Annotated in this window: 193 protein-coding genes and 2 pseudogenes; 110 read left to right on the top strand and 85 right to left on the bottom strand. The window is 70.3% G+C overall.

Features of this window, described 5'->3' with window-relative positions; all coding sequences use genetic code 11:
• Positions 1 to 42: 42 nt before the first annotated feature.
• Complete coding sequence (locus tag Aco03nite_RS13715) at positions 43 to 549, bottom strand: hypothetical protein (protein ID WP_203795459.1); 507 nt, start codon at positions 547 to 549, stop codon at positions 43 to 45.
• A gap of 99 nt (positions 550 to 648) precedes the next feature.
• Here Aco03nite_RS13715 and Aco03nite_RS13710 point away from each other — a divergent pair, with 99 nt between their 5' ends.
• Positions 649 to 1,881 (top strand): SGNH/GDSL hydrolase family protein, encoded by a 1,233-nt coding sequence (locus tag Aco03nite_RS13710; protein ID WP_203795433.1) that lies wholly within the window; start codon positions 649 to 651, stop codon positions 1,879 to 1,881.
• Here the strand turns inward: Aco03nite_RS13710 and Aco03nite_RS13705 are convergent.
• Positions 1,841 to 3,031 (bottom strand): MFS transporter, encoded by a 1,191-nt coding sequence (locus Aco03nite_RS13705; RefSeq protein ID WP_239145132.1) that lies wholly within the window; start codon positions 3,029 to 3,031, stop codon positions 1,841 to 1,843. The genes Aco03nite_RS13710 and Aco03nite_RS13705 overlap by 41 nt on opposite strands.
• 31 nt (positions 3,032 to 3,062) lie before the next feature.
• On the opposite strand from Aco03nite_RS13705, the gene Aco03nite_RS13700 reads away from it, so the two are divergent.
• Both Aco03nite_RS13700 and Aco03nite_RS13695 read left to right on the top strand, forming a co-directional pair.
• On the top strand, positions 3,063 to 3,923 hold the full coding sequence (locus tag Aco03nite_RS13700) for an arylamine N-acetyltransferase family protein (RefSeq protein WP_203795432.1): 861 nt from the start codon (positions 3,063 to 3,065) through the stop codon (positions 3,921 to 3,923).
• A gap of 140 nt (positions 3,924 to 4,063) precedes the next feature.
• On the top strand, positions 4,064 to 4,549 hold the full coding sequence (locus Aco03nite_RS13695; protein WP_239145131.1) for a GNAT family N-acetyltransferase: 486 nt from the start codon (positions 4,064 to 4,066) through the stop codon (positions 4,547 to 4,549).
• Positions 4,550 to 4,551: 2 nt separating this feature from the next.
• Here the strand turns inward: Aco03nite_RS13695 and Aco03nite_RS13690 are convergent, their stop codons facing one another.
• A complete protein-coding gene (locus tag Aco03nite_RS13690; RefSeq protein WP_203795430.1) occupies positions 4,552 to 5,058 on the bottom strand; it encodes a winged helix-turn-helix transcriptional regulator in 507 nt (168 codons plus the stop codon).
• A 56-nt stretch (positions 5,059 to 5,114) separates the two neighbouring features.
• Between Aco03nite_RS13690 and Aco03nite_RS13685 the strand changes: the two genes are divergently transcribed.
• Positions 5,115 to 5,627 (top strand): PaaI family thioesterase, encoded by a 513-nt coding sequence (locus Aco03nite_RS13685; protein ID WP_203795429.1) that lies wholly within the window; start codon positions 5,115 to 5,117, stop codon positions 5,625 to 5,627.
• 32 nt (positions 5,628 to 5,659) lie between these two features.
• Here Aco03nite_RS13685 and Aco03nite_RS13680 read toward each other — a convergent pair whose 3' ends face one another.
• The gene (locus Aco03nite_RS13680) at positions 5,660 to 6,163 is read right to left on the bottom strand and encodes a DUF2231 domain-containing protein (protein ID WP_203795428.1); all 504 of its coding nucleotides are present in this window, start codon (positions 6,161 to 6,163) and stop codon (positions 5,660 to 5,662) included.
• Between the two features lie 57 nt (positions 6,164 to 6,220).
• Here Aco03nite_RS13680 and Aco03nite_RS52875 point away from each other — a divergent pair, with 57 nt between their 5' ends.
• The 5 genes from Aco03nite_RS52875 to Aco03nite_RS13650 all read left to right on the top strand — a co-directional run bounded on the left by Aco03nite_RS52875 (position 6,221) and on the right by Aco03nite_RS13650 (position 12,147).
• Entirely contained in the window at positions 6,221 to 8,191 is a 1,971-nt protein-coding gene (locus tag Aco03nite_RS52875) for a GGDEF domain-containing protein (RefSeq protein ID WP_275415860.1), read from the top strand.
• A 71-nt stretch (positions 8,192 to 8,262) separates the two neighbouring features.
• Complete coding sequence (locus Aco03nite_RS13665; RefSeq protein WP_239145134.1) at positions 8,263 to 8,976, top strand: matrixin family metalloprotease; 714 nt, start codon at positions 8,263 to 8,265, stop codon at positions 8,974 to 8,976.
• 19 nt (positions 8,977 to 8,995) lie between these two features.
• On the top strand, positions 8,996 to 10,747 hold the full coding sequence (locus Aco03nite_RS13660) for a cellulase family glycosylhydrolase (protein ID WP_203795426.1): 1,752 nt from the start codon (positions 8,996 to 8,998) through the stop codon (positions 10,745 to 10,747).
• Positions 10,748 to 10,815: 68 nt separating this feature from the next.
• Positions 10,816 to 11,676: a hypothetical protein gene (locus Aco03nite_RS13655; RefSeq protein ID WP_203795425.1), complete on the top strand. Its 861-nt coding sequence runs from the start codon at positions 10,816 to 10,818 to the stop codon at positions 11,674 to 11,676.
• Between the two features lie 99 nt (positions 11,677 to 11,775).
• Positions 11,776 to 12,147, top strand: coding sequence for an STAS domain-containing protein (locus tag Aco03nite_RS13650; RefSeq protein WP_203795424.1), 372 nt, complete (start codon positions 11,776 to 11,778; stop codon positions 12,145 to 12,147).
• Here Aco03nite_RS13650 and Aco03nite_RS13645 read toward each other — a convergent pair.
• Positions 12,125 to 12,610, bottom strand: a complete 486-nt coding sequence (locus Aco03nite_RS13645; protein ID WP_203795423.1) for a DUF6346 domain-containing protein — start codon at positions 12,608 to 12,610, stop codon at positions 12,125 to 12,127. The two genes, Aco03nite_RS13650 and Aco03nite_RS13645, sit on opposite strands and share 23 nt — an antisense overlap.
• A 50-nt stretch (positions 12,611 to 12,660) precedes the next feature.
• On the opposite strand from Aco03nite_RS13645, the gene Aco03nite_RS13640 reads away from it, so the two are divergent.
• Positions 12,661 to 13,623 (top strand): DUF1152 domain-containing protein, encoded by a 963-nt coding sequence (locus tag Aco03nite_RS13640; protein ID WP_239145130.1) that lies wholly within the window; start codon positions 12,661 to 12,663, stop codon positions 13,621 to 13,623.
• 1 nt (position 13,624) lies between these two features.
• Here the strand turns inward: Aco03nite_RS13640 and Aco03nite_RS13635 are convergent, their stop codons facing one another.
• Complete coding sequence (locus tag Aco03nite_RS13635) at positions 13,625 to 14,812, bottom strand: PQQ-binding-like beta-propeller repeat protein (RefSeq protein ID WP_203795422.1); 1,188 nt, start codon at positions 14,810 to 14,812, stop codon at positions 13,625 to 13,627.
• 70 nt (positions 14,813 to 14,882) lie between these two features.
• Here Aco03nite_RS13635 and Aco03nite_RS13630 point away from each other — a divergent pair, with 70 nt between their 5' ends.
• Both Aco03nite_RS13630 and Aco03nite_RS13625 read left to right on the top strand, forming a co-directional pair.
• Entirely contained in the window at positions 14,883 to 15,428 is a 546-nt protein-coding gene (locus Aco03nite_RS13630) for a GNAT family N-acetyltransferase (protein WP_203795421.1), read from the top strand.
• Between the two features lie 104 nt (positions 15,429 to 15,532).
• Positions 15,533 to 16,009 (top strand): DUF4265 domain-containing protein, encoded by a 477-nt coding sequence (locus tag Aco03nite_RS13625; RefSeq protein ID WP_203795420.1) that lies wholly within the window; start codon positions 15,533 to 15,535, stop codon positions 16,007 to 16,009.
• Here the strand turns inward: Aco03nite_RS13625 and Aco03nite_RS13620 are convergent.
• A complete protein-coding gene (locus tag Aco03nite_RS13620) occupies positions 16,002 to 16,799 on the bottom strand; it encodes an alpha/beta fold hydrolase (RefSeq protein ID WP_203795419.1) in 798 nt (265 codons plus the stop codon). The two genes, Aco03nite_RS13625 and Aco03nite_RS13620, sit on opposite strands and share 8 nt — an antisense overlap.
• Before the next feature lie 62 nt (positions 16,800 to 16,861).
• On the opposite strand from Aco03nite_RS13620, the gene Aco03nite_RS13615 reads away from it, so the two are divergent.
• Positions 16,862 to 17,497 carry a TetR/AcrR family transcriptional regulator gene (locus Aco03nite_RS13615; protein ID WP_239145129.1) on the top strand — a complete coding sequence of 212 codons (636 nt, stop codon included), beginning with the start codon at positions 16,862 to 16,864 and terminating at the stop codon, positions 17,495 to 17,497.
• A 10-nt stretch (positions 17,498 to 17,507) separates the two neighbouring features.
• A complete protein-coding gene (locus Aco03nite_RS13610) occupies positions 17,508 to 17,726 on the top strand; it encodes a hypothetical protein (RefSeq protein ID WP_203795417.1) in 219 nt (72 codons plus the stop codon).
• A 13-nt stretch (positions 17,727 to 17,739) separates the two neighbouring features.
• Here Aco03nite_RS13610 and Aco03nite_RS13605 read toward each other — a convergent pair whose 3' ends face one another.
• Complete coding sequence (locus tag Aco03nite_RS13605) at positions 17,740 to 19,164, bottom strand: NAD(P)/FAD-dependent oxidoreductase (RefSeq protein ID WP_203795416.1); 1,425 nt, start codon at positions 19,162 to 19,164, stop codon at positions 17,740 to 17,742.
• A 115-nt stretch (positions 19,165 to 19,279) separates the two neighbouring features.
• On the opposite strand from Aco03nite_RS13605, the gene Aco03nite_RS13600 reads away from it, so the two are divergent.
• Entirely contained in the window at positions 19,280 to 19,972 is a 693-nt protein-coding gene (locus tag Aco03nite_RS13600) for a TetR/AcrR family transcriptional regulator (RefSeq protein WP_239145128.1), read from the top strand.
• Here Aco03nite_RS13600 and Aco03nite_RS13595 read toward each other — a convergent pair.
• From Aco03nite_RS13595 to Aco03nite_RS13580, 4 genes are read right to left on the bottom strand one after another with little or no spacing between them, the layout of a single operon-like run.
• The gene (locus Aco03nite_RS13595) at positions 19,948 to 20,742 is read right to left on the bottom strand and encodes an SAM-dependent methyltransferase (protein ID WP_203795415.1); all 795 of its coding nucleotides are present in this window, start codon (positions 20,740 to 20,742) and stop codon (positions 19,948 to 19,950) included. The two genes, Aco03nite_RS13600 and Aco03nite_RS13595, sit on opposite strands and share 25 nt — an antisense overlap.
• Before the next feature lie 10 nt (positions 20,743 to 20,752).
• Positions 20,753 to 21,847 (bottom strand): aminotransferase-like domain-containing protein, encoded by a 1,095-nt coding sequence (locus Aco03nite_RS13590; protein ID WP_203795414.1) that lies wholly within the window; start codon positions 21,845 to 21,847, stop codon positions 20,753 to 20,755.
• A complete protein-coding gene (locus tag Aco03nite_RS13585) occupies positions 21,844 to 22,980 on the bottom strand; it encodes an acyl-CoA dehydrogenase family protein (protein ID WP_203795413.1) in 1,137 nt (378 codons plus the stop codon). The genes Aco03nite_RS13590 and Aco03nite_RS13585 overlap by 4 nt, the downstream gene beginning before the upstream one ends.
• The gene (locus Aco03nite_RS13580; protein ID WP_203795412.1) at positions 22,980 to 23,618 is read right to left on the bottom strand and encodes a TetR/AcrR family transcriptional regulator; all 639 of its coding nucleotides are present in this window, start codon (positions 23,616 to 23,618) and stop codon (positions 22,980 to 22,982) included. Before Aco03nite_RS13580 ends, Aco03nite_RS13585 begins: the two co-directional genes overlap by 1 nt.
• Before the next feature lie 120 nt (positions 23,619 to 23,738).
• Here Aco03nite_RS13580 and Aco03nite_RS13575 point away from each other — a divergent pair, with 120 nt between their 5' ends.
• Genes Aco03nite_RS13575 through Aco03nite_RS13560 form a run of 4 tightly spaced genes read left to right on the top strand, consistent with a single transcriptional unit; the run spans position 23,739 to position 30,697 of the window.
• Complete coding sequence (locus Aco03nite_RS13575; RefSeq protein ID WP_203795411.1) at positions 23,739 to 26,465, top strand: type II toxin-antitoxin system Rv0910 family toxin; 2,727 nt, start codon at positions 23,739 to 23,741, stop codon at positions 26,463 to 26,465.
• 14 nt (positions 26,466 to 26,479) lie between these two features.
• Complete coding sequence (locus Aco03nite_RS13570) at positions 26,480 to 28,093, top strand: AMP-binding protein (RefSeq protein WP_203795410.1); 1,614 nt, start codon at positions 26,480 to 26,482, stop codon at positions 28,091 to 28,093.
• Between the two features lie 22 nt (positions 28,094 to 28,115).
• Positions 28,116 to 30,047: a sensor histidine kinase gene (locus tag Aco03nite_RS13565; protein WP_203795409.1), complete on the top strand. Its 1,932-nt coding sequence runs from the start codon at positions 28,116 to 28,118 to the stop codon at positions 30,045 to 30,047.
• Positions 30,047 to 30,697, top strand: a complete 651-nt coding sequence (locus tag Aco03nite_RS13560) for a response regulator (RefSeq protein WP_203795408.1) — start codon at positions 30,047 to 30,049, stop codon at positions 30,695 to 30,697. Before Aco03nite_RS13565 ends, Aco03nite_RS13560 begins: the two co-directional genes overlap by 1 nt.
• 13 nt (positions 30,698 to 30,710) lie before the next feature.
• Here the strand turns inward: Aco03nite_RS13560 and Aco03nite_RS13555 are convergent, their stop codons facing one another.
• Together Aco03nite_RS13555 and Aco03nite_RS13550 are read right to left on the bottom strand one after the other, a co-directional pair.
• On the bottom strand, positions 30,711 to 31,088 hold the full coding sequence (locus Aco03nite_RS13555) for a YccF domain-containing protein (RefSeq protein WP_203795407.1): 378 nt from the start codon (positions 31,086 to 31,088) through the stop codon (positions 30,711 to 30,713).
• A 91-nt stretch (positions 31,089 to 31,179) separates the two neighbouring features.
• A complete protein-coding gene (locus Aco03nite_RS13550) occupies positions 31,180 to 31,752 on the bottom strand; it encodes a TetR family transcriptional regulator (protein ID WP_239145127.1) in 573 nt (190 codons plus the stop codon).
• Positions 31,753 to 31,845: 93 nt separating this feature from the next.
• Between Aco03nite_RS13550 and Aco03nite_RS13545 the strand changes: the two genes are divergently transcribed.
• A complete protein-coding gene (locus Aco03nite_RS13545; protein ID WP_203795406.1) occupies positions 31,846 to 32,349 on the top strand; it encodes a DinB family protein in 504 nt (167 codons plus the stop codon).
• On the opposite strand, the gene Aco03nite_RS13540 is transcribed toward Aco03nite_RS13545, so the two are convergent.
• From Aco03nite_RS13540 to Aco03nite_RS13525, 4 genes are all read right to left on the bottom strand, one after another.
• Positions 32,334 to 32,633, bottom strand: coding sequence for a hypothetical protein (locus Aco03nite_RS13540; protein ID WP_203795405.1), 300 nt, complete (start codon positions 32,631 to 32,633; stop codon positions 32,334 to 32,336). The genes Aco03nite_RS13545 and Aco03nite_RS13540 overlap by 16 nt on opposite strands.
• 5 nt (positions 32,634 to 32,638) lie before the next feature.
• Positions 32,639 to 33,019: an AbrB/MazE/SpoVT family DNA-binding domain-containing protein gene (locus tag Aco03nite_RS13535; protein ID WP_203795404.1), complete on the bottom strand. Its 381-nt coding sequence runs from the start codon at positions 33,017 to 33,019 to the stop codon at positions 32,639 to 32,641.
• Positions 33,020 to 33,090: 71 nt separating this feature from the next.
• Positions 33,091 to 33,453: a hypothetical protein gene (locus Aco03nite_RS13530; protein ID WP_203795403.1), complete on the bottom strand. Its 363-nt coding sequence runs from the start codon at positions 33,451 to 33,453 to the stop codon at positions 33,091 to 33,093.
• Positions 33,450 to 33,983, bottom strand: a complete 534-nt coding sequence (locus tag Aco03nite_RS13525; protein ID WP_203795402.1) for a hypothetical protein — start codon at positions 33,981 to 33,983, stop codon at positions 33,450 to 33,452. Before Aco03nite_RS13525 ends, Aco03nite_RS13530 begins: the two co-directional genes overlap by 4 nt.
• A 104-nt stretch (positions 33,984 to 34,087) precedes the next feature.
• On the opposite strand from Aco03nite_RS13525, the gene Aco03nite_RS13520 reads away from it, so the two are divergent.
• The gene (locus Aco03nite_RS13520; protein ID WP_203795401.1) at positions 34,088 to 35,263 is read left to right on the top strand and encodes an MFS transporter; all 1,176 of its coding nucleotides are present in this window, start codon (positions 34,088 to 34,090) and stop codon (positions 35,261 to 35,263) included.
• A 90-nt stretch (positions 35,264 to 35,353) separates the two neighbouring features.
• Here the strand turns inward: Aco03nite_RS13520 and Aco03nite_RS13515 are convergent, their stop codons facing one another.
• Positions 35,354 to 35,944 (bottom strand): TetR/AcrR family transcriptional regulator, encoded by a 591-nt coding sequence (locus Aco03nite_RS13515; protein WP_203795400.1) that lies wholly within the window; start codon positions 35,942 to 35,944, stop codon positions 35,354 to 35,356.
• A 38-nt stretch (positions 35,945 to 35,982) separates the two neighbouring features.
• A complete protein-coding gene (locus Aco03nite_RS13510; RefSeq protein ID WP_239145126.1) occupies positions 35,983 to 36,786 on the bottom strand; it encodes an SDR family NAD(P)-dependent oxidoreductase in 804 nt (267 codons plus the stop codon).
• Positions 36,787 to 36,879: 93 nt separating this feature from the next.
• Between Aco03nite_RS13510 and Aco03nite_RS13505 the strand changes: the two genes are divergently transcribed.
• Positions 36,880 to 37,779, top strand: coding sequence for a phosphotransferase family protein (locus Aco03nite_RS13505; RefSeq protein ID WP_203795399.1), 900 nt, complete (start codon positions 36,880 to 36,882; stop codon positions 37,777 to 37,779).
• A 112-nt stretch (positions 37,780 to 37,891) separates the two neighbouring features.
• Here Aco03nite_RS13505 and Aco03nite_RS13500 read toward each other — a convergent pair whose 3' ends face one another.
• Positions 37,892 to 38,497, bottom strand: coding sequence for an MBL fold metallo-hydrolase (locus tag Aco03nite_RS13500; RefSeq protein WP_203795398.1), 606 nt, complete (start codon positions 38,495 to 38,497; stop codon positions 37,892 to 37,894).
• 17 nt (positions 38,498 to 38,514) lie between these two features.
• On the bottom strand, positions 38,515 to 39,012 hold the full coding sequence (locus tag Aco03nite_RS13495; RefSeq protein WP_239145125.1) for a hypothetical protein: 498 nt from the start codon (positions 39,010 to 39,012) through the stop codon (positions 38,515 to 38,517).
• Between the two features lie 101 nt (positions 39,013 to 39,113).
• Between Aco03nite_RS13495 and Aco03nite_RS13490 the strand changes: the two genes are divergently transcribed.
• Both Aco03nite_RS13490 and Aco03nite_RS13485 read left to right on the top strand, forming a co-directional pair.
• The gene (locus tag Aco03nite_RS13490) at positions 39,114 to 39,794 is read left to right on the top strand and encodes a response regulator transcription factor (RefSeq protein ID WP_203795397.1); all 681 of its coding nucleotides are present in this window, start codon (positions 39,114 to 39,116) and stop codon (positions 39,792 to 39,794) included.
• Positions 39,791 to 41,041 carry a HAMP domain-containing protein gene (locus tag Aco03nite_RS13485; protein ID WP_203795396.1) on the top strand — a complete coding sequence of 417 codons (1,251 nt, stop codon included), beginning with the start codon at positions 39,791 to 39,793 and terminating at the stop codon, positions 41,039 to 41,041. Before Aco03nite_RS13490 ends, Aco03nite_RS13485 begins: the two co-directional genes overlap by 4 nt.
• 242 nt (positions 41,042 to 41,283) lie before the next feature.
• Here Aco03nite_RS13485 and Aco03nite_RS13480 read toward each other — a convergent pair whose 3' ends face one another.
• Positions 41,284 to 41,592 (bottom strand): PepSY domain-containing protein, encoded by a 309-nt coding sequence (locus Aco03nite_RS13480; RefSeq protein ID WP_203795395.1) that lies wholly within the window; start codon positions 41,590 to 41,592, stop codon positions 41,284 to 41,286.
• Here Aco03nite_RS13480 and Aco03nite_RS13475 point away from each other — a divergent pair.
• From Aco03nite_RS13475 to Aco03nite_RS13465, 3 genes are all read left to right on the top strand, one after another.
• Positions 41,567 to 42,067: a hypothetical protein gene (locus Aco03nite_RS13475; protein ID WP_203795394.1), complete on the top strand. Its 501-nt coding sequence runs from the start codon at positions 41,567 to 41,569 to the stop codon at positions 42,065 to 42,067. The two genes, Aco03nite_RS13480 and Aco03nite_RS13475, sit on opposite strands and share 26 nt — an antisense overlap.
• Before the next feature lie 72 nt (positions 42,068 to 42,139).
• A complete protein-coding gene (locus tag Aco03nite_RS13470) occupies positions 42,140 to 42,733 on the top strand; it encodes a DUF4232 domain-containing protein (protein ID WP_203795393.1) in 594 nt (197 codons plus the stop codon).
• Positions 42,734 to 42,779: 46 nt separating this feature from the next.
• On the top strand, positions 42,780 to 43,544 hold the full coding sequence (locus tag Aco03nite_RS13465; RefSeq protein ID WP_203795392.1) for a hypothetical protein: 765 nt from the start codon (positions 42,780 to 42,782) through the stop codon (positions 43,542 to 43,544).
• Here Aco03nite_RS13465 and Aco03nite_RS13460 read toward each other — a convergent pair.
• Entirely contained in the window at positions 43,524 to 44,084 is a 561-nt protein-coding gene (locus tag Aco03nite_RS13460) for a hypothetical protein (protein ID WP_239145124.1), read from the bottom strand. The two genes, Aco03nite_RS13465 and Aco03nite_RS13460, sit on opposite strands and share 21 nt — an antisense overlap.
• 53 nt (positions 44,085 to 44,137) lie before the next feature.
• Between Aco03nite_RS13460 and Aco03nite_RS13455 the strand changes: the two genes are divergently transcribed.
• Positions 44,138 to 44,908 carry a phosphotransferase gene (locus Aco03nite_RS13455; RefSeq protein ID WP_203795391.1) on the top strand — a complete coding sequence of 257 codons (771 nt, stop codon included), beginning with the start codon at positions 44,138 to 44,140 and terminating at the stop codon, positions 44,906 to 44,908.
• A gap of 34 nt (positions 44,909 to 44,942) precedes the next feature.
• Positions 44,943 to 45,719: a GNAT family N-acetyltransferase gene (locus Aco03nite_RS13450; protein ID WP_203795390.1), complete on the top strand. Its 777-nt coding sequence runs from the start codon at positions 44,943 to 44,945 to the stop codon at positions 45,717 to 45,719.
• Between the two features lie 144 nt (positions 45,720 to 45,863).
• On the opposite strand, the gene Aco03nite_RS13445 is transcribed toward Aco03nite_RS13450, so the two are convergent.
• Positions 45,864 to 46,316 (bottom strand): GNAT family N-acetyltransferase, encoded by a 453-nt coding sequence (locus tag Aco03nite_RS13445; RefSeq protein WP_203795389.1) that lies wholly within the window; start codon positions 46,314 to 46,316, stop codon positions 45,864 to 45,866.
• Between the two features lie 411 nt (positions 46,317 to 46,727).
• Positions 46,728 to 49,124, bottom strand: coding sequence for an endo-beta-N-acetylglucosaminidase (locus tag Aco03nite_RS13440; protein WP_203795388.1), 2,397 nt, complete (start codon positions 49,122 to 49,124; stop codon positions 46,728 to 46,730).
• 186 nt (positions 49,125 to 49,310) lie between these two features.
• Between Aco03nite_RS13440 and Aco03nite_RS13435 the strand changes: the two genes are divergently transcribed.
• From Aco03nite_RS13435 to Aco03nite_RS13420, 4 genes are read left to right on the top strand one after another with little or no spacing between them, the layout of a single operon-like run.
• Positions 49,311 to 49,556 (top strand): hypothetical protein, encoded by a 246-nt coding sequence (locus Aco03nite_RS13435; RefSeq protein WP_203795387.1) that lies wholly within the window; start codon positions 49,311 to 49,313, stop codon positions 49,554 to 49,556.
• Positions 49,557 to 49,567: 11 nt separating this feature from the next.
• Positions 49,568 to 49,786 (top strand): hypothetical protein, encoded by a 219-nt coding sequence (locus tag Aco03nite_RS13430; protein WP_203795386.1) that lies wholly within the window; start codon positions 49,568 to 49,570, stop codon positions 49,784 to 49,786.
• Between the two features lie 28 nt (positions 49,787 to 49,814).
• Positions 49,815 to 51,320: a S8 family serine peptidase gene (locus Aco03nite_RS13425; RefSeq protein WP_203795385.1), complete on the top strand. Its 1,506-nt coding sequence runs from the start codon at positions 49,815 to 49,817 to the stop codon at positions 51,318 to 51,320.
• 49 nt (positions 51,321 to 51,369) lie between these two features.
• Positions 51,370 to 52,032 (top strand): DUF3159 domain-containing protein, encoded by a 663-nt coding sequence (locus Aco03nite_RS13420; protein ID WP_203795384.1) that lies wholly within the window; start codon positions 51,370 to 51,372, stop codon positions 52,030 to 52,032.
• On the opposite strand, the gene Aco03nite_RS13415 is transcribed toward Aco03nite_RS13420, so the two are convergent.
• Together Aco03nite_RS13415 and Aco03nite_RS13410 are read right to left on the bottom strand one after the other, a co-directional pair.
• Positions 52,014 to 52,616: a hypothetical protein gene (locus Aco03nite_RS13415; RefSeq protein ID WP_203795383.1), complete on the bottom strand. Its 603-nt coding sequence runs from the start codon at positions 52,614 to 52,616 to the stop codon at positions 52,014 to 52,016. The genes Aco03nite_RS13420 and Aco03nite_RS13415 overlap by 19 nt on opposite strands.
• Positions 52,613 to 53,173, bottom strand: coding sequence for an RNA polymerase sigma factor (locus Aco03nite_RS13410; RefSeq protein ID WP_239145123.1), 561 nt, complete (start codon positions 53,171 to 53,173; stop codon positions 52,613 to 52,615). Before Aco03nite_RS13410 ends, Aco03nite_RS13415 begins: the two co-directional genes overlap by 4 nt.
• 94 nt (positions 53,174 to 53,267) lie before the next feature.
• Here Aco03nite_RS13410 and Aco03nite_RS13405 point away from each other — a divergent pair, with 94 nt between their 5' ends.
• The 3 genes from Aco03nite_RS13405 (at position 53,268) to Aco03nite_RS13395 (ending at position 57,496) form a co-directional block, all read left to right on the top strand.
• Positions 53,268 to 55,406, top strand: a complete 2,139-nt coding sequence (locus Aco03nite_RS13405) for a molybdopterin-dependent oxidoreductase (RefSeq protein WP_203795381.1) — start codon at positions 53,268 to 53,270, stop codon at positions 55,404 to 55,406.
• Between the two features lie 228 nt (positions 55,407 to 55,634).
• Complete coding sequence (locus tag Aco03nite_RS54540; protein WP_307837638.1) at positions 55,635 to 56,816, top strand: sigma-70 family RNA polymerase sigma factor; 1,182 nt, start codon at positions 55,635 to 55,637, stop codon at positions 56,814 to 56,816.
• 71 nt (positions 56,817 to 56,887) lie between these two features.
• Complete coding sequence (locus tag Aco03nite_RS13395; RefSeq protein ID WP_239145122.1) at positions 56,888 to 57,496, top strand: DUF6069 family protein; 609 nt, start codon at positions 56,888 to 56,890, stop codon at positions 57,494 to 57,496.
• 346 nt (positions 57,497 to 57,842) lie between these two features.
• Here the strand turns inward: Aco03nite_RS13395 and Aco03nite_RS13390 are convergent, their stop codons facing one another.
• The 5 genes from Aco03nite_RS13390 to Aco03nite_RS13370 all read right to left on the bottom strand — a co-directional run bounded on the left by Aco03nite_RS13390 (position 57,843) and on the right by Aco03nite_RS13370 (position 63,917).
• Positions 57,843 to 58,451, bottom strand: coding sequence for a response regulator transcription factor (locus tag Aco03nite_RS13390; protein ID WP_203795380.1), 609 nt, complete (start codon positions 58,449 to 58,451; stop codon positions 57,843 to 57,845).
• Positions 58,452 to 59,142: 691 nt separating this feature from the next.
• Positions 59,143 to 60,222: a sensor histidine kinase gene (locus Aco03nite_RS13385; protein WP_203795379.1), complete on the bottom strand. Its 1,080-nt coding sequence runs from the start codon at positions 60,220 to 60,222 to the stop codon at positions 59,143 to 59,145.
• Positions 60,223 to 60,238: 16 nt separating this feature from the next.
• A complete protein-coding gene (locus tag Aco03nite_RS13380; RefSeq protein WP_203795378.1) occupies positions 60,239 to 60,976 on the bottom strand; it encodes an ABC transporter permease in 738 nt (245 codons plus the stop codon).
• Positions 60,973 to 61,905, bottom strand: a complete 933-nt coding sequence (locus Aco03nite_RS13375) for an ABC transporter ATP-binding protein (RefSeq protein ID WP_203795377.1) — start codon at positions 61,903 to 61,905, stop codon at positions 60,973 to 60,975. The genes Aco03nite_RS13380 and Aco03nite_RS13375 overlap by 4 nt, the downstream gene beginning before the upstream one ends.
• A gap of 47 nt (positions 61,906 to 61,952) precedes the next feature.
• Positions 61,953 to 63,917 carry an ATP-binding protein gene (locus Aco03nite_RS13370; RefSeq protein WP_239145121.1) on the bottom strand — a complete coding sequence of 655 codons (1,965 nt, stop codon included), beginning with the start codon at positions 63,915 to 63,917 and terminating at the stop codon, positions 61,953 to 61,955.
• Positions 63,918 to 63,981: 64 nt separating this feature from the next.
• Here Aco03nite_RS13370 and Aco03nite_RS13365 point away from each other — a divergent pair, with 64 nt between their 5' ends.
• Positions 63,982 to 75,480 (top strand): non-ribosomal peptide synthetase/type I polyketide synthase, encoded by an 11,499-nt coding sequence (locus Aco03nite_RS13365; protein ID WP_203795375.1) that lies wholly within the window; start codon positions 63,982 to 63,984, stop codon positions 75,478 to 75,480.
• On the opposite strand, the gene Aco03nite_RS13360 is transcribed toward Aco03nite_RS13365, so the two are convergent.
• Positions 75,474 to 76,196 (bottom strand): GntR family transcriptional regulator, encoded by a 723-nt coding sequence (locus Aco03nite_RS13360; protein ID WP_203795374.1) that lies wholly within the window; start codon positions 76,194 to 76,196, stop codon positions 75,474 to 75,476. The genes Aco03nite_RS13365 and Aco03nite_RS13360 overlap by 7 nt on opposite strands.
• A gap of 58 nt (positions 76,197 to 76,254) precedes the next feature.
• On the opposite strand from Aco03nite_RS13360, the gene deoC reads away from it, so the two are divergent.
• Together deoC and Aco03nite_RS13350 are read left to right on the top strand one after the other, a co-directional pair.
• Complete coding sequence (gene deoC / locus Aco03nite_RS13355) at positions 76,255 to 76,962, top strand: deoxyribose-phosphate aldolase (protein ID WP_239145120.1); 708 nt, start codon at positions 76,255 to 76,257, stop codon at positions 76,960 to 76,962.
• Between the two features lie 121 nt (positions 76,963 to 77,083).
• Entirely contained in the window at positions 77,084 to 77,884 is an 801-nt protein-coding gene (locus Aco03nite_RS13350) for a hypothetical protein (protein WP_203795373.1), read from the top strand.
• A gap of 3 nt (positions 77,885 to 77,887) precedes the next feature.
• Here the strand turns inward: Aco03nite_RS13350 and Aco03nite_RS13345 are convergent, their stop codons facing one another.
• Entirely contained in the window at positions 77,888 to 78,343 is a 456-nt protein-coding gene (locus Aco03nite_RS13345) for a cupin domain-containing protein (protein ID WP_203795372.1), read from the bottom strand.
• A gap of 220 nt (positions 78,344 to 78,563) precedes the next feature.
• Between Aco03nite_RS13345 and Aco03nite_RS13340 the strand changes: the two genes are divergently transcribed.
• Entirely contained in the window at positions 78,564 to 79,076 is a 513-nt protein-coding gene (locus Aco03nite_RS13340; RefSeq protein ID WP_203795371.1) for a flavin reductase family protein, read from the top strand.
• Positions 79,077 to 79,086: 10 nt separating this feature from the next.
• On the opposite strand, the gene Aco03nite_RS13335 is transcribed toward Aco03nite_RS13340, so the two are convergent.
• On the bottom strand, positions 79,087 to 80,019 hold the full coding sequence (locus Aco03nite_RS13335; RefSeq protein WP_203795370.1) for a LysR family transcriptional regulator: 933 nt from the start codon (positions 80,017 to 80,019) through the stop codon (positions 79,087 to 79,089).
• A gap of 180 nt (positions 80,020 to 80,199) precedes the next feature.
• Between Aco03nite_RS13335 and Aco03nite_RS13330 the strand changes: the two genes are divergently transcribed.
• Genes Aco03nite_RS13330 through Aco03nite_RS13295 form a run of 8 tightly spaced genes read left to right on the top strand, consistent with a single transcriptional unit; the run spans position 80,200 to position 88,718 of the window.
• Positions 80,200 to 81,510 carry an NtaA/DmoA family FMN-dependent monooxygenase gene (locus Aco03nite_RS13330; RefSeq protein ID WP_239145119.1) on the top strand — a complete coding sequence of 437 codons (1,311 nt, stop codon included), beginning with the start codon at positions 80,200 to 80,202 and terminating at the stop codon, positions 81,508 to 81,510.
• Positions 81,507 to 83,006: an ABC transporter substrate-binding protein gene (locus Aco03nite_RS13325; RefSeq protein WP_203795368.1), complete on the top strand. Its 1,500-nt coding sequence runs from the start codon at positions 81,507 to 81,509 to the stop codon at positions 83,004 to 83,006. Before Aco03nite_RS13330 ends, Aco03nite_RS13325 begins: the two co-directional genes overlap by 4 nt.
• Positions 83,003 to 83,950: an ABC transporter permease gene (locus Aco03nite_RS13320; protein ID WP_203795367.1), complete on the top strand. Its 948-nt coding sequence runs from the start codon at positions 83,003 to 83,005 to the stop codon at positions 83,948 to 83,950. Before Aco03nite_RS13325 ends, Aco03nite_RS13320 begins: the two co-directional genes overlap by 4 nt.
• A 1-nt stretch (position 83,951) precedes the next feature.
• Positions 83,952 to 84,803, top strand: a complete 852-nt coding sequence (locus tag Aco03nite_RS13315; protein ID WP_203795366.1) for an ABC transporter permease — start codon at positions 83,952 to 83,954, stop codon at positions 84,801 to 84,803.
• Positions 84,781 to 85,569: an ABC transporter ATP-binding protein gene (locus Aco03nite_RS13310; protein WP_203795365.1), complete on the top strand. Its 789-nt coding sequence runs from the start codon at positions 84,781 to 84,783 to the stop codon at positions 85,567 to 85,569. The genes Aco03nite_RS13315 and Aco03nite_RS13310 overlap by 23 nt, the downstream gene beginning before the upstream one ends.
• Positions 85,556 to 86,383, top strand: a complete 828-nt coding sequence (locus tag Aco03nite_RS13305; RefSeq protein ID WP_203795364.1) for an ABC transporter ATP-binding protein — start codon at positions 85,556 to 85,558, stop codon at positions 86,381 to 86,383. The genes Aco03nite_RS13310 and Aco03nite_RS13305 overlap by 14 nt, the downstream gene beginning before the upstream one ends.
• A complete protein-coding gene (locus Aco03nite_RS13300; protein WP_203795363.1) occupies positions 86,380 to 87,699 on the top strand; it encodes an NtaA/DmoA family FMN-dependent monooxygenase in 1,320 nt (439 codons plus the stop codon). Before Aco03nite_RS13305 ends, Aco03nite_RS13300 begins: the two co-directional genes overlap by 4 nt.
• Positions 87,696 to 88,718 (top strand): LLM class flavin-dependent oxidoreductase, encoded by a 1,023-nt coding sequence (locus Aco03nite_RS13295; RefSeq protein ID WP_203795362.1) that lies wholly within the window; start codon positions 87,696 to 87,698, stop codon positions 88,716 to 88,718. The genes Aco03nite_RS13300 and Aco03nite_RS13295 overlap by 4 nt, the downstream gene beginning before the upstream one ends.
• Before the next feature lie 513 nt (positions 88,719 to 89,231).
• Here Aco03nite_RS13295 and Aco03nite_RS13290 read toward each other — a convergent pair.
• Entirely contained in the window at positions 89,232 to 89,528 is a 297-nt protein-coding gene (locus Aco03nite_RS13290; protein WP_203795361.1) for a hypothetical protein, read from the bottom strand.
• A gap of 43 nt (positions 89,529 to 89,571) precedes the next feature.
• Between Aco03nite_RS13290 and Aco03nite_RS13285 the strand changes: the two genes are divergently transcribed.
• The gene (locus tag Aco03nite_RS13285; RefSeq protein ID WP_203795360.1) at positions 89,572 to 90,174 is read left to right on the top strand and encodes an alpha/beta hydrolase; all 603 of its coding nucleotides are present in this window, start codon (positions 89,572 to 89,574) and stop codon (positions 90,172 to 90,174) included.
• Positions 90,175 to 90,554: 380 nt separating this feature from the next.
• Here the strand turns inward: Aco03nite_RS13285 and Aco03nite_RS13280 are convergent, their stop codons facing one another.
• From Aco03nite_RS13280 to Aco03nite_RS13255, 6 genes are all read right to left on the bottom strand, one after another.
• A complete protein-coding gene (locus Aco03nite_RS13280; protein WP_239145118.1) occupies positions 90,555 to 91,292 on the bottom strand; it encodes a sulfite exporter TauE/SafE family protein in 738 nt (245 codons plus the stop codon).
• 21 nt (positions 91,293 to 91,313) lie between these two features.
• Entirely contained in the window at positions 91,314 to 92,996 is a 1,683-nt protein-coding gene (locus tag Aco03nite_RS13275) for an aldehyde dehydrogenase (NADP(+)) (RefSeq protein WP_203795358.1), read from the bottom strand.
• Positions 92,997 to 93,042: 46 nt separating this feature from the next.
• A complete protein-coding gene (locus tag Aco03nite_RS13270) occupies positions 93,043 to 94,170 on the bottom strand; it encodes an L-talarate/galactarate dehydratase (protein WP_203795357.1) in 1,128 nt (375 codons plus the stop codon).
• A 3-nt stretch (positions 94,171 to 94,173) separates the two neighbouring features.
• The gene (locus Aco03nite_RS13265; RefSeq protein ID WP_239145117.1) at positions 94,174 to 95,496 is read right to left on the bottom strand and encodes an enolase C-terminal domain-like protein; all 1,323 of its coding nucleotides are present in this window, start codon (positions 95,494 to 95,496) and stop codon (positions 94,174 to 94,176) included.
• Positions 95,493 to 96,410 carry a 5-dehydro-4-deoxyglucarate dehydratase gene (gene kdgD, locus Aco03nite_RS13260; RefSeq protein ID WP_203795356.1) on the bottom strand — a complete coding sequence of 306 codons (918 nt, stop codon included), beginning with the start codon at positions 96,408 to 96,410 and terminating at the stop codon, positions 95,493 to 95,495. The genes Aco03nite_RS13265 and kdgD overlap by 4 nt, the downstream gene beginning before the upstream one ends.
• 63 nt (positions 96,411 to 96,473) lie before the next feature.
• Complete coding sequence (locus tag Aco03nite_RS13255; RefSeq protein ID WP_203795355.1) at positions 96,474 to 97,361, bottom strand: LysR family transcriptional regulator; 888 nt, start codon at positions 97,359 to 97,361, stop codon at positions 96,474 to 96,476.
• Between the two features lie 104 nt (positions 97,362 to 97,465).
• Between Aco03nite_RS13255 and Aco03nite_RS13250 the strand changes: the two genes are divergently transcribed.
• From Aco03nite_RS13250 to Aco03nite_RS13235, 4 genes are read left to right on the top strand one after another with little or no spacing between them, the layout of a single operon-like run.
• On the top strand, positions 97,466 to 98,455 hold the full coding sequence (locus tag Aco03nite_RS13250) for a tripartite tricarboxylate transporter substrate binding protein (RefSeq protein ID WP_203795354.1): 990 nt from the start codon (positions 97,466 to 97,468) through the stop codon (positions 98,453 to 98,455).
• Complete coding sequence (locus Aco03nite_RS13245; protein WP_203795353.1) at positions 98,452 to 98,907, top strand: tripartite tricarboxylate transporter TctB family protein; 456 nt, start codon at positions 98,452 to 98,454, stop codon at positions 98,905 to 98,907. Before Aco03nite_RS13250 ends, Aco03nite_RS13245 begins: the two co-directional genes overlap by 4 nt.
• Before the next feature lie 16 nt (positions 98,908 to 98,923).
• Positions 98,924 to 100,768, top strand: coding sequence for a tripartite tricarboxylate transporter permease (locus Aco03nite_RS13240; protein ID WP_239145116.1), 1,845 nt, complete (start codon positions 98,924 to 98,926; stop codon positions 100,766 to 100,768).
• Positions 100,765 to 101,160: a universal stress protein gene (locus Aco03nite_RS13235; RefSeq protein ID WP_203795351.1), complete on the top strand. Its 396-nt coding sequence runs from the start codon at positions 100,765 to 100,767 to the stop codon at positions 101,158 to 101,160. The genes Aco03nite_RS13240 and Aco03nite_RS13235 overlap by 4 nt, the downstream gene beginning before the upstream one ends.
• Before the next feature lie 73 nt (positions 101,161 to 101,233).
• Here Aco03nite_RS13235 and rfbD read toward each other — a convergent pair whose 3' ends face one another.
• Together rfbD and rfbB are read right to left on the bottom strand one after the other, a co-directional pair.
• Positions 101,234 to 102,085 carry a dTDP-4-dehydrorhamnose reductase gene (gene rfbD / locus Aco03nite_RS13230; protein WP_275415862.1) on the bottom strand — a complete coding sequence of 284 codons (852 nt, stop codon included), beginning with the start codon at positions 102,083 to 102,085 and terminating at the stop codon, positions 101,234 to 101,236.
• A gap of 116 nt (positions 102,086 to 102,201) precedes the next feature.
• On the bottom strand, positions 102,202 to 103,179 hold the full coding sequence (rfbB, locus tag Aco03nite_RS13225; RefSeq protein WP_203795349.1) for a dTDP-glucose 4,6-dehydratase: 978 nt from the start codon (positions 103,177 to 103,179) through the stop codon (positions 102,202 to 102,204).
• 45 nt (positions 103,180 to 103,224) lie between these two features.
• Here rfbB and rfbA point away from each other — a divergent pair, with 45 nt between their 5' ends.
• The 4 genes from rfbA to Aco03nite_RS13205 all read left to right on the top strand — a co-directional run bounded on the left by rfbA (position 103,225) and on the right by Aco03nite_RS13205 (position 107,321).
• Complete coding sequence (gene rfbA, locus Aco03nite_RS13220) at positions 103,225 to 104,085, top strand: glucose-1-phosphate thymidylyltransferase RfbA (protein ID WP_203795348.1); 861 nt, start codon at positions 103,225 to 103,227, stop codon at positions 104,083 to 104,085.
• Positions 104,082 to 104,675, top strand: a complete 594-nt coding sequence (locus Aco03nite_RS13215) for a dTDP-4-dehydrorhamnose 3,5-epimerase family protein (protein WP_203795347.1) — start codon at positions 104,082 to 104,084, stop codon at positions 104,673 to 104,675. Before rfbA ends, Aco03nite_RS13215 begins: the two co-directional genes overlap by 4 nt.
• Before the next feature lie 228 nt (positions 104,676 to 104,903).
• Complete coding sequence (locus Aco03nite_RS13210) at positions 104,904 to 106,382, top strand: sugar transferase (protein ID WP_239145114.1); 1,479 nt, start codon at positions 104,904 to 104,906, stop codon at positions 106,380 to 106,382.
• A gap of 21 nt (positions 106,383 to 106,403) precedes the next feature.
• The gene (locus Aco03nite_RS13205) at positions 106,404 to 107,321 is read left to right on the top strand and encodes a glycosyltransferase family 2 protein (RefSeq protein WP_203795345.1); all 918 of its coding nucleotides are present in this window, start codon (positions 106,404 to 106,406) and stop codon (positions 107,319 to 107,321) included.
• 287 nt (positions 107,322 to 107,608) lie between these two features.
• Here Aco03nite_RS13205 and Aco03nite_RS13200 read toward each other — a convergent pair whose 3' ends face one another.
• Entirely contained in the window at positions 107,609 to 109,354 is a 1,746-nt protein-coding gene (locus Aco03nite_RS13200) for an FAD-binding dehydrogenase (protein ID WP_203795447.1), read from the bottom strand.
• A gap of 255 nt (positions 109,355 to 109,609) precedes the next feature.
• On the opposite strand from Aco03nite_RS13200, the gene Aco03nite_RS13195 reads away from it, so the two are divergent.
• Both Aco03nite_RS13195 and Aco03nite_RS13190 read left to right on the top strand, forming a co-directional pair.
• Positions 109,610 to 109,951, top strand: a complete 342-nt coding sequence (locus Aco03nite_RS13195; protein ID WP_203795344.1) for an effector-associated constant component EACC1 — start codon at positions 109,610 to 109,612, stop codon at positions 109,949 to 109,951.
• On the top strand, positions 109,951 to 111,207 hold the full coding sequence (locus tag Aco03nite_RS13190) for a caspase family protein (protein WP_203795343.1): 1,257 nt from the start codon (positions 109,951 to 109,953) through the stop codon (positions 111,205 to 111,207). Before Aco03nite_RS13195 ends, Aco03nite_RS13190 begins: the two co-directional genes overlap by 1 nt.
• 30 nt (positions 111,208 to 111,237) lie before the next feature.
• Here the strand turns inward: Aco03nite_RS13190 and Aco03nite_RS13185 are convergent, their stop codons facing one another.
• The 4 genes from Aco03nite_RS13185 to Aco03nite_RS13170 form a co-directional block, all read right to left on the bottom strand.
• On the bottom strand, positions 111,238 to 112,053 hold the full coding sequence (locus Aco03nite_RS13185) for a polysaccharide deacetylase family protein (RefSeq protein ID WP_239145113.1): 816 nt from the start codon (positions 112,051 to 112,053) through the stop codon (positions 111,238 to 111,240).
• A 63-nt stretch (positions 112,054 to 112,116) separates the two neighbouring features.
• Positions 112,117 to 112,776, bottom strand: coding sequence for a polysaccharide deacetylase family protein (locus Aco03nite_RS13180; protein ID WP_203795342.1), 660 nt, complete (start codon positions 112,774 to 112,776; stop codon positions 112,117 to 112,119).
• On the bottom strand, positions 112,773 to 113,612 hold the full coding sequence (locus Aco03nite_RS13175; protein ID WP_203795341.1) for a glycosyltransferase family 2 protein: 840 nt from the start codon (positions 113,610 to 113,612) through the stop codon (positions 112,773 to 112,775). Before Aco03nite_RS13175 ends, Aco03nite_RS13180 begins: the two co-directional genes overlap by 4 nt.
• A complete protein-coding gene (locus Aco03nite_RS13170) occupies positions 113,609 to 114,865 on the bottom strand; it encodes a glycosyltransferase family 4 protein (RefSeq protein WP_203795340.1) in 1,257 nt (418 codons plus the stop codon). Before Aco03nite_RS13170 ends, Aco03nite_RS13175 begins: the two co-directional genes overlap by 4 nt.
• A 391-nt stretch (positions 114,866 to 115,256) precedes the next feature.
• On the opposite strand from Aco03nite_RS13170, the gene Aco03nite_RS13165 reads away from it, so the two are divergent.
• The 6 genes from Aco03nite_RS13165 (at position 115,257) to Aco03nite_RS13140 (ending at position 121,784) form a co-directional block, all read left to right on the top strand.
• Positions 115,257 to 116,198, top strand: coding sequence for a YveK family protein (locus tag Aco03nite_RS13165; protein ID WP_203795339.1), 942 nt, complete (start codon positions 115,257 to 115,259; stop codon positions 116,196 to 116,198).
• A 163-nt stretch (positions 116,199 to 116,361) separates the two neighbouring features.
• The gene (locus Aco03nite_RS13160) at positions 116,362 to 117,438 is read left to right on the top strand and encodes a glycosyltransferase (protein WP_203795338.1); all 1,077 of its coding nucleotides are present in this window, start codon (positions 116,362 to 116,364) and stop codon (positions 117,436 to 117,438) included.
• The gene (locus Aco03nite_RS13155) at positions 117,435 to 118,820 is read left to right on the top strand and encodes an O-antigen ligase family protein (protein ID WP_203795337.1); all 1,386 of its coding nucleotides are present in this window, start codon (positions 117,435 to 117,437) and stop codon (positions 118,818 to 118,820) included. Before Aco03nite_RS13160 ends, Aco03nite_RS13155 begins: the two co-directional genes overlap by 4 nt.
• 17 nt (positions 118,821 to 118,837) lie before the next feature.
• On the top strand, positions 118,838 to 119,935 hold the full coding sequence (locus Aco03nite_RS13150; protein ID WP_203795336.1) for a glycosyltransferase family 2 protein: 1,098 nt from the start codon (positions 118,838 to 118,840) through the stop codon (positions 119,933 to 119,935).
• Complete coding sequence (locus Aco03nite_RS13145; RefSeq protein ID WP_203795335.1) at positions 119,932 to 120,951, top strand: ABC transporter ATP-binding protein; 1,020 nt, start codon at positions 119,932 to 119,934, stop codon at positions 120,949 to 120,951. The genes Aco03nite_RS13150 and Aco03nite_RS13145 overlap by 4 nt, the downstream gene beginning before the upstream one ends.
• A complete protein-coding gene (locus Aco03nite_RS13140; RefSeq protein WP_203795334.1) occupies positions 120,948 to 121,784 on the top strand; it encodes an ABC transporter permease in 837 nt (278 codons plus the stop codon). The genes Aco03nite_RS13145 and Aco03nite_RS13140 overlap by 4 nt, the downstream gene beginning before the upstream one ends.
• Before the next feature lie 22 nt (positions 121,785 to 121,806).
• On the opposite strand, the gene Aco03nite_RS13135 is transcribed toward Aco03nite_RS13140, so the two are convergent.
• The gene (locus tag Aco03nite_RS13135; RefSeq protein WP_203795333.1) at positions 121,807 to 122,859 is read right to left on the bottom strand and encodes a right-handed parallel beta-helix repeat-containing protein; all 1,053 of its coding nucleotides are present in this window, start codon (positions 122,857 to 122,859) and stop codon (positions 121,807 to 121,809) included.
• 331 nt (positions 122,860 to 123,190) lie between these two features.
• Here Aco03nite_RS13135 and Aco03nite_RS13130 point away from each other — a divergent pair, with 331 nt between their 5' ends.
• Genes Aco03nite_RS13130 through Aco03nite_RS13115 form a run of 4 tightly spaced genes read left to right on the top strand, consistent with a single transcriptional unit; the run spans position 123,191 to position 127,094 of the window.
• Positions 123,191 to 124,060, top strand: coding sequence for a hypothetical protein (locus tag Aco03nite_RS13130; RefSeq protein ID WP_203795332.1), 870 nt, complete (start codon positions 123,191 to 123,193; stop codon positions 124,058 to 124,060).
• 15 nt (positions 124,061 to 124,075) lie between these two features.
• On the top strand, positions 124,076 to 125,611 hold the full coding sequence (locus Aco03nite_RS13125; protein WP_203795331.1) for an acyl-CoA ligase (AMP-forming), exosortase A system-associated: 1,536 nt from the start codon (positions 124,076 to 124,078) through the stop codon (positions 125,609 to 125,611).
• The gene (locus tag Aco03nite_RS13120; RefSeq protein WP_239145112.1) at positions 125,608 to 126,816 is read left to right on the top strand and encodes a pyridoxal-dependent decarboxylase, exosortase A system-associated; all 1,209 of its coding nucleotides are present in this window, start codon (positions 125,608 to 125,610) and stop codon (positions 126,814 to 126,816) included. The genes Aco03nite_RS13125 and Aco03nite_RS13120 overlap by 4 nt, the downstream gene beginning before the upstream one ends.
• A gap of 20 nt (positions 126,817 to 126,836) precedes the next feature.
• Positions 126,837 to 127,094: an acyl carrier protein gene (locus tag Aco03nite_RS13115; protein ID WP_203795330.1), complete on the top strand. Its 258-nt coding sequence runs from the start codon at positions 126,837 to 126,839 to the stop codon at positions 127,092 to 127,094.
• Positions 127,095 to 127,148: 54 nt separating this feature from the next.
• On the opposite strand, the gene Aco03nite_RS13110 is transcribed toward Aco03nite_RS13115, so the two are convergent.
• Genes Aco03nite_RS13110 through Aco03nite_RS13075 form a run of 8 tightly spaced genes read right to left on the bottom strand, consistent with a single transcriptional unit; the run spans position 127,149 to position 137,909 of the window.
• Positions 127,149 to 130,802: a DUF4082 domain-containing protein gene (locus Aco03nite_RS13110; protein WP_203795329.1), complete on the bottom strand. Its 3,654-nt coding sequence runs from the start codon at positions 130,800 to 130,802 to the stop codon at positions 127,149 to 127,151.
• Between the two features lie 30 nt (positions 130,803 to 130,832).
• Positions 130,833 to 131,849, bottom strand: coding sequence for a TolB-like translocation protein (locus Aco03nite_RS13105; RefSeq protein WP_203795328.1), 1,017 nt, complete (start codon positions 131,847 to 131,849; stop codon positions 130,833 to 130,835).
• Complete coding sequence (locus Aco03nite_RS13100) at positions 131,846 to 133,078, bottom strand: MFS transporter (protein WP_203795327.1); 1,233 nt, start codon at positions 133,076 to 133,078, stop codon at positions 131,846 to 131,848. The genes Aco03nite_RS13105 and Aco03nite_RS13100 overlap by 4 nt, the downstream gene beginning before the upstream one ends.
• Entirely contained in the window at positions 133,069 to 134,154 is a 1,086-nt protein-coding gene (locus tag Aco03nite_RS13095; protein ID WP_203795326.1) for a DegT/DnrJ/EryC1/StrS family aminotransferase, read from the bottom strand. Before Aco03nite_RS13095 ends, Aco03nite_RS13100 begins: the two co-directional genes overlap by 10 nt.
• Positions 134,151 to 134,792: an acetyltransferase gene (locus Aco03nite_RS13090; RefSeq protein WP_203795325.1), complete on the bottom strand. Its 642-nt coding sequence runs from the start codon at positions 134,790 to 134,792 to the stop codon at positions 134,151 to 134,153. Before Aco03nite_RS13090 ends, Aco03nite_RS13095 begins: the two co-directional genes overlap by 4 nt.
• On the bottom strand, positions 134,789 to 135,922 hold the full coding sequence (locus tag Aco03nite_RS13085) for a DegT/DnrJ/EryC1/StrS family aminotransferase (protein WP_239145111.1): 1,134 nt from the start codon (positions 135,920 to 135,922) through the stop codon (positions 134,789 to 134,791). Before Aco03nite_RS13085 ends, Aco03nite_RS13090 begins: the two co-directional genes overlap by 4 nt.
• Positions 135,904 to 136,860: an NAD-dependent epimerase/dehydratase family protein gene (locus Aco03nite_RS13080; protein ID WP_203795324.1), complete on the bottom strand. Its 957-nt coding sequence runs from the start codon at positions 136,858 to 136,860 to the stop codon at positions 135,904 to 135,906. The genes Aco03nite_RS13085 and Aco03nite_RS13080 overlap by 19 nt, the downstream gene beginning before the upstream one ends.
• Positions 136,857 to 137,909, bottom strand: coding sequence for a Gfo/Idh/MocA family protein (locus tag Aco03nite_RS13075; RefSeq protein WP_239145110.1), 1,053 nt, complete (start codon positions 137,907 to 137,909; stop codon positions 136,857 to 136,859). Before Aco03nite_RS13075 ends, Aco03nite_RS13080 begins: the two co-directional genes overlap by 4 nt.
• 295 nt (positions 137,910 to 138,204) lie before the next feature.
• On the opposite strand from Aco03nite_RS13075, the gene Aco03nite_RS13070 reads away from it, so the two are divergent.
• On the top strand, positions 138,205 to 138,825 hold the full coding sequence (locus Aco03nite_RS13070; protein ID WP_203795323.1) for an acyltransferase: 621 nt from the start codon (positions 138,205 to 138,207) through the stop codon (positions 138,823 to 138,825).
• Here Aco03nite_RS13070 and Aco03nite_RS13065 read toward each other — a convergent pair.
• The 4 genes from Aco03nite_RS13065 to Aco03nite_RS13050 all read right to left on the bottom strand — a co-directional run bounded on the left by Aco03nite_RS13065 (position 138,788) and on the right by Aco03nite_RS13050 (position 142,753).
• Positions 138,788 to 139,360, bottom strand: a complete 573-nt coding sequence (locus Aco03nite_RS13065; protein ID WP_203795322.1) for a GTP-binding protein — start codon at positions 139,358 to 139,360, stop codon at positions 138,788 to 138,790. The genes Aco03nite_RS13070 and Aco03nite_RS13065 overlap by 38 nt on opposite strands.
• Positions 139,357 to 139,785: a roadblock/LC7 domain-containing protein gene (locus tag Aco03nite_RS13060; RefSeq protein WP_203795321.1), complete on the bottom strand. Its 429-nt coding sequence runs from the start codon at positions 139,783 to 139,785 to the stop codon at positions 139,357 to 139,359. The genes Aco03nite_RS13065 and Aco03nite_RS13060 overlap by 4 nt, the downstream gene beginning before the upstream one ends.
• Positions 139,782 to 141,956, bottom strand: a complete 2,175-nt coding sequence (locus Aco03nite_RS13055; protein WP_203795320.1) for a sensor histidine kinase — start codon at positions 141,954 to 141,956, stop codon at positions 139,782 to 139,784. The genes Aco03nite_RS13060 and Aco03nite_RS13055 overlap by 4 nt, the downstream gene beginning before the upstream one ends.
• Positions 141,957 to 142,099: 143 nt before the next feature.
• On the bottom strand, positions 142,100 to 142,753 hold the full coding sequence (locus tag Aco03nite_RS13050) for a hypothetical protein (protein ID WP_203795319.1): 654 nt from the start codon (positions 142,751 to 142,753) through the stop codon (positions 142,100 to 142,102).
• Between the two features lie 196 nt (positions 142,754 to 142,949).
• On the opposite strand from Aco03nite_RS13050, the gene Aco03nite_RS13045 reads away from it, so the two are divergent.
• Complete coding sequence (locus Aco03nite_RS13045; RefSeq protein ID WP_239145109.1) at positions 142,950 to 144,353, top strand: M20/M25/M40 family metallo-hydrolase; 1,404 nt, start codon at positions 142,950 to 142,952, stop codon at positions 144,351 to 144,353.
• Positions 144,354 to 144,384: 31 nt separating this feature from the next.
• Here the strand turns inward: Aco03nite_RS13045 and Aco03nite_RS13040 are convergent, their stop codons facing one another.
• Positions 144,385 to 144,909 carry a GNAT family N-acetyltransferase gene (locus Aco03nite_RS13040; RefSeq protein ID WP_203795318.1) on the bottom strand — a complete coding sequence of 175 codons (525 nt, stop codon included), beginning with the start codon at positions 144,907 to 144,909 and terminating at the stop codon, positions 144,385 to 144,387.
• 114 nt (positions 144,910 to 145,023) lie between these two features.
• Here Aco03nite_RS13040 and Aco03nite_RS13035 point away from each other — a divergent pair, with 114 nt between their 5' ends.
• The 13 genes and pseudogenes from Aco03nite_RS13035 (at position 145,024) to Aco03nite_RS12980 (ending at position 157,537) form a co-directional block, all read left to right on the top strand.
• Complete coding sequence (locus Aco03nite_RS13035) at positions 145,024 to 145,797, top strand: ABC transporter ATP-binding protein (protein ID WP_203795317.1); 774 nt, start codon at positions 145,024 to 145,026, stop codon at positions 145,795 to 145,797.
• Positions 145,782 to 147,707 (top strand): hypothetical protein, encoded by a 1,926-nt coding sequence (locus Aco03nite_RS13030; protein ID WP_203795316.1) that lies wholly within the window; start codon positions 145,782 to 145,784, stop codon positions 147,705 to 147,707. Before Aco03nite_RS13035 ends, Aco03nite_RS13030 begins: the two co-directional genes overlap by 16 nt.
• A gap of 59 nt (positions 147,708 to 147,766) precedes the next feature.
• Positions 147,767 to 150,721 carry an AfsR/SARP family transcriptional regulator gene (locus tag Aco03nite_RS13025; RefSeq protein ID WP_203795315.1) on the top strand — a complete coding sequence of 985 codons (2,955 nt, stop codon included), beginning with the start codon at positions 147,767 to 147,769 and terminating at the stop codon, positions 150,719 to 150,721.
• Between the two features lie 34 nt (positions 150,722 to 150,755).
• Positions 150,756 to 151,496, top strand: a pseudogene (locus tag Aco03nite_RS54535) (hydroxymethylglutaryl-CoA lyase-like TIM-barrel protein); the annotation flags it as partial.
• Positions 151,497 to 151,556: 60 nt separating this feature from the next.
• A pseudogene (locus Aco03nite_RS52865) lies at positions 151,557 to 151,748 on the top strand (helix-turn-helix domain-containing protein); the annotation flags it as partial.
• An 11-nt stretch (positions 151,749 to 151,759) separates the two neighbouring features.
• Entirely contained in the window at positions 151,760 to 152,299 is a 540-nt protein-coding gene (locus tag Aco03nite_RS13015; protein ID WP_203795314.1) for a hypothetical protein, read from the top strand.
• Positions 152,300 to 152,367: 68 nt separating this feature from the next.
• On the top strand, positions 152,368 to 152,865 hold the full coding sequence (locus Aco03nite_RS13010) for a ribbon-helix-helix protein, CopG family (protein ID WP_203795313.1): 498 nt from the start codon (positions 152,368 to 152,370) through the stop codon (positions 152,863 to 152,865).
• A 41-nt stretch (positions 152,866 to 152,906) separates the two neighbouring features.
• Positions 152,907 to 153,752 carry a DUF4097 family beta strand repeat-containing protein gene (locus Aco03nite_RS13005; RefSeq protein ID WP_203795312.1) on the top strand — a complete coding sequence of 282 codons (846 nt, stop codon included), beginning with the start codon at positions 152,907 to 152,909 and terminating at the stop codon, positions 153,750 to 153,752.
• 17 nt (positions 153,753 to 153,769) lie between these two features.
• The gene (locus Aco03nite_RS13000; protein ID WP_203795311.1) at positions 153,770 to 154,693 is read left to right on the top strand and encodes an ATP-binding cassette domain-containing protein; all 924 of its coding nucleotides are present in this window, start codon (positions 153,770 to 153,772) and stop codon (positions 154,691 to 154,693) included.
• Positions 154,690 to 155,484: an ABC transporter permease gene (locus Aco03nite_RS12995; RefSeq protein WP_203795310.1), complete on the top strand. Its 795-nt coding sequence runs from the start codon at positions 154,690 to 154,692 to the stop codon at positions 155,482 to 155,484. The genes Aco03nite_RS13000 and Aco03nite_RS12995 overlap by 4 nt, the downstream gene beginning before the upstream one ends.
• A gap of 130 nt (positions 155,485 to 155,614) precedes the next feature.
• Positions 155,615 to 156,112 (top strand): DUF2975 domain-containing protein, encoded by a 498-nt coding sequence (locus tag Aco03nite_RS12990; protein WP_203795309.1) that lies wholly within the window; start codon positions 155,615 to 155,617, stop codon positions 156,110 to 156,112.
• Positions 156,112 to 156,321, top strand: a complete 210-nt coding sequence (locus Aco03nite_RS12985) for a helix-turn-helix domain-containing protein (protein ID WP_203795308.1) — start codon at positions 156,112 to 156,114, stop codon at positions 156,319 to 156,321. The genes Aco03nite_RS12990 and Aco03nite_RS12985 overlap by 1 nt, the downstream gene beginning before the upstream one ends.
• Positions 156,314 to 157,537: an MFS transporter gene (locus Aco03nite_RS12980; RefSeq protein WP_203795307.1), complete on the top strand. Its 1,224-nt coding sequence runs from the start codon at positions 156,314 to 156,316 to the stop codon at positions 157,535 to 157,537. Before Aco03nite_RS12985 ends, Aco03nite_RS12980 begins: the two co-directional genes overlap by 8 nt.
• Here Aco03nite_RS12980 and Aco03nite_RS12975 read toward each other — a convergent pair whose 3' ends face one another.
• Positions 157,538 to 157,876 carry a winged helix-turn-helix transcriptional regulator gene (locus Aco03nite_RS12975; protein WP_239145108.1) on the bottom strand — a complete coding sequence of 113 codons (339 nt, stop codon included), beginning with the start codon at positions 157,874 to 157,876 and terminating at the stop codon, positions 157,538 to 157,540.
• A gap of 85 nt (positions 157,877 to 157,961) precedes the next feature.
• On the opposite strand from Aco03nite_RS12975, the gene Aco03nite_RS12970 reads away from it, so the two are divergent.
• Positions 157,962 to 158,309, top strand: a complete 348-nt coding sequence (locus tag Aco03nite_RS12970) for a DoxX family protein (protein WP_203795306.1) — start codon at positions 157,962 to 157,964, stop codon at positions 158,307 to 158,309.
• Positions 158,310 to 158,400: 91 nt separating this feature from the next.
• Entirely contained in the window at positions 158,401 to 159,522 is a 1,122-nt protein-coding gene (locus tag Aco03nite_RS12965) for a lipase family protein (protein ID WP_203795305.1), read from the top strand.
• Here the strand turns inward: Aco03nite_RS12965 and Aco03nite_RS52860 are convergent.
• Positions 159,519 to 160,202 carry a response regulator transcription factor gene (locus tag Aco03nite_RS52860; protein ID WP_239145107.1) on the bottom strand — a complete coding sequence of 228 codons (684 nt, stop codon included), beginning with the start codon at positions 160,200 to 160,202 and terminating at the stop codon, positions 159,519 to 159,521. The two genes, Aco03nite_RS12965 and Aco03nite_RS52860, sit on opposite strands and share 4 nt — an antisense overlap.
• Positions 160,203 to 160,389: 187 nt before the next feature.
• Here Aco03nite_RS52860 and Aco03nite_RS12955 point away from each other — a divergent pair, with 187 nt between their 5' ends.
• The 3 genes from Aco03nite_RS12955 to Aco03nite_RS12945 all read left to right on the top strand — a co-directional run bounded on the left by Aco03nite_RS12955 (position 160,390) and on the right by Aco03nite_RS12945 (position 163,378).
• On the top strand, positions 160,390 to 161,193 hold the full coding sequence (locus tag Aco03nite_RS12955) for a DUF7674 family protein (protein WP_203795304.1): 804 nt from the start codon (positions 160,390 to 160,392) through the stop codon (positions 161,191 to 161,193).
• A gap of 7 nt (positions 161,194 to 161,200) precedes the next feature.
• Positions 161,201 to 161,800: a Scr1 family TA system antitoxin-like transcriptional regulator gene (locus Aco03nite_RS12950; RefSeq protein ID WP_307837639.1), complete on the top strand. Its 600-nt coding sequence runs from the start codon at positions 161,201 to 161,203 to the stop codon at positions 161,798 to 161,800.
• 189 nt (positions 161,801 to 161,989) lie between these two features.
• Complete coding sequence (locus tag Aco03nite_RS12945) at positions 161,990 to 163,378, top strand: metallophosphoesterase (protein WP_203795302.1); 1,389 nt, start codon at positions 161,990 to 161,992, stop codon at positions 163,376 to 163,378.
• A gap of 21 nt (positions 163,379 to 163,399) precedes the next feature.
• Here the strand turns inward: Aco03nite_RS12945 and Aco03nite_RS12940 are convergent, their stop codons facing one another.
• Positions 163,400 to 164,137: a rod shape-determining protein gene (locus Aco03nite_RS12940; RefSeq protein WP_203795301.1), complete on the bottom strand. Its 738-nt coding sequence runs from the start codon at positions 164,135 to 164,137 to the stop codon at positions 163,400 to 163,402.
• 297 nt (positions 164,138 to 164,434) lie between these two features.
• Between Aco03nite_RS12940 and Aco03nite_RS12935 the strand changes: the two genes are divergently transcribed.
• The gene (locus Aco03nite_RS12935; protein WP_203795300.1) at positions 164,435 to 167,014 is read left to right on the top strand and encodes a putative bifunctional diguanylate cyclase/phosphodiesterase; all 2,580 of its coding nucleotides are present in this window, start codon (positions 164,435 to 164,437) and stop codon (positions 167,012 to 167,014) included.
• Here Aco03nite_RS12935 and Aco03nite_RS12930 read toward each other — a convergent pair.
• Genes Aco03nite_RS12930 through Aco03nite_RS12920 form a run of 3 tightly spaced genes read right to left on the bottom strand, consistent with a single transcriptional unit; the run spans position 167,011 to position 169,861 of the window.
• Complete coding sequence (locus Aco03nite_RS12930) at positions 167,011 to 167,796, bottom strand: ATP-binding cassette domain-containing protein (protein ID WP_203795299.1); 786 nt, start codon at positions 167,794 to 167,796, stop codon at positions 167,011 to 167,013. The two genes, Aco03nite_RS12935 and Aco03nite_RS12930, sit on opposite strands and share 4 nt — an antisense overlap.
• Positions 167,793 to 168,803 carry an ABC transporter permease gene (locus tag Aco03nite_RS12925; RefSeq protein WP_203795298.1) on the bottom strand — a complete coding sequence of 337 codons (1,011 nt, stop codon included), beginning with the start codon at positions 168,801 to 168,803 and terminating at the stop codon, positions 167,793 to 167,795. Before Aco03nite_RS12925 ends, Aco03nite_RS12930 begins: the two co-directional genes overlap by 4 nt.
• Positions 168,800 to 169,861, bottom strand: a complete 1,062-nt coding sequence (locus tag Aco03nite_RS12920) for a substrate-binding domain-containing protein (RefSeq protein WP_203795297.1) — start codon at positions 169,859 to 169,861, stop codon at positions 168,800 to 168,802. Before Aco03nite_RS12920 ends, Aco03nite_RS12925 begins: the two co-directional genes overlap by 4 nt.
• 184 nt (positions 169,862 to 170,045) lie before the next feature.
• Here Aco03nite_RS12920 and Aco03nite_RS12915 point away from each other — a divergent pair, with 184 nt between their 5' ends.
• Together Aco03nite_RS12915 and Aco03nite_RS12910 are read left to right on the top strand one after the other, a co-directional pair.
• Entirely contained in the window at positions 170,046 to 171,062 is a 1,017-nt protein-coding gene (locus Aco03nite_RS12915; RefSeq protein ID WP_239145106.1) for a LacI family DNA-binding transcriptional regulator, read from the top strand.
• 15 nt (positions 171,063 to 171,077) lie between these two features.
• Positions 171,078 to 173,435, top strand: coding sequence for a glycoside hydrolase family 32 protein (locus Aco03nite_RS12910; RefSeq protein ID WP_203795296.1), 2,358 nt, complete (start codon positions 171,078 to 171,080; stop codon positions 173,433 to 173,435).
• Here Aco03nite_RS12910 and Aco03nite_RS12905 read toward each other — a convergent pair.
• The 4 genes from Aco03nite_RS12905 to Aco03nite_RS12890 form a co-directional block, all read right to left on the bottom strand.
• Positions 173,422 to 173,793, bottom strand: a complete 372-nt coding sequence (locus tag Aco03nite_RS12905) for a hypothetical protein (RefSeq protein WP_203795295.1) — start codon at positions 173,791 to 173,793, stop codon at positions 173,422 to 173,424. The two genes, Aco03nite_RS12910 and Aco03nite_RS12905, sit on opposite strands and share 14 nt — an antisense overlap.
• Positions 173,794 to 173,811: 18 nt before the next feature.
• Positions 173,812 to 174,279, bottom strand: a complete 468-nt coding sequence (locus Aco03nite_RS12900) for a Panacea domain-containing protein (RefSeq protein WP_239145105.1) — start codon at positions 174,277 to 174,279, stop codon at positions 173,812 to 173,814.
• Between the two features lie 127 nt (positions 174,280 to 174,406).
• Positions 174,407 to 175,105, bottom strand: a complete 699-nt coding sequence (locus Aco03nite_RS12895) for a ferritin-like domain-containing protein (RefSeq protein WP_203795294.1) — start codon at positions 175,103 to 175,105, stop codon at positions 174,407 to 174,409.
• Between the two features lie 120 nt (positions 175,106 to 175,225).
• Positions 175,226 to 175,774, bottom strand: a complete 549-nt coding sequence (locus Aco03nite_RS12890) for a TetR/AcrR family transcriptional regulator (RefSeq protein WP_203795293.1) — start codon at positions 175,772 to 175,774, stop codon at positions 175,226 to 175,228.
• A gap of 30 nt (positions 175,775 to 175,804) precedes the next feature.
• Between Aco03nite_RS12890 and Aco03nite_RS12885 the strand changes: the two genes are divergently transcribed.
• The 7 genes from Aco03nite_RS12885 to Aco03nite_RS12855 all read left to right on the top strand — a co-directional run bounded on the left by Aco03nite_RS12885 (position 175,805) and on the right by Aco03nite_RS12855 (position 182,385).
• Positions 175,805 to 176,650: an alpha/beta fold hydrolase gene (locus Aco03nite_RS12885; RefSeq protein WP_203795292.1), complete on the top strand. Its 846-nt coding sequence runs from the start codon at positions 175,805 to 175,807 to the stop codon at positions 176,648 to 176,650.
• Between the two features lie 31 nt (positions 176,651 to 176,681).
• On the top strand, positions 176,682 to 177,548 hold the full coding sequence (locus Aco03nite_RS12880; RefSeq protein ID WP_203795291.1) for a glycoside hydrolase family protein: 867 nt from the start codon (positions 176,682 to 176,684) through the stop codon (positions 177,546 to 177,548).
• A gap of 4 nt (positions 177,549 to 177,552) precedes the next feature.
• Positions 177,553 to 178,551 (top strand): LacI family DNA-binding transcriptional regulator, encoded by a 999-nt coding sequence (locus tag Aco03nite_RS12875; protein ID WP_203795290.1) that lies wholly within the window; start codon positions 177,553 to 177,555, stop codon positions 178,549 to 178,551.
• A gap of 165 nt (positions 178,552 to 178,716) precedes the next feature.
• Positions 178,717 to 179,997, top strand: coding sequence for an ABC transporter substrate-binding protein (locus Aco03nite_RS12870; protein WP_203795289.1), 1,281 nt, complete (start codon positions 178,717 to 178,719; stop codon positions 179,995 to 179,997).
• A gap of 2 nt (positions 179,998 to 179,999) precedes the next feature.
• Positions 180,000 to 180,911: a carbohydrate ABC transporter permease gene (locus tag Aco03nite_RS12865; RefSeq protein ID WP_239145104.1), complete on the top strand. Its 912-nt coding sequence runs from the start codon at positions 180,000 to 180,002 to the stop codon at positions 180,909 to 180,911.
• Positions 180,908 to 181,804: a carbohydrate ABC transporter permease gene (locus tag Aco03nite_RS12860; protein ID WP_203795288.1), complete on the top strand. Its 897-nt coding sequence runs from the start codon at positions 180,908 to 180,910 to the stop codon at positions 181,802 to 181,804. Before Aco03nite_RS12865 ends, Aco03nite_RS12860 begins: the two co-directional genes overlap by 4 nt.
• Positions 181,801 to 182,385, top strand: a complete 585-nt coding sequence (locus Aco03nite_RS12855) for a hypothetical protein (protein WP_203795287.1) — start codon at positions 181,801 to 181,803, stop codon at positions 182,383 to 182,385. Before Aco03nite_RS12860 ends, Aco03nite_RS12855 begins: the two co-directional genes overlap by 4 nt.
• On the opposite strand, the gene Aco03nite_RS12850 is transcribed toward Aco03nite_RS12855, so the two are convergent.
• The 3 genes from Aco03nite_RS12850 to Aco03nite_RS12840 form a co-directional block, all read right to left on the bottom strand.
• Positions 182,348 to 182,647, bottom strand: coding sequence for a hypothetical protein (locus Aco03nite_RS12850; RefSeq protein WP_203795286.1), 300 nt, complete (start codon positions 182,645 to 182,647; stop codon positions 182,348 to 182,350). The genes Aco03nite_RS12855 and Aco03nite_RS12850 overlap by 38 nt on opposite strands.
• Before the next feature lie 80 nt (positions 182,648 to 182,727).
• Complete coding sequence (locus tag Aco03nite_RS12845; protein ID WP_203795285.1) at positions 182,728 to 183,408, bottom strand: response regulator; 681 nt, start codon at positions 183,406 to 183,408, stop codon at positions 182,728 to 182,730.
• Positions 183,405 to 184,598, bottom strand: a complete 1,194-nt coding sequence (locus Aco03nite_RS12840; protein WP_203795284.1) for a sensor histidine kinase — start codon at positions 184,596 to 184,598, stop codon at positions 183,405 to 183,407. Before Aco03nite_RS12840 ends, Aco03nite_RS12845 begins: the two co-directional genes overlap by 4 nt.
• Before the next feature lie 111 nt (positions 184,599 to 184,709).
• On the opposite strand from Aco03nite_RS12840, the gene Aco03nite_RS12835 reads away from it, so the two are divergent.
• The 6 genes from Aco03nite_RS12835 (at position 184,710) to Aco03nite_RS12810 (ending at position 188,815) form a co-directional block, all read left to right on the top strand.
• A complete protein-coding gene (locus Aco03nite_RS12835) occupies positions 184,710 to 185,627 on the top strand; it encodes an ABC transporter ATP-binding protein (RefSeq protein ID WP_203795283.1) in 918 nt (305 codons plus the stop codon).
• Entirely contained in the window at positions 185,624 to 186,415 is a 792-nt protein-coding gene (locus Aco03nite_RS12830) for an ABC transporter permease (protein WP_203795282.1), read from the top strand. The genes Aco03nite_RS12835 and Aco03nite_RS12830 overlap by 4 nt, the downstream gene beginning before the upstream one ends.
• 163 nt (positions 186,416 to 186,578) lie before the next feature.
• Positions 186,579 to 187,304: a MerR family transcriptional regulator gene (locus Aco03nite_RS12825; RefSeq protein ID WP_203795281.1), complete on the top strand. Its 726-nt coding sequence runs from the start codon at positions 186,579 to 186,581 to the stop codon at positions 187,302 to 187,304.
• Positions 187,305 to 187,484: 180 nt separating this feature from the next.
• A complete protein-coding gene (locus tag Aco03nite_RS12820) occupies positions 187,485 to 187,853 on the top strand; it encodes a DUF1345 domain-containing protein (protein WP_203795280.1) in 369 nt (122 codons plus the stop codon).
• A 173-nt stretch (positions 187,854 to 188,026) separates the two neighbouring features.
• Positions 188,027 to 188,428, top strand: a complete 402-nt coding sequence (locus Aco03nite_RS12815; RefSeq protein WP_203795279.1) for an HIT family protein — start codon at positions 188,027 to 188,029, stop codon at positions 188,426 to 188,428.
• Between the two features lie 27 nt (positions 188,429 to 188,455).
• A complete protein-coding gene (locus tag Aco03nite_RS12810) occupies positions 188,456 to 188,815 on the top strand; it encodes a nucleoside triphosphate pyrophosphohydrolase family protein (RefSeq protein ID WP_203795278.1) in 360 nt (119 codons plus the stop codon).
• A gap of 25 nt (positions 188,816 to 188,840) precedes the next feature.
• On the opposite strand, the gene Aco03nite_RS12805 is transcribed toward Aco03nite_RS12810, so the two are convergent.
• On the bottom strand, positions 188,841 to 189,725 hold the full coding sequence (locus Aco03nite_RS12805; RefSeq protein WP_203795277.1) for an AraC family transcriptional regulator: 885 nt from the start codon (positions 189,723 to 189,725) through the stop codon (positions 188,841 to 188,843).
• Between the two features lie 74 nt (positions 189,726 to 189,799).
• Here Aco03nite_RS12805 and Aco03nite_RS12800 point away from each other — a divergent pair, with 74 nt between their 5' ends.
• Positions 189,800 to 190,723 carry an NAD(P)/FAD-dependent oxidoreductase gene (locus Aco03nite_RS12800; RefSeq protein ID WP_239145103.1) on the top strand — a complete coding sequence of 308 codons (924 nt, stop codon included), beginning with the start codon at positions 189,800 to 189,802 and terminating at the stop codon, positions 190,721 to 190,723.
• A 243-nt stretch (positions 190,724 to 190,966) separates the two neighbouring features.
• On the top strand, positions 190,967 to 191,635 hold the full coding sequence (locus Aco03nite_RS12795; RefSeq protein WP_239145102.1) for a DUF2306 domain-containing protein: 669 nt from the start codon (positions 190,967 to 190,969) through the stop codon (positions 191,633 to 191,635).
• Between the two features lie 38 nt (positions 191,636 to 191,673).
• Here Aco03nite_RS12795 and Aco03nite_RS12790 read toward each other — a convergent pair whose 3' ends face one another.
• Together Aco03nite_RS12790 and Aco03nite_RS12785 are read right to left on the bottom strand one after the other, a co-directional pair.
• A complete protein-coding gene (locus Aco03nite_RS12790) occupies positions 191,674 to 192,318 on the bottom strand; it encodes an NAD(P)H-binding protein (RefSeq protein WP_203795275.1) in 645 nt (214 codons plus the stop codon).
• A gap of 39 nt (positions 192,319 to 192,357) precedes the next feature.
• Complete coding sequence (locus Aco03nite_RS12785) at positions 192,358 to 193,284, bottom strand: SDR family NAD(P)-dependent oxidoreductase (RefSeq protein ID WP_203795274.1); 927 nt, start codon at positions 193,282 to 193,284, stop codon at positions 192,358 to 192,360.
• 106 nt (positions 193,285 to 193,390) lie between these two features.
• Here Aco03nite_RS12785 and Aco03nite_RS12780 point away from each other — a divergent pair, with 106 nt between their 5' ends.
• Complete coding sequence (locus Aco03nite_RS12780; RefSeq protein WP_203795273.1) at positions 193,391 to 194,056, top strand: TetR/AcrR family transcriptional regulator; 666 nt, start codon at positions 193,391 to 193,393, stop codon at positions 194,054 to 194,056.
• Between the two features lie 20 nt (positions 194,057 to 194,076).
• On the opposite strand, the gene Aco03nite_RS12775 is transcribed toward Aco03nite_RS12780, so the two are convergent.
• The 5 genes from Aco03nite_RS12775 to Aco03nite_RS12755 all read right to left on the bottom strand — a co-directional run bounded on the left by Aco03nite_RS12775 (position 194,077) and on the right by Aco03nite_RS12755 (position 198,664).
• Complete coding sequence (locus tag Aco03nite_RS12775) at positions 194,077 to 195,321, bottom strand: fumarylacetoacetate hydrolase family protein (RefSeq protein ID WP_203795272.1); 1,245 nt, start codon at positions 195,319 to 195,321, stop codon at positions 194,077 to 194,079.
• An 80-nt stretch (positions 195,322 to 195,401) separates the two neighbouring features.
• Positions 195,402 to 196,103, bottom strand: coding sequence for a response regulator (locus tag Aco03nite_RS12770; RefSeq protein WP_203795271.1), 702 nt, complete (start codon positions 196,101 to 196,103; stop codon positions 195,402 to 195,404).
• On the bottom strand, positions 196,100 to 197,242 hold the full coding sequence (locus Aco03nite_RS12765) for a sensor histidine kinase (protein WP_203795270.1): 1,143 nt from the start codon (positions 197,240 to 197,242) through the stop codon (positions 196,100 to 196,102). The genes Aco03nite_RS12770 and Aco03nite_RS12765 overlap by 4 nt, the downstream gene beginning before the upstream one ends.
• Before the next feature lie 104 nt (positions 197,243 to 197,346).
• Entirely contained in the window at positions 197,347 to 197,859 is a 513-nt protein-coding gene (locus Aco03nite_RS12760; protein WP_239145133.1) for a MarR family winged helix-turn-helix transcriptional regulator, read from the bottom strand.
• Between the two features lie 10 nt (positions 197,860 to 197,869).
• Entirely contained in the window at positions 197,870 to 198,664 is a 795-nt protein-coding gene (locus Aco03nite_RS12755) for an MBL fold metallo-hydrolase (protein ID WP_203795269.1), read from the bottom strand.
• Between the two features lie 251 nt (positions 198,665 to 198,915).
• Between Aco03nite_RS12755 and Aco03nite_RS12750 the strand changes: the two genes are divergently transcribed.
• The gene (locus tag Aco03nite_RS12750) at positions 198,916 to 199,371 is read left to right on the top strand and encodes a hypothetical protein (RefSeq protein WP_203795268.1); all 456 of its coding nucleotides are present in this window, start codon (positions 198,916 to 198,918) and stop codon (positions 199,369 to 199,371) included.
• A 7-nt stretch (positions 199,372 to 199,378) separates the two neighbouring features.
• A partial coding sequence (locus Aco03nite_RS12745; protein WP_203795267.1) for a hypothetical protein occupies positions 199,379 to 199,730 on the top strand: 352 nt, incomplete at its 3' end.

Raw genomic sequence — 199,730 nt, 5'->3', positions numbered from 1 at the left:
GGGATCACCGCGGGGCTGGATCCGCCGCGCGGATGAGGGCGGTCAGTTGGGGGTGAACAGGCCCTGGATGCCGACGATGATGGCGATGATGCCGAAGACCGCGATCAGCAGGGCCGGGCCGGACAGATCGGCCGGGGCCGGGGCGGGGGCCGTCTGGGGTGACGTGGCGGTGGCGTGCTCGGGCGGGCTGCCGGCCGAGGGCCAGCCGATCCCGGGCGACGAGGTCCCGGAAGAAGCGGCGCCGGAAGAGGTAGTGCCGGAGGATGCGGCGGCGGTGACCAGGGGCTTCTTGCCGGTCAGGCGGTCCCAGGCGAGGATCACGCCGACCGCGATGCCGACCACCTCGAAGTGGAACAGGTGCGGCCCGGAGATCAGGTGGACGATCAGGTAGTAGCCCCCCGCGACCAGGGCGACGATCCCCACCAGCCACTGCCAGCGGGCCAGCGGCCCGGTGATCCGGGCGACGACCGGGAACCTGCCGAGGATCGGCAGGGCCAGCAGCAGTCCGCCGATGATGTTGGCGGCGTCGAGTAGCAGGGCCATCAGCATGTGGAGCCGACCTCCGATCATGGTCCGCGTCCGAGTTTAACTTGGAGCGCTCCCAAACGCATGTTGACGAGATCGAGACGCGGCTATACGTTCCGTGACATGCGGCGTCGTACCCTGCTGGGGGCCGCCTCCCCATTGCTGATCATCGATTCCGGACCGCCGCCACGACCCCGCTGGATCCATGCCTGGACCGCTGCTCCGCAGCTCACCGAACGCCACAACCTGCCACCGGAACCGTTCACCGCCCTGTCCGGCACCACCCTGCGGCAGACCGTGCGGGTCGGTCTCGGCGGCCGCGGGGTGCGGGTCCGGTTCGCCAACGTGTTCGGCGCCGGTGACCTGTCGATCGCCGCGGCCGCGGTCGCGGTGCCCGACGGCGGCCGGGCCGGTGCGGTGCGGATCGAACCCGGCAGCAGCCGTCCGCTGACCTTCGGCGGCGAGCGGGGTGTGACGGTTCCGGCCGGGGCGCAGGTGGTCTCCGACCCGGTCGACATGGCGCCGGCCGCACGGGCGAACCTCACGATCACCACGTACCTGCGGGAGGGTCTGGACGGCGGGCTGACGTCACATCCGGGATCCCGTACGACATCGTGGTTGATCGAAGGGGACCGGCACGCGGACGTGGAGTTGCCGGCCGCGGTGCCGATCGACCACTGGTACCTGATCAGCGGCGTCGAGGTGCTCACCACCGGCGCGTCGGCCCTGGTGATCCTGGGCGACTCGCTGACCGACGGCCGGGGATCGACGACGAACGGCAACAACCGCTGGCCCGACCTGCTGCAGGACCGGCTGCGCGACCCGGGACTGGCGATCCTGAACCAGGCGGCCGCGGGCAACCGCGTACTGCGCGACGGTCTGGGCCCGAACGCCCTGGCCCGCCTGGACCGGGACGTGCTCGCCATCGGTGGCGCCGCCCGCCTGCTGGTCTTCGCGGGGGTCAACGACCTGGGCACGACGGTGGCGTCGGAGGCGGCGCAGCGCCGGGTGGCCGCCGAGCTGATCGCCGGGTACCGGCAGATCGTGGTCCGGGCGCGGGCGTGCGGGCTGCGGACGTTCGGGGCCACGCTCACGCCGTTCGGCGGCAACATCTACGACGATCTCGCCGGCGTACGGGAGACCGCGCGCCAGTCGGTGAACAGCGCGATCCGGGGCGGGCTGTTCGAGGGGTACGCCGACTTCGACGAGGCGGTCCGTGATCCGGTCGCGCCGTGGCGGCTGCATCCGGGGTTCGACGCGGGTGATCACCTGCACCTGAACCCGGTGGGGCACGCCGCGCTGGCCGCCGCGGTGCCTACCCGGCTCGCCTCAGTGCCGGCCGGGTCAGCCAGGTAGCGATGAGCGCGACCACGCAGAGCCCGGCCAGGCTGAGGAATCCGGCCCGGAACGATCCGGTGCTGTCCTTGACGGCGCCCAGCGCGTAGACGAAGGCGAAACCGCCGAGGTTGGCCCAGAAGTTGCCGAGGCCGCTGATCAGGCCGGCGTTGCGATCACCGAGGACCTGCAACGGCAGGGCGAACAGCGGCCCGAAGTAGACCTGGATCGCCACCGAGATCAGCGCGACGACCCCGATCACACCCAGGATTCCCGGTACGTACGTCAACAGGCTCAGCCCGGCGGTGAGGATCGTCAGCGAGCCGCCGATCACCAGCAGCGGCCGGTTGATCCGGTCGGACAGGTAGCCGCCGAGGTAGTTGACCGGCGCGCTGATCGCCGACGCCACCGCCGCGACCAGCCCGGCGGTGGCCAGCGACTGCCCGCGGTCGACGACCAGATAGCTGGGCAGCCAGAACGTGAAGCCCTGGGCCACCGAGAGCCGGGTGAACTGGATGACCGCGGTGAGCTGGACGATCCGCTGCCGGAGCAGGCCGGGGATCTCCCGGAACCGGACCGGATCACCGGCCGGCTTCGGTGCCGACGGCGGGGCGAGGAAACGGTACAACCCGATGGTGAGCAGCCCGAACGCCGAGAAGATCAGGAACAGCAGCGGCCAGCCGAGCGGTCCGACGAGCAGCGGGCCGACCGCGCTGAGCAGGATGTTCGACGAGAAGCCGCCGACCACGTACAGGCCCATCGCACTGGCCCGCCGCCCCGGCGGGAACAGTTCGGTCATCAGCAGCATGCCGGGCATGAAGACCAGGGCGCGGAAGATCCCGGCCAGGGCCTGATCGATCAGGAGCAGCGGGTACGCGTCGAGCACGGCGAAGAGTGCGGACAGCACGTTCAGCCCGACCATGCCGATGATGAACAGCCGTCGCGGCGGGAACCGGTCGGCGAGATAACCGGACGGCACCTGCATCAGCGCGTACGTCAGGTTGCTCACCGCCGCCAGGGTGCCCGCCTCGGTGAAGCTGATGCCCAGATCGGTGCGGATCAACGGCAGGAACAACCCGATCCCGCCGAAGATCAGGCCGATGCAGCTCTGGCAGACGACCAGCAGCGTGATGACCGGCCGGCGCCGGGAGGAGGTGTCACTGATCGTCACTCGCGGATCCTAGACGGCTACCGTGCTGTCCATGCCTGTGAGCATCGACATGCCCGCTTATCTGACTCGTCTCGGTCTGCCCGAAATGGAGGACCATGAACCCAGCGTGACGGCTCTCGCCGCGTTGCACCGGGCACACGCCGAACGGGTGCCGTACGAGGTGCTGTGGATACCGCTGGGCCGTCAGGTCACGGTCTGCCCGCGCGAGGCGGTGGGCCGGATCCTGGCCGGGCGTGGCGGCTACTGCTACCACCTGAACGGGGCGTTCTCGCTCCTGCTGCGGGCTCTGGGTTATCGGGTCACCAGGCATGTCGGCGGTGTGCAGGGGTGGCGGGACGAGCAGGCCGGCGCGAACGGGGGCCACCTGGCGCTGACCGTCTCCGGGCTGCCGTCGGACGCGTCACCGGACGGGGAGTGGTTCGTCGACCTGGGCATGGGTGACGGTTTGCACGGGCCGTTGCCGCTGGTCACGGGGGAGTACGAGCAGGGGCCGTTCCGGTACGCGCTGCGGCCGTCGGAGGCGGAGCCGGGCGGCTGGCGGTTCGACCACGATCCGGTGGGGAGCTTCCGGGGCCTGGATTTCCGTACGGAAAAAGCAAGAATGTCGGATTTTGGGGTCAAGCACGAAGAAATGTCGACCTCGGCGACCTCGAGTTTTGTGCTGACTCCGATGGCCGCCCGGCGGGACGCGGCGGGGGTCGACGTGTTGCGGGCCCGGAATCTGCGCCGGATCGATGACGGTGACGTGCTGACCGAACTGGCGACCGAAAGTGAATATTTCGCGGCCCTCGACGGTGTTTTCGGCATGACGTTCGACGCGGCTGAGCGGGCGATTCTGTGGGAGCGCGCCTCCGCGGCGCACGACCGCTGGCTGCGGGAGAAGAAGCCCTGAGTTAACCTTGTGAAACCGGCTCTGGTTAGGTAAGGCTTGCCTTATTGGAGCTAAACGGAGGTTCAGGCGTGGGGGCACGCGAGGAATCAACCAGTTCTGTCGTCCTTGCCGAGAAGGTCGACATCGATGAACTTGCGGCGGTGTATCGACGGGTTCATGTCGCCGACCTGCACCTGATCGACCACAGTGAACCGTCGGTCGAGGACCGTCTGATCGCGACGGTGCGGGCGCCGGGAGCGCAGACCGCACTCGGCTATGTGGATGGTCAGCTGGTCGGTGCGGTGATGGGCTGTCCGCTGCCGGCCGAGACGCTGTGGTGGCGGGACCTGACCGATGTGGATGATCCGAAACTCGTCGAAGAGTGGGACGGGCGCACGTTCGCCATCTGTGAGGCGTTCGTCGACCCGGCCGCCCAACGGCACCGGATCGGGGTGCGGCTGTTCGCCGAACTCCTCGACCAGCGGACCGAGGAACGCACCTCACTCGCGGTCGCCGAGACCAACACGCGGGTGTGGCGCGCGCTGCAGGGCCTGAAGTTCCAGCACGTCGGGGATCTGATCCCGTTCCCCGGCTGGCGGTCGCACCGGATGCTGGTCCGGGCGCTGCCGCTCAGTTCGTCGCGATGACGTCACGATGATCCCGATCCGGTCCGGGGACGTGCTCCCGGGCCGGGGCGGGGCTGGATCGCGCGTTTCTCCGTCACGGGGTGGCCGTCGGCGCACACCACGTCCAGGGTCAGCTCGGCGCCACAGTCGCGGTGGGCGTACGAGATGGGGGGTCCTTCGGGGTCGGCCAGGTATCTGTTGCCCCACTCGGCCAGCGCGATCATCACCGGGTAGAGGTCGAAACCCTTCTCGGTGAGGCGGTACTCGTGGCGCAGGCGGGCGCCCGGCTCGCGGTACGGATCGCGGCGCAGCACCCCGTTCTCGACGAGCGTGTGCAGCCGGTTGGTGAGCACCTGGCGGGGGATGCCGGTGCGCACCCGCATGTCGTCGAAGCGGCGGATCCCGGCGAAGACCTCCCGGAGCACCACCAGGGTCCATTTCTCCCCGAGTACGCCCATCGCCCGCTCGATGGTGCAGTTGTCGACGGACCAGTTCAGGGCGACGGGAGATGTGCTCGGCACGCTCGGCATGTGGGAAAGGCTAAGTCTCGTTGACAGACGCAGCAAGCCTCTGCGAGCCTGCATCCATGACGCAGACTCAGGACGGCACGCGTACCCGCACGTTCGGCTGGTCCGACCCGGCCGAGCACGCGCATCTGGTGGGCCGGCGCAGCGGACTGGAACTGCTGCAGGCGATGTCCACCGGCGAGCTGCCGCCGCCCCCGGTCATGCACCTGATCGACGGGCGGAACATGCGCGCCGAGGAGGGCACCGTCACCGTCGAGCTCGACCCGCAGGAGTTCCACTACAACCCGCTCGGCACCGTGCACGGCGGTGTCCTGTCCACCCTGCTCGACACCGCCGCCGCCTGCTCGGTGCACAGCACCCTGCCGGCCGGGGTCGGCTACACCAGCATGGACCTGAACGTGAAGTTCCTGCGCCCGGCCACCATCGCCGGCGGCCGCCTGACCTGCACCGGCACCGTCCTGCAGCGGGGCCGCCGCACCGCCCTGGCCGAGGCCCGCATCACCGACACGGCCGGCCGCCTGATCGCCCACGCGACGTCCAGCTGCATGATCTTCGACCTGCCGGTCGCCTGACACGCCCGGCGCATGGTCCCCGGGCCGCCGCGCTAGCGCCGGCGGCGGTGGCCGGTGAGTAGTTCGGTGATCGGTAACGGGGCCGGGGCGGCGCGGCGGTCGGCTCGGGAGGCGATCGGGGCCCGGGGGTCGGCGAAGCGGCCGCCGAACCAGGCTCCGAAACCGGCTACCGCTACGCCTGTCACCTCCAGGAGCAGGAGGGCCGGCTCGGCGTTGCGGTCCGGGGAACGGGTTCTGGTCAGGGTCAGGACGGCGAAGACGATCAGGACGCCCACGTCCAGCAGGAGGCTCAGGAAACCGGTCCGGGACGCTGCCGGGCCGATCGCCGTCACCGCGTCGAAGCCGGTCGCGACCGTGGCCAGCAAGCCACCGGAGAGGCCGGCCAGCAGGTTCCAGAAAGCTACCGTGCCCACCATCGCCGGAGCGCCCAGGAGTGTCGCCAGGTCGAGGACGAACGCCATCCAGAAGAGGCCCAGCGGGAACATCAGCAACAGTGGCTGAATCCCGTGCCCGGAGATGCGGATGCGGCTCTGCATCACCTCAGCCTGGGGCGGTGGGCGCCGAACCGCGTCACCCGCACGGGGTGCACCCCGGTGCTGAGGGGTGAAAAGCAGCAAACCCTCAAGGCCCGCGCGGGCCCGCCGATGGTGCACGTCGTGGAACGCGGAACCCCGAGAGCGGGCCGGGAGTCGCGGCGGCAGTCGCTGCGGGCCTCGGCTGTCTACGGCGCGGTGCCGGGGGTCCTTTCGGCGGCGTACGCCATCAGCACCTGCCGGCTCCTTCTGCTCGTCGTCTCGGCCGCCCTGATCGGGTTCGCGCTGTTCGGCTGGGCGACGGCCGGGCTGGTGGCCCGGACCCGCTGGTGGATCTGGATCCAGCTGGCGGGCGCGGCGGTCAACCTGGCCGGGGCGGCGGCGCTGGCGCTGCTCGACAGCGGGCTGGGCGGGCCGCTCGGCTCGTTCATCCCGCTGACCGTGGTGCTGATGGCGATCGTGGTGCCACCGCGGGCGTTCGTGCTGGTCTCGGGACTGGGACTGGCCTCGTACGCCGTCGTCTGGATCTGGGGTGATCCGGCCCCGCCGGGTTATGCGCTGGTGCACGCGCTCGGCTACGGCTGCGTCGCGGTGCTGTGCCTGCGGCATTCGAGTGTGCTGGCGTCGTTGCGCCGGCGGCTGGCGAGCAGTTCCCGGACCGATCCGCTGACCGGCTGCCTGAACCGGCGCGGTTTCGACGACCGGGTGGCCGCCGTGCTCGCCGACGGCAACCCGGCGACCCTGGTGCTGTTGGACCTGGACCGGTTCAAGGAGGTCAACGACACGTACGGCCACCGCGCCGGCGACGATCTGCTGGCCTGGGTGGGGCAGGAACTGCGAGCAGATGACAGCAGCGTCGCGGGCCGGCTCGGCGGTGACGAGTTCGCGGTTCTGCTGACCGGCCCGGACACCGCGCAGCGGGTGGAGCGGCTGCGCCGGTGCGCGCCGTTGAGCCTGGGCCGGGCGGAGTTCCCGGCCGACGCCACCGACCTCACCGCGCTGACCCGGATCGCCGACGAGCGGCTCTACCAGGACAAGTTCGCGCGGGTACGCCGGACCCCGACCGCCGAGACGGTGGCGGCCGCCCGCGAGGGGGTGTGCCGGACCGCCGCCGACGAGGTGGAGGCGGGGGAGCGCCGTCGCCATTCGATCGCCGACCCGGGCTGGATGTCGATGACCCAGACCTGTGTGGCGCTGGTCTACGTGGTGCTGCCGGCCGCCGATCACCCGCACCGGTTCGGCCTGATCGCGCTGTCGGTGTGGGGTTTCCTGACCGGGCTGGCCGTGGTGGCGGGCGCGGGCTGGCTGAGCCGGTCGCGGGCGGCCCGGCCGTTGATGCTGGCGTTCGCGGGCAGCGCGTTCGTGAGCTGTGCGGCGGTCGCGACCCTGGACGGCGGGGTGGATCACGCGCTGGGTGTGGGGATGCTGCTGTCGATCCCGCTGCTGATGCTGGGCATGCGCCCGGTGGTGGCGGCCCCGGTGGCGCTGGTCGCCGGGGCGCTGTACCTGCTGGTGGGGCTGCGGGTCGGGGACGCCACCGGGTGGTACGTGGCGATCCACCTGCTGGGCACGGCGGCGGTGGCGTGGGCGTGTGCGATGCAGGGGCGGGCGGCGGCCCGGCAGCGGCGGATGCTGACCCGGCTGGCGCGGGTGGACGTGCTGACCGGGGTGCTGAACCGGCGGGGTTTCACCGAGCTGTTCACGCGTACGCCGAAAAGCCTGATGGTTCTGGATCTGAACGGCTTCAAACAGCTCAACGACACGCACGGGCACGCCGCCGGCGACGAATTGCTGACGTGGGTGGCCACCACGCTCGCGTCGTACGGGGAGGTGGGCCGGCTCGGTGGTGACGAGTTCGTGGTGCTGACCGCGGACCCGGACCCCGAGGGGATCCGCGAGGCGCTGGCGGCGCGCACCGGCGTGAGCGTCGGGGTCGCGGCCCCCGGTGTGGACGGCGACGACTTCGACAGCCTGTACGCGGTCGCCGACGCCCGCCTCTACCAGGAGAAACCTGTTCGCACCCGAGTGTGACCCGGGCATGCACCCGGACCGATCTGAAATGGGGTTCTCCTTCGATCAGATCGGACGTCATCTTGAAGCGTGTGCTCGTCATGCTCGCCGCGATCTCTTCCCTGGTGGTTGCCCAGCCCGGTGTGGCGCAGGCCGCCGCCGGCAGTGCCAAGTCGTACGCGTTCATGAGCCAGTCGCAGGGTTCCGGGCTGATCGCCCGCTGGGATCCGTGTGGCGGCGCGATCGACTACCGGGTGAACCTGGACCGGGCGCCGAAGGAGTCGCTGTCCGAGGTGAAGACGGCGATCAGCCGGATCAGCGCCGCGACCGGTCTGACCTTCCGGTACGCCGGCACCACGAGCGTCATTCCGCAGGCGGAGAAGGGGTACAACGGCACGTACCCGAAGGGCACCGAGATGGTGATCGCCTGGGTGAACCCGGGCAAGCAGAGTAAGTGGCTGCCGGCCGGGGCGCGGGCGCTGGGCATGGGCGGCGGCTCGTGGCAGTCGGCGTACACCGCGAACGGCGCGGACGCGCTGAAGATGGTCGAGGGCGCGGTCGTGCTGAACGCTCCCGGGGTGGCCAAGATGAAGCGCGGTTTCGGCGCGGCGAACGGCGGCGTGACCGGTGCGGTGCTGATGCACGAGATCGGGCACGCGATCGGTCTGGCGCACCCGGTGCAGGAGGACAAGAGCCAGATCATGTACCACACGATCACCTCGAAGAAGGCGGTCTGGGGCGCGGGCGACCTGGTCGGCCTGGACAAGCTGGGCAAGAAGTCCGGGTGCCTTTATGACGAGCGGTAAAAATGATTAACTTCGATTTATGCGGGCTCTCTTCGTAACACTTCTGCTGGTCGTGGTGGGGGTGTTCGTGCCGGCGCAATCCGCCGTCGCGGCCCCCACGGACTCCCGGGGACGGGAGATCGTGCTCCGCGGTTTCAACGTCTCCGGAAGCACCAAGCTGTACGAGAACGGTCTCCTGCCCTTCCGTAGCACCGCCGACGCGGCGGCCGCGGCCGCACGGATGCGTGACCTCACCGGCGCCAACGTGATCCGCTACCTGATCAGCTGGGAAGGCGTGCAGCCGGCCCGGGACCGGATCGACACCGCCTACCTGGACCGGGCCGCCGCCCAGATCCGGGAGTTCACCGACCGTGGCATCCGGGTCCTGATCGACTACCACCAGGACCTCTGGTCGTCGTACCTGTTCAACCAGGGCAGCTGGTACACCGGCGACGGCGCCCCGAAATGGGCCGTCGACGCGGGGAGCTACCCCACCGAGTCCTGCGGGATCTGCATCCTGTGGGGCCAGAACATGCTGACCAACAACGCGGTACGCGGGGCGGCGTACGACTTCTGGCGCAACAGGTACGGTCTGCAGGACGCCTACCTGACCCAGGCCCGCGCGATGCTCACCCACCTGCGGTCACGGGTCGACTATCCGATGGTGCTGGGGATCGATCCGTTCAACGAGCCGTTCGACGGCGGGCTGGACGGGGCGGCCGGCACCACCTGGGAAGCGAACTACCTGCTGCCGTTCTACCAGCGGTTCCGGGCCGCGATGGACGACACCGGCTGGTCCGACCGGCCGGTCTACGCCGAGCCGCTGGTCTTCTGGAACACCACGTTCGGCGAGGCCGGCGGCCTGTCCACGATCCCGCCGCTCGGCTCGCGCTACGTCTTCAACAGCCACTACTACGACGGCGCCCGGATCACCCTGGACCCGACCGCGGCCGGGGACGGCACGTACAGCGCGGCGATGAACCGGATCCGGGACCGCGCGACCGCGCTGAACACCACCGCGTTCGTCTCCGAGTTCGGCAACAGGATGGGCTCGTCGCGCACCCCGTGGATGATCAGGTCGATGTACCAGGGGCTGGACTCCCGGCTGTCCGGCGCGAACTTCTGGACCAACGCGAAGAACTCCGGGACGGTCCTGTCGGCCACCCAGTGGCAGTGGGACGTCTACAGCGGGCACCACAACGAGCTGATGAACCGGAACCCGAACAAGGTCCAGACCACCGGCGACGCCTGGAACGGCGAGGACCACTCGGTGATCGCGGACGGGGCGCTGCGACTCGACCCGCGGGTGCTCGACCGGCTCTTCCCCAGCGCGGTGGCCGGCAGCACCGTCGCGTTCGCCTACGAGGATCTGGCCCGCGAGGGTTTCGCCGGGTCCGGGCGGCAGCAGGCGTGGCTCACGGTTCCCGCCCGGCTCACCGCGATCAGTGGGCTCACTTCCGGGCGGCAGTACGGGGTACTCGTCTGGCGCGAGCCCCCGGCGGCACTCGGGGCGCCCACCGAACTGCATCTGCCCGCGAGTTTCCCGACCGGGCGGACCGTGGTCGTCTCCGACCTCGGCACCCGCTCCGGCCTGACCACCAGCGGCGTCATCGCCGTCGGCACCGAGCCGGGCGCCACCACGGCCCGCCGGTTGCTGCTGGACACGGCCGGGTCGGCGGCGGGCAGTGTGCACGTGGCGCTGGTCGTCAACGCCTCCGACGTGGCGTCGGTGCCGGCCGCCACGCTCACCGCGGCCCGGACCGAACTGCTGGCCTGGGCCGCCACCCTGTGAATCGGTCTCACGTATGACATGACATCTGCAACTGTGGACGACGTCGATCGGCAGCGACCCTTGACATCATGAACGTCCAGGTCCTGCCGATCACGTCCGCCGACGTGTCCCGGGTCGCGCACTTCCTGCACGCCCATCTCAACACCCGGATCAGCGCCGAGATGTGGGCGCGGTCGATCAGTCCCACGTGGAAGTCGGCCGCACCCAACCACGGCTACATGCTCCTCGCCGCCGGTCTCGTCGTCGGGGTCTATCTGGCCTTCTACGCCGACCGGACGGTCGGCGGGGTGCGCCAGCGGTTCTGCAACCTGGCCGGCTGGTGCGTGCTCCCCGAATACCGGCTGCTCGGCGTGAAACTGCTTCGGGCGCTGATCAGACAGCCGGGGTATCACTTCACCGATCTGTCCCCGAGCGGCAACGTCGTCCCGATCAACGAGCGCCTCGGGTTCCGGCACCTGGACAGCGCCCTGGTGGCCGTACCCAATCTGCCGTCGCCGCCGGTGCCCCGGCGCGGCCGGATCGTGACCGGCGACCCCAGGCGCATCGAGGATCTTCTCAGTGGTGACGTCCTGGAGCTGTACCGCGACCATCGGGACGCACCGGCCGCCCGGCACGTCGTCCTCGCCGACCCCGGTGGCGTCTGCTGGGCCGTCTTCCGGCACGACCGGCCCCGGAACCTGCCGTTCTTCGCCTCGCTCGTGCACGTCAGCGACCGGGCGGTGTTCCAGCGGATGTTCCGCCCGTTCACCGGGCACCTGCTGCTGCGCCACGGTGTCCCGGCGACCCTGCTGGAACCGCGGGTGGCCGGGTTCCGGCCGCGCGGCGCGATCGACGTGCGCACCGACCGCCGCCGGATGTTCCGCAGCGACATCCTGGAACCCCACCAGATCGATCTGCTCTACAGCGAACTGGTGACCGTTCCGTTCTGATCACCGGCAGTCACGGGTGGCGGAGTCGAACTGTTGGTTCCGTCACCCTTTAATCCCGAATTTGGCGCGCGGACACGTACACCGGGTAAATCGGTAGGCATGGAAGACCCGCGCTACGAGATCGAGCGAACCACCCACAAGACCGGCTCGACCGTCCACCTGCACCTGATCGGCGCCTTCGACCGCGACGCCAGCCGGGTGTTGCGCACCGGCATGCGGGACGCGTTCGCCTCCGGCCGCCGTGGTCTCCGCGTCATCGTCGACGTGGAGCGGGCCGAGTCCATCGGCAGCGAGTGCATCGACCTGCTGATGGTCGGTTACACCCGGGCGCTGCGCGCCGGCCACGGTTACGAGATCAGCAACGCGCACGGCCACGTCCGTCAGGCCCTCGCCCTGACCGGCCTGGTCGAGCCGGACACCCTTTACGCCCCGGTCTGGGCCGACGACCTCAACCGGGAGATCTCCGCCTGAGACCGGCGGCCACCCGCAACAGCCCGACCCCGAAGAGGAGCACCCCGGCGCCGCAGAAGAGGTACATGAGCAGGCCGAGCGTCGCCGAGTACGGCACCTCGGGACGGGATATGCCGTACCCGATCCGGACCGTGTCACCGGGTTTCTCGCCCTGGAAGAAGCCGGGGTCGTCGATGAGCAGACGCTCCGAGGCGTTCCGGTCCCACTCCACCCACACATAACAGGCATCGAACCAGCCCACACCGTCGAAGAGGGTGATCGGCCCACGCCGTTCACACTTCTCGACGGTGCCGACGCCACGGTCGGTCGTCCCGGTGAAGTCCGGCCCGGTGAACCGCCCGATCGTGGTCCCGGCGTTGAAGAGCAGCCAGCCGACCACGACGAGCATCAGCGTCAGCCGCATCGACGGGCGCCCACCCGCCCGCGGATCCGCCACCACCGACGCCTCCAGCTCCCTCGTCATGCCCGACATCCTCCCGCACGATGTCGAGGCCATGGTGGATCATTTGATCGGTGAGTGAATATCGGCTGGGGGAACCGCCACTTCTCGCCGCTCTGGACGGAGCCCGCAACGTGCTGATCGCCGGGGCGGGCGGTGGCTTCGACGTCTACGCCGGTCTGCCGCTGGCGATCGCCCTCTGGGACCGCGGCGTGACCGTCCACCTGGCGAACCTGGCGTTCACCGAACTGGAGCTGGTCGACCTGGACTCGTGGACGGCGCCCGGCATCGCGGCGGTCCGGCCGGACACCGACGGGCCCGACCACTACTTCCCGGAACGGACCCTGTCCCGCTGGCTGGCCGCGAACAAGCTGCCGTCGCTGGTGCACGCCTTCTTCCGGACCGGGGTGCAGCCGTTGCGCGGCGCCTACCAGCACCTGGTGGACTCGCTCGGGGTCGACGCGATCGTGCTCGTCGACGGCGGCACCGACATCCTGATGCGCGGCGACGAGACCGGCCTCGGCACCCCCGTCGAGGACATGACCAGCCTGGCCGCGGTCGCCGGGATCGACGTGCCGGTCCGGCTGGTGACCTGCCTCGGCTTCGGGATCGACTCGTACCACGGTGTGGTGCACACCCAGGTGCTGGAGAACCTGGCCGCCCTCGACCGGGACGGCGGTTACCTGGGCGCGCTGTCCATCCCGGGGCGCAGCCGGGAGGCGGTGCTCTACCGGTCGGCGGTCGCCGCGGCCCAGGCCGCCACCCCGATGCGGCCCAGCATCGTCAACGGGCAGATCGCTGCCGCGACCCAGGGCGAATTCGGCGACGTACGCTTCACCCGCCGCACCGCGGACAGCAAGCTGTTCGTCAACCCGCTGATGGCCGTCTACTTCACCGTCGACCTGGCCGCGCTGGCCGCCCGCTCGCTCTACCTGGACCGCATCGAGGAGACCGTCGGCATGCGCCAGGTGGCCACCCGCATCGAGGCCTTCCGCGAAGAGGTGACCCCCCGCCCACCCCGGGGCTTCCCGCACTAGGTCAATCCTTGACCGCGCCCTCGCGGGGGCCGATGCCGACCAGGTCGGGGCCGTCCACGTAGACCAGGCGGTCGTCGTCGGTGATCAGGACCGGGGCCGGGCCGGTCCAGCGGATCGCACGGCGCACCGGGTCGTAGAGCACCAGGCCGGAACCGGAGCCCAGCAGCCACATGCCGAACCTGGTCGACGTCGCCGACGGCTTGGCGATCGACGGTGGCGGGACACTCGCCGCCGTCCGGTCGGTGCTGTCGATCGACCGGTAACCCACCCCCGGCGTCCAGGTGATCCGGTCCGTGCCGGTCTCGATCAGGCGCTCGTCCTGGTCGAGTGGCAGGACACGGCCCGCACCGTCGTAGCCGTTCACCATCCGCAGTCCGCCCGGCACCGGGAGCGTCAGGGAGCCGGGCGAGTCGTCGTCGATCGCCGGCGCGGCCGTGTCGCAGGTGGTGATCACCTCGCGGGTCCAGACGACGGTGCCGCGGTCGACCCCGCGCAGCGTGGCGGCGCAGTCCGGGTCCTGCGGTGGCGTCCAGAGGATCTGCCGGTACAGGTCGGGGATCAGGCCGGTCACCCCGGCCGGTTTCCGCATCGTCCAGAGGACCTTCCCGTCCTCGGTGCCGACCGCGGAGACGGAACGGCGGCCCAGCAGAAACACGCAGTAACACATCTGCGGGCCCGCGGTGACCAGGGTGACCCGCTCGCCGACCCGCCGGGACCAGAGGCGCTGCCCGCGGGCCAGGCCCCACCCGGCCACGTCGCAGCCCTTGGTGTCGCACTCGGCGGTGAGCAGCGCGTCACCCTCCTCCTCGACGGCCACCTGCCCGGGGAACTCCCGCTCCCACCGCACGGTGCCCGCGGCCCGGTCCAGCACCCGGAACCGGCCCGGCCCGCGGACCAGCACCGCCGCCCCGGCCACCGACACCGACGAGGCGGACACCCGGTACCCGCCCGGCAGTTCATGCACCCAGCGCAGCCGCCCCGCCCCGGTCTCCACCGAGGCCAGCCGCCGGTCCGCGCCGATCAGGCCGCGCACCGGGTCGGCGAACGCCCAGACCGCGACCGGCGCCGGGATGCGCCAGCGCTCGACCAGCGGACCGCCGCCCCGCAGATCGGCCGCCGCCGGTCCGTAGCATCCGCCGAGCGCCAGCGCGGTGACGAGCAGGACAGCCGTCAACCGTCGTCGATACATGACTCCAGAATGGACCAGCGGCGTGCGGATTTCCGTCGCGCCGGCGGGTCCGTTGTGTGATCGTTGGCGGATGTCACGACCCACCCTGCACACCGAGCGGATGCGGATGGTCCCGCTCAGCGACGAGCACCTGGAGCTGGAGGTCGAGCTGGACGCCGACCCCGAGGTGTTGCGTTTCCTCTACGGGCGCGCCCGGAGCCGCGACGAGGTGCTCGAATCACATACGAAACGGCTGGTGGCGGGCGACCGTGGGGACGGGCTCGGCTACTGGATGGCGTTCGGGCCGGACGGCGAGTTCATCGGCCTGATGATGCTGCCGCCGAAACCCGAGCCGGGGGCGGCCGAACTCGGCTACCGGCTGTCACGCCGGGTCTGGCGCCGGGGTTACGCCAGCGAGGCGTCCCGTGAGCTGCTGCGATACGCCTTCGAGGAGGCCGGCCAGACCCGGGTGGTGGCCGAGACGATGACCATCAACGCCGGCTCGCGCGCGGTGATGGAGAAGGTCGGCCTGCGGTACGTGCGGACGTTCTTCCCCGACCTGCCGCCGATCCCGGGCTCGGACCAGGGCGAGGTGGAGTACGCGATCACCAGGGAGCAGTGGCTCGCCCGCGGATGACGACCGGGCGGATGATTCGGGCCCGGCGTCATCGGGGCTATCGTGTGCGGGTCGTCACCGGAAACGCCGAGGTCGGCATGGCTTGAACAGCGTGCGGGGAGACCATGGGTGAGCGGGTCAAGGTCCATTTCGACCTTCCACGGGACGACGCGGACTGGCCGCCGGTGTCGGTGGAGAGTGTCTGGGCCGAGCCGGTCGACGGCGACGTGGTCCGGCTGGACAACGTGCCCTGGTTCGTGCGCGGGATCGCGAACGGCGACCTGATCCGGGTCGAGCCGGACGGCGACGGCCGGCTCTGGGCCGCCGAGCTGGTGAAGTGGTCGGGCAACTGCACGATCCGGGTGGTGTCGTTCCGCACCGGGCCGCTGCACGGCTCGCTGCAGAGGGTGCTCGACGCGTTCCAGCCGTTCGGGGTCACCGGCGAGGGCTCCCAGCAGTACGGGCTGGTCGCCCTCGAGGTGCCGCCCGGCGCCGACCTGGCCTCGGTGCAGCGGGTGCTGCGGGCCGGCGCGCGGGACGGCTGGTGGGACTACGAGGAGGGCTGCGTCGGCGACGACTGGATCGCCGCCAGCCCTAGCTGAAGAACTCGACGAGCGGTTCCACGATGCGCGGGTGGGCGCGGTTCAGCGCGTCGTGGGCGCTCTTCGGGACCAGCAGTGTCCGGGCGTCCGGGAGCACCGACGCCAGCGCCTCGTTGATCTTCGGGTAGTAGCCGGGGCCGCCGGCACCGCACGCGAGCAGCACCTTCGCGGTGATCCCGGACCACTTCGAGGCCGGGCCGGCGTGCTCGAAGATCGAGTTCGACTCCTCGAACGTCAGGTGCAGCAGCTCGCCCATCATCTTTCCGATCGGGGTGCGCAGGAACGCCCGGCAGATCGCCGTCTGCACCCCGAGCGGCAGCCTGGACGCCGGTTGATGGGTGTTGATGCCCCGCCCGACCAGGGCGATCGCCCGGGCGGTGTCGCCGGCCTCCAGGGCGGCCCGGGCGCCCTCCAGCCAGGCGGTCGGGAACTGGTTGTCGACGTGGACCGCCGCGTCGTAGAGCGCCAGCCGCTCGATCGGCAGTTCCCGGGCCGCCTCCAGGGCGATGAAACCGCCGCCGCTGTGCCCGATCACGTTGACCGCGCCGGTCCGGTCGAGCACCGCGGCCAGGTCGTCGATGTCCTCCCGCATGTCGTACGGCCGGGTGCGGGCCGGGGCGTCCGCGCGGCCGCGCCGGTTGTAGAGGTGGATGGTGAACCGGTCCTCGAAGGCCGCCGCGATCCACCGGTAGACGCTGATGTCCACGCCGCCGCCGTGCAGGATCACGATCGCCGGGCCGCTGCCTCGGGTGTGCACCGGGATGGTCGCCCCGTCTCGTGCCTCGATCATCTCGCCTCCCTGGGTTGGGTCGCGTAAACCGCGAACGCTGTTCGCAGTTTACAGTGGTCCGGGTGAGCGACGCACCCCCGATCTGGAACCGCCCGCAACGTGGCAGCCGCGGACCGCAGGCCACCCACAGCCGGGCGGAGATCGTGCAGGCCGCGATCGGTCTCGCCGACGCGGACGGGCTGGACGCGGTCTCGATGCGGGCGGTCGCCGCCGCGCTCGGCACCGGCGCGGGCACGCTCTACCGGCACCTGTCGTCCCGCGACGACCTGCTCGACCTGATGGCCGACCGGGTCGTCGGCGAACTGCGGCCCCACCCCGGCGCCGGTGCCGACTGGACCGAGGCGCTCCTCGGCCTGGCCCGGCTGCAACTCGGCCTGTACCGGCGGCACCCGTGGCTGATCGAGGTGCTGCCCCGGACCAGCGGTTTCGGGCCGGAAGCACTCGGCTGGTTCGACCACTGCCTGGGGGTGCTGGCCCCGGTGCCGGCCGACAACGCCGCCAAGTTCGAGACGCTCGCCCTGATGACCGGCGTGGTGACCCTCTTCGCCCGGTCCGAGCGGTCGGCGCCGCCGCCGGCCTTCACGGCGCTGGACGTCACGGCGTACCCCAACCTGGTCGTCGCCATCGGCGACCCGGGCACGCCCCGCCCGGATCTCTTCGAACGGACCTTGCGCGGGCTCTTCTCGGCCCTTCTCTAGGATCAACGCCATGAACGATGCAGTGGATGGGCCGGTCACCGCGGTGCGCGTGGAGTGGACCGGAATGCGATACAAACTTCATCTGGTCCGGGGCAGCAACGGCATCACCGTCGTCGACGGGGGAGCCCGGCCGACCGAGGTGATGACCGCGCTGACGTCGCGGGGCCTGTCGAAGGAGGACGCGGAGCACTGCGTTCGTGAGGTGGAGCCCGGCTTCCGCGCCCTCTGACCCTTCCGAGCCCCTAGCTGTCGAACGAGAAACCGAACGCGTTGGCCGCTTTCAGGATGAAACCGTCGCGGCCACCGTTGCGGTCCGACCGGGCGATGGCGCCGCGGATCACCTGGACCGCCGGATAGAGCACCGGCTCCGGCGGCACCGGCAGCGGCTTGCGTTTCGCCATCCGCATCCGGGTCCGGACGGTGTCCCGCCCGTCCAGCAGGTCGAGCATGACCGTCGCGCCGTACCTGGTGGCGGCCACCCCCAAACCGGTGAACCCGCTGCTGTACGCCACCTTGCCGCCCATCGCCCGGCCCTGGAACGCGGCCAGCTGCGTGCACATGTCGATCATGCCGCCCCAGGCGTGGCTGAACCGTACGTCCCCGAGCTGCGGGAACGTCTGCATGAAGTGGTCGGCGAGCCGGGCGAACGTCTCCGGGTTCTGGTCGTGCTCGGGCCGGATGGCGCCACCCCTGTGGTAGACCACGTCGTAGCCGCCCCACAGGATCCGGTTGTCCGAGGTCTTCCGGTAGTAGTGGAACTGGCGTGACGAGTCGGAGATGCCGAAGTTCCGGTGCCAGCCGATCGCGTCGATCTGGGCATCGGTCAGCGGCTCGGTCATCAGCACGTAGTCGTAGACCGGCACGGTCAGCAGCCGGTTGCGTTTGAGCAGCGACGGGAACCCGTTGGTGGCCAGCGCCACGTGCCGGGCCTCGATGCTGCCCGCCCAGGTGGCCGCCCGCACACTTCTCTGCAGATCCTTGATCTCGGTGACCGGGGTGTTCTCGAAGATCCGCACGCCCAGCCGCAGGCACGCCGCCTTCAGCCCCCAGGCCAGCTTCGCCGGGTTGACCAGGGCGGCGCCCTCGCGCTGCAGCAGGCCGGCCCGGAACAGCGGCGAGCGCACCATCGAGCCGAGCTGCTCCCGGTCGTAGAACGTCGTCGTCCCGCCGTCGGCCGCGCGCAGCTCGTCGACCTGGTGCGGCTCGGTGGCCACCGCCATGACGCCGTCCTTGACGAACTCGGCGTCGATGTCGTGCCGGATCAGCGCCGCCTCGAACCCGGCGAAGTTCTCCGCGGCCAGGGCGTCCAGGATCGGCAGCTCGTCGGCGAAGTGCCGGCGCCCGTTCTCGGCGCCGTGGGTGAGGCTCGCCTCGACGAACCCGCCGTTGCGGCCGCTCGCCGCCCACGCGATCTCATTGCCCTCGACCAGCACGACGTCGCGCTCCGGGGCGGTCTCCTTGGCGATCAGTGCCGTCCACAGTCCGCAGTAGCCCCCGCCGATCACCAGCAGATCGGCCGTGGTCGAACCGGTGAGAGCGGGCTCCGGGGCGGGGCGACCGGGGTCCTCCAGCCAGAAGGGAGTCCGGACCGCGCCGGCCAGGGCCTCGCGGATGCGTTTCTCGTCGGTACGGAGGGCCAGATCATAAGCGGGGGGTGTGGCCGCCATGGTGGAGTCCTTAGCCGGTTGCGATCTCGTGAACAGATCGAACCGCCCCGCGCCTCTTATGTCAATGCGTTGACATAAGAGGCGCTAGAGTGGGGGAGTGCCAGGAGCGGAACGTGTGCGCAGCGTGGGAGCCCGACGGCGGAAGACGCGCGCCGGGGTCGTGCTCACCGCCGACATGATCGTCGACACAGCCCTGCGGCTCATCGACGCGCCCGGCGGCGACAAACTGAGCGTCCGCCGCCTCGGCGCCGAGCTGGGCGCCGACCCCACCGCGGTCTACCGCTACTTCCGTGACATGGACGCGCTCCAGCTGGCCCTGGCCGACCGGCTGATCGGTGACGCCCTGGCCGAGTTCGTGTCCCGCGACCACTGGGCCGACTCGCTGCGTGACCTGGCCGCGGTGCTGCGCCGCTCGATGCGCCAGCACCCGCGGCTGGCCCACCTGCGCGCCATCCGGGTCACCGCCGGCCCGCACGAGATGCGGGTCGTCGACACCGGCATCGGCATCATGCTCAGCGCCGGGTTCGCCCCCGCCGACGCGGTCCGGCACTACCGCGACTTCGTCGACACGGTGCTCGCGGTCGCTGCCGTGGACGCCGCCGAGCTGACCGCCGAACAGGAGGACGCCGAGCAGGAGGCCTGGTCCCGGGTCTACACGTCACTGCCCGCCGACGGGTACCCGAACGTCCACCTGGTCCGCGACCACCTGCCGTCGATGTACAACTCGGCCTTCCCCGGCACCATCGACAAACTCATCGAGGCCCTGATCCACGCCGCCCCCGGTCAGGACCGCCCGACCCCGGCATAGGCGCCGAACCGCTCCGGATGCTCCACCGGTCCGGACGGCCGCCACAGCGGGATGTGCACCAGACCCGGCTCCACCAGCGGGAAGCCCTCGAACCAGGAGGCGATCTCGGCGTGCGGGCGCAGGACGATGCCGGTCCCGGTCCGGGACGACAACTTCTGCGCCTCGACCACCTCGGGCGGCTGCCCGTCCGCGGTGGCGTGCGAGATAAGCAGATAGGAACCCGGCGCGGTGATGCCCCGGAAGTCGCCGACGATGCCCGCCGGATCGTCCTCGTCGGCGACGAAATGCAGAACTCCGGCGAAGAGTACGGCCACCGGCTGGCGGAAATCGATCAGTCCGGTCCGCTCCGCCCCGAGCAGAACCAGATCGGTGTCCCGGACGTCGGCGAGAATCACCCCGGTCCGCTCGGCGCCGGCCAGGATCGACCGGCTGTGCTCGACCGCCACCGGATCCACGTCGACGTAGACCACCGCGGCCCCGGGCGCCTCCGCGTGCGCGATCTCGTGCACGTTTCCCGAGGTGGGAATGCCCGACCCGATGTCCAGGAACTGCCGGATCCCCTGAGCGGCCAGGAACCGGACCGCCCGCCGCAGGAACTCCCGGTTGGCCCGCATGGTCGCGCCGATGTCCGGGGTCATCGCCTCGACCCGCCCCGCCAGCTCCCGGTCCACGTCCAGGTGGTGGCTGCCGCCGAGGAAGTAGTCGTACACCCGCGCCGCACTCGGCCGGCTCGTGTCGGTCCCGGCCGGCACCCAGTCGTCTGCAGTCATGGAACCAGATCTATCGCTTGTGGACGCTCGCGGCAATCGTCGCCTCGGCCAGGCGTTGCGCGGCCCGGCGCAGGTCGCCGGGTGGCAGGTGGGAGAAGCTGAGGCGGATCCGGTCGGTGTCGCCGGAGTTGTCCGGCCAGAATCTCGGGCCGGGGACGTAGGACACGCCGTGCCGTTCGGCGATCGGCAGCAGGCTGCCGGCGGTGACTCCGGCACGGGTCAGGCGCTCGGGCAGCCGCAGCCAGACGAACCAGCCGCCGGCCGGCGACTCCACCTCGGCGAAATTCTCCCGCAAGGCGGTGACCAGGGCATCTCTCTGGGTACGGTATTTCGCCCGCACCCTCTCGACATGCCGCCGATAACCACCGCCGGCCCGGAACACGCCCATGGTGACCGCCGTCGTGTGGTTGACGCCGCCGCCGCTGTGCACGTAGCCGAGCCCGGTCAACCGCCTGATCATCTCCGGTTCCGCGTTGATCCAGCCCAGCCGCAGCCCCGGCGCCACCGTCTTGGCGAACGATCCGAGCCGGATCACCGGCGCGCCACCGGCCAGTTCCCACAGCGACGGCGGGGCCGGCCCGTCGTAGGCGAGTTCCCGGTAGGTGTCGTCCTCGACGATCGTCAGCCCCTCCTGCCGGGCGACCTCGATCAGCGCGTGCCGCCGCTCGCCGGGCAGACTCCGGCCGGTCGGGTTCCCGAAGGTGGGCACCAGGTAGAGCATCGACACCCGCCGCCCGCCCGACCGGACGGCCCGGACCAGCCCGGCGAGGTCGGCCGGTGCCGGGACCACGGTCAGCCCGTGGTCCCGCAGGATCGGGAACGCCAGGTGGTACGTGGGCGCGTCGACGACGACCACGTCACCGGGCGAGGTCAGGAGTTGAGTCACCAGGGCCAGCCCGTGGGACGTACCGCCCGTGGTGAATGTCCGATCCGGATCATCCAGGGACTCCAGCAGCGGAGCCGGGCCCGCGGACGCCCCGTAGGTCAGGGCGCGCCAGTCCAGGTGGGCTGCGGCGGCCGCCCACTCCCGGACCGGCAGCAGATCGGGGCGGGGATGACCCCAGGACAGGTCGAGGATGCCCGGGCGGCCCTCGAACTGGATCACTGGTAGCCGAACATCTTCGCGGCCAGATCGGTCATGATCTCGGTGGCGCCGCCGCCGATGCCCAGGATGCGGGTGTCCCGGTAGTTGCGTTCCACCTCGGACTCGCGCATGTAGCCGATGCCGCCGTGCAGCTGGACCGCCTCGTCGACCACGTACTTGCAGGCCTCGACGGCGGCGTTCTTCGCCAGGCAGACCTCGCCGATCATGCCCTCGCCGGCGGCGTGCTGCTCGGCGACCCAGCGGGTGTACTGCCGGGACGTGTCGATCCGCTGCCGCATCTGGACCAGCTTGTGCCGGACCACCTGCCGGCTGATCAGCGGGCGGCCGAACGTCTCCCGGGTCTTCGCGTACTCCAGGGTCAGGTCCAGGCTGCGCTGCGCGGTCGCGTAGGCGTGCACGGCCGCGATGATCCGCTCGGTGACGAACGCCTGCCCGATCAGCGCGAACCCGAAGTTCTCCGGGCCGACCAGGTTGGCGGCCGGCACCCGGCAGTCCACGAACGACAGCTCGGCGGTGTCCGAGCAGAGCCAGCCCATCTTGTCGAGCTTGCGGGACACCGTGAACCCGGGGGTGCCCCGCTCGACGACAAGCATGCTGATGCCCGACGCCCCGGAACCGCCGGTGCGGACCGCGGTGGTGACGAAGTCGGCCCGGACCCCCGAGGTGATGAACATCTTGGCGCCGTTCACCACGTACGAGTTGCCGTCCCGGACCGCCGTGGTGCGGATCGAGCCCACGTCGGAACCGGCGTCCGGCTCGGTGATGCCGAGGGCGCCGATCTTCTCACCGGCCAGGGTGGGGCGGACGAACCTGTCGATCAGCCCGGCGTCCCCGGACGCGACGATGTGCGGCAGGGCGATGCCGTGGGTGAAGATCGAGGCGTGCGCCCCGGACGAGCCGCCGGCCTCCAGGAACGCCTCGGTGGCCACGACCGTGTCGACACTGTCGCCGCCGTCGCCGCCGTGCTCCTCGGCGAACCCGATGCCGTACAACCCGGCCTTGGCCAGTTGCGCGTGCACCTCGCGGGGGATCTCCCCGGCTTTCTCCCAGTCGGCCAGGTATGGGTGGATCTCCCGGCTGACGAACTGTTTCATCGAGGTGGCGAGGGCGAGACGTTCGGGGGTGGCGTACATCAACTCTCCTTCGAGCGGGCACGTTCGACGAGGGTGGCGGGATCCCGGCGGCCGAGGAGGATCGCGGCCGCCCGTTTCCAGCGGCGCAGGACCAGTTCGCGATGTCCCAGGTCGCCGCTCACTATGCCGGTCATCGCGAGTCCGGTCAGGACCTCGTAACTGAACTCGACAACGGTCGGCACTCGTGGATCACCGGGCACGCTCTCGCTGAGCAGGTCACGGGCCCGGTCGTGCAGGACGGTGAAGATCTCCTTCTCCACCGGGATCAGCGCGTCGCGCAGTTCGGTGTCGGTGCGGGCGGCGTTCCACAACTCCAGTGCGGCCCAGAACGGCGGCGACGAGAAGTGCCGCCAGATGATGTCGATCAGCGCGTCGAGACGGTCGGTCCCGGGGCTGATCGCGGCGAGTTCGGCGGTCAGCGCCTCGACGCGGCGGCCGGAGAGGAACTGCACCGTGCCGACCAGCAGGTCCACCTTGGTCGGGAAGTGGTGCAGCAGGGTGCCGCGCGGGACGTCGGCGCGGGCCAGCACCTCGGCGGTGCTGGTCTCCGCGTAACCGCACTCGACCAGGCACTGCAGCGTCGCCTCCAGGATCTTCGCCCGGGTGGCCCCACTGCGTTGCGCCTGGGTGCGTTTCACCGATTTACCGTACGACCTGACGGTTACCGCCGTCCATACAGCCGATTCTCAGTGATCGTTCCGCACTTGCCGTGACCCGCGTCACCCCTTTACCGTCAGGCCAGACTGTTAGGGGAGTCGATGCCCGGTTCTCGTTCCGCCCGGCTGCGCGCCGCGATCGCCGTCGCGCGTGCGGCCGCCGCCACGGCCCTGAGCCGCCGCCGCCCGGAGCCGGACGCCCCGCCCGCCGCCGTCGAACCACCGCGCCGCCTGCGGTACCCGTCGGCGGTGACACTGCCGGTGCGGGCCACCGCCGACCAGGTCTTCACCACCCTGGCCGACCCGGCGCGGATGCCGAGCTGGCTGATCCAGCACGCCGAGTGGATCGGCGAGCGACCGGAGACGTTCGCCGAGGGGGTCCGGTTCCGGCAGCGGATCCGGTTGATGGGCGTGCCCAGCGAGGTCCGCTGGACGGTCACCGGCGTGGTCGACGGCCGGGCGGTCTTCTTCGAGGGCACCGCCCCGATGGGCATCACGGTCGGCTTCCACCTCTCGGTGACCCCGGCCGGGAGCGGCTCGGTCCTCCGGTTCGACGGCGGTGTCGAAGGCGGCTCCGCGGACGGCCCGGTCGGCCCGATGGTCGCCCGCAACCTCACCGACTCCATGCGCAGGTCCCTGGCCGAGCTGGGCAGTCTCGCCCTGTCGGCACCGCCGCGCCGGTCCGGTGGCGCGGACGGCACGGCGCGCCGGGACCGGGTGAAACCGGCGCCGGTGCGGTGGGAGCGGACCGGGGTGGACGTCGACGCCTGGACACCGGTGATCGTCGGGGCCGGGCAGGTCTCCGAGCGGTCCACCGAAGCGGCCGGGGGAGACCCGGTCTCCCTCGCGGTCCGTGCCCTTCACCTGGCCGCCGCCGATGCCGGTGACGATCGACTTCTCTCCCGAGCAGACCTCTGCGGGTACGTCGCCAGCGTCTCGTGGCAGTACCGGGACGGTGCGGCGCTGATCGCCGAGGCGGTCGGCGCTCGTCCGGACACCACCGTGCAGACCACGATCTTCGGTGGCGACGGCTCGTTGCGGCTGCTCAACGACGTGGCGGCCGCCATCGCCGACGGTCGTGCGGACATCGCCGTCCTCGGCGGGGCGGAAGCCGCGTCCACGGCCGCCGCCGCGGAGAAGGACGGGCGGCCGCTGGACTGGCCGGTGCAGGACGACGGGACCTCGCCCACCCGTACCGTCGGCAACGACGACCCGGCCAACAACGATCCGGAGACCGCCGCCGGCCTGGTCGCGCCGATCTACCTCTACGCCCTGATCGAGTCGGCGGTGCGCGGGCGCCTCGGGCTCGCCCCGCGCGAGCACCGGGAACGGATCACCCGGCTCTGGGCCGGTTTCTCGGCGATCGCCGCACGTAACCCGCATGCCTGGCAGCCGACCGCGCACACCGCGGCGGAACTGGCCACCCCGTCCCCGGCGAACCGGATGATCTCCGCGCCCTACCCGAAGCTGCTCACCGCGAACCTGCAGGTCAATCAGGGCACCGGCATCATCGTGTGCAGCGCGGCGGCGGCTCAGGAGGCGGGTGTCCCGCAGGACCGGTGGGTGTTCCTGCACGCCGGGGCGCATGCCACCGAACAGTGGTACGTCACCGAGCGTGCCGATCTCGCCTCGTCGCCCGCGATCCGGGCGGTCGGGGAGGCGGTGCTGGGGCATGCCGGTGTCACGATCGAGCAGGTCGGGCACGTCGACCTCTACGCCTGCTTTCCGTCCGCCGTACAGATAGCGGCCCTGGAACTCGATCTTCCCGTCGAGGATCCGGAGCGGCTCACCGTCACGGGTGGACTGACGTTCGCGGGTGGGCCGGGCAACAACTACACGAGTCACGCGATCGCGAACCTGGTGCCCCGGCTGCGTGCCGATCCGGAGGCGTACGGGCTGGCCACGGCGCTGGGGTGGTACCTGACCAAGCATGCCGGGACGGTCCTGTCGGCGCGGCCGCCGGCGCGGGCGTTCCAGGACATCGACGCTGATCCCCGGCTCCCGCGGCCGGCGGCCCGGCGGTCGCTCGGCTCGTACACCGGGCCGGCGGTGCTGGAGGCGTACACGGTTCCCTACGAGCGGTTCGGTGGGCCGGCCCCGGCGATCGTCACCGCGATCACCCCCGGCGGCGACCGGGTCGTACTGAGACTGCCGGAATTCTCGGAGCTGTCGGAGCTGCTGGCCGAGACGGATCCGATCGGCTGGCAGCTCGACGTCACCGGGACCACGTTCACCGTCACCGACACCACGCCCGTCGATCTCCCGCCGCCGGGCGAGCCACCGCTGATCGTCGAGTGGGACGGCCCGGTCACCGTCCTCCGGCTTTCGCGCGCCGACGACGACCAGGCCCGCGCCCTGCGGAAGGCGATCGCCGACTTCGAGGCCGACCCGATCGCCCGGGTGGCGGTGCTGACCGGGTGCTTCGTCGCGGCCGGCATCACCGGGACCACCAAGCCGCTGATCGCGGCGGTGGAGGGCACGGCCCTGGACGGAGGGTGCGAACTCGCGCTCTCCGCCGATCTGATCGTCGCCGCGGAGGACGCCGTCCTCGGCTTCCCCGGCGTGAAGAGCGGCCACGTCGCCGCGGGCGGGGTGCAACGGCTCGCGCGGAGCCTGCCCCGTCGCACCGCCCTGGAGATGGCCCTCACCGGCGAGCCGTTCCCCGCCCGCCGGCTGCACGACCTGGGCCTGATCAATCGCGTCACGTCGCCCGGCAAGGCGCTGGCCACCGCGCTGGAACTCGCCGCCGACATCGCCGCGAACGAACCGCGCGCGGTCCAGCAGTCCAAACACATCATCGGCCGGGAGTCGACGGCCGAGTCCACATAGGGAGGGCCCGACACGTGAGCACCCTCGAACATCTGCACGCCGTCCTGCGGATGCACCAGATCGGCATCGTCAACCTGCTCCGCCCGGACCGGCTGCTCAAGGCGGCCGGCAACAACGCCAGGCTCGGCCCGCAGGCCGCCCTCACCGAGAAGGCCACCACCGAGCACCCGAACGCCCCGGCACTGACCGACGAGCGGGGCACCTGGACGTACCGGCAGTTCTTCGAGCGGTCCAACGCCCTCGCGCACTCGCTGCGCCGGGTCGAGCTGCCGCCGAAGTCGGTGATCGGGGTGCTCGCCCGGGATCACCGCGGTCTCGCCCTGGCGATCACCGGAACCGCCCGCGCCGGACTGCGCCTGGCCATGCTCAACACCGGGCTGGCCGCCTCGCAGCTGGTCGAGGTGATCAAACGGGAGAACGTCCGGTTCCTGATGTACGACAGCGAGTTCGCCGACGTGGTCAGCGCCGTACCGGACGACATCCCGCGGTACCTGAGCTGGGCCGACGACGACTACGTACGCCCCGAGGGCCTGCTCACCGTCGAGGAGCTGACGGCCGCCGAGCCGACCACCGTGCCGCTGCCGATCCCGGCGAAACCGGGCGGGTTCATCATCCTCACCAGCGGCACCACCGGACTGCCCAAGGGCGCGCCCCGGACCAAGGTGTCGCCGCTGGCCAGCGCCCTGATCGCGGACCGGATCGACTTCCCCCGGCAGGGCACCGCGGTGATCGCGTCGCCGCTGTTCCACAGCACCGGTTTCGGCGCCTGGACGGTCGGGTTGTCGCTGGCCAACCACGCGGTGCTGCTGCGCCGGCTCGGCGCCGAGGCGATCCTCGCGGCGATCGCCGAGTACCGGGCGCACATGCTGGTCACGGTGCCGACGATGCTCAACCGGATGCTGGCTCTCGGGCCGGACGTCATCGGCAAGTACGACACGTCGTCGCTGAAGACGGTGTTCCTGGCCGGGTCGGCGCTGGCGCCCGAGCTGAGCACCCGGTTCCAGGACGTCTTCGGGGACGTCCTCTACAACGTGTACGGCTCGACCGAGGTCGCGGTGGCGTCGGTGGCCAAGCCGCACGAGCTCCGGAAGTCGCCGGGAACGGTCGGGAAGCCGCCGGTCACGGTGCACGTCGCGCTGTACGACTCGGCCGATCGCAAGATCACCGCGGTCGGGGAGAAGGGCCGGATCTTCGTACGCACCGGCATCCCGTTCGAGGGTTACACCGACGGCCGGCACAAGCAGGTGATCGACGGTCACATGGCCACCGGCGACCAGGGCCACTTCGACGCCGAGGGCCTGCTCTACATCGACGGCCGCGACGACGACATGATCATCTCGGGTGGTGAGAACGTCTACCCGCAGGAGGTGGAGAACCTGCTCGCCGAACGTGACGACGTGATGGACGCCGCCGTCATCGGGGTCGACGACGCCGACTTCGGCACCCGGCTGCGTGCCTTCATCGTCCCGTCCGCGGACTCGGCCCGCGACCCGCAGGAGATCCGCGAGTTCGTCCGCGCGAGCCTGGCCCGCTACAAGGTCCCCCGGGACGTGGTCTTCGTCGACGAGCTGCCCCGCAACCCCACCGGCAAACTGCTGCGGCGGGAACTGGACACCGGCCCGTTGTAGAACCTCGATAGAGTCTGGCTCCATGGCCAGGTGGATGCTTCCCGTGCTGCTCGTCGCGGGCCAGCTCCTGTACTGGCCGGGCCTGCACCTGATGCGTGGCGACCCGGTCCCGGCCCTGGCCGTGACCGGTGTCGTCACCGCCACCCTGATCATGGGCGCCGGGCTGCTGCTGCGCCGGGACCGGCCGGTGCCGGCGCTCGCCGTGGTGCTGGCCGGCGGCCTGCTCGCCCTGCCGGCGATGCCCGCCGGACAGCAGTGGATCGCCGAGTACGACGCGGTGCTGTTCATCTGGGTCGCCGACCTGATCGCGCCGTTCAGCATCGCGGTCCGGGGAACCGGCCGGCAGACCGCGGCCGCCCTGGGCGTGGTGATCGTCTGGGAGACGTCGGTCAGCGCCTACCAGGAGGGTGTCGGCGCCGACCTGGCCGTGACAGGCCTGCTGACCGCGGTGTTCTGCGGGATGGTCGCCGTCCTCGGCCGGCGCCGGGGCCGGTGGAACGCCGCCCGTGCCGACGCCGCCCGCCGTCTCGCCGCCGCCCAGCGCACCGAGCGGGAGGCCACCGACGCCGAACGCCGCCGCCTCGCTCGTGAGCTGCACGACGTCACCGCCCACCACCTGACCTCGATCGTGGTCAACTCGTCGGCCGCCGAGATGCTCGGTGACCAGCGCCCCGACCTGAAGTCCGAGGCCCTCGACTTCGCCGCCCGCACCGGCCGGGAGACCCTGGACGCCCTGCACCGGCTGGTCGCCGTGATGCCCGCCACCGCCACCTCCGGTGACCAGCCAGAACTCGGTGACCTGGCGGAGGGCTTCCGGGCGCTCGGCCAGCGGATCACCCTCGACCTGCCGTCCGGCGAACCCGGTCCGGAGCTGGCCGAGGCGGTCTACGGCATCGCCCGGGAAGCCCTGACCAACACGCTGCGGTACGCGCCCGGCGGCGAGGTGCTGGTCCGCTGGGACGGCACCGCGCTCCTGGTCGAGGACGACGGCGGCGGCACCGTCACCAGCACCGCCGGGCTCGGCGGCGGCCGTGGCCTCACCGGGATGCGGGAGCGGGCCGAGACGGCCGGCGGCACCTGCGAGGCCGGGCCACGCGACGGCGGCGGATGGCGGGTCCGGGCCGTGTTCGCCGGCGACGGCGGTACCGAACTCCGGGCGTACCGCGGAAGCCCCGCGGTGATCGACGCCGCCCTGGTGGTGACCGCGATCCTGGTGCAGATGCTCGGCCTGGCCGCCGGTCTGGAGGACGGCATGACCGTGGCGATCGCCGTGCCGGTGGTGATCGCCCAGGTGGCGCACGCGCTGCCGCTGCTGCTGCGCCGCCAGGAGCCGTGGGGTGTGTTCGCGGTGACCGCGGTGACCGGCCTGCTCTTCCCGCTGCTGGTGCACGCCGGCGCGGTCCCGGCCGGTCTCGGCTACGTGTTCGTCTTCGGCTGCGCCGCCGAACTGGTGATGGTCTACACCGTCGCCGCCCGGGGCGCCGTCCCCTCGGCGACCCCGCTGACCATCCCGGCCGTGGCCCTGTCCTGGGGGTTGAGCATGTCGCTGCTGCTCGCCGCGGGGCTTCCGAACGACGGCGAGACCGCACAGGACCGGCTGGTGCTGGCGTCCGTCACCACGGTGATGTTCATCGGGCTGCTCGGTCTGCTGATGGCCGTGCCCGCGCTGATCTTCTGGCTCTTCGGGAGCGCCGCCCGCCGTCGCCGCGACCGCCGGCACGCGCTGGAGGAGGGCGGTGTCGCGACGGCGCTGATCCAGGCCACCCACCGGGCGATGGCCGAACGCCACCGGATCGCCGCCGGACTGCACCGGGACGTGCTGCGGCACGCCGCCGACGTGCCCGCCGCAGCCGTTCGCGGCGACATCAGCGGCGTCCTCGCCTCGGCCCGTGCGGCCCTGACCGCCATGCGATCACTGCTGGACAAGGAGGTGTCCCCATCAGCATCCGAGTGATGGTCGTCGACGACCAGGTGATGGTCCGGGCCGGGCTGGCCGCCATCGTCGGCTCCCAGCCCGGCATCGAGGTGGTCGGCGAGGCCGGCGACGGGGCGGCCGCCGTCACCATGGCCGAACAGCTGCGGCCGGACGTGATCCTGATGGACGTGCGGATGCCCGGCGTCGACGGGCTGACCGCCACCGCCCGGCTCACCGCGATGCCCGACCCGCCGCGGGTGCTCGTGCTCACCACGTTCCACCAGGACGCCTACGTCTTCCAGGCGCTGCGGGCCGGAGCCTCCGGGTTCCTGCTCAAGGACGCCCAGCCGGCGGACCTGGTCGCCGCCGTGCGCACCATCGCGGCCGGCGACGCGATGCTCGGCCCGACGGTGACCCGGCGGCTGATCGACGCCTTCGCCACCGGGACGTTCACCGCGCCCGCGGAGCCGGACGCGCGGCTCGCGGCCCTCACCCCGCGGGAACGCGACGTGCTCGCCGCCATCGCCCGCGGCCTGTCCAACGCCGAGATCGGCGCGAGCCTCGGCATCGGCGTCGGCACGGTGAAAGCGCACGTCAACGCCCTGCTCGGCAAGATCGGGGCGCGGGACCGGGTGCAGGCGACGATCGTCGCCTACGACACCGGACTGGCCCGGCCGGACCGGCGGTGACCCCTCGGCGACGTCAGGGCAGATCCTGGATCTCCCGGCCCAGCGGCCAGAACGCCACCGGGACGAGCTTGAAGTTGGCGATCCCGAACGGGATGCCGATGATCGTCACGCACTGGGCGACACCGGCGACGATGTGGGTCAGCGCCAGCCACCAGCCGAACAGCACCACCCACAGGATGTTCGCCGCACCCGAGCCGATGCCGACACCCGGTTTCGGCACCACGGTCCGGCCGAACGGCCACAACGAGTAGAGGGCCAGCCGCGCCGACGCCACCCCGAACGGGATCGTGACGACCAGCAGGAAACAGATCAGGGCGGCGAAGCCGTAGCCGATGGCCAGGACGAAGCCGCTGCCGAAGATGAACCAGAGCACATTGAGGATCAAACGCACACCCCAAGGATGGCATCCCGGTACGACAGCGCAGTGTCACTGCCTTGACAGTCTGACGACCACCACCGACGCCCGCGCGAACCCGTACACGTCAATCGGTTTTGATCAGTAGCGACTCGATCATGTCGCACAGGGGGCCGAACAGATCCGTTTCGGTCGCCGTGGCCAGCGGGGTCATGTCGGTCTTGGCGTGCAGCAGGGCGATCCCCGCGGCCGCCGCGATCATCACCTGGGCACGCAGCAGCTCCTGGTGGCCGGTCGCCGCGGCCAGCCGCTCGCTGTAGGACCGCAGCAGATCCAGCCGGATCCGGTCGGCGGCCTCGTCACCGGATTTGCGGAGCAGCAGCACCAGATTGTGCGGCACGCCGCGCGCGCACGGCCCGGCCATCTGCCGCGCGATCTCCTCGGCGGTCCGGTCCGGCGGGACGTCGGCGGCGGTCCGTTCCAGCTCCTCGACACTGTGCGACAGGCACGCCTCGAACAGCCCCTCCTTGGACCGGAAGTAGCGGCTGATCAGGGCGACGTTGACCCCCGCGTCGTCGGCGATGTCCCGCACGGTGGTCGCCGCGTAGCCGTGCTGGGTGAACCGGTGGACCGCCGCGTCCAGAAGCATCCGCCGGGTCTTGACGGCATCCCGCCGCCGCGGCGTCTGAAGTGTGGTCACCGGCGTCCTCCCGATCTGTTGTGCCAGCTTAACCGCCATGTTCCAGTGATGTAAACAGTTGTTGACCCGGTGTGCCCGGGTACTCTGGGACACATGACGGTCAGTGTCGACGACGTGATCCGGGAACCGTTGCGGGCGCAGTGGGAGGTGTTCCTCGACCAGCACCGGGCCGCCCTGCGCGACTGTCTCGACGGGCTGACCGAGGAGCAGGCCCGCCGCCGTCTCGTGCCGTCCAAGACCACCCTGCTGGGCCTGGTCAAACACGTCACGTTCGTGGAGAAGGTGTGGTTCGACGAGGCGGTCACCGGCCGCCCGCGCACCGAGATCGGCATCCCGGCGACCCCCGACGAGTCCTTCGACCTGACCGATGCCGACACCGTCGACAGTGTCCGGACGGCGTTCACCGAGGCGTGCGAGGCGTCCCGCAAGGCCACTGCCGACCTGGCCCTGGACGACGTCCTGACCGGCAACCGCCGCGGCCCGCTACCACTGGCCTGGATCTACCTGCACGTCCTGCGAGAGCTGGCCCAGCACTGCGGCCACGCCGACATCCTCCGCGAACAGATCCTGACCAACCCTGATCAGGGCTTCTGGTAGATCCCGTGCCGCCCGATCCGCCGCCATCGGACCGCGGTCCCACCGTCGACCCGGGTGAACTCGAACGTCGCACGCCCGTCCGGGCCGGAGAGCGACCAGGTCATCTCCCAGATTCCCTTGGTATTGACCATCGGTTTCACGCGTAGGGCCGCGGGCCACGGGTGTCCGGGATCGGCGATGTAGGCCTCACATGCGGCGTTGAACGCTCGCATCGAGGACCGGAAGATTCGCCGGTGGTCGGCGGGTAAAGACTTCCAGTCGGCGGCGAACTCATCGGTCTTCACGAACTTCACTCGTCAATGTCCAAGCTGTCCATGAAGTCGTCGACGTTGTCGTAGGTGGTAGTTCGTCCGGCGGCGATGTCAGCGTCCGCACGTCGTTCGCCCTCCTGCCAGCTCTCCTCCCAGAACCAGGCTTGGCTGGCCGGTACGGCGATGGCGGGCCGGAGCTCCAGGACTCCGTCGCTGCGTTCGGTTATCTCCACCTGGGATCCCGGCAGATCAAGGCCGTAGCGTTTGCGGATCACCGGGGGGAGTGCGACCGTGCCGCGTGATTGGACGGAGACGAATCCGTGGTACGCGGTCGTCTTCTCCGTCTTGCCGGCGGTGACGCTCTTCTTACGGGCGGCTCGTGGCGGTCGCTTGGTTCCAGCGCTGTCGGGTTCCTCCATGAGCCGAGTATGCCCCGTCCGTGATCCTGCTGCAAAGCGGCTTTGCGGTAAAACCGCTGAACAGGTACCCGTCAGGAGGCCGGGCCGGTCATGGCGATCAGCAGGCCGGTCAGGAAGCCGACGATGGTCAGGACGTAGCCGGCGGCCAGCAGGTAGGAGCGGAGCGGGCGGCCCAGGACCGTGCCGGTCATGCCCAGGACGGCGGCCAGGATGGCGGCGCCGGTCGGGATCCAGCGGGCCAGGTCCTGGCCGGTGCCGGTGCAGATCAGGCCGGTGTCCACCGAGGAGCACAGGGTGGCGGACAGGGTGAAGCCGACGGCGGACAGCGCGGTCACGCCGGCCAGCAGGAGCAGGCCGGCGAGGGCCAGGACCGCGCCGGCCATCTGCCCGGGGGTGCCGTAACGGTTGGTAGCGGCGGGGGAGTCAGGGGTCACGCGAAGTCACGGTACTTGATTTTGGCCCGCCGGCCGTCGGGGTGATGCCAGACGATGCCCTCGAAGTGCGGGTGGGCCAGCAGCCAGGTGCGGAGCCCGTCGAGATCGCGGGGCACGTCGAGACGGTCGGCGTCGGCATGGCGAACCAGCTGATGACCCCGTACACCCTCGGGATTGCCGTTGATCTTCTCCCCGATCAGCTCGTAGGTGCCCGGCGGGAACGAGCCGACGGCCGCGGCGACGTGGCAGGCGGCGTAGGACGACTGCGCGATCGGCTCCCAGCCCATGGTCTTGCCGGTGTTGTCGTCGGTCGTCACCGGGCGGTAGCCGGGCGGTCGCGTCCGGCCGGGGCGGACCTCACGCCGCGCCCACCACACGCCGTCGTCGTCGAGGAGCACACACGTCCCGTCGTATTTGCGGGTGGCGATCCCTTCGCCGTCGAGCACCCACTGGCATACCGGGTTGGCCTCGGGCAGCACACGCTTGCGGTCGTCGGGATCGCGCTGGAACAGCGTCGGGATCTTCTCCATGAACGTCATCTTCGCAGCGACACAAAACGGATTACCTCTACAGCAGGACCACCTTCGCACTGCCCGGCCACGACGGGCAGCTCGACGGAAGATAGTTTCCAGGGGTGACCTCGACAGCTGACCAGACGCTCCGGCAGCTGGGCCTCACCATCTTCCTGCCGGCCGCGGTCTGGGCCACCGGTCTCGGCGCCGTCGCCCCGGTGATCGTGCTGACCGCGACCGGCCTGGGGGCCTCCCCGGCGACGGCCGCGCTGGTGGCCGGCATGCTGGGCCTGGGCCAGATCAGCGGCTCGCTGCCGGCCGGGGTGTTGATCTCCCGGGTCGGCGAGCGCAACACCATGATGGCGGCGTCCGTCCTGGCCGTCCCCGCCCTGCTCGCCTGCATGCTGGCCCCGAACGTGCTGCTGATGGGCGCGGCCGTGGCCCTGCTCGGGGTGTGCGGTTCGGCGTGGATGCTGGCCCGGCTCGCCTACATGACCGAGGCGGTCCGCCCCGAGTTGCGGGCCCGCGCCATGTCCACGCTCGGCGGCGTCAACCGGATCGGCACGTTCACCGGCCCGTTCCTGGGCGCCGGCGCGATGCACTTCGGCGGCTTGCGGGCCGCCTATCTGGTGGCGGTCGCCGGGGTGGCGGTGGCCACACTGATCCTGTTCCTGCTGCCCCCGGTGCCGCACGACCGCGCGATCCCACCCGGCACCGAACGCCCCGGCCTGTGGACGGTGATCCGCACCCATCAGCGCACCCTGCGCACCCTGGGCATCGCGGTTCTGCTGGTGGGCGCGCTGCGCGCGTCCCGCCAGACGATCCTCCCGCTGTGGGGCGTGTCGCTGGGCCTGGATCCCGCCACGATCGGCCTGATCTACGGCCTGTCCGGCGGCATCGACATGCTCCTGTTCTATCCGGCGGGCAAACTGATGGACGTCTACGGACGGCGCGCGGCCGCCGTACCGGCGATGGCTCTTCTGGGTCTGGCCCACCTGCTGCTGCCGCTGGCCGGCGGCCCGATCGCCCTGACCGCGGTGGCGCTGCTGATGGGCGTCGGCAACGGCCTGAGCGCCGGCCTGGTGATGACACTGGGCGCCGACGCGTCCCCGCGGGTCGGCCGAGCCGAGTTCCTGGGCGCCTGGCGCCTCTGCTCGGACGTGGGCGTGGGCAGCGGCCCGCTGCTGATCGGCGCGGTGACAGCGGCGGCCTCGCTGACCGCGGCGGCACTGACGGTAGGTGGCGCGGGATTACTGTCCGCGACCCTGCTGCAAAGATGGATCAAACCCCAGCTTTAGTACGAGTGCCCACATGCCCGTGGCCACCACGCCGGCCAGGCGACACTCAGGACCGCCCCGCGACCGCCGGGCCGGATGCGGTGGTCACCGTCAGACCCGGGACAGGATCCGGTCGGCGAGGGTCTCGGCGACGGCCCGCAGTGCGGTGACGTCCATACCGGTCCGGCCCATGAAGACGACGCCCTGCTGTGCGGTCACGACGGCCCGGGCGGTCTCGGCCGGGTCGGTGCCGGTGGGGAGGTCGCCTTCGTGCTGTGCCCGCGCCACGGCCTCGGCGAGGATGCCGGTCCGCTCCTCGAAGGCGCGGTGGGCCGCCGCCAGCATGTCGGTGTCGGCGGCGGCCATCTCGCTGGTGCTGTTGCCCAGGAAGCAGCCCCGGAGCGCGGCGGCGCCGGTGGGATCCTCGGTGGGGGCGGTCAGGTAGCGGCGGAGGCCGTCGACCGCCCGGGGACTCGCGGTCAGCATGGCCCGGAGCGCGGCGTGGGTGGCCTCGACGTAGTCGCCGAGCACCCGCCTGTGCAGCGAGCGCTTGTCGCCGAACGCGGCGTACAGGCTGCCTTTGCCGAGGCCGGTGACCCGGAGCAGGTCGTCCAGGGAGGTGCCCGCGTAGCCGGCGGTCCAGAACTGGTCGCGGACCGCGGTCAGAACGGCCTTCTCGTCGAACTGTCGTGGTCGTGCCATGCGAGCACCCTACGGTCAGGCCGTGGCGAACACTGCGGTCAGGCCGTGGCGAACGTCTGCACCTCACCGCCGTCGGCGAACAGCTCGCTCCCGGTCACGTAGCTGGACTGGCCGGACGCCAGGAACAGGACGGCGGCGGCGATCTCGGCGGGGTCGGCGATCCGCCCGAGCGGCACGGTGCCGGCCATCGCCGCGAGCAGCGGCTGCACGTGCTCCGGCTCCTGGGCGATGCCGCGCAGTCCCGGGGTGTCGGTCGGGCCGGGAACGACGACGTTCACCCGGATCCGCCGGGGCGCCAGCTCCGTCGCCCAGGTCCGCGCGAACTGACGGATCGCCGCCTTCGACGCGGAGTAGTCACCGAATCCGGGGTTGCCGCGACTGGCGCTGCTGGACCCGGTGATCACGATGCTGCCGCCGTCGGCCAGCAGCGGCAGCGCCTTCTGCACGGTGAAGACGGTGCCGCGCACGTTGATGCCGAAGGTCCGGTCGAAGTTCTCCGGGGTGAGCGCGTCGATGCCGGCGACGGCGCTGCCGCCACCGGCGTTGGCGAACACGACGTCCAGCCCGTCGCCGGCCCCGCGGATGCGGCTGAACAGCCGGTCGAGGTCGTCCAGGTCGGCGATGTCACTGCGGACCGCCGTCGCCCGGTCGCCGAGCAGCGCGGCCGCGGCATCGAGTTCGGCCTGCCGGCGGCCGGTCACCCAGACCCGGGCCCCTTCCGCGACGAAACGCTGCGCGGTCGCCAGCCCGATGCCCGTGCTGCCCCCGGTGATGAGAGCGGTCTTCCCGTCCAACTGGCCCACGAGTTCTCCCAGGTCGTAATTCTTGACTGATCGGTCCACCATAATGATGATGGACCGATCGGTCAAGAACTGGCGTCGGCGGTCGGCGATAGCCTGGCGGGACAGCTGGCAGTGGACTGACGGGACGGGTGGATGCGGGAGCTTCGGGGGATCGCCGCGGAACTCGGGGGTGCGGTGGTGTCCTCGACGGTGCTGGCGGGTGGGTTCTCGCACGAGACCCGGCTCGTCGACCTCGGGGAGCGGCAGGTGGTCGTGCGGGCCGGGGGTGGGGATCCGGTGATCGAAGCGGGGGTGATGGCGGCTGCCCGTGCGGTGGTGCCGGTTCCCGGCGTGCTGCTGGTCCGGCCCGAGGTGATGGTCATCGAGTACGTGGCGGGGACCGTTCTCAGCCGTGTGCTCGACGACGGTGGGCTGAACAGGAGCGACGCGGGGGCGCTCGGGGCCGAGGTGGGGCGGGTCGTCGCCGGGATCTCCGGGGTCACGTTCGAGCGGCCCGGGTTCTTCGTCGACGGGAGTCTCGCCGTCAAGGCGGAAGCGCCCTGGTCGCAGCAGCTCGGGCCGGTGGCCGAGGAGTGCATGAGGAAGGTTCCGGACGGGCGGCTCGACGCGGCTGATCGGGCGGCCTGGGTTCGGCTGTGTGCTGCCGGCGCCCCGGTGCTGGCCGGTGTCGACGGGCACGCCCGGCTGGTGCACGCCGACGTCAACCCGAAGAATCTGCTGGTCTCCCGGGCCGGCTCGGGGTGGCGGGTGGATGCGGTGCTGGACTGGGAGTTCAGCTACTCCGGGTGCGCCTACGGGGATGCCGCCAACATGGCCCGGTTCGGGGACGGCTACCCGGACGGGTTCCTGGACGGGTTCGCCGCCGGGTTCGCCGAGGGGCAACCGGCCGATCTGCCGCTGGCCGAGGACTGGGGCCGGATCGGGCGGGTGCTGGACATGTTCGCGCTCAGTGACCTGGTCACCCGGCCGAGCGGGCACGTGGTCGCCGATCAGGCGGCTGATCGGATCCGGGCTGCGGTAACCCGGGAGTGACGCTCCCCGCCCGGCGGTCGCGAGGCGGCCGGGAGTGCCGCCCGCCTCGCGGGGACCGGACCGGGCGTGCCGGTGCGGTTGTGGATCCGTTCGGCGTACCAAAAAGAGGGGGTTAAAGGTTTGCGGCTTCCGCCTCGATCGTCGTGTCGTCGCCGTGGCCGGTGTGCACGACCGTCGCTCCGGGCAGGGCCAGCAGCTTCGACTTGATCGAATCGACGATCAGATCCTTGTCCGAGTACGACCGGCCGGTGGCCCCGGGCCCGCCGTTGAACAGGGTGTCACCGGTGAAGACACAGCCCAGCTCGGGCACGTGCAGACAGACCGCGCCGGGGGCGTGACCGGGCGTGTGCAGCACCTGGATGGTGGTGCCGGCGACCTCGATCCGGGCGCCGTCGGTGAGATCCACGTTCCACCACACGTCCGAACCGTGCGTCAGCTCCCACAGCGGGAACTCGGCCGGGTGCAGCAGGATCGGCGCACCGGTGCGCTCCCGCAGCTCGGGGGCCACCCGCACATGATCGTCGTGGGCGTGGGTGCAGACGATCGCGACCAGACGGCGGTCACCGACCACCTTCAGGATCGCGTCCACGTCGTGCGGGGCGTCGATCACCACACACTCTTCGTCGTCACCGACGACCCAGATGTTGTTGTCGACGTCGAAAGTCTGGCCGTCCAGGCTGAAGGTGCCCGCTACGACACCATGATCCACACGAAGCATTCCTGCATTGTCCCACTTCAGTCGTCGTCGCTCTCGACGCTCACCTCAAGCTGGGGCACACCGCCGGCGCAGTCGCCCAGATCGACCTTGACGCGCAGGTGGTTGTCCCGGACATTTCGGAATTCGCCCTCGTCCGGCTTCTGCTCGTGCACGGCGAAACCCTGGGCGGGAGACATCGACAGGATGCCGTCGCAGGTGGCGACCACCGTGCCGCCGCGGGTCTGGGTCGAATGGGAGGTCGCTTTGGTGCCGGTTTCCGGGGGCCGGCCCGTTTCCGTCGGTCGACTGGTCTCCGCCTGCCCGCTCCGCGACGTCTCGGGTGTGGCGATCGTCTCCTCCCCCTGCAGGGCGCGCGCCACCTCGGCCTCGCTCAACGGCTCGTTCTTCTGCGAGAACAGGCCGGAACCGACCAGGCCGATGCCGACCACACCGACCGACACGGCCAGCACGGTCGCCACGACCCAGCCGAAGAGGATCACCAGGGGTAGCCGGCCCAGCCGGTCGATGAGGCGCACCAGGCAACTATCCGCCCGGCAACGCTAAGCCGGGCACCGGGCAACGCTAAGGCCAGGTTAAGAGCGACGATTATGTCGGGCCCGAGGGCTACCGTGCAGGCGTGGCGAGACTCCTGTTGATCGAGGACGACCCGGCGATCCGGACCACCCTGCTGCGCGCCCTGCGGGAGCGCGGGCACGCGGTGGCGGCGTCGGCTGCCGCCATGGAGGGGTTGCAGACCGCCCTCGCCGAGCGGCCCGACCTGATCGTGCTCGACCTGGGGCTGCCCGACCTCGACGGGCGTGAGCTGCTGCGCATGCTGCGGGCGGTCAGCACCATCCCGGTGATCGTGGCGACCGCCCGCGACGAGGAGACCGAGATGGTCCGGCTGCTGGACGCCGGCGCCGACGACTACGTGGTGAAACCGTTCACCGCCGCCCAGCTCGACGCCCGGATCCGGGCCGTCCTGCGGCGTGGCGGCGCGGCCGAGCCGTCCCCGGTGCTGGAGGTCGGCGGCCTGCGCATCGACCAGGCGGCCCGCGCCGTCACCCTGGACGGGGCGACCGTCGAGCTGACCCCGCGCGAGTTCGACCTGCTGCACCACCTGGCGTTGCGGGCCGGCCAGGTGGTCACCAAACGGGAGCTGCTCAGCGAGGTGTGGCAGGTGCCGTACGGCGGTGCCGACAAGACCGTCGACGTGCACCTGTCCTGGCTGCGCCGCAAACTCGGCGAAACCGCGCTGGAGCCGCGCTACCTGCACACCGTCCGTGGTGTCGGCGTCCGGCTGAGCAGCCCGTCATGAGAGCCCGCCTGACCCTGCTCGTCGCGTCGACCATGGTGCTGATCCTGCTGGCCTTCCTGGTGCCGCTCGCGGTCCTGGTCCGCCAGGCCGCCGAGGACCGGGCGCTCAGCCGGGCCGCCGACGTCATCCAGTCGATCGTGCCGCTGGCCGGCGCCGGGGAGGCCGCCGCGCTGCAGGTGACGGTGACCGCCCAGAGTGTGCCGGTCACCGTCTTCCTGCCCGACGGCACCGTGCTCGGTGCGCCGTCCGCCCGCACCCCCGGGGTCCGGCTGGCCGCCACCCGCAACGCCGCACTCACCGTCACCGTCGACGCCGGGCGGGAACTGGTCGTCCCGGTCAGCGGCACCGCCGGGACCACGGTGATCCGCGCCCTGGTTCCCGCGTCGGAACTCAGCCGTGGCGTCACCCGCGCCTGGACCCTGCTGGCCCTGCTCGGCCTGGTGCTGGTGCTGCTCGGACTGTTCGTCGCCGACCGGCTGGCCCGCACCATCACCGCCCCGATCAGCCAGCTCTCCGCCGTCTCGCACCGGCTCGCCTCCGCCGAACTCGACGCCCGCGCCGAACCCGCCGGCCCACCCGAGCTCCGTGAGGTCGCCGGCGCCCTCAACCACCTGGCCGGGCGCATCCAGGACCTGCTCGCCACCGAGCGCGAACGGGTCGCCGACCTGTCCCACCGCCTGCGCACCCCGTTGACCGCGCTGCGCCTGGAAGCCGAGTCCCTGCGCGACCCGGAGGAGTCGTCCCGGGTCGCGGCCGCCGCCGACCAGGTCGCCCGGGCCGTCACCGCGGTCATCCAGCAGACCCGCCGTGCCACTGTCACCCCCACGACCGCTGTGAGCTGCGACGCGACGGCGGTGGTGGCGGACCGGGTCGCGTTCTGGGCGGTGCTGGCCGAGGACACCGGCCGGGCCGTCCAGCAGGACCTGCCGTCGGCGCCGCTGCCGGTGGCGGTGGCCGCTGACGACCTGGCGGCCGCGCTGGACGCCCTGCTCGGCAACGTGTTCGCGCACACCCCGGACGGCACACCGTTCTCGGTGACCCTGACCCCACTGACCACCGGCGGCGCCTCGTTGACGGTCGCCGACTCGGGCCCCGGTCTGCCCCCGGAGTCCTCCCGCCGCGGCGCATCCGGTGGCGGCTCCACCGGCCTGGGCCTGGACATCGCCCGCCGGGCGGCAGCGTCGTTCGAGATCTCCTCCCCACCGACGGGCGGTGCGATGGTCCGGCTGCGGTTCGCCGCCGGGTGATCCATCGCGGACTTGCCGATCTCGGGCGGCTCAGCTCACCAGTAGTCGCCCTCTTCGAAGACCTTCGAGCACAACTCGGTGAGAGTCCTGCCCGTCGTCCTTTCCATGGCTCTCCGACGTCGCTCCTGCGGCTCCCCGGCGTTGCTGCCGTGGCCTCCGCCGTTGCTTTCGTGGCTGGAGGGACAGGTCTGGCCGGCTCCGGGAATCCGGGCCGGCCAGTCGGGGAATCGGGGTGGGTGAGGTCAGTCGTCGCTGCCGTGGCCTCGACCCCGGCTGTCGTCGTCGTGCTTGTCGTCGCTGCCGTGGCCCCGGTGGTCGTCGCCGCCTCGGCCTCGGCTGTCGTCGCTGCCGTGACCTCGGGTGTCGTCGTTGGACCTGGTGGAATGGGCTCGGTCGTCGTCGGTGCGGTGGCGGGTCACCTTGCCTGTGGCGGCGTCCACGTCGATGTCGTGTTCGATGCCGTTGCGGATCACGTCCACGTCCCAGACCAGGCGGCCGTGTTCGGTTTCGCGTTCGATGGACTCGATGCGGCCTCCACCCGCCGCCCTCAAGGCGATCGTCTTCGCCTGGCCCGCGGTGATGCGGATGGGGGCGGCCGACGTGGCCGACGAACTCGGGGACGCCGTGACCGAATCGTCCGGGGACGAACTGGACGAGGACGAGTGGGACGGGGACGGGCTGCTGGAATCCTCCGGCGACGCGGAGAAGGAGCCGTCCGGGGAGGAGTCGTCCGAGAAGGAGTCGTCCGAGAAGGAGTCGTTCGAGAAGGAGTCGTCCGAGAACGAGTTCTCCGGGGACGCGGACGAGGAGTCGTCGGGGCCGAACGTGTCGTCAGTGCCGGGGGTGAACGTGTCGTCGGCGGACGGGCTGGGGGACGCGGCTGTGCGGGGGCGGCTGTCGTCCGCGTTGGCCAGTGCGGTTCCAGCGAAACCCAGCACCGTGAGTGCGCCCGCCGCCAGCATCACGGCTCCGGTCGTCCTGGTGACCTTCATGTCGTACTCCCTGTCGAATGGGGGGTCGTTCTGACAGGGATCACTTTCTCGGGAAGATCACTATGGGCACGCTGTGCGAACGTTAAGGCCCGGCTAAGGGGGTCTGGTGCGACGAAGCCTGCTTCTTCTGGTGGTTCTGGCGCTCGGTGCGTGTTCCATTCCGGCGCCGTTGAAGTATCAGCCGGGTCCGGACAACCGGCCTGAACCGCCCGAACCGACGGCAGCCACGTCGGCGTCGGTGTCGGCTTCGGCGTCGGGCGCGGTTGCGGTGCCGGAATGTGTGCGGGGCTCCCGGATCACCGTCGGGGACGGGTCGGCGGCCATGGGGCTGCGTGCGGTGGGGATCGAGTTGCACAACTGCGGGACTGCCGCGTTCGACGTCGAGGGCTATCCGGTGCTCGAGGTGCTCGGTCCGGATCGCCAGGCGTTGGACGTACGGACGCTGCATGGTGTTGACGAAGTCAGCCCGATCGACCAGTGGATGGTGGCTCCGGAGCGGGTCACCGTGCGGCCCGGGAAATCGGCGCGGGCGCTGCTGGTGTGGCGCAATCTGACCACCGACAAGGCGGTGACCGGCGCGTTCGTGAGTGTCGCGGTGGGGGACGGGCAACCGGCGCAGGTGCGGGAGCTGTCGGTCGACGTCGGCAGCACCGGCCGGGTCGCGGTGAGCCCGTGGGTCGCCGGAGGGTCGGCGCCGTGACTTCCACGAGTCGGCGTCGGGACGGGCGCGGTGGCAGGATGGCCGCGTGATCTCTCCGGTTGAACCCTGGTCGCGTCCCGCACATCGGCCCACCGGGCGGGAGGCCGCGGTCATGCTCGTCGCCTTCACCGGTGGGGAGGTGTTGACCGGAATGGATCTCACCGGGGCGGTTCCGGCCGCGGCTCCGGTGGGCGCGCTCGACGTGCGGCTGCATCACTGGGCGGACAATCCCGGGTGGATCGACGGGTGGCGGACCGGGCCGTTGCGGGCCCTGGCCGAGAGGGAGCTGCCGGACGCGACGGTGCTGGACGCGGCCACCAGCTGCTACACGATCCAGCTGACCGTCGCCGACCCGTCGGATCTGACCCATCTGCAGCTGGCGTGGGCGGTCGCGGCGGAGGTGTGCCGGGCCGGAGCGGTCGCGGTGCTCGACGCGTACGCGCATGACTGGTATCCGGCGCCGAAGGTCGCCGAGCTGGATCCGCACCGGCCGTTCACGGTGATGCGGGAGATCAGTGTGGTCGCCGAGGCCGATCCGGTGCCCGGGTTCGGGCATCCGGTGCACACCCGGGGGATGGCCAAGTTCGGGCGACCGGATCTGATCACCGGGATCGCGGCCGAGCAGGTCGGTGAGGCGGCCGGCGTTCTGAACCAGCTGGCGAGCCGGCTCGCCGAAGGCCACGTCCTGGCGCCGGGGCAGCAGATCCGGGTCGGCCGGACCCGGACGCTGACCGTGGAGCCCTACGTGCCGGGGGACCGGGTGCCCGACGTCGGGCTGATCGCCGACGGCTTACTGCTCGCCGAGGTCTGACCTGGTCCACAGGGTGACGTCGCTGGTGGTGGCGACGACCAGGGTGGCACCGGACGGCGAGAAACCGGCGGCGCGCAGCTCGGTGACCTCGGCGTGGAAGACGTGCCACCAGGCGTTGCCGGTCCAGGGGTGGTCATCGGCGGAGAGCAGCACCCGGTCGCTCGGCCAGTCGGGGCTCACCACCTTTACCGCCCAGCCGTCGCGCGTTCGCCGGTGCAGGCCGCCGCCGAGCAGCCCCGCCATCCGGACCCGGGCGCCGGCGATCGGGCCGATCCCGGGACAGGTCAGATCCTCGTCGTCGGGCCAGCCCACGTCCTCCTCGTCGTCACGGGCCGGCCGGTCGCCGGTGACCGTGTCGATCAGGCTCAGGCCGCTGTGGGACGCCACCAGCAGCAGGTCACGGCCGGTCACCGGATCGGCGGCGAAGCCGACCCCGATCAGGCCGCCGGTTCGGAACACACCACGGCCCGCCGGGCGCCACGGCGCGGGGGCGGGAACCAGGGGCGCGGACCGGAAACGGTCGACAGGATTCACGGACACGGCCCGGATTAAATCAGTGTCGGTACGGTCCGGTCATCCGATATGAACAGTCGGTGAGTGAAGACGAGCTGCCTGGCGGCAACACCTCCGGCGCGGTCCGGATCACCGGGGTCGTCCACAAACCGGCGTCACCGTGGACCCCGGCCGTGCACGCGCTGCTGCGGCATCTGGCGCGCGCCGGGTTCGAGGGTGCGCCACAGGCGCTCGGGTTCGACGAGCAGGGCCGCGAGAAGCTGACATATCTGCCCGGTGATGTCATCGGCGGTCGGGTGCCGTGGCCCGGCTGGGTGTTCGCCGACTCGACACTCGTGCAGGTGGGGGAGTGGCTGCGGCGGCTGCACGATCTGACCGCCGACTTCCGGCCGCCCGGTGCGGAGATCTGGTTCGCCGGCGCGTCGATGCGGCCCGGGCTGGTGATCGGGCATCAGGACGCGGCGCCGTACAACGCGGTGATGGACGGGGACCGGCTGGCCGGATTCTTCGACTGGGACACCGCCGGGCCGTCGACGCGGGAGGTCGATCTGGCGTTCGCGGCCCTGTCCTGGGTGCCGCTGTATGCCGCGGGCGCGTCCCGGCAACTCGGCTTCCCGGACGATCGGTTCCGCCGGTTGCACCTGTTCCTGGACTCCTACGGCTACCAGGGGGATCGCGCCGCCTTCGGCACGGTGGTGGTGGGACGGGCCCGGCGCCAGGCCGCGATGATCCGGGACATGGCCGCCACCGGCGATCCGGCCGGGACAGCGCTGCTGCCGGTGGCCGCGAACCTCGAACAGTCCGCCACCGAGACCGAAGCCCTGCCCGCCGACTTCTGGAGGCTGCCGTGATCGCGCCCGTGTCTACCGGCCTCTGGCGGCTGTCGTGACCGCGATCGTCGAGGCGCCGTTCCGGCAGGCGCGCAACTCGGCCGCGTTCTGGGCGGCCACCGGGCGTTCGCGGGGGCACGAGGTGATCGCGGGGTCCGGGTTCCTGGCCGTCGCCGGGGATCAGCGGGCCGGCCTGCGGGTCCTGATCCAGGATCCGGCGGTCGCCGTGGATCAGATCGGCGACCTGGTTCGCGGTGCTCCAGGACCGATCAACATCGAGGACCCTTTCGGTACGTCGGACCTGACCCACCTGGACCTACGCCACTGGCAGATGCCGGTGATGCTGCGGGATCCCGCCCCGGTGGCCCATCCGGCGATGGAGGTCGTCCGGGTGCACGGCGGTGCGGCCACGCCTGATGGTGCGCCTGTGCCCGGCGGCGCGTCCGTGCCTGGGGGCGCTGATCTTCGCGCCGCTGAGCGTGCGGTTATCGCCGGATTCGAGATGAGCCGGTTCGAGCCTTATCGGGCGGGTGAGGTGTTTCCGGCCGCTCTGTTGGAAGAGCCGGGCGTGGATGTCTTCGTCGCCCGGCTCGACGGTGTGGTCGCGGGCGCCTGCGTGACGGTGGTGGACGCGGGAATCGGTAGTCACTACTGGGTGGCCACTCCGCCGGAGTTCCGGTCCCGGGGTGTCGGGCGGGCGCTCATGCTCGGATCCCTCGCGCACCTCGCCGGGATCCCGGTCACCCTGACCGCGTCGAAGTTGGGGCGGCCGCTCTACGAGTCGCTGGGTTTCACCGCCGTGGCGATGTCCACCTGGTGGGCGTCACGCTGAGCGCGGCTTGCCCACGGGGCATTGCAGAGCTGCCAGGCTTCCAGCGCTGCGAGGTTCCAGGACTGCCAGGTTTCTAGAGCTGCGGGCTGCGAGGTTTCAGGGCTTTCAGGGCTGCGGGCTGCGAGGTTTCAGGGCCTCCAGGGCTCAGGGCTGCCAGGTGTAGCGGATGTCGGGGGACCTCTCCTCGTTGCCGGAGCCGTCGGTGGTTTCGGCGACGGTGAAGCCGTGGCGTTCGTAGAAGCGCTGGGCCGCGGTGTTGGAGACGAAGGTCCACAGTTGGAGGCCGGCGGGGCTGCGGGTCTTGGCCAACTCGACGAGTTGTGAGCCCAGGCCCCGGCCGGTGGCTTCGGGGACGACGTAGAGCTGGTCGATCCAGTCACCGTCGATCACCATGACCGCGGACGGTTCGCCGGCCGGGTCGGCGGCCAGCCAGACCTCTCGGGTGGGGACGACCACTGCGGCCACCCATTCGCGGACCTCGTGGTCCGGGTGGACGCCCGGCGGGATCGCGTCGCCCGCCCCGACCCGGCCTCGGAGGAGCACGTCAGCGACCGTGCGGGCATCGTCGGGACCGGCTCGGCGGATCGTGGCGCTCATGCCCAGCATGATCGCCAAGCCACCCCGAGACGCGCAACCGGATAAACAGGACGCGCAACCCGCTAACAGAGAGCCAGCGGGTCGGCAGTCCGCGTCGCGTGACCGGATAAGAGAGCCGGCGGTTGGCTGCCTGAGTCGTGCCACTGGTCAACAGCGAGCCGGCGGCTGGCGGGGGCTGAGATTCGTTACCGGTCAACCGGTGACCATCGCATCCGGCCCGGCGGTCGCTGGGTCGGTCCGGTGTGCCGCCTACCTCGCGTTGCCGACCACGAGCACATGGTCGGCTCGTAAAAAAAACGGCATTTGAAGTTGAGGTTTTGAAAGCACCGCTGACCGCGAGAGGAAAGCACCGCCGACCGCGAGAGGAAAGCGGCGCGCACCGCGAAGAAAGCGGCGCGGTGGAGGGGTGGATCAGGTGTTGCCCCAGGCTTCGAATTCGTAGATTCGGGCGGCCGGGTCTCCGTTCTGGGTTGGGGTGGTGATGGACAGGCGGGCGTAGCGGGCTGTCGTCGTGACCGGGTGGGTGGTGGTGGCTGCTGTGTTGCCGACTGTGGTGACCACCGTCTGCCAGGGATCGGTCGTGGAATTTCGGACTGCGATCGCGAAATCCCGGGTGTTCCAGGCGGCGTTTTCGCCCCCGACAGCTGCGTGTTTCACCACGAACTCGGTCAACGGCTGCGATGTGCCCAGATCGACCTCCAGCCACTTCGCCGAACCCAGTGAGCACCACTTGTCGGTGACACTGCCGTTGACCGCCTTCGCCGCGCCCTCCGCCGTGGCGCACTGGGAGTCCGCGGTGGCCGGGCGGTTGAGCGCCAGATTCGCCGGGATCGGCTCGTCGCTCCAGGTCAGTTCGGTGCTGACCGGGGTGGACCGGCCGCCTTCGGTGCCGACCGCCTCCACCTCGACGATCGTGCTGGTCTCCGTCCCGGATCGGTCCAGCCGGGGGACGAACCAGGCGTCGTTGGGGGTGCCGCCCAGATGAGTGCGGGTGCCGTCCGGATTGCGGCGGAACACGTCGTAATGATGCACCGGGCTGTCCGAAGCTTTCCACGTCAGGCGCAGCGTCTTGCGGGTGGTGGACACGTCAGTTGCGCCGAGAACGGTCAGGTCCGACGCCGGAGCGACCCGGTCGACCGTGCCGTCGTACAGGGCGATCCGGCCGACCCGGATGTCGTAACCGGCGACCGTCGCGGGGGCCTGCGCACTGACCCCGAGCTGCGCGACCGTTCGTCCGGCGTACCCGGAGAGGTCGATCGTCCGGGTCTCCCAGCCGGTGCCGGTGGTGTCGCCGAGAGCGAGATGGTGGAACGTCGCCGGGTCGTCGGTGAACGACACGGCGGCGGAAAGATGTGTGGGGCCGGATGCCGGATTCTTGACCACGACCGACAGTTTCGTGTCAGCCGCTACCGGGAGCCGGGTTTGGTAGAGGCGCACGGTGTTGGCCGCGTCCAGCCGCCCAGTGAGCCGCAGCGAGCTGCCGCCCTCGTAGGCGTCGGTGAAGTCGATCGCGGGCGTCAGCCTGGTGCCGGTGGACTGGACGATCCAGCGGTAGGTGGGCGGCACGTCCTGCAGTGACAGGTTGTTCCAGCCGCTGGTGCCGGACGGTGCGCCGCCGATCGTGTAGAAGTCGCCGTGCCCGGCGTTGAAGCTGGTCACGAACGGTTTCGCGGTGATCGGGCTGGACTCCGCGACGTAATTGGCAAGGCCTTTCCAACCGGACGTGGTGGTGGTGTTCGACGGGTCCGCGTTGGCGCCCACCCAGTAGCGGGCGTCCCGGGTGTGGAAGTCGGCGCGTGACGTCGACGACTTCCACGTCCATTCGGGCCGGTAGAGGCCCAGCCCGGTGACGTGCGGCTGACCGTCCGGGAAGACCGAACTCCACGGCACCGACGTGTTGTAGCCGTTGGCCTCGGTGTCGATGCCGGCGTAGAGGTCGAACTCGCTGCGGCCGAGCGCGCGGGCGTTGGTCCGGGAGGCGGTCTGCTTGGCGGCGCTCCAGCCGAAGTCGAGGAACATCGCATCGGACACCCGGGCCGGACCGTCCTGCAGGAACGCGTCGTTGGCCGAGGTCAGGCCGTCCTGCCAGGACACCGGGCCGCTCTCGGTCATCGCGTCGTACCACATGAATCCGATGGGACCGAGCGAACGGGCATAGGTCATCGTGTTGCGGACCTCGGTGGCCAGCGCCGTGTCGCCGCCGCCGGTTTCCTGGTTGATGAACCAGCCGTCGAAGCCGTAGTGCTCCGCGACCCGCACCAGCTTGTCGGCGACCGGGTAGGTGGTGCCGGATTTCTGGACGAAGTCGCGGACCCACTGGATCTGACCGCCGTACGCGGCCGGCGGGAAGAACACCGTGCCGTAGACCTTCACCCCGTTGCGGTGCGCGGCGTCGATGACCGTCGGGTTCGGCGCCAGGATCAGGCCCTCACTGGCCGAACCACCCCAGAAGACCAGGGTGTCGATGTACTGCCAGTAGCCGAACGCGTAGTAGTTCGGGTCGAGGGCGCCCTGCGACGGGTTGCCGGAGGTCGGGGCGAACGAGACCAGGGACGCGATCCGGCCCTCACCGGAGCGGGCGTTCGGGTTCGCCTTCAGCGCGGGGTCCGAGACGCGGGTGGCGAGCGGAACCCGGGAGCGGTTGTGGCGGGCGTCCGGGTCGGTGGCCGGATCCCAGTTCAGGAGGCTGTTCGGATGCCAGAACGAGGCGTACGGCTGGGGGCCGGTGTTGCTCGGGGCGGCCTGTGCGGGTGACGGGACGACGAGCGCCAGGGTGGCGGCGAGGGCGATGGCCAGCAGTCTCTTCATCGAAGATCAAGATAGAAAAGACTTATACGTTGGTCAATGTCTCGTCCCCGCGGGGGCACATCAGTGTCCCGGACTCGCGACCGAGATGCACCGTTTTCGGCGACTCTTTACAATTCCCCGAATTGTTTCGATTACCTTCCGTCTCGAAGGGCGGGAAACGGTCCCGTCCGACGAGGGGAGACCGCCATGAGCACGGCAGCTTTCGCGCCCAGCGGCATGAACATGAACATGGGCACGGGCGATCCGATGATGGGCCAGCCGATGATGATGCCCATGATGCATCCGCAGATGATGATGCCGATGATGCACCCGCACATGATGCACATGATGCAGATGCAGCACATGCAGCAGATGATGATGCGCCATATGCAGCAGTGTCACCCCGGGATGATGTACGGGATGGGCATGCCGATGATGCAGCAGTCCATGTGAACGTCGAGGCGATGCGACAGCCGGCGGCGGCGAGCATCCAGCTCTGCTACCGCTGGCTAGAGGCGGCCGCGCCGATCCTGCCCCAGGCCGCGGCCCTGGCGCCGGGGCTGGTCACCGCTGTCCAGCAGTACACGGCACACCAGTACGCCGCCTCCCTGAACCAGACGGCCGCGGTCTTCCACGCGGTTCAGCACCTGCGCTCGACCGTGCCCGGCCTGCCGGCCCTGTGAAAAAGCCGGCGTTGTAAGTGGAGTAGACATGACCGAACATCCGGCCGCCGTCCCGGTCGGCTCCCGGCGCGAGCGTTACCTGGTGGCGCCGCTAGGGGTGCCCGCGGAGACCTTCTTCGGCCGGCTGGCCGAGGACCCGGGCGCCACCGTGCACCGGGTCGTCTCGTCGATGCCGGCGTTCGCGGTGGTGGAGATGGACGCCGACCGGGCCGCGATGCTCACCGTCGCCGGGACCGCGCACGTCGAGCCGGATCAGCCGCTGCGCTACGCGTCCCCGGCCACCGACCCGGCGCTGATCCCGCCGGGTGAGGTGGCCCGGCTGGCGTTCCTGGTCACCGGCAGTGACGGCCGCCCGCTGTCCGGGGCCGAGATCTACCTGATGAACGACGCGCTCCCGCTGCGCGGCGTGACCCGGGCCGGTGGCCGGGTGGTGATCGACGTCCCGGCCGGGATGCTGCCGCTGGAGGGTATGCACGTCAAACCCCGGCACAGCTACTGGGCGGTCTGGCACGGCCGGCCGTCGCTGCGCGCGGACGCCCCGAACCTGGTGGTCTGCCCGCCCCTGGCGGAGACGGAGCGCCCGCTGGACGGCTGGGCCCGCCGGGCGATGCGGTTCGACGCGCTGCCGCCGACGTTCCGGGGCGACGGGATCCGGGTCGCGATCGTCGACTCCGGCGCCTCGGCCGAGCACCCCGACCTGGCCGGCCGGGTCGCCGGGGACCGGGACTGCTGGGAGGACCGGGTCGGTCACGGCACCCACGCGGCGGGCATCGTCGCCGGGGTGGTCCCGGAGGCGCTGCTGCACTCCTGCCGGGTCTTCCCGGGCGGCTGGTCCAGCGACCTGATCGAGGCGATCGACCACTGCATCGCCGAGCAGATCGACGTGATCAACCTGAGTCTGGGCAGCCCGCAGTTCTCACCGCTGGTCACCGGCCGGATCGAGCAGGCCCGGCAGGCCGGGATCGCGGTCGTCGCGGCGGCCGGCAGTTCGGCCGGCCCGGTGTGCTTCCCGGCCTCGCTTCCCGGGGTGCTGGCCGTCGCCGCGATCGGCAAGCTGGGCGAATTCCCGCCGGAGAGCCACCACACCACCCGGGTGTACGGGTCACCGACGGCCGACGGCTACTTCTCGGCCTCGTTCACCTGCCACGGGCCGGAGATCGACGTGTGCGCGCCGGGAGTGGCGATCGTCTCGTCGGTGCCCCCGTCGCACTACGCGGCCTGGGACGGCACCTCGTTCGCGGCCCCCTGGGTGAGCGGGCTCGCCGCCCTCCTGCTGGCCCATCACCCGGACTTCCGCGGGCGGTGCACGGTCCGCGACGCCGCCCGGGTGGATCGGCTGTTCGAGCTGATCAAGGGCAGTTGCCGGGCGCTGGGCGACAGGCACCGGACCGGGGCCGGGCTGCCGGACGCGGTGGCCGCCCTCGGACTGCGGCAGCCCGCCGATCCGTGGCGGGAACCCGCTCCGCAGGGGGTGTCCATGGACACGTTGCGGGTGGCGATGCGCTCGGCGGGACTGTTACCCGGGATCCGGTGAGTCCCACCGGCTGTTAGGCTCGCCTAACCTCACGTAGGGGCGGGTGGAGATGGCGCAACCGGAAACGCTGGCGGAGTTGCTCAACGGACGGCGGGCCGCGGTCGACGCCTCGCTGCCCGCGGTCGGATTCGCGGCCGGGTGGCTCGGCTTCGGGCAGTCGATCTGGGCCGGGGCGATCGCGGCGGTGATCACCGCGATCGGGCTCTCGGTGTGGCGGCTGCGCAAGGGCGACAAACCACGAGCGGTGCTGATCGGGCTCTTCGTCGTCTGCGTCGCGGCGCTGATCGCCCTCTACACCGGCAACGCCAACGACTTCTTCCTGTTGCAGCTGCTCAGCAATGGTGCCAGTGTGCTCGCCTGGGTGATCAGCATCGTGATCCGGTGGCCGCTGCTCGGCATCGTGGTCGGCACCGTCCTCGGGCAGCGCACCAGGTGGCGGCGCGATCCGGTGCTGCTCAAGGCGTACTCCCGCGGCAGTTGGGTCTGGGTCGCCCAGTATGTGATCCGGGTCGCCGTGTTCCTGCCGCTCTATCAGGCCGGGATGACCGCGGCGCTGGCCGGCGCGCGCGTGGCGCTGTCCGGGCCGCTGGTCGCCGCCTGTCTGGCGGTGAGCTGGTGGGTGATCCGCCGCAACCTGCCGGCGGACCACCCCGGGCTACGTCATCCGGTCGTCGACGAGCCGGCGCCGTCGGATCAGAAAGCCGCTTCGTAAAGGTCGCGCAGGCCGAACCCGTCGGTCGGGCCGGTGTAACCGCAGATCAGCACCCGGCCCTCCGCGGCGGCGACCAGGTAGCTCTTGCCGACCGCGAACTTCTCGTTGGCCTCCGAGTGGTCGGCGGACTGTTCGACCTGGACGGTGGTGGCCGGGTCGCCGCGGAACACCTTGGTCACGTCGAGGGTGACGACGTCGTTCTCGACCTTGCCGACCGTACCTTCGAAGGCGAAGTCCGAGATCTCGGACAGGCGGTCCGCGGTGGGCTCGATGCATTTCGCGGCGGCGCCGTTCGCGGTGAGCGTGACCGTCTTGTCGGTGAGGTCGGTCCTCCCGGTCGAGTCGGGCCGCTCAGTGGCGATCGCGGTGGGCACCTCGACCGGGGCCGGCCTCGTCATCGCCCACGCCGTGCCGCCGGCGAGCAGCACGAGAGCGGCGGCGACGGGCAGCGCCCACCGGCGGGTGTGGTTGCGGGACATGACTTCCTCCGTGAGCTGCCGAACCTGGTCCGGAGCGGCCGGTGGGAGCGATGCCGCCGGGTCCGCGTGGCGCAGTCGCTCCCGCAGATCGTCGTCGTCGTTCACGACCGTCTCCTCTCTGTCGGCTGCTCATGTCCGGCGCGGTCGCCGTTCTTTCGGTTTTTCTCCAACGCGTCGCGAAGTTTCTGCTTCGCCCGGTGCAGACGGATCGAGGCGGCGTTCGCGGTGATCCCCATGACCGTCGCGATCTGGGCGGGCGGCAGATCCTCCCAGGCCCACAGGCGCAGGATCTCGGCGTCCTTGACGGTCAGTTCCTTCATGGCTTGCGTGAGATCGTCGTCTTCTGTCTCCGGGCCGTCGACCGTTTGCTCCGGGCCGTCGACCGTTTGCGACGGCGGCGGGTCCAGCCGGGCGAGCCGGGACAGCAGGCGGAACTGGCGGCGGTACCCGCGTTCGGCGTTCGCCAGACAGTTCCTCGCCACGCCGTACGCCCAGGGGAGGTGCTCCTCCGGTATCTCGTCCAGGCGCCGCCAGCAGACCAGGAGAGTCTCCGACAGCACGTCGTCGGCGGTCGCCGGATCGGTGCGCCGGGCCAGATAGCGGCGCACGGCATCGATCACCTCCGGGGCGAGTCTCTCGAACCGCGTACGACGCGTGTCCACGTTCACATGATCCACTTTCGTACATGTCCGGCAGGCGTACGGTTCTTTCAGGATTTCGTGAATTCGTGTCCCGATTCTGCCCAGGAGGCTGACTGTGCGGACCGCGTACCGGACATGCCCGCTCTGCGAGGCCGCCTGCGGCCTGGAACTGACCGTCGACGGCGAGCGGGTGACCGCCGCCCGCGGCGACCGTGACCACGTCTTCAGTCACGGCTTCGTCTGCCCCAAAGGCGCCACGTTCGGGCAGCTCAGTGACGATCCGGATCGGCTCCGGCGGCCACTGGTGAAGGGTGTCGAGGTGGGCTGGGAGGAGGCCTTCCGGGCGGTTCGTGACGGGCTCCGGCCGGTCGTCGAGCGGTACGGGCCGGACGCGGTCGCGCTCTATCTCGGCAATCCGAACGCGCACACCATGTCCGGTGGGCTCTACGTTCCGCCGTTGATCCGGGCGCTCGGTAGCCAGAACGTGTACTCGGCGAGCACCGTCGATCAGATGCCCAAGCATGTTTCTTGCGGCTACCTGTTCGGTAATCCCAACGTGATCCCGGTTCCTGACCTGGATCGGACCGATTTCCTGCTGATTCTCGGTGCCAACCCGTGGGAGTCCAACGGGAGTCTGGCCACCGCGGCCGACTTTCCGGGGCGGCTCAAGGCGTTGCGGCGCCGGGGTGGGAAGTTCGTGGTGGTGGATCCGCGGCGGACACGGACGGCCGAGGCCGCGACCGACTACATCCTGATATTTCCGGGCACGGATGCCCTGCTGTTGTTCGCGATCGTCCACACGCTGTTCGCCGAGGGGCTGACCGATTTAGGGGATATTTCCGGACACGTGCTCGGCGTCGACGCGGTGCGCGCGCTGGCCGCGGACTTCCCGCCGTCGATCGCCGCCGACATCTGCGGCATTCCGGAAGATCGAATCCGGACACTGGCTCGAGAACTCGCCACCGCCCCAACCGCCGCCGTCTACGGCCGCATCGGCACCTGCACGGTCGAGTTCGGCACCCTGACGAGCTGGCTGGTCGACGTGGTCAACATCCTGACCGGCAACCTGGACCGCCCCGGCGGCGTGATGTTCCCCCTGGCCGCGCACACGTCCGGCGCGGCCCGCCCCGGTAGGGGGTTCCGCACCGGCCGCTGGCACAGCCGGGTCCGCGGCCTGCCCGAGATCAAGGGCGAACTGCCTGTCGCGACTCTGGCCGACGAGATCGAGACCCCCGGCGACGGCCAGGTCAGAGCCTTGATCACGGTGGCCGGGAACCCGGTGCTGTCCACTCCGAACAGTGGCCGCCTGGACCGTGCGCTGTCCGGCCTGGACTTCATGGTCAGCGTCGACCCGTACCTGAACGAGACCACCCGGCACGCCGACGTGGTGCTGCCGCCGACCGACTCGGTGCGCAAGGGCCACTACGACTTCGCGTTCCTGACCCTGTCGGTGCGCAACTTCGCGGCGTACTCCCCGCCGGTCCTGCCGCCCGAACCCGGCGTCCCCGACGAATGCGATCTGCTGGCCCGGCTCTCCCTGATCCTTTCCGGTCAGCCGGACGATGATCCCGCGCTGTTCCACGATCATCTGCTGCGGCAGGCGCTGAAACGGGCCCCGGACCTCGACCCGGCCGACGTGACAGGCGACCGCCCGGCCGAACGGCTGCTCGACGTGGCCCTGCGGACCGGCGCCTACGGACTGTCACTGCGGCAGCTGCTGGACGCCCCGCACGGCATCGACCTCGGTCCATTGCAGCCGCGGATCCCGGGCGTCCTGCGCACCGCCTCCGGCAAGGTCGAACTCTGCGCGCCGCCACTGGCCGCCGAGGCCGCCCGGCTGCTGGCGTCGCTGGGCCGCCGCCGCGACGACATGGTGCTGATCGGCCGCCGCCACCTGCGCTCCAACAACAGCTGGATGCACAACGTCCCGGCCCTGGTCAAAGGCCGATCGCGCTGCACGCTGCAGGTCAACCCGGCGGACGCGGCCCGGCTGGCGCTCGCCGACGGCAGCAGCGCCGAAGTCACCTCGCGGGCCGGCACGCTCACCGCCACGGTCGAGGTGACCGGCGCGGTGATGCCCGGCGTCGCCAGCCTGCCGCACGGCTGGGGCCACGACCTGCCCGGCGTCCGCCTGTCGGTCGCCGCCACCGCACCGGGCGTCAACTCGAACATCCTCACCGACGAACTGGTGATCGACCCGCTGTCCGGCAACAGCGTCCTCAACGGCATTCCGATCACGATCAAACCCCTCTGACTCCGGTACGCCGAACACCTCCCACAACCGCACCGGCACGTCACGTTCCGTCATCGCGAGGTGGGCGGTCCGCCCGGACCGCCCGGCGACCGCCGGGCGGAGAGCGCCCGTCACCGGCTCGCCGGCTCAGCGGCTCAGCGGCTCGCCGGCTCACCGGTGAGCCGGTGATGAGTTCCGGTGACAGCCGCCGTCATACCTGACGAAAGAACACGACGGGCGGAGGATGACATGGTGGGCGTGGAACTGACGGACACGGACTTCTCGGCGCTGGCCGAACAGCACCGGCGGGAGCTGCACGTGCACTGCTACCGGATGCTCGGCTCGTTCGAGGACGCCGAGGACACCGTGCAGGAGACGTTCCTGCGGGCGTGGCGCCGCCGGGAGACGTTCGAGGGCCGGTCGACGTTCCGGGCCTGGCTGTACCGGATCGCCACCAACGCCTGCCTGGACCTGCTGGCCAAGGTGCGCCCGGAACCGGCCGTCGGAGGCGAGGTCCAGTGGCTGCAGCCGTACCCCGACCGGCTGTTGGACGAACAGCCGGAGGCCCTGGCCATCGCGCGGGAGACGATCGAGCTGGCGTACGTGGTGGCGGTCCAGCACCTGGCCCCGCGCCCGAGGGCTGTGCTGATCCTCCGCGATCTGCTGGGTTGGCCGGCGAAAGATGTGGCCGACCTGCTGGGCGACTCGGTCAATTCGGTGAACAGCGCACTGCAGAGGGCCCGGGCCGGCATGCGAGAACACCTGCCCACCGACCGCCAGAACTGGCCGACCACAGACCCGGCCTCCACCACCGGCTCAGGTTCGGCTCCCACCGCAACCGTCACCGGCTCGGGCCCCACCGCAACCGGATCGGGCCCGACCGCCGCCGGCTCAGGCCTCAACGCCGCCGGCTCAGGCCTCAACGCCGCCGGCTCGGGCCCCACTGCGGCCGGCCCGACCGCCGCTACCGGCTCGGATGCCACCGTCGGGTCGGCCTCTGCCGCCGCAGGCTCGGGTGCCACCGGGTTGGGTGGCACCGGGCTGAGTGCGCTCGACCCCGCCACGCGCGACCTGGTGCGCCGCTTTACCGACGCCAGCGTGGCCACCGACATCCCGGCCCTGACCGCGTTGCTCCGCCACGACGTGCGCGCGTCGATGCCACCCACCCCGGGCCTGCACATCGGCCGGGACAACGTGGTGAAGAACTGGATCGACGACGGTTTCGAGGGCATGACCGGCCTACAGGCGATCCCCACCTCGGTGAACAGGCAGCCGGCCGTGGCGTTCTACCACTGGCGCGAGACGGAAGGCGCATACCTGCCGCTGACGCTGGACGTCCTGCGCATCACCGCCGGCAAGATCACCGAGATCCACACCTTCCACAGCGACAGATTCGCAGGCCTCGACCTCCCGGCCCGCCTCCCCGCATAACTCTCGACGGCAAAACGGCTGCGGCCATCAGTTCCGCAGCCGTTCCCGCATGGACTCCAGGAGGCAAAAACATGACAGCCGACACCGGGATCCCGCGCAATCGTCCTTCAGGCGGAGACGGAATGGCCACCCACAGCGAGATCCTGCGCAATTGTCCTTCAGAGGGAGACGGCACGGCCGCTGGCACCGAGATTCTGCGTAATCGTCCTTCAAGGGGAGGCGGAATGACCGCCGACGCCGAGATTCTGCGCAATTGTCCTTTTCGTGAATTGGTCGGCACCGGCCTGATCGCCACCGTTGCGGCGACGGCGGCCACCACATTCGCCGCCGTTCTTGCCCGGGCGGGAGGCGTAACCTTCACGATCCCGGAAGGCGGCGAGACGATCCCGGCGTCCGGGATCGCAGTGGTCACCGCCTTCTTTTCCATCATAGGCGTGCTGATCGCCGCGGCGTTCCGCCGATGGAGCCATCGCTCCGCCCGCCACTTCGCGACAACGACGACAGCGCTGACCGCAATCTCACTGCTCCCACCATTCCTGGTCGGAGCGGCTCCCACCACGGTAATCGCCTTACTGATTCTGCACCTGATCCCCGCAGCGATGATGATCCCTACATTGACGCGGACCTTGCGTCCCCGAAAACCCGTTCCGACCACAAATTTCGAGCCCGGCAAACCCTGATCAGAAACGCCACACCCGGTGCCCGAAAAGAAATACCTCGCCCGGCCCCGGCCGCCTCGCCTTTCGGTCGCCAGTGACGGGCCGCCTCGCCGTCCGGTCGGCGGTGACGGGTCGCCTCACTGTCCGGTCGGCGGTGATGGGTCGCCTCACTGTCCGGTCGGCGGTGATGGGTCGCCTCGCCGTCCGGTCGGCAGTGGGGGGCTGCCTCGCCGTCCGGTCGGCGATGACGGGCCGCATCGGCCCGGCGGTCGCCGGGCGGTCCGGGCGGGGCGCCTGCCTGGCGGGACGCGGCGTGACAGGGTGGTGCGTTTGTTTAGGTGAACGGCGTACCAGAAAGAGGTCGGGTTCAGATCCACCCCATCCGCTGGGCCTGGTGGATGGCGGTCAACCTGTTGGCGGCGCCCAGCTTGGTGATCGCGTTGGAGAGGCAGTTGCGGACCGTTCCCTCGCTCAGGTGCAACCGGGCGGCGATGTCGGCGACCGAGGCGCCGGAAGCGGCCAGGGTCAGGGTGTCGCGTTCCCGGTCGGTGAGTGGGCTCTCGCCGGCCATCATGGCGGAGGCGGCCAGTTCCGGGTCGAGGTACCGGCCGCCAGTGTGGATCTTGCGGATGGCGGCGGCGAGTTCGGCGCTGGAGGAGTCCTTCGGGATGAAGCCGCGGACTCCGGCGGCGATCGCCCGGCGCAGGTAGCCGGGCCGGGCGAACGTGCTCAGGATCAACATGGCGTGACCGGGCAGCTGCTCGGCCACGGACAGGCCGTCCAGTCCGGGCATCTCGATGTCCAGCACGATCACGTCCGGCCGATGCGCCTGGACCGCCGCCACCACCTCGTCGCCGCGACCGCACTGCGCGACCACGGTCAGGTCCTCCTCGAACTCCAGCATCATCGCCAGAGCCTCCCGGATCAGATGCTGATCATCGGCCAGCAGGACACGGATGGTGGCCGGTTCAGTCATGGCACAGCCTCGGGCTCGGGAGAAACGGGGGATGAGGAAGCCGCAGCGGGCCCGGCGGACCCACCGCGCCCGCCCGATGCGGGAGAAGCACCCGGCCCGAGAAATGCGGTCTGCCCGGGGGATGCGGTCTGCCCGGGGAACGCGGTCGGCCCGGGGAACGCGGTCGGCCCAGGAGAAACAGACGACTCCGGAGAAGCGGCGGGCGTGAGAGAGGCGGCGGGCGTGAGGGAGGCGGCGGGCTTAGCGGATCCGCTGGTCGTGACCGGCCCAGGCGCAACGGTGGGCGCGAGGGATGGAGTGGGCGAGGTGGAACCGGGAAACCCGGCGGGCGCGAGGGCCGAGGCTGGCGCAACGGATCCGAAAGCCGCCGGTGGCTCGGGGGACACGACAGGCGCGGCGGGGCTCACCAAGGTGGCGGACAAAACCGGAGCAACCGTTGCGGCGGGTGTGGCTGGGATCGGCGGGGTGGCGGGCGGAATCGGAGTGACCGATGTGGCGGGCGTGGCCGGGTTCGGCCGGGTGGCGGCCCGAACCGGGTTCGGCGGGGTGGCGGGCGGAGCCGGGGCTGGCGGGGTGGTGGGCGCGGCCGGCGGAATGGTGGGGGTGGCGGCTGGTGGGCGGGGTGGCGGCGTAGGCGAGACCGGAGCCACCGCGCGGACCAGGAAGCGGCCGTCGCCGGTGGGCTGGGCCGTCAGGAGCCGCCTGTTGCCGTCAGGCGTTCGGAGAGGCCTGCCAGACCGTTGCCGGGCTGGGCCGTCGTGGGGGCTCCGTCGTTCACCACCTCCAGGACCGCTGAACCGTCGGCGGCCCGCAGCGTCACCGTGCACCACGTGGCGGAGCTGTGCCGCAGGATGTTGGTGGCGCACTCGCGGACCACCCAGGCGAGCGGGCCGGCCGCCGCCGGGTCGACGACGCCGGACGGCAGGTCGACCGTGCAGCGGATGCCGTCGGCCTCCAGGATGGCGCGGACGCTGGCGATCTCGTCGGCCAGGTCCAGCACCCGGTAACCGCGGACCGCCTCGCGGATCTGCCGCAGACCGTCCTGGGCCAGCCCGCGGACCTGGGCCATCTCGTTCGCCGCCCGGTCGGCGTCACGGGAGACCAGTTTGCCGGCCAGCTCGCTCTTCACGGCGATCACCGACAGGCTGTGGCCGACGAGGTCGTGCAGGTCGCGGGCGAACCGCAGCCGTTCCTCGGTGACCGCGAGCCGGGCCTCGGCGTCCTTGCCGGCGTGGGCCGTCTCGGTGAGGTCGAGGATCCAGATCCAGAGCCGGTTGGCGTACGGCAGGGTCAGGCACATGACCAGGTAGATGAACACGGCAACCCTGGTCGGCAGTCCTTCGTGCCCGGGATTGACCCAGTACAGGGCGCTGCACGTGACGACCGTGCCGCCAGCGATCAGCACGGTGCCGGCCCGCCCGGTGCGGATCGCGGCGAGACTGACCCAGCAGATGGCGATCAGTCCCCAGCCGGCCGGGCTGGCGTTCTGCACGAGCATGATGAACACCGCCGCCGCCCCGGCGATCGCCGCGTATCGCCGGGAGGGGCGGGGATCCCCGGTCCACCCGACCGACACCGCCCGGACCAGCAGCAGGATCGCCACACTGAAGACGATCATGCCCACGCCGGCGGCGATGGCCGGGACCAGCTCGAACCGGTTCTCGGTGACCGAGGTGGCGACACCGGAGAAGGCCCCGAACCACCCCAGCAGCAGGCTGCAGGCGAGGCTCCACATGGTCACCCGGCGGGCACGGTGTACAGCTCCGGTCATGTCCCCAACCCTAATCTCAGCCGCGCCGGGGATCCCAGCGGAAGAACCGCCGGGCCAGCACCGCCGCGGCCACCGCCCACACGGCCAGGACCAGCGGGGACTGCCACGAGAGGGCGTCGCCGTACCCGGCCCGGACCATGTCCACCACCGGAGTCAGCGGCAGATAACCGGCGACCTGCTCGAGCCGCTCGGGCAGCGCCCCGGCGGGCACGATGACGGGGGAGAGGGCGAACAGGATCAGCATCACCGGCACGGTCGCCAGCTGGGCCAGCTCGCCGCTGGAACTGAGCCCGGAGATCGCCATCGACAGCAGCGCGAAGACCGCGGCCCCGCCGAGGACCACGGCCAGCACGAGCAGCGGGTTGCCGGGCAGGCCGGCGCCGAGCGCGACCGCGGCGGCCACCACCGCCACGACCTGCAGCAGGTAGACGGCGGTGGCGCCGAGCGCGCTGCCGCCGAGGATGGCGGTCGCCGACGCGGGCCCGCCGAGCAGCCGTTTCAGGACCAGCTCCTCACGCCGGCTGGTGTAGAACCCGGCCAGGTTCACCAGCGGCGCGAACACCACCAGCGCGGCGATCTGCCCGGTCAGGATGTAGGCGACCTGGTCCGGACCGCTGTCCTTGGCGGTGTAGACCAGGAACGCGCAGACCGCGAGCGGCATCAGCACGGCGTTGGTCAGCGCCGACCGGTTCCGGAAGATCATCGCGAGGTCGAGGCGCGCGAGCCGGTAGGCGTGCGACAGATCGGTCTTCACTTGTCCTCCACGATGCTCAGGAAAACGTCTTCGAGGGAGGCCGGCCGGACCGACAGCCGGTCCAGGGTCACGTTGTGCCCGGCCGCCCAGGTCAGCAGCTCGGCCACCGACCGGTGGGCGCGGCCGTCGGGGTCGCCGCCGGTCACCGTCCAGCGGGCGGTGGGCAGGCCCTCGGCGACGGTGATCTCCGGCGCCCGCCCGTCCAGGTGCGGGAGCATGTCGATCGGGGTGTGCGCGGGCACCCGGAAGGCGAGCCGGTCACCGTGCCCGGCGACCACGTCCGGCACGCTCCCGGTGATCCGGATCTCGCCCCGGTGCATGATCGCGATCCGGTCGGCGAGGCGCTCCGCCTCCTCCAGGTAGTGGGTGGTGAGCAGCACCGTCGTCCCGCCGGCGACCAGGTCCTGGATCAGTTTCCAGGTGCCCGGCCGGGCCTCCGGGTCCATGCCGGTGGTGGGCTCGTCGAGGAACAGCACCTCGGGCCGGCCGACCACGGCGAGCGCCAGGTCGAGGCGGCGTTTCTGCCCGCCGGACAGCTGCCGGACCTGCACCGCGGACTTGTCGCCGAGGTCCACCAGCTCCAGCGCCTCGGCCCGGCTGATCGGGTCGGTGGACAGGTCACGCCACAGGTCGACGGTCTCGGCGGTGGTCAGGTCCCCGATCAGGCCGCTCTCCTGCAGCATGATCCCGACACGGGGGCGCAGGGCTTTACGGTCGCGGTACGGGTCGGCGCCGAGCAACCGGACACTGCCCGAGGCGGCCGGCCGGAACCCCTCCAGCACCTCCATCGTGGTGGTCTTGCCCGCCCCGTTGGTGCCGAGCAGGGCGAACAGTCCACCGGACGGGACCGTGAAGTCGATGCCCCGGACCGCTTCGAAATCGCCATACCGCTGGCGAAGGCCATCCACTTCGATCGTCTGCGTGCTCATGCCTTAGATGGTTCTCCGGAGCCCCCTGCCCCGGACAGACTCGTAGGTCATCGATCAACCGTGACAGATGTCATTTCCGCACGTCGGAGGGTGTCTGCGACCTTGTGCAACAGGTCTCGCCCGGTGAACGGCTTCTCGATGAGCGCGATCTCGTCGTCCAGGATGTGGGTGGTGCCGAGCAGCCCGTTGCTGTACCCGGACATGAACAGCACCGGCAGGTCCCGCTGCTCGGCCCGGGCCGTCTCGGCCAGTTTCGGGCCGGTCATCTCCGGCATGATCACGTCGGTGAGCAGCAGGTCGCAGCCGTGTGCCCGGAACAGCCGGAGCGCCTCGGCGCCGTTGTTCGCGGTCAGCGCCAGATAACCGGCGTCGTTCAGGATCCGGGCCACGATCCGGGCCAGCGGCACCTCGTCCTCGACCACGAGCACGATCCGGCCCATCCCGCGCGGTGGCTCCGCCGACTGGACCGGGGCGGCGACCGGGGCGGCGGTGGTGGAGACCGGCAGATAGATCCGGAACGTGGTGCCGATGCCCGGATCGGAGTGCACGTTCACGCTGCCGCCCGCCTCCGCCACGATGCCGTAGACGGTGGCCAGGCCCAACCCCGTACCGCGACCTCGGGGTTTGGTGGTGAAAAAAGGCTCGAAGATCCGGGCGACGACCTCCGGCGGCATGCCCTCCCCGGTGTCGCTGACCGACAGGCGCGCGTAACTGCCGGGCTGCAGCGGCGGTTGCATGTTCAGTTCCTCGCCGTCGACGCATGCCAGGCCCGCCTCCAGCACCAGGGTGCCGCCGTCCGGCATCGCGTCCCGGGCGTTGAGCGCCAGATTCAGCAGGATCTGATGGATCTGCCCCGGATCGGCGTGGACGGTCAGCGGCTCCTCGGTGGGCACCGCGATCAGCGTGATGTGCTCGCCGATCGTCCGGTGCAGGACGGCGTGCACCTCGGCGATCGCCGCGTTCAGGTCGACGTCGCGCAGCTGCACGGTGTCGCCCCGGGTGAAGGTCAGCAGCTGCCGGGTCAGGCTGCCGGCCCGTTCCACGGCGGTCTGCACGTGCTCCAGATCCGACTGCACGTGCGGCTGATCCTTGGTCTCGGCGATCACGAACTCGGTGTAGTTCGCGATGATCGCCAGGATGTTGTTGAAGTCGTGCGCCACCCCACCTGCCAGTTTGCCCAGGCTCTCCATACGTTTCGCCTGGTCGGTGCGTTCCTGCACGATCCGTTCGCGCTCGGCCTGCTCCTTGGCGGCGGACACGTCCCGGCCGATCACCGAGACGCCGATCATGGTGCCGAACTTGTCCTTCACCGGGGTGGCGGTGAACGAGACCTCGACCGGGCTGCCGTCCTTGCGGACCCGGCGTCCCTCGTACGACAGACTGCCCTCACCGGCCAGGATCCGGGCCAGCATCACCGACTGCTGACCCGCGCCGTCACCGTCGGCCAGCACCGTCGCCGGGCCGGCCAGCATCTCCGCCGCGGTGTAACCGAAGATCCGTTCGGCGCCACCGTTCCAGGCGGTGATCATGCCGTCCGGGGTGACCCCGATGATCGCGTCCGCGCTGTCCTCGACCACCGCGGCCAGGGTGGCCTGGTGCGCGGCGGCCAGCTCCTGGGCGGCCTGCTCGCGGGCGTCCGCCTCGTCCAGCCGCCGTTTGCCCCACGGGTCGATGAACATGGCGCCGGTCTGCATCAGCACGCCGTAGTTGCGCCGCAGACTCCAGTAGTAGACGCCGACCCCCGCGGTGAACAGATCCCACAGCGTCGAACTCCAGGACCAGCCCAGCTCCTGACCATGGTGCCCGTCCGGCAGGGTGATCATCCGGTAGGCCATCGCCGCGTGGAAACCGTGCCCCACCGCGCAGCTGAAGAAGATCATCGCGGTGGCGGTGGCCAGCTTGTTGGATCCCAGCTGGCGCGCCCGTATCAACGGCACCACGATCGTGACCATGATCGCCACGTAAGCCACCATGATCACGATGTTGGCCAGCAGGAAAATCTGATCCGGCACGTCCCCACCTTCGGACGTACGAAGGAGAATCTGAGGTTTGGCGGCCGCCGATAGGGTCCTGATCATGACGCTGACCGATGCCCTGTCCCGTGCCGCCGCCCGAGCGCCCGGCCAGGGCATCGTCCACGTGGATCCGGCCGGTGACCGCTTCGTCGGCTACGCCGAACTCTACGCCGACGCCCTCCGGATCGGCGGCGGCCTGCACGCGGCCGGCCTCGCCCCCGGCGACCTCCTGATGATCGTCGACGACGACGGCGCCGACTTCCTGGCCCTCTTCTGGGGCGCGATCGTGGCCGGCGTCGTCCCGGTCCCGCTGCCGCCCGAGCCGCACCGGCTGGCCACCGTCCACGCCCACCTCGACTGCCGGCACATCGCGGGCGACACCGCGACGCCCGGCGCGACCCTGCTGTCCGCCCGCGACCTGCGGTCCGCGCCGCCGCTGCACACCCCGGTTGCGGTACGTCCGGACGACCTCGCCTTCCTGCAGTTCTCGTCCGGAAGCACCGGTGACCCCAAAGGTGTCGAACTCACCCACGCCAACGTGCTGGCCAACCTGGCGCAGACCTCCGAGAGCGGTCGCCTGACCTCGGCCGACGTGTTCCTGACGTGGATGCCGTACTTCCACGACATGGGCCTGATCGGCACCCACCTGTCCCCGCTGTACCACCGGTGCCGCCAGATCCGGATCAGCCCGATGGCGTTCGCGAAACGCCCCGAGTTCTGGCTGCGCACCGCCGCCCGGCACCGGGCGACAGTCCTGTCGGCGGCCAACTTCGCGCTGGCCCTGACCAACCGCCGCGTCCCCCTCGAAGTGCTGGACACCCTGGACCTGAGCAGCGTCCGCCTGCTGATGGTCGGCGCCGAACCCATCTCGCCGTCCGTCTGGCACACCTTCACCACCCGGATGACCAGGGCAAATCTCAACCCCGGAGCAACACAGCCGCTGTACGGCCTGGCCGAGGCCACCGTGGCGGTGACTTCCCCGCCGATGGGCGAGGTGGCGGTTCCGCTCCGTCTGGGCCGGGCCGCCCTGTCCCGCGGAGTCGCGGTCCCGTCCTCGTCCTCGGCGGTCCTGTCCTCGTCCTCGGTGGTGTCGGCGGAGTTCATGGACGTCGGCTATCCGATGCCCGGGTGCGAGGTGCGGATCGCCGACGACGACGGCCGGACGGTGGAGGACGGGCTGGTCGGGCACATTCAGCTGCGCGGTCCGAACGTCACCCGTGGCTACCACCGGAACCCGGAAGCCACCGCTGCTCTCTTCGACGGCCCGTGGCTCCGCACCGGTGACCTGGGCTTCCTCCGGGCCGGCCGGTTGTGTGTGACCGGCCGGGACAAGGACGTCCTGTTCGTGAACGGCCGCAACTTCCACGCCGCCGACATCGAGGAGGTGGCGGCCGCGACCCCGGGCCTTTTCCCCGGGCCGATCGTGGTGGTGGGCGCTCCGGACCCGGCCGGTGGCCACGAGCGGGTCACCGTTTTCGTGGCGAGCCCCGCGGTCCGCCCCGACCCGCCCGCGTTGCTCGCCGCGATCCGTTCCCGGGTGGCCGAGGCCCTGGCCTACGACGAGGTCACCGTGGAGCCGGTCCCGTCCGGCACCTTCACCCGAACCACCAGCGGCAAACTACGCCGCCACCCCTTCCGCGACCGTCTCACCCCTCCCGCTGCCCCTGCTGCCTCCCCAGCCCCTGCTGCCTCCCCAACCCCTGCTGAACCCGCAGTTCCCGCCGCTGCTGCTGCCACTGAGGCCGGGCCGATGTCGCGGACCGGGATGGAGCGGCTGGTTCGGGAAACCTGGGCGCGGGTTCTGCGGATCTCGGCCGAGACGATCGGTCCGGACGACCGGTTCCTGGCCATCGGTGGGTCGTCCTTGAAGGCGCTGGAGGTGTTGGCCGAGCTGGAGGACCGCCTCGGCCGCGACCTTCAACCCGCAATGCTCAAGGACTGCGCCACGGTGCCTGCCCTCGCCGACCGCCTCCTGACCCTCGGTTATGTGACCCGAGCCGAAAACCTCGGCGATGTCACCCGCCCGGAAAGCCTTGGCGATGGGCTGGCGATCATCGGGATGGCCTGCCGTTTTCCCGGAGCGGACACCCCTGAGGAATTCTGGGACAACCTGGTGGCGGGGCGGGACAGCGTTGCCGCGGTGACCCGATGGGCCGGTGGTGGGTTCGGTGCTTTCCTCGCTGACCCCGCCAGGTTCGATGCCGGATATTTCGGGATCGAGGACGATGAAGCCCGTCTGCTCGACCCGCATGCCCGGATCTTTCTGGAACTGGCGCATGAGGCTCTTGAACGTTCCGGATATGCCGGCCCTCGCAGGCATGGTCGCCGCATCGGTGTCTTCGCGGCGGTGGGGGAAAGCGGTTATCCGGATCTGATCACCGCGGCAAGGGAAGACGCGGCGAGGAGAGACGCGGCAAAGGGAGACGCGGCAACGGAGGACGCGGCAACGGAGGACGCGGCGGGGGGAGCTGCGGGTGGTTCCTACACGCTTACCGGATCGCTTCGTAATCTGGTGGCCGCGCGGGTCGCACACCTGCTGGATCTGCACGGGCCGGCTGTCGCGGTGGACACCGCCTGTTCGTCGGCGCTGGTCGCGTTGCATCTGGCCCGCCGCAGTCTGGAAGCGGGGGACTGTGACATCGCCGTCGTCGGCGGGGTCAACCTGAACCTGACCGCCACCGGCGAGAACCTGCTGGCCCGGGCACAGGCGCTGTCCCCGACCGGGCGGTGCCGGGCGTTCGCGGCGGATGCCGACGGGTTCGTCCCGGGGGAGGGCGGTGCGGCGCTGGTCCTGACCAGGATGGCCGACGCCGGCGACGATCCGGTGCTGGCCGTGGTCCGGGGGAGCGCGGTCAACAACGACGGCCGTTCGCTGAGCCTGATGGCCCCGAATCCGCTTCTCCAACAACAGGTGATCACCGACGCGTACCGGGATGCCGGGGTGGATCCGGCCGAGGTCACCTATGTGGAGGCGCACGGCACCGGCACCGCGGTCGGCGACCCGATCGAGGCCCGGTCCCTGGCACAGGCGTTCCCGCCGCTTGCTGACGGCCGTACCCGAATGGTGGGCTCGGTCAAGACCAACATCGGGCACCTGCTCAATGTGGCCGGTCTGCCCGCCCTGGTGAAGGTGATCCTGGCACTGGGGCATCGCCGGTTGCCGCCGTCACTGCACCACGACCAGCCATCGCCCCGATTCGACCTGGCCGCGGCCGGTTTCGAGGTGATCACCGAGACTCGCCCCTGGCCGGCCCCACACACCGCAGGCATCAACGGTTTCGGGTTCGGCGGCACCAACGCACACGTAATCCTGTCCGCACCACCACCACGGACGTCATCGCCACTGCCACCGGCACCACCCTCGCCTTCACCTTCGGCACCGGCACCGGTGGCAGCGCCGATCGCCTCCGGTGATTCACCCGGGCCGCATCTGCTCACGCTGTCGGCCCGATCCGCCGGTGCGCTCCGGATCGCCGTCGCCGAGTTGGCCGAGCGCTTGCGAGCCGATCCGGGCCTACGAACGGCGGACGTGTGCGCGACGGCCTCGACCGCGCGAGACGACGGCCCGTACCGGCTGGCGCTGGTGACCGAAAATGACCTCCCATCACAGTTGGCGGCGGCGAAACCGGGCCCACCGGTGGACCGCCCGGCCCGGGTGGCGTTCCTGTTCGGCGACGGCCCGCTGCGGCCGGGTGTGGGCGCTGACCTCTACCGAAATGCCCCGGTCCTCCGATCCACCCTGGACGAGATGTCGACAGCGGCCGGCCCGATCAACGGCCACACCCTGACCGACTGGTGCACCGACCCCACCCTGCTCACCGACTCCAGCCTGCCCGCCGGTTGTGTCGAGGGACAGGTGGCTGCGGTGGCCTTCGGTGTGGCCTTGTCCGCGCAGTTGATCGCCTACGGGATCCGGCCCGATGCCGTCGCTGGTCAGGGCCTCTCCGAACTGGCGGCTGCCGTGACCGCGGGCCACCTGACTCCGGTCGAGGCGATCATGCTGGCGATGGGTAACCGGGTGCACGCGACCCCGCGCGCCGACCGGATCCCGTTGGTCAGCTCCAGGACAGGGGATTGGCTGACAGCCTCCGACGGTCTCCCCGTTGCGGAGGGACAGCCGGATCGGTTCGAGGAGGCGGTCGACCGTCTGCGAGCGGCAGGCTTCGACACGATGCTCCAGGTAGGCGTTTCAGCACGGGAGGCCACCGCCGCGGAACTGTTGTCCACCGCGGGCGACCTATGGCAACGAGGCGCACGCCTGGACCGCACCACCCTGGACGCCGGAACCCGCCGAGTGGACCTCCCGACGTATCCGTTCGAGCGCCGCCGCCACTGGATCACCGACCCACCGACGTCTCACGTTCCCGAGGCCGCCATCACGACGCCCGTTCCCGAGACGGTCGTTCTCGCACCTCCCGGCGCCGAGCCGGCCACCCTCAACCTTCCCGTGTGGACCAGCACAAACGCGCCGGCGGGAACCGAAGCGGCGGCTGACACGGTGATCTTCGCCGATGGTGGCGGGGTCGAGGCCGCTCTCGCAGCGATCACCGCGGTACCCAGGAACAGCCGCCTACTCCTGGTCACCAAGGATCTATACGCCGCCGATGACACCAGGACCCGTCCCCGGCACGCGGTCTGGGCGGGGCTGGCGATGGCGTTCGCCGATGAGAACCGGGGCGCGGCCGTGCGTATCGTCGACCTGAGTTCGTCGGATTCGAAAAAGCAGCGCCGCGCAGCCCTCGCCGCCGAACGCACGGCACCACTGACCAGCGGCCCGGCCGAACTCGTGGCCTGGCGCGCCGGACAAAGGTTGACCAGGAAATTCGCTCCGACCCCGAGCGCCACCCAGCGGTTCACCCCGCCACCCGTCGGCAGCTACCTGATCGTCGGTGGGGCAGGTGCGGCCGGTACCGAGATCGCCCGCGACCTGGCCCGGCGTGGACGGCCCCGGTTGCTGCTGGCCGGCCGTTCCACCGAGCCGACCGAACTGCTGGCCGAGTTGCGGTCCCACGGAGCCATCGCCGACTACACGATCACCGACGTGACCGATCCGGATCAGGTAGCGGCTCTGGTGGCCACCCGCCGCTTCGACGTGGTCGTGCAGGCAGCCGGAACGGTCCGCCCCGGCAGTCTGCGATCGAAGTCCCCGGCCGAGGTGACCGCCGGAGTAGCCGCCAAGATCCGCGGAACGAAGCTGCTGACCAGGGCACTGGAGGCCCGCCACAGCGCCGACGGCACAACGATGCCGCTGGTGATCGCCCTGTCCTCGGTCTCGTCCGTCCAACCGGGCCTGGCCGGGGCGGTCGGTGACTACGTAGCCGGAAACCTCTACCTGGACAGCTTCGCCGCAGCCCAACACGCGTCCGGCCACCGTTTCGTAGCGGTCAACCTGCCCGCGCTGGCCGGTGCGGGCCTGGCCGCGGCCCACGCGATCACCACCGACGGCCTGCCGATCGAGCGCCTCCCGGAGATCCTCTGGTCAGCCGCCGCGCTGGAGGCCCCCCAGGTCCTGGTCAAACCCCCGGCGGGTCCGCCGACCATCGAGAAGCCCCGCCCGGCCACTGACGAGCAGATCCGGAACACCGAGCCGAGCGCAGGCGGACGAAGCCGGGAGACCGGGACGGGCGATCCAACCTCGGCCGACGGCGGCTTGAGCCGGGACGAGTTGGTCGCCGTCGTTCGGGAGATGCTGGCCGGGCCGCTGGAACGGGAACCGGACACGATCGGTGTGGACGAACCGTTCCTGGCCCTCGGCCTGGACTCGCTGACCGCGGTTGACCTGGTCAAGGATCTGGAGACCAGACTGGGCCGACCCCTTTCCACCACCCTCTTCTTCGAGCACCGAACCATCGCCGAATTGACGGCCCACCTCGCCGGCCCGGGAACGTTCGGATTCAGCCCGGTGCAACGCGCCTTCGTCACCACCGGACGGCTCTACCCCGAGATCCCCGCGTACGCCTACGTACGCCAGACTCTGACCGAACCCGCCGACCCGGCCCGCCTACGCCGAGCGTTCGCCGAACTGGAACGCCGCCACCCGATGCTCCGTGTCCGTTTCAGCCCAGACGGCCAGCGTTTCCTGCCGCCCAGCACCCAGCCCGGCTGGTTCACCACCACAGACGTTCCGGCGGACGAGGCCGACACCGGGGCCCGGAACCGCCCGTTCGACCTGACCCGGGAGGCACCGATCCGGGCGGTATTGGCCGGAACCGATCTGATCGTGGTCGTGCATCACGCGGCCGCCGACGGATTCAGTCTCGCGGTGCTCGGTGACGAGTTGTGGGCGCTCTACCGGGGCGAGGACCCGGGTGCCGCCCCGACGACCACGTTCGCAGACCACGAGGCGACCCGGACCGCACCCTCGAAGACCGATCTGGATCACTGGCGACGGGCGCTGACCGACTGGCCCGGCCTGGCCCTGCCCGTCGACGGAGAGGCAGATGCAGAACCCCGAGCGCCATTTGCCGTACGCCAGCAAATGCTCGACGTGGAGACCTCCGGCAGGTTGACCGCGATCGCTCGTACGGCAGAAATCTCGGTCTATCATTTGCTTTTGGCAGTTTATGCCCGATGCCTGGCCCGATGGAGTGGACAGAGCGAGGTGCCGGTGTCGGTGGCCCGAGCCGGCCGGACCGCGCGGGTGCCGGGAGTCGAGCGGATGGTCGGGCCGTTCGCCGACACGCTGCCGGTGCGGGCCGTCGTGCGACCGGACGAACCCGTCACCGAGTTGGCGGCCCGGCTGCGCGACCACTGGCTGGCAGCGGAGAGACACGGCTCGGTCTCGACCGTCGACCTGGCCCGGATGCTCGCGGCCGACGACGCCGGCCCACGAACCGCCAGCCCCGCGAGTTTCAGTTTCGCCCGATTCCCCGGAGCCGGCACGACGGCGGCGAACGTGCGGGCGACCATCGCGGGCACGGCCTCGGCGGCGACCCGCTTGGGCCTGGTGTGCTTCGAGGCACACGGCATGCTGCACTTCTCCTGGAACTTCCCGTCCACACTGTTCACCCCCGAAACCATCAGCCACCTGGCAGCCGACCACATCACCGAGCTGAGAGCCGTCGCCTCCGGTCCCTTCTCCGCCGCGCCTGCGGTGGTGGGTTCTTCCTCTGGGCTTTCATCGGTTCGTTCACTTTCTGGGCGAATTCAGGAGCAATGCCGCCGCACGCCGGACGGGATCGCTGTCCTCAGTGATGGCACGCCGCTGACCTACCGTGACCTCGATACCCGGTCGGACCGTCTCGCGGCCCACCTGCAAGCCCTCGGCGAACAACGGATCAGCCTTCTCACTACCCCCGACGACCGGCGGATCAGCCTTCCCGCTGTCCCCGGCGAACGGCGGGTCGGCCTGCTCACCGGCCCCGGCGCGAACACCGTCACCGGGGTGGTCGGCATTCTCAAAGCCGGCGCGGCCTGGGTTCCCCTGGACGCCGCACACCCGCGAGCGCGCCTGGTGAGCCAGCTCGAACGCTCCGGCGTGGGAGTGGTCCTGTGCGACGCCGAGACCCGCCCCACGGCTGAGGCACTCGGATTCCCACTGGTCGACGTGGATGAGTGTGCTCGCGGGAATGCTCGAACTCCGTCGGTTCCACGTCGCGATCTTTCACCGGACGATACGGCGTACGTCATCTTCACCTCGGGTTCGACCGGCCGCCCGAAAGGTGTCGCCGTCACCCACAGTTCCCTGGCCAACTACCTGGACTGGGCGATCACCACGTTCGGTTACCGCGAGGGCGACCGGCTGGCGCAGACTGCCTCGATCTGTTTCGACGCCTCGGTCCGGCAGATCCTGGCCCCGCTGCTCGTCGGTGCGACAGTGGTCGCCTGGGACCGGGACACCGTCCGCGATCCGGAACTCCTCGTCCACCGTCTGGAACGCGACCGTGTCACAGTGTGGAGTTCGGTGCCCACGTTGTGGGAGCGGCTGCTGACCGCGGCCGAGACGACCAGGGCAGACCTGTCCAGGCTCCGCTGGGTGCACGTCGGCGGCGAGGAACTGTCTCCCGCCCACGTGCGCCGCTGGTTCGACCTGCTCGGCCCCGGCCAGCGGATCACCAACCTGTACGGCCCGACCGAGACCACGATCAACGCCACCTGGCACTTGATCGACACCCGCCCTGCCGACGAGGTCACCCGCCTGCCGATCGGCCGCCCCGTCGGCGGCGCGACCATCGAGATCATCGGCCCCGACGGAAAGCCCGCCACCGACGGCGAGATCCACATCGGAGGAGTCGGGCTGGCCGCCGGTTACATCGACGATCAAGAGCAGACCACCAGGGCTTTTGTCGTACGGGAGGGCGAGCACTGGTACCGCAGCGGCGACCTGGGCCACCGTGACCCCGACGGCGTCCTGTGGTTCCGGGGCCGAGCCGACGATCAGGTGAAACTGAACGGCCACCGTATCGAACCCGCCGAAGTGGAGTCGGTTCTGCGTCAACACCCCGCCGTCGAACGAGCCGCGGTAGCCGTCGAGGCCGGCCGTCTGATCGCATGGGTGCAGTCCACAACGATCGAGGCGCCGGCGCTGAGGGCCCACCTGCAGACCCTGCTCCCGAGCTACATGATCCCCAGCCGAATCCACCTGCTATCGAACGTACCCTTGACCCCGGCCGGAAAGATCGACCGACTCCAACTGTCCGCACCCGTGTCCTCGTCGCCCGCACCGGTCCAGCCCATGACCGAAACCGAACAGCTCCTCGCCGAACTGTGGAAGCGGCAGCTGGGCATCGAAGAGGTCACCCGCAACGACGACTTCTTCGCACTGGGCGGTGACTCGATCGGCGTCCTGGACCTGTTCGCAACCTTGGCGGAGCACCGAACCGCACTCCCGAGACCGACAGTCCTGTACCGAGCCCGCACCCTCGCCGAACTGGCCACAGCCATCGACGCCGCGGATGCAGAAGCCGAGCCCGCCGCCGTCCTCGCCTCCAGTTCCCTCCCTGTCTCCGGTTCCGTCCTCGCCTCCGGTTCCGCCGCCGTCCATGGGGAGTACCCGGTCAGCCTCACCCAGCGTGGTTTTCTGCTGGCCGATGCGGTCGGCGCCCCGTCGACCTGGCTAGCGGCGCCACGCCTGCACGGACCGCTGGACCAGGAACGATTCCAGCAGTCGGTGGACACGCTGGTGAACCGGCACCCGATGCTGCGAACCGTCTTCCCCCGAAATGCCAGGCCCCCGATCCAGCGCGAGGTCACCGCGGCACGGCTGATCGTCGATCACGTAGCGACGCCCCGACCCTTGGACGAGGAACTGGCCGCCGAACGCGAGCACAGATTCGACCCGGCGGACTGGCCGCTGGTCCGCTTGCGTTTGCTCCGTTACGGCCCGTCCGACCACGCGCTGATCATCCACGCACATCACCTGGTGGGAGACGGCTACAGCGTCGCGCTGCTGATGCGGGAACTGCTGGCCGTATACGACGGAGAGTCCCTTCCCGAACTGCGTTCCACGTTCAAGGACTACGTGTCCCTGCTGAACTCGATCCGCCCGGAAACGGTTCCGCACGACTACGCCCCCTTGGCCACCGGAGACGAGATCACCACGGCTGGTATCACGATCACCGACCAGGACGTCAAGGCACTGCAGATCCTGTCGACCGAGGCCGGCGTGACGCCGTTCGCACCAGTGCTCGCGGCCTACCACCACGCCCTGACAACAGTCCTCGGCCACCCAGCCCCAACGATCGGCGTAGCGGTGACCGGCCGAGATCACTCCCTACCCGACATAACCCGAATCTTCGGCCCATGCGCCACCGCAGTAGCGGTCCAGGTCGCTCCCACCAGCCCAAACCCAGAATCAGCGGCGAGGCCGGCAACCCCAGTCCTAGGACCAGCGGCGTGGCCCGCCACGTCGGGCCTAGGACCGGCGGCGGGCGGGGGCGAGGTAGAGCTGATCGAGGTGGCGGCTGCCGTGGCCGAAGCGCGGAGCCGGTCGTTCATCGCGCCACAGGGATGGCGGTACTTCTTCACCTACCTTCAGTTCGGCGCCGCCGCAGAGGGGGAAACCCTTTCCCTGACCTGGGACGATTCGGACGCTGAGCTGGCGGTCCCGCCGGGAACAGAGGTGCTGCTCGCAGCCCGCCCGACCGAGAAGGGCCTGCGCCTGACGCTGCGCGGCCGTCTCCCTCAGAAAAACCTGGACCAACTCGCCCGCGCAACAAAAAACTATATAAGCCGAAAAATCGGTCAAGGAGAACGACCCTCAATCACGGACCAAGCCCAGGCCGCGGACGGGACCGCGACCCCAAACCGTGCGGTGAACGCGAAGCGGCAGCGCAGCGCGGGCCAGGAGCTGGTCTCGGACTCGGTGATGGGCGCGGAGCGGGTGCGTGGCGCGGACCGGGCGGCGGTCTCGGGATCGGTGCTGGGCGCGGAGCTGGTGCAGGGGGCTGGGGCTCGGGGTGGGCCGCTGGATGCGGCTCTTGTTGGGTATCTGCCTTCTCCTGCGCATCTGGGGGCTCTGGCCTCGGTGCTTCCGGAGGCGGTTCGAGCTGTTCTTCCTGGGCTCGGGCGGGAAGACATTCGGGGGATGCTGTTTCCCTCGGGGGAGGCTCGGCTTCTCGAGACCGTGGAGACGGGGCTGGGGCGGTCGGGGTTTGTGGCACTTCCTCGGTTTGCGGATGAGCTCGGGCTTGACGGGCTCGCCGTGGACGCCGCTGGTGGGGTGGGGCTGGCTGCCTCCCTCGGGGCTCGGACTGTTTCGCTGGCGGGGATGATTCCGGCGCTCACCGGGTACGGGGCGGCGCTCACCCCGTACCGGCAAGAGGGTGTTGATCTGACCACCGGGCATGCGGTGACCGCTGCCGCCGTCGTGCGGACCGCTCTCGCCGCGCTTGCCTCTCGGGGGCGTGACCTTGGGGAATGCGTGGTTGCGTTTCTCGGGGTCGGGTCCATCGGGGCCTCGTCGCTGAGTCTGCTGATGGCTCGGGCGCCGCAGCCGCCGGCCGGGCTGATCCTGTGTGATCTGCCGGCGGCGCGAACCAGATTGCAGGACCTGGCGGCAGGGCTGATGGCGAATCCCACCAAAAGGCCCACCAAACGGCCCGCCAAAAGGTCCGCCAAAGGGCTGGCAAAGGGGGCGAAGAGGCAGGCAGCGCCGGATATGCCGGTGGAGATCGCCACGGACGGGGTGGACGCCGTCTACCGGGCGGATCTGATCGTCGCCGCCATCAGTGGGGGGCCGAACACCCTGGACGTGGAGCGGCTGAAACCGGGCACCATTCTGGTCGACGACTCGTTTCCGCACTGTTTCGACACGGGGCGGGCTCTGGCCCGGATGCGGGACCGGAAAGACGTACTCATCGTCGGTGGGGGGTTGCTCGACTGCGGTGCCACGCGGCGCATCCCGGCGGCGGGTCTGCCGGCGGTGAGTGCGCAGCCACCGGGCACGATCGCCTCGTGTCAGCTGGAGTCGTTGCTGCATGCGGCGGTGCCGGGGCTGCCGTTGGTGACCGGGCCGGTGGATCCGGGGCGGGCGGCCGCCTACTGGGCCGCGCTGGACGCCGCGTCGATCGCCGCCGCCCCGCTGCACCTGCTGAACCAGCGGCTGGACACCGCTTACTGAACCAGCGGCTCCACACCGAAGGCGACGTCCAGGCGGTAGCGGCTTCCGGCGTACCGGGACTCGCTCAGCTCCAGCGGCCTCTCGTTCTGGTCGAGGATCAACCGTTCCTCGACCAGTAGCGCCGAGCCGACCGGCACGCCGAGTTCCCGGGCGTCTTCCTCGGTGGCGGACTGGGCGCCGATGGTCGACGTGCCGCGGACGGGAGTGTGGCCGAGGGTGACGAGCGCCTCGTGGACCGATTTTGACAGGTCGTGGTCGAGGAGCCCGGCGATGGTTCCGGGGTACATGGCCCGTTCCAGCGCGATCGGTTCCTCGTCGGCGAACCGGACGCGGTGGATGGCGTAGACGTCGCTCTTGCGCAGCCGGAGCCGGGTCGACTCGCTCGGTGTCGCCGGCCGGAGTTTGGCGACCAGCACCTTGGCCCATGGTCGTTTGCCCTGCTTGCGGATCTCCTCGCTGAGCCGGATCAGGTGGTCGGCGCGGCGGGGCCCGCTCGGCACGGCGACGAACGTGCCGCGGCCGGGCGCGCGGTAGACGAGACCGTCGTTGACCAGCTGGGTGACGGCGGCGCGCGCGGTCATCCGGCTGACGCTGTGCTCGCGGGCGAGCTCGGGTTCGGAGGGGAGCGGGTCGTGCGGCCGGGACTTGGCGATCAGGGCGCGCAGCTCCTGCTCGATGCGGAAGTAGCGCGGTGCGAAATCGGGATTCCCGGACATGAGGCACACACTACAAGTCCGCACAGCCTGTCTAGACAGCTACCTGTATAGACAGCTAATGTCCGGTCTCATGAACTTCACCGTGCCGCAGATCGCCAAGATGATCGATCACTCCATCCTCCGGCCCGAGTTCACCCTCGAAGACGTGCGCGAGGGTTGCGCCATCGCCAAGAAGTACGACGTCGCCTCGGTCTGCGTCCGCCCCGCCGACGTGTCCGTCGCCGTCGACCTGCTGCGCGGCACGAACGTCGCGGTCGGCACGGTGATCGGCTTCCCGCACGGTGACACCGCCACCGCGATCAAGGTCGCCGAGACCGAGCTGGCCGTGCACCAGGGCGCCACCGAGATCGACATGGTCCTCAACATCGGCTGGCTGCGCTCCGGCGACATCGCCGCCGTCGAGCACGAGATCGGCATGATCGTGAAGGCCGCCGGCGCCGCCCATGTCAAGGTCATCCTGGAGACGGCGTACCTCACCGACGAGCAGAAACTCGCCGCCTGCTGGGCCTCCGAGCGGGCCGGCGCCGCGTTCGTGAAGACCTCCACCGGCTTCGCCCCGAAGGGCGCCACCATCGACGATCTGTCGCTGATGCGCTCGGCCGTCTCGCCCAAGGTGCAGGTCAAGGCCTCCGGCGGGGTGCGCACCCTGGACGCGATGATCGCGATGGCCGGGGTCGGTGTGACGCGTTTCGGCACGTCCTCCACCAGCGAGATCCTGACCGATCTGGCCCGCCGCCAGGTCGCGGTCTCCGGTGGGCGCGCCTAGATCAACATTTGCCGGTACGGTATTGCACCCGGCCGGGCAGAAAGTGCTCCTCAGCAGGCGGGCTCGGTGGCCGAACTAAGCCCCGACGGACTCGCCGGGTCCGCCTGACCGAGGAGCCGACGTGACTGTTCCCTACCTGCCGGGTGGTGCCACGCAGGCCTCGGCGCAACAACCGGCGTTCACGCCACGCTCCCTGTCGACGGCCGGCGACCCCGGCAACCCGGCGGTCGTGCCCCGCTCCCATGCCCAGGCCGGGGTGCCGGAACGGGCGCCGTTCGTGCCGCGCACCCTCGGCCGGGCGGAGGCCCCGCCGAGCTTCGCCGGGCCGGACTTCGGGCAGTCCCCGGCGCCGGGGTACGCGCCGCAGGCCCCGTCGGGCTTCATCGCGCCGCCGCTGTCGCACCCCGCGGCCGCGCCCGGCAACTACGGGTTGCCGTCGATCGCCCCGAACCTGTTCGGTGGCGCCCCGAACGCCGCCGACCACGCGCCGGAGCCGAAGCCGAAGAACACCCGGCTGTTCCGGTTCGCGCTCTGGACGGCGGTCATCGGTCTGGTGCTCGCCGGGCTCTCGGTGCTCGGCGTGCGCCTGTTCATGTTCGCCTCCGGGATGACCGTCGTCCCGGACCTGACCGCCGCCGAGGCCCACGACCGCTGCGAGTCCGCCCTGGTGAACGAGGTCAACCGGGGGCTGGAGGCCGCCCTGGTCGCGGACCGCCGGATCAAGTCGAACGTCCTGACCGGCGTGGAGATCGGCGCGGCGAAGGCCGTCGACGGCGGTTTCGACGTCCCGGGCACCGGCCGCTACACGGTCAAGGTGGCGAAGAAGAAGGCAAAACCGGCCAAGATGCTGCTGACCTGCCAGGTACGCCGCGACGGCGGCGGCCAGATCGTCACCACCGTGCTGACCAAGCCGGCCAAGTAGCGGTCAGCTCTCCTCGGGGTCCTTCGTGCCGACCGCGACCGGGCCGACCCACTTCAGGTCCGGGACGTTGACGACGATCGCGTCCTGGGTGGTGCGGGAGATCACCACGACCGCCTCGTTCTCCGGGTCCGGGTTCTCCTCGCGGTGCGGCACCCACGGCGGCACGTAGATGTAGTCGCCGGGCTTGGTGTCGACCCGGATCTCGCCGTGCTCCTCGTCGAGGAAGACGAACGACGGGGTGCCGCTGACCACGTAGATCGCGGTCTCCGACGCGCCGTGGTGGTGGTTGCCGGAGTTGGTGCTCGCGGCGACGTGGGTCTGTCCCATCCAGAGGTTCCGGCTGCCCACCGTGGAGCCGCTGATCGCCTCGACCCGGCGCATCCCGGAGGTCTGTGCGGTGTCCGCGCTGAGGGCATCCGACGCGACATGGTGTAGACGTTGATGGAAAGCGTCGCTCATGCCCGCATCTTGAACCGTCAACACCGGCCATGTCAATGAGATCCTATCGGTTTACTAGGATATGGGAAGGCGGTTGACGAGGGCGTCCGTGAGGGAGCAACGTCGGTGGTGCGAGACGGCCGGGGAAGTGAACTCGGGCATCACCTCCGGCCGGCCGGCTCGCTGAGGGGCAGTGCGGCCACTCACCGGTAAGCCGTTCAGCGACACCAGGAGGCCCGTCGTGACCTTGCAGACCGTCCCCACCGACACCGTGGACGCCGACCTCTTCCGTCAGCTGCTGCGCCGGCACGCCGCCGCCGTCGTCGTGATCACCGCCCCGGGGGAGCCGGCCACCGGTTTCACCGCGACCTCGTTCACGTCGGTCTCCCTGGACCCGCCGCTGGTCTCGTTCTGCCTGGCCGAGACCGCTTCGGCATGGCCCGCGGTGGAGGCCGCCGACACCGTGGCCGTGCACGTGCTCGGCCAGGAGCAGGAGCACGTGGCCCGGACCTTCTCCACCCGGGGCATCGACCGGCTCGCCGAGCACGGCGCGTGGCGGCCGGGCCCGGACGGGGTGCCGCTGCTCGACGGGGTGCTGGCCCGCCTGGTCTGCCGGGTCGTCGAGCGGGTCCGTGCCGGTGATCACACCATCGTGTTGGCCACCCCGGTCGCCGGTGAGCACGGCCTCGGTGAGGCCGAGGCGCCGCTGGTCTACCACTCCGGGCGTTACGTGGCCCTCCGTCATGGCGAATAGAGCCGGCCTCTCACCCGCGGGTTCCGGGCTCCGGGTGGACAGCGCCGGCCAGGATCCCGGTCAGGGCCGCGGCGGCGCCGTCGACCAGATCGGTGGCCAGGCCGCGCCGGGGCCACACCGACAGTTCCAGGGGCGACGGTTTCGGCAGGTCGTCCCGGGCGGTCAGGCCCTCCGGCCGCTGACCGAGAGTGGCCATCAGGCCGACACCCAGCCCGGCCCGGACCGCGGCCTGCACGCCGGCCAGGTGTGCCGCCTCCGCGCCGACCTCGGTCGGCACGTCGTGCGACGCCAGCGTCTCGATGGCCCGGCTGCGGATCGCGCACGGCGCGTCGAAGACCACCAGGGGGATCGGCTCGCCGGGCGCCGGCGATGTCCACTCCGGAGCTGAGTACCACGTCAGGTGCAGCTCGCCGACGGTGCGGGCATCGGTCCCGCCGGCCGACCCGAGCGAGGCCGGGCCGAGCGCGGCCGGGCCGAGCGCGGCCGGGCCGAGCAGCAGCGCCAGGTCGATCTTGCCGTCCTGCAGGGCGGTGCGGAGCTGGGCGCCCCGATCGATCCGGAACCGGATGCGCCGGTCCGGGAAGGTGGCGGTGAGCGCTGCCGTCAGGTCGGGCAGCAGCTGGGCCGCGGCGTGTTCGGTCGAGCCGATCACCAGGTTGCGCTCGCTGTCGAGACCGAACAGGCCGAACGCGTGCAGGGTCTCGTCGTGCACGGCGAGGATCCGGCGGGCGTGGCTCAGCAGGGTCTCGCCGTCGCCGGTGAACCGGGATCCGCGCCCGTCGCGTTCCACCAGGGTGCGGCCGAGGGCGGTCTCCAGCCGGCGCACGTGCTGGCTGACCGCGCCCTGACTGAGGTGCAGCGACGTGGCTGCCCGCTGGAATCCGCCGCAGTCCGCGACGGCGACGAGGCTGCGCAGCGGGGCGATGTCCAGATACCGACTCATGCCTATCAGTCTACTAGGAATTGATTAGCGGTCGTAATGGCTTGTCATCACGATCTCTCCTTGGACGAGTGACCGGACCGCTACCGATACTGGGTCCGGAGCCGCCGCCCGAGGCGACACAATCCCGAAACTCCCGAATCGAATGAGTTGGACTCATAAATGTCGAAAAAGACCCTTAAGTTGGGTGCGGTTCTGCTCGGTGTGGGCGGGCCCGGCCAGCACCACACCTGGCTCGACCCGGAGATCCCCGGCGACGCGAGCGTCGACATCCGCTGGTACATCGCCCGGGCACAGCAGGCCGAGGCCGCCAGGTTCGACCACGTCTTCATCGTGGACAGCCAGTTCATCACCCCGGACTCACCCCACCACTACCTGAACCGGCTCGAACCGCTCACCCTGCTCTCCGCGGTGGCCGTGCACACCAGCCACATCGGCCTGGTCGGCACGCTGACCACCTCCTACAACGACCCGTTCAACATCGCCCGCCGGCTCGCCTCGCTGGACATCATCAGCGGCGGCCGCGCCGGGTGGAACGTGGTGGCCACCGGCGACGGCGGCACGGCCGGGAACTACGGGCGCAAGGAGCACTACGACTACGCCACCCGGTACGGCCGGGCGCTGGAACACGTACGAGTGGTGCAGGGATTGTGGGATTCCTACGAGGACGACGCGTTCCCCCGCGACAAGGCGAACGGCGTCTTCTTCGACAGGAGCAAACAGCACGCGCTGCACCACATCGGCGAGCACTTCCAGGTGGCCGGCCCGCTCAACCTGCAGCGCTCCCCGCAGGGCCAGCCGGTGATCTTCCAGGCCGGTGACTCGGACGAGGGCCGGGACCTGGGCGCGAGCGTCGCCGAGGCGATCTTCACACACGCCGCGTCGATCGAGGAGGGGGTGGCGTTCGCCCGGGACATCCGGGCCCGCGCCGAGGCCAAGGGCCGCAACCCCGAGCACATCCTGATCGTGCCGGGAATCAGCCCGATCCTGGGCGACACCGACGAGCAGGCCCGGGAGAAGGAGGCCGCCATCATCGGCGGCAAGAGCTTCGACCGCGCGCTCAAGGAGCTGGGCCGCCCGTTCGGCTGGCACGACTTCACCCGGTACGACCTGGACGCACCCTTTCCGGATCTCGGTGACCTGGGCGACCGCAGTTTCCGCACCCAGGCCGAGCGGATCAAGAAGCTGGCGAAGGACAACGGCTTCACGTTGCGCCAGGTCGTCCAGCACGGCATCGAGTCGCGGCGCTCGCCGTTCACCGGCTCGCCGCTGACCGTCGCGAACGAGATCCAGAAGTGGTTCGAGGCCGGCGCCTTCGACGGCATCAACCTGACCGTCACGGTGCCGAGCGAGTTCGCCCGGTTCGTCGACGAGGTCCTGCCGATCCTGCGCGAGCGGGGCATCGCCCGCAGCGAGTACGACGCGACCACTCTGCGCGGCAACTTCGGTCTGCCGATTCCGCAGAACATTCACACCGCAGAAAAGGCAGCATGATGAGACGTACGAAATGGGCCGCTCTCGCCGTTGGCTTGTCGCTCTTGACCGGGTGCGCCGGGGGAGCCGCAGGCGCGTCCGACGAGGTGCCGACGCTGCGCTGGGCGGTCACGCTGCCCGCCCACTGGGATCCGGTGGTGTCCGGCAGTGGCGCGCAGTTCCGCATCCTGTCGTTGACCTACGCCTCGCTGACCGAGATCAACGAGAAGGGCGAGGCCGTCCCGAGCCTGGCCGAGAGCTGGGACTACAACGACAAGGGTGACCAGGTTACCTTCCACCTGCGTAAAGGATTGAAGTTCAGCGACGGCGAGCCGGTGAACGCCGCGGCGATCAAGGCGTATCTGGAGCGCGCGAAGACCCAGAAGGACTCGGCGCTCTTCGGCGACCTCACCTCGATCAAGTCGGTGACCGCGAACGATCTCGACGTGGTGGTCGACCTGACCCAGACCGATTACCAGATCCCGCTGCTGCTCGGCGAGCGTGTCGCGCAGATCCCCAGCCCGAAGGCGGCACAGGACCCGGCCGCGCTGGACAAGAACCCGGTCGGCGCCGGACCGTTCGTGGTCACCGAGAACGTGCCCGGCTCGCACGTCCACCTGACGAAGAACCCGGACTACTGGGACGCCGCCAACATCAAGATCGAGAAGGTGGAGCTGCTGTCCGCGCCGGACACCGCGACCATCGTCTCCGGTGTGCAGACCGGCGTCTACGACCTGGCCGGCCTCGCCCCGAACCAGGTCAAGGCGGCCGAGGCGGCGAAGCTGGACGTGGTGATCCAGCCCGGTTACAACGCCTCCAACATCAGCATCAACGTGAACAAGGCGCCGTTCGACAACCCCAAGGTCGTCGACGCGGTCCGGTACGCCACCAACCGGCAGGAGTTCGTCGACAAGGCCACCTTCGGTCTCGCCGCGCCGACCGACCAGCCGTTCCCGGACACCTATCTGGCGTACGACAAGGAGACCGCGAACCGCTGGCCGTACGACGTGACCAGGGCCAAGTCGCTGATCGCCGAATCCGGGCTCACACCGGAGCAGCTCAAGGTCGACCTGGTCATCCCGAACCAGCAGACCGCCGCCGAGATCATCCAGTCGCAGCTCGCCGCGATCGGCATCACCGTGAACATCAAGGTCGACCCGAACTGGGCCACCCCGTTCTTCGCCAAGGACCTGGCTCTGTCGATCTACGGCACCACCGGGCGCGAGTCGCCGGTGCAGACGCTCACCGCGCATTTCGGGCCGGACGGGCCACTGAACCTGAGTACCCCGTACGAGCCGGAAGGTTTTGAAGCTGCCGTGAAGGTCGCCCGCGAGACCCCGCTGGACTCGCCGGACTATCAGAAGAACCTGCGGGCGGCGACCCGCGCGGGCCTGGACAGCAGAGCCATCGTCTTCACCTACTCGCTGCCCAACCTGTTCGTGAAGAGCCCGAAGGTGTCGGACTTCGCGCCGATCCCGGGTCAGCTGCACTGGACCGGGCTGACGGTAGCGTCGTGATCAAGGGCCTGCTCAGGACGGTTCTCATCTTCGTGCCGGTCTTCCTGGTCGCCACGTTCGTGACGTTCGCGTTGCGGGCCCTGAGCGGGCTCTCGCCGGCACACCTGCAACTGGGCGAATCGGCCACCCCCGAGATGGTCGCGCAGATCGAACACGAGTGGGGCCTGGACCGGCCGTTCCTCACCCAGTACTTCGACTGGTTCGGTTCGGTGACCCGAGGTGATCTCGGCGTCAGCTGGTTCAACGGCGCGGACATCGCCCAGCTCCTGCTCTCCGGAGCGATCGTCAGCCTCTCGGTGGCCGGGCTCGCCCTGGTCATCGGGGTCGTCTTCGGGTTCGGGTTCGGTGTGCTCGCCGCGGCACGCCGGACCACCTGGGTGGACCGGGCGATCACCGGGTTCATGACGTTCATCTCGGTGATGCCGTCGTTCGTGGTGGGCATCGCCCTGGTGGTGGTCTTCGCGGTGACGCTCGGCTGGTTCCCGTCCGCCGGGTACGTCCCGGCGGAGCGGGGCTGGGCGGTGTGGCTGGCACACATCACCCTGCCGGCCATCGCGCTCAGCTTCGACACCGTCTCCGACGTGGCCCGCCAGCTGCGATCGGGGCTGGTCGCGGCGTACCGGGAGAACTACGTGACAGGCGCGGTCGTCCGCGGTCTCAGCCCACGCCGGATCTTCTTCCGGCACGTGCTGCGCAACGGCATGGGCCCGGCGCTGACCGTACTCGGCATGAAGTTCCCCAACCTGCTCGGCGGGGCCGTCGTCACCGAGTCGATCTTCGGGATGCCGGGGTTCGGCCAGTTCGCCGCCGACTCCGCCCAGCGCGGTGACGTCCCGGCCGTCCAGGGCGTCCTGGTCGTCTCGGTGGTGCTCGTCGTCGTCTTCAACCTGCTGGTCAACGTCATCCTGGTCCGGGTCACCCCGGCCTCGGCACGGGGGGTCTGACATGGTCCGCCGCGCTCTCGCACTGCCCTCCGGGCGGATCGCCGCCGGAATCCTCGCCGCCATCGCCCTGCTGGCGATCCTGGGACCGTTCCTGGCCCCGTACGACCCGCTCGCCGGCGGCGCCGAGATCCTCGCCGGGCCGTCCGGCGCACACTGGCTCGGCACCGACTACCTGGGCCGCGACGTGTTCAGCCGGCTGCTCGACGGCTCCCGGGTCAGCGTCCTCGGCTCGGTGCAGGTGTCGCTGGTCGCCCTGATCGCCGGCGTGATCCCGGGCATCCTCTCGGTCTACCTCGGCCCGGCCTTCGAATGGGTCACGCTGCGGCTCGCCGACACCCTGATCGCGCTGCCGTTCCTGGTCTTCGCGGTCGCCGTCACCGCCCTGCTCGGCAACGGCATCCCGCAGGCCATGTTCACCGTCGGCATCATGATCTCGCCGCTGTTCTTCCGGGTCTCCCGCGCGGCGACCCTGTCGGTGGCCCGCTCCCCGTACGTCGAGGCGGCGCTGATCTCCGGCGCGTCGATCGGGTGGGTGGTCCGGAAACACGTCTGGGTCAAGGTGCTGCCGCCCGTCGCGGTGGCCCTCGCCAACACCGCCGGCGTCGGGTTCGTGGTGGTCTCCAGCCTGACGTTCCTCGGGATCGGGGTGCAGCCACCCGCTCCCACCTGGGGTGGGGTTCTCGCCGCTGACCTGGGCTATCTCAGCTTCCGGCCGTGGGCGCCGCTGGTTCCCACCGCGCTGATCATGGCCACCGTGTGGGCCTGCAACCTGCTCGCCGACGTCATCCGGGACGTCTCCGGGCCAACCTTTCTCCTGCGTCGGGGGCGAAATGTCCATTCTCAGTCTGCGTGACGTCCGCGTCTCGCTCGATCGCGAGATCGTCCACGGTGTCACTTTCGACCTCGAACCCGGCGGCGTCGTCGGCATCGTCGGGGAGTCCGGCAGCGGTAAGACGCTCACCTGCCGGGCCGCCCTCGGGATCCTGCCCGAAGGGTTCACGGTCTCCGGCGGGAGCATCTCCCTCGACGGCCATGATGTCGCCTCGTTGTCGTCGAAACAGTGGACCGCCCTGCGCGGCTCGACGATCAGCGCTGTCTTCCAGGACCCGGCGTCCTATCTCAACCCGTCGTTGACGATCGGGTCGCAGATCGCCGAGGTTGCCCAGGTCAAGCTCGGACTCCGGCGCCGGGCCTTGAAAGCGCGGACGCTGCAACTCCTCGACGCGGTTCGCCTCTCCTCCGCCGTCCATGGTCAGTATCCACACGAACTCTCCGGCGGCATGCTCCAGCGGGCCCTGATCGCGACCGCCATCGCCGCCGAGCCCAAGATCCTGATCGCCGACGAGGCCACCACCGCGCTCGACGTCACCGTCCAGGCCGAGATCCTCGACCTCCTCGCCGAGCTGCGGGAATCCACCGGTCTCGCTCTCGTCGTGGTGTCCCACGATCTGGCCGTCGTCGCCCAGGTCTGCGACGAGGTGCTGGTCATGCGCGCCGGTGAGGTGGTCGAGCAGGGGCCGGTCGAGAAGATCCTCTACCGGCCGGACCACGAGTACACGCGCCTGCTCATCGAGGAGCACGAGTCCTACGGGTTGGAGCGTTACCTTGTCACTCCTTGAGATCAGCGACCTCGACGTCCACTACCGCCGCCGCACCGGCCGCCTGCACGCGCTCCGCTCCGCCTCGCTGTCGCTCTCCCCGGGCGAGACGGTCGGGATCATCGGCGAGACCGGCTCCGGCAAATCCACGCTGGCCCGCGCCATCCTGGGACTGGTCCGCCCCTCCGCCGGGAAGATCGTCATCGACGGTGCCGACGTCGCCGCCTTCACCCCGCGCCAGTGGCGTGAGCTGCGCCGGCGCGGCACCGTGCAATACGTCTTCCAGGACCCGCTGCGCAGCCTCGACCCCGACCTGACGATCTTCGACTCCCTGGCCGAGCCGTTGCGGATCCACGGTTCCGCCGACATTCCCGACAAAGTTCACAAGATCCTTGCGCGGGTACGTCTGGAGCAGGTGCTCCTGGACCGGCTGCCCGGCGAACTGTCCGGTGGCCAGCGTCAACGGGTGGCCGTGGCCCGGGCCCTGATCACCGAGCCGCGCCTCGTCCTGCTCGACGAACCGGTCAGCGCCCTCGATTCGGCCAACCGGGTGCAGATCCTCGAACTGCTCAAACAACTGCGCGACGCCGGCACCGCCCTGCTCTTCATCTCCCACGACCTCGGATCCGTCGCGGGTGTCGCCGACCGGATCGCCGTCCTCTACCGGGGCGAGATCGTCGAGGACCGGGCGGCCGCCTCGGTGATCAACGAGCCGGCCCACCCGTACACGAAACTGCTCGTCAGCTCCGCACCCACCTTGCGCTCCGCGGCCGCCGGGCGGGCCGCCCGCAGCGAGTTGCGCAACCTTCTCGACCTCGAAGGAGCATCCGCGTGACCAGGCAACTCCGGCTCGCGTTGCGGGCCTACGGCGTCGGCGGGCCGGGGCAGCACAGCCTCTGGAAGGACCCGCGCGTCCCGAAGAACGCCAGCATCGACATCGACTGGTACATCGCGCAGGCGGTCGCCGCTGAACACGCCAGATTCGACGCCCTGTTCATCGTGGACAGTCAATTCATCGACGCCACCTATCCGCCGCACTATCTCAATCGGCTCGAACCGCTCACCCTCCTCTCCGCCGTCGCCACACACACCCGGAACATCGGGCTCGTGGGGACTCTCAGCTCCACCTACAACTCGCCGTTCAACGTGGCGCGGCGATTCGCTTCCCTCGACCACATCAGTGGTGGGCGGGCCGGGTGGAACGTCGTCACCAGTTTCGACACCGGGACATCTCGTAATTACGGGCTCGACGAGCATCTCGATTACGCCACCCGGTACGGGCGGGCTCTCGAGCACGTTCAGGTGGTCCGTGGGCTGTGGGACTCGTACGAGGACGATGCGTTTCCGGCCTCCGGGGACGTCTTCCTCGACCCCTCCAAGCTGCATTCCCTGGATCATGTCGGGGAGCATTTTCGGGTGGACGGGCCGTTGAACATTTCCCGGTCGCCTCAGGGGCAGCCGGTCATCTTTCAAGCGGGGGTGTCCGAAGAAGGGCGCAATCTGGCTGCTCACGTTGCCGAAGGAATCTATGCGCCCGGGGGATCGCTTGCCGACTCCCGAGCTTACTACTCGGACATCAAGCGGCGGGCGGCTGCGCTCGGGCGGGATCCCTCGCACGTTGTCATCTTTCTCGGGGCTCAGCCTGTCGTCGCCTCCACTGATGAGGAGGCGCATCGGCTGTCGCGGGAGATCTTTGAGGCGGACAACGACTTCTCGCGGAAGCTGGCGCAGTTCGGGCGGGCTTTCGGGGCGCATGACTTCTCGGTTTACGACTTGGATGCGCCGTTTCCTGATGTGGCTCATCTTGCTGAGAAGAGTGGGCGGACCCGGGGCGCCTCCATCGTTTCCCGGGCGGCTACTGTTGGGCTTTCGTTGCGGGAGACGGTTCTTGAGTTCACCCGGTATCAGCCGTCGCCCTTTACCGGGTCGCCTTCTACGGTGGCCTCGGCTATCACATCGTGGTTCTCGGCTGAGGCGTTTGACGGGCTGAACGTTGGCTTCCGGACAAATGATGATTTGTCGGCTTTTGTGAGCGATGTTGTGCCGCTGTTGCAGAAATCCGGACTTTTCCGTACGGAGTATGCGCACGACACCTTGCGCGGGCATCTGGGCCTGCCGATTCCCGCCAACCGCTGGAGTGTTGCCTCGTGACCACCTTCCGTCTCGGATTTCTCACCCACGTGCAGGGGCGGGGGCCGCTTGCCGAAACGTACCGGCGGGCCCAGGAATTGTTCGTGATCGCCGACGAACTCGGATTCGACGTCGGGTGGGTGGCGCAGCACCACATTCCGTTGCACGGTGGGGGACTGTCGTCGCCGTGGCCGTTCCTGGCCCACGCCGCCGCGCGTACCAAGCGGATCCGGCTGTCCACCGCGATCACCATTCTTCCGCTGGAGAACCCGATCCGGGTCGCCGAAGATGTGGCAGTCGTCAACACCCTCAGCGGCGGCCGTGTCGAGATCGGCGTCGGCAGCGGTTCCGGCCCGGTCGAGTACGCGGCTCTGGGCGCCGACTACGACCAGCGGCGGGAGACGACCACGGCGTCGTTCGGCGTGCTCCGGAAGGCGTTGCTCAACCAGGAGGTGGGCGCTCCCGGGTTCACCGTCCAGCCCCCTCTCACCGACGATTTCACCGACCGTTTCTGGCAGGCCGTGTTCAGCGCGCCCGGAGCGGGATTCGCCGCCGAGGCCGGGGCGAATCTGCTGCTCAACCGCGCCGCCTATGGCTATGCGGAGAACACCGACGTGATCCAGCGCCAGTGGGCCGACGCTTATCTGGCGGCCTGGACCCAGCCGCGCCCGCCGCGTATCGGCATCTCCCGTTTCGTCTTTCCGGCCGCCGACAAGCGCACCGCCCTGGCCCAGATCGAGGACGGAGTCCGGAGGACAGCCCAGAACTTCGTGGACCGGGGCACGTTCCCGGCCGGCCAGCCGTTGGACGAGTATTTGCGGCGTTTCCACGCCTTCTACGGCCACCCCGACGAAATCGTGGCCGAGTTCCAGCAGGAAAGGGTGCTTCCGGTGGCAACCGACCTGATAACCCAGTTCAATCCCGGAGTCCCCGACTTCGACGCCGCGGTCCGCGCCTTGGAGCTGATAGCCACCGAGGTAGCCCCCGCCCTCGGCTGGAAACCCTCCACCTCCGCTGCCTCGGCCCGCCCCACTCCCTAGGCCTGCCCCACACTGCCTCGGCCCGTCCTACTCCCTAGGCCGGCCGCACTTCCGCTGCCCGCCTCACTCCCGCGGTCCACTCCACTTCCGCGGCTCGTCCTACTTCCGCCTCCCACCCTCTTCGACGTCCCGCCCACTGTTACCGCCGGCCCACTTCGACGGGCCCGCCCACCTTGCACAGCCTGCCCACTTCCGCTGCCCGTCCACTTCGGCGGCCCGCCTACTTCCGCGGCCCACCCATTTGCGCGGCCCGCCCCACTTCGGTGGCTCGCCCTACTTCTGCGGCGGCCCGGCCCGACCGCCCTACTTCCGCGGCGGCTTGACATGACCATCCACCCGCATCCCTGTGGCGGCCTGGAATGACCGTCCACCACCACTCTCATGGCGGCTTGAAATGACCGAACACCTGCCCCCACCCGGAGTCACCGTCCGAGGCACAGTCCTGGTGGTCCCCGGCCGAGGCGAAACCCCCGACACATACACCCGCTTCGGCCGCCGCTTGGCCGCCGACGCCTACCACGTGCACATCCTCCCCACGATCCCGGTGGAACCCGGAACCTTGCCCACAGCCCTGAACACCTTGACCAGCGCAATCACCGAGGCCACCAGCCCCGAGCCGCCGCAAACCACCCAGCCCGACCCCGCGCCGAGCACCACCTCATCCAGCACCGCACCGGGTTCGACTCCATCCAGCACCGCACCCGCGACCGCCTCATCCGGCACCGCACTGGGGACTGCCTCATCCGGCGCCGTGCCTGGGACTGCCTCATCCGGCATCGATTCGGGTTCGGGTTCGGCTTCGTCCGGCACCGTGCCTGGGACTGTGGTGTCCGGCGTCGCACCTGGGACCGTCTTGTCCGGCGTCACGCCCGGTATCGCCGCTACCGGCGCTGCAACGACTGGCGCCCCGGCATCCGCCGATGCACCGACCGTCACCGGCCCGACCCGGCCGCTGGTCCTGATCGGTTCGGACACCGGTGCCGCCCTGATAGCCGCCCTGCTCACCACACGGAGGGCAGCCCCGGACGCGGTGGTACTGGCCGGATTACCCGGACACGACCGCCGGCAAGAGGGTTCATGGGAGGAGGAACTGAACACCCGTTCCCACTGCCCAGTGCACCGAGGCACGCTGACCGAAGACAAGGCCGTAACCCGAGGCACCCTGTCATCCGCACCCCCACCGGACTTGCTGGACACGGCCTACGGAGAAGCCTCCCCCATACCGCACCTGCTGCTGGCAGGCGAGGCCGACGATCTGACCGACCGAGAAGCCTTGACCCGTTTGGCGAAGTCCCTCCCCACAGCCCGCCTGACAACCATCCGAGACGCCCACCACGACGTCCTGAACGACACATCCCACCGCTCAGTGGCCGCCGAGATAGTCACCTTCCTGGAAACCATCCGAGACGGCTTCCCCCTACGCCCTTTCCTCAACACCGAATCCAGCACCTGGTGACCCAGTGGGCGCCGCCCTCTTCCACCCGGCGCCCACCACCCACCGCCCCACCCAACTCACCGCTCACCGCCGGTCCGCTACTCGCCGTCCCGTCCAGCTCACCGCCGATCCACCACCTACTGTCCCGCCCAACCCACCACCGATCTGCTACTCACCGTCCCGCCCAACCCATTGCCGATCCACCACCCACCGTCCCGCACAACTCAGCGTCCACCATGGTCGGTCGGACCGGCTTGCTGTCCGCCCTCCCACTGCCCACTGCCCCGCCTACTCGATCCGCCATCCGCCATCCGCCACCCGTTACCCGCCACGCGGCGCCCTCGGGCCGTTGCTCGAGACCTGCGGTTCGTGCCTTCGTGAGGGTGCCGGGGCCTGGTTTTCTAGCTGCCGATGTCCAGCCAGAGGTGGGCGGCCAAGCCGAGGGCGGCGATCGCGATGACGATGCGTAGTGGGCGTTCCGGGGTGCGGCGGACCAGTGACGGGCCGATCCAGCTTCCGATCAGGCAGCCCGCACCCAAGAGGGCGGCCGCGCTCCAGTGCACCGGGGCGATCACGGCGTAGAGAACGGCTGCCGCCAGGTTGGAGGCCGCGAGTACCACGCTCTTGACCGCGTTCGTCACGGCCAGCGGCTCCACCACCGACATCGACATGACCGCCAGCATCAGCACGCCCGCAGCCGCCCCGAAGTAGCCGCCGTAGATGCCGATCAGGAAGACCGCGACCCCCAACGGTGGCTGCGCAAACCGTCCCTTCGGCCGCGTGTACCAACCCCGGAGCCGATCACGCAGCAGCAGAACCACCGCCGACAGTGCGATCAGCACCGGGACGATCCGTTCGAAGACCGCCGACGTGGTGTTCAGCAGCAGCACCGCCCCGGTGGTCCCGCCGAGCAGCGCGGCCACCCCCAGCCGCAGAATCCGCGGCCCCTGCCCGCGCAACTCCGGCCGGGAACCGGCAGCCGAACCCACCCCACTGGCCAGCAACCCCACCGTGTTGGTGACGTTGGCGGAGATCGGTGGAAGCCCCACCGCCAGCAACGCCGGATAGCTCACGAGTGAGGCCAGTCCCGCCATCGACCCGATCAGCCCGGACCCCACACCTCCTGCCAGAAGCAGCATCGCATGATCGAATTGCACCCTTCAGAGTCTCGTTCGCAGGACCCCGTCGATGCGTCGCGGGATGCTGTCGAATTCCTCACGCAACTCGGCCGGCAGCAGTTCGGCAGAAGCGTTCTGCCAGGTCACCGGCCTCAGGAAGCGCCGGATCGCGCTGGTTCCGACCGAAGTGTGCTGAGTGTTCGTAGCCGGCCACGGGCCACCGTGATGCTGAGCCCACGCCACGGCCACACCGGTCGGGTAACCGTCGAAGATCAGGCGCCCGGCGGTCGGCCGGAACCGCCGGGCCAACTCGGCGGGCAGAACGGTCTCCCCGGCATCCCGATGCACCGTCGCGGTCAACGACGGCGGCAACCCGGCGATCGCGGCGAAGAGCTGAGCCTCATCGGACCACCGAGCCACGACCGCGACCGGCCCGAAGCACTCCTCGGTGGCCTCAGGTGGCAACGCCCCGGCAGAGACGGCGAACAGCCGCGGCCGTCCCGTTCCACCAGACGGGGCATCGACCGTTGGCCCGGCCGGCTCCTTCAACGCCGCGTCCCCGTCGGAAGGAGGGAGCAGGCTCGGAACGCCGTCGTGCGAAACGCCGGTATGCGAAACGCCATGGTGCGGAACGCCGGCCTGCGGAACGCCAGCATGCGGGACACCGGTGTGCGGAACACCGGCCTGCGGGATGTCGGTGTGTGGGGACGCTCCGTCGGCGACGGCGGCTTGCAGAGCGAGCGTTCCGCGCTCGTAGGCCGTGGCGATTCCGGCGTTGAGCATGACCATCGGGCCCAGCCGGGCCACGGCCTCCTCGACAGCGGTGACCAGCCGGTCGCCGTCGGGGCCGGTGGGGACGAAGATCAGGCCGGGTTTGGTGCAGAACTGCCCGGCGACCAGCGTGAAGGACGCGGCGAACTCGGCGCCGATCGTCTCGGCCCGGCCGGCCGCCGCGGCGGGCGTGACCACCACCGGGTTGAGGCTGCTCAGCTCGCCGTAGAACGGGATCGGCTCGGGACGTTTCTCGATCACCGCCAGGAGAGCGCGGGCCGTGGTGACCGAACCGGTGAAACCGACCGCCCGGATCGCCGGATGAGCCACCAGATCGGCGCCGGCGCGCAGCCCGTGAACGATGCCGAACGTGCCGTCGGGAGCACCGGACTTCCGCGCTGCCGCCGCCAGGATCTGGTAGCAGAGCTGGGACGTGGCCGGATGCGAGTGATGGGCTTTCAGGACCACCGGGCTGCCGGCGGCGATGGCCGACGCGGTGTCACCGCCGGGCACTGAGAAGGCGAGCGGGAAGTTGCTCGCACCGAAGACCGCCACCGGGCCGATCGGCACCAGCATGCGGCGCAGATCCGGGCGCGGGCCCATCGGGGTGTCCCCGGCGTGGTCGACGGTCGCCTCCAGGTAGCCGCCGTCCCGCAGCACCTCCCCGAACAGCCGCAGCTGATAGCAGGTGCGGGTCAGCTCGCCGTTGAGCCGCACCGGCCCGAGGGCGGTCTCCCGGTCGGCGACCTCGACGATCCGGTCGCGGTGCGGCTCCAGGGCCGCCGCCAGATCGTCGAGCAGGGCCGCACGCCCGTCGCGGCCCAGGTCTTCGAGTGGGCCCGCGGCGGCCAGCGCGGACGTGCAGATCTCGTCCACCTGGCCGGTGGTGGTCTCGTCGGCGACGATCTCGACGGTCTCACCACTGCGCGGATCGATGCTGGGAACGCCGGTCATGTGATGCCTTCCTTCCGGACGGGCTCCGGCCGACCGGTGCCGGTGATCATGCGGGCGCTCCGATGTCGGCCCGGTCGACGGTCCACCCACGGGTCTGCTCGCTGAGGGTCACGCCCAGGCCGGGACGGGTGGACAGGTGCAGGCGGCCGTCGCGGATCTCCAGGCGCTCGTTGAACAGCGGGTGCAGCCAGTCGAAATGCTCGACCCACGGCTCGTGTGGGTACGCCGCGGCCAGGTGGACGTGGATCTCCATGGCGAAGTGCGGGGCCAGCGTCAGATTGGCGTGGTCGGCCAGGGCGGCCAGCTTGAGGAACTGGGTGATGCCGCCGATGCGGGGCGCGTCGGGCTGGAGGATGTCGACGGCCCGGTGCCGGATCAGCTCGTGGTGCTCGGCGACGCTGGTCAGCATTTCGCCGGAGGCGATCGCGGTGTCCAGGCTGCGGGCCAGGGCGGCGTGGCCCTCGGCGTCGTAGGCGTCCAGTGGCTCCTCGATCCACACCAGCCCGAACTCCTCGAGGGCCCGGCCGGCACGTTGGGCGGTCGGCCGGTCCCACTGCTGGTTGGCGTCGACCATGAGCGGCGTCTCGTCGCCGATGTGCTCGCGGACCGCCCGCACCCGGGCCAGGTCGACAGCCGTCGACGGATGCCCGACCTTGATCTTCAGGCCGCCGATGCCGGAGGCCAGGGACGCGGTGGCGTTGGCGAGCACCTGCTCGATCGGCTCGTGCAGGAAACCGCCGGACGTGTCGTAGCACCGCACCGAGTCCCGGTGCGCACCCAGCAGTTTCGCCAGCGGCAGCCCGGCCCGTTTCGCCTTCAGATCCCACAGCGCCACGTCGAGCGCCGCGATGGCCTGGGTCGACGCGCCGCTGCGGCCGACCGACGCCCCGGCCCACACGAGCTTGGTCCACAGCCGCTGGATGTCGTTGGGATCCTCGCCGATCAGGTCGGGCGCCACCTCGCGGGCGTGCGCGAACTGTGCCGGCCCACCGGCCCGCTTGCTGTAGCTGAAACCCACCCCTTCCAGGCCTTCTTCGGTACGGATCTCGGCGAACAGGAACGCGACCTCGGTCATCGGCCGTTGCCGCCCGGTGAGCACTTTGGCGTCGCTGATCGCCGCTTTCAGGGGCAGCGTGACGGAGGAGAGCGTGATGCCACTGATTCGGTCAGTCATGGGTCACCGCACCAGACAGGGGCGCTTGGGGTCGAAGCGCCAGTGGGGAACGAGGAACTGCATCGCTGTGGCGTCGTCACGGCCGGCCAGGCCGTGCTCCCGGAACAGCTCGTGGGCCGCGGCCAGGGCGTCACGGTCGAGCTCGACACCGAGGCCGGGGGTGGACGGCACGGCGATCGCGCCGTCACGGATCGGGAAGGGGTTACGGGTCAGGCGCTGGCCGTCCTGCCAGATCCAGTGCGTGTCCAGGGCGGTGATCTCGCCCGGGGCCGCCGCGCCGACGTGGGTGAACATGGCCAGCGAGATGTCGAAGTGGTTGTTGGAGTGTGAACCCCAGGTCAGCCCGAAGTCGTGGCAGAGCTGGGCGACCCGGACCGACCCGCGCATGGTCCAGAAGTGCGGGTCGGCGAGGGGGATGTCGACGGCGTGGGACCGCACCGCGTGGGCCATCTGCCGCCAGTCGGTGGCGATCATGTTGGTGGCCGTGCGCAGTCCGGTGGCCCGGCGGAACTCGGCCATCGTCTCCCGGCCGGACAGATCGCCCTCGGCGCCGACCGGGTCCTCGGCGTAGGCGAGCACCCCGCCCAGGTCCCGGCAGAGGGCGATCGCGTCGTCCAGCAGCCAGCCACCGTTGGGGTCGATGGTGATCCGGGCCTGCGGGAACCGCTCCGCCAGGGCGTGCACCGCCTCGATCTCCAGCTCACCGGCGAACACACCGCCCTTGAGCTTGAAGTCGCTGAACCCGTATCGCGCCTGGGCGGCCTCGGCGAGCCGGACCACTGAGGACGGGGTGAGGGCGGGCGCGCGGCGCAGCCGTTCCCAGTCGTCGGCCGGATCCGGCTCGTGCCGGTAGGGCAGATCGGTGCGGGACGTGTCACCGACGTAGAAGAGATAGCCCAGCACCGGCACGCTGTCGCGTTGCCGGCCCTCACCGAGCAGCTCGGCGACCGGCACACCCAGATGCTGGCCGAGCAGGTCGAGCAGCGCCGACTCCAGGGCCGTCACGGCGTGCACGGTGACGCGCAGGTCGTATGTCTGATGGCCTCGGCCCCCGGCGTCCTGGCCCGCGTGCCGGCGGCCGAAGTCGCGCAGCAGCGAGGCGAACTCCGCGACGGGACGGCCGATCAGCAGCTCACCGGCGGTCTCCAGGGTGCGCCGGATCGCCGCGCTGCCGGGGACCTCACCGACACCGGTGCGGCCCTCGCTGTCGGTCAGGACCACGACGGTACGGGTGAAGAAGGGCCCGTGTGCCCCACTGAGGTTGAGCAGCATGCTGTCGTGACCGGCCACCGGTACGACCTCGACCTGCTCGATCGTGGGCTTCACGACCGTACCGTCGCAATGAGCTTTGTCAGGTTTTCGCGCTCTTCCGCGGTCAGGTCGGTGAGCGGCGGGCGGACCCGGCCCCCGTCGCGCCCGACCGCGGTCAACCCGGCCTTGATGATCGACACGGCATAGCCCCGGGAACGGTCGCGAATGTCCAGGTACGGAATGACGAAGTCGTTGAGCATCCGGTAGACCTCGGCCCGGTCCTGCGCGCGGACCGCCGTGTAGAACCGCAGGGCGAACTCGGGCACGAAGTTGTAGATCGCCGACGAATAGGTGCTCACGCCGAGTTGCAGCAGGGGCAGCGCGAACGTCTCGGCGGTCGGCAGCCCGCCCACGTAGACCAACCGGTCACCGACCTTGGCGTAGGTGCGGGTCATCCGCTCGATGTCGCCGACCCCGTCCTTGAGGCCGATCAGGGTCGGGTTGCGGTCGGCCAGCTCGGCGACTGTCACGTCCTCCAGGATCGCGTTGGCCCGGCTGTAGACGATCACGCCCAGCCCGGTGGCCCGGCAGACCGCGTCCACGTGCGCGATCAGGCCGGACTGGCTGGCCTCGGTCAGGTACGGCGGGAAGAGGAGGATGCCCGCCGCGCCCGCAGCCGCGGCGGCCTCGGCCTGGGCGACCGCCTGCGAGGTGCCACCGGTGGCCGGGGCGATCACCGGGACGATGTCGCCGACCTCGTCGACCGCGGCCCGGACCACGGTGTCGATCTCGGCGCTGGTGAGGGAGAAGCCCTCGCCGGTGCCGCCGGCGGCGAAGAGGCCGGCCACACCGAAACTCGCCTGCCACGCCAGGTGCTCGCGGTAGCGGGTCTCGTCGAAGGCGAGGTGGTCGTCGAAGTGGGTGACGGGGAACGAGAGCAGGCCCGAAGCGAGCCGGGCGGCCAGGTCGAGAGGGGGGATCGCGTTCACGAGGCAACGGTAGAAAGCCGCAGTGATGCCTGTCCAAGAGTCTTTCAGCATCGATCGATACCTTCACGGCATCAGATATTCCAGGGTGGCGAGCACCCGTGGCAGCGCCGGATTGTCCGAAGTTCGAGGCCAGAGCAGGTGCAGCTCGACCGGCTCCGGGATCGGTGTGTCGATGCGCAGATAGACGACCTCGGGGATGCCGACCAGCTGCGCGGACTCCGGGACGAACGCCACACCGCGGCCGGCCGAGACCAGCCAGAGCATGGTGATCACCTGGCTGACCGTGTGGAACACCCGCTCGTGCGGCAGCGGCACCATGCTCACGATCAGGTCGTAGAAGTAGCGGGCCTTCTGCGGCGAATGGAAGATCAACGGCTCTCTGGCCAGGTCGGCCGGCACCACCGGGCGGCGCAGATGGGCCAGCCAGTGGTCCTCGCGGACCGCGAGCAACAGCCGCTCCCGGTGAATCAACTTGGACTCGAACAGCTCCGGGTCGAACGGCGGCCGGGCCAGGCCGAGGTCGATGTCACCGCCGGCGAGCGCGGCCACCTGCTCGCGGGTGACCATCTCGAACAGCTCGACATGCACCTCGGGCAGGCGATACTCCAGTTCGTTGAGGAGCCGGCCGAGGGTTCCGAAGGTCGCCGAGGCGGTGAACGCGAGCCGGACCAGGCCGGTCGACCCGGACGAGACCCGTTGTGCCAGCTCCGGGGCCGATTCGGTGATCGCCAGGATCCGCCGGGCCTCGCCCAGGAACGCCTCGCCGGCCGGGGTCAGCCTCACGCTCCGGGTGCCGCGCTCGAGCAACTGCACCCCGACCGCGGCCTCCAGCTTCTGAATCTGCCTGCTCAGCGGGGGTTGGGTCATCCGGAGCCGGATCGCCGCCCGGCCGAAGTGCAGCTCCTCGGCCACCGCGACCAGGCCCCGGAGTTGATCGAGGGTGTAAGTCATGCTGTGAAAGTATCAATCGATGCCGAAATTAGCTTGGACAGGCATAGACGCGCGGTCATAGGCTCGCCGCACCCAGTGACCCCCTTCACAGCGGGAGACTCCCGATGAAAATAACGCTCCCCGCACTCACCCTCGCCGGCCTGCTCGTCCTCACCGGATGCGGCGGCAACCTCGGCTCCGAAGGGGACAGCGGCTCCACCGCCGCCTACCCGGACCGGGCCGTCACCCTCCTCGTCGGCCAGGACGCCGGCGGCAGCACCGACCTCATCGGCCGCGCGCTCGCCGACCCGGCGAGCAAGGACCTCGGCCAGCCCCTCACCGTGCAGAACAAGCCGGGCGCCAACGGGGCGGTCGCCGCCAAGGAGCTCGCCGCGGCCAAGGCCGACGGCTACACGCTCATGGTCTTCGTCGGATCGCTCGCCTACATCACGCCCCTCGCCGTCCCCGCCGATCAGGCCGTCGACATCAACAACTACGAGGTCGTCACCGGCATCTCCCAGGACGACTTCGTCCTCATCGCCAACCCGGAGACCGGATTCAAGACGGTCAAGGACATCGTCGACGCCAAAAGACCGATCAAATTCGCCACCACCGGCGTCGGTACGGGTAGTCAGCTCACCCAGACGCTGCTCTTCGCACAGGCCGGAGTGGACGCGACAGCAGTGCCGTTCAACGGCGGCAACCCGGCGCTGACCGCGGTCCTCGGCGGTCAGGTCGACGTCGCGGCGGTGCAGCTCGGCGAGACCAAGGAGCAGATCGAAGCCGGTAAGGCGGTCCCGATCGTCACGTTCGCGACCGAGCGGCCCAGCTACATGCCGGACACCCCGACCGCCACCGAGGCCGGGTTCAACGTGCCGGTCCAGCAGTCCCGGGCGATCGTCGCCCCCAAGGGCACCCCGGCCGACGTCGTGGCCCGGCTGCGAACAGCGTTCCAGAAGGGCTTCGCCGACAAGACGTACCAGGACTTCAACACCCAGCGGCTGCTCACCGCCAACGAGGTGGACGGCGCGGCCCTGCTCCAGCAGTGGACCGGGTCGCTGCAGACGTACCGTGACCTGGTCGCCAAGCACAAGATCGAACTGGGCGCGAAATGACGACCGAGCCCGTGGAGGAGGACCGGCCGCCCCTGGCCGATCCGGCCGCCAACCTGATCGCCGCCGCCCTCGTGGTGGTTCTCGGTGGCGTGGCCATCGCCGGAGCCCGCTCCCTCGGACCAGGTCCCGGCACCTGGCCGATGACCGTCGGTTTCGTGCTGGTCCTCCTCGGGCTCGTCCTCGCTGCCCGGGCCCGGCGCGACGAGCCACCCGAGCGGTTCACCAGCGGCAGCCTGCTGGTCGTCGCCGCCGTGACCGGGATGATCGCCTACGTCGCGGTGATCGCCACCATCGGCTTCGAGATCCCCACCCTGCTGCTCGCCTTCGTCTGGCTGCGCTTCCTCGGCCGCGAGACCTGGCGGACGTCCATCGCCGTCAGCCTCGGTGCCACCGTCGTCTTCTATGCGCTGTTCGTCGGCGCGCTGGACGTCACCATCCCCCACCTGTTCTGAGCCATCTGGAGGACCGTTGTCCGCGGTCATCGACGGCTTCGCGGTCGTCCTGGAACCCACGAACCTGCTCTACTGCCTCGTCGGTGTCGTCATCGGCATGCTCATCGGAGTGCTGCCCGGTCTCGGCCCGGCCGCCACGATCGCGATCCTGCTGCCCGTCACCTTCGGGCTGGAGCCGGTCACCGCGGTCATCATGCTGGCCGGGATCTTCTACGGCGCGCAGTACGGCGGCACCATCACCTCGGTCCTCCTCCGGCTACCCGGCGAAGCCTCCTCGGTCGTCACCGTCTTCGACGGGCACGCCCTCGCCCGTCAGGGCCGGGCCGGCGCCGCACTCGGCATCGCCGCCATCGGCTCGTTCATCGGCGGCACCCTGTCGATCGTCGCGCTGACCCTGGTCGCCCCGGTCGTCGCCGGGTTCGCCCTCGACTTCGGCCCACCCGAGTACACCGTGCTCGCCCTGCTCGGCATCATGCTCGTCGCCACCATCAGCAGCGGCGGCCGGATCCGTGCGCTCGCCGCCGCCGCGGTCGGGCTGCTCTTCGCCACCGTCGGCCGGGACGACTTCACCAGCGCCGAACGCTTCACCCTCGGCAACCTGTCCCTGGCCGACGGGCTCGACTTCATACCCATCGCCATGGGCCTTTTCGGTCTCGGCGAGATCCTCTACAACCTGGAACAACGTCATCGCGCCGTGCAGGCGCCGACCAAGGTCACCGACGTGTGGCCCCGCCGCGCCGACCTGCGGCAGTCGTCCGGCGCCATCGGCCGGGGCTCGGTGATCGGTTTTGTCCTGGGCATCCTGCCCGGCGGTGGTGCCGTGCTCTCCTCGATGGCGGCCTACGCGCTGGAGAAACGCCGGTCCCGGCATCCCGAGCGCTTCGGCAAGGGCGCCATCGAAGGTGTCGCCGCACCCGAGACCGCCAACAACGCGGCCGCGACCTCGTCGTTCATCCCGCTGCTGTCCCTCGGCATCCCGGCCAACGCGACCATGGCCGTCATCTTCGGCGCGTTGCTCATCCAGGGGGTGACGCCGGGGCCGCAGCTGGTCACCGAGCATCCCGAGCTGTTCTGGGGCGTCGTCAACTCGATGTACCTGGGCAACGTCCTGCTGCTGATCATGAGCATTCCGCTGCTCGGCGTCTTCGTCCGCATCCTCCGGGTCCGCGCGACGGTGCTGGCCCCGATCACGGTGCTGATCACTTTGATCGGCGCCTACACGGTCAACAACAGCGTCTTCGACATCGGTTTGGTCATCGCGTTCGGTGTCCTCGGCTATCTGATGAAGAAGGCCGGCTTCGATCCCGGGCCGATGGTTCTCGCCTTCGTCCTGGGCAGCCTGCTGGAGACGTCCTTGCGCCGGTCTCTGCTGCTGTTCGACGACGACCCGACGGGCTTCCTGACCCGGCCGATCTCCGGTGTGCTCGTGGCCGTTTTCCTCGCCGTGATCCTCCTGCCCCTGATCCAGACCGTCCTCCGGAAGCGGCGTCAACCCGCCGCGGGCCCGGGAGCGCCGGCACCCGAGTCGCCAGATCTCGAGCCATCCGGTGCAGGACCACGGGAGACGGATCTCCGGACCGATGCGTCGCGGGCCGAGAGCGGTGTGTCGCGGGCCCGGAGCGGTGCGGCACCGGCTGGGGGCGATGCGTCGGCTGGGGCTGGTGCGTCGCCGGCTGGGGCCGCGCCGGTGGACGCTGCTCGAAACCGGGCGGATCGTGAGCGTGGGGCGGCGGGGCAGGCCGGGGCCGTTCGTGGGAGCGGGGCAGCGGGGCAGGCCGGGACCGTTCGTGGGAGTGGGGCGGCGGGGCAGGCCGGGGCCGTTCGTGGGGAGAGCACCTCTGATGCCGAGGAGACGGAATGACTGTCCTGGTCGGATATCTGCCTACGCCTGAGGGCGAGGCGGCGTTTGTTGCCGCGTTGGAAGAGGCGGGGCGGCGGGCCGAACCACTGCTGGTGATCAACTCGCCGCGTGGTGGGGCGCCGGTCAGTGCCGAGGCGGCCAGTTCCGAGCATCTCGGTGGTCTGTCGGTCCGGGCCGCTGCGGCAGGTGTTGCTGTCGAGGTCCGTCAGACGCCACATACCGGGGAACTGTCCGAAGCCCTTCTCGATGTCGCCGAGGAGGTGGGTGCTTCGCTGATCGTTATCGGGCTCCGGCGGCGTAGCCCGGTCGGAAAGCTGTTCCTCGGCAGCACCGCCCAGCGAATCCTTCTCGACGCCACTCGTCCGGTGCTCGCGGTAAAACCCGACCGATGAGAGAGACCACGACTGAACGGCGCGGAGCATGGACGGGCCCGGAGAGCGGGCCGTGGCGGTTTGAGGGCCTGGGTCAGCGAGGTTTGAGCAGACGGGGGATCGCTTCGGCTAGTTGGGTGCGCCAGTGGGGGAGGGGGGCGACGTCTGCCTCTGGCCAGCGGGTGTGGGACAGGACGCTGTAAGCGGGGCGGCTTGCGGGGCGGGGGAAACGGGCGCTGGTGGTGGGGCGGACTCGGGCGGGGTCCAGACCTGCCTCTTCGAAGACTGCTCGGGCCAGGCCGAACCATGTGGTCGAACCCGTGGATGTGCCGTGGTAGACGCCGGGAACAGCGCGGCCGGCTGCCGCTGATCTGGACAGGGCCACCAACTGCTCGGCCAGGGCGTACGACCAGGTTGGCGGTCCTTCCTGATCGTCGACCACCTCCACGTGGGGGCGGGACTGGGCGAGGTTGAGCATGGTGCGGACGAAGTTGTTGCCGTGTTCGCCGTAGAGCCAGGCGGTTCGGACCACGTAGCCGCCGGCCGTCAGGACCGCCTTCTCGCCTGTGGCTTTGCTTCGGCCGTAGGCGTTGATCGGGGCGTGGGGGGTGTCCTCCGGGTAGGGAGTGCGGGCTCGGCCGTCGAAGACGTAGTCGGTGGAGATGTGGATCAGGCGGTTGCCGACGGTCGACGCCAGCAGGCGGACTGCTTCGCCGTTGATCGCGGTGGCTTCGGCTTCCTGGGATTCGGCGCCGTCCACGTCGGTCCAGGCGGCGGCGTTGATGACGATGTCGGCTTCGGCCACCGCGTCGCGGACCTGTGCGGGTGAGGTGATGTCCAGGTCGGCGCGGCCGGCGGCGACCACATCGGTGACGCCCTGTTCGGCCAGGACCCGTTGGAGATCATGCCCGAGCATGCCGCCGGCTCCGGTGATGAGCCAGCGCAGCCCCGAGCGGCCGGTCGAGACAGAAGCGACAGGCCGAGAGGCAGCACCGGGCGTCGACGGCGGGGCGGCAGCGGAGTGGGAGGTGAAGGAAGGCGACGCCGAGGGGTGGGTGGGCATCAGAGGCCTGCCCGGGACTTCAGTGGCTCCCACCACTGGCGGTTCTCGCGGTACCACGTGACTGTTGTGGTCAGGCCTTCGGGCAGGGCTACTCGGGGGGCGTACCCCAACTCGTCCTGGATCTTGGTTATGTCCAGGGAATAGCGGCGGTCGTGGCCCTTGCGATCGGCTACCGGGTGCACCATGTCCCAGTCGGCTCCGCATGCTTCCAGGAGCAGGCCGGTCAGGTCCCGGTTGCTCAGCTCGGTGCCTCCGCCGATGTTGTAGACCTCGCCGGGGCGGCCCTTCTCCAGGGCCAGCTGGATGCCGCGGCAATGGTCGGACACGTGCAGCCAGTCGCGGACGTTGCCGCCGTCGCCGTACAGCGGGACCTTCCGGCCGTCCAGCAGGTTCGTCACGAAGAGGGGGATCACCTTCTCCGGGAACTGGTGCGGGCCGTAGTTGTTGGAGCACCTGGTGACTACTACGTCCATGCCGTGGGTGCGGTGCGCGGCCAGCGCCAGCAGGTCCGATCCGGCTTTGGACGCGGCGTACGGCGAGTTCGGTGCGAGCGGCCAGCTCTCGGTCCACGAGCCGGTGTCGATGGAGCCGTACACCTCGTCGGTGGACACGTGGACGAAGCGCCCGATCCCCGCGGACCGGGCGGCGTCGAGGAGGATCTGGGTGCCGAGCACGTTGGTGGCGACAAACGGCACCGCGCCCGAAATGGACCGGTCCACGTGTGATTCGGCGGCGAAATGCACGATCACGTCGTGGCCGGGAAGCAACGATCGCAGGAGATCAGAATCGGAAATGTCGCCCTGCACGAAACGCAGTCGGGAATCCGACACCGGTAGGTTGGCGCGATTCCCTGAATAGGACAACAGATCCAGAACGGTCACCTTCGCTCCGGCCGCGCCGGCATATTCGTCCTGCAAGAGGGCCCTGACGTAGGCCGATCCGATGAAACCGGCCCCACCGGTCACGAAAATCTGCACGACTGGCGAGTGTAGACGTTCAAGTACCCCGTCTAGGGTCACCCGGTGCGTGGAATCTTGCTCGCCGGTGGTACCGGATCACGACTCTGGCCGATCACCATGGCGATGTCCAAACAGTTGATGCCGATCTTCGACAAGCCGATGATCTACTACCCACTCTCCACTCTGGTATCGACCGGTATCAGGGAAATCCTGGTGATCACCACTAACGAGGATCAACCGCATTTTCGGCGCCTGCTCGGTGATGGGACACGTTTCGGGCTGGAGTTGACCTATGCGGTTCAGGCCCGCCCGGACGGGATCGCGCAGGCGTTCCGGATCGGCGCGGAGTTCATCGGGACCGAGCCGGTGGCGCTGATCCTGGGCGACAACATCTTCCACGGGGTCGCCGGCGCGCTGAACGACGAGCCCGCCGGCGGGCGGGTCTTCGCCTATCCGGTCGCTGATCCGGAACGGTACGGCGTGGTCGAGTTCGACGACGACGGCCACGTGTTGTCGATCGAGGAGAAGCCGGAGAAACCCAAGTCGACGTACGTCGTTCCCGGACTGTACTTCTACCAGGCCGACGTGGTGGAGATCGCCGCCGGTCTGGTCCCGAGCGCCCGCGGCGAGCTGGAGATCACCGCGGTGAACGAGGCCTACCTGCGGCAGGGCCGGCTGGACGTGACGGTGCTGGACCGGGGCACGGTGTGGCTGGACACCGGCACGTTCCAGTCGATGGTGCAGGCCTCGGAGTACGTCCGGGTGATCGAGGAGCGGCAGGGCCTGAAGATCGGCTGTGTCGAGGAGGCGGCCTGGCGGCGCGGTTTCATCTCCGACGATCAGCTGCGTGAGCTGGCCGAACCACTGCTCAAGAGTGGTTATGGTCAGTACCTGGTGCGGCTGCTGGACGGGGGCCTGCGGTGAAGATCCGGCCGTTGACCATCGAGGGCGCGTTCGAGGTGATCCCGGTGCAGCACGGTGACGACCGGGGCAGTTTCCTGGAGTGGTACCGGTTCGATCATCTGGCCGAGGTGGTCGGGCATCGGCTCGATCTGGCGCAGGCCAACCTGTCGACGTCGGCGCGGGGCGTGGTCCGGGGCATCCACTTCGCCGATGTACCGCCTGGTCAGGCGAAGTATGTGACGTGTGTGTCGGGTGCCGTGGTGGATGTGGTGGTGGATCTGCGGGTGGGGTCGCCGGGGTTCGGTTCGTGGGAGGCGGTGCGCCTGGACGACCGGGAGCGGCGCGCGGTCTATCTCGCCGAGGGGCTGGGGCACGGGTTCTGTGCGCTGACCGAGGGGGCTACGGTGGCCTACCTGTGCTCGTCGACGTACCGCCCGGGACACGAGCACGGGATCCATCCTCTTGATCCTGAGCTGGGCATTGCCTGGCCGGTGGCGGAGCCCGTACTGTCCGCCAAGGATGCCGCCGCGCCGTCTCTGACGGTGGCCGGTGTCAATGGTCTGTTGCCGCGGTACGACGTTTGCAACGACTTTGTCAAATCACTCAGTTAGATTGACGACAGTCGATTGACGCGACGGCAGTCTGTCCGACTTGGACACCTAAATACCCATCGGTTCCCGGCATCATCCGAAACGGTGAGCCTGTCGAACGGAAAGCTGTAGCGCGGCCCCGTCGGCATTGAGAGTCTGTCTCATGTGTCCCGTGGGTTTCGCCCAGGGAAAGATCATGAATCGGTTGCAGCCGCTGATGGGGGCAAAGGCGTGCGAACAATTGAATCCGTGGAGACCGTCGACCTGGCGGCGACGGCCTCCCAGCTCAAAGCTCGTTCCCGTGCCGGCGCGGCACGCAGCGGGTGGCAGTTCCGGTACGTCCTGTCCCTCTACCTCATCGATTTCGTCGTCGGCCTCAGCGCGGCCTCCTGGGCTCTGCTGCTGAGGTTCGGCGCACCCGGTGTCACTCCGCACGAACGCGACTACCTTCTGCTCACCGCGCTGTTGCCGATCGCCTGGATCGTCTGTCTGGCGTTCAATCGGGCGTACGAACCACGCCATCTGTTCGTGGGCACCGAGGAGTACGCCCGGGTATTCCGCGCCGGATTGGCGCTGACCGCCGCACTGGCCATTGTCTCGTTCGCATTCGACCTGCGCCTGGCCCGCGGATATGTGCTGATCATGATGCCGCTGGCGATCCTGGTCGACCTGGGCGCCCGTTTCGTCTTCCGGCAGCGCCTGCACCGGGCCTGGGCCAAGGGCCGCCGCCTGCACCGGGTGGTGCTGGTCGGGCACGAGCGGGCCGTCGTCGACATGACCCGCCGTCTGCGCAGAGAGCGCTATCACGGACTCGGCGTGATCGGCGCGTGCCTGCCGCCCGGCCCGCCCCGCACGGTCAGCCCGCCCGGCATGCCGCCGGTCTACGGCACCTTCGACGAGGTCGCCACCGCCGTCGCCCGCTCCGACGCGGACACCGTGATCGTGCTGTCCTGCCCGGAGATCGACGGCCCGGCGCTGCGCCGGCTCGCCTGGAAACTGGAACGCGACGAGGTCGACCTGATCGTGGCCAGCACCCTGGTCGACGTGGCCGGCGACCGCACCACCATCCGCCCGGTCGACGGCCTGCCGATGCTGCACGTCGAACACCCCCGGCTCAAGGGCAGCGCCCGCGCGGTCAAGGAGGCCTTCGACCGGGTCGGCGCGGTCAGCCTGCTGCTGCTCGCGTCCCCGGCGCTGGCGGTGGTCGCCGCACTGGTCAGATTCGGTCCCCGCGGGCGTGGTCCGGCGATCTTCAAACAGGAGCGGGTGGGCCGGGACGGCAGACCGTTCATGCTCTACAAGTTCCGCACCATGCAGGTCGACGCCGAGGCCCGCCTCTTCGAACTCGGCAACCTCAACGACACCGACGGCGCGCTGTTCAAGATGCGTGAGGACCCGCGGGTCACCCCGGTCGGGCGCTGGCTGCGCCGGTTCTCCCTGGACGAGCTGCCGCAGCTGGTCAACGTGGTCAAGGGCGACATGTCGCTGGTCGGGCCGCGCCCGCCGCTGGCCAAGGAGGTCGCCGACTACCCGGCCGACATGCGCCGCCGGCTGGTCGTCAAGCCCGGTCTCACCGGCCTCTGGCAGGTCTCCGGCCGGTCCGATCTGTCCTGGGAAGAGTCGATCCGTCTCGATCTCAGCTACGTCGAGAACTGGTCGCTCGCCATGGATCTCGCCATTCTCTTCCGCACGGTGAGCGCAGTGGTGCGCAGCTCCGGCGCGTACTGAAAACGAACAAGGAGTTTCACCATGGAGACGATCGCCGTCGTCGTCGTCACCTACAACAGCCAGCGCCTCCTCGCCGACCTGATCGCATCACTGGGGCCGGGGCTGGAAGGAGTGGACTGGCACCTGACAGTCGCCGACAACGATTCGCACGACGACTCGGTCACCGAGGTCCTGCGGTGGAAACCCGACGCCACCGTGATCGAGATGGGGCGCAACGCCGGTTATGCGGCCGGGATCAACGCCGCGGTGAGCAAGGCCGGCCCGTTCACCGCGGTGCTGGTCCTCAACCCGGACGTGCGCCTGACACCCGGCTGCATCCACCCGCTGCTGGCGGCGCTCCGCACGGACGGGACCGGGATCGCCGTACCGCTGCTGAAAGACGGCGACGGAAAGCTGATCGAAACCATGCGCCGGGAGCCCGCCGTCCGTCGTGTTCTTGCCGACGCTTTCCTCGGCGCCGGGCGCGCCGGCCGGATCGGGACTCTCGGCGAGATGGTCACCGACGCTCGCAAGTACCGATCGGAAACGGTCACCGCCTGGGCCGAGGGATCGACCCAGCTGATCAGCGCCGACTGCTGGAACGCCGTCGCGCCGTGGGACGAGTCCTACTTCCTCTACTCCGAGGAGACCGATTTCGCCCTCCGCGCCCGCGACGCCGGCCTGGCCACCAGATTCACCCCGGCGGCCCGCGCCGTCCACCTCGAAGGCGACTCCAAGGTCTCACCCGGCCTCTGGGCGCTCCTCACGATCAACAAGGTCCGCCTCTACGGCCGGCGTCACAACCGCGTCGCCACCAGCGCTTTCTGGGCGGCGCTGCTGCTCCGCGAGGCCAGCCGGGCGGTTCTCGGCCGAAAGCCCAGCCGCCGGGCGGTCCGCTTCCTGCTCAACCCCGAGTTCCTCCGCGAGGTCCCCGGCCCGCACACGGTGCACGGTCGCTGACAACCATCTTCTTGTACGAACCGACGGCCGCTGTCCCTTTCTGATCACCTCGTGGCTACCCCGCGACGCCGGCGGCGGGTCACCACCGACCCGCGACCGCCGGGAAATGTGCGGTGGCCACGGTTCGCACCGCGCGGTGCGGGCGGCGGCCGCGGTTCGCACCGCGCGGTGCGGGCGGTGGTCGCCGGGAAAGAGCCGGTGGTCGCCGGGAAAGAGCCGGTGGTCGCCGGGACAGAGGCGGTGGACCCGGCCCGCACCGCTGTGGAGCGGGCCGGATCCCTGCGCGGTCAGGCGGTTGCCGCCGCTGCCGCCCGCCCGGCCGCTCGCCCGGAGAACAGGCAGCCGCCCAGGAACGTGCCCTCCAGCGAGCGGTACCCGTGCACCCCACCACCACCGAACCCGGCCGCCTCGCCCGCCGCGTACAACCCCGGAACCGGGGAACCGGCCGCGTTCAGCACCTGGCCCTGCAGGTTGGTCTGCAGTCCGCCGAGCGTCTTGCGGGTCAGCACGTTCAGCTTCACCGCGACCAGCGCCTCCGCGTCCGAGCTGAGGAATCTGTGCGCCGACGCGGTCCGCCCGAGCACGTCACCCGGATACGACAGCGCGTTGCGGATCCCCATCACCTGGGCGTCCTTGCTGTACGCGTTGTCCATCTCCCGGTCGCGCGCCTCGATCTGCCGGGTCAGCGCGTCCAGTTTGATCAGGTTGTTGCCGGCCACCCGGTTCATCCCGGTCACCAGCTCGGGCAGGCCGAGCGCCTTGACGAAGTCCGCGCCGTACTGCTGGAACTTGCGGATCGGCTCCGGTGTCTGCCAGACCCGGCTCAGCAGCAGCCACAGGTTCTTGCCGGTCAGATCCGGGTTCTGTTCCGAACCGGAGAGCGCGAACTCCTTGTCGACGATCTTCTGCGTCGTCACGAACCAGGAGTAGTCGTACCCGGAAGCCGTGATCGAACCGAGGGTGTGCAACGTGTCGTAACCCGGCCAGTCCGGCGCCGAGAACCGTCTGCCCGTCGCGTCGAACCACATCGACGACGGTCCGGGCAGGATCCGGATGCCGTGCCCCGGCCAGATCGGATCCCAGTTGCGCAGCCCTTCGGTGTAGTGCCACATCCGGTCCGGGTTGACGATCCGCCCGCCCGCGCTCTGGGTGATCCCGAGCATCCGCCCGTCCACGTGCGCCGGCACGCCGGTGATCATCGTGGTGGGGGCCTTGCCGAGCCGGGCCGGCCAGTTCTGCCGGATCAGATCATGGTTCGCCCCGATGCCACCGGACGCCACGATCACCACCGGAGCTTTGAGATCAAAACTTCCGATCACGGTACGTGAACTGGGCTTGCCCCTGGCTACCGTGCTGGCCTCCAGGATCGCGCCCCGGACACCGGTGACCGCCCCGTTGGTCACCACGATCTCGTCGACCCGGTGCCGGAACTTGAACACCACCTTGCCCGACGCGACCCCGGCCCGGACCTTCTTCTCGAACGGCTCCATCACGGCCGGCCCGGTGCCCCAGGTGACGTGGAAACGCGGCACCGAGTTGCCGTGCCCGTCGGCCAGCCCACCACCGCGCTCGGCCCAGCCCACCATCGGGAACCACTGCATGCCCAGCCCGGCCAGCCATGACCGCTTTTCACCAGAGGCGAATTGGACGTACGCCTGGGCCCACTTGTACGCCCAGTAGTCCTGCCCCGCCGGGTCGCTGATCCCGCGGTCGAACCCGGCCGTCCCCTGCCAGTCCTGCCAGGCCAGGTCGTAGCTGTCCCGGACGCCCATCAGCCGCTGCTCGTCGGAGTCGACGAAGAACAGCCCGCCGAACGACCAGAACGCCTGCCCGCCCAGCGACGCCTCCGGCTCCTGATCGAGCAGCAGCACCTTGCGCCCGGCCGCGACCAGCTCCGACGTGGCGACCAGCCCCGCCAGCCCGTGTCCGACGACGATCACATCCGCGTCCGCCGCGGCGGCGGCCCCGAAGGCCGGAACCCCGGCGGCCTGGGCGACCGCGGCTCCCGCGACGACCCCACCGGCCACTCCCATCGCCCGACGGCGACTGATCTGTTCCACGATTCCTCCCGGCAAACGCGAACGATCCTCAGTACCGAGGGAAATCGAAACAGTCCGATGCGTTCAGGCGATAGTCGCTGATCACCAACGTCCCGGCGGCCTGTTGTCCACCGTCCCCAGTCGGCCTAATCCGGGCGGGTGAACGTGCCCGGGACGCGCCCCGGCTGCCGTATCCCGAGGTCACGGCCCGGTTAGCTGAAGCCCCCGCTGACAGATTCGGAGAGAACCGTGTTGCTCGAGATCGCCGTCGAGGGCGACGGCCGTGACCTGGTGTCGCTGCGCGACTGGCTGCTCGCGACCCCGAGGATCCGGCAGTCCGCGACCGTCGCCCTGAAAGCCCCGGCCGCCACGCGGGGGACGATGGGCTCCGCCGCGGAATTGATCACGGTGGCCGTGAACGTGACGGCAGCCCTCGGAACCGTCCTGTCCGCCGTGGTCGCCTGGCGCCAGAGCCGCCGCCACCAGATCACCGTGACGATCCGCCGCGCCTACATCGAGGTGACCGTCACCGGCACCGACCGCACCACCATCGAGCAGGCCCTCCGGCAGCTGGAGAACGGCGAACCCTGATGCGCCTGCCCGACCCCGGCGCCTCGGCGGCCGTGCTGATCGGCTGCGGCCGGTACGACGACATGGACCCGCTGCCGGCCGTCCTGCACAACGTCAGCGACCTGAGCGACCTGCTGACCGACCCGCGGGGCTGGGCGCTGCCGGGCGACCGCTGCACCGTGCTCGCCGAACCCGCGACCCCGGCAGCCGTCATCGACGCCGTCCGGCACGCCGCCGAGCAGGCCACCGACACACTCCTGGTCTACTACGCCGGCCACGGCCTGCTCGACGACCACGGCTGTCTGCACCTGGGCACCGGTCAAACCCGCGACCACCAGACCCACACCGCGCTGTCGTACGCCTACCTGCGCGACGCCGTGCACCAGCATTCCCGGGCCAGGCTGGACATCGTCGTGCTGGACTGCTGCTACAGCGGCAGCGCACTGCGAGGCCCACTGGCAGGCGCGGGCACCGGCTCCTACGTGCTGACGTCGTCAGCCGAAACCGAGACGTCGATGTCCCCACCCGGCGCCCGCCACACAGCGTTCTCCGGCGAACTGATCGACCTGCTGCGCCACGGCCTGCCCGGCACCGGTCCGTTCCTGACCTTCGACCAGGTCTTCCAGCACCTGTCCGAGCGCCTGGCCACCCGGGACCTGCCGCAACCCCAGCAAGCGGTACGTAACAGCGTCACCGGCTACGCCCTGTACCCCAACCGCCCCGGCTCGTCGCCCGGCCCCACCACACGGGCCCAACCGGCGATCCCGCCCCGCCGGGAACCGAGGCCGTCGAAGACCATCCGCAGGCTCGCCCTGACCGCGATCCTGACGACATCGGTGGCCGCCGGAGTAGCGGCAGCCCCGTTCCTGATCGACGGTCCAGCCCCCAACGGCAGCCCGGCCGAGAACCCGGACCCGCCGCGGACCTCCTCACTGGCTGCCGCACCCACCCTGACCACACCACCGAGCAGCCGACCCCGTCGTAGCGAGCCGCCCACGACCCACACCGGCCATCAGGCAGAGGACGCCACAGATCCCAGGCGCCCCACACGCCGCCACCACGTCCCGGCATCGAGGTCACCGCGCCCCACAACGTCAGCCGACCCGAAGCCCCGCAAGATCGAGATCCAACTGACCACTCCCGGCGGCAGAGACATAACACCGAACTGGCCGGAGTGGAATCCGGGTGAAACCTCAGAAGCGCACCCACCGCAGGCCGGCAGTAGGTTCTGGGCGGGGCCCGGCTCACGGAGGGATCAAGCTGACCGCCCGGAGTGAGCCGGGCCCCGCCCAGAACCGGACCCACCGCTAAGCGGAAGGAGGCATGTAGTCCTCAAGCAGGGCAGGCGTCAATCCGGCCCGGTGGATGGCCTTGAGGGCGTTCACGAAGTCGGCGCGGAACGCCTCGCGGAAGTGCATCAGGATGATGTCTCCGGGCTTGACGCCCTTCGGGCCCTGGTAGCGGACCTTCCCCTTGTGCACGGTCTCCGTCCACATGAAGGCGGCCGTCATGCCGCACTCCTTCGCGGCCCGGAGCGTGTTCTCGTCCTTGTTGCCGTAGGGCGGGCGGAACAGGGTGGGGCGGCGGGTGTACCACTTCTCCAGCTTGTCGGCCGAGCCGCAGATCTGCTTCTTCTGGAATTCCAGCGACTTGCCGCGCATGTTCGGGTGGCTGATCGTGTGGGATTCGATGACCGCGCCGGAATCGACGAGCGGCTTGAAGTAGTCCGGGTCGTCCTTGATCGCGTCGGTGGTCAGGAAGAGGGTCACCGGAACCCCGGCGGCGGCCATGATCTCCTGCGCTTCCGGCAGTTTCAGGTAGCCGTCGTCGATCGTCAGGAACGCCACCTTCTGATCGGTCGGGATCCGGTGCAGGTATTCCACCGCGTCGCCGCCGGCCAGGGTGATGGGCTGGGGCGGCGGGGCTTCGGCGAAGTTCGGGATGCCGTACTTGGCGCGCAGCGCGGCCCGGGTCTGGTCCGGGGTCGGTGCGGCGGCCGGAGCGGACGAGGCCGGCGGGCCCCAGGACGCCGAGGTGGCCGGTGACCCTCCGTCGGTGCATGCGGCCAGCACCATGACGGCGCCGGCGGCGGTCAGTGCCCGAGCAATCCTCGCATTCCACACATGAACGATCTTGCTACCCGCTGTCAAGGGCCGGGCGACCGGGTCTTCACCTGGGAAAAGAGTTCACCGCAGGCGCTTGATCAGGCCGATCGTCTCCAGCTTGAGCCCGCCCAGCAGCGACGGCCCGTCGATGGCTTCGGCCCGCAGCGACTCCGGCGTGTCATCGTTACGCACCGTGAACCGGGGCTGGAGCCAGGACGCGGCGCGGGCGGGCCGGCGGTCGCTGGTGAAGACCCGGGTGTAGCCGAGGCGCCGCATCCGGGTGAGCAGGGTGCGGTCGTACCGGCCGAGCGGGCAGGCGGCGGTGCTGACCTCCGTGCCGACCGTCTTGGTCAGGATCTCCCGGGCGGCCACCAGCTCCTCGTCGGCGGCCGACGGGGAGAGCCCGCGCCACGGGACGTGCCGCATGCCGTGGGTGCCGACGGTCATGCCGCTGCGGTGCAGCAGCCGGACGGCGTCCTCGTCGAGGCTGCCCGGGCTGTCCAGGCGGCCGGCGAGCACGAAGAAGTCGGCGGTCAGCCCGCGGGAGAGCAGGGCGGGCAGCCCGTACGCGACGTCGGAGATGTTGCTGTCGTCGAAGCTGACACGCAACCCCGGCCAGTGCCGGATCTCGTCGAGGACCGCCTCGAACAGCTCCGGGCTGATCCAGTAACGGTCCTCGCCGGGTTCGAGGTCGCGCTCCGGGGTGCCGATGCCGTGGAAGCAGACGTTGCGGATGGTCATGACGTCCTCGAGGATTCGTCGCGGCCCCAGGCGGCGCCGCCGTCGCCGGCTCGTCTCGCTGACCAGGCCGCGGTCGCGGTGATCACCACGTAGCAGGCGGCTGCCGGGGCCAGCCACGGGCGGGGCAGGACCACGTCGCGCAGCCAGGAGGAGCGGTCGGCGGCCCGGACCCCGGCGGTGATCTCGCCCCGGGCGGCGGCCGCGCGCATCGCGGTGTTGCCGCCCCGGACCCGGACCAGGCGGCGGATCAGGTCGGCGGTGCGCCGCGGGGTGGCGATCGTCGAGGTGTACCCGCCGACGTGCGCCTTCTCCGCCCGGCTGAACTGCGAGTCCAGGTAGAGGTCGTCGGCGACCAGGTCGGGGAACCGGCCGAACCGGGCGCGGCCCTTCTCGGAGACCGCGACGACCCCGCGCCCGAACAGTCCGTCGCGCAGCACCGGCAGCCGCCCGTGGATCGCGTAGTACGCCTTGACCAGCAGCGGACGGCCGCTGACGTCGAGTTCCCGGCCGACGGTCGCGGCCGGTGCGCTCTCCAGAGCGGCAGCCAGCGATCGGACGGCCGCGCCGGTCAGCACCACGTCGGCGTCGAGGTAGACGCGAGGGAATCCCACCGCGGCGTCGTCCCCCGCGTTCAGGGCCCGCGACTTGTCGGGTTCTTCCAGATCGATTACGCGTACGCCAGGGCGTTGCGCCGCGACAGCGGCCGTGTCGTCGGTGCAGCCGTTGGCCACGACGGTGATGTCGAACTCGCCCGGTTCCGCGTCGGCCAGCAGCGCGTCCAGGCAGCGCCCGATGACCGCCGCCTCGTTGTGCGCGGCGATGACGATGCTGGTCATAGCTGCTTCTCCGGCGCGGGCACCGAACCGCCCGAACGCTGGCGGGGGATCCGCACCGGGAGCCGCTTGGCGAGGAGGCGCTGGAAGACCGCGGCGTACGGCCCGGCCTGGTGCTCCCAGGACAGCAGCGAGAGGAACCGCTCCCGCCCGAGCTTGCTCATCCGCATCCGCCGGTCCGGGTCGTCGAGCAGCGCGTCGATGGCCTCGGCGAACTCCTCGGGGGTGCCGGACGGCACGTAGGCCCCGGCGTCACCGAGGGTGGCCCGGGTCTCGGTCAGGTCGGCGGCGACCACGGGCAGGCCGCGGCCCACGTACTCGACGGTCTTCGCCATGGTCGACAGGTCGTTCATCCGGGTCGGCAGGTCGGGCTGGATCGCGACGGTGGCGTCCCGGAGCAGCTGGTCGACGGCGGCCCCGTCGAGCCAGCCGGTGAACTCGACGACGTCCTCGACCCTGCGTTCGGCGGCGAGTGCCCGGACCGACGGCATGCTCTCGCCGTCCCCGGCCAGCACCACCTTCCAGCCGGTCCGGCCGCGCCGCCGGGCGAGTTCCTCGGCGGCCAGCACGACCCCTTCGACGTTGTCCTGCGGCCCGAAGACCCCCAGGTAGACGACGCTCAGGGGGCCGTCCGCGGTGGTGTCCGGATCGGCGGAGATCTCCCGCCCGGCCGGGCCGTTGCGGACCACCGTCACCCGCTCCGGGTCGACCCCGCGCCGCACCGCGTTGGCCTTGAACGACTCGTTGGTGGCGACGACCTCGGTGGCGGTACGCAGGGTGAGCCACTCCATGGCGACGAGCATCCGCATCGCCCACCGGTTCGGTGTCCCGCCGGCGCCGACCCGGGAGGCGTAGACCTCCGGGCACAGGTCGTGGTGGTCGAAGACCCACGGCCGCCCGATGGCCCGCAGCAGCAGGGCGAGCGGCCAGTAGACGTCCGGCGGGTTGCAGACCTGGACGGCGTGCGCCCGCCCGGCGAGCACCTCGCCGATCAGCTGGATCGCGATGCACAGGAAAGACCAGCCGAACTCGACGGCGTAGGTGAGCACCCCGCTGCCGTAGATCTTGACCGGGTACGGCTTGAGCCGGGTGTTGCGGCTGCCCGGCAGGGTGCGCAGGCTCTTGTCGCCCCGGGGCGCGATGACCGTGACGTCGAAGCCGTGCTCCTCCAGGGTCAGGCACTCCCGGATGACGCGGCGGTCCCGCTCGGCCGGCAGGTTGGCGATCAGGATCGTGACGTGCGGCTTCCCGGCCATGGTGGCGTCCGTCTCCTTAGGTCGGCCACAGCGGACCCGACTGACAGTGCTGGATGGACGGACGGCGGGACAACCGTCCGTAAGGACCAGCCGAGGGTCATCCTTTCAATGATGAGCATCGAGATGCCACGACTTTCGCGGTAAAGCCCGAATCGCACTTCCACCCGCATAATGACGATTGTCGGTACCTTGTGGACGGTACTTGTCGGCTTATGGTGGAATTTGGGCCTTGTTCATCAAGGCATTGACCCGGACCGAAGAACCTGTCGGTTTAACGACAGCCGATCGATTCGGTCCGGACGGCCGGATGCCTAAGATCGAAGGTGGATGGACGACTCGCCACCGAGTCGTGCAGGGTCGTGGTGCGACCCGTTCGATCGAGAGGCAAATCGTGGACCTCTGGGACCTCACCAGACTCCTGTTCCGCCGGTGGTACTTCGCCGTTCCGATGCTGCTGGTCACGATTGGTGTGGTGGTGCTCGCCGCCAAGTCGGTGGCCCCCGACTACAAGGCGCTCGGCTACATGCAGCTGATCCCGGCGCCGTCCGCGGGCAAGATTCCGGACCCCAAGGCCAAGCCGAAACCACCGAACCCGTGGCTCGATCTGGGCTACGCGGCGCTCGGCAACGCGGCCGCCCTCACGGTCACCAACCCGACGACGATCGAGGAGCTGGCCGAGCAGGAGGGCCTCTCCGACAGCGTCACCGTCGTGCTCAGCGAGCGGACCCCGCTCTTCGAGATCGAGGTCGTCGGCGACAGCGAGCAGCAGGCCACCGCCACCGTGCAGCGGGTCATCGAGCTGCTGCAGAAGGACATCGCGGCCAAGCAGTCGAAGTACGGCGCGCTCGAAGAGGACACCATCTCCACGCTGGTGATCAGCGACGGCAGCACCCCGGAGCGGGACACCGGGATGCGCAAGCGGGTGCTCATCGTGGCGGCCGGCCTGGGCGTGCTGGTGACCACCGCGGCGACCATCGTGCTGGACTACTGGCTGCGCCGCCGGGCCCGCCGCAAGGCCGAGGCGCAGGAGTCCGGGCCGGCCCCGGGCGAGCCGGTGACCGCGAAGTCCGAACCGGTCCGGCCCGTCCCCGGCGGTGCGGAGAAGGGTGTCTCCGACAACGCCGAGAAGACCCAGGTGCTCCGGCCGCAGCCGCGCACCGGCACCACCTATCCGGCCGACCGCAACGGCGCCTCCGCCAAGACCCGGGCCCCGGTCCGCCCGCGGGGCCGGTCCCGGTCCGGCGGCTCCCCGGGGGCCCCGAGCGAGGACGCGGTGGACGCCACCGTGGTGCTCCCCAATCAGCCGTACTCACAGCGCCATGGAAAGCGGTAATTCAACCGTTCGGCCGTCCCGCCCGGTATTACCGGACCACGTCGCTTAACCGACAGGCTCCTGTGTGGACCCGTCGATGCGCGTTAGGTTCGTTGCGCTCTTCCGGCGATTACGCATTGATCCGCGTCCACCGACCACGCCGAACCGTGAAAGGGGCAGACGGGTGAGTCCAGCACCCAGGGCGATGGCGTCGCGGATGGTCCGTACCGTCCGGGCCCGCCGTGACCTCGCCGGCCGGCGACCGCCGCGATTCAACACCGGCGACGACACCGGCGGCCCGTCGCGGGTCTTCTATCTCGCCCCCGATCTGGACCAGCCCAGCGGCGGTGTCCGCAACATCTACCGGCACGTCGACGTGCTCGCCGGGCTCGGCATCGAGGCCACCGTGGTCCACTCACGGGCCGGATTCCGGTGCACCTGGTTCGCCAACGGGACACGTGTCGCGGCGGCCGCCGAGGTGCGGCTGCGCCCGCGGGATCTGCTGGTGGTGACCGAGTGGCACGGGCCGTGGCTGCACACCCTGCCCGCCGGAGTCCGCAAGATCGTGTTCAACCAGGGGCCGTACTGCACGTTCGACGCCACGCCCTACGACGACAGCGCCGCTGGTTCCCCGTACGCCGCCATCGAGGGTCTGGAAGGTCTGCTGACCGTCTCGGAGGACGGCGAACGGCTGCTGAGCTGGACGTTCCCCTCGCTGCCGGTGCACCTGGCCCGGCCGGTGGTGGACCGCGCGGTGTTCCACCCGGGCACCGGCCCACGGCGGCGCCGGATCGGCTACCTGGCCCGCGGCCGCCGCGCCGAGGAACGCGAGATGCTCCTGCACATGCTCCGGTCCCGGGGCCTGCCGGACGGCTGGGAGCTGACGCCGATCAGCGGTTCCGAGGCGCAGGTGGCCGAGCAGATGCGGGAGTGCGCGATCTTCCTCGCCTTCGGGTTCCGGGAGGGCTTCGGCCTGCCGCCGGCCGAGGCGATGGCGAGCGGCTGCTACGTGGTCGGCTACACCGCGCTGGGCGCCGCCGAGTTCTTCGACCCGGCGTACTGCACGCCGGTGCCGGAGTGCGACCTGCTCGCCTACGGCCGGGCCGTCGAGGACGCGGTGCGGCGCTGGGACGCCGATCCGGGCGAGGTGACGGCGGTCGCGCTCAAGGCCTCGGCGACCGTTCTCGGCCGGTACGACGAGGCCGGGCTGGCCGGCGACCTGTCCGCGTTCCACCGCGGCCTGACCACCCGGCCGGCATGAGCCCGACGTCCGCGGTCCACCCGGTCGACCTGGAACCGTCGCTGATCGCGCCGAATCTCTACTCGTCGCGCCGGACCGGACTGCGGCTGGACGTCGCGGCCCTCTGCAGCGTCGTGGTCGTCCTGCTGTACTGCATCCCGGCGCCGCTGATCGTGCCGCAGATGACGTTCGCCGGCCGTCCGGCGCTGCTGCTGTCGCTCTGCCTGTTCGCGTGGTGGTTCGTCGCCCGGCTCAGCCCGTCGCTGCTGCTGGTCGGGCGGCAGCCGCTGCGCTGGGTGACGCTGTTCTACCTGGTCTCGATCATGCTGTCGTACGTGGCCGGCCTGGTCCGCGGCCTGCCGACGCTGGAGGCCAACCGGCAGGACTTCACGGTGCTGCTGACCTTCGAGTTCCTCGGCCTGGTGCTGATCGCCGCGGACGGCCTGCCGAACTGGGCCCGGCTGCGCGCGGTGCTGCGGATCCTGGTCTGCTCGGCCGCGTTCATGGCGGTCCTCGGCATCCTGCAGTCGGTGTTCGCCTACGACGTGACGCAGTGGCTGGTGATCCCCGGCCTGGAGCTGAAGGGCGCGCTCACCGACTTCCAGGCGCGCGGTGAGGGCGGGCGCTTCCGGGTGGCCTCGACGACCGTGCACTCGATCGAGTTCAGCACCGTCCTGGCACTGGTCATGCCGTACGCCATCCACTTCGCCAGGTACGCCGCGACCAAGCTGGCCCGGCGCTTCTACGGACTGCTGACCTTCGTCATCGCCGGCGCCGTCCCGATGGCGATCTCCCGGACCGGGATCCTGGCGCTGGGCATCGCGATGGCGATCATGTTCGTGCTCGCCTGGAACTGGCGGTTCCGCTACAACTTCCTGATCCTGGCCTGCGGGCTGACCGGGCTGCTGGTGGTCGGCCGGCCCGGCCTGCTCGGCACGCTCAAGTCGATGTTCCTCTGGGCCGACGCCGACCCGAGCATCGACGGCCGCACCGAGGACTACGACCACGTCGCCGCCTGGTTCGCCCAGCGGCCCTGGCTCGGGCGCGGCCCCGGCACGCTGATCCCGGACCTCTACATGATCCTCGACAACCAGTGGCTGCTCACCCTGGTGACCGGCGGGCTGGTCGGGGTGGTCGCGATGGCGGCCCTGCACCTGACCTGCCTGTGGCTGGCGTGGACCGGGTTCCGCCGGTCGGCCTCCGACGAGGACCGCCACCTGTGTGCGGCGCTGATCTCCACCCAGATCCTCGCGATCCTGGTGGCGCTGACCTTCGACTCGCTGAGCTTCACGACGTTCTCCTTCACCCTCGCCCTGCTCTCCGGGGTGTGCGGTGCGGTCTGGCGTCTGACCCACCCGGCACGAACCGTCCGGACCTCCACGGTGCGAAGACTCCTGGAGTAGGAGAAAGGTCGATTTCGATGGTGACGAGAACCCGCCCGCGGCCACTGACCGGGCGGCCACGGGTCTCCGTGGTGGTTCCCTGTTACAACTACGGGCATTTCCTGCCGGACTGCGTACGGGGGGTGCTGGACCAGGAGGGTGTCGACGTCGACGTGCTGATCGTCGACGACGCCTCACCGGACGGCAGCGCCGCCGTGGCCCGGGAGCTGGCCGATGCCGATCCGCGGGTGACGGTGATCGAGCACCGGGTCAACGCCGGGCACATCGCCACCTACAACGAGGGGCTGGCCGCCGCCGACGGCGACCACGTGGTCCTGCTGTCCGCCGACGACCTGGTCACACCGGGTTCGTTCGCGCGGGCCACGGCGCTGCTGGAGGCGTACCCGGACGTGGTGATGGTGCACGGTTTCGCCCGCACCTTCTCCGACGTCCCGCCGCCGGCCCGGACCGCGGTGACCGGCTGGACGGTGTGGCCGGGCGCCGAGTGGATCGGCCGGGTCTGCCGGGCCGGCGGGAACCCGGTGGCCACGCCCGAGGTGATGCTGCGCAACGACACCATGCGCAAGCTCGGCGGCTACGACGAGCGGGCGCCGCACGCCGGTGACTTCCTGATGTGGCTGCGGGCCGCGGCGCTCGGCGGGATCGGCCGGGTCAACGGGGTGGACCAGGCGTACTACCGGGTGCACGGGAACAACATGCACACCTCGCAGTTCGCCGGCGCGGACACCGACCTGCGGGGCCGGCACCAGGCCTTCGAGATCTTCTTCACCGAGGACGCGGGCGGGGTGCCGGACGTCGCCGGGCTGCGCTCCGCGGCCTCGCTGGCGGTCGCCCGGGAGGCCCTCACGATCGCCGTCTCGCTGTACGTGGCCGGGCCGTCCGACGACGACAAGGCCCTGGCCGGGCGGCTGGTCGCGCTGGCCGAGGAGATCTACCCGCCGGCGGCGGACAGCCGGCTGCGGCGACGGTACGGGCGACTGGCGCACCGGATCGAGCAGGGCCGGGGCCCGCTCGTCCCGCGCGGCGTCAGCGCCTTCCACAAGCGGGTACGCGATCACGTCGAGTGGCGGCGCTGGCGGCGTTCCGGAGTAGAAAGCGCGGTGAGGCTGCCATGACCGGCCACCAACCCGACGAGGACGACGTCATCGTCCTGTCCGGGCTGACCAAACTGTACGAACCGACCCCACGCTGGATGCGGATCTTCGCCCGTTCGCACCTCACCCAGCCGATCAAGGCGCTGGACGGGATCGACCTGACCGTCCGGGCCGGGGAGATCTGCGCGGTGGTCGGCCCGAACGGCGCCGGCAAGACCACCCTGTTCCGGATCATCATCGGGCTGACCGAGGCCACCTCCGGCTCCGGGCGGGTGCTGGGCCTGGACGTGACCCGGGAGTCCGAGCAGATCCGCCAGGTGGTCGGCTGGATGCCGTCCGAGGATCGCAGCCTGCTGATGCGGGCCACCATCCGGGAGAACCTGCAGCTGCACGGCCGGCTGCAGGGCATGTCGCCGAAGGAGCTGGCGGCGCGGATCCCGTACGTGCTGGAGACGGTCAACCTGGCCGCGCAGACCGATGTGGTGATCGCCAGCCTCTCGGCCGGGATGAAGGCCCGGGTCCGGCTGGCCCGGGCGCTGCTGCCCGGCCCGCGCGCGCTGATCCTGGACGAGCCGACCGGCGCCGTCGACCCGATCGCCGCGCACGGCCTGCTCAACCTGATCATGGATCTGGTCAAGCAGGAGCGCCTGGCGGTGCTGATCTCCTCGCACCGGCTGGAGGAGATCGAGGCGCTGCAGTCCAAGGCGCTGCTGATGGACGGCGGGCGGATCAAGTACTCCGGCGACCTGGACAGCCTGCGCCGGCAGTGGGACCGGCCCCAGCTGGAGCTGGTGCTGGCCACCGAGGCGGACACCCGGACGGTCGCCGACGGGCTGCGGGCCCAGGGCCTGGACGTGCTGGTGGACGGGCTCGAACTCCGCTGCCAGCTGCCCGGCGATCAGACCATCGGCGCCGTTCTCGGCGGACTCGGCAGCGCGGCCGCGTCGATCCAGCACATCCGGGAGACACCCATGCCCCTGCGCGACCTCATCGCCCACGTCTACCGCCTGAACCCGGCCGCCGGGGGTGCCGCGTGACGACCACACACGCCTACCCCGGGGCGGTCCGGCACCGCAGCCGGTCGCGGAAGGTGGTCGAGACGATCGGCGCCTACGTCCGGCTCGACCTGGTCGAGGAGCGGATGTTCCCGGCGACCAGCATCATGCGTTACATCGCCGTGGTCTTCCCGGTGCTGCTGTACTTCTACCAGAGCTCGTTCCTGGGCGCCGGTCCAGAAGTCTTCGCGGTGATGCTGATCGGCACCGCGGTCACCGCCGGGCTGCAGGACGCGCTCACCCAGCTGACCGCCCGGCTCAACTTCGCGATGGAACGTGGCACCCTGGAGACGTACCTGGTCGAGCCGGTGCCGTGGGTGCTGATCCCGATCGCGATGAACCTGTGGCGCAGCTTCACCGGCGGGCTGCTGGCCTGCTTCATGATCTTCGTGGGCTGGCTGCTGGGCATGCCGATCGACCCGGCCGGCATCCCGCTCGGCCTGCTGGTGCTCTTCCTCGGCGTGCTGGCCTGCAACGCGCTGGGCACCCTGGCCGCCAGCTTCCTGGTGCTGTTCAAACGCGGCGACCCGGTGGTGATGCTGTTCCACCTGGCGGCCAGTGTGCTCGGTGGCGCGCTGTTCCCGGTGAGCACGCTGCCCGAGTGGATCAGATGGGCCAGTTATCTGATCCCGCACACCTATGTGATCAGCGCCGAACGTCAGCTGCTGATGCCCGTCCCGCCGGCCGGTGAGCTGAGCGTCGGCCTTTCGATCATCATGCTGACGATCATGTGCACCGTGATGCTCGGCGGCGGTCTGTTCATTTTCGACCGATCGTTGCGGCTGGCCCGCAGGCTGGGGATCCTCAGCATTTGAGGAATTGCGGCTGAATCGACTTTCAGCCGCAATCCTGCAATTTCTTGGTCTCTTTCAGGACGACTCCGCGGTCGAAATCGTACGTGACGACCGCGTTGTCCGCCCATTCACCGACCTTGGCGCAATCCACCTCGACCGGGCCGTAGACCGGACTGCCTTTGACGATCTTGTTACCGGTCACCGAGGGGAACGAACCGCCGGTCAGGCGCAGCGCGTAACCGCCACCGGCCAGCACGTTGTCCTCGATCGTGCCGCCGGCGTTGTCCTGGTCCGGGATGAAGATCGGCGACGTCGGGCAGTCGTCCCGGCGCTGGTCGATGGTGTTGTGCCGGATCACCGCGGTGGGCGCTCCGTACCCCTGGATGCCGTCGCCGTGCGGATCGACGCTCTCGCACATCCCGTCCGGGACGGCCAGCTGCGCGTACGAGTCCTCGATGACCACCTTCCCGGCGCCGGCGAAGCTGTTCGCGCCGATCCGCCAGCCCTCGATCCGGTTCACCACCTTGCAGCGGCGGCAGGTGTAGTCGGCGACGCCGAACGCGTACTGCTCGTTGCTGGAGACCGACTCGCCGGGCTTGTTCACCACCTCGGTGTCCTCGATGGTGAGGTGCCCGTAGATCCTGTCGGCCAGGAAGTTGTCGACACCGCCGTAGATCCGGCTCCGGCGGATCGTCACGTCCGCGGCCTTGACCAGGATGGTCCCGGTGACCAGGTGGTCGGAGATGACCGTGCCGGCCTTGGTGACGGTCAGGTCGCCCTGCACGGTCTTCTGCGGTGACCAGCCGGCCGGGACACCGGTGCACCCGGCGGTCGGGTAGGCCGGCAGTGCGCAGTCACCCTTCGGCGCGGCCTTGGGGGTCGCGCTCTTCGGCGGCTTCCGGGACGCCGGCGGTGGCGACACCGAGGGCGGGACGGACGGCGCCGGGATCGTCAGCGCGGACGGCGGGATCGACTGCTCGAAGCCCGGTGTGCCGGCCGGCGCCAGTGGGAGGTGTCCGGTGGTGGTGAGGGGACGCCCGGACGACGACGAATACCAGCCGAATCCGGCCGTGGTCAGAACTGCCACAGCGAACACGGAAAGAACAATGGCGGCTCGGCGGTGCTTCATTTCGAGCGACTCCTCGACTCGTTCAGCTGACCGGCTCGACAGATGATACGGAATACCACGGCGAAGAGGTGATCCCGAATGACCGGAACCCGACAGGATGACGCCTCTGGCTGATGTGAGAACCGTCGGTAACATGGTGTCAAGCGGCTGTTCGGACCGGATTGAAGTCCAAGAAGGACTGTTCGACCGGATATCGGTCGGAACCTATGACGATATCTGCCACAACGGTCCTTCTCCGGTGTGCGGGCGATATCGTCGGGCCGCACGTTCCACGCCAGATCGCAGGGAGCACCGCCTGATGGCTGTCCGGGTCGAGCCCATCACCACCACCGACGTCCCCGCGGTCGCCCGGTTCCTGCACACCCATCTGAACAGCCGCGTCCCGGCCGAGGCCTGGGAGCGCGCGGTGCAGGTGCCGTGGAAGGTGTCCGCGCCCAACCACGGCTTCCTGCTGCGCGACGACAGCAGCGGTGTCGGCGAGGTGGTCGGCGCCCACCTGGCGTTCTACTCCGAGCGGACGATCCACGGCGAGGTCCGCCGGTTCTGCAACCTCGGCGCCTGGTGTGTGCTCCCGGCGCATCGCTTCCACAGCCTCAAGCTGCTCAAGGCCCTGCTGGCGCAGGACGGCCACGACTTCACCGATCTCTCGCCCAGCGGCAACGTCGTCGCGATGAACACCCGGCTCGGGTTCTCCTTCCTGGACACCGCCACCGCGGTCGCCCCCAACCTGCCGTGGCCCGCGATACCCGGCCGGGGCCGGATCAGTGCCGACCCGGCCGTGCTGGAGCGCATCCTCACCGGCGACGACCTGCAGATCTACCGGGACCACGCGGAGACCGCCGCCGCCCGGCACGTGGTGCTGATCCGCGGCGGCCGGTACTGCTACGTGATCTTCCGGACCGACCGGCGACGGAACCTGCCGTTCTTCGCCTCGGTGCTGTACGTCAGCGATCCGGAACTGTTCCGGGCGATGTCCCGCCGGTTCCAGAGCCACCTGCTCGTCCGGCACGGGATCCTCGCCGTGCTGGCCGAGCTCCGGGTGGTCGGCGCGCGCCCCGCACTGTCCCGGATGCTCGCCGCACCGCGCCGGAAGATGTTCCGCGGCGCCGGTCTGTCCGAGCCGGACATCGACTACCTCTACAGCGAACTGACCTGTCTCAGCTGGTGAAGGAAGCCTGAACAGATGCGCATCCGATTGCACGACCTGTTGGCCGGTGCCGCCGTCCGGTACGGCGACGCCCCGGCGGTCACCTACCGCGACGAGACCCGGTCGTACGCCGCACTCTGGGACGACGTGCGGTCGGCCGCCGCCGGGCTGCACGGGCTCGGGCTGGAGCGCGGCGACCGGGTCGCGATCTATCTGGACAAACGGATCGAGACGGTCACCGCGATCTTCGCGACCTCGGCGGCCGGCGGGGTGTTCGTGCCGGTCAACCCGGTGCTGCGGGCCCGGCAGGTGGCGTACGTGCTGGCCGACTGCGACGTCCGGGTGCTGATCACCACCGCCGAGCGGCTGGCCGCCCTCGGTGACGAGCTGGACCAGGTGACGTCGCTGGAGCACGTGATCCTGGTCGGGGGAGGGGACGCCGGAACCTCGTGGGCCGACCTGGGCCGCGAGGGTGAGCTGCCCACGATCACGGGGATCGACGTCGACGTGGCGGCGATCCTCTACACCTCGGGCAGCACCGGCAAGCCCAAGGGTGTGGTCCTGTCGCACCGCAACCTGCTCAGCGGGGCGGAGAGCGTCAGCACGTACCTGGAGCTGGGCGCCGACGACGTGGTGCTGGCCGCGCTGCCGTTCAGTTTCGACGCCGGGTTCAGCCAGATCACCACGGCGTTCGCGGTCGGCGCGCATCTGGTGCTGATCAACTATCTGCTGCCGCGGGACGTGGTCCGGCTCTGCACGAAGCACGGCGTGACCGCGCTGACCTGCGTGCCGCCGCTGTGGATCCAGATCGCCGGGCAGGAGTGGCCGGACGGGACCGGGCGCCGCCTGCGCCTGTTCGCCAACACCGGCGGTCGCATGCCCAAGACGACGCTGGACCGCCTCCGGTCGATCTTCCCGCAGGCCAGACCCTTCCTGATGTACGGGTTGACCGAGGCGTTCCGGTCCACGTACCTGGATCCGGCGGAGGTCGACAGGCGGCCGGATTCGATCGGCAAGGCGATCCCGAACGCGGAGATCCTGGTGGTCCGCCCGGACGGCAGCGTCTGCGACCCGGGGGAGGAGGGCGAGCTGGTGCACCGGGGCGCCCTGGTCGCGCTGGGCTACTGGAACGATCCCGAGCGCACCGCCGAGCGGTTCAAGCCGCTGCCGGCCGGCGACGGCGCGCTGCACCAGGAGCTGGCCGTCTGGTCCGGTGACTCGGTGGTGCGCGACGAGGACGGCTTCCTCTACTTCGTGGGCCGCTCCGACGACATGATCAAGACGTCCGGGTACCGGGTCAGCCCGACCGAGATCGAGGAGGTCGTCTACAGCACCGGACTGGTCCGGGACGCGGTCGCGCTGGGCCTGCCGGACGAGAAGCTGGGCCAGCGGGTGGTGCTGGTGGTCAGCCCGGCCGGTGCCGAGCTGGACGTCGCCGAGCTGACCGCGCTGCTGAAGCGGGAACTGCCGCTCTACATGCTGCCGAAGGACGTGCGGGTGCGCGCCGAGCTGCCCCGCTCCCCGAACGGCAAGTTCGACCGCAACCTGATCCGCCAGGAGGTTTCCGCGTGACCGAGTTCGAGACCATCGATGGTCAGTTGGCGGTGGGCGGGGTGCCGGTGGAGCGGCTGGCCGAGCGGGTCGGGAGCACACCGTTCTTCGCCTACGACCGGGCGCTGCTGACCGCGCGGGTGGGGCTGCTGCGCGCCGCCATGCCCGCGGATCTGCAGCTCAGTTACGCGATCAAGGCCAACCCGATGCCGGCCGTGGTGCAGCACATGAGCGGCCTGGTGGATTCCCTGGACGTGGCGTCGGCGCTGGAGATGCGGACCGCCCTGGACACGCCGACCCCGCCCGCCCGGGTGAGTTTCGCCGGGCCCGGCAAGACCGACACCGAGCTGCGGCAGGCGGTCGCGGCCGGCGTCACCATCGAGCTGGAGTCGGAGAACGAGGCCGTCCGGATCGCCCGTACCGGCGCGGCGCTGGGGGTCCGGCCCCGGGTCGCGGTGCGGGTCAACCCGGACTTCTCGGTCAAGGGCTCGGGCATGCGGATGGGCGGCGGGCCACAGCAGTTCGGGGTGGACGCGGAGAAGGTTCCGGCGCTGCTCAAGACGCTGGCCGGCACCGATCTGGACGTGCTCGGGTTCCACTGCTTCGCGGGCTCGCAGAACCTGCGGGCGGAGATCATCCAGGAGGCGCAGCAGCGCACCGTGGAACTCCTGCTGCGGCTCGCGTCCGAGGCCCACGCGCCGGTCCGGTACCTCAACCTGGGCGGCGGCTTCGGTATCCCGTACACCAGCAAGGATCGGCCGTTGAACCTCACGGCCATCGGCGAGAACCTGGCCGGGCTGCTGCGCGACGAGGTCCGGCCGCGGCTGCCGGAGGCCCGGGTGGTGATCGAACTCGGTCGCTTCCTGGTCGGCGAGGCGGGTGTCTACGTGACCCGGGTGATCGACCGCAAGGAGTCCCGTGGCCGGACCTACCTGGTCGTCGACGGGGGCCTGCACCACCAGCTGGCCGCGTCCGGCAACTTCGGCCAGGTGATCCGGCGCAACTACCCGATCGCGGTGGCCAACCGGATCGATGCCGAGCCGGCCGAACCGGTCACCGTGGTCGGCTGCCTGTGCACCCCGCTGGACCTGCTCGGTGACGAGGTCACCCTGCCCGGCGCCGACGTCGGTGACCTGGTGGTGCTCTACCAGGCCGGCGCGTACGGCCTGACCGCCAGCCCGACCGCTTTCCTGAGCCACCCGGCGCCCGCCGAGGTGCTGTTGTGAACCCGCCCGGAGGTAGACAGATGGCCCTGACCGGTACCACGATCGACGACGTCAAGGCGGTGCTGGTGTCCGTCCTCGGCATCGAGGACCGTGCCGCCACGATCGACGCCGGCACCGAGCTGCTCGGCAACCTGCCCGAGCTGGACTCGATGGCGGTGCTGGAGCTGGTGGCCGCCCTGGAGGAGAGGTTCGGCGTGGTCATCGACGACGACGAGGTGACCGCCGAGGTCTTCGACACGCTCGGCTCGCTCTCCGAACTGATCGACGCCAAGCTCTGAGACTGCGGCGGGCCCGCACCCCCTCAAAAAAGGAGGTGCGGGCCCGCTTCGCTGTCAGTCGTTCGGCTTGAACTTCACGTCCACCCAGAAGTTGTGGTTCGTGGGTGTCTGCGGGAAGCCCTCGCCGATCCGGAACACACCGCCGGTCTGCGGCACGTGCAACGGCGGCGAGTCGACACCCTGGACCGCGAACTGGTTCAGCGACACCGCGTACCGCCCGGCCGACGACCAGTACGACACCGTGTACGTCTCACCCGGCGTGAGCGTCACCGCCGGGCTGAACGCCACGCTCTGCCAGCCGGACGCCGTCTCACTGGTGAACGGCGCGCTGGCCACCGCCTCACCGGCGCTGTTCCAGAGCGTGCCGGTGTGGATGCCGGTGTTCAGCGGGCCCTTGTAGAACCGCATTCCGGTGGCCTTCCCGGCGACGTCCGCGGTGAACGTCACGCCCACCTCGATCGAGTCGCTGTCGTCCCAGTTCTCGTGGTCCGGGGTGGCGTTCGCCGCGAAGATCCCGACACCGCCGTCCGGTTCCGGCTCCGGATCGGGATCCGTGCCGGGGTCCGGGACGAACAACGGGTCCACCCAGTAGTTGGTCGAGCCGTACGAGGTGGTCGGGTACGCGTTCGACCCGTACCGGTAGACGCCGTTGGCGGTCGTCGCCGGTGTGGTCAGCGGCCCCCGGGTCCACAGCGAGCCGAAGAACCCGGGTGTCGCCGAGTAGCGTCCCTTCGGCGCGTAGTACGACACCGTGTACGTCGTCCCCGCGGTCACCGTGACCGGCGAGTCGAACCGGACGTTCTGCCAGCCCGCACCGGTCTCGCCGGAGAACGTGGCCCGGGCCATGATGCCGCCGGTCGGCGACCAGAGCGTCCCGGTGTGCGTCCCGGAGTTGCCCGGCCCCTGGTAGAACCGCACCCCGACGACCTTGCCGTTCTTCGTCGGGATGAACTTGACACCCAGCTCGATGGCGCTGGTGTCGGTGTCCGCCGCCACCACCGGGACGGCGTCGTCGGCGAACAGCGTGTCGATGTGCGCGTACGCGTCGGTGGTGAACGACCACACCGTCGGCTCGTCGCTGGGCGTCCCACCGGTGTCGCTGGCCAGCACGGTGGCCGTGTACCTGGTGGAGACCTCCAGCGGCACACTCGGCGAGAAGGTGACCCGCCGGGCGAGCGCGTCGTAGGAGACCGAACCGGGCACCGGAACCCCGGCGGCCGTCTTCAGCCCGAACTCGATCGACCCCTGGTCCAGCGGCCGGGAGAACTTGACCGACGGATCCGCGGTGAGCGGGACGACGGTGGCGTTGTTCACCGGCGACACCGCGACCGGGGCGGGCGCGCCCTGGTCACCGGAGATGAACAGGGCGTCCACGTAGTAGTTGGTGTTGTTGTAGGAGTGGATCGGGAAACCCTCGTTGTACGCGAACACGCCGTTGCCCTGATCCAGGGTGCCCTTGGCGACCGACAGCGGCGCCGACTCCACCCCGGTCAGGCTGAACGCGTGGCCGTCGGCCGCGTAGTGCCCGTTCGGGGCGGTGTAGGACGCGACGTACACGGTGTTCCTGGTGACCGGCTCCGGGTTGGCGAAGGTCAGCTTCTGCCAGCCCGCGCTGGTCTCGTTCGAGAACGTGCCGGTGGCCAGCCGGGTGCCGTCCGCCGACCAGAGGCTGCCGGTGTGCGTGCCGGTGTTGCCGGTGCCCTTGTAGAAGCGGACACCGGTGACGTAACCGTCGTCGGCCGCGGTGAACCGGATGCCCGGCTCGATCGCCGCGGTGTCGTCGACCGCCGGATTGCCCGGCACCCGGTTACCGAAGATCGTGGTCGGCCCGCTCAGCTTGAGGTTGACCACCGTCGACGGTTCCTGGATGTTGGCGCTGTCGTCGATCGCCCGGACCCGGACCGCCTGCAGCCCGGCCCCGGCGGTGTAGAAGCTGTACGACCAGGAGGTGGTCCCGTCGGCCGGGTGCCAGGAGGCGCCCGAGTCGGTGGAGACCTCGACCCCGGCGACCCGGCCGCCGCCCGCGTCGGTGGCGGTGCCCTGCAGCGTCACCTGGGCGCCGTTGGCCACCCGGGTGTTGTTCGCCGGGCTGGTGACGGTCGCGGTCGGGGGCAGCGTGTCGGCGGACTCGGTGGTGGCGTGCAGGGTGCCCATCAGGGTGGCCGGCTGGGCGCCCATGTCGGCCAGGATGTTCAGGGTCGCCTGCTGGATCCTCGGGTCGGCCGGTTCCACCACGCCGTCGTGCTTCTCGTCCAGGCCCCAGGCCCACTGCACGGTGCCCGCGCCGAAGACCAGGGCGCCACTGGCCGCCTTGTACATGGTGAGGTGGTGGGTGGTGGTGCCGGTGGCCGTGGTGTTGCCGAAGTCGAGCAGGTACTCCGGGGTCGGCCCGGTGGTGGTGGAGAGCCGGACCAGGCCCGGCGGCCGGAAACCGTTGTCCAGGTCCTCGTCGGACTCGTAACCGACGGTGTGCGCCGCCAGCGTGGCCGTGGTGCCGGCCGCGAGCGAGTCCAGCCCGGTGTACCGCCACAGCCGCAGCTTGCCCTGCGCGGCCGGGACCTGCAGGGCCAGGTCGGTGTAGTTGGCCATGTAGGCGGTGCCGGTCAGCGCGTTCTCCGGTAGCCCGGCGCCCTGCTCCCGGGTGGCGAACCGCGGGTCACGCCAGGTGCCGGTCCACTCCTCGGAGGTCTCGTCGATCTTGTCCTTGCCCCAGGTCTCCTTGTAGCAGACCAGCGTCCGGTACGGGGTCTCCGCGCCGTCCTTGCTGTTCTCCCAGCGGGTCCGCCAGTAGACCTCGTTGCCGCTGAAGAACGCCAGATTCACCCCGGCGTCCCGGGCCGCCTCGACGTTGGCGCGCTGGGCCCCGGACCAGTACTCGTCGTGGCCCACCGACAGCAGCGTCCCGTGCCGCTTGATCAGCTCGCCGTGCCGGTCGGTGTCGATGTCGGTGGTGTAGCTCATGTCGTAGCCGTTGCGCTCCAGGAAGCGCAGCATCGGGTACTCGTTGCTGAACAGGAAGTCCCGGCCGTCGGCCGAGCCCCGGGTCGCGAACGGGCGGTTGTAGCTGATCTTCAGGGCCCGGCCGTTGACCGGGGCGTCGTAGAAGTCGGCGCCTCCGAACAGGTTGTACGCCTGCCAGGTCGCGTCGGACGTCTTGAAGTACAGGTCCGAGGTGCTGCTGTCGTTTCGTACCACGAAGGTGATGTGGCTGGCCTCGGAGGTGGTGATGTCGGTGCGTTTGAGCCGGGCCACGTAGACCCCGGACACCTGGTCGGCCGGGACGGTCCAGCCCGCCGACACGTGCCATCCGCCGCAGTCGAGCAGCTGGAGGTCCTCGTCGGCGACGCAGTTCTCCGGCTGGCTCTGCGGCAGCGGCACCGAGAGCGGGACGTCGGTGATGAAACGGGCGCCGGCGCCGTCGTAGTAACCGAGCCGGTAGATCTTGATGGTGTACGCGGTGGCCACGGTATCGATCTTGAAGTCGATCCGCTGGCCCACGTTCACACTGATATCGGTCGCGAAACCCTGAATGGTGTAGTCACCGGCGCCGTCGATGTCCCACTCGGTGGAGGGGTTGCCGGTCTTGGCGTTCTCACAGACGATCGGATTGCTGGTACAGGCCGCTTCGGCCGGCGTCGAGCCGCCGACCAGGGAGGCGGTGACGAGGATCGCGGCGGCCGAGCCCGCGAACAAGGATTTCCACAACATGTGTTCGGACACCTACCTCTCGAACGTGGATCACAAGACCACCGCCGGCGACCACGCGTCGCCGACCAGCACCTCGGGCTCACCGGTGCCGTCCGCCGGGACCTGCCACACGTCACTCGACGCGGAGCCGGAGTCCTGGCGGGACAGCCCGTAGACGACGGTGTCGTCGTCCAGCCACTCGGCCTGGTCGTCCACGCTGCGTGTCTCGGCCAGCTCGGTCTCCACCCCGGTCGTCAGGTCCAGGACGGCCAGCCGCCACTTGCCCGCCGGGAGGTCACCGTGTTTCTTGAACGCCACCCGGGTCCGGTCCGGCGACAGCGACGGGCACTCCACGTCACCACGGACCGACGTCGCGGTCCGCGCGGTGAGACTGCCCTTCACCAGCCAGGTCCGCCCGCCCGAGGCGGCGGTCGCGTAGAACGTGTCGTCGTCGAGGAACGTCACGCCCCACAGGTTCTTGTCCGCGGCGGTGACCACCCTGCCGTTCACCGTCAGCGTGAACTTCTCGATGTCACCGACCACCACACCGTCGGTACGGGTGACCACGGTGCGCGTGGAGAACTGCCCAGGATTGGCATATGAGTCCCCGAACACGAACGTCGTGGTCGCCACCAGCGAACCGTCCCGGGACATCCGCGCCCGGGACGGCAGCCCGGTCAGCGGCAGATCCCGCACCGGCTGCCACGAGGTGTCCAGCAGCCGTCCCCGGTAGGTGGTCACGATGCCCCGCTCGGCGGCCAGGCAGACCGCTCCGGCGCCGGTCGCGTGGACCCGCTCGCAGCTCACCGGGGTGATCGCCCGCGGCCCGCCCGGATCGCTCAACGGCACCACGGCCACCCGCCCGTACCCCTCGCCCAGCGCGGTGCTGCGGAACACCAGATGCGGCCGGGCCCGTAGCGACGCCAGGTCACCGCCCTGCGCGACGGCCGACGCCGCGGCCAGCGTGGTGGCCTGGTCCCGGTGCACCTTCCAGACGTAACCGGCCGCGCCGATCACCGCCGCGAGCAGCACCGCGAGCAGCCCGGCGATCCGGTTGCGGGCGGTCACGCCACCGCCTCCGCCCGGTCGGCGCGGCGCAGCAGCCAGGCGACACCCGGCACCGTCACCACCAGCAGCCCGGCGAACAGCAGCAGCGACCAGGCCGGCCCGTGCAGGCTCCACAGCAGGCCGAAGGTGACCGACGAGGCGAACCGGCTCAGCGCCACCACGGTCTGCGCCGCCGCGATCCCGCTGCCCCGCGCCTCGGCCGGGACCAGCCGGCTGACCAGCGCGGGCAGCACTCCGTCGGTGGCCGCGTAGAAGACTCCGAGCAGCATCAGCACGGTCAGGGTCAGCCCGATCCCACCGGACGGCAGCGCGGCGAGCAGGTAACACGCGATCAGCGCGCCGTGCCCGGCGACCAGCACCCGGGCCCGGCCCACCCGGTCGGCGAGCCGGCCCAGCGGCACGGCCAGGGCCAGGTACGCGATGTTCGTCCCGACGTAGAGCAGCGGGAACCAGACGGCGGCGAAGTCGTCGCGCTCCTGCAACGACAGGTAGAGGAAACCGTCGCCGACGGTCAGCAGCCCGAGCAGCCCGGCCGCGATCAGGGGCCGCCGCAGCGGGCGCCCGCCGACCGCCCGGAAGGCCCGGCGCAGCCCGATCCGCGCGGTACCGGCGGCGGTCCGCAGGTTCGGCACGAACAGCACCAGCACCGCGAAACCGACGGTGGCGAACGCGAACGACACCACCCAGATCGAGTCGTAGCTGCCCGGCACCAGGGCCAGCAGCGCGAACGCGACAAGCGGGCCGATCCCGGCGCCGATGGTGTCCAGGGTGCGGTGCACGCCGAAGGCCCGGCCCAGCGTCTTCGGGTCGGACGCCTCGGCGATCAGCGCGTCCCGGGGCGCGGTGCGCAGCCCTTTGCCGAGCCGGTCGGCGGTCACCACCGCGGTGATGGCGGCGAACCCGGTGGCGAACAGCATCGCGATCCGGCTCAGCGCGGACGCGCCGTAGCCCAGCACCGCCACCCACTTGGGCTGCCCGCCCCGGTCCCCGGCATAACCGCCGGCGATCCGCAGGAACGCGCTGACCCCCTGGTACATGCCGTCCAGGAAGCCGTACGCGACCGGACTGAGACCGACCGCCATGGTCAGGTAGAGCGGCAGCACCGAGGCCACCATCTCCGACGACACGTCGGTCAGCAGGCTGACCACACCGAGCAGCACCACGGTCGTGGCGACCCGGCCGCCCGCGGATCCCCCCGCGGCCGGCCGGTCCCGGACGGTCACATACACGCTGTCCTCAGCACCTCGGCCACCCGGGCCTGCTGCCCGGGGGTGATCTGCGGGTAGATCGGCAGGGACAGGATCTCGCCGGCCACCCGTTCGGCGTTCGGGAAGCTGCCGCCCAGCGACGCGAACGCGCCGGTCCGGTGCACCGGGATCGGGTAGTGGACGGCCGCGCCCACCCCGGCGGCGTTCAGCTTCGCCAGCACGTCGTCGCGGTTCGGCACCCGGACGCAGTAGATGTGCCAGACCGGCACGTTGCCGTCCAGCACCACCGGGCGTACCACCCGGTCGAAGTCCTTCAGCAGTTCGTCGTAGCGGGCCGCGGCCGCCCGGCGGCGCTCGTTCCAGGCCGCCAGCCGGGCCAGCTTGGCCCGCAGCACGACCGCCTGCAGACCGTCCAGGCGGCTGTTCACCCCGACCACGTCGTGGTGGTATTTGCGCAGGCCACCGTGGCTGCCCAAGGTCCGGACCGCGGTCGCCCACTCGTCGGACGACGTGGTGACCGCGCCGGCGTCGCCGTACGCGCCCAGGTTCTTGCCCGGGTAGAAGCTGGTCGCCGCGATCCCGTCCACCGCGGAACCGAGGCCGTGCCGGGTGGCGCCCTGCGACTGCGCGGCGTCCTCGACGATCGTCACGTCGGTGCCGGCCCGCAGCAGCTCCACCGGGGCCAGCTGGCCGTAGAGGTGGACCGGCGCGATCGCCCTGGTCCGCGGGGTGACCGCGGCCAGCGCGGCGTCCGTGTCGATCAGGTAGGTGTCCGGGTCGCAGTCCACCAGCACCACGTCCGCGCCGGTCCGGGCGACCGCCTCGGCGGTGGCGATGAACGTGTTCGCCGGCAGGATCACCTCCGACCCCGGGCCCACCCCGACCGCCTTGAACGCCAGCTCCAGGGCGTCGGTGCCGTTCGCCACGCCGACACAGTGCGGCAGGCCGGCGAAGGCCGCGTACTCCCGCTCGAACGCGGCCACCTCGGCACCACCGATGAACGCCGTGTCGGCGATGACACGCTTGAACCCGGCCTCGACCTCCTCGGCCACCTCCGCGTGCGCGGCGGCCAGATCGACGAGGGGGATGCGGCTCATGACTTCGGCTCCTCTGTCTCACGTAGATAGCGGGCGGGACTGCCGGCCCAGACCTGATTCGCGGGTACGTCGCGCAGCACCACCGAACCCATCCCCACCAGCGACCAGGCGCCCACCGTCACGCCCTCGCGGACCAGCGCGCCGGCCCCGATATAGGCGCCCTCGGACAGCACCGCCGCACCGCCCAGGCGAACCCCGGAGGCGATGGTGGCGTACGGGCTGACCAGGTCGTCGTGGGTGAGCACCACGTGCGGCATGACCGCCACGTGCCCGCCCACCGTCACGTCGGCGGTCAGCACCGTGCCGGCCAGCAGCACCGAACCGGCGCCGACACTGCTGCCCGCGCCGACCGACACCGACGGGTGCACGACGGTGGCGTACCTCTCCACGGGCAGGCCGAGGCGCTCGACGATCCGGCGCCGCGCGTGGTAATCGCGCGGATTGCCCACGCACACCACCACCGCGGCGTCCATCTCGCGAACACCGTCGACCGGCCCGAGGATCGGCGTACCCGAACGCTGGGTCCCGATCAGCGCCGGGTCGTCGTCGACGAAGCCGAGGACCCGCCAGGACGCGGCCGCGGCGGCGGCGGTCTCCCGGGCGAATCCACCGGCTCCGACGATGACCAGGTCTTTCACCGGGTGGCCAGCTCGCGCAGCACGCCGATGATGTGGTCCTGGTCGGTTTCGGTCAGCCTGTGGTGCAGGGGCAGGATGATCGAGTCCCGGGTGATCCGCTCGGTCACCGGCAGCGGGCCGGGGGTGACGTCTCTGTATGCCGGTTCCAGGTGCGCGGCCATGATTCCGCGACGTGCCGATACCCCACGTTGCGCGAGCTCAGCGAGGACCTCGTCGCGGTCCAGGCCGTTCAGCAGCACCCAGAAGGACTGGTAGTTGGTCTGCCCGTAGGCGGGATCGGTCACGGGGGTAAGTCCGTTTATATCCGACATTTCGCGCTGGTAGCGTGCGGCGAGCGCGCGCCGCTGCTTTACCAAGTTGGACAATTTGCCCAACTGAACCAACCCCACCGCCGCCTGGATGTCGGTCATCCGGTAGTTGAAAGCCGTCTCCAGATAGGCCTCCAGCACCGGCTGGGTCGATTGGTGCCGATCAGCAGCGGACACGTTCATCCCGTGCTCCCGCAGCCGCTTCAGCCGGGCGGCGTCGTCAGCCGACGAGACGGTCACCATCCCGCCCTCACCCGTGGTGATCAGCTTCCGCGGATGGAACGACCAGGCCGCCACCCCCGCCCCGGCGCCCACCGGCAGCCCGTAGGCGGTCGACCCGGCGGCACACGCGGCGTCCTCGACCAGGGCCACACTCCAGTCGTCCGCGGCCTTGCGCAGCGCCACCGTGTCGAACGGCACCCCGCCCTGGTGCACCGCGATGATCGCCCGGGTGCGCAACGTCCGCACCGCGTCGATCGTCTCCACGCTCAGGTTCCCGGTGGCCAGTTCCACGTCGGCGAAGACCGGGGTGGCGCCGACGTAGCGGACCGCGTTGGCGGTGGCGATGAACGACAGCGACGGCACGATCACCTCGTCACCGGGACCGATGCCGAGCAGCACCAGCGCCAGGTGCAGCCCGGTGGTGCAGGAGCTGACCGCGACACCGTGCCCGGCGCCGACCGCGGCCGCGAACTCGGTCTCGAACCGGGCCACCCGCGGACCCTGCGCGACCCAGCCGGACCGGATCGCCTCCGCCGCCGCCTGCGCTTCCTCTTCCCCGAGGTCGGGGATCATCACCGGGATCACTGCGACGCCCGCCACCAGTCGACGAGGCCTTCCAGACCCTGTTCCAGGGTGAGTTCCGGTTTCCAGCCGAGCTTCTGCTCGGCGCGCGAGATGTCGGCCAGCCGCCGGGTGACGCCGTTGACCGCGCGGGCCGGGCCGTGCACCGGCGCCAGGTCCGACTTCATCACCGCGCTGAGGGCGGCGGCCAGGTCGACCAGGCTGGTCTCGGTGTGGCTGGCGATGTTGAACACGTCGTCGGTGACGTCGGCGCGGGCGGCCAGGATGTTGGCCCGGGCGATGTCGGCCACGTGCACGAAGTCCATCGTCGCCAGGCCGTCGCCGAGGATCAGCGGCGGCTCGCCGGCCTCGATCCGCTCCATCCAGCGGATCAGCACCTCGGTGTAGAGGCCGTGGATGTCCATCCGGGGCCCGTACACGTTGAAGTAACGCAGCGCGACGTAGTCGAGGTCCTTCATCGCCTTGAAACTGCGCAGCGTCGCCTCGTTGAACGCCTTGGCCGCGCCGTAGAACGTGTCGTTGTTGTACGGGTGGTGCCGCTCGTCCGTCGGGAAGTGCTCGGCCAGCCCGTAAACGGAAGCCGACGACGACGCGATCAGTTTGCGCACACCCGCCTCGGCCGCCGCCTCGATCACGTTGAACGTGCCGTCGACCAGCACCTCGTTGGCCAGCCGGGGCTCCTCGGCGCACTGGGTGATCCGGATCGCCGCCAGGTGGAAGACGAGATCCTTCCCCGCGGTCAGCTGTTTGACGAGCGGGACGTCCCGGATGTCGCCTTCGACCAGGCGTACCGACGCATGGGTGGAAAGGTTCTCCCGCCGCCCCCGGACGAAGTTGTCCAGCACGACGATCTCCGACGCGCCCCCGCGCACCAGTTCGTCGACGACGTGCGAGCCGATCGTGCCCGCGCCGCCGGTGACGAGAACACGCGCGCCCTCGATCTCTACCCCAGTCACGCCATGTGCCCTTCGTCCAGCTTGATCATGATTCCGCCCTCGGCCAGGCTGCGCGACGCCGCCTGGAGGATCTCCAGCACCCGCAGCCCGGACCGGCCGTCGGTCAGGGCGGGAGTCTTCGTGGTGATGGCCCGCGCGTACTCGTCGACCATGGTGCGCAGCGCCTCCCGCTCGGTCAGGGCGGGCGCGACCATGTCGCCGGAGCGGTACGACACCAGGATGTCCCGGCGCTGCTCGTCACCCAGCTCGTCCGGCGACGACACGTCGACCCCGCGGTCGTAGAGCGACAGCCGCTGGCTCGGGTTCAGGTCGTCCCAGACCAGGGTGCGTTTCGAACCGCCGAAGATCGCCGTGCGCACCTTCACCGGGGACAGCCAGTTCACGTGGATGTGCGCGATCGCCCCGTTCGACAGCTGCAGCGTCAGGTAGGCGACGCAGGCCCGGCCGGCCCCGATCCCGTCGGCGCCGTGTGCGGCCACCGCGATCGGCCGGACCTCCGCCGGCAGCACGAAGTCGAGGATCGACAGGTCGTGCGGCGCCAGGTCCCAGATCACGTCGATGTCGCGCTGGACGAGACCCAGGTTGATGCGTACCGAATCCAGGAAGTGCAGCTCGCCCAGCTCGCCGGCGGCGAGCAGATCGCGGACCCGGAGCACCGCCGGGGTGTAGCAGTAGGTGTGGTCGCACATCAGGGTGAGCCCGCGCCGGTCCGCCTCCTCGACCAGCCGCAGGCCCTCCTCGTAGGTGGCCGCGAGTGGCTTCTCGACCAGCACGTGCTTGCCGGCCGCCAGCGCGGCCATCGCCACCGGTAGATGGGTGCCGGCCGGGGTGGCGATCGCGACCGCGTCCACGGACGGGTCGGCGAGCACCTCGTCGAGGTCGGCCGAGACCTGGACGGTGGAGTAACCGCCGAGCACCCGCTGGGCCCGCTCGACGTCGAGATCGCAGAGCCAGCGCAGGTGGAAGGCCTGACTGCCCTGGAAGTTGCGGACCAGATTGGGGCCCCAGTAACCGGCCCCCACGACGGCCACGCCGATCGGAGGATTCACGGAGATCCTTTTCGTAGGGGTGCGCCCGGACATGGACATCGGACATCGGACGCGGTCCGTCGGGAAAGTTATCGATCCTCTGTGGGCGGACGCCAGACGATGACAGGATTTCGGACTCTGCCGGGGGGTATGCCGATACCTTCGGTCAACCGGGCCGCCCCTGACGGTCAGCCGCGGGGCACACCAACGGCCAGAATGGACGGTGCGGGTCAGGTAGCCGACATCGATTGCCGTCTCCGCCTATTACCCTGTGGCCTTTCTCCGGCCCTCACTTCGTGCCCTCTGGAGGTCCCGCATGATCGCCCCCACCGCGGACGTCGATCCGAAAGCAGTGCTCGGCGACGGCACCCGGATCTGGCACCTCGCCCAGGTCCGTGAGGGCGCCGTGCTCGGCCGGGACTGCACGGTCGGGCGGGGCGCCTACATCGGCCCCGGCGTGGTCCTCGGCGACAACTGCAAACTGCAGAACCACGCACTGGTGTACGAGCCGGCCAGGCTCGCCGACGGGGTGTTCATCGGCCCGGCCGCGGTGCTCACCAACGACGAGTACCCGCGGGCCGTCACCCCGGCCGGGCGGCTCAAGTCCGGTGACGACTGGACCGCCGTCGGCGTCACGATCGGCACGGGCGCGGCGATCGGCGCCCGCGCGGTCTGCGTCGCGCCGGTCACCGTCGGGCAGTGGGCACTGGTCGCCGCCGGCGCGGTCGTCACCAAGGACGTCCCGGACCACGCCCTGATGGTCGGGGTGCCGGCCCGCCGGGTCGGCTGGGTGGGCCGGGCCGGCCGCCCCCTGGTCAGCGCGGACGGCAAGACCTGGACCTGCGAGGAGACCGGCGAGGTGTACGTCGAACAGGACGGTCTCCTCACGAGGAGTCTCCTCACGAAGAGCGACGCCGGGCCAGCACACGCTCGGTGAGCGCCACCAGGACCGCCTTCACCGACTCACGGCGCCGGGCGTCACACTCCAGCAACGGCAGGGTCTCGGCCAGACCCAGCGCGTCGCGGATCTCCGCCTGATCGAAACGGCGCGCCCCCTCGAACGCGTTCACCCCGATGATGAACGGGATGTCCTGCTCCTCGAAGTAGTCGATGGCCGGGAAGCAGTCCTCGATCCGCCGGGTGTCGACCAGCACGATCGCACCCAGCGCCCCGTCCACCAGGTCGTCCCAGAGGAACGCGAACCGGTCCTGCCCCGGCGTCCCGAACAGGTAGAGCAGCAGCGTCTCGTCCAGGGTGATCCGCCCGAAGTCGAGCGCGACGGTGGTGGTGGTCTTCGCGGTGACCGCGGTGGTGTCGTCCACCCCGATCGACTTCTCGGTCATCTCGGCCTCGGTCACCAGCGGTTCGATCTCCGAGATCGCGCCGACGAACGTGGTCTTGCCGACCCCGAACCCGCCACTGATCACGATCTTCACGGCCGTCGGGGAGGGCGCCTCGACCGTCTCGGTCATCGCGGCAGCCGTTGCCGGGACTCGGCGATCCGGGCCGGAGTCAGCAGGTCGCCGAAGCGCTCGGCGAGCATCGAGATCTCGTAGCCGACCAGCCCCGGGTCGCTGTCGCCGGCGGCCACCACGCCCAGGCAGCTGCCGCCCGGGATCACCGAGATCACCAGGAAACCCCGGTGCATCTCGGCCATCACGAGTTTGAGGCCGGCGAAGTCGTACCGGCGGGACGCGCTGCGGGCCAGGCTCGCCATGCTGGAGACGATCGCGCCGAGCTGATCCGCCTCGGCCCGGTCCAGCCCCTCCGACGCGGCGATCAGCAGCCCGTCGGAGGAGACCGCCACGGCATCGCGTACCCCGTCGGTCTGATGCACGAAGTTGCCCAGCAGCCAGTCGAGCTGGTGCCGGTCGGCGGTGGGCGCCTCGACGCTCACGAGATCTCCTCGGGGACGGCGTGCCGGGCCTGGCCGGCTCCGCGCTGGATGCCCTGGCGCAGGGCGGTGAGCCGGGTGCGGACCGTCTCGGGTTCGGCCGCCGCCGGCGGTTCGGGCAGCGGGCGCGGGGCGGACTCGGACCGGCGCGCCCGGGGCACCCGTTTGCGCAGGCCGTTGACGGTGTGTCCGGGCTCCGGCGGGGACGTGGTCTCGGGCAGGGACTTGTCCACGATCACGTAGTCGATCTCGGCGGACAGTGGGCGCGGCCCCGGCGCCTTCATCTGCTCCGGTTCGAGCACCGGCAGCGGCACCGGCTCGGACAGCAGCGTCGCGGGCACCGTGACCCGGGCGGTCACCCCGGTCACCGCCGACCGGCCCAGCTCGACCTGGACGTCCATGTCGGCGGCGAGCCGCCCCACCACGTAGTGCCCCAGATATCGGGCCGGAGCGGTGATGAAGTCGCCCTCACCCCGCAGCAGGTGATTGGCCCGGTCCAGCTCCCCGCTGCCCATGCCGACCCCCTGATCGCAGACCGCGACCAGATAGCCGTCCTCGACCCGGCGCCCGTGGATCTCCACGTCCAGGTCCGGCGGGGAGAACGCCAGACCGTTCTCGATCAGTTCGGCGAGCATGTGCGCCAGCCCGCTGACCACGGCCCCGGAGACCAGCGTCTCGTCCAGCCGGCGCAGCGACACCCGCCGGTACTCCTCGACCTCGGACACCGCCGCCCGGACCACGTCGGACATCGGCACCGGCTTCGACCACTGCCGGGGACTGGCCGCGCCGACCAGCACCAGCAGGCTCTCCGCGTTGCGCCGCATCCGGGTGGCCAGGTGGTCCAGCTCGAACAGGTTCGCCAGCCCGGCCGGATCGGACTCCTCCTGCTCCAGGCGGGTGATGAAACCGAGCTGGCGGCGCAGCAGGTTCTGGTTGCGGCGGCCCAGGTTGGCCAGCGACTCGGCGGCCGCCCGGCGCAGTCCGGCCTGCTCGGTGGCGAGCGCGTACGCGGTGCCCTGAACGCGGTCGAAGGCGTCCGCCACCAGCTGCATCTCGGTGCTGGCGTGATCGCCGACGCGGACCGGGTCGGGGGGTTCGGCGGCCTGCCCGTCGGCGGCCCGGCGCACCGCCTCCGGCAGCCGCTGACCGGCCAGCCGGTTCGCCTCGGCGGCCAGCCCGGCCAGCGGGTTCGCGATCGACCGGGCGGCGATCGTACCCAGGTAGACCGCGATCCCGGCGCACAGCAGGATCACCGCGCCGAGCCCGGCCAGCCGCAGGTTCGCCTCGGCCAGCAGGGTGGCGGCCCGGTCCCGCATCGCGTCGCCGATGACCCGGGCCAGCTGGGCCAGGTCGTCCAGCACCGGCCCGGTGGTGGTCCACCACAGCTGCGGGTCGGCCCGGATCGCCTGCCCGTCGCCGGATCGCAGCGCCCGGTCCTGCATCTGGTCGGCGCGCTGGGCGTCCGCGGTGGTGAACAGCCGGTCCTTCGCGGCCAGCACCTCCGGGGTGGCGTACTCCTCGAACTCGTCGATCGCCGCGTCCCGCTCGGCCCGCAGCTGCACGAACCGCAGGAACTCGCCCTCGGCGAAACCACCGGCGGAGAAGACGCCGCTGAGGAACGCCCGCTGCCGGGCGGTCGCCTCGGTGGCCAGGTTCAGCATGGCCAGCGACTCGGTGCCGAGCCGCATCGTGGCGTCGCTCGCGTTGTCCAGGGCGAAGTAGACCTCGCCCAGGTCGGCGACCACCTCGTTGTAGTCCTCGAAGACGTCGGCCCGGTCGGCGCCGCCGACGTCCACCTCCTCGCGGATCCCGGCCAGCGCCCCGGCCCGGCCGAGCGCCTCGGTGACCTGCCCGTCCAGGTCGCCGCGCTCGTCCACCAGCCGTTGCAGGGCGCCCCGCTGCAGGTCGGCGCGCTGCCGGGCGGCCGGCACCTCGGCGCCGAGGCCGGTGTTGCCGGCCAGCATGCCCAGGGTGACGCCGCGTTCCGTCTGCACCTCCCGGACCAGCGCCTGCACGGCCAGGTCGAGGGTGATCGCGTGGTCGGTGCGGGTGGCGAGCCGGTACGTGGAGTACTCGCCGGCCACCACGGCGGCCAGCAACAGCACCATGGCCACGACCGGAAGCGCCAGCATGCGGATCATCCGGCCCCGGATCGAGCCCCGGCTGCGGGCCATCCGTCCTCCTCCGTCCGGCGTCCACGACGCGGCACAGAATCGACGGAGGCCAACATGGGGTCAACACCTCTATCGAGCGACTGCCGTTCCCCCGCAGCTGGACCGTCGTGCCCGCCGGTGGTGGTTCCTACGAACGGGTGGTGTCACTCCAGGCAGCCCGAGCCGGTGAAGATGTTGTCCATGGACAGGCTCAGGTGGATGACCTTGCCGTCCCGGGTGTCCAGGTGATACCTCGCGACACCCGGCAGGTCGACGGTGAGCTTGTCGTTCGCCGGGTCGGTGCCGTAGACGAGTTCGGCGTCCGGGTAGGCCGTCAGGACCGCCTTCGCGGTGCTGCCCACCCGGATGCCCTCCGGGGTCCGGGTGCCGCCCGCGGCGAACATGGTGATCAGGCCCTGGTCCGCCGCGAAGTACAGCTGGCCGCCGGTGGCCTTCAGGGTGGCCCGGCCGCATTTCGTGGTGCCGAGGTCGACGGTCCGGTACCCCTTGATCAGCCCGGTCGCCTCGGCCTCGGCGCGGGTCATGCCGAACTTGAGCGTGCCGTAGCCGTCCGGGCCCAGGAAAACCGGTTCGGTGGTACGCCGGGTCGCGGGCGCCGTGACCGATTTCGACGGTGTCGCCGACGGGGTGGCCGAGGCCGACGGCGACGGTGGCGCCGGGGTGGGGGACGTGGGGGAGGAGGCGGCCGTGACGCCGTGCGGTGCGGCCGCGCCGTCCAGCCGTTGCGGGCCCTGACCGCATCCGGTCATCGTCAGGGTGGTCAGGGCGAGCAGTCCGGCGAGCATTGTCTTGTTCATGGTGGTTCCCCGTTTTTGCATCATCATCGGTCGTCATGTGATGCGATGCGGGGCCGGGGCCACCGGTTCTGCGATCCTGATCACGAGATCGTAACGGCCGTAACTCATTGCCCCATGCCTATATCGACAATAGTCTTTCCCTTACGTGGATCGTCATTCCGGCCGGGATCGGCGATCCCTTCAGCGAGGGGGAAACTTGGATACCGCTGCCGAGAAGTCCGCACTGTCCCGCCGCCGGATGCTCACCATCGCGCTCGGCGGCGCGGCCGGCGTCGCGTTGCCCGCGCCCGCGTGGGCCGTCGGGGACCAGCGTCCCGGGGCGGTCCGCCCACCCACGCTGACCGATAGCGACAGGCTGGTCGCGACGAAGGTGTCGGCCGAGCGCGCCCTGACGGACCTGAAGGTGCTCGCCCAGGGCATCGGGCCCCGGATCGGCGGCACCCGCTCGGAGAAGCGGGCCGCCGACTACGTCTCCGGGGTGCTCGACCGGCTCGGGTACGACGTGACCCTGCAGCCGTTCCCGGTGGCCGACAAGTTCCTCGCCCGGCTGGAGTCGCCGCGTGGCCTGCCCGCCGACCTGAACTGGCAGGTCGGCGCCTCCCCGCACGCGGCTCTGGACGTCAAGGTCCGCGGCGACGTGCTGGACGCGGGCGCCGGTGGCAGCGCCGACTACCCGGAGGACGTGACCGGCCGGATCCTGCTGATCGACTACGCCGCCGCCACCCGGGAGACCCAGGTCGCCACCGCGGTGGCCCGGGGCGCGGCGGCCGTCGTCTTCCTGCCGGTGGACCTGGTCGAGCCCCGCCGGGCCTCGGCGTTCAGCCCGCAGCTGCCCGGGTTCGCCGGGTCCCCGGTCGCCATCCCGGTCGTCGGCGTCGCCCAGGCGCAGAAGCAGCGGCTGCGCGCCCTGCTCGCCGGCGGTCGCCTCAAGCTGACCGTCTCCACCACCGCGCACCGGGGCCTGACCTCGCACAACGTCCTCGCCGAGCGCCGCCGCCGGGAGACGGCGGGCCCGGTCGTGATGGTCAGCGCGCACTACGACACGGTCATCGGGGCGCCCGGCGCCAACGACGACGGCTCCGGCACCGTCCTCACCCTGGAGATCGCCCGGGTGCTGCGGAAGCTGCCGACCGCGGCGACGCTGCGGTTCGCCCTCTGGGGCTCGGAGGAGCAGGGCCTGATCGGCTCCCGCTACTACGTGGCCCAGCTGCCGCAGGCCGAACGCGACCGGATCCTCGCCGTCTTCCAGAACGACATGGTCGCCACCAGCTGGGATCCGGCCACCCGGTACTGGCTGCTCTCCTACACCGGACTGGCCAACCGGGCCACCGACGAGGTGGCGGCCGCCGCCGACCGGCTCGGGTACGCGCCCCGGACCTCGCCGGTCACCCTGCGCGGCTCCAGCGACCACCAGTCCTTCCAGGAGGTGGGGATCGCGTCGGCGAACTTCTCCTGGCGCGGCGAGGAGTCCCCGGCCCTGCTGGAGCCGCCGTACCACAGCCCCGAGGACACCATCGCGAAGAACATCAGCCTGGAACGCCTGCAGGTGTCGCTCGAGCTGATCGGCTCGGCGGCCTACCGCACCGCGCTCGCCGGCTGAGCCACCCGCTGGGGGCGGCCCGGCGCCGCCCCTAGAGGGAACAGCGCATCCGCAGGCTACGGATGTGATCATCCACCCGGGACAGTGCGGCCCGGACCGTCTCCACCGGCTCGAAGCCGCGGGCCCGGTAGAAGCCGATGCCGGGCTGGTCGCCGAGGAAGACCGACACCCACACCTCGGTCCCGCCGGCCCGCCGGATCTGGTCGGTGACCCGGTCCAGCAGCATCGTGCCCAGGCCGCGGCCGCGCTCGGCGGCTTCCAGGTAGACCAGGGACAGCTCACCGGAGATCCGGCCGGTCATCCCGCCGCCCGCCGCGCCGAGGACCCGGCCGTCCCGCTCGACGACCTGGTAGCCGAACCACTCCGGTGGCACCGCCGTGATCTCCGCGGCGACTCGGTCCTCGTTGTAGAACGCGGTGACACTGCGATCGATGTAGCCCGGCGGCAGCAGCTCCCGGTAGGCGTCGCGGTAGGCCGTGGAACAGATCGTGGCGATGCTGCTCACATCAGCCGCGGCGGCCGGGCGGACAACGGCGGTCAATGATGATCGTGGCACGGGGCAAGATTAGCGCCTCGAAGCGATCACCCCCAGCGATCTTCTGGGGTGGCGGCAGGGGTGGGGCCAGGACTTACGCTCGGTTCCCGAACCCCTCCCGGATGGAGCCGGCCGTTGCCCACATCGGACCACCCGCCGCCCGCGCTGGAACTGATCGGACTCGTCAAGCGATTCGGTGCGAAGACCGCCGTGCACGACGTGACCCTCGCCGTTCCGGCCGGCTCCTTCTACGGACTGGTCGGCCCCAACGGCGCGGGCAAGACCACCTCCCTGTCCATGGCGGTCGGGCTGCTGCGCCCCGACGCCGGGCACGCCCGGATCTTCGGCGCCGACGTCTGGGCCGACCCGGTCGGCGCCCGGTCCCGGGTCGGCGTGCTGCCCGACGGCCTGGCGCTGCCCGAGCGGCTCACCGGCCGGGAGCTGCTGGTCCACCTGGCCCGGCTGCGCGGCCTGAGCCGGGACACCGCGGCCGCCCGTGCCGAGGAACTGCTCGACCTCCTCGACCTGCTCGATGCCGAACGCACCCTGGTCAACGACTACTCGACGGGCATGCGCAAGAAGATCGGGCTGGCCACCGCCCTGCTGCACGGCCCGCGACTGCTCGTGCTGGACGAGCCGTTCGAGGCCGTCGACCCGGTGTCCGCGCTGACCATCCGGGGCATGCTGCGCGCGTTCGTGGACGGCGGCGGCTCGGTGGTCCTGTCCAGTCACGTGATGGCCCTGGTCGAACAGCTCTGTGACCGTGTCGCGGTGATCGCCGCGGGCCGGGTGGTGGCGGCCGGCACCATCGCCGAAGTCCGGGCCGGCGACAGCCTGGAGGACCGTTTTGTCGAGCTGGTCGGCGCCGGTGTCACCGGGCGGAGGGCGCCGTCGTGGCTGGCGTCCTGATCACCATGCGCCTGCGGGTGCTGGCCAACTCGCTCACCGGCGCCCGCGCCGCCAACATGATCGTCGGCGGATCGTCCGGGCTGCTGCTGGCCGTCGCCACCATCGTGCTGGCCGGCACCGGTCTCGTGCCGGAGGCGGTCCGTACCGATCTGTTCGCGCTGCTGCTGGCCTGCCGGATGCTGGGCTGGATCCTCGGCCCGGTCTACACCGGCGGCGGGGACGACGGCCTGCGCCCGGAACAGTTCGCCCTCCTGCCGCTGCCGCCTCTGCGCCTGGCGTTCGGGCTGCTCGTCGCCGGGTTCGCCGGTATCGCGCCGGTGGTCAGCCTGATCGCGTTCACCTCGCTGACCGTCCACGCGAGTAGCTCCGTGCCGGTGGGTGGCTCCACGGTGTCCGCCGTGCTGGTCTCGGTACCCGCTGTCGTACTCCAGCTGATCCTGGTCGTGGTCCTGTCCCGCCTGGTCGTGGCGCTGCTCGCGTTCGCCGTCCGGTCGCGGCTCGGTGCGGTGCTCTCCGCCCTGGCCAACGCCTCGCTGGCGGTGCTGCTGAACCAGGCGTGGGTGCTGATCTGGGTAGCCGTCGAGTCCGACCTGTTCACCCTCGGGTTCCCGGCCGCATATACCGAGGTGCTGCGCTGGCTGCCGTCGTCCTGGGGTCTGACCGCGGTGCGAGCCGCCGGTGACGGTGACTGGGTCCTGGTCGTGCTCACGCTGGGCGGTTCGGTCGTGCTGATCGGCGGTGCCCTGGCTCTCTGGGCGCGGCTGCTGGTCCTGCGCACCACCACCCGGCCGGTGCGGTGGGCGCCGCGGGGCGGCGGGCGACCGGGTTCGCTCCTGGAGGGGATCTCCCAGCTGGGTACGACCGGAGTGGTCGCCGCCAAGGAGTTGCGCACCTGGTCCCGGGACCTGATGCGGACCCACCTGTTCTACTACTCGGTCTTCTTCGGGGTGCTCTACACCGCGGTCCCGCTGATCGCCGACTGGCGCGGCATGCTGCCGTGGACCGGTGTGATCGTCGCGGTGATGGCCGCCGCCACCTCGGCCAACCTGTTCGGACTGGACGGCACGGCGCTGTGGCTGGCCCTGACCGCGCCGGGCCGGGAGCGGGCCGAGATCCGGGGCCGTCAGCTGGCCTGGCTGATCCAGGTCGCGCCGCTGACCGTGGCGCTCACCGTCGCCGGCACGGCCGTCGGTGGTGACGCCGGGACCTGGCCGTGGGTCCTGGCCCTGCTCGCCGCGACCCTGGGCGGCGGCGCCGGCCTGATCGTGCTGTTGTCGGTGTACGCCCTGGTCCCGGTCGCCGAACCGCACCGGCGCAGCGGCAACCCGCTGGAGGCCGGGCCCTCGTTCGGGCAGGTCATCGGGGCCCTGCTGCTGGTCTGTCTCAGCGCGGTCCCGGCCGCCGCGGTCGCCTGGGCGGGCACGCGTTCCGGTCTGCCCGTCGTCACCTGGGCGGCGGTGGCTGTCGGCCTGGGCACCGGAGTCGGGCTGACCGTCTGGGGTGGACGGCGGGCGGCGACACGGCTGCGTGACACCGGCCCGGAGATGCTCGCCACCATGCGCGGCGGGCAGACCCGGACGCGGGTCGTCCGGTCCTCGGCCGCGGAGCTGCCGAAACGCACCTCCCAATTGGTGACTCTGCTCTGGACCCTCTGCTGGATCCCGCTGTTCCCGCAGGGTCTGGTCCCGCTCGTGATGATCGCCAACGGCGACACCGAGCGGCTCTGGTTCGCAGCCCTGTATGTGGACGACCCCTGGCGGATCCCGGTCGCACTGGCCTTCTCCGCCCTGGGCGCCGCCATGATGATCGCCGGTACGGTCATCCCGTTGCGTCATCGGGCCGCGACCAGGCGGTCCGCTGTTGTGCCCGCCGCGGCAGCGGGGCCGATTCTGGAGGATGCCGGCGGCTGACCATGGCGGCTCCGCGTCCGCTCTCGTAGCCTCGTGACGGAGACACGGGGGATGGAGCATTGTCGGAGCACGCTCGGGTCGAGTACCGCGTACTCGGCCCGTTCGAAGTCCTGATCGGCGGGCAGCACCTCGATCTCGGCGGCCACCGCCGTCAGATCGTGCTCGCCTGCCTGGTGATGGAGGCGGGCCGGGTCGTCCCGGTGAACCGTCTGGTGACCGCCGTCTACGGCGAGCACCCACCGGCCTCCGCCCGTTCCCAGGTGCAGATCTGCGTGTCGGCGCTTCGCCGGTCACTCGGGGCGGACGGCCGGATCATCACCCGTGACCCGGGCTATCTACTCGAACCGGCCGGTGACGACGTGGACCTGAAAGATTACGAACTGCTGCTCGGCGACGCCCGGACGGCCGCCGCCCAGGGCCGCCGGGACGACGCGGTGGCCAGGTACCGGGAGGCGCTCGGCCTCTGGCGCGGCCCGGCTCTGGAGGGAATCGACAGTTCGTTGCTGCGGGCCGCCGCCGGTGGCCTCACCGAGCAGTGGCTGACCGCGGTCGAGGACTGCGTCGACCTCGAACTGGACCTCGGCCGGCATCGGGCCGTCGTCGCCGAACTGACCGGGCTGGTCGTCGCCCACCCCCTGCGGGAGCGACTGCGCGGGCAGCTGATGCTGGCGCTGCACCGGTCCGGACGACAGGCGGAGGCCCTGGACTCCTACCGGGCCGCCCGGCGCACCCTGATCGACGAACTGGGTCTGGAACCCGGCGAGTGGCTGCAGCGGCTGGAGCACGCCATCCTGACGTCCGGAAGCGACCGGCCGGTCTCCGCAGACACCGCGGCGGCGACCGGGGCGGTTCCTCGGATGCTGCCCACCGACATCGCGGACTTCACCGGCCGGGCCGAGCAGTCCGCGGACATCATGACCAGGCTCGGCGGAGCCCGGGAACGGCGGGCGGTGCCGATCGTCGTGATCGCCGGAACGTCCGGCATCGGCAAGACCGCGCTCGGTGTGCACGTCGCGCACCGGCTCGCCGACGACTACCCGGACGGGCAGCTCTTCGCGGACCTGCGCGGACACGACAGCCATGCGGCGGGGCCGGAGAAGGTCCTGGAACGTTTCCTGCGTGCCCTCGGGGTTCCGGGCGGATTGATGCCGGAGGGTCTGGACGAGCGGGCCGAACGGTACCGGGATCTGCTGGCCGGGCGCCGGATGCTGGTGCTGCTCGACAACGCCGGTGACGAGAGCCAGGTGCTGCCGCTGCTGCCCGGTGACCCGCGGACGGCGGTCGTCGTCACGAGCCGGGGCCGGCTCGGCGGGCTGCCCGGAGCCGTGCACGTCGACCTGGGTGTGCTCGACCGCGGGCACTCGGTGACCCTGCTGTCCCGGATCGCCGGGGACGGGCGGGTGCGGGCCGAGGCCGGTGCCGCCGCCGAGCTGGCCGAGCTGTGTGGCCGGCTGCCGCTGGCTCTGCGGATCGCCGGCGCCCGGCTGTCGGCCCGCCCGCACTGGACGTTGCGGCAGCTCGCCGGACGGCTGGCCGACGAGTCGCGCCGTCTCGACGAGCTGAGCCACGGGACGCTGGGGATCCGGGCCAGCATCTCGATGACGTACGACAACATCGGCGCGGCCGCGCGGCGATTGTTCCGGCTGCTGGGGATTCTGGACGCGCCCGACTTCGCCGGCTGGGCCGCTGCCGCGCTGCTGGACCGGCCGGTCGAACAGGCCCGGGACCTGCTCGACGAGCTGGCCGACGCCCGGCTGGTGGAAGCCGTCGGAGGGCCCGGGCGGTACCGGTTCCACGACCTGATCCGGGTCTTCGCCCGGGAGCGTCTGGCCATGGAGGAGTCCGCCGACGCCGCCGGTGCGGCCCGGGAGCGGGCGCTGGGTGCGCTGCTGTTCCTCACCGAGGAGGCACACCGGCGGCTGCACGGTCACGACAAACTGCAGGTGCGCAGTGCGGCTCCGCGCTGGACCATGCCCGGCGACACGGTCGGCCACCTGATGCCGGAACCGTTGGCGTGGCTGGAGGAGGAGCGGTCGTCCCTGGTCGCGGCGGTGCCGCAGGCCGACCGGGCGGGTGCTGTCGAACTGTGCTGGGAACTGGCGAGCGGCGCGGTCACCCTCTTCGAACAGCGGGCGTATCTCACCGACTGGCGGGACACCCACGAGGTGGCGCTCGCGGCCGCCGACCGGGCCGGTGACCGGCGCGGCCGGGCGGTGACGGTCCTCTCGATCGGCTCCCTGGCGCTCGTGGAGAACCGGTTCGCCGACGCTCGCGACCGTCTCGAGGAGGCGGCCGCGCTGTTCGCCGTGATCGGTGACGCTCAGGGGGTGGCCATAGCCGGCTACCACCTCGCCTATCTGGAGCGGGTGGACGGCCGGCTCGACGAGGCGGCCGGCCGCTATCAGGCGGTGCTGCCGGTTCTGCGGGGATGTGGTGACCTGGCCGGGGCCGCCTACGTGTTGCACCGCATGGCGCAGGTCGAACTCGATCGCGGTGACACCGGCCACGCCGAGGAGTTGCTCCGGGAAGCCCTCGTTCTGAGCCGCCGGGTCGGGAGCCGGCGGCTCGAGGCGCAGGCGCTGCACCGGTTCGGCCACATGTACCTGGAGACGGGCGAGCCGGGCGCGGCGATCGAGCCGTTCGAGGCGGCGCTGGCGGCGGTGCGGGAGCTCGATGACCAGATCGGTCAGGCCTACGCCCTGAGCGGGCTGGGGCTCGCTCACCTGCGTGGCGGGGACCACGACCGGGCGGCCGTCGCGCTGACCGGCGCACGGTCACTGGCGGTCGACCACGGGGAGCGCCTGCTCGAAGGGCGGGTGGCGGCCGGTTTCGGTGAACTGGCGCTGGCCAGGGGTGAGTTCGCCGGGGCGGTTCGGGAGCTGGAGCGGGCGCTGACCCTGTTCCGCGACATCCGGGCCGGGACGTTCGAGGCGTGGGCACTGGAGCTGCTGGCCACCGCGCGAACGGCGATGGCGGAGCCCGGTGGCGTCGATAGCGTGACGAAGGCAGGGTGATAGCGGGGCGCCGGACGATGCGGTGGTGAATCCGATGCGAGGTGCTCCACGGTCGTGGCCGGGCCGAACGGTCGCGGTCGCGCCGCGCTGGCTCGCCACCGACCTGGCCGACGCCGAACCCGCGCGCCGGCCCACCGTCCTCCGGCTGCTGATCGAGACGGGTCTCACCGAGATCGCGCTGGGTTCCCCGGCGACCGTGCCGGCCGACCACGAGTTCGTCCGGACGGTCATCGAGCAGGGACTGATTCCCGGCGACGTGACGATCTCGGTCTCGGTTCCACCGGGCGAGGAGCTGATCCGCCGTACGGTCGACAGCCTCGCCGGAGCGCCGAGTGCGATCGTCCACCTGACCGGGGACACCACGGGGATCGGGATCCTCCGTGGCCACGGGAAGCGGTTCGGCGGTGTCCTGGCCCTGCAGTGCTCGCCGGGGGCGGCGGCCGGCGCGTTGGTGGAGGCGTGGGAACCCGAGGCGGGGCGGCCGATGATCCTGAGCCTGCCGACGGCGGGGGAGCGGGTCATGCCGCACGTGCTCGCCGACCGGGTCGAGTGGATCGGCGACATGGTCGGGCGGCGTGATCACGCCTGCCTGTCGGTGCGTCCCGGTGACGAGCGGGGCACCGGTCTGGCGGCGGCCGAGCTGGCGCTGCTGGCCGGGGCCGGGCGGGTGGAGGGGCGGCTCTTCGGCGGGCCCGGGGTGGATCTCGGGGCGCTGGCCGGCAATCTGCTCGCCGACGGGGTGGACCCGGGACTCGACCTGTCCGGCCTCGGCCGGGCACGCCGTGCCGTCGCCGGTGGCACGGTGCTGACCAAGGCGATCCGCAGTGGTGTGCCGAGGCTCAGTGCCGCGGAGCGCCGGGTGGCCGAGCTGGCCGCCGGCGGCTGCACCAACCGGGAGATCTCGGTGCGGCTGTTCGTCTCGATCAGCACCGTGGAACAGCATCTGACCCGGACGTACCGGAAGCTGAACGTGACCCGGCGAACCGACCTGGCGGCGAATCTCGACCTGCGCTCGTCCGGTGTGTGACGGTAGGGGGCATGCAAGATCGTTTGATGCGGGACCGGATCATCCGGTACCGGGCGGATCCGGCGCTGAGCCGTGAGCAGGCGGCGGCGCGGATCTCGGCGTACGTCTACGGCAACATCCTGGTCTTCGCGGCGACCGTGCCGCTGACCGTGGACAACCTGCACCACGGGCACGCGGCGCTGCTGGTGCTGGGTACGGCCGTGTCGACCTGTGTGGCGCACGTCTTCGCCGACGTGGTCGGCCACAACGTGCGCTCGGGCGAGGCGATGAGCCGTGCACATCTGTGGCACGAGCTGCGGGACGCGTTCCCGATCGTGACGTCCGGCCTGATCCCGGTGCTGCTGTTCGTCGCGGGCGGGCAGGAGTGGATCCCGGGCCGGACGGCGATCCTGCTCGCTGAGGGTTATCTGCTGCTGCGGATGGCGCTGATCGGGTTGCTGATGGAGCGCCTGCGGTCGAAACGGGCGTCGTTCCGGACCATGCTCTCCGGATTCGCCCTGGCCGGAGCGGCCGCGGCGATCTCCCTCCTGAAGGTCGCCCTGGGCCACTGATGCCATGAAGATGCCAAAGTGGCACCACTGTGCTTGCGGTGGTGCCACGCGTGTGCCACGATGGCGTCATGGACCTGACCGTGTATGTGAGCAACCTCGGGCGGGAGTTCGCCACCCTCGCTGAATCCGGTGGCGACGAGGCGCGTGCGCTGGTCGAGCGCCTGACCGGGTCGCTGGAGTCGGCGATCCGGATGACCCTGCTGGAGACCCTGTCGGCCGCCGCCGACGAGATCACCCGCGACCTCGCCCCCGGCTCGGTCGAGCTGCGGCTCCGCGGCCGCGACCCGGACTTCGTCGTCACCCCGCCGCCGGCCCCGCCGGCCGCCGGCCCCACCCCCGCCCCGGCAGCACCCGCCGAGACCTTCAGCGAGGACGGGCCGGTCGCCCGGATCAACGTGCGCCTGCCCGAGCAGCTCAAGGCCGCCGTCGAGGAGGCCGCCGCCAAGGAGGGCCGCTCGGTCAACGCCTGGCTCGTCCGGGCCGCCGCGGCCTCCCTGCAGCAGCAGCCGGTCCGGGAGCAGCCTCCGGCCTCCGGCTCCCGCTCCTTCACCGGCTGGGTGCGCTGACCAGCTAAAACGCTCAACCGACACGTTCTGAGGGGACAACCATGCCTGTTTTCGACACTCCCGCATCGATCAACGTCACCGTCGAGGTGGCCGTCGCCGACGTCTGGATCACCGCGAGCGACCGCACCGACACCGTCGTCGAGATCCGCCCGAGCAACCCCGCCATCGAGTCCGAGGTGGAGGCCGCGAGCCAGATCCGCGTCGACTACGCCGACGGCGTGCTGCGGATCATCAGCCCCCGGTACACCTTCGACTTCTCCCGTAAGCGGCGCGACGTCGAGGTGATCGTGGAGGTGCCCACCGGTTCCGCGATCGCCACCGAGATCCAGGCCGGCGGCTTCACCGGCGCGGGCCTCTTCGGCGCCACCCGGGTCAAGACCGCCGCCGGGCACATCCGGGTCGAGCGCACCGGCCCGCTGCACCTCAGCACCTCCGCCGGGGACGTCACCGTCGGCGCCGTCACCGGCAAGGCCGAGGTCTCCACCGGTTCCGGCCGGATCCGGATCGGTGAGATCGACGGCACCGGCGCCGTCAAGAACTCCAACGGCGAAACCCTGATCGACACCGTCAACGGCGATGTACGGGTCCGCTCGGCCAACGGCGACATCCGCATCGAACACGCCGGCGCCGGAGTCGACGCCAAGACGTCGCACGGCAACGTCCGGCTCGGTGAGGTCGTCCGGGGCTCCGTCACCGTCGGCACCTCGATGGGCGACCTGGCCGTCGGCATCGCCCAGGGCACCGCCGCCTGGCTCGAGATCGACACCAGCTTCGGCAAGGTCCGCAACGAACTCACCGGCGCGCTGCGCCCCGAAGAAGCCGACGAGACCGTCGAGGTACGGGGACGCACCTCGTTCGGCGACATCCTCATCCATCGCGCTCAGTAACCCTGGAAGGGTGACTCATGATCTCCGTTACCGGCCTGCGCAAGTCCTACGGCGAGCACCGGGTCCTGGACGGCATCAACTTCCACGTACCGCAAGGGACGGTCTTCGCCCTGCTCGGCGCCAACGGCGCGGGCAAGACCACCACCGTGAAGATCCTCTCCACCCTGACCGCCGCCGACGCCGGTGACCTCCGGATCGCCGGGCACGACGTCACCGCCGAGCCCGACGCGGTCCGCGCCGCGATCGGTGTCACCGGCCAGTTCTCCGCCGTCGACAAATTGCTCACCGGCACCGAGAACCTGCGGCTGATGGCCGACCTGAACCACCTCGGCCGCACCGAGGGCCGGCAGCGGGCCGCCCGGCTGCTGGAGCGGTTCGACCTCGCCGAGGCGGCCGGCAAACCGGTCTCCACCTACTCCGGCGGCATGCTGCGCCGCCTCGACCTGGCGATGACCCTGGTCGGCGACCCGCGGGTGATCTTCCTGGACGAGCCGACCACCGGGCTCGACCCGCGCAGCCGCCGCGACATGTGGCAGATCGTCCGCGACCTGGTGGCCGGCGGCGTCACCGTCCTGCTCACCACCCAGTACCTGGAGGAGGCCGACGAACTCGCCGACCGGATCGCCGTCCTGGACGGCGGCCGCATCGTCGCCGACGGCACCGCCGCCGAACTCAAACGCCGCATCCCCGGCGGCCACATCCGGCTCGCCTTCACCGGCGAACAGCACCTCGGGGTGGCGCAGTCGGTCCTCCCGGACGCCGTCCGGGAGAAGGACGCTCTCGCCCTGCGAGTCCCCAGCGACGGGAGCCTGGCCGCCCTCAAGACCCTGATCGGCCGCCTCGACGACCACGCCGTCGACGTCGGTGAGCTGTCCGTGCACACCCCCGATCTGGACGACGTGTTCCTGGCCCTGACTGTCGGTAAGGAGTCCGCCCGATGACCGTTCTGACTCCCGCGGTGCCGCGCCTGCATCCGCTGCGCGACTCGGCGACCATGCTGCGCCGCAACCTCAAACGGATGATCCGCTACCCGTCGATGACGATCACCCTGATCGCCATGCCGGTGATCTTCCTGCTGCTCTTCGTCTACGTCCTGGGTGGAACCCTGGGCGCCGGGCTGGGCGGGGGCCGGGCCGCCTACGCCGACTACGTCACCCCCGCGATCATCATGATGACCGTGATGGCGACGGTCCAGGGCACCGCCATCTCGGTGGCGATGGACATGACCGAGGGCGTCATCATGCGCTTCCGGACCATGCACATAGCCCGGGTCTCGGTGCTGACCGGCCACGTCCTGGGCAGCATGATCCAGGCCATGCTCGCGGTGGCGGTGGTGGTCGGGGTGGCCCTGCTGGTCGGTTTCCGTCCCACCGCGGGCGCCGGGGACTGGCTGCTGGCGACCGGTTTCCTGGCCGCCCTGACTTTCGCCTTCGTTTGGCTGTGCGTGGCACTGGGCCTGGCCAGCAAGACGGTGGAGACCGCGAGCAACGCCCCCATGCCGCTGGTGTTGCTCCCGTTCCTGGGCAGCGGTTTTGTCCCCACCGACTCGATGCCGGCCGGGATCCGCTGGTTCGCGGAGTACCAGCCCTTCACCCCACTGATCGAAACCATCCGGGGCCTGCTCCTGGGCACCCCGCTGGGCAGCACCCCCTGGACGGCCCTGGCCTGGTGTGCGGTCATCGCACTGGCCGGCTACCTGTGGTCCAAGCACCTCTTCAACCGGACCGTCTGACGGTTTCCGGCGCTCTTTCCGCTCCTTCGTTCGACCGGTCCCGGGCATCCCCATGCCCGGGACCGGTCGGCACGTTCGGTCACGCGGCTCATCGCTTGACTTTCGATGTCTGGATATCGATTATCGATACATGCATCGTGCACTGGTGACCGTCCTTCAGGGTTTTCTGGCCTTCGTTCTGCTCGTCGGCGTCTGGGCGCAGCTCGTCCTGATCCCCACGACGGCCGCCGACGAGGTGGACCTCTTCCCGCCGTACGAGCCGTTCCGGATCCCGCTCGTCACCGCCGCGATCGCCTTCGTCGCGTGTGTCCAGGCCTGGATCGTCGCGTCGATCCTGCTGCTGCAGCGCTCCGCCGACGGCACCGTGTTCCAGCCGTCCGCCCAGCGCTGGGTGACCGTGCTGCTGTCCGCCGCGGGCGGCGCTGCCGTGGTCACCTTCGCGCTGTTCGTCTACGTCACGTTCGCCGAGATCCCGTCCCCGGCCGACGGCATGGAGGTCATCGGCCTGTGGATGGGTGCGGCCACCGCGGTCGCCGGCTCGGTGGCCCTGCTGTTGCTCACCCTGGTCGGCCGCCACCTGCTCGGCAAGGCGATCGAGCTGCGGTCCGAATTGGACGAGGTCGTCTGATGGCGATTATTGTCGACATCGATGTCCAGCTGGCCAAGAGGAAGATGTCGGTGGGTGACTTCGTGGCCGCGGTGAACATCAGCGCCGCCAACATCTCGGTGTTGAAGAACGGCCGCGCCAAGGCGATCCGGTTCAGCACCCTGGATGCGATCTGCCAGGTCCTCGAGTGCCAGCCGGGTGACATCCTGCGCTGGGTTCCGGATGACTGAGGCTCCCCGCTCGCTCTGGCGCAACCGTGACTTCCTACTGCTGTGGACCGGGCAGGCGCTGTCGGCGTTCGGGTCCAGTCTGGCGGCGGTGGCGTACCCGCTGCTGGCTCTCGCCGCCACCGGTTCCGTCTCGCAGGCGGGGCTGGTGGGGTTCGTCGGGCTGGCGGCCAACGCGCTGATGCTGCTCCCGGCTGGTCTGCTGACCGACCGGTTGCCCCGCAAGGCGCTGCTGGTCGTCGGTGACCTGGTGCGGGCGCTGGCCGCCGCGGCCGTCGTGGTCGGCGTGGCGTACGACCGGGTCGGTCTGCCGCTGCTGCTGATCACCACCGCGATCAGTTCGCTGGCCGGTGCGGTGAGCGGGGCGGCCCAGACGGTGGTGGTGCGGCACGTCGTCCCGGCCGAGCAGTTGCCGGCGGCGTTCGCGCAGAACGAGGCGCGCTCGCACGTCGCGACGCTGACCGGGCAGCCGGCCGGTGGTCACCTCTACGGGCTGTGGCCGGGGCTCCCGGTGCTCGCCGATGCCGTGTCGTACCTGCTCGGTGCCCTGCTCACGCTGCTGATCCGGACGCCGCTGCACGACGACGGCCCACCGCCGGAGCGGGCGCCGCTCCGGCGCGACCTGACCGCCGGGCTGCGCTATCTGTGGCACCATCCGACGCTGCGGTCGATCCTGTTCTGCGCCACCGCGTTGCAGGTGCTGTTCGTGAGCCTGCCCCTGATCATCGTCGCCGCGGGCGCGGACACCGGGGTGGTCGCCTCCGGTATCGGGCTGGCCTTCGCGATCGGCGGGGTGGGCGGCATCCTCGGCGCGTGGGCGACCGGCCGGATGCGCCGGATGCTGTCCGGGTTCGCGCTGATCGCGATCTTCGGCTGGACCACCACGGTGGCGTTCGCGGTGCTCGGCTGGACCAGCCGGCCCCTCGCCGTCGGCGCCATGCTGGCGGTGATGTACTTCACCGCGACCCCGGCGAACGCCCTGATCATGACGCTGCTGCTGGACCGGACGGCACCGGAGATGCAGGGCCGGGTGGTCAGTTCGGCGATGCTGGTGGCCACGTGTGCCACGCCGGTCGGCCCGGTGATCGTGGGGCTGCTCTACGATGCGTACGGCCGGCTGGTGACCTTTCTGGTCTTCGCCGCTCTGACTGCGGCGATCACCATCGCCATGTATCTGAGCGGCGCCCTGCGGTCGCTGGGGAAGCAGACCGTCAGCTGATCACTCGGGCAGGTTGGCCTCGGCCCAGGTGGTCAGCTCACGCAGGGCCGGGAGCAGGGCCTGGCCGCGCTCGGTGAGCCGGTAACTGACCGCCAGCGGCGGCCCCTCCGCGACGACCCGCTCGACCAGCCCGGCGCTGCCCAGCTCGTTGAGCCGCTCGGACAGCACCGAGTCGTGGACCTTGCCGACGGCCCGCCGCAGCTCGGCGAAACCGGCCGGCCCCTCCAGCAGGGTCGCCAGGATCATCCCGTTCCACCGCTTGCCCAGGAACCCGAAGGCCCGCGCCAGGGCGGCGCTGCAGGCCCGGTCCTCGTGTCGCGTGTCACTCACTCTGCCCACGGATCAACCCTACCCGGGGTGCTAGCTTTTCCGAGTCGCTCGTTTTTTACTAGCGACTCGGAAAATCCAAGCCTTAGGAGTCGTCATGTTCATCGCCACCGCCGTCGTCTCGGTCCTGCTCGCCGCGATCCTGGTCGTCTCGGCCCGGGGCAAACTCGTCCGCGACCCGCGCCAGGTCGAGACCTTGACCAGGGTCGGCGTCACCGATCGGGCCCTGCCGCTGCTGGCCGCCGCCGAGATCGCCGGCGCCCTGGGTCTGGTCGCCGGCCTGTTCTGGTGGCCGCTCGGCGCCGCCGCGGCGGTCGGCGTGATCGCCTACTTCGTCGGCGCGGTCGGCTCCCACCTGCGGATCCGCGACTTCAACGTGGTGGCCCCGGTGGTCCTGCTGGTGGCCGGCGGCGCGGCGCTGACGCTGCGGGTGCTCACCTACTGACGGACCGTCCTCAATCGACCCCTTCCGTCGACCGCGGTCACTGGCTGATGTTAGGTTTGGCTAACCTAACTAGAATACCGAGAGGTGATGGATGCCGATGATTCCGCTCCGTCGTGTCGTACCGCTGGTGCTCGGTCCGCTCCTGGCGTCGGCCGCCGCTGTTCCGGCGTCGGCCGCTGCCCCGGCCGCCGTGCCCGGGGCGGTCGTCTCCTCGGCGCCGCTTCCCGGCAGACAAGCGCCCGGCAGCACCGCCACCACGATCACCTACTGGACCGAGAACTCGCTCGGCCAGGCCCGCCAGTCGCTCGCCACCATCTACGTGCCGACCGGCACGGCGCCCGCCAGCGGCTGGCCGATCCTGGCGAACGCGCACGTCACCGCCGGGCTCGGCGACGACTGCGCCTACACCGACGACTACGGGACGGCCGCCGCCGACGTCAACGTCGTCACCCCGTGGATCCAGGCCGGTTTCGCCTTCGTCGCCACCGAGTACATCGGCATCGGCACCGAGGGCTCGCACGCCTACCTGGACGCCACCGCCGAAGCCAACGCGGTGATCGACTCGGTCCGCGCCGCCCGCGCTGTCGCACCCACCCTGTCCAGCAGTTACGTGGTGAACGGCATCTCCCAGGGCGGCCATGCCACCCTCGCCACCGCGGCCCTGGCCAAGGAGCGCGCGCCGGAGTTGCGGCTCGCCGCCGCGATGGCCGACGCCCCGGCCACCAAGGTCGACGGTTACATTCCGCTCGCCGGACCGTACATCCCGCCGCTGCCCGCGCCCGACTACACCACCTACGTCTCCTACATCCTCGCCGGACTGGAGACCGCCCGCCCCGACTTCGACCTCGACGCCTACCTGACCCCGGCCGGGCGCGCGGTCGTCGACGACGCGCACCGGCTCTGCTACTTCGACATGAACACCCGTACCCAGGGCGTCTCGATCGGGCAGATGCTGGCCAAACCGCTGAACACCGGCGACTTCCCGGCGGTGCTGCGCGACGTCACCCGCCTGCCGGTCTCCGGTTACGACGTGCCGGTGCTGGTGAACCAGGGCCGCTTCGACGTGGTGGCCTTCCCGTTCCTGACCGATCTGCAGGTCACCGAGATGCTGCTGAACGGCACGAAGGTCACCTACCGCCAGTACGCCACCGGCCACAACGTGTGGGCCCAGGCGCTGCCGAACAACATCGCCTTCGCCCGCAAGTACCTCTAGATCCGGTCGCCGCCCGGGTGGACGACGCCGGTGTCGTAGGCCAGGACGATGGCCGCGGCCCGGTCCCGGGCGCCCAGCTCGGTGAACAGCGCCGAGACGGGTGACTTGACGGTGGTCTCGGCGAGGACGAGCCGGTCGGCGATCTCCTGGTTGGAGGCGCCGCGGGCCATCAGGCGCAGCACGTCACGCTCCCGGCCGGTGAGTGCGGCGACCCGTTCGTGACCCGGCCCGGGTCGCGGGCGGGCCAGCCGCCGGTACGAGTCGAGAATCGGCCCGAGCAGGCTGCCGTCGATCCACGCCCCGCCACCCGAACCGCCTCGGCCTCGTCCGAGCACTCCCCGGCCAGCTCCATGTCGGCCTGACTGCGCAGGATCAGCCCCAAGCCCGGCCCGCACCATCGGATGGTCGTCGACAAGCAGCACCCGGATCACGCGGGCACCCCGGCCAGCCGTCGGGGCAGGGTCGCGCGGACCACCCAGCGCCCCGCTTCCGGACCGGCCCGGAACGAGCCGTCCAGCGCGGCCGAACAGGTCGTGCAGGTCCCGGGCGATGCGCTGCCGGTCCTCGGCCACCGCGGCCTCGGCCAGTCTGGTCCGGGTCTGTTCCAGCTCGTCGATCAGCTCCCACTGCCGGCCGACGACGTAACCGAAGCCCCACCCTGGGCACCGCCGGCTACACACTGGCCGCACTCCTGGAACACCGCGGCCTCGGCCGCCCATGGCCACCGCCTCGACCGCCCGGCCGTTGTCCGGGTCGCCCCTGGCTGCCGGCCGGGGCGTGGGTCGGCCGCCTGGATCGGGAGGGGTGATCATTCCCGGCCCTTGGCAAGATCATCTGATGAGCGTCTGGCCTATCATTCGGGGCCTGATGAGCAAACGATCTCCAACGTATGCCGGGTTCCGGGACTACCTGTGGGATCTGCTTCCGGAGGCTCGGGAGCAGATCCTCTTCGAGGAGCTGGGGGAGGTCGGCTGTCACGGGGACACGGATGACCTGACCGCGTACCGGTTCATGTCCATGGCCTTCCTCGACGCCCTGGCGGAGGCCGTCGAACGCGGGGACACGGCGCTGGTGTGCCGCGGGGTCGCGATGGTCGAGGAGATGCTGGCCGCCGGGGACCGGGACCTGGACGACGTGGTGCAGATCCGGGTGCTGGAGAAGACCGGTCACACCCCGGGTCTGACCGAGCTGTTCCGCGAGTACGCCGGCCCGATCACCTGGCGGCGGATGGTCTACACCGAGGGACTTCCGCCACCGGAGCGCCCGGCGACGTTCGGGGAGCCGGTTCCGGACGGTCGGCCGGGCCCCGAGGCGTCGGCGGTGCGGGACTGGTTGTGGAAACACGTGCCGCTGTCCCGGTACCCGCTGCTGGTGGTCGAACTGGACGAGGTCCGCCGGACGATGTCCCTGGCCGCGATGACCCCGGAGCGCTACATCGCCGAGGCCGTCGTGTCGGGAATGCTCCGGGACAACCTGAACGAGTTCGTGCCGGGCCACCCTGACCCGGAACTCACCGAGGCCGCGGCGGCCGAACTGGAGCTGATGGTCGCCGACCCCGGCATGGCGGCGCTGCTGCGCCCACACACCGCCACCCTCACCGCCGAGGCCGACCGGAACCCGCTGCTGCACTCCTACGCCGGCCCGCTGCTACGCGCTTTCCTCCAGGGCTAGGCAGAGGATCCGAACGCTTTCCATCAGGGCTGGACAGGATCCGAACGCTTTCCTCCAGGGCCGGACGGGGCAAGCGACTCCCGCTCCGCCGGGTGACCGTGTCGGGATGAGTCAGGCGAAAATATCCCGCCTCGAGAACGGTGTCGTCACGGCGGAACCCCGCGACGTGCGGCTTCTCGCCGCCGCGCTCGGGATCCCGGAGGCCGAGATGGAGCGGCTCGTCGAATCCGCCGAACATGCTGACGATCGGGTCACCGACTGGCAATGGGCGCAGCAAGGCATGGTCAGCTCACCGAATGAGATGGGCCGGATCGAGGCGTCTGCGGAGGAGTTCCGGGTCTTCCAGCCCGCGGTCATTCCAGGCCTGCTTCAGACGAGCGAGTACGCGCGGGCCGTGATGACCGGGCTGAAGGACGAATCGGACGACGAGCGGCTCGCCGACTCGGCGGCCGCCGTCTCCGAGGCGGTTACCGCACGGATCCGGCGCAGCGAGATCCTTACCTACCCGGATCGGCAGTTCCATTCCTCTTCACCGAACAGGCCCTGCGGAACCGGGTGTGCCGGCCCGCTGAGATGGTCACCCAGATCGACCGCATCAGCGAGCTGAGTGCCTTGCCCTCGGTGGTTGTGCGGCCCTCTGGAGCTGCTGCTCGAAGCCGCCCGCCGGCTCGGGGAGGGGTGACGCACCGCGGTGGTGGTGTGAGCAACGTGACGGTGCACGGCTCTCAGCTTCCCGACAGAAAGGCGCTGGTAGGTTGCGCCTCAATTGAGGCTGAGCTAAGGACTGCGCCTACTCATGATCGTATTTGCCGTGCTGGCGGCGGTTGCCGTCGTGGCGATCTTCGGCGCCCTTCACTGGTATCTCTGGCGGCGTCTCGTCGTGGCCACCACCGTTGCGGGATCGCGGTGGCGGCGGGGCGGGACGGTTTTCTTCATCGCGGCTCCGCTCCTCGGGCTGGGGGCGATGGCCGGGGAGGCGCTGCCGGTCCCGCTGGTGGTGAAGAGCGCGCTCGGCTGGCCCGGCTACCTGTGGCTGGCCGTCTTCCTCTACCTGCTGATCGCGGTGCTGGTCGGCGAGGTGGTCCGGCCGCTGCTCACGCTGTGGCTGGGTCGCAAGGACGAGAAAGAGCCGGCGCTGGCCGCGGCGGTCGGCGCCGGGACCGGATCCACGGACGCCGTCGGCGCAACGGGTTCTACCGGCGTGCCGGGCGACCTGCTGGTGAAGGACGGCCCCGCGGAGAAGGACGAGCCCGGTGACGGGAAGCCCGTCGCGGGAGGCGGCCCGGTAGGAGGAGCGGGAGACGGCCCGGCAGGAGCAGCGGGAGGCGGCCCGGCAGGAACAGCGGGGGACAAGGCCGGTCTGAGCCGGCGGCGGTTCGTGTCCCGGGTGGTCGGGGGGACGGCAGCGGCAGCGGCCCTCGGCACCGTGGGCTACGGGACCTGGGGCGTCGTCAGCGGGCCGTCCGTCAAGCGGATCACCGTGCCGCTGGCGAAACTGCCGCGCAGCGCTCACGGCTTCCGGATCGCCGTGGTCAGTGACGTGCACATCAGCGCTGTCCTGGGCCGTGGGTTCGCGCAGCGGGTCACCGACACCATCAACGCCACCCAGCCCGACCTGATCGCGGTCGTCGGCGACCTGGTCGACGGGACCGTCGAGGATCTGTCCGGGTCGGTGGAGCCGTTGCGGGGGCTGCGGTCCCGGCACGGCACGTTCTTCGTCACCGGCAACCACGAGTACTTCTCCGGTGTCGAGGAATGGGTGGACAAGGTCCGCGAGCTGGGCTGGAAACCGCTGGAGAACGCCCGTACCGCAATGCCCGGTTTTGATCTGGCCGGGGTGAACGACGTGGCGGGCGAGGACGAGGGTGCGGGGCCTGATTTCGTCAAGGCGCTCGGTGACCGTGATCCGGCGCGGGCCTCGGTGCTGATGGCGCACCAGCCGATCGTCATCCACGACGCGGTGAAACACGGGGTGGACCTGCAGCTGTCCGGGCACACGCACGGCGGCCAGATGTGGCCGGCCACGCTCATCGCCGAGCAGTCGAACCCGACCCTGGCGGGCCTGGAGCGCTACGGCGACACACAGCTCTACGTGAGCCGTGGCGCCGGAGCGTGGGGCCCGCCGGTCCGGGTGGGCGCCCCGTCCGACATCACCGTGGTCGAGCTGGCCTCGAAGCAGGCGTAGGACAACAAGGGCGCACAGCGCCTATCGTCGCTGGAAAGCGCCCCGGCTCGGGTGGCGCAGGGCGGAGACGGCGGCGATCCGGGCGCCGTTGAGTGCCGCGGTGTGCGGATCGGTGGCGCGGTGCACCCGCAGATCGACGGCGCCGGCCAGGGCTTCGGGCAGCCCGGGGTGGGAGGCGCCGTCGCCGACGAGCAGCAGCCCGCGGTCGTCGGCCTCGGTCAGGTCGGTGTCCTCGCATTCGTCGCGCAGTTCGCCGAGGTGCCCGGCGACCACGTCGGTGAGAAGGTCGACGGTGGCGCCGGCGGCCAGGTCGCGGGTGCCGATGCCGGTGCGGCGGGCGGCCACCACCCGGCCGTGGTCGAGCAACGCGACCTCGGTCACCCGCGCGCCGATGTCGGCGATCAGCAGGGTGCCCGCGGTGGCGCCGGAGCCGATCGCGGCGGCCCGCACGCTGTCGATGAAGACGATCCGGCGCGGGGTGAACACGGTGTCCAGGACTCTGCGCATCAGGGCCTCGTCGGCCTCGGTGGTCAGCACCGGGCGGCAGGCGACGAGCAGGTCGGCGGCGTGCATCGGATCCGGGTAGCTCTCGACCAGCCGGGTCAGCAGGGTGGCGCAGCCGTCGACGTCGGCGACCCGGCCGCGGTGGACGGCGGTCTCACCGGTGGGCCCGCTGACGACGCCCTGGCGGGCGGCCCAGACGCCGGCGGTGGTGCTGCCGAGATCCACGGCGACGGCGAGGTCGGGGGAGGGATTCACAGGGTGGTTCCTTTCGGTGGATGAACACAACGGGGATGAACTCAACGGGGACGGACGGGAACGCGGGTAACAAAAAAGGGCCGAAGCCGTCTGCTTCGCCCTTGCGGTGGATGGTGAGGTCTACTCATCCGCCGGTGGGCCACGATCGGCTGCCACCGCGGTGATGATGTCCGCGACGAAGAAGGTCATACCGCAACGATAGGTTGATCAACTCAGAGATGCCAGGCGATAACGCTCCGGCCCGATCCGTTGCACCCCGGCATTCAATTAACCGGGGAGGCTGACGATGGGCAGAGTGTGATCGACGCTCTGCGGGGTGACCGGGTGCTGCGCGTCCTGGCGCTGACGACGGCTGCGGCCGTCGCGCTCGTGGTGTTGCTGCCGCCCGGCCACGCGCCGATCATCCGGACGCTGGCGGTCTTCTCGACCGGTCTGGCCACCTATGCCTGTTTCCGGATGGTCCGGAACACCGACCTCGGGCCGCCGTCGCACCGGTTCTGGGTCCGGAATCTGACCGCGATCAGCATCATGGGGGTCTCCAACCTGTGTGATCTGCTCGCTCCGTACACGCCGCCGGCTGTCGGTTCCTTCGGTGTCGTCTGCCGGGTCGCCGGCGCCAGCCTCTTCGTCTGGGCGTTGCTCCGACTGTCGGCCCAGGCGGACAGCCGGGCCCAGAAGGCCGCACTCTGGCTGGACATCGCCACGCTCACCGCCGGCAGCATGATCCTGATCGGGCACACGGTCCTCGGAGACTACGAGGAGCAGGGCCGGGCCGTCACCGCGCAGACGATGGCGATCCTGGTCACCGGTTCTGTGGGGATGTTCCTGCTGGCCCGGCTGGCGCTCGGCGGCGGTCCGCTGCCGCCCCGGTCGCTGGCCGCGATCGCGCTGTCGGCGTGCGCGGGTGGCCTGGCGTCACCGTTGACGATGCTGCTGCTCGACTGGACCCCGGGTGAGCCCGGCAGCGAGCCGCTGATGCTGATCCCGATCGTCGCCAACCTGGGTGTCGCGCTGTCGGCCCGGTTCCAGCTGATCGACGGTGCGGTCGAAGGCGCCGTCGACCGCCGCAAGACCTGGCGCCGGGTTCTGCCGTACGCATCGATCGTCGCCGTGGATCTGCTCATGCTCGGCCATCTGCCGATCCTGGAACCGGACCTGCAACTGGTGGTCCTGGGAGCGGTGCTGCTGACCGTGCTGGTGGTGGCCCGGCAGATCGTCGCGGCCCGGGAGAACGAGGTGCTGCAGGAGCGGTTCCAGCTGCTGGTGCAGAACTCGTCCGACGTCATCTCGATCTCCGACCCGGGCGGCCGGGTGTTCTACTGCAGCCCGGCGATCCGGCGGGTGCTGGGCCTGGACCCGGCGACGGCGATCGGCACGATGGTCCCGGACTGGTCGCACCCGGACGACACCGAGGCGTTGCGGGAGTGCTGGGAGAAGACGCTGGCCGGTGGCCCCGGCGCCTCGGCGACCTGCCGGATGCGGGTCCGCAACGTGCGGGACGAGCTGCGCTGGATCGAGCTGGCCACCACCAACCTGCTGCACGAGCCGAGTGTCGGCGGCATCCTGACCAACAGCCGGGACGTCACCGAGACCACCCTGGTGCAGGAGAAACTGAGTCACGAGGCCACCCATGACGCGCTGACCGGGCTGGCCAACCGGGTGCTGTTCACCGGCCGGGTGGAGACCGCGGTCGCCGAGGGCGGGCCGTTCAGCATCGTGCTGGTCGACCTGGACGGGTTCAAGGGGGTCAACGACACGCTGGGGCACGCCGCCGGGGACGCGCTGCTGATCGCGGTGGCGCAGCGGATGACCGCGAGCGTCCGGGCCACCGACACGGTGGCCCGGCTGGGCGGTGACGAGTTCGCCATCCTGTTCGACGGCCTGATCGGTGAGCCGGTGGACCGGGTGCTGACCCGGATCGCCGAGGCCCTGCTGATCCCGGTGCCGGTGCAGGAGCAGCTGATCTCGGTGCGGGCGAGTTTCGGGGTGGCCGACGCCAGCGGCGACGTGGACGAGTTGCTGCACCGGGCGGACATCGCGATGTACGCCGCGAAACTGCGTGGTGAGGGCGGGCACGTCCGGTACAGCGAGGGCATGAGCATCCAGGGCCGGGACGATCCGGGCGGGCCGCTGCGCACGGCGATCGACGCCGGTCAGCTGGTGCTGTTCTACCAGCCGGTGGTCTCGTTGCCGGGCGGGCGGCTGGCCGGGGTGGAGGCCCTGGTCCGCTGGCAGCACCCGGAGCGTGGCCTGCTCGGCCCGGGGGAGTTCATCCCGGTCGCCGAGGACACCGGCCTGATCGTGCCGCTCGGCGACTGGGTGCTGCGCGAGGCGGTCCGGCAGGCGGCGGCGTGGATCACCGAGCACGGGGACGCCGCGCCCGGCACGGTCGCGGTGAACGTCTCGGCGGCCCAGCTGCGCGAGGCCGGGTTCGCCGCCGGGGTGGCCGCGGCGCTGCGGGACACCGGTCTGCCCGCCGGGCGGCTCTGCGCCGAGATCACCGAGAGCACGGTGATCGGTGGCGGGTTCACGGCGGAGAACCTCGACGACCTCAGGACCCTGGGCGTACGCCTGTCCCTGGACGATTTCGGCACCGGAACCGCCACCCTCAGCACCCTGGCCACCTGCCCGGTCGACCAGATCAAACTGGACCGTTCGTTCGTTACCGGCCCGGACGCGATCCCGGAGGCGGTGATCCAGCTCGCCCACGCCCTCGACATCGAGGCGGTCGCCGAGGGCATCGAGACCCGGGAACAGGCGGACCGGCTCGCCGCCCTCGGCTACGACCTCGCGCAGGGCTTCCTGTTCGCCCGGCCGATGCCGCCGGCCGAGCTGGTCGCCTGGCTGCCCACCCGTACCGCAGCCGCTGCTTCTTAGGTTTGACCAGGGGTTTCGGTCAGCGTGGTGGCTCCGGTCATGATCGCGACCGCTTCCGGCATGGTGTGCGACCGGGGCGTGATCACCCCGGCGCCCCGGCCGAGCCGCTGGATGTGGATGCGGTCGGCGACCTCGAAGACGTGCGGCATGTTGTGGCTGATCAGGATCACCGGCAGACCACGGGACCGGACCTGGTCGATCATCCGGAGCACCTGCTGGGACTCCCGGACGCCGAGGGCCGCGGTCGGCTCGTCCAGCACGATCACCTTGCTGCCGAACGCGGCGGCCCGGGCCACCGCCACCGCCTGACGCTGGCCACCGGACAGGGTCTCCACCGCCTGCGACATGTTCTGCAGGGTGCCGATGCCCAGGTCGGTGAGGGCCTTCTCGGCGTCCCGGCGCATGCCCTTCTTGTCGATCATGCGCAGCACCGAGCCGAGCGGGCCCGGCCGGTGGCGTTCCCGGCCCAGGTAGAGGTTGGCGGCGATGTCGAGGGCGGGCGCCACCGCGAGGGTCTGGTAGACGGTCTCGATCCCGGCCTTGCGGGCGTCCTGCGGGCGGCGGAAGTGCACCGGCGCACCGTCCAGCCGGATCTCGCCGGCGTCCGGTTCGACCGCCCCGGTCAGGCACTTGATCAGGGTGGACTTGCCGGCGCCGTTGTCCCCGATGATGGCCAGCACCTCACCCGGGAACAGATCGAGATCAACCCCGTCCAGACCCACCACTTTGCCGTACGTCTTGACCAGGCCCCGTGCGGACAGGACCGGAGTCGTGGTCGTCATGCCTTCACCTTCCGGATCCACTGGTCGACGGTGACGGCGAGCAGGACCAGCAGGCCGACGGCGAGCACCCGGTACTGGTCGTCGACGCCCGCCAGGGACAGGCCGCTGCGGAAGAACCCGACGATCAGGGCGCCGAGCAGGGTGCCGACCAGCGCGCCCCGGCCGCCGAAGAGGCTGGTGCCGCCGATCACCACGGCGGTGATGCTCTCCAGGTTGGCGTCGGTGATCGCGTTGGGGCTGGCCGCGCCGGCCCGGCCGATCAGGATCCAGGCGGCCAGCCCGTACACCGCGCCCGCGGTCAGGTAGACGCTGAGCAGCACCCGGTCGACCCGGATGCCGGCCAGCCGGGCGGCCTCCTTGTCGTCACCGACGGCGTAGACGTGCCGTCCCCAGGCGGTGTTGGCCAGCGCGAACCCGACCAGCAGGTAGAGCACACCGACCAGGACCACGCCGACGCTGATCCGGAAGTCACCGACCGGGAACGTCTCGCCGGTCCAGTTCAGCAGGCCGGGCAGGTCGGTGGCCTGCACACTCTGGCCCTTGGTGTAGAGCAGGGCGACCGCGGTGAAGACGCTCAGGGTGCCGAGCGTGACGATGAACGGCGGCAACCCGACCCGGGTGACCAGCGCGCCGTTGGCGAGGCCGGCGAGCACCCCGACCCCGATGCCGATCAGCACCGCGACGACGCCGGGCAGGCCGCCGCCCTCGGCCAGGCCGGCGGCGAGCATCATCGCCAGGATGGTGACCGCGCCGGCCGACAGGTCGATGCCCGCGGTCAGGATGACCAGGGTCTGCCCGACGGCGAGCGCCCCGATCACGGCGACCTGCTGCAGCACCAGCGACAGCGAGTTCGGCGAGGCGAACCGCGGGTTGATGCTGCTGAACACCACGAACGCGATGATCAGGACGAGCAGCGGGCTGATCGACGGATGGGCGTGCAGCACGTGCTGGAGGCGTTCCAGCGGGCTCCGGCGCCGCTGGGCGAACTGCTCGACGGCGGTGGTCACTTCTTGCCCCAGCACTGGGCGGCGCCCTCGTCGGTGGTGATGCTCTCCACGCCGTCGGCCGCCTTGTCGGTGACCAGGCTGACGCCGGTGTCGAAGAAGCCCAGGTCACCGGTGGTCTGCGGCTTCTCGCCACCGTCGGCGACCTTCTTGATCGCGTTGACGCCGAGTTCGGCCATCTTCACCGGGTACTGCTGCGAGGTGGCGTTGATCAGGCCGTCCTTGACCTGCTGGACCCCGTCGCAGCCGCCGTCGATCGAGACGACCAGGACGTCCTTGCTGCCGGCCGCCTGCAGGGCCTTCTGGGCGCCGACCGCGGCCGGCTCGTTGATCGTGTAGACCACGTTGACCCCGGGGTTCTTGGCCAGGCAGCGCTCCATCGCGGTGCGGCCGCCGTCCTCGGCGCCGTTGGTCGGCTCGTTGCAGACGATGCTGTACGTGCCGCCGGAGTAGTTCCCGGTCGGCGCCTCGTCCCCGTTGGCCTTCCTGTCCTTCGCGTCGATGCCCATGCCGGTGAGGAAGCCCTGGTCCCGGTTGTAGTCGACGGACACGATCTTGTCGTTGAACAGGTCGAGCAGCGCGATGGTGGCGGGCTTGCCGGCCAGTTGGGTCGCCGTCCACTTGCCGATCAGCTCGCCGGCCTTGAAGTTGTCGGTGGCGAAGGTGATGTCGACGGTGTCCGCCGGGTCCGGCGGGGTGTCCAGGGCGATGACGTAGAGGCCGGCGTCGCGGGCCTTCTTGATCGCCGGGTTCACGCCGGGGCCGTTCGGGGTGATCAGGATGCCGGCGTCACCGCGGGCGATGGCGTCCTCGATGGCCTGGACCTGACCCGCTTCGTCGCCGTCCTCCTTGCCGGCGGCGACGGTCAGCTTCACGCCCTCGGACTCGGCGGCCTTGCGGGCGCCGTCCTGCATGGTGACGAAGAACGGGTTGGTGGAGTTCTTGGTGATCAGGGAGACGGCGACACCGTCGTCGCCGCTGCCCGGGCCGCCGCACGCGGAAGCGGCCAGACACGTCGCGGTCGCGACGGCGAGCAGAAGGGTTCCTCTACGCAGGACCATGATCGCTCCAATTTCGACAACGTTGTCAGGCCGATGGTGGTTATCGATTCGTTTTCTGTCAATGCCTGCTCTGACCTCGGCGTGTAACAAAGCCGCAACGGGGCGGACGTATTGACAACGTCGTCATCGGACGATCAGGCTGTGAGCCTCGTCGATCTCTTGCCGTCGATCTCCTGGGGGAGCCGTGGACACCCGACCGACCCTGCGTGACGTCGCGGCGCTGGCCGGGGTGAGCCTCAAGACCGCCTCCCGGGTGGTCAACGGCGAGACCGGCGTCAGCTCCGCCAAGGTCGACTCGGTCCGGCGTGCCGTCGGCCGGCTCAACTACCGGCCCAACTTCACCGCGAGCATGCTGCGCCGCTCGGCCTCCCGCACCGCGGCGATCGGCGCGGTCCTCGAGGACGTCGCCAACCCGTTCTCCTCGACCCTGCACCGGGCCCTGGAGGACACCGCCCGCGGCCGCCAGGTGATGATCTTCGCGGGCAGTGTCGACGAGGACCCGGACCGGGAACAGGCCCTGGTCACCGCGTTCACCGCCCGGCAGGCCGACGCCCTGTTCGTGGTCCCGGCCAGCGACGACCAGACGTACCTGGCCGCCGAGATCGCGGCCGGCACCCCGGTCGTCTTCGTGGACCGGCCACCGGTCGGGGTGCGCGCCGACGCGGTGCTGTCCGACAACACCGCCGGGGCCGCCACCGCCGTGCGGCACCTGATCGCCCACGGGCACCGGGACATCGCGTACCTCGGTGACCTGGCCACCATCACCACCGCCGAGCAGCGCTTCCGCGGTTACCGGGAGGCGCTCGCCGAGCACGGCATCCGGCCGGACCCGGCGCACATCGTCCACGACCTGCACACCGAGGACGCCGCCCGGCAAGCGGCCCTGCGCCTGGCCGGCACGGCGCAACCGCCGACGGCGTACTTCACCGCGCAGAACCTGGTCACCATCGGCACCATCCGGGCGCTGCGCTCGCTCGGCGCCCACGAGCGGGTCGGGCTTGTCGGATTCGACGACTTCCCCCTCGCCGACCTGCTGCAACCCGCGGTGACGGTGATGGCGCAGGACCCGTACCGGATGGGCCGGGCCGCCGCCGAGCTGATCTTCCGCCGCCTCGACGGCGAGACGTGGGAGCCCACCACCCATGTAGTACCGACAGTGCTCATCCCACGTGGTTCTGGGGAGATCCCTGGACCACACTGACCGGGAAGGCAACCGATGCTCCGAACGCTCCTGGCCGTCCTACTGGCGTTCCCGACCGCAGCCGGCAGCCCCGGCACCTATCCCGAGTTCCCATATCAGGACACCGCCTACACCGAGGCCCAGCGCGGGCAGTTCCATTTCAGTCCGCGGTCCGGCTGGATGAACGACCCGAACGCGCCCCTCTACTATCGGGGCACCTATCACCTGTTCTTCCAGCACAATCCGCACGGGCTGGCCTGGGACACGATGCACTGGGGTCACGCCACCAGCACCGACCTGACGCACTGGACGCAAAAGCCGATCGCGCTGGAGCCCGGCGTGCACCAGGGTGATCTGTGGTCCGGCGCGGGCGTGGTCGACACCGGGAACGTCACCGGGCTCAAGTCCGGCGACGACGACCCGATCATCGTGTTCACCGGCACCAACGGTGTCAGCATGGCGTACAGCACCGACGGCGCGAAGACGTTCGCCAGCTTCGACAACGGCCGCAAGCTGGTCACCATGGCCGGCACCAGCCGGGATCCGAAGGTGTTCTGGCACGCGCCGACCCGGCGCTGGATCATGGTGGTCTGGTCCGACGCGGGTGGCAACGGGGTCAACTTCTACACCTCGGCGAACCTGATCGACTGGACGTTCACCAGCCGGTACGCGGCCGGATGGCTGTTCGAGTGCCCGGACATGTTCCAGCTCCCGGTCGACGGCAACCCGGCCGACAAGCGGTGGGTGCTCACCGACGCCAGCGGCGAGTACGTGGTCGGCGCCTTCGACGGCACCACCTTCAGCAGCACGTGGATCGGGCCGCAGGTGATGGATTTCGGTCGCAACGACGCGGGTGGCACGTTCTACGCGGGGCTGACGTTCGCCAACATGCCGGACGACCGGGTGGTGCAGATGGCGTGGCAGCCGAGCAACCGCGGCAGCGTGTGGACCGGCAACGCCAGCATCCCGGCCCAGCTCGGCCTGCGGAACTCGGCCCAGGGCGTGCGGGTCACCCGTACGCCGATCGGTGAAGTGGCCGCCTTGCGCACCGCCTCGCAGGTGTGGAGCGGACTGACCGTGACCACCGCGAATCCGCTCACCGGCGTCAGCGCCGACACCTATGAGCTGGAGGCCGAGTTCGACGTCGCCGCGTCGTCGGCCACCCGGTTCGGATTCCGGCTGCACACCCGGGCCGACGGCAGCTACGACCGGGCGGTCACCTACGACCGGGCCACACAGACCCTGGACGGCAAACCGCTGCCCGCCGTCAACGGGAAAGTCCGGCTGCGGCTGCTGATCGATCGCGGTCAGCTGGAGATCTTCGGCAACGACGGGGCGTTCTCCTGGACCGACAACGTCGCCTTCGATTCGGCCGCGGCCAGTCAGGGTGTGCAGGTGTTCGCCGAGGGCGGCGCGGCAGTCGTGCCGTCGCTGAAGTTGCACCGGATCGGCAGCACCTGGGGTGTGGGGGAGTCGACCCTGGCCGGCAACCTGACCGGGCCGTGGCAGGCCTCCGGCGGAACCTGGGGCGACACCGCCGACGGCAAGCGGGGGACCGCGAGTGGTGACGGCTTCTACCTGAGCGCGCAGTCGGCGGGCGATCTGGTGTACGAGGGCGATCTGCGGCTCGGCACGGCCGCCGCGGCGGGCCTGACGTTCCGGGACCACTACACGGCCAACGTGGACGCCTCCGGCGTGGTGAAGCTGTGGCGGCCGGGCCGGGTGATCGCCACCGCGGCGGCCCCGATCGTCCGCGACCGCAGCCACCACCTCCGGGTGGTGGCCACCGGTTCCCGGTTCCGGGTGTACCTGGACCACGGCCCGGCCCCGGTGATCGACGCGACCGACACGGCCTACGCTGCGGGCCGCCTCGGGGCGAACGTGTTCAGCGGAACGGCCACCGTGCAGAACCTGAATCTCGGCGCCCCCGGCTTCGTCACGAACGCCGGCACCCGCTGGAACCCGGTCGCCGCGGGAACGTGGACGGTGCCCGGCGCCGGAGTGCGCGGCCAGTCCGCCGGTGACGCGTTCCTGCTGAGCGAGCGGACCGGCGGCGATTTCACCTACACCGGGCAGTTGCGGGTGGAGACCGGCACCGCCGTGGCCCTGACGTTCCGCGCGAACGCCGACGCCACCCAGCACTACACGGCGAACATCGACACGTCGGGCGTGGTCAAGCTGTGGCGCCCCGGCCAGGTGCTGGCGGAACACCGGACGACGATCCGCCACGGCCGCACCTACACCCTGCGGGTCACGGCAACCGGCCCCCGGCTACAGGTGTTCCTGGACGGCACGCAGGTGATCGACACGACCGACACCGCCTACCCGAGCGGCCGTTTCGGCCTGAACGTCTACAACGGCGCCGGCACCGCCCAGAACGTCACGGTGTCCTGAGGAACGGCGGCATCGCCTGCACGGTCCGGAACTCGGCGCAGACCAGACGCGGCGGCCGAACGTTTTCGAACGTCCGGAAGTAACACTGGGTCCGGAAGTAGCCCACCGACTCATCGAGCCAGTGGGCATCCGGCACCCACATCCACCGGAGATTCCGGCCGGGGTCGTTCTCGCTGCTGACCCGCTGCGCGCCGGTCCACTCCAGTGGCTGCTTCAACCGCCGCCACCAGTGGTCGACCACCGTCACCACTTCGTCGGGAGGAGGAGGCGTGGTGCTCCGCCAGCGGGCGACCTGGACCTTGAACTGTTGGAGATCCCAGTCGCCCCAGATGGCGTATGTGTCCGGGTCCTGTGCCACGCATCCCCCTCGCAGTCGTCAGGGCCTCCCGCGAGCCGCCAGATAGGCTTCGGCCTCGGCGCGTTCGGCCCGGTCGGGTCGTTCGTCGTCGGGATCGTCGGTCTCGTCCGGGCGTCGGAACCAGTCGGTCAGCCAGGCCCGTTCGATGCGGGTGCCGCCGCCGGGCTTCTGAGCCAACTGCCAGGGCAACGACGCCTGCACCAGGGTGCGCAGGTCCGCCGGAGAGAGCGCGCTGTAGCGGACGATGACGTCGGTGATGGTGGCGTGCAGCGCCTCGTCGTCGATCGGTACCGCGTCGGCGGTGTCCATGTCGTGCAGAGTGACACCGTTCTCGGTCGCGTACAGGGCTTCCGCGAACAGTGGCTCGTCGGCCCAGGCCAGGTGATGTCCCTGAGCGAAGAACATCAACAGGTGCTTCTTGGCGGTGCTCAAGCCGGGACGTCGGGCGTCCATGGCGATGATCACGGAACCGGCGCTCGTAGTCATCGGCGCAAGGTATCGGGACCTCACCGCGGGTTCCAATCCCTGCATCGGTGGCAATTTCGGCATGATCGCCAACGGTGCTGCGAAAGTCGATCGTGCCTCCACTTCGACCTGTTCCGAACTCGATACATCACGAAAGGTATCGATGCGGTGACGCTGTGGGTGTCGGATCAGGGACTCGCGGGCATTGGTCATCATCCCTCCATTCGCCAACTCGGTGAAAACCTCCTCCCAGTACCGCCGGGACCATCGGGCGGAACAGGCGCAGCACGTCGTGGACGAAACGGTGGCGGGGGAGGCCGAGGGCTCGGAGGGCGGCGCCGTGGTCGGCGGCCACCACCACTGCCGCCCCCGTCATCAGCGTCCACCAGAAGGCGGCCACCGCGAGGCGGCCGGGCAGTGGGGTGGCGGCGAAGCCCTGGCGCAGGCGGTCCAGGTGGAACGGGACGTGGCGTTCCTCGTCGGACAGGATGCGGGCGGCCACGTCCGAGATGTAGGGGTCGCCCGCGCCGTCGCGCAGCGCGCGATAGTAGCGCAGCGCCACCACCTCGGCCAGCATCAGGGTCAGCAACTCCAGGCGGAGGCCGCCGGCCCGGCGGACCAGGACGAAGACGGTGTCGGTCCAGTGGCCGGCGATGGTGCCGGCGCCGGCGTAGCGCAGCACGTTCGCCAGGCGTACCGCATGGCTCTGTTCCTCGGCCACGAACAGCCGGATCGCGGCCAGGTAGACCGGGTCGCCGGCCCGTTCCGCCGCCGCGATCAGGCTGCCGCCGTCGCCGTCCTCGCCGGCCTGGAAACGCTGCACGCTGTGGATCAGCGCGGGGTGCATGCGGCCGCCCCGAGGCTGCGATTCCGCAGGACGCCGGGCGTGCTTCTCGAACGTCGCAAGATGTTCCTGGAAGTCCATGAGCAGATCCTGGGCCCGCGGACGGCGGCCGGGTAAGGGCCGTCACGGAACCTCCACAACACCCACTCGATCCATCCGCGCCAATTGATGGTCGAGCAGGGCGATCGCCTCCTCCGCCGTTCGCATGCCGGCCATCACGCCGTCGGCCAGCCCGGTGGCCAGGGCGAGCAGGATCGCCGCGCCGGGGCCGGGGAACTCGGCGGCGATCCGGTTCTCCAGGGCGGCGCTGTTGCGGGCGTACGGCAGCGCGGCCAGCGCCGGATCGGTCAGGGCGAGGGCGTGGTAGGCGGCGAACACCGTGTACGCCGCGCGCTGCTCGTCGTCGGCCGGGATCAGCTGGACCAGCCATGCGCGGGCGTCGTCGCCGGTGGAGGCCGCTCGCTGGCTCACGCCCAGGGCCAGATGCTCCAGCCCGGCGAAGAGCAGCCGCTCCTTGGTGTGGAACCAGTACTGCACCGTGCTCACCGTGACACCCGACTCGGCGGCGACCGTGCGCATGCTCACCGCGTGCAGGCCGCGGGCGGCGGCGATACGCAGCAGCGCGTCGAGGATGTGGGCGCGGCGTTCGGCGTGATCGGACAGCTTCGGCATCCTTTGATAGTACGGTCGTACCATCAAAGGATGCCTAACTTCATCGATGAGTACGCCCGGGAGAAGTACCTGGCCGCTTACGAGATCGCCATGCGCGCGTGGCCGGAACCCCGCACCGAGATCGACGTGCTCACCTCCTTCGGAACGGTGCACGTGCACCGCTACGGCCCCGAGCGAGGCACGCCGATCGTGTTGCTGCACGGCGCCGCCGGGGGTTCCGCGCACTGGCACCGGCAGGTCGCGGCCCTGGGCGGGGAGCATCCGGTCTACGCGATCGACACCCTCGACGATCCGGGGCGCAGTGTCCCGTCCCGGGAGGTGACCGGCTCGGCGGAGAACGCGGCGTGGCTGGACGAGACCCTGGCCGGGCTCGGGCTGGACGGGGTGACGGTGGTCGGTCACTCGTACGGCGGCTTCCTGGCCCTGTGCCTTGCCCTGCATCGTCCGGAGCGGCTCGGTTCCGTGGTGCTGCTCGACCCCGGCGGGCTGGAGAAGGTGCCACTGCGTTTCTACCTGCACGTGCTGGCGGGGCTGCCGGCGATGCTGGCGCCGCGGCGGGCCCGCCCGGTCCTGGCCCGGCTGCTCGCCAACCATGCGCTGGCCATGCCGCCGGAGCAGGTGGCGCCGGTGCTGCTGGCGGCCCGGACCTGGCGGACGAAACGGCCGGCGGCCCGAGCGTTCAGCGACGACGAGATCCACTCGATCCGGGTGCCGATGCGGATCGTGCTGGCCGGCCGGAGCAGTCTGGTGCGCCCGCGCCGGGTGCGGCGGCGGTTCCCGCGGCACGACATCACGATCATCCGTGGGGCCGGGCACGGTCTGCCGTTGGAACGACCCGGGACGGTCAACCGGCTGATTCTCGATGTCGTCCGATGACCGGCGGGGCTTGTATCGATACAATTCCGGGATGGCTCTCTTTCGTGACCCGATCTTCGACGGCGCCGCCGACCCCGTTCTGGTCTTCAACCGGGGCGAGGGCGCCTGGTGGATGATCTACACCAACCGGCGGGCCACCGTGCCCGATCCGATCGGGGTGAGCTGGGTGCACGGCACCGATCTGGGGGTCGCCTCGTCCACCGACGGCGGCGCCACCTGGCTCTACCGGGGTGTGATCGAGGGCCTGGCCACCGAGTGGGGGCGGCACACCTACTGGGCGCCGGAGATCGTCGACGACGGCGAGACGTACCACATGTATCTGTCGGTGGTCCGTGGCGTGCCGGAGCAGTGGCCCGGCCACGAGCGGCACATCCGGCACTACACCAGCACGGATCTGCTGGACTGGACGTACCGTTCGACCCTGGATCTGTCGTCGAAGTTCGTCATCGACGCCTGCGTCGCCGAGCTGCCCGGCGGCGGCTACCGGATGTGGTACAAGGACGAGGCCGACGAGAGCCGCACCTGGGCCGCCGACAGCGATGATCTGTACTCCTGGCGGGTCCGCGGCCAGGCCATCGGCGGCCGGGCACACGAGGGCCCGAACGTGTTCACTCTCGGCGGGTCGCACTGGATGATCGTCGACGAGTGGCAGGGTCAGCGTGTGCACCGCTCCGACGACCTCGACACCTGGGAAGCGCAGGGTCTGCTGCTCGACGACGCCCCGATCGGCCAGCACGCCGACGTGGTGGTCCGCGGCGACGACGCACTGGTCTTCTACTTCACCCACGAACCGGACGGCCGTCGCTCGTCGATCCACGTGGCCCGGCTGGCCGTCTCCGGCGGCACCCTGGTCTGCGACCGGCACGAGACGCTGTCCGGCCCCTTGTTGCCGGTCTAGCACGATGGCGACGATCGCGGACGTGGCCCGGGCCGCCGGGGTCTCCCCGATGACCGTGTCGAACGTGATCAATGGCCATCCGCACGTCCGCGACTCGACCCGGGCCAAGGTCCTCGCCGCGATGACCGCGCTGGACTACCGGGTCAACGTCGCGGCCCGCAACCTGCGCCGGGGCCGGACCGGCGTGATCGGCCTGGCCGTGCCGGAGGTGAACCGGCCCTACTTCGCCCAGTTCGCGGCCGCCATCATCGCCGCCGCGCAGCGCCGTGACCTGCGGGTCAGCATCGAGCAGACCGGGGCGACCCGGGAGAACGAGCTGGCCGTGCTGGGCCTGTCCCGCAACCGGCTCTACGACGGGCTGATCCTGAGCACGGTCGGGATGGGCGCCGCCGACACCGAACATCTCAAGGTGCCGTACCCGGTGGTGATCCTCGGGGAGCGGATCTTCAACGGGCCGGTGGACCACGTCGCGATGCCCAATGCCGGTGGCGCCCGGGCGGCGGTGCGGCACCTGGCCGATCGGGGCTGTCGCCGGATCGCGATGCTGACCGGCGTGGAGACCACCGAGGTCGGCGTCTCCGAGTTGCGGCTCACCGGTTACCGGCTGGCCCTTCAAGATCTCGGTCTGCGGTACGACCCGGGCCTGGTCCAGCGGATGGACGAGATGTCGATGGGCGCCGCCGCCGAGCGGGTGCACGCCATGGTGACCGGCGGTCTCGACTTCGACGGCCTGTTCTGCCTGACCGACACGGCCGCGATGGGCGCGCTGCGGGCACTGGCCGACCTGGCCGTCGCCGTTCCGGAGGACGTCAAGGTGATCGGGTTCGACAACATCGAGGAGGGGCGGTTCCTGGTGCCGTCGCTGTCCACGGTGGACCCGGATCATCAGGCGATGGCCGAGAGCGCCGTCGGACTGCTGGCCCGGCGTATCGACGGCGGTGCCGGCCACGAGGAGTTCGTCAGCCGGTTCACGGTGATCGCCCGCGAGTCCACGGCGGTGTGACCCGCCGCATTGCGGACTCGTTACCTCTGGGTTGCCGGGGACGCATTGTGTCCCGCGCCACTTCCGTGTAACGATACAAATCCTTCCCCGGCCCGGTGGACGTGCAGGGGGAAAGCGCTTACCAGGTTCCCACCTTGAATCGATCCAAGCATATGGGAGTACACGATGGTGAATAGGCGTCATTTGCTCATGCTCGGCGCGCTCGGTGCTGCCGCCCCGCTCCTGACCGCCTGCGGCGGAGGAGACGACGTCGACGACGGCACCGGTAATGCCACCCTGAACTTCGCCTTCTGGGGCAACGACGACCGCGCCAACAAGTACAAGCAGGCCATCGACCTGTTCCAGACCCAGAATCCGACGATCAAGGTGCAGACCTCGTTCGCCGCGTGGGACGTCTACTGGCAGCAGCGCTCCACCGAGGCCGCCAGCTCCAGCCTCCCCGACGTGGTCCAGATGGACCTGGCGTACCTCGCCAAGTACGCCCGCACCAACCAGCTGCTCAAGCTCGACGAGCACCTCACCGGCGACCTCAACGTCAGCGGCATCGACCAGAGCATCCTGCCGGCCGGCAAGTACGAGGACGGCACCTTCGCCATCCCGACCGGCACCAACGCGTTCACCCTGAACTACAACGCGGCCCTGCTGAAGGAACTCGGCGTCGCCGAGCCGAAATCGCCGATGACGTGGGCGCAGTACCAGCAGCTCATCAAGGACGCGTCGGCCAAGGGCGCGGGCAAGTCGCCGAAGGTCTTCGGTTCCGGCGACTACACCGGCGTCTTCTGGATCTTCCTGCACTACCTGCGGCAGCAGGGCAAGGAGCCGTTCAGCGGCAACAAGCTCAACTTCACCGAGGCCGACCTGACGGCCTGGTGGGAGTCCACGACGCCGATGCGGGCCAGCGAGCTGATCCCGGCCAAGGACGTCGTCGCCCTCAAGCCGGTCTCGCCGTTCGCCAAGAGCCTGACCGCTTCCGAGTTCACCTGGGACAACCAGATCGCCGGCATCATCGGCGACTCCGGTGGCAAGGGCGAGTTCAAGCAGCTCACCCTGCCCACCGACACCAGCACCAGCGGCCTGTTCTACAAGGCCTCGATGCTGCTGTCGGTCTCCCAGAACACCAAGTTCCCCAAGCAGTCGCTGAAGCTCATCGACTTCCTGATCAACAGCCCCGAGGCCGGCAAGATCTTCGGCACCTCGAAGGGGCTCCCGGTCACCAAGGCCCAGCGCGACGCGATCGAGCAGGCCGGCACGGACGCCGCGGTCCTCGCCTACGAGGAGAGCATCAAGTCGTCGGTCGGCGCCTCGCAGGGCGCGCTGCCGGAGGGCTTCGGCACCATCGAGACCGACTTCCTCAACATCTCCGAGGAGATCAACTACGGCAAGGCCACCCCGGCCGACGCCGCGAAACGCTGGTTCGCCAACGCCGCCGACGCGCTCGAGCAGTAACCGTGACCGCACCCACCCTCGTCAAGGCACGCCGGCGGCGGGAGACCGCCGCCGGCTACACCTTCCTGTCTCCGTGGCTGCTCGGCTTCTTCCTGCTCACCGCGGGGCCGATGGTCGCCTCGCTGTACCTGTCGTTCACCGATTACGACCTGTTCAGCGACCCGGAGTGGATCGGTGTCGAGAACTACACCAAGCTGTTCGCCGACGAACGGTTCCGGCACTCGGTCACCGTCACGCTCGGCTATGTGCTGCTGGCGACGCCGCTGAAACTGGCCGCCGCCCTCGGCGTCGCGGTGCTGCTCAACGGCCGGCGCAAGGGGCAGGGCTTCTACCGCTCGGCCTTCTACGCCCCGTCGCTGATCGGCGCCAGCGTCTCCATCGCGATCGTCTGGAAGGCCCTGTTCGGCACCGAGGGCGCGGTCGACGAGATCGGGCAGTTCTTCGGCTGGAACTCCGGCGGCTGGGTCGGCAACCCGTCCCTGTCGATGCCGATGCTCGTCCTGCTGTCGGTCTGGCAGTTCGGCGCCCCGATGGTGATCTTCCTGGCCGGGCTCAAGCAGGTGCCCGCGGAACTCCACGAGGCGGCCCTGGTCGACGGCGCTAGCCGGGCCCGGCGCTTCTGGAGCATCACGCTGCCGATGATCTCGCCGGTGCTGTTCTTCAACCTGATCCTGGAGACGATCCACGCCTTCCAGATCTTCAACTCGGCGTACGTCATCTCCGGCGGCAACGGCTCCCCGGCCGGCTCGACCCTGTTCTACACGCTCTACCTCTACATGCGCGGCTTCGCCGACCTCAAGATGGGGTACGCGTCGGCGATGGCCTGGCTGCTGGCGATCGCGGTGGCGGTGCTGACCCTGATCATGTTCCGCTCGTCGAAGTCGTGGGTCCACTACGGAGGTGACCAGTCGTGAGCACCGCGGTACTCACCGAACCGGCGACGGCCCCGGCCGAGCACCGGCCGTCGAAACCGAAGGGCCGGCTCGGCAGCATCGGCTTCCACCTCGGCTCGCTGGCCGTCCTGGTGGTGGTCCTCTACCCCGGTGTCTGGACCATCGCCTCGGCCTTCAAGGAGCGCAGCCAGATCGTCGGCAGCGCCAACCCGTTCACCGCCTCGCCGACGCTGGACAACTTCCGCACGGCGCTGTCCGGGATCGCCGGGATCAGCTTCTGGCAGTTCTTCGGCAACTCCCTGGTGCTCGCCGTGCTGTCGGTGCTCACCGTGGTGGTCTCCAGTGCGATCAGCGCGTACGCCCTGGCCCGGATCCGTTTCCCCGGGCGGGACCTGTGGTTCGCGTTGATGATCGGGACCATGCTGGTGCCCGCGCACGTCATGCTGATCCCGCAGTTCATCGTGTTCCAGAAGGCTCAGCTGGTGAACACGCTGGTCCCGCTGCTGATCGGCAAGCTGCTCGCCACCGACGCCTTCTTCGTCTTCCTGATGGTGCAGTTCATCCGCAGCATGCCCCGGGAACTCGACGAGGCCGCCCAGGTCGACGGCGCCGGGCACACCCGGATCTTCTGGTCGATCATCCTGCCGCTGCTGCGCCCGGCGATCGCCACGTCCTCGATCTTCGCGTTCATCTGGAGCTGGAACGACTTCCTCGGGCCACTGCTCTATCTGAAGAAACCGGACATGTACACGCTGCCGCTGGCGTTGCGGTTGTATCTGGACCAGACCACCACGTCCGATTACGGGGCACAGATCGCGATGGCCGTACTGGCGCTGGTCCCGGTCATGTTGATCTTCTTCGTCTTCCAGCGTTACCTGATCGAGGGCGTCGCCACCCAGGGGCTCAAGGGATGAACGCGCGGTTCGCCCTGTTCGGCGAGGTGCTGATCACCGGCGTGGCGGTCGCGGCCGCCTCGCTGGGTGTGGTCACCGCGCTGCCCGCCGCCGTCGCCGGAGCCGGCCACCTGCGCCGGCACGTCGACGGCGAGGGCGGCGGCCTGTCCACGGCGGCCGCCGACTTCCGGACCGCGTTCCGGCGGCTGCCCGCGGCGAGTGTCGGCCTGCCGGTGCTGGCCGCCCTGCTCGCCTGGAACCTGACCGCCGGTCGCCAGGCCGGAACACCCGCCTTCGTCGCCTGCCTGATCGTCGCCGCCCTGGCGGCGATCACGGTGGTGCGGCTGGCCGCCTCCTGGACGCCGGACGACCCGTCCCCGGTCCGGACCGCGATCCACCACACCGTCACCGACCCGGCCGGCAGCGCCCTGCTGGCCGGAGCCCTGCTCGGCACGGTCGCCGTCGGCTGGATGCTGCTCCCACTGATCATCATCGCCCCGGGCCTGCTGCTACTCGCCTCCCTGGCGGTGCACCGCCGCCTCACCGACCCGGGCCCGTCGCCGTCTAATACAGCGACGAGAAGTCGAGTCCGAGGAAGCTGAGAACGGTCGTCAGGACCACCGCGATGCCCATCGCGGTGGCGATGAACACCGTCACGCCGACCAGGATCGCGGTCACCGCGCCGGAGACGCCGACCAGGTCCTCGCGCAGGACCTGACCGCGGTCGACACGGGTCCAGACGATCGGCGGGAGCTTGCGGGCGGGCGCCGGGGCCGGCGTGGCCACGCCCTGGTCGGGGCCTTCACGCCGGGTACCGACGCGGAATCCGCCCTGCGACTGTTCGTGCCCTGTTGCCTGCGTCATGACGTCGCCTCCCTGGCCCGGTTCCCCCTGTTCATCGGCGGCTTCGGTGAACTGATGAGGAGTTCGCGCCGGGCGGCGGCTCAGCGGGCGCCCGGCCGCACCAGCCCCGACTCGTACGCGGTGATCACCAGCTGCGCGCGATCCCGGGCGCCCAGCTTGCTCAGCAGCCGGGTGATGTGCGTCTTCACCGTGCCCACGCCCAGATGCAGGTGCTCGGCGATCTCGGTGTTCGACAGCCCGCGGGCGATCAGACCGAGCACCTCACGCTCGCGTTCGGTGATCATCTCCAGTCCGCGCGGCGCGTCGGCCGGCCCGCCCTGTCCGGTGAAGGCGGCGATCAGCCGCCGGGTCACCCGCGGCGCCAGCAGCGCCTCTCCGGCGGCCACCAGCCGGATGCCGGTGAGCAGCTCCGCCGCGGTGGTGTCCTTGACCAGGAAGCCGCTGGCGCCGGCCCGGAGCGCGGAGTAGACGTACTCGTCCAGGTCGAAGGTGGTCAGGATGAGCACCTTCACGTCGGCGGTGTCCGGCGCCGAGCAGATCTGCCGGGTCGCCTCGATACCGTCCGTCCCGGGCATCCGGACGTCCATCAGCACCACATCCGGCCGCAGCTGACGGGCCATCCGGACCGCCTCGGTGCCGTTGCCCGCCTCGCCCACCGCCGCATAACCGGGGGAGGCGTCGAGCAGCGCCCGGAAACTCTCCCGCATCAGCGCGTGGTCGTCGGCGAGGAGCACGGCGATGTCCGGCGCTGCCGCGGTCATGCGATCTCCTCGTTGCCGGTGTACGGGATGTCGGCGGCGACCCGGAAGCCGCCTTCGGGACGGGTCTCGGCGGACAGCGTGCCGCCGTACATCGTCACACGCTCGCGCATGCCGATGAGCCCCTGTCCTGCACGGCCCCGGTGCGGTCTGCGGCCCCGGCCGTCGTCGGTCACCTCGATGTGCGCCATGCCGTCCGCCGCCCGTACCGTCACCTGGCACCGGCTCGCCTCCGCGTGTTTCATCACGTTGGTCAGCGATTCCTGGACGATCCGGTAGACGGTCAGCCCGACGGCCACCGGCAGGTCGTCCGTACCGGTCACGGACAGGTCGACCCGGAACCGCGGCGACCGCAGCCGCTCGACCAGGCCGGCCAGGTCGGCGGTGCCGGGGGAGGGCGTCAGCTCCCCGCCCGGGTCGTCGTCGGCGCGCAGCACGTCCAGCAGCCGCCGGATCTCGGTGAGCGCCGACCGGCTGGTCCTCTCGATGGTCTGCAGCGCGGCCCGGCTCTCGGCCGGCCGTTGGTCGGCGATGTGGTTGGCCACCGTCGCCTTCACCGCGATCAGGCTCAGGCTGTGGCCCACGATGTCGTGCAGCTCGCGGGCGATCCGCAGCCGCTCGCCGGCGACCGCGTCCCGGGCCGCCCGGCGGGCCTGCTCGGCGCGGACCGCCCGCCGCCACCGGACCAGCCGGCCGGTGACCCAGGCCGTGACCAGGCTGACCAGGACCACTCCCAGCTCGACCTGCCACCACAGCGGTGCCTCGCTCTCCGGCGCGTCGGCGGGGGTGGTGCCGGTGCGCAGGTAGAGCCACGGGATGGTGACCGCGGCGGCGGCCACGGTCCCGGTCAGCGCGACAGCGGACATCACCCGGCCGGCCGAGGCGGCCGCGGAGTACAGCACCGGAGCGACCGGCAGCCAGGCCACGAAGAGGACCCCGATCCCGGCCGTGCCGGTGGCGGTGGCGACCGCGACGGCCGTGACCGCGACCGCCAGTGCCGGGAGCGGCCACCGGCGGCGGGCCGGCAGGGGCAGGCAGGCGGCAGCGGCGGCCGGCCACGCCACCCACGCCGAGTCGGTGAGCCGTGGGCCCGGCGGGTCCAGGGTGGCGGTGGCGAGGAAGTAGGTCAGCAGAACGGCGGCAGCGGCGTCGATCGATGTGCGGCGCGCCTCGAATCCGTGGAGCCGGGTCACCCGGCCACGCTATCCCGGTCTGTCCGGATCGGACGTCCGACCCAGGTCGGACCTCGGGTTCAGACCTCGGTCAGACGCGCCGGATCCCCCCTCGCCGACACCATGGAGCACATGATCGAGCTGGTGGAGTTGACCAAACGATACGGATCGACACTGGCGGTGGACGGCTTGTCCTTCGAGGTCCGCCCGGGTGTGGTGACCGGCTTCCTCGGCCCGAACGGGGCCGGCAAGTCCACCACCATGCGGATGATGCTGGGCCTGCACCGCCCGACGTCGGGCCGGGCTCTGGTCGGCGGCCGGCGGTACGACGAGATCCGTCACCCGCTGCACGAGGTCGGCGCGGTGCTGGACGCCGACGCCGCCCACCCGGGCCGGACCGCGTTCGTCCACCTGGCGTGCCTGGCCCGGTCCAACGGCATCAGCAGGGCGCGGGTGCACACGGTGCTGGAGCAGGTCGGACTGTCGAACGTCGCGGACAAGCGGGTCGGCGGGTTCTCCCTCGGCATGAGGCAGCGGCTCGGCATCGCCGGCGCGCTGCTCGGCGACCCGGGCGTGGTGATCCTCGACGAGCCGGTCAACGGCCTGGACGCCGCGGGCATCCGGTGGATCCGCTCCACCCTGCGGGCCCTGGCCGCGCAAGGCCGCACGGTGCTGCTGTCCAGCCACCTGATGAGCGAGATGGCGGTCACCGTCGACCGGGTGCTGATCATCGGCAAGGGCCGGCTGATCGAGGACACCTCGGTCGCGGAGATGCGGGACAGGTTCGAACGCGACGTCCTGGTACGGACCCCACGAGCGGCCGCACTCACTACCGTGATCACCCGCCTCGGCGCCACCGTGACCACCACCGGGGACGGGGACCTGATCGCCGTCGGCGTGGACGCCCCGGCCATCGGTGACGCCGCCGCGGCCGCCGGGATCCCGGTCCACGGCCTGACCCCGCGCAGCGCCACGCTCGAAGACGTCTACCTGCAAATGACCGACGAGGCCGCCGAGTACCGCGCCTCCACCGAAGGGATCGCCCGATGACCGTCCTCCCCGGCGCCTTCCGCGACGCGATCGCCGCCGAATTCCTCAAGGTCCGCACACTCCGGTCGACGTGGGCGTTCCTGGGCGGTGGAGTGGCCGCCTCCCTCCTCGGCGCACTCATCCTGTTCATGCTGGTGCGGGCCTACGACGCGGCCGGCCCGGCCGACAGACTCAGGTACGAGACCGCCGACCCCACCGTGGTCACCATGCCGTTCGTGATGTTCTTCATCGGCGCGATCGGCGCCATGCTCGTCACCAGCGAGTTCGGCACCCGCTCCATCGGGCCGTCCCTGCTCGCCGTCCCGCAACGCCGCACCCTGATCGGTGCCAAGGCCACCGTCGCCGGCCTCATCGGTCTGACCGGCGGCGCCGTGTTCGCCCTGTTCGCCTTCGCCGACGCCCGGCTCCTGCTCGGCAACCGGCCCGCACCCATCAACCCCTGGCCGCAGTGGACCGACGCCATCCCCACCGTGCTCTGCTCCACCCTGATCGTCACCGTCACCACAGTGGTCGCCATGGGCCTCGGCGCCCTGCTCCGCTCCACCGCCGGAACCCTCACCACCCTCGGCTCGCTGGTCCTGGTCGCGCCGATCTTCGCCCACTTCCTGCCCACCGTCTGGCAGCTGCGCCTCGCCTCGGTCCTGCTGCCCAACCTCACCCCCCAGCTGGCCGGCGGCAACCACCCGTACCTGCTCTCCCCGGGTGGCGCGGGCGCCGTCGCCGCCGGATACGTCCTGCTCGCCCTCGGTGCCGGCGCGCTCGCCTTCCGCCGCCGCGACACCGCCTGACCCTGTCCCGGTCACCAGGCCCGGATCCCGTCGGCCTGATTCGCCGCCAGGACGCCTCGCCGCCCGGCCGCCTGATTCGCCGCCGGCCGTCCGGCTGTCTGGTTCGGCTCCGGCCGCCCGGCCGGCTTGACACCGACGTAGCGTCACGGTTTGTGATGTGGGGATGAACAGCGCCGAGGTGGCCCGGCTGGCCGGGGTCAGTGTCCGCACCCTGCGGCATTACCACCAGATCAAGATCCTTCCGGAGCCGGTACGGCGGTCCAACGGGTACCGGGAGTACACCGTTCACGATCTGATCCTGCTGTTGCGGGTGCGGCGGCTGACCGAGCTGGGGCTGGCCCTCGACGAGATCCCGCCGCTGCTGGAGTCGCCGGAGCGGGCCGCGGCGGTGCTCGACGAACTGGACCGGGAACTGGCCGGGCAGATCGAGCTGCTCACCGCCCGCCGCGCCATGATCGCCCGGCTGCGGGCCACCGGCGCCAGCCCGGACACGCCGGTGGAGCTGGCCGGGCTGGTCGAGGCGGCCGGCCGGGACCTGCCCGCCGACCTGGCCCGCCAGGACCGGGACCTGATGATGCTGCTGCACCACGGGCTGGACGACCGGGGCCGGGAGATGCTGTCCGCGCTGCTGGAGCGGGTGGTGGACCCGGCACTGCTGGCGGGCACCACCGAGTTGACGATGCGGTTCGCCGCGCTCGGGCCGGACAGCACCGAGGACGAGATCGAGCGGCTGGCCGGGGACTACCGGGCGATGCTGGGCACGTTCGACGACGAACAGTTCGAGAACGTCGACATCCGCACCGGTGAGCTGCTCACCGCGTACCAGCAATCGGTCTTCAACGACGCGCAGCGTGCCTTTCTGGAACGCCTTGGCGAGACCGCTGTCTAAGCGTCTGTTTTCGGACAGTTGTCATACCGGGCATAACGGGCCTCCGGTTTGATTCCCATGATCACGACGGGCACTGTGCTGCCTCATGGCTCAGGACACCCGTCCGGCTACCCGCACCCAAGCACCGATCTTGACGCGGCTTTTCGACATCCTGTTTCGACCACGATCCGCACGGCGCTGATGGTCGCGTGGGGCCAGAGCGACGGCACCGAGAACGGCACCGAGACGGTTCTCTTCTTCTGTCGAGATCATCTGCTTCGTCATGGTGCTCGTCGCCTGGGTGCTCCTCCAGCTGGTTTGCACCGAGCGGTACGCCCGGATGTTCCTGGCCGGCACCGACGACACCCCGCCGCTGGACTTCCCGGCCACACCAACCCGACCCTGCTCGACTTCGCCTACTCCTCCTTCACCGTCGGCGTCACCTTCGGCACCTCGGACGTCTCGATCCAGTCGACCCGCTGGCGCGGCATCGTCCTCTGCCACGGCCTGCTGGTCTTCGTCTACAACACCGCGGTCATCGGCATGGTCCTCAGCCTGATTTCCGGTTGAGTTCCGGCTGGTCCCGCGGCCGGCTTGCGTGTCCGCGGCACAGGCCCGGGCGCGGTGCCGGGCCCGGCGGTCCGGCGCGGCGTCCGCGCCGGTCACCCGGGCCAGGGCATCATGCGCGGTACGGCGTTCGCCCGACACCGCGGAGTGGCACCTAGAGAAGGAGTGAGTCTCGGATGTCCAGTCTCTTCACCAGGATCATCGACGGCGAACTGCCCGGCCGTTTCGTCCACTCGGACGACAAGGCCGTGGCGTTCCTCTCCATCCAGCCGCTGACCGCCGGCCACACGCTGGTGGTGCCCCGCGCGGAGGTCGACGAGTGGACCGACCTCGATCCGGCGCTGGCCGCCCACGTGATGACGGTGGCGCACACGGTGGGAAAGGCACTGAAGCTGGCGTACGGCTGCGCCAGGGTAGGCGTGGTGGTGGCAGGTTTCGAGATCCCACACACCCACGTGCACGTATTCCCGACCGAGACGATGGCGGATTTCGATTTCATCAGGGCGACACCAATGTCCGACGAGGACTTGGAAGCCAACCGGAAACGCATCGTGGAGGCCTTGCGCCGGGCCGTCTGACGTTTTCTCAGCCGTTAGTCTCCGCCCATGGATCTGAGCGACCTGCAGTCCCGGGCGATGGCGATAGCCGATCTCTACGACCGACACCACGTGTCGGCCGGGCGCCCTCCATGGACCACCGGCGACCTGGCGCTGGGTTTTGTAGGCGACGTGGGCGACCTGGCCAAGCTGGTGATGGCCGTGGACGGCCGCAGGTCCATCCCGGACGCCGAACCAAAGTTGGGCCACGAGCTGGCCGACTGCCTGTGGTCGGTCCTGGTGCTGGCAGCCCGCTACCACGTGAACCTGGAATCCGAGTTCACCAAAATGACCAAAGGCATCGAAGAGAACCTGAACTCCGGAACCGACGAGCCGACCATTCGGACCATCGACCGGCCCCACGGTTAGGCCCGCGAACAACAGCCCCCGCCGTTCACCCGACACCGTCGTCGCGTGTCTGAGCGAGATGCGAGCGGCGGAAATGGCCGGGTGGGGTGCCGTACTCGCGGCGGAAGGCCGCAGCGAGAGAGAACTGGGTGGCGTAGCCGGTCCGGCGGGCGATGGACGCCAGCGGGTCGTCGGTCTCGCGCAGCAGCCGGGCCGCGAGGTCGAGCCGGTGGGCCAGGAGGTAGTCCTGCGGCGTCCTGCCGACCGCTGAGGTGAAGCGCCGGGTGAAGGTCGCCCGGGACATGCCCGCGGCACGGCTGAGGTCCTGCACGCTCCATCGACTGTGCGGGCTGTCGTCGATGGTCCGCAGGATCGCGGTGATGGCCGGGTCAGGCGTCGGCGGCCGGTCCACCGACGTGAGCCATTGACTCAGGGCGCCGACAAGCATCAGGTCCAGCAGCGCGTACCTGGCCGTGTCCGTACTCGGTATCGGTGACGATTCGTGCTCGTCGAGCAGATCGACGACCGGCCGGGCGGCAGGGCTCACCACGATCAGGTCGGGTAGTGCGGCGAGGTACGGGTGCACGTTCGTGTGCTGCAGGCGGTAGGCGCCACAGAGGAACTCGAAGTCGGCGGTGCCCGAAATCGGGTCGGCCGTGCCCAGCTTCACCGGTAGCAGCCCACGTAGCGGACGGGGGTGGTGGCTGAGTCCGTGATCCGCGCCCGAGGTCACCAGGACCACGTCGCCCTGCTTGAGCGGCACGGGTGACGCGTCCGCTGACAGCAGCCAACCGGTGCCGTGCAGGATGACGTGGAAGCCGCTACCGGTCAGTCCGGAGTAGTTCAGCCCCCACGGGCCGGATTGTTTGAACCGGCGGACTGTTCCGCGCCCGACCCGCAGCGCCGAGATCGCCTGGCTCACCTGATCCATGGGCGCGATGCTACATAGTCGTATACGCGTGCCTCACCACAGCATTTCCGCACGGCCGGACTACCGGTTGGCTGATGGCCATGAAAGATTGCATCGTGATCGGCGCGGGGGCGGCCGGTCTGAGCGCCGGTCTCACGCTCGCGCGGGCCCGCCGCACCACCCTGCTCGTCGACGCCGGCCGGCCGAGCAACCTCGTCGCCACCAGCATCGGCGGCCTGTCCGGGCACGACCGTCAGGCGCCCGGTGAGTACTACGCCGTCGCCCGCGCGCAGCTCGCCGCGTACCCGTCGGTCGAGTTGCGTTCGGGTGAGGTCCTCCAGGCCGTTCGTAATGACGACGGCACGTTCGCGGTGACCCTGGCCGGCGGTCGCCGCGAGTGGGCCCGCGCGGTGATCCTCGCGCCCGGCATGAACTATCGCTTTCCGGACGTGCCGGGGCTGGCTGAGCGGTGGGGTACGTCGGCGTTCCACTGCCCGTTCTGCCGCGGTTGGGAGGCCCGGAACCAGCCCATGGGAGTACTGGCAAGCGGCGCGGTGGGGGTGCACGGCGCGTTGAACCTGCGGGCCTGGACCGACCGGATCACCCTGCTGACCAACGGCGCCTCGTTGACCGGCGACCACCGCGACCTGCTGGCCGCCGGTGGAATCGCATGGGACGAGCGCCCCGTCGCTGTGCTCGACGGGCCCGGCACCGACCTCCGCACCGTTGCGTTCACCGATGGCACCGATCTCGCCGTGACCGCCCTGCTGGTCAAGAGCACGCTGTACCAGCGCTCGACGCTGGCCCGCGACCTCGGCGCCATCCTGACCGCCCCCGACGAGATGCTCAGCGTGGAGGCGATAGCGGTCGACGCGATGTGCCGTACCGCAGTTCCCGGCCTCTACGCGGCCGGCGACGCTGCCACCTCAGTCCCGCCGTCGATGGCCGCCGCCATAGCCTCGGGCTACCTGGCCGGCGCCGCCGCCACGGTGCAGACGGCAGCGGGATCCCTTCGTTGACTTTCGCCGGGTGTCCGGCCATCTACCTGACCTCGAGACGGCCCTCGATGCCGAAAAGTCGTTCATTCCAGTACTAACACCGTACAGATTTCCGCTACCGACCGATCTCGGAATTGTTGTCACGAGAAGTGCTCGGCGGCGTTCACGGATACGAAAGTGGTTTCAGCAATGGTCGCATCGACCGCACGGCCGTCACGAGCACGGCGCCGCCCTGGTTCCCGCATCAGCTGGACCGTAGTCACTTTGATCTCGCTGGCGATTGCCGGCTACTTCGTCGGCCAGTACGCCAGCGGCAACCTCGAGGCACTCGCTGCCGACGAGGTCGGGCTGGCGACGACCTACGTGAACCGGCCGCCACTGGTGCAGCTCGCGTTCTGGATTCACATCGTCTCGGCCGGCCTGGCTCTGGCCGTGGGTCCGTTTCAGTTCGCCAAACCGGTTCGCCGTCGTTTCCCCGCCGTGCACCGCTGGATCGGGCGTACCTATGTGGCGTCTGTCGCCTTCGCCTCGGCCTCGGGACTGGTGATGGCGTTCTACAGTTCCGCGGCCTTGATCGGGTTCTTCGGTTTCGGCTCGCTCGCGGTGCTGTGGGGATGGACCACCTACCGGGGCTACCGGACCATTCGCTCCGGTGACATCGCCGGCCATCAGGCGTGGATGATCCGTAGTTTCGCCTTGACCTTCGCGGCCCCTACTCTGCGGTTGTGGCTCGGGACGCTGATCGGTGTCCAGTTGCTGGCCGGCCGCACCGACTTCGAGCAGATCTTCGACGATGCCTACGCCGTGGTTCCGTTCATGTGCTGGTTGCCGAACATCGTGGCGGCCGAATTCATGATCTACCGGCGTAAACTTCCTGGCCTGAGGTTCTCACCCGCACCGACATCACGTCCCAGGGTGCAGGCCAGGGCCTGAGCGGTATCGCCGGGAGGGGCTGATCGGGACCGGCCGGATCAGCGAAGGTCGCGGTTCTCCACGATGTGGTGTGGAAAGCCGGTGCGGGCGGCGCGCAGCATGGCGCGGCCGAGCCGGTCGGTGGTGATCGCGTATTGCGGGGCGATGCGTTCGAGCAGCGGAAACATGGGGGCGGTGAGCGCGTACACGGTGCGGAAGAAGTTGGTCTTCGAGGTGGTGTGGAACGTCGGCTGGACCATGCCGGGACGGAAGGCGTAGCCGTTCCGGAAGGTCTTGATGACGGCGTTCTCGGTGCGGCCCTTGACCCGGGCCCACATCTGCCGGCTGTCGGGATCGGTGCCGCCTCCTGAGACGTAGACGAAGGTCATGTCAGGGTTGAGCTTCGCGAGCGTGTGCGCGGCGGCGACGGGGTATTCGTGGTTCACCTTGGTGTAAGCGGCCTCGTCCAGGCCGACCGAGGACACCCCGAGGCAGTAGAAACAAGCGTCGTACCCGGCCAGTTCGTCTTCGATCGGCGTCAGATCGGCAAAGTCGTCCAGTACCACCTCGCGTACCTTCGGATTCTTCATCCTGGTCGGCGTGCGCACCACGGCGAGCACCTGCTCGACATCCGGATCCGACAGGCTCGCGTGCAGCACGCTCTGGCCGACCATGCCGGTCGCGCCGAAGATGATGACATTCATGGTTGTTCCTTCGGTCCGTTCTTGTTCAGGGTCGGCTTTTTACGCAGTGCGGGGCTGGGTGGCGCCGACGACAGGGAATCTCACTCCGGTGAGGTCTTCGGAGACGGTCCACAGGCGCTGTTGGACGGCCACCTCATGGGAGGCCGGGCTGGAGGTGACCAGCCGCGGGTGGCCCTTGATCTCGAAGCGGCCGCCGGGGCCGTAGTACTGGCCGCCGAGTGCGGCGGGGTCGGTGGCGGCACGCAGAGTCGGCAGTGCGCCCATCGCCGGTGTCTGGGTGATCAGGGGTGCCAGCGCGGTGAGCGGCAGCCGCAGGGCCGCGGGGCTGTTACGGACCAGTTCGGTGCTGGACAGGCCGGGGTGTGCGGCCGTCGCGACGGTGGTGCCGTGCTCGGCGAGCCGGCGCTGTAGCTCGTACGTGAACATCAGGTTGGCCAGTTTGGACTGGCCGTAGGCGCCGGCCCGGCTGTACGACTTCTCCCACTGCAGGTCGTCGAAGTGAATCGCGGCGCGGATGCGGTGGCCGGTGCTGCTGACCGTCACCACGCGTGAGCCGGGCAACGGCAGCATCCGGTCCAGCAGCAGGCCGGTGAGCGCGAAGTGCCCGAGGTGGTTGGTGCCGAACTGCATCTCGAAGCCGTCGCGGGTGGTCTGCTTCGGGTTGTACATCACGCCGGCGTTGTTGATCAGCAGGTCGATGCGGTCGAGCCGGGACCGCAGCGCCGCGGCCGCGGCCCGGACGGAATCGAGCGAGGTGAGATCGAGTTGCTGCACGCTCACGTCGCCGTTCATGCGAGCCGCGGCCTGCCTGCCCTTCTCGACGTTGCGCACGGCGATCACGACGGATGCCCCCCGCTCGGCGAGCGCCTTGGCGGTCTCGAACCCGAGCCCGGTGTTGGCGCCGGTCACCACGGCCACTCGTCCCTGCTGGCCGGGGATGTTCGCCGTCGTCCACTTCTCGTTCATGGTGTGCCCCTCGTCTTAAGTACCGTAGGTATCTTGCATGGACCACGTTAAAGTACCCTCGGTACGGTTGTCAACGTACCGAGGGTACTTAAATTGGGTGGTGGTCATGACTTTTCAGCGAGCGCGGACCGAGGAGCAGCGGGAGGTCCGCCGGCGGGCGATCCTCGACATGGCATCGGCGATGCTGGACGAGATGCCGGTGGCCGCGGTGACCCTCAACGAGCTCAGCCGCCGGGTCGGCCTGGCGAAGCCGAACGTGCTGCGTTACTTCGAGTCGCGTGAGGCGGTGCTGCTCGAACTGCTGGACCACTTCCTGCAGGAGTGGCTGGCAGGGCTGGCGCACGAGTTGGATGCCGGCGTCGACGCCGACCTTTCGGCGGCCGAGCGGGCGATGGCGGTGGCGGCGATCCTCAGCCGGTCGCTGTCCAGCCGTGGCGTGCTGTGCGAACTCTTCGGCGCGCAGGCGAGCGTCCTGGAGCACAACGTGTCCGTGACGGTCGTCGCCCGCTACAAGCTGGCCTCCCTGAACCGGCTGGCGACGATGGCCGCCCTGGTGCGCAAGTGTCTGCCGGAGCTCGGGGACGACGCGCCGTTCTGCAGCCTGCAGACCATGCTCACGGCCGGCGCGCTGGCGCCGTACCGAACGCCCCCGTCCAGCCTCGAGGCGGCCTATCAGAGCGAACCCGACCTGGCCCGCTCCCGCGTGGACCCCAATGACTACTTGACGCAGGCCCTGACCGTGACATTCCTGGGCGTACTTGCCCGCCGTTGATGCGGGGCGAGGGTAAGGGGTTACTCGGTTTCGGCGCGCGGCCCGGCCGTGATGGTGGTGAAGATCTGTCCGAGGCCGTCGGCGCGGGTGACAACCGTGTCGCCGGGCTTGAGGTAGACGTCGGCTTCCGTGGCGTCGCGGACATACACCTTCAGGGCGGAGTCGACGATCGTGTCGGCGTTGGTGCCCAGGCTGCCGGCCCATTCCATGAAACCGAGGAAACGCTGACGGGTGTCCGGTGCGCGGTAGACGACGCCCTCGGGGGTTCCGGTCTGCAGAATGGTGCCCCGCGGGATCATCCCGGGCGTCGCCGTCAGGGTGGTGGGCACACCGTCGCTGTCCCAGGTCCGGTCCCCGGCGGCGATCGTCTTGTCGATCATCGTGCGGACGTCCCAGATCAGGTCGGCCGGCTCGGCGCGCTGACGCAGTCCGCCGTTGACGAACAGGTCGAGCCGCAAACCCCGGTAGTACGACTCCCAGTCGGCGGGGATGACGAACAGATCTCCGGTGCTGAGGAAACCGGGCTGGCTCTTGGCATTGGTGAACCCGGCGCCGCCGGTGAGGTCGTCCGGTTCGATCTGACTCACCAGCAGCTCGCGGTCGGTCCAGTCGTTGGACAACACCAGACCGAGATGCTGCGGTACGCCGGTGGAGGCGGTGATGTCGTTCAGGGCGACGATGCCGAGTTCCACCTCGTAGTCGAGCAGGCCGTGCGTTCCGGCCGGGAGCGGGCTGTGGGAGTCGGTGAGCGCGGCGACCTTGGGGAAGACGAACGGTTCCTCGATGGTCGCCTCGGCCTGGTGCTCCTTGTAGTTGGTGCCGATGCCGACGTGGTGCGGGTGGGTGTCCAGCGAGGTCAGCGTGTCGGTGGAGGCGACCGTGATCCGGGGCCGGGCGGGGTCGCCGGCGATGTCCCGGATGGCCGCGTACCCGAGCCTGTTGAAGGCGGCGATCGGTTCGGTGAAGGAAGCGCCCAGGTCGACGCCGCTGATGGCCCCCTTCTCGTACGCCGTGACCGCGAGAACCCGGGGCCCCGACCCGGTGTCGACCCGGGCGAAGGTGAGCGCCGTCGCCGGGTCGGCGATGGACACCCGGTCCGTCGCGCCCGGCGGCATCTGCTCGGAGTGGACGATCGGGAACTCCACCGGCACGGCCCGGGCGATCCCGTACGACCCGAGGCTCGCCACGGCGAGACCGGCCGCAATGACGCCGGTGAGGGCGACGGCCTTACGCCGACGGTTCGAGCCGCTGTTGGTGCTGGTCATGTTGTTCTCCCTGATGCGTTCCCGGTGCCGCCCGTTGCGGTGACGGGAAGAAACGTACGAACGCGATCAGGTCCGGGGCATCACCCTGGCGGTGTTGTCGACCCGTACCGGCGTATGTGCCCCGGGGTTACCAGCCCGGTCTCGTAGGCGAGCAGGACCGCGTGCACCCGGTCGCGGAGATGCAGCTTGGTCAGGATCCGGCTGACGTGGCTCTTGGCCGTCTGCTCGGCCATGAACAGCTCCTTGCCGATCTCGGCGTTCGACCGTCCGGCAGCGATCAGCTGGAAGACCTCCCGTTCGCGGTCGGTGAGGCTGTTGAAGACCGTGGTCGACGTCAGGCCGGCCGGTTTACTGCTGACGAAGTTCTCGATGAGCCGCCGGGTGACCTGAGGTGCCAGCAGTGAGTCACCCTGCGCGACGACCCGGACCGCGGTCGTGAGCTGCTGGGCGTCCGCGTCCTTGAGCAGGAAGCCGCTGGCCCCGGCCTCGAGAGCGGCGTACACGTAGTCGTCGATGTCGAAGGTGGTGATCATGATGACGCGCGGGACGGCCGCCGGACCGTCGGCACTCAGCAGCCGGCGGGTCGCGTCGATGCCGTTCATCTTCGGCATCCGTACGTCCATGAGGACGACGTCCGGGCGCAGTGAGCGGTTACGGGCGAGGGCTTCCTCACCGTCGGCGGCCTCGCCGACCACGGTGATGTCGTCCTCGGCCCCCAGGACCGCGGACAGCCCGGCGCGGTACATGGGCTGGTCGTCGACGATCAGGACACGGATGGTCATGGGTTCTCCGGTTGGTGGTCGAACGCGGCGGGGATCGTCGCGTCGACGAGGAAGCCCCCGTCGTCGGTCGGCCGGGTGGTGAGCCGGCCGCCCAGCGCGGTGACGCGTTCGCGCATGCCGCGCAGTCCCTGCCCGCCCTGGTCAGCGCTGGAGACTACCGGCGGCCCCGGACGGGCGGTCGGGGGGTCGTTGCGGACGGACACATGCAGTGCGGCGCCGTCGGCGTTGATGCTCACGTCGGTGGCGGCGGTGGGCGCATGGCGGATCACGTTGCTGAGCGCCTCCTGCACGATGCGGTAGGCCGTCAGCTGAACCAGGGGACTCGCCTTTGCCGCCACGGCGTCGATGCTGGCGCGGATCGGGACCTCCGCTCGCGAGACGGCGGTGACGAGGTCGTCGATGTCGGCCAGCTGCGGTTGGGGCAGCAGGTCGGCGTCGTCGGACCGCAGGATGCCCAGCAGTTGGCGCATCTCGGCGAGTGCATTGCGGGCCGACCGGGCGATGTCCTGGAACTCGTCGTTCACCGTCGAGGTGCTCGCACCCTTCAGCCGGATCGGCGCCGACATCGCCTGCATGTGCACGAGCGACATGCTGTGGGCGACGACGTCGTGCAGCTCCCGCGCGATGCGGGCCCGTTCCTCCACGTGCAGCCGCTGGGCCTGTTCCAGCTCGACGTCGCGCCGTGCCGCGGCCAGGTCGGCGCGGATCCGGCCCCGTTGACCTACGGCGATCGCCGCCGCCAGCACGGTGGCTGTGTAGCTGGCGTAGATCGTCAGGTTCGTACCCCACTGGTCCGGGTCGGCGTACCGCTGCGGGGAGGTGACGATGAGAACGACCAGCAGGGCGACGCTGGCCCACCACGTGCTCATCGATACGGTCCACCGCTCCCGGACGCCCAGCAGGACGATGAGAGCGCCCAGGGACAGCAGGCCGGTGACGGGCAACGGCCACGGCTCACCGGCCGTATCGCGGGTGGCGGTCACCAGCGCCGCGATCGACGCCAGGTGCACGACCGCCGCTGTCCGGGCCCTGAACACCGCGAGGACGAGCGACCCGCACTGCACCGTGGCGATGGCGAACGCGACAGCGAGATCCAGCTGATAGACGGCGCTCGTGAGCGGAACGGTGACGGTGTACAAGCCCGTGACGAACAGCGCGACAACGCACCAGGCCCAGAACGGGAGAGTACGGCCAGGTCGGGGGACCAGCTCGGATGCGTGGTCGGCGACATTCTCTGCACCGGTCATATGCACGATCCCGGGTCTTCTGACGAGCCGATGATGAGGTACAGGATCCGGCGCAGCGAGACGATCTGGTCGGCCGGGACGGGCCCGATCGCGGCAGCTTCCGCAGCTTCCGCGCCATGGGCAACCGCGGCTCGTACCGCATCGCCTTCCGGGGTGATGGCCGGGATGCGGGCGCGCCGGTCTCGCGGATCGACGCGTCGAGAGACCAAGCCCATCTTCTCAAGGCGGTCGATCTCGGCGGTGAGGGTGGTCTTGTCCACGCCGAGCGCCTGCCCGAGTTCCATCTGAGTCAGATCCGCGGTCTTGTGCAGGGCGCTGAGAACGATGTGGTCACGAAGCGACAAGCCGTGGCGTTCCGCCTCCGCGCCGACGAGGGTGTGCATCCGCTGCGCGGCACGGTGAAGGAGCCACGTCAGCTCCGAGTCGGGCCCGGGCCCCAGGGCCGGGCGCTGCGGCGCTTCGCCGTCGCTCTCGGAGCCGGCAGTGCGTGAAGCGGGTTGGGCAGGCATGGTCACATCATCACCTGGGCACGCTGGGGAACCGCGAGGGGAGCAGCGGGATGCTGTCGAAGGCCGCGACGTCGTGCGCCGGCACGACCTGCAACGCGCGGCTGAGGGCGATGCTGCGCCGCAGGCCGAGCCGGACGGTCCCGGCGTCGACGTCGGCGACGCGGTGGAGCAGCCAGGGGCGTTCGGCGCCGCGGATGATGCCGTCCATCTGCCAGGTGAGGTCGCCGATGAACGCGTACCGCTTCCCGGAGGGCAGGGTGACGAACACGACGACCGAACCCGGCGTGTGCCCGGCGGCGAGGGCGACGATCACGGATCCATCCCCATGGACATCGAAGCTTGCGGGAAAGCCGAGGTACTCCGGCCCGTCGAAGGTGTACTCCCGGATCTCGAGGCCCTCCGACACCGCCCGGAACACCGCTCCGTGTGAGTCCCCGGCGCCGTAGCGCAGCTCGGCCTTGTTGATCCACACCGGCACCCGCAGGGAGTCCAAGCCGCTGACGTGATCCCAGTGAACGTGCGTGACAAGCACGCCCAGAAGCCGGGACCTGTCGTAGGCGGCGGCGTCGAGCTGCTGCGATGCGGTCCGCCCACGCTGATAGGGGGCGCGCTCCATCCGCGCCAGCATCTTGATGTGCTCCGCCACGTGCTCGCCGAAGCCGGCGTCGATCAGCAGATCGCCGTTCGGATGCGAGATGAGCACCGCGGTGGCCGCGAAGTCACGCTTGTCCCGCAGCGACCCTCCGGTAACGGCGAACGCCGCTCGCGTCGTGTAAGTGCCGGTGGGCAGGCGATACAGCGCCATGTCCGTGGGGGGAGCCGCCTCGGGCAGTGGAGCGGTCCAGAAGGAGGTGGGTGACGGAGCCGTGCGCCGATAGTATGAACTCGGAACATCCGAAGCAAGACTAGTTTCCGCCGGGAGCGGGGAGCTCCGGGTACGACGGCGTCATATGCCCTGGTGGGCGTCGCGGTTCCGGCGCGGGCCACCAAGGCCTCCCGGGTCGCGGACGGCGACACCCGCGGGTCGATGTGGACGGCGACGGCACCACGGCGCTCGTGTCGATCCGGCTGGCCGGGATCCAGGCGATGGAGCAACACGTCTACTCGCCGAACCCGGCGAAGCGGCGCGGCGACAGTCACGCGCTGGAGGCGACCGCCCGCTTCAAGCAGCTGATCAAGGTGAGTGGTGGCCGGAAGATCCGGGTCACCTCGCCGACGGCGTCCAGCCAGAGCGGTGAGCGGCCGTTGCGCTCGGTTGCCGTGAAGATCGGCGACAAGCTGCTCAGGGAGGACCCTTTGACCAAGCCGCTCGACACCTGGCTGGCACAGGACTTCGGACCGCTCCAGCGTGCCACACCATCGACAAGATCCTCGAACAAGCAGCCGTCGGAGTGCCTGTTCCCGAGCCGGCGGCCGAGTCACCGAGCCCGGCCGTGGCCGACTGTGGCATCAGATTCACCCGCCACCGGGCGGCCTCGGCGGTTGGATCGCCGAGACGCAGAAAGAGCGTGAACATGCCGTGAGTCGGCAGCAGGCCGAGTTGGATGCCGTGGTCGAGCGCCGGGCGGGTCAACTATCGGCTGCCGAGATCGCCAACCTGATCGACGAGGTCGGCGACATGGTGACTGTGCTGAGAAGGGCCGAGCCCGAGGCCAAGCTGGAGAGGTGCCGCAACCTGGGGCTGCGGTTGACCTATCTGCCAAAAACAAAAACGGTGCGGGCTGATGTAAATCTAGCCGCGCACCGTTATGAATCAGGTTGTGTCCGAGGCCCAACACTCGAAGTGCGCACACGATTGTTGTCCGTGAGTTGGGCATCCGGAGTTGGTGAGTGTTACTGCGGCCGAGGCAGCGGATCATGGTGTTGCTCAG

Source organism: Actinoplanes couchii, from assembly GCF_016862075.1.
GTDB classification, from domain to species: Bacteria; Actinomycetota; Actinomycetes; order Mycobacteriales; family Micromonosporaceae; genus Actinoplanes; species Actinoplanes couchii.
This window is presented reverse-complemented; position numbering and strand designations above follow the sequence as displayed.

What these genes read in the sequence shown, in the direction of transcription:
- Aco03nite_RS13715 (WP_203795459.1), bottom strand. Translation starts at nt 549, where the DNA reads ATGCTGATGGCCCTGCTACTCGACGCCGCCAACATCATCGGCGGACTG.
- Aco03nite_RS13710 (WP_203795433.1), top strand. Translation starts at nt 649, where the DNA reads ATGCGGCGTCGTACCCTGCTGGGGGCCGCCTCCCCATTGCTGATCATC.
- Aco03nite_RS13700 (WP_203795432.1), top strand. Translation starts at nt 3,063, where the DNA reads ATGCCTGTGAGCATCGACATGCCCGCTTATCTGACTCGTCTCGGTCTG.
- Aco03nite_RS13690 (WP_203795430.1), bottom strand. Translation starts at nt 5,058, where the DNA reads ATGCCGAGCGTGCCGAGCACATCTCCCGTCGCCCTGAACTGGTCCGTC.
- Aco03nite_RS13685 (WP_203795429.1), top strand. Translation starts at nt 5,115, where the DNA reads ATGACGCAGACTCAGGACGGCACGCGTACCCGCACGTTCGGCTGGTCC.
- Aco03nite_RS13680 (WP_203795428.1), bottom strand. Translation starts at nt 6,163, where the DNA reads ATGCAGAGCCGCATCCGCATCTCCGGGCACGGGATTCAGCCACTGTTG.
- Aco03nite_RS13660 (WP_203795426.1), top strand. Translation starts at nt 8,996, where the DNA reads ATGCGGGCTCTCTTCGTAACACTTCTGCTGGTCGTGGTGGGGGTGTTC.
- Aco03nite_RS13655 (WP_203795425.1), top strand. Translation starts at nt 10,816, where the DNA reads ATGAACGTCCAGGTCCTGCCGATCACGTCCGCCGACGTGTCCCGGGTC.
- Aco03nite_RS13650 (WP_203795424.1), top strand. Translation starts at nt 11,776, where the DNA reads ATGGAAGACCCGCGCTACGAGATCGAGCGAACCACCCACAAGACCGGC.
- Aco03nite_RS13645 (WP_203795423.1), bottom strand. Translation starts at nt 12,610, where the DNA reads ATGACGAGGGAGCTGGAGGCGTCGGTGGTGGCGGATCCGCGGGCGGGT.
- Aco03nite_RS13635 (WP_203795422.1), bottom strand. Translation starts at nt 14,812, where the DNA reads ATGTATCGACGACGGTTGACGGCTGTCCTGCTCGTCACCGCGCTGGCG.
- Aco03nite_RS13630 (WP_203795421.1), top strand. Translation starts at nt 14,883, where the DNA reads ATGTCACGACCCACCCTGCACACCGAGCGGATGCGGATGGTCCCGCTC.
- Aco03nite_RS13625 (WP_203795420.1), top strand. Translation starts at nt 15,533, where the DNA reads ATGGGTGAGCGGGTCAAGGTCCATTTCGACCTTCCACGGGACGACGCG.
- Aco03nite_RS13620 (WP_203795419.1), bottom strand. Translation starts at nt 16,799, where the DNA reads ATGATCGAGGCACGAGACGGGGCGACCATCCCGGTGCACACCCGAGGC.
- Aco03nite_RS13610 (WP_203795417.1), top strand. Translation starts at nt 17,508, where the DNA reads ATGAACGATGCAGTGGATGGGCCGGTCACCGCGGTGCGCGTGGAGTGG.
- Aco03nite_RS13605 (WP_203795416.1), bottom strand. Translation starts at nt 19,164, where the DNA reads ATGGCGGCCACACCCCCCGCTTATGATCTGGCCCTCCGTACCGACGAG.
- Aco03nite_RS13595 (WP_203795415.1), bottom strand. Translation starts at nt 20,742, where the DNA reads ATGACTGCAGACGACTGGGTGCCGGCCGGGACCGACACGAGCCGGCCG.
- Aco03nite_RS13585 (WP_203795413.1), bottom strand. Translation starts at nt 22,980, where the DNA reads ATGTACGCCACCCCCGAACGTCTCGCCCTCGCCACCTCGATGAAACAG.
- Aco03nite_RS13575 (WP_203795411.1), top strand. Translation starts at nt 23,739, where the DNA reads ATGCCCGGTTCTCGTTCCGCCCGGCTGCGCGCCGCGATCGCCGTCGCG.
- Aco03nite_RS13565 (WP_203795409.1), top strand. Translation starts at nt 28,116, where the DNA reads ATGGCCAGGTGGATGCTTCCCGTGCTGCTCGTCGCGGGCCAGCTCCTG.
- Aco03nite_RS13560 (WP_203795408.1), top strand. Translation starts at nt 30,047, where the DNA reads ATGGTCGTCGACGACCAGGTGATGGTCCGGGCCGGGCTGGCCGCCATC.
- Aco03nite_RS13545 (WP_203795406.1), top strand. Translation starts at nt 31,846, where the DNA reads ATGACGGTCAGTGTCGACGACGTGATCCGGGAACCGTTGCGGGCGCAG.
- Aco03nite_RS13535 (WP_203795404.1), bottom strand. Translation starts at nt 33,019, where the DNA reads ATGGAGGAACCCGACAGCGCTGGAACCAAGCGACCGCCACGAGCCGCC.
- Aco03nite_RS13525 (WP_203795402.1), bottom strand. Translation starts at nt 33,983, where the DNA reads ATGGAGAAGATCCCGACGCTGTTCCAGCGCGATCCCGACGACCGCAAG.
- Aco03nite_RS13515 (WP_203795400.1), bottom strand. Translation starts at nt 35,944, where the DNA reads ATGGCACGACCACGACAGTTCGACGAGAAGGCCGTTCTGACCGCGGTC.
- Aco03nite_RS13505 (WP_203795399.1), top strand. Translation starts at nt 36,880, where the DNA reads ATGCGGGAGCTTCGGGGGATCGCCGCGGAACTCGGGGGTGCGGTGGTG.
- Aco03nite_RS13500 (WP_203795398.1), bottom strand. Translation starts at nt 38,497, where the DNA reads ATGCTTCGTGTGGATCATGGTGTCGTAGCGGGCACCTTCAGCCTGGAC.
- Aco03nite_RS13485 (WP_203795396.1), top strand. Translation starts at nt 39,791, where the DNA reads ATGAGAGCCCGCCTGACCCTGCTCGTCGCGTCGACCATGGTGCTGATC.
- Aco03nite_RS13475 (WP_203795394.1), top strand. Translation starts at nt 41,567, where the DNA reads ATGCGGCCTCCACCCGCCGCCCTCAAGGCGATCGTCTTCGCCTGGCCC.
- Aco03nite_RS13445 (WP_203795389.1), bottom strand. Translation starts at nt 46,316, where the DNA reads ATGAGCGCCACGATCCGCCGAGCCGGTCCCGACGATGCCCGCACGGTC.
- Aco03nite_RS13440 (WP_203795388.1), bottom strand. Translation starts at nt 49,124, where the DNA reads ATGAAGAGACTGCTGGCCATCGCCCTCGCCGCCACCCTGGCGCTCGTC.
- Aco03nite_RS13435 (WP_203795387.1), top strand. Translation starts at nt 49,311, where the DNA reads ATGAGCACGGCAGCTTTCGCGCCCAGCGGCATGAACATGAACATGGGC.
- Aco03nite_RS13430 (WP_203795386.1), top strand. Translation starts at nt 49,568, where the DNA reads ATGCGACAGCCGGCGGCGGCGAGCATCCAGCTCTGCTACCGCTGGCTA.
- Aco03nite_RS13425 (WP_203795385.1), top strand. Translation starts at nt 49,815, where the DNA reads ATGACCGAACATCCGGCCGCCGTCCCGGTCGGCTCCCGGCGCGAGCGT.
- Aco03nite_RS13420 (WP_203795384.1), top strand. Translation starts at nt 51,370, where the DNA reads ATGGCGCAACCGGAAACGCTGGCGGAGTTGCTCAACGGACGGCGGGCC.
- Aco03nite_RS54540 (WP_307837638.1), top strand. Translation starts at nt 55,635, where the DNA reads ATGGTGGGCGTGGAACTGACGGACACGGACTTCTCGGCGCTGGCCGAA.
- Aco03nite_RS13395 (WP_239145122.1), top strand. Translation starts at nt 56,888, where the DNA reads ATGACAGCCGACACCGGGATCCCGCGCAATCGTCCTTCAGGCGGAGAC.
- Aco03nite_RS13390 (WP_203795380.1), bottom strand. Translation starts at nt 58,451, where the DNA reads ATGACTGAACCGGCCACCATCCGTGTCCTGCTGGCCGATGATCAGCAT.
- Aco03nite_RS13385 (WP_203795379.1), bottom strand. Translation starts at nt 60,222, where the DNA reads ATGACCGGAGCTGTACACCGTGCCCGCCGGGTGACCATGTGGAGCCTC.
- Aco03nite_RS13375 (WP_203795377.1), bottom strand. Translation starts at nt 61,905, where the DNA reads ATGAGCACGCAGACGATCGAAGTGGATGGCCTTCGCCAGCGGTATGGC.
- Aco03nite_RS13365 (WP_203795375.1), top strand. Translation starts at nt 63,982, where the DNA reads ATGACGCTGACCGATGCCCTGTCCCGTGCCGCCGCCCGAGCGCCCGGC.
- Aco03nite_RS13360 (WP_203795374.1), bottom strand. Translation starts at nt 76,196, where the DNA reads ATGTCCGGGAATCCCGATTTCGCACCGCGCTACTTCCGCATCGAGCAG.
- deoC (WP_239145120.1), top strand. Translation starts at nt 76,255, where the DNA reads ATGTCCGGTCTCATGAACTTCACCGTGCCGCAGATCGCCAAGATGATC.
- Aco03nite_RS13345 (WP_203795372.1), bottom strand. Translation starts at nt 78,343, where the DNA reads ATGAGCGACGCTTTCCATCAACGTCTACACCATGTCGCGTCGGATGCC.
- Aco03nite_RS13335 (WP_203795370.1), bottom strand. Translation starts at nt 80,019, where the DNA reads ATGAGTCGGTATCTGGACATCGCCCCGCTGCGCAGCCTCGTCGCCGTC.
- Aco03nite_RS13325 (WP_203795368.1), top strand. Translation starts at nt 81,507, where the DNA reads ATGATGAGACGTACGAAATGGGCCGCTCTCGCCGTTGGCTTGTCGCTC.
- Aco03nite_RS13315 (WP_203795366.1), top strand. Translation starts at nt 83,952, where the DNA reads ATGGTCCGCCGCGCTCTCGCACTGCCCTCCGGGCGGATCGCCGCCGGA.
- Aco03nite_RS13310 (WP_203795365.1), top strand. Translation starts at nt 84,781, where the DNA reads ATGTCCATTCTCAGTCTGCGTGACGTCCGCGTCTCGCTCGATCGCGAG.
- Aco03nite_RS13280 (WP_239145118.1), bottom strand. Translation starts at nt 91,292, where the DNA reads ATGCTGCTTCTGGCAGGAGGTGTGGGGTCCGGGCTGATCGGGTCGATG.
- Aco03nite_RS13275 (WP_203795358.1), bottom strand. Translation starts at nt 92,996, where the DNA reads ATGACCGGCGTTCCCAGCATCGATCCGCGCAGTGGTGAGACCGTCGAG.
- Aco03nite_RS13270 (WP_203795357.1), bottom strand. Translation starts at nt 94,170, where the DNA reads ATGACTGACCGAATCAGTGGCATCACGCTCTCCTCCGTCACGCTGCCC.
- Aco03nite_RS13255 (WP_203795355.1), bottom strand. Translation starts at nt 97,361, where the DNA reads ATGACTTACACCCTCGATCAACTCCGGGGCCTGGTCGCGGTGGCCGAG.
- Aco03nite_RS13250 (WP_203795354.1), top strand. Translation starts at nt 97,466, where the DNA reads ATGAAAATAACGCTCCCCGCACTCACCCTCGCCGGCCTGCTCGTCCTC.
- Aco03nite_RS13245 (WP_203795353.1), top strand. Translation starts at nt 98,452, where the DNA reads ATGACGACCGAGCCCGTGGAGGAGGACCGGCCGCCCCTGGCCGATCCG.
- Aco03nite_RS13235 (WP_203795351.1), top strand. Translation starts at nt 100,765, where the DNA reads ATGACTGTCCTGGTCGGATATCTGCCTACGCCTGAGGGCGAGGCGGCG.
- Aco03nite_RS13205 (WP_203795345.1), top strand. Translation starts at nt 106,404, where the DNA reads ATGGAGACGATCGCCGTCGTCGTCGTCACCTACAACAGCCAGCGCCTC.
- Aco03nite_RS13200 (WP_203795447.1), bottom strand. Translation starts at nt 109,354, where the DNA reads ATGGGAGTGGCCGGTGGGGTCGTCGCGGGAGCCGCGGTCGCCCAGGCC.
- Aco03nite_RS13190 (WP_203795343.1), top strand. Translation starts at nt 109,951, where the DNA reads ATGCGCCTGCCCGACCCCGGCGCCTCGGCGGCCGTGCTGATCGGCTGC.
- Aco03nite_RS13180 (WP_203795342.1), bottom strand. Translation starts at nt 112,776, where the DNA reads ATGACCATCCGCAACGTCTGCTTCCACGGCATCGGCACCCCGGAGCGC.
- Aco03nite_RS13175 (WP_203795341.1), bottom strand. Translation starts at nt 113,612, where the DNA reads ATGACCAGCATCGTCATCGCCGCGCACAACGAGGCGGCGGTCATCGGG.
- Aco03nite_RS13170 (WP_203795340.1), bottom strand. Translation starts at nt 114,865, where the DNA reads ATGGCCGGGAAGCCGCACGTCACGATCCTGATCGCCAACCTGCCGGCC.
- Aco03nite_RS13155 (WP_203795337.1), top strand. Translation starts at nt 117,435, where the DNA reads ATGAGCCCGACGTCCGCGGTCCACCCGGTCGACCTGGAACCGTCGCTG.
- Aco03nite_RS13150 (WP_203795336.1), top strand. Translation starts at nt 118,838, where the DNA reads ATGGTGACGAGAACCCGCCCGCGGCCACTGACCGGGCGGCCACGGGTC.
- Aco03nite_RS13145 (WP_203795335.1), top strand. Translation starts at nt 119,932, where the DNA reads ATGACCGGCCACCAACCCGACGAGGACGACGTCATCGTCCTGTCCGGG.
- Aco03nite_RS13130 (WP_203795332.1), top strand. Translation starts at nt 123,191, where the DNA reads ATGGCTGTCCGGGTCGAGCCCATCACCACCACCGACGTCCCCGCGGTC.
- Aco03nite_RS13125 (WP_203795331.1), top strand. Translation starts at nt 124,076, where the DNA reads ATGCGCATCCGATTGCACGACCTGTTGGCCGGTGCCGCCGTCCGGTAC.
- Aco03nite_RS13115 (WP_203795330.1), top strand. Translation starts at nt 126,837, where the DNA reads ATGGCCCTGACCGGTACCACGATCGACGACGTCAAGGCGGTGCTGGTG.
- Aco03nite_RS13110 (WP_203795329.1), bottom strand. Translation starts at nt 130,802, where the DNA reads ATGTTGTGGAAATCCTTGTTCGCGGGCTCGGCCGCCGCGATCCTCGTC.
- Aco03nite_RS13095 (WP_203795326.1), bottom strand. Translation starts at nt 134,154, where the DNA reads ATGAGCCGCATCCCCCTCGTCGATCTGGCCGCCGCGCACGCGGAGGTG.
- Aco03nite_RS13070 (WP_203795323.1), top strand. Translation starts at nt 138,205, where the DNA reads ATGATCGCCCCCACCGCGGACGTCGATCCGAAAGCAGTGCTCGGCGAC.
- Aco03nite_RS13065 (WP_203795322.1), bottom strand. Translation starts at nt 139,360, where the DNA reads ATGACCGAGACGGTCGAGGCGCCCTCCCCGACGGCCGTGAAGATCGTG.
- Aco03nite_RS13055 (WP_203795320.1), bottom strand. Translation starts at nt 141,956, where the DNA reads ATGGCCCGCAGCCGGGGCTCGATCCGGGGCCGGATGATCCGCATGCTG.
- Aco03nite_RS13050 (WP_203795319.1), bottom strand. Translation starts at nt 142,753, where the DNA reads ATGAACAAGACAATGCTCGCCGGACTGCTCGCCCTGACCACCCTGACG.
- Aco03nite_RS13015 (WP_203795314.1), top strand. Translation starts at nt 151,760, where the DNA reads ATGCAAGATCGTTTGATGCGGGACCGGATCATCCGGTACCGGGCGGAT.
- Aco03nite_RS13010 (WP_203795313.1), top strand. Translation starts at nt 152,368, where the DNA reads ATGGACCTGACCGTGTATGTGAGCAACCTCGGGCGGGAGTTCGCCACC.
- Aco03nite_RS13005 (WP_203795312.1), top strand. Translation starts at nt 152,907, where the DNA reads ATGCCTGTTTTCGACACTCCCGCATCGATCAACGTCACCGTCGAGGTG.
- Aco03nite_RS13000 (WP_203795311.1), top strand. Translation starts at nt 153,770, where the DNA reads ATGATCTCCGTTACCGGCCTGCGCAAGTCCTACGGCGAGCACCGGGTC.
- Aco03nite_RS12995 (WP_203795310.1), top strand. Translation starts at nt 154,690, where the DNA reads ATGACCGTTCTGACTCCCGCGGTGCCGCGCCTGCATCCGCTGCGCGAC.
- Aco03nite_RS12990 (WP_203795309.1), top strand. Translation starts at nt 155,615, where the DNA reads ATGCATCGTGCACTGGTGACCGTCCTTCAGGGTTTTCTGGCCTTCGTT.
- Aco03nite_RS12985 (WP_203795308.1), top strand. Translation starts at nt 156,112, where the DNA reads ATGGCGATTATTGTCGACATCGATGTCCAGCTGGCCAAGAGGAAGATG.
- Aco03nite_RS12980 (WP_203795307.1), top strand. Translation starts at nt 156,314, where the DNA reads ATGACTGAGGCTCCCCGCTCGCTCTGGCGCAACCGTGACTTCCTACTG.
- Aco03nite_RS12970 (WP_203795306.1), top strand. Translation starts at nt 157,962, where the DNA reads ATGTTCATCGCCACCGCCGTCGTCTCGGTCCTGCTCGCCGCGATCCTG.
- Aco03nite_RS12965 (WP_203795305.1), top strand. Translation starts at nt 158,401, where the DNA reads ATGCCGATGATTCCGCTCCGTCGTGTCGTACCGCTGGTGCTCGGTCCG.
- Aco03nite_RS12955 (WP_203795304.1), top strand. Translation starts at nt 160,390, where the DNA reads ATGAGCAAACGATCTCCAACGTATGCCGGGTTCCGGGACTACCTGTGG.
- Aco03nite_RS12945 (WP_203795302.1), top strand. Translation starts at nt 161,990, where the DNA reads ATGATCGTATTTGCCGTGCTGGCGGCGGTTGCCGTCGTGGCGATCTTC.
- Aco03nite_RS12930 (WP_203795299.1), bottom strand. Translation starts at nt 167,796, where the DNA reads ATGACGACCACGACTCCGGTCCTGTCCGCACGGGGCCTGGTCAAGACG.
- Aco03nite_RS12920 (WP_203795297.1), bottom strand. Translation starts at nt 169,861, where the DNA reads ATGGTCCTGCGTAGAGGAACCCTTCTGCTCGCCGTCGCGACCGCGACG.
- Aco03nite_RS12910 (WP_203795296.1), top strand. Translation starts at nt 171,078, where the DNA reads ATGCTCCGAACGCTCCTGGCCGTCCTACTGGCGTTCCCGACCGCAGCC.
- Aco03nite_RS12900 (WP_239145105.1), bottom strand. Translation starts at nt 174,279, where the DNA reads ATGACTACGAGCGCCGGTTCCGTGATCATCGCCATGGACGCCCGACGT.
- Aco03nite_RS12895 (WP_203795294.1), bottom strand. Translation starts at nt 175,105, where the DNA reads ATGCACCCCGCGCTGATCCACAGCGTGCAGCGTTTCCAGGCCGGCGAG.
- Aco03nite_RS12890 (WP_203795293.1), bottom strand. Translation starts at nt 175,774, where the DNA reads ATGCCGAAGCTGTCCGATCACGCCGAACGCCGCGCCCACATCCTCGAC.
- Aco03nite_RS12885 (WP_203795292.1), top strand. Translation starts at nt 175,805, where the DNA reads ATGCCTAACTTCATCGATGAGTACGCCCGGGAGAAGTACCTGGCCGCT.
- Aco03nite_RS12880 (WP_203795291.1), top strand. Translation starts at nt 176,682, where the DNA reads ATGGCTCTCTTTCGTGACCCGATCTTCGACGGCGCCGCCGACCCCGTT.
- Aco03nite_RS12875 (WP_203795290.1), top strand. Translation starts at nt 177,553, where the DNA reads ATGGCGACGATCGCGGACGTGGCCCGGGCCGCCGGGGTCTCCCCGATG.
- Aco03nite_RS12870 (WP_203795289.1), top strand. Translation starts at nt 178,717, where the DNA reads ATGGTGAATAGGCGTCATTTGCTCATGCTCGGCGCGCTCGGTGCTGCC.
- Aco03nite_RS12855 (WP_203795287.1), top strand. Translation starts at nt 181,801, where the DNA reads ATGAACGCGCGGTTCGCCCTGTTCGGCGAGGTGCTGATCACCGGCGTG.
- Aco03nite_RS12850 (WP_203795286.1), bottom strand. Translation starts at nt 182,647, where the DNA reads ATGACGCAGGCAACAGGGCACGAACAGTCGCAGGGCGGATTCCGCGTC.
- Aco03nite_RS12845 (WP_203795285.1), bottom strand. Translation starts at nt 183,408, where the DNA reads ATGACCGCGGCAGCGCCGGACATCGCCGTGCTCCTCGCCGACGACCAC.
- Aco03nite_RS12835 (WP_203795283.1), top strand. Translation starts at nt 184,710, where the DNA reads ATGATCGAGCTGGTGGAGTTGACCAAACGATACGGATCGACACTGGCG.
- Aco03nite_RS12830 (WP_203795282.1), top strand. Translation starts at nt 185,624, where the DNA reads ATGACCGTCCTCCCCGGCGCCTTCCGCGACGCGATCGCCGCCGAATTC.
- Aco03nite_RS12825 (WP_203795281.1), top strand. Translation starts at nt 186,579, where the DNA reads ATGAACAGCGCCGAGGTGGCCCGGCTGGCCGGGGTCAGTGTCCGCACC.
- Aco03nite_RS12820 (WP_203795280.1), top strand. Translation starts at nt 187,485, where the DNA reads ATGGTCGCGTGGGGCCAGAGCGACGGCACCGAGAACGGCACCGAGACG.
- Aco03nite_RS12815 (WP_203795279.1), top strand. Translation starts at nt 188,027, where the DNA reads ATGTCCAGTCTCTTCACCAGGATCATCGACGGCGAACTGCCCGGCCGT.
- Aco03nite_RS12810 (WP_203795278.1), top strand. Translation starts at nt 188,456, where the DNA reads ATGGATCTGAGCGACCTGCAGTCCCGGGCGATGGCGATAGCCGATCTC.
- Aco03nite_RS12805 (WP_203795277.1), bottom strand. Translation starts at nt 189,725, where the DNA reads ATGGATCAGGTGAGCCAGGCGATCTCGGCGCTGCGGGTCGGGCGCGGA.
- Aco03nite_RS12800 (WP_239145103.1), top strand. Translation starts at nt 189,800, where the DNA reads ATGGCCATGAAAGATTGCATCGTGATCGGCGCGGGGGCGGCCGGTCTG.
- Aco03nite_RS12790 (WP_203795275.1), bottom strand. Translation starts at nt 192,318, where the DNA reads ATGAATGTCATCATCTTCGGCGCGACCGGCATGGTCGGCCAGAGCGTG.
- Aco03nite_RS12785 (WP_203795274.1), bottom strand. Translation starts at nt 193,284, where the DNA reads ATGAACGAGAAGTGGACGACGGCGAACATCCCCGGCCAGCAGGGACGA.
- Aco03nite_RS12780 (WP_203795273.1), top strand. Translation starts at nt 193,391, where the DNA reads ATGACTTTTCAGCGAGCGCGGACCGAGGAGCAGCGGGAGGTCCGCCGG.
- Aco03nite_RS12775 (WP_203795272.1), bottom strand. Translation starts at nt 195,321, where the DNA reads ATGACCAGCACCAACAGCGGCTCGAACCGTCGGCGTAAGGCCGTCGCC.
- Aco03nite_RS12770 (WP_203795271.1), bottom strand. Translation starts at nt 196,103, where the DNA reads ATGACCATCCGTGTCCTGATCGTCGACGACCAGCCCATGTACCGCGCC.
- Aco03nite_RS12760 (WP_239145133.1), bottom strand. Translation starts at nt 197,859, where the DNA reads ATGCCTGCCCAACCCGCTTCACGCACTGCCGGCTCCGAGAGCGACGGC.
- Aco03nite_RS12755 (WP_203795269.1), bottom strand. Translation starts at nt 198,664, where the DNA reads ATGGCGCTGTATCGCCTGCCCACCGGCACTTACACGACGCGAGCGGCG.